Source organism: Actinokineospora sp. NPDC004072, from assembly GCF_053604195.1.
Map to the genome: position 1 here is coordinate 55,793 of NZ_JBSGHB010000012.1, position 214,503 is coordinate 270,295.

General features: G+C 73.0%; 183 protein-coding genes, 5 tRNA genes, 2 pseudogenes and 1 riboswitch (1 of these 191 running past the window's edge). Of the genes and pseudogenes, 105 read left to right on the forward strand and 85 right to left on the reverse strand.

Translation table 11 applies throughout. From position 1 onward, the window contains the following. Positions 1-73, forward strand: the 3' portion of a protein-coding gene (locus ACWEPX_RS19765) for an FAD-dependent monooxygenase (protein ID WP_451898650.1). 992 nt of this gene lie to the left of the window's left edge; 73 of the gene's 1,065 nt are visible here — the last part of the coding sequence; its start codon lies beyond the left edge, outside the window; it ends in the stop codon at positions 71-73. Here the strand turns inward: ACWEPX_RS19765 and ACWEPX_RS19770 are convergent. Genes ACWEPX_RS19770 through ACWEPX_RS19785 form a run of 4 tightly spaced genes read right to left on the reverse strand, consistent with a single transcriptional unit; the run spans position 65 to position 4,227 of the window. Then, entirely contained in the window at positions 65-943 is an 879-nt protein-coding gene (locus tag ACWEPX_RS19770; RefSeq protein ID WP_451898651.1) for a GNAT family N-acetyltransferase, read from the reverse strand. The two genes, ACWEPX_RS19765 and ACWEPX_RS19770, sit on opposite strands and share 9 nt — an antisense overlap. After that, positions 940-3,330, reverse strand: a complete 2,391-nt coding sequence (locus ACWEPX_RS19775) for an ATP-binding protein (RefSeq protein WP_451898652.1) — start codon at positions 3,328-3,330, stop codon at positions 940-942. Before ACWEPX_RS19775 ends, ACWEPX_RS19770 begins: the two co-directional genes overlap by 4 nt. After that, entirely contained in the window at positions 3,330-3,938 is a 609-nt protein-coding gene (locus ACWEPX_RS19780) for a DUF6879 family protein (protein WP_451898653.1), read from the reverse strand. Before ACWEPX_RS19780 ends, ACWEPX_RS19775 begins: the two co-directional genes overlap by 1 nt. Then, a complete protein-coding gene (locus ACWEPX_RS19785) occupies positions 3,931-4,227 on the reverse strand; it encodes a hypothetical protein (protein WP_451898654.1) in 297 nt (98 codons plus the stop codon). The genes ACWEPX_RS19780 and ACWEPX_RS19785 overlap by 8 nt, the downstream gene beginning before the upstream one ends. Before the next feature lie 274 nt (positions 4,228-4,501). On the opposite strand from ACWEPX_RS19785, the gene ACWEPX_RS19790 reads away from it, so the two are divergent. The 6 genes from ACWEPX_RS19790 (at position 4,502) to ACWEPX_RS19815 (ending at position 10,940) form a co-directional block, all read left to right on the forward strand. Further along, positions 4,502-5,191, forward strand: coding sequence for a M50 family metallopeptidase (locus ACWEPX_RS19790; protein ID WP_451898655.1), 690 nt, complete (start codon positions 4,502-4,504; stop codon positions 5,189-5,191). Between the two features lie 13 nt (positions 5,192-5,204). Continuing rightward, the gene (locus ACWEPX_RS19795; RefSeq protein ID WP_451898656.1) at positions 5,205-5,792 is read left to right on the forward strand and encodes a TetR/AcrR family transcriptional regulator; all 588 of its coding nucleotides are present in this window, start codon (positions 5,205-5,207) and stop codon (positions 5,790-5,792) included. Then, on the forward strand, positions 5,780-7,057 hold the full coding sequence (locus tag ACWEPX_RS19800; RefSeq protein WP_451898824.1) for an aldehyde dehydrogenase family protein: 1,278 nt from the start codon (positions 5,780-5,782) through the stop codon (positions 7,055-7,057). Before ACWEPX_RS19795 ends, ACWEPX_RS19800 begins: the two co-directional genes overlap by 13 nt. Positions 7,058-7,187: 130 nt before the next feature. Further along, positions 7,188-8,960 carry an aa3-type cytochrome oxidase subunit I gene (ctaD, locus tag ACWEPX_RS19805; protein ID WP_451898657.1) on the forward strand — a complete coding sequence of 591 codons (1,773 nt, stop codon included), beginning with the start codon at positions 7,188-7,190 and terminating at the stop codon, positions 8,958-8,960. A 55-nt stretch (positions 8,961-9,015) separates the two neighbouring features. Then, the gene (serB, locus tag ACWEPX_RS19810) at positions 9,016-10,233 is read left to right on the forward strand and encodes a phosphoserine phosphatase SerB (RefSeq protein WP_451898658.1); all 1,218 of its coding nucleotides are present in this window, start codon (positions 9,016-9,018) and stop codon (positions 10,231-10,233) included. After that, positions 10,230-10,940, forward strand: a complete 711-nt coding sequence (locus tag ACWEPX_RS19815) for a peptidyl-tRNA hydrolase (protein WP_451898659.1) — start codon at positions 10,230-10,232, stop codon at positions 10,938-10,940. Before serB ends, ACWEPX_RS19815 begins: the two co-directional genes overlap by 4 nt. Positions 10,941-11,176: 236 nt before the next feature. Here ACWEPX_RS19815 and ACWEPX_RS19820 read toward each other — a convergent pair whose 3' ends face one another. From ACWEPX_RS19820 to xrtP, 7 genes are all read right to left on the reverse strand, one after another. Continuing rightward, positions 11,177-12,022 carry a geranyl diphosphate 2-C-methyltransferase gene (locus tag ACWEPX_RS19820; RefSeq protein ID WP_451898660.1) on the reverse strand — a complete coding sequence of 282 codons (846 nt, stop codon included), beginning with the start codon at positions 12,020-12,022 and terminating at the stop codon, positions 11,177-11,179. Next, positions 12,006-13,181, reverse strand: coding sequence for a family 2 encapsulin nanocompartment cargo protein terpene cyclase (locus ACWEPX_RS19825; protein ID WP_451898661.1), 1,176 nt, complete (start codon positions 13,179-13,181; stop codon positions 12,006-12,008). The genes ACWEPX_RS19820 and ACWEPX_RS19825 overlap by 17 nt, the downstream gene beginning before the upstream one ends. 25 nt (positions 13,182-13,206) lie before the next feature. Then, entirely contained in the window at positions 13,207-14,517 is a 1,311-nt protein-coding gene (locus ACWEPX_RS19830) for a family 2B encapsulin nanocompartment shell protein (protein ID WP_451898825.1), read from the reverse strand. A gap of 34 nt (positions 14,518-14,551) precedes the next feature. After that, on the reverse strand, positions 14,552-15,967 hold the full coding sequence (locus ACWEPX_RS19835) for a family 2B encapsulin nanocompartment shell protein (RefSeq protein ID WP_451898662.1): 1,416 nt from the start codon (positions 15,965-15,967) through the stop codon (positions 14,552-14,554). 192 nt (positions 15,968-16,159) lie between these two features. After that, complete coding sequence (locus tag ACWEPX_RS19840) at positions 16,160-18,175, reverse strand: ATP-dependent DNA helicase (protein ID WP_451898663.1); 2,016 nt, start codon at positions 18,173-18,175, stop codon at positions 16,160-16,162. 24 nt (positions 18,176-18,199) lie between these two features. After that, complete coding sequence (locus tag ACWEPX_RS19845; protein WP_451898826.1) at positions 18,200-19,522, reverse strand: glycosyltransferase; 1,323 nt, start codon at positions 19,520-19,522, stop codon at positions 18,200-18,202. A 44-nt stretch (positions 19,523-19,566) separates the two neighbouring features. Beyond that, positions 19,567-20,139, reverse strand: a complete 573-nt coding sequence (gene xrtP, locus ACWEPX_RS19850) for an exosortase P (protein ID WP_451898664.1) — start codon at positions 20,137-20,139, stop codon at positions 19,567-19,569. A gap of 267 nt (positions 20,140-20,406) precedes the next feature. On the opposite strand from xrtP, the gene ACWEPX_RS19855 reads away from it, so the two are divergent. From ACWEPX_RS19855 to wecB, 3 genes are read left to right on the forward strand one after another with little or no spacing between them, the layout of a single operon-like run. Further along, complete coding sequence (locus ACWEPX_RS19855; protein WP_451898665.1) at positions 20,407-21,135, forward strand: choice-of-anchor P family protein; 729 nt, start codon at positions 20,407-20,409, stop codon at positions 21,133-21,135. Continuing rightward, entirely contained in the window at positions 21,135-21,281 is a 147-nt protein-coding gene (locus ACWEPX_RS19860; protein ID WP_451898666.1) for an LPXTG cell wall anchor domain-containing protein, read from the forward strand. Before ACWEPX_RS19855 ends, ACWEPX_RS19860 begins: the two co-directional genes overlap by 1 nt. A 14-nt stretch (positions 21,282-21,295) precedes the next feature. Beyond that, positions 21,296-22,429, forward strand: a complete 1,134-nt coding sequence (gene wecB, locus ACWEPX_RS19865; RefSeq protein ID WP_451898667.1) for a non-hydrolyzing UDP-N-acetylglucosamine 2-epimerase — start codon at positions 21,296-21,298, stop codon at positions 22,427-22,429. 22 nt (positions 22,430-22,451) lie between these two features. On the opposite strand, the gene ACWEPX_RS19870 is transcribed toward wecB, so the two are convergent. Both ACWEPX_RS19870 and ACWEPX_RS19875 read right to left on the reverse strand, forming a co-directional pair. Beyond that, entirely contained in the window at positions 22,452-23,033 is a 582-nt protein-coding gene (locus tag ACWEPX_RS19870; protein WP_451898668.1) for a nicotinamidase, read from the reverse strand. Beyond that, on the reverse strand, positions 23,033-24,322 hold the full coding sequence (locus ACWEPX_RS19875; RefSeq protein WP_451898669.1) for a nicotinate phosphoribosyltransferase: 1,290 nt from the start codon (positions 24,320-24,322) through the stop codon (positions 23,033-23,035). Before ACWEPX_RS19875 ends, ACWEPX_RS19870 begins: the two co-directional genes overlap by 1 nt. A 77-nt stretch (positions 24,323-24,399) precedes the next feature. On the opposite strand from ACWEPX_RS19875, the gene clpS reads away from it, so the two are divergent. The 6 genes from clpS (at position 24,400) to ACWEPX_RS19905 (ending at position 27,998) form a co-directional block, all read left to right on the forward strand. Further along, positions 24,400-24,699, forward strand: coding sequence for an ATP-dependent Clp protease adapter ClpS (gene clpS, locus ACWEPX_RS19880; RefSeq protein WP_451898670.1), 300 nt, complete (start codon positions 24,400-24,402; stop codon positions 24,697-24,699). Further along, on the forward strand, positions 24,696-25,253 hold the full coding sequence (locus ACWEPX_RS19885) for a DUF2017 domain-containing protein (protein ID WP_451898671.1): 558 nt from the start codon (positions 24,696-24,698) through the stop codon (positions 25,251-25,253). The genes clpS and ACWEPX_RS19885 overlap by 4 nt, the downstream gene beginning before the upstream one ends. Beyond that, positions 25,250-26,188, forward strand: coding sequence for a P1 family peptidase (locus tag ACWEPX_RS19890; protein ID WP_451898672.1), 939 nt, complete (start codon positions 25,250-25,252; stop codon positions 26,186-26,188). Before ACWEPX_RS19885 ends, ACWEPX_RS19890 begins: the two co-directional genes overlap by 4 nt. A 45-nt stretch (positions 26,189-26,233) precedes the next feature. Next, entirely contained in the window at positions 26,234-26,698 is a 465-nt protein-coding gene (locus ACWEPX_RS19895; RefSeq protein ID WP_451898673.1) for a Mov34/MPN/PAD-1 family protein, read from the forward strand. 70 nt (positions 26,699-26,768) lie between these two features. Further along, positions 26,769-27,041 (forward strand): MoaD/ThiS family protein, encoded by a 273-nt coding sequence (locus tag ACWEPX_RS19900; RefSeq protein ID WP_189212312.1) that lies wholly within the window; start codon positions 26,769-26,771, stop codon positions 27,039-27,041. A 6-nt stretch (positions 27,042-27,047) separates the two neighbouring features. Continuing rightward, complete coding sequence (locus tag ACWEPX_RS19905; protein ID WP_451898674.1) at positions 27,048-27,998, forward strand: PLP-dependent cysteine synthase family protein; 951 nt, start codon at positions 27,048-27,050, stop codon at positions 27,996-27,998. A 6-nt stretch (positions 27,999-28,004) separates the two neighbouring features. On the opposite strand, the gene ACWEPX_RS19910 is transcribed toward ACWEPX_RS19905, so the two are convergent. After that, complete coding sequence (locus ACWEPX_RS19910) at positions 28,005-30,230, reverse strand: hypothetical protein (RefSeq protein WP_451898675.1); 2,226 nt, start codon at positions 30,228-30,230, stop codon at positions 28,005-28,007. Beyond that, the gene (locus tag ACWEPX_RS19915; RefSeq protein WP_451898676.1) at positions 30,170-33,100 is read right to left on the reverse strand and encodes an NACHT domain-containing protein; all 2,931 of its coding nucleotides are present in this window, start codon (positions 33,098-33,100) and stop codon (positions 30,170-30,172) included. Before ACWEPX_RS19915 ends, ACWEPX_RS19910 begins: the two co-directional genes overlap by 61 nt. A 62-nt stretch (positions 33,101-33,162) precedes the next feature. Here ACWEPX_RS19915 and ACWEPX_RS19920 point away from each other — a divergent pair, with 62 nt between their 5' ends. From ACWEPX_RS19920 to rdgB, 6 genes are read left to right on the forward strand one after another with little or no spacing between them, the layout of a single operon-like run. Beyond that, positions 33,163-33,618 (forward strand): SRPBCC family protein, encoded by a 456-nt coding sequence (locus ACWEPX_RS19920; RefSeq protein ID WP_451898677.1) that lies wholly within the window; start codon positions 33,163-33,165, stop codon positions 33,616-33,618. Positions 33,619-33,661: 43 nt separating this feature from the next. Continuing rightward, the gene (locus ACWEPX_RS19925; RefSeq protein WP_451898678.1) at positions 33,662-34,273 is read left to right on the forward strand and encodes a rhomboid family intramembrane serine protease; all 612 of its coding nucleotides are present in this window, start codon (positions 33,662-33,664) and stop codon (positions 34,271-34,273) included. A gap of 2 nt (positions 34,274-34,275) precedes the next feature. Further along, positions 34,276-35,067 carry a glutamate racemase gene (murI, locus tag ACWEPX_RS19930; protein WP_451898679.1) on the forward strand — a complete coding sequence of 264 codons (792 nt, stop codon included), beginning with the start codon at positions 34,276-34,278 and terminating at the stop codon, positions 35,065-35,067. Positions 35,068-35,114: 47 nt separating this feature from the next. After that, positions 35,115-35,885: an MBL fold metallo-hydrolase gene (locus ACWEPX_RS19935; RefSeq protein WP_451898680.1), complete on the forward strand. Its 771-nt coding sequence runs from the start codon at positions 35,115-35,117 to the stop codon at positions 35,883-35,885. A 29-nt stretch (positions 35,886-35,914) separates the two neighbouring features. Then, positions 35,915-36,673: a ribonuclease PH gene (rph, locus tag ACWEPX_RS19940; protein ID WP_451898681.1), complete on the forward strand. Its 759-nt coding sequence runs from the start codon at positions 35,915-35,917 to the stop codon at positions 36,671-36,673. Then, a complete protein-coding gene (gene rdgB / locus ACWEPX_RS19945; protein WP_451898682.1) occupies positions 36,673-37,269 on the forward strand; it encodes an RdgB/HAM1 family non-canonical purine NTP pyrophosphatase in 597 nt (198 codons plus the stop codon). The genes rph and rdgB overlap by 1 nt, the downstream gene beginning before the upstream one ends. Positions 37,270-37,326: 57 nt before the next feature. Here the strand turns inward: rdgB and ACWEPX_RS19950 are convergent, their stop codons facing one another. From ACWEPX_RS19950 to ACWEPX_RS19965, 4 genes are all read right to left on the reverse strand, one after another. Then, complete coding sequence (locus ACWEPX_RS19950) at positions 37,327-38,157, reverse strand: serine hydrolase (RefSeq protein ID WP_451898683.1); 831 nt, start codon at positions 38,155-38,157, stop codon at positions 37,327-37,329. A 79-nt stretch (positions 38,158-38,236) separates the two neighbouring features. Continuing rightward, entirely contained in the window at positions 38,237-38,704 is a 468-nt protein-coding gene (gene bcp, locus ACWEPX_RS19955; RefSeq protein WP_451898684.1) for a thioredoxin-dependent thiol peroxidase, read from the reverse strand. Positions 38,705-38,724: 20 nt separating this feature from the next. After that, the gene (locus ACWEPX_RS19960) at positions 38,725-39,249 is read right to left on the reverse strand and encodes a hypothetical protein (RefSeq protein ID WP_451898685.1); all 525 of its coding nucleotides are present in this window, start codon (positions 39,247-39,249) and stop codon (positions 38,725-38,727) included. 150 nt (positions 39,250-39,399) lie between these two features. Beyond that, positions 39,400-39,582, reverse strand: a complete 183-nt coding sequence (locus tag ACWEPX_RS19965) for a hypothetical protein (RefSeq protein WP_451898686.1) — start codon at positions 39,580-39,582, stop codon at positions 39,400-39,402. 128 nt (positions 39,583-39,710) lie between these two features. Here ACWEPX_RS19965 and ACWEPX_RS19970 point away from each other — a divergent pair, with 128 nt between their 5' ends. Beyond that, the gene (locus ACWEPX_RS19970; protein ID WP_451898687.1) at positions 39,711-40,787 is read left to right on the forward strand and encodes a serine hydrolase domain-containing protein; all 1,077 of its coding nucleotides are present in this window, start codon (positions 39,711-39,713) and stop codon (positions 40,785-40,787) included. 62 nt (positions 40,788-40,849) lie between these two features. On the opposite strand, the gene ACWEPX_RS19975 is transcribed toward ACWEPX_RS19970, so the two are convergent. Next, positions 40,850-40,926: transfer RNA gene (locus ACWEPX_RS19975), tRNA-Leu, on the reverse strand. Positions 40,927-41,028: 102 nt separating this feature from the next. Here ACWEPX_RS19975 and ACWEPX_RS19980 point away from each other — a divergent pair. Next, positions 41,029-41,250: a DUF3618 domain-containing protein gene (locus ACWEPX_RS19980; protein ID WP_451898688.1), complete on the forward strand. Its 222-nt coding sequence runs from the start codon at positions 41,029-41,031 to the stop codon at positions 41,248-41,250. On the opposite strand, the gene ACWEPX_RS19985 is transcribed toward ACWEPX_RS19980, so the two are convergent. Further along, positions 41,247-42,104 carry a hypothetical protein gene (locus tag ACWEPX_RS19985; RefSeq protein ID WP_451898689.1) on the reverse strand — a complete coding sequence of 286 codons (858 nt, stop codon included), beginning with the start codon at positions 42,102-42,104 and terminating at the stop codon, positions 41,247-41,249. The two genes, ACWEPX_RS19980 and ACWEPX_RS19985, sit on opposite strands and share 4 nt — an antisense overlap. Positions 42,105-42,197: 93 nt before the next feature. Then, positions 42,198-42,824 (reverse strand): TetR/AcrR family transcriptional regulator, encoded by a 627-nt coding sequence (locus tag ACWEPX_RS19990; RefSeq protein WP_451898690.1) that lies wholly within the window; start codon positions 42,822-42,824, stop codon positions 42,198-42,200. Between the two features lie 77 nt (positions 42,825-42,901). On the opposite strand from ACWEPX_RS19990, the gene ACWEPX_RS19995 reads away from it, so the two are divergent. From ACWEPX_RS19995 to ACWEPX_RS20005, 3 genes are all read left to right on the forward strand, one after another. Beyond that, positions 42,902-44,410, forward strand: a complete 1,509-nt coding sequence (locus ACWEPX_RS19995; protein WP_451898691.1) for a flavin-containing monooxygenase — start codon at positions 42,902-42,904, stop codon at positions 44,408-44,410. A gap of 143 nt (positions 44,411-44,553) precedes the next feature. Continuing rightward, positions 44,554-45,432 carry an SDR family NAD(P)-dependent oxidoreductase gene (locus ACWEPX_RS20000; RefSeq protein ID WP_451898692.1) on the forward strand — a complete coding sequence of 293 codons (879 nt, stop codon included), beginning with the start codon at positions 44,554-44,556 and terminating at the stop codon, positions 45,430-45,432. 305 nt (positions 45,433-45,737) lie between these two features. After that, entirely contained in the window at positions 45,738-46,949 is a 1,212-nt protein-coding gene (locus ACWEPX_RS20005; protein ID WP_451898693.1) for a diguanylate cyclase, read from the forward strand. Here ACWEPX_RS20005 and ACWEPX_RS20010 read toward each other — a convergent pair. From ACWEPX_RS20010 to ACWEPX_RS20020, 3 genes are read right to left on the reverse strand one after another with little or no spacing between them, the layout of a single operon-like run. Beyond that, a complete protein-coding gene (locus ACWEPX_RS20010) occupies positions 46,946-47,608 on the reverse strand; it encodes a hypothetical protein (RefSeq protein WP_451898694.1) in 663 nt (220 codons plus the stop codon). The two genes, ACWEPX_RS20005 and ACWEPX_RS20010, sit on opposite strands and share 4 nt — an antisense overlap. Before the next feature lie 31 nt (positions 47,609-47,639). Then, the gene (locus ACWEPX_RS20015) at positions 47,640-48,161 is read right to left on the reverse strand and encodes a YdeI/OmpD-associated family protein (RefSeq protein WP_451898695.1); all 522 of its coding nucleotides are present in this window, start codon (positions 48,159-48,161) and stop codon (positions 47,640-47,642) included. After that, on the reverse strand, positions 48,158-48,550 hold the full coding sequence (locus ACWEPX_RS20020; RefSeq protein ID WP_451898696.1) for a VOC family protein: 393 nt from the start codon (positions 48,548-48,550) through the stop codon (positions 48,158-48,160). The genes ACWEPX_RS20015 and ACWEPX_RS20020 overlap by 4 nt, the downstream gene beginning before the upstream one ends. A gap of 53 nt (positions 48,551-48,603) precedes the next feature. Between ACWEPX_RS20020 and ACWEPX_RS20025 the strand changes: the two genes are divergently transcribed. Next, positions 48,604-49,533: a helix-turn-helix transcriptional regulator gene (locus ACWEPX_RS20025; protein WP_451898697.1), complete on the forward strand. Its 930-nt coding sequence runs from the start codon at positions 48,604-48,606 to the stop codon at positions 49,531-49,533. A gap of 124 nt (positions 49,534-49,657) precedes the next feature. Here ACWEPX_RS20025 and ACWEPX_RS20030 read toward each other — a convergent pair whose 3' ends face one another. Next, positions 49,658-51,100: a S1 family peptidase gene (locus ACWEPX_RS20030; RefSeq protein WP_451898698.1), complete on the reverse strand. Its 1,443-nt coding sequence runs from the start codon at positions 51,098-51,100 to the stop codon at positions 49,658-49,660. 108 nt (positions 51,101-51,208) lie between these two features. Further along, positions 51,209-52,195 carry a LysR substrate-binding domain-containing protein gene (locus ACWEPX_RS20035; RefSeq protein WP_451898699.1) on the reverse strand — a complete coding sequence of 329 codons (987 nt, stop codon included), beginning with the start codon at positions 52,193-52,195 and terminating at the stop codon, positions 51,209-51,211. A 373-nt stretch (positions 52,196-52,568) separates the two neighbouring features. On the opposite strand from ACWEPX_RS20035, the gene ACWEPX_RS20040 reads away from it, so the two are divergent. Further along, positions 52,569-53,036: a helix-turn-helix transcriptional regulator gene (locus ACWEPX_RS20040; protein ID WP_451898700.1), complete on the forward strand. Its 468-nt coding sequence runs from the start codon at positions 52,569-52,571 to the stop codon at positions 53,034-53,036. Here the strand turns inward: ACWEPX_RS20040 and ACWEPX_RS20045 are convergent. Both ACWEPX_RS20045 and ACWEPX_RS20050 read right to left on the reverse strand, forming a co-directional pair. Beyond that, the gene (locus ACWEPX_RS20045) at positions 53,011-53,844 is read right to left on the reverse strand and encodes a class I SAM-dependent methyltransferase (protein ID WP_451898701.1); all 834 of its coding nucleotides are present in this window, start codon (positions 53,842-53,844) and stop codon (positions 53,011-53,013) included. The two genes, ACWEPX_RS20040 and ACWEPX_RS20045, sit on opposite strands and share 26 nt — an antisense overlap. A gap of 21 nt (positions 53,845-53,865) precedes the next feature. Further along, a complete protein-coding gene (locus ACWEPX_RS20050; protein WP_451898702.1) occupies positions 53,866-57,339 on the reverse strand; it encodes a tetratricopeptide repeat protein in 3,474 nt (1,157 codons plus the stop codon). Between the two features lie 241 nt (positions 57,340-57,580). On the opposite strand from ACWEPX_RS20050, the gene ACWEPX_RS20055 reads away from it, so the two are divergent. Further along, positions 57,581-59,725 (forward strand): phospholipase, encoded by a 2,145-nt coding sequence (locus ACWEPX_RS20055; RefSeq protein ID WP_451898703.1) that lies wholly within the window; start codon positions 57,581-57,583, stop codon positions 59,723-59,725. A gap of 39 nt (positions 59,726-59,764) precedes the next feature. Next, on the forward strand, positions 59,765-61,528 hold the full coding sequence (locus ACWEPX_RS20060) for an LCP family protein (protein WP_451898704.1): 1,764 nt from the start codon (positions 59,765-59,767) through the stop codon (positions 61,526-61,528). Between the two features lie 61 nt (positions 61,529-61,589). On the opposite strand, the gene ACWEPX_RS20065 is transcribed toward ACWEPX_RS20060, so the two are convergent. After that, positions 61,590-62,894 (reverse strand): M28 family metallopeptidase, encoded by a 1,305-nt coding sequence (locus tag ACWEPX_RS20065; RefSeq protein ID WP_451898705.1) that lies wholly within the window; start codon positions 62,892-62,894, stop codon positions 61,590-61,592. Positions 62,895-63,016: 122 nt separating this feature from the next. Continuing rightward, positions 63,017-63,667, reverse strand: a complete 651-nt coding sequence (locus ACWEPX_RS20070; RefSeq protein WP_451898706.1) for a DUF998 domain-containing protein — start codon at positions 63,665-63,667, stop codon at positions 63,017-63,019. Positions 63,668-63,807: 140 nt separating this feature from the next. Between ACWEPX_RS20070 and ACWEPX_RS20075 the strand changes: the two genes are divergently transcribed. Continuing rightward, positions 63,808-64,878, forward strand: coding sequence for a winged helix DNA-binding domain-containing protein (locus tag ACWEPX_RS20075; RefSeq protein ID WP_451898707.1), 1,071 nt, complete (start codon positions 63,808-63,810; stop codon positions 64,876-64,878). On the opposite strand, the gene ACWEPX_RS20080 is transcribed toward ACWEPX_RS20075, so the two are convergent. Together ACWEPX_RS20080 and ACWEPX_RS20085 are read right to left on the reverse strand one after the other, a co-directional pair. Beyond that, entirely contained in the window at positions 64,875-65,225 is a 351-nt protein-coding gene (locus ACWEPX_RS20080) for an MmcQ/YjbR family DNA-binding protein (protein WP_451898708.1), read from the reverse strand. The genes ACWEPX_RS20075 and ACWEPX_RS20080 overlap by 4 nt on opposite strands. Before the next feature lie 11 nt (positions 65,226-65,236). Then, the gene (locus ACWEPX_RS20085) at positions 65,237-65,851 is read right to left on the reverse strand and encodes a hypothetical protein (protein ID WP_451898709.1); all 615 of its coding nucleotides are present in this window, start codon (positions 65,849-65,851) and stop codon (positions 65,237-65,239) included. Positions 65,852-66,047: 196 nt separating this feature from the next. On the opposite strand from ACWEPX_RS20085, the gene ACWEPX_RS20090 reads away from it, so the two are divergent. The 19 genes from ACWEPX_RS20090 to ACWEPX_RS20180 all read left to right on the forward strand — a co-directional run bounded on the left by ACWEPX_RS20090 (position 66,048) and on the right by ACWEPX_RS20180 (position 87,062). After that, positions 66,048-67,388 (forward strand): NB-ARC domain-containing protein, encoded by a 1,341-nt coding sequence (locus ACWEPX_RS20090; RefSeq protein WP_451898710.1) that lies wholly within the window; start codon positions 66,048-66,050, stop codon positions 67,386-67,388. A 144-nt stretch (positions 67,389-67,532) separates the two neighbouring features. Further along, positions 67,533-68,621 carry an NAD(P)/FAD-dependent oxidoreductase gene (locus ACWEPX_RS20095; protein ID WP_451898711.1) on the forward strand — a complete coding sequence of 363 codons (1,089 nt, stop codon included), beginning with the start codon at positions 67,533-67,535 and terminating at the stop codon, positions 68,619-68,621. Next, positions 68,618-69,859 (forward strand): ATP-grasp domain-containing protein, encoded by a 1,242-nt coding sequence (locus ACWEPX_RS20100; protein WP_451898712.1) that lies wholly within the window; start codon positions 68,618-68,620, stop codon positions 69,857-69,859. The genes ACWEPX_RS20095 and ACWEPX_RS20100 overlap by 4 nt, the downstream gene beginning before the upstream one ends. Before the next feature lie 22 nt (positions 69,860-69,881). Continuing rightward, positions 69,882-70,691 carry a dimethylargininase gene (gene ddaH / locus ACWEPX_RS20105; protein ID WP_451898713.1) on the forward strand — a complete coding sequence of 270 codons (810 nt, stop codon included), beginning with the start codon at positions 69,882-69,884 and terminating at the stop codon, positions 70,689-70,691. Further along, positions 70,688-72,085 carry a cation:proton antiporter gene (locus tag ACWEPX_RS20110; protein ID WP_451898714.1) on the forward strand — a complete coding sequence of 466 codons (1,398 nt, stop codon included), beginning with the start codon at positions 70,688-70,690 and terminating at the stop codon, positions 72,083-72,085. The genes ddaH and ACWEPX_RS20110 overlap by 4 nt, the downstream gene beginning before the upstream one ends. Then, on the forward strand, positions 72,082-73,089 hold the full coding sequence (locus ACWEPX_RS20115) for a TauD/TfdA family dioxygenase (protein ID WP_451898715.1): 1,008 nt from the start codon (positions 72,082-72,084) through the stop codon (positions 73,087-73,089). Before ACWEPX_RS20110 ends, ACWEPX_RS20115 begins: the two co-directional genes overlap by 4 nt. Continuing rightward, entirely contained in the window at positions 73,070-73,924 is an 855-nt protein-coding gene (locus ACWEPX_RS20120; RefSeq protein ID WP_451898716.1) for an SMP-30/gluconolactonase/LRE family protein, read from the forward strand. Before ACWEPX_RS20115 ends, ACWEPX_RS20120 begins: the two co-directional genes overlap by 20 nt. A gap of 73 nt (positions 73,925-73,997) precedes the next feature. Then, positions 73,998-75,221 (forward strand): ATP-grasp domain-containing protein, encoded by a 1,224-nt coding sequence (locus ACWEPX_RS20125; RefSeq protein ID WP_451898717.1) that lies wholly within the window; start codon positions 73,998-74,000, stop codon positions 75,219-75,221. An 11-nt stretch (positions 75,222-75,232) separates the two neighbouring features. After that, a complete protein-coding gene (locus ACWEPX_RS20130; protein WP_451898718.1) occupies positions 75,233-76,513 on the forward strand; it encodes a SidA/IucD/PvdA family monooxygenase in 1,281 nt (426 codons plus the stop codon). Between the two features lie 16 nt (positions 76,514-76,529). Further along, positions 76,530-76,895: a cupin domain-containing protein gene (locus tag ACWEPX_RS20135; RefSeq protein ID WP_451898719.1), complete on the forward strand. Its 366-nt coding sequence runs from the start codon at positions 76,530-76,532 to the stop codon at positions 76,893-76,895. Then, the gene (locus ACWEPX_RS20140; protein WP_451898720.1) at positions 76,892-78,487 is read left to right on the forward strand and encodes a class I tRNA ligase family protein; all 1,596 of its coding nucleotides are present in this window, start codon (positions 76,892-76,894) and stop codon (positions 78,485-78,487) included. Before ACWEPX_RS20135 ends, ACWEPX_RS20140 begins: the two co-directional genes overlap by 4 nt. Before the next feature lie 3 nt (positions 78,488-78,490). Beyond that, positions 78,491-79,753, forward strand: coding sequence for an MFS transporter (locus ACWEPX_RS20145; RefSeq protein ID WP_451898721.1), 1,263 nt, complete (start codon positions 78,491-78,493; stop codon positions 79,751-79,753). 14 nt (positions 79,754-79,767) lie between these two features. Beyond that, on the forward strand, positions 79,768-81,540 hold the full coding sequence (locus ACWEPX_RS20150) for an ABC transporter substrate-binding protein (protein ID WP_451898722.1): 1,773 nt from the start codon (positions 79,768-79,770) through the stop codon (positions 81,538-81,540). Next, positions 81,537-82,796, forward strand: coding sequence for an ATP-grasp domain-containing protein (locus ACWEPX_RS20155; RefSeq protein WP_451898723.1), 1,260 nt, complete (start codon positions 81,537-81,539; stop codon positions 82,794-82,796). The genes ACWEPX_RS20150 and ACWEPX_RS20155 overlap by 4 nt, the downstream gene beginning before the upstream one ends. A 38-nt stretch (positions 82,797-82,834) precedes the next feature. Beyond that, the gene (locus ACWEPX_RS20160) at positions 82,835-83,299 is read left to right on the forward strand and encodes a cobalamin B12-binding domain-containing protein (protein WP_451898827.1); all 465 of its coding nucleotides are present in this window, start codon (positions 82,835-82,837) and stop codon (positions 83,297-83,299) included. Further along, positions 83,296-84,546, forward strand: coding sequence for a methylaspartate mutase (locus ACWEPX_RS20165; protein ID WP_451898724.1), 1,251 nt, complete (start codon positions 83,296-83,298; stop codon positions 84,544-84,546). Before ACWEPX_RS20160 ends, ACWEPX_RS20165 begins: the two co-directional genes overlap by 4 nt. Next, on the forward strand, positions 84,543-85,535 hold the full coding sequence (locus ACWEPX_RS20170) for an asparagine synthetase A (RefSeq protein ID WP_451898725.1): 993 nt from the start codon (positions 84,543-84,545) through the stop codon (positions 85,533-85,535). Before ACWEPX_RS20165 ends, ACWEPX_RS20170 begins: the two co-directional genes overlap by 4 nt. After that, positions 85,532-86,746, forward strand: coding sequence for a glutamate synthase-related protein (locus ACWEPX_RS20175; RefSeq protein ID WP_451898726.1), 1,215 nt, complete (start codon positions 85,532-85,534; stop codon positions 86,744-86,746). Before ACWEPX_RS20170 ends, ACWEPX_RS20175 begins: the two co-directional genes overlap by 4 nt. Next, positions 86,733-87,062: a hypothetical protein gene (locus ACWEPX_RS20180; protein ID WP_451898727.1), complete on the forward strand. Its 330-nt coding sequence runs from the start codon at positions 86,733-86,735 to the stop codon at positions 87,060-87,062. Before ACWEPX_RS20175 ends, ACWEPX_RS20180 begins: the two co-directional genes overlap by 14 nt. On the opposite strand, the gene ACWEPX_RS20185 is transcribed toward ACWEPX_RS20180, so the two are convergent. From ACWEPX_RS20185 to ACWEPX_RS20195, 3 genes are read right to left on the reverse strand one after another with little or no spacing between them, the layout of a single operon-like run. Further along, a complete protein-coding gene (locus tag ACWEPX_RS20185) occupies positions 87,059-89,473 on the reverse strand; it encodes an ATP-binding protein (protein WP_451898728.1) in 2,415 nt (804 codons plus the stop codon). The two genes, ACWEPX_RS20180 and ACWEPX_RS20185, sit on opposite strands and share 4 nt — an antisense overlap. 16 nt (positions 89,474-89,489) lie before the next feature. Further along, positions 89,490-90,104: a DUF6879 family protein gene (locus ACWEPX_RS20190; protein WP_451898729.1), complete on the reverse strand. Its 615-nt coding sequence runs from the start codon at positions 90,102-90,104 to the stop codon at positions 89,490-89,492. Further along, on the reverse strand, positions 90,097-90,384 hold the full coding sequence (locus ACWEPX_RS20195; RefSeq protein WP_451898730.1) for a hypothetical protein: 288 nt from the start codon (positions 90,382-90,384) through the stop codon (positions 90,097-90,099). Before ACWEPX_RS20195 ends, ACWEPX_RS20190 begins: the two co-directional genes overlap by 8 nt. Before the next feature lie 352 nt (positions 90,385-90,736). On the opposite strand from ACWEPX_RS20195, the gene ACWEPX_RS20200 reads away from it, so the two are divergent. Continuing rightward, a complete protein-coding gene (locus ACWEPX_RS20200) occupies positions 90,737-93,079 on the forward strand; it encodes a family 20 glycosylhydrolase (protein WP_451898731.1) in 2,343 nt (780 codons plus the stop codon). On the opposite strand, the gene ACWEPX_RS20205 is transcribed toward ACWEPX_RS20200, so the two are convergent. The 4 genes from ACWEPX_RS20205 to ACWEPX_RS20220 all read right to left on the reverse strand — a co-directional run bounded on the left by ACWEPX_RS20205 (position 93,069) and on the right by ACWEPX_RS20220 (position 95,969). Next, positions 93,069-94,016, reverse strand: a complete 948-nt coding sequence (locus ACWEPX_RS20205; RefSeq protein WP_451898732.1) for a hypothetical protein — start codon at positions 94,014-94,016, stop codon at positions 93,069-93,071. The genes ACWEPX_RS20200 and ACWEPX_RS20205 overlap by 11 nt on opposite strands. A gap of 6 nt (positions 94,017-94,022) precedes the next feature. Continuing rightward, a complete protein-coding gene (locus ACWEPX_RS20210) occupies positions 94,023-94,949 on the reverse strand; it encodes a hypothetical protein (RefSeq protein ID WP_451898733.1) in 927 nt (308 codons plus the stop codon). 11 nt (positions 94,950-94,960) lie between these two features. Beyond that, positions 94,961-95,827, reverse strand: a complete 867-nt coding sequence (locus ACWEPX_RS20215) for a DUF4429 domain-containing protein (protein WP_451898734.1) — start codon at positions 95,825-95,827, stop codon at positions 94,961-94,963. Positions 95,828-95,893: 66 nt separating this feature from the next. Then, a tRNA-Lys gene (locus ACWEPX_RS20220) sits at positions 95,894-95,969 on the reverse strand. A gap of 250 nt (positions 95,970-96,219) precedes the next feature. Between ACWEPX_RS20220 and ACWEPX_RS20225 the strand changes: the two genes are divergently transcribed. Further along, the gene (locus tag ACWEPX_RS20225; RefSeq protein ID WP_451898735.1) at positions 96,220-97,299 is read left to right on the forward strand and encodes a L,D-transpeptidase; all 1,080 of its coding nucleotides are present in this window, start codon (positions 96,220-96,222) and stop codon (positions 97,297-97,299) included. A 49-nt stretch (positions 97,300-97,348) separates the two neighbouring features. On the opposite strand, the gene ACWEPX_RS20230 is transcribed toward ACWEPX_RS20225, so the two are convergent. The 3 genes from ACWEPX_RS20230 to orn form a co-directional block, all read right to left on the reverse strand. Then, positions 97,349-98,128, reverse strand: a complete 780-nt coding sequence (locus ACWEPX_RS20230; protein WP_451898736.1) for a S1 family peptidase — start codon at positions 98,126-98,128, stop codon at positions 97,349-97,351. A 228-nt stretch (positions 98,129-98,356) separates the two neighbouring features. Further along, positions 98,357-98,432 (reverse strand) — tRNA-His (locus tag ACWEPX_RS20235). A 52-nt stretch (positions 98,433-98,484) separates the two neighbouring features. Next, positions 98,485-99,093: an oligoribonuclease gene (gene orn, locus ACWEPX_RS20240; protein WP_451898737.1), complete on the reverse strand. Its 609-nt coding sequence runs from the start codon at positions 99,091-99,093 to the stop codon at positions 98,485-98,487. 132 nt (positions 99,094-99,225) lie between these two features. Here orn and ACWEPX_RS20245 point away from each other — a divergent pair, with 132 nt between their 5' ends. Continuing rightward, positions 99,226-100,704, forward strand: coding sequence for a glutamate-cysteine ligase family protein (locus ACWEPX_RS20245; protein WP_451898738.1), 1,479 nt, complete (start codon positions 99,226-99,228; stop codon positions 100,702-100,704). Here the strand turns inward: ACWEPX_RS20245 and ACWEPX_RS20250 are convergent. Together ACWEPX_RS20250 and ACWEPX_RS20255 are read right to left on the reverse strand one after the other, a co-directional pair. Beyond that, a complete protein-coding gene (locus tag ACWEPX_RS20250) occupies positions 100,694-102,187 on the reverse strand; it encodes a PH domain-containing protein (RefSeq protein ID WP_451898739.1) in 1,494 nt (497 codons plus the stop codon). The genes ACWEPX_RS20245 and ACWEPX_RS20250 overlap by 11 nt on opposite strands. Continuing rightward, positions 102,184-102,675 (reverse strand): PH domain-containing protein, encoded by a 492-nt coding sequence (locus ACWEPX_RS20255; RefSeq protein WP_451898740.1) that lies wholly within the window; start codon positions 102,673-102,675, stop codon positions 102,184-102,186. The genes ACWEPX_RS20250 and ACWEPX_RS20255 overlap by 4 nt, the downstream gene beginning before the upstream one ends. A gap of 106 nt (positions 102,676-102,781) precedes the next feature. On the opposite strand from ACWEPX_RS20255, the gene ACWEPX_RS20260 reads away from it, so the two are divergent. Beyond that, positions 102,782-106,309 (forward strand): NB-ARC domain-containing protein, encoded by a 3,528-nt coding sequence (locus ACWEPX_RS20260; protein ID WP_451898741.1) that lies wholly within the window; start codon positions 102,782-102,784, stop codon positions 106,307-106,309. Here ACWEPX_RS20260 and ACWEPX_RS20265 read toward each other — a convergent pair. From ACWEPX_RS20265 to ACWEPX_RS20275, 3 genes are all read right to left on the reverse strand, one after another. After that, on the reverse strand, positions 106,266-108,152 hold the full coding sequence (locus ACWEPX_RS20265) for an SDR family oxidoreductase (RefSeq protein ID WP_451898742.1): 1,887 nt from the start codon (positions 108,150-108,152) through the stop codon (positions 106,266-106,268). The genes ACWEPX_RS20260 and ACWEPX_RS20265 overlap by 44 nt on opposite strands. Positions 108,153-108,208: 56 nt before the next feature. Further along, the gene (locus ACWEPX_RS20270) at positions 108,209-108,412 is read right to left on the reverse strand and encodes a hypothetical protein (RefSeq protein WP_189212235.1); all 204 of its coding nucleotides are present in this window, start codon (positions 108,410-108,412) and stop codon (positions 108,209-108,211) included. Between the two features lie 105 nt (positions 108,413-108,517). Beyond that, complete coding sequence (locus tag ACWEPX_RS20275) at positions 108,518-109,768, reverse strand: multidrug effflux MFS transporter (RefSeq protein WP_451898743.1); 1,251 nt, start codon at positions 109,766-109,768, stop codon at positions 108,518-108,520. Between the two features lie 176 nt (positions 109,769-109,944). Between ACWEPX_RS20275 and ACWEPX_RS20280 the strand changes: the two genes are divergently transcribed. The 3 genes from ACWEPX_RS20280 to ACWEPX_RS20290 are packed head-to-tail and all read left to right on the forward strand — an operon-like array spanning position 109,945 to position 114,163. Beyond that, positions 109,945-112,089, forward strand: a complete 2,145-nt coding sequence (locus ACWEPX_RS20280; protein ID WP_451898744.1) for a tetratricopeptide repeat protein — start codon at positions 109,945-109,947, stop codon at positions 112,087-112,089. A 41-nt stretch (positions 112,090-112,130) separates the two neighbouring features. Next, on the forward strand, positions 112,131-113,285 hold the full coding sequence (locus ACWEPX_RS20285; RefSeq protein ID WP_451898745.1) for a lactate 2-monooxygenase: 1,155 nt from the start codon (positions 112,131-112,133) through the stop codon (positions 113,283-113,285). Beyond that, the gene (locus tag ACWEPX_RS20290; protein ID WP_451898746.1) at positions 113,285-114,163 is read left to right on the forward strand and encodes an AraC family ligand binding domain-containing protein; all 879 of its coding nucleotides are present in this window, start codon (positions 113,285-113,287) and stop codon (positions 114,161-114,163) included. Before ACWEPX_RS20285 ends, ACWEPX_RS20290 begins: the two co-directional genes overlap by 1 nt. Here ACWEPX_RS20290 and ACWEPX_RS20295 read toward each other — a convergent pair. Genes ACWEPX_RS20295 through ACWEPX_RS20305 form a run of 3 tightly spaced genes read right to left on the reverse strand, consistent with a single transcriptional unit; the run spans position 114,053 to position 117,277 of the window. Further along, on the reverse strand, positions 114,053-114,919 hold the full coding sequence (locus ACWEPX_RS20295) for an NAD(P)-dependent oxidoreductase (protein WP_451898747.1): 867 nt from the start codon (positions 114,917-114,919) through the stop codon (positions 114,053-114,055). The two genes, ACWEPX_RS20290 and ACWEPX_RS20295, sit on opposite strands and share 111 nt — an antisense overlap. A 48-nt stretch (positions 114,920-114,967) precedes the next feature. Then, positions 114,968-115,630 carry a hypothetical protein gene (locus ACWEPX_RS20300; protein ID WP_451898748.1) on the reverse strand — a complete coding sequence of 221 codons (663 nt, stop codon included), beginning with the start codon at positions 115,628-115,630 and terminating at the stop codon, positions 114,968-114,970. Positions 115,631-115,645: 15 nt separating this feature from the next. Beyond that, positions 115,646-117,277, reverse strand: a complete 1,632-nt coding sequence (locus tag ACWEPX_RS20305) for a bifunctional 3'-5' exonuclease/DNA polymerase (RefSeq protein WP_451898749.1) — start codon at positions 117,275-117,277, stop codon at positions 115,646-115,648. A gap of 224 nt (positions 117,278-117,501) precedes the next feature. On the opposite strand from ACWEPX_RS20305, the gene ACWEPX_RS20310 reads away from it, so the two are divergent. After that, a complete protein-coding gene (locus ACWEPX_RS20310) occupies positions 117,502-119,052 on the forward strand; it encodes an acyl-CoA synthetase (RefSeq protein ID WP_451898828.1) in 1,551 nt (516 codons plus the stop codon). A gap of 209 nt (positions 119,053-119,261) precedes the next feature. On the opposite strand, the gene ACWEPX_RS20315 is transcribed toward ACWEPX_RS20310, so the two are convergent. Continuing rightward, the gene (locus ACWEPX_RS20315) at positions 119,262-119,843 is read right to left on the reverse strand and encodes a TetR/AcrR family transcriptional regulator (protein ID WP_451898750.1); all 582 of its coding nucleotides are present in this window, start codon (positions 119,841-119,843) and stop codon (positions 119,262-119,264) included. A 79-nt stretch (positions 119,844-119,922) separates the two neighbouring features. Here ACWEPX_RS20315 and ACWEPX_RS20320 point away from each other — a divergent pair, with 79 nt between their 5' ends. The 6 genes from ACWEPX_RS20320 (at position 119,923) to ACWEPX_RS20345 (ending at position 125,310) form a co-directional block, all read left to right on the forward strand. Next, on the forward strand, positions 119,923-121,122 hold the full coding sequence (locus tag ACWEPX_RS20320) for an acyl-CoA dehydrogenase family protein (protein ID WP_451898751.1): 1,200 nt from the start codon (positions 119,923-119,925) through the stop codon (positions 121,120-121,122). Continuing rightward, a complete protein-coding gene (locus ACWEPX_RS20325) occupies positions 121,119-121,907 on the forward strand; it encodes an SDR family NAD(P)-dependent oxidoreductase (RefSeq protein WP_451898752.1) in 789 nt (262 codons plus the stop codon). Before ACWEPX_RS20320 ends, ACWEPX_RS20325 begins: the two co-directional genes overlap by 4 nt. Beyond that, positions 121,908-122,657: an SDR family oxidoreductase gene (locus tag ACWEPX_RS20330; protein WP_451898753.1), complete on the forward strand. Its 750-nt coding sequence runs from the start codon at positions 121,908-121,910 to the stop codon at positions 122,655-122,657. Further along, positions 122,654-123,694 carry a phosphotransferase family protein gene (locus ACWEPX_RS20335; protein WP_451898754.1) on the forward strand — a complete coding sequence of 347 codons (1,041 nt, stop codon included), beginning with the start codon at positions 122,654-122,656 and terminating at the stop codon, positions 123,692-123,694. Before ACWEPX_RS20330 ends, ACWEPX_RS20335 begins: the two co-directional genes overlap by 4 nt. Next, positions 123,691-124,326, forward strand: coding sequence for a histidine phosphatase family protein (locus ACWEPX_RS20340; protein ID WP_451898755.1), 636 nt, complete (start codon positions 123,691-123,693; stop codon positions 124,324-124,326). The genes ACWEPX_RS20335 and ACWEPX_RS20340 overlap by 4 nt, the downstream gene beginning before the upstream one ends. Positions 124,327-124,401: 75 nt before the next feature. Next, positions 124,402-125,310: an NADP-dependent oxidoreductase gene (locus ACWEPX_RS20345; protein WP_451898756.1), complete on the forward strand. Its 909-nt coding sequence runs from the start codon at positions 124,402-124,404 to the stop codon at positions 125,308-125,310. Here the strand turns inward: ACWEPX_RS20345 and ACWEPX_RS20350 are convergent, their stop codons facing one another. Continuing rightward, entirely contained in the window at positions 125,311-125,682 is a 372-nt protein-coding gene (locus tag ACWEPX_RS20350) for a hypothetical protein (RefSeq protein WP_451898757.1), read from the reverse strand. 128 nt (positions 125,683-125,810) lie between these two features. On the opposite strand from ACWEPX_RS20350, the gene ACWEPX_RS20355 reads away from it, so the two are divergent. Beyond that, positions 125,811-126,806 carry an SMP-30/gluconolactonase/LRE family protein gene (locus ACWEPX_RS20355; RefSeq protein ID WP_451898758.1) on the forward strand — a complete coding sequence of 332 codons (996 nt, stop codon included), beginning with the start codon at positions 125,811-125,813 and terminating at the stop codon, positions 126,804-126,806. After that, complete coding sequence (locus ACWEPX_RS20360; RefSeq protein ID WP_451898759.1) at positions 126,803-127,264, forward strand: PPOX class F420-dependent oxidoreductase; 462 nt, start codon at positions 126,803-126,805, stop codon at positions 127,262-127,264. Before ACWEPX_RS20355 ends, ACWEPX_RS20360 begins: the two co-directional genes overlap by 4 nt. On the opposite strand, the gene ACWEPX_RS20365 is transcribed toward ACWEPX_RS20360, so the two are convergent. After that, positions 127,194-127,868: a Pr6Pr family membrane protein gene (locus tag ACWEPX_RS20365; RefSeq protein WP_451898760.1), complete on the reverse strand. Its 675-nt coding sequence runs from the start codon at positions 127,866-127,868 to the stop codon at positions 127,194-127,196. The two genes, ACWEPX_RS20360 and ACWEPX_RS20365, sit on opposite strands and share 71 nt — an antisense overlap. Positions 127,869-128,058: 190 nt before the next feature. Here ACWEPX_RS20365 and ACWEPX_RS20370 point away from each other — a divergent pair, with 190 nt between their 5' ends. Together ACWEPX_RS20370 and ACWEPX_RS20375 are read left to right on the forward strand one after the other, a co-directional pair. Further along, positions 128,059-128,421 carry an STAS domain-containing protein gene (locus tag ACWEPX_RS20370; RefSeq protein WP_451898761.1) on the forward strand — a complete coding sequence of 121 codons (363 nt, stop codon included), beginning with the start codon at positions 128,059-128,061 and terminating at the stop codon, positions 128,419-128,421. A 233-nt stretch (positions 128,422-128,654) separates the two neighbouring features. Further along, complete coding sequence (locus tag ACWEPX_RS20375; protein WP_451898762.1) at positions 128,655-129,281, forward strand: hypothetical protein; 627 nt, start codon at positions 128,655-128,657, stop codon at positions 129,279-129,281. A gap of 320 nt (positions 129,282-129,601) precedes the next feature. Here ACWEPX_RS20375 and ACWEPX_RS20380 read toward each other — a convergent pair whose 3' ends face one another. Next, positions 129,602-130,780, reverse strand: a complete 1,179-nt coding sequence (locus ACWEPX_RS20380) for an RNA polymerase sigma factor (RefSeq protein WP_451898763.1) — start codon at positions 130,778-130,780, stop codon at positions 129,602-129,604. A gap of 121 nt (positions 130,781-130,901) precedes the next feature. Beyond that, positions 130,902-131,144, reverse strand: a pseudogene (locus tag ACWEPX_RS20385) (YciI family protein); the annotation flags it as partial. Between the two features lie 226 nt (positions 131,145-131,370). Between ACWEPX_RS20385 and ACWEPX_RS20390 the strand changes: the two are divergent. After that, positions 131,371-132,903, forward strand: coding sequence for an acyl-CoA carboxylase subunit beta (locus ACWEPX_RS20390; protein ID WP_451898829.1), 1,533 nt, complete (start codon positions 131,371-131,373; stop codon positions 132,901-132,903). A gap of 281 nt (positions 132,904-133,184) precedes the next feature. Next, on the forward strand, positions 133,185-134,222 hold the full coding sequence (gene aroF, locus ACWEPX_RS20395) for a 3-deoxy-7-phosphoheptulonate synthase (RefSeq protein ID WP_451898764.1): 1,038 nt from the start codon (positions 133,185-133,187) through the stop codon (positions 134,220-134,222). 226 nt (positions 134,223-134,448) lie between these two features. On the opposite strand, the gene ACWEPX_RS20400 is transcribed toward aroF, so the two are convergent. Then, the gene (locus ACWEPX_RS20400; protein WP_451898765.1) at positions 134,449-134,886 is read right to left on the reverse strand and encodes an SgcJ/EcaC family oxidoreductase; all 438 of its coding nucleotides are present in this window, start codon (positions 134,884-134,886) and stop codon (positions 134,449-134,451) included. A gap of 9 nt (positions 134,887-134,895) precedes the next feature. Further along, entirely contained in the window at positions 134,896-136,074 is a 1,179-nt protein-coding gene (locus ACWEPX_RS20405) for an acyl-CoA dehydrogenase family protein (RefSeq protein WP_451898766.1), read from the reverse strand. A 175-nt stretch (positions 136,075-136,249) separates the two neighbouring features. Between ACWEPX_RS20405 and ACWEPX_RS20410 the strand changes: the two genes are divergently transcribed. The 5 genes from ACWEPX_RS20410 (at position 136,250) to metH (ending at position 148,838) form a co-directional block, all read left to right on the forward strand. Further along, the gene (locus ACWEPX_RS20410; protein ID WP_451898767.1) at positions 136,250-137,710 is read left to right on the forward strand and encodes a multicopper oxidase family protein; all 1,461 of its coding nucleotides are present in this window, start codon (positions 136,250-136,252) and stop codon (positions 137,708-137,710) included. Positions 137,711-137,824: 114 nt separating this feature from the next. Next, the gene (locus ACWEPX_RS20415) at positions 137,825-143,050 is read left to right on the forward strand and encodes a type I polyketide synthase (RefSeq protein ID WP_451898768.1); all 5,226 of its coding nucleotides are present in this window, start codon (positions 137,825-137,827) and stop codon (positions 143,048-143,050) included. Between the two features lie 12 nt (positions 143,051-143,062). Further along, positions 143,063-143,230, forward strand: a complete 168-nt coding sequence (locus tag ACWEPX_RS20420; protein WP_451898769.1) for a hypothetical protein — start codon at positions 143,063-143,065, stop codon at positions 143,228-143,230. 740 nt (positions 143,231-143,970) lie between these two features. Beyond that, positions 143,971-145,110 (forward strand): hypothetical protein, encoded by a 1,140-nt coding sequence (locus ACWEPX_RS20425; protein ID WP_451898770.1) that lies wholly within the window; start codon positions 143,971-143,973, stop codon positions 145,108-145,110. A gap of 38 nt (positions 145,111-145,148) precedes the next feature. Further along, positions 145,149-145,227, forward strand: a riboswitch (S-adenosyl-L-homocysteine riboswitch). 17 nt (positions 145,228-145,244) lie between these two features. Next, a complete protein-coding gene (metH, locus tag ACWEPX_RS20430) occupies positions 145,245-148,838 on the forward strand; it encodes a methionine synthase (protein WP_451898771.1) in 3,594 nt (1,197 codons plus the stop codon). Here the strand turns inward: metH and ACWEPX_RS20435 are convergent. Further along, a complete protein-coding gene (locus ACWEPX_RS20435) occupies positions 148,835-149,554 on the reverse strand; it encodes a helix-turn-helix domain-containing protein (RefSeq protein ID WP_451898772.1) in 720 nt (239 codons plus the stop codon). The genes metH and ACWEPX_RS20435 overlap by 4 nt on opposite strands. A gap of 211 nt (positions 149,555-149,765) precedes the next feature. Here ACWEPX_RS20435 and ACWEPX_RS20440 point away from each other — a divergent pair, with 211 nt between their 5' ends. The 5 genes from ACWEPX_RS20440 to ACWEPX_RS20460 all read left to right on the forward strand — a co-directional run bounded on the left by ACWEPX_RS20440 (position 149,766) and on the right by ACWEPX_RS20460 (position 158,060). Next, positions 149,766-150,431 (forward strand): DUF4097 family beta strand repeat-containing protein, encoded by a 666-nt coding sequence (locus ACWEPX_RS20440; protein ID WP_451898773.1) that lies wholly within the window; start codon positions 149,766-149,768, stop codon positions 150,429-150,431. Between the two features lie 9 nt (positions 150,432-150,440). Then, on the forward strand, positions 150,441-152,699 hold the full coding sequence (locus ACWEPX_RS20445; RefSeq protein WP_451898774.1) for a prolyl oligopeptidase family serine peptidase: 2,259 nt from the start codon (positions 150,441-150,443) through the stop codon (positions 152,697-152,699). 323 nt (positions 152,700-153,022) lie between these two features. Beyond that, a complete protein-coding gene (locus tag ACWEPX_RS20450; protein ID WP_451898775.1) occupies positions 153,023-154,243 on the forward strand; it encodes a DUF6801 domain-containing protein in 1,221 nt (406 codons plus the stop codon). 185 nt (positions 154,244-154,428) lie between these two features. Continuing rightward, positions 154,429-155,601, forward strand: coding sequence for a PucR family transcriptional regulator (locus ACWEPX_RS20455; protein ID WP_451898776.1), 1,173 nt, complete (start codon positions 154,429-154,431; stop codon positions 155,599-155,601). Between the two features lie 149 nt (positions 155,602-155,750). Beyond that, complete coding sequence (locus tag ACWEPX_RS20460; RefSeq protein ID WP_451898777.1) at positions 155,751-158,060, forward strand: ATP-binding protein; 2,310 nt, start codon at positions 155,751-155,753, stop codon at positions 158,058-158,060. Positions 158,061-158,083: 23 nt separating this feature from the next. Here ACWEPX_RS20460 and ACWEPX_RS20465 read toward each other — a convergent pair whose 3' ends face one another. Together ACWEPX_RS20465 and ACWEPX_RS20470 are read right to left on the reverse strand one after the other, a co-directional pair. Continuing rightward, positions 158,084-158,749: a DUF998 domain-containing protein gene (locus ACWEPX_RS20465; RefSeq protein ID WP_451898778.1), complete on the reverse strand. Its 666-nt coding sequence runs from the start codon at positions 158,747-158,749 to the stop codon at positions 158,084-158,086. A gap of 132 nt (positions 158,750-158,881) precedes the next feature. After that, a complete protein-coding gene (locus tag ACWEPX_RS20470; RefSeq protein ID WP_451898779.1) occupies positions 158,882-159,943 on the reverse strand; it encodes a lytic polysaccharide monooxygenase in 1,062 nt (353 codons plus the stop codon). 185 nt (positions 159,944-160,128) lie between these two features. On the opposite strand from ACWEPX_RS20470, the gene ACWEPX_RS20475 reads away from it, so the two are divergent. Continuing rightward, a tRNA-OTHER gene (locus ACWEPX_RS20475) sits at positions 160,129-160,212 on the forward strand. A gap of 1 nt (position 160,213) precedes the next feature. Here the strand turns inward: ACWEPX_RS20475 and ACWEPX_RS20480 are convergent. The 4 genes from ACWEPX_RS20480 to ACWEPX_RS20495 all read right to left on the reverse strand — a co-directional run bounded on the left by ACWEPX_RS20480 (position 160,214) and on the right by ACWEPX_RS20495 (position 164,005). Further along, positions 160,214-161,425 carry an extracellular solute-binding protein gene (locus ACWEPX_RS20480; protein WP_451898780.1) on the reverse strand — a complete coding sequence of 404 codons (1,212 nt, stop codon included), beginning with the start codon at positions 161,423-161,425 and terminating at the stop codon, positions 160,214-160,216. Positions 161,426-161,430: 5 nt separating this feature from the next. Next, positions 161,431-163,359 (reverse strand): substrate-binding domain-containing protein, encoded by a 1,929-nt coding sequence (locus ACWEPX_RS20485; RefSeq protein ID WP_451898781.1) that lies wholly within the window; start codon positions 163,357-163,359, stop codon positions 161,431-161,433. Positions 163,360-163,455: 96 nt separating this feature from the next. After that, the gene (locus tag ACWEPX_RS20490; protein WP_451898782.1) at positions 163,456-163,758 is read right to left on the reverse strand and encodes a hypothetical protein; all 303 of its coding nucleotides are present in this window, start codon (positions 163,756-163,758) and stop codon (positions 163,456-163,458) included. A 97-nt stretch (positions 163,759-163,855) separates the two neighbouring features. Beyond that, positions 163,856-164,005 carry a hypothetical protein gene (locus ACWEPX_RS20495; RefSeq protein WP_451898783.1) on the reverse strand — a complete coding sequence of 50 codons (150 nt, stop codon included), beginning with the start codon at positions 164,003-164,005 and terminating at the stop codon, positions 163,856-163,858. An 87-nt stretch (positions 164,006-164,092) separates the two neighbouring features. Between ACWEPX_RS20495 and ACWEPX_RS20500 the strand changes: the two genes are divergently transcribed. The 3 genes from ACWEPX_RS20500 to ACWEPX_RS20510 all read left to right on the forward strand — a co-directional run bounded on the left by ACWEPX_RS20500 (position 164,093) and on the right by ACWEPX_RS20510 (position 168,851). Then, positions 164,093-165,085, forward strand: coding sequence for a cation diffusion facilitator family transporter (locus ACWEPX_RS20500; RefSeq protein WP_451898784.1), 993 nt, complete (start codon positions 164,093-164,095; stop codon positions 165,083-165,085). 121 nt (positions 165,086-165,206) lie between these two features. Continuing rightward, the gene (locus ACWEPX_RS20505; RefSeq protein WP_451898785.1) at positions 165,207-167,960 is read left to right on the forward strand and encodes a BTAD domain-containing putative transcriptional regulator; all 2,754 of its coding nucleotides are present in this window, start codon (positions 165,207-165,209) and stop codon (positions 167,958-167,960) included. A gap of 9 nt (positions 167,961-167,969) precedes the next feature. Next, the gene (locus tag ACWEPX_RS20510; protein WP_451898786.1) at positions 167,970-168,851 is read left to right on the forward strand and encodes a class I SAM-dependent methyltransferase; all 882 of its coding nucleotides are present in this window, start codon (positions 167,970-167,972) and stop codon (positions 168,849-168,851) included. Here ACWEPX_RS20510 and ACWEPX_RS20515 read toward each other — a convergent pair. After that, a complete protein-coding gene (locus tag ACWEPX_RS20515; protein WP_451898787.1) occupies positions 168,848-169,792 on the reverse strand; it encodes a glycoside hydrolase family 11 protein in 945 nt (314 codons plus the stop codon). The two genes, ACWEPX_RS20510 and ACWEPX_RS20515, sit on opposite strands and share 4 nt — an antisense overlap. A 137-nt stretch (positions 169,793-169,929) precedes the next feature. Here ACWEPX_RS20515 and ACWEPX_RS20520 point away from each other — a divergent pair, with 137 nt between their 5' ends. Continuing rightward, positions 169,930-170,310, forward strand: coding sequence for a YchJ family protein (locus tag ACWEPX_RS20520; RefSeq protein ID WP_451898788.1), 381 nt, complete (start codon positions 169,930-169,932; stop codon positions 170,308-170,310). On the opposite strand, the gene ACWEPX_RS20525 is transcribed toward ACWEPX_RS20520, so the two are convergent. The 6 genes from ACWEPX_RS20525 to ACWEPX_RS20550 all read right to left on the reverse strand — a co-directional run bounded on the left by ACWEPX_RS20525 (position 170,300) and on the right by ACWEPX_RS20550 (position 173,838). Beyond that, positions 170,300-171,385: a macrolide family glycosyltransferase gene (locus tag ACWEPX_RS20525; protein ID WP_451898789.1), complete on the reverse strand. Its 1,086-nt coding sequence runs from the start codon at positions 171,383-171,385 to the stop codon at positions 170,300-170,302. The genes ACWEPX_RS20520 and ACWEPX_RS20525 overlap by 11 nt on opposite strands. Before the next feature lie 539 nt (positions 171,386-171,924). Beyond that, positions 171,925-172,401, reverse strand: a complete 477-nt coding sequence (locus tag ACWEPX_RS20530) for a hypothetical protein (RefSeq protein ID WP_451898790.1) — start codon at positions 172,399-172,401, stop codon at positions 171,925-171,927. A gap of 5 nt (positions 172,402-172,406) precedes the next feature. Further along, positions 172,407-173,036 (reverse strand): hypothetical protein, encoded by a 630-nt coding sequence (locus ACWEPX_RS20535; protein ID WP_451898791.1) that lies wholly within the window; start codon positions 173,034-173,036, stop codon positions 172,407-172,409. A gap of 15 nt (positions 173,037-173,051) precedes the next feature. Next, complete coding sequence (locus ACWEPX_RS20540; RefSeq protein WP_451898792.1) at positions 173,052-173,312, reverse strand: hypothetical protein; 261 nt, start codon at positions 173,310-173,312, stop codon at positions 173,052-173,054. Positions 173,313-173,427: 115 nt separating this feature from the next. Next, positions 173,428-173,697: a hypothetical protein gene (locus tag ACWEPX_RS20545; protein ID WP_451898793.1), complete on the reverse strand. Its 270-nt coding sequence runs from the start codon at positions 173,695-173,697 to the stop codon at positions 173,428-173,430. Between the two features lie 3 nt (positions 173,698-173,700). Next, complete coding sequence (locus ACWEPX_RS20550) at positions 173,701-173,838, reverse strand: hypothetical protein (protein ID WP_451898794.1); 138 nt, start codon at positions 173,836-173,838, stop codon at positions 173,701-173,703. 430 nt (positions 173,839-174,268) lie between these two features. Between ACWEPX_RS20550 and ACWEPX_RS20555 the strand changes: the two genes are divergently transcribed. After that, entirely contained in the window at positions 174,269-175,612 is a 1,344-nt protein-coding gene (locus ACWEPX_RS20555; RefSeq protein ID WP_451898795.1) for a helix-turn-helix domain-containing protein, read from the forward strand. 156 nt (positions 175,613-175,768) lie between these two features. On the opposite strand, the pseudogene ACWEPX_RS20560 reads toward ACWEPX_RS20555, so the two are convergent. Beyond that, a pseudogene (locus tag ACWEPX_RS20560) lies at positions 175,769-176,122 on the reverse strand (helix-turn-helix domain-containing protein); the annotation flags it as partial. A 49-nt stretch (positions 176,123-176,171) separates the two neighbouring features. On the opposite strand from ACWEPX_RS20560, the gene ACWEPX_RS20565 reads away from it, so the two are divergent. Beyond that, positions 176,172-177,311, forward strand: coding sequence for a recombinase family protein (locus ACWEPX_RS20565; RefSeq protein WP_451898796.1), 1,140 nt, complete (start codon positions 176,172-176,174; stop codon positions 177,309-177,311). Positions 177,312-177,677: 366 nt separating this feature from the next. Here ACWEPX_RS20565 and ACWEPX_RS20570 read toward each other — a convergent pair. Further along, a tRNA-Arg gene (locus ACWEPX_RS20570) sits at positions 177,678-177,750 on the reverse strand. A gap of 103 nt (positions 177,751-177,853) precedes the next feature. Beyond that, positions 177,854-178,897 carry a LacI family DNA-binding transcriptional regulator gene (locus ACWEPX_RS20575; protein WP_451898797.1) on the reverse strand — a complete coding sequence of 348 codons (1,044 nt, stop codon included), beginning with the start codon at positions 178,895-178,897 and terminating at the stop codon, positions 177,854-177,856. 65 nt (positions 178,898-178,962) lie between these two features. On the opposite strand from ACWEPX_RS20575, the gene ACWEPX_RS20580 reads away from it, so the two are divergent. From ACWEPX_RS20580 to ACWEPX_RS20615, 8 genes are all read left to right on the forward strand, one after another. Further along, on the forward strand, positions 178,963-180,120 hold the full coding sequence (locus ACWEPX_RS20580; protein ID WP_451898798.1) for an MFS transporter: 1,158 nt from the start codon (positions 178,963-178,965) through the stop codon (positions 180,118-180,120). Between the two features lie 47 nt (positions 180,121-180,167). Continuing rightward, the gene (locus tag ACWEPX_RS20585) at positions 180,168-182,156 is read left to right on the forward strand and encodes a cytochrome c oxidase assembly protein (RefSeq protein ID WP_451898799.1); all 1,989 of its coding nucleotides are present in this window, start codon (positions 180,168-180,170) and stop codon (positions 182,154-182,156) included. A 102-nt stretch (positions 182,157-182,258) separates the two neighbouring features. Continuing rightward, positions 182,259-182,648, forward strand: a complete 390-nt coding sequence (locus ACWEPX_RS20590) for a single-stranded DNA-binding protein (protein WP_451898800.1) — start codon at positions 182,259-182,261, stop codon at positions 182,646-182,648. 105 nt (positions 182,649-182,753) lie between these two features. Then, on the forward strand, positions 182,754-184,430 hold the full coding sequence (gene ettA / locus ACWEPX_RS20595) for an energy-dependent translational throttle protein EttA (RefSeq protein ID WP_451898801.1): 1,677 nt from the start codon (positions 182,754-182,756) through the stop codon (positions 184,428-184,430). A 13-nt stretch (positions 184,431-184,443) separates the two neighbouring features. After that, positions 184,444-189,129: a hypothetical protein gene (locus ACWEPX_RS20600; RefSeq protein ID WP_451898802.1), complete on the forward strand. Its 4,686-nt coding sequence runs from the start codon at positions 184,444-184,446 to the stop codon at positions 189,127-189,129. 156 nt (positions 189,130-189,285) lie between these two features. Continuing rightward, positions 189,286-194,208 (forward strand): NAD-glutamate dehydrogenase, encoded by a 4,923-nt coding sequence (locus ACWEPX_RS20605; protein WP_451898803.1) that lies wholly within the window; start codon positions 189,286-189,288, stop codon positions 194,206-194,208. A gap of 89 nt (positions 194,209-194,297) precedes the next feature. Next, a complete protein-coding gene (locus ACWEPX_RS20610) occupies positions 194,298-194,729 on the forward strand; it encodes an acyl-CoA thioesterase (protein ID WP_451898804.1) in 432 nt (143 codons plus the stop codon). Next, complete coding sequence (locus ACWEPX_RS20615; RefSeq protein WP_451898805.1) at positions 194,722-195,354, forward strand: hypothetical protein; 633 nt, start codon at positions 194,722-194,724, stop codon at positions 195,352-195,354. Before ACWEPX_RS20610 ends, ACWEPX_RS20615 begins: the two co-directional genes overlap by 8 nt. A 726-nt stretch (positions 195,355-196,080) precedes the next feature. Here ACWEPX_RS20615 and ACWEPX_RS20620 read toward each other — a convergent pair. The 4 genes from ACWEPX_RS20620 to ACWEPX_RS20635 form a co-directional block, all read right to left on the reverse strand. Continuing rightward, positions 196,081-197,007, reverse strand: coding sequence for an alpha/beta hydrolase (locus tag ACWEPX_RS20620; RefSeq protein WP_451898806.1), 927 nt, complete (start codon positions 197,005-197,007; stop codon positions 196,081-196,083). Positions 197,008-197,818: 811 nt separating this feature from the next. Then, positions 197,819-199,390, reverse strand: coding sequence for a glycoside hydrolase family 13 protein (locus tag ACWEPX_RS20625; protein WP_451898807.1), 1,572 nt, complete (start codon positions 199,388-199,390; stop codon positions 197,819-197,821). Positions 199,391-199,439: 49 nt separating this feature from the next. Next, complete coding sequence (locus ACWEPX_RS20630; protein WP_451898808.1) at positions 199,440-199,823, reverse strand: globin; 384 nt, start codon at positions 199,821-199,823, stop codon at positions 199,440-199,442. Between the two features lie 21 nt (positions 199,824-199,844). Beyond that, on the reverse strand, positions 199,845-200,819 hold the full coding sequence (locus ACWEPX_RS20635) for a mechanosensitive ion channel family protein (protein ID WP_451898809.1): 975 nt from the start codon (positions 200,817-200,819) through the stop codon (positions 199,845-199,847). Positions 200,820-200,984: 165 nt separating this feature from the next. Between ACWEPX_RS20635 and ACWEPX_RS20640 the strand changes: the two genes are divergently transcribed. After that, positions 200,985-201,620, forward strand: a complete 636-nt coding sequence (locus ACWEPX_RS20640; RefSeq protein ID WP_451898810.1) for an HNH endonuclease — start codon at positions 200,985-200,987, stop codon at positions 201,618-201,620. A gap of 51 nt (positions 201,621-201,671) precedes the next feature. Here ACWEPX_RS20640 and ACWEPX_RS20645 read toward each other — a convergent pair whose 3' ends face one another. Further along, entirely contained in the window at positions 201,672-201,923 is a 252-nt protein-coding gene (locus ACWEPX_RS20645) for a hypothetical protein (RefSeq protein ID WP_451898830.1), read from the reverse strand. 885 nt (positions 201,924-202,808) lie between these two features. On the opposite strand from ACWEPX_RS20645, the gene ctaJ reads away from it, so the two are divergent. Next, positions 202,809-203,057 (forward strand): aa3-type cytochrome oxidase subunit CtaJ, encoded by a 249-nt coding sequence (gene ctaJ, locus ACWEPX_RS20650; RefSeq protein WP_451898811.1) that lies wholly within the window; start codon positions 202,809-202,811, stop codon positions 203,055-203,057. Next, positions 203,044-203,538 carry a DUF5130 family protein gene (locus tag ACWEPX_RS20655; RefSeq protein ID WP_451898812.1) on the forward strand — a complete coding sequence of 165 codons (495 nt, stop codon included), beginning with the start codon at positions 203,044-203,046 and terminating at the stop codon, positions 203,536-203,538. Before ctaJ ends, ACWEPX_RS20655 begins: the two co-directional genes overlap by 14 nt. A 92-nt stretch (positions 203,539-203,630) precedes the next feature. Here ACWEPX_RS20655 and pepN read toward each other — a convergent pair whose 3' ends face one another. After that, entirely contained in the window at positions 203,631-206,195 is a 2,565-nt protein-coding gene (gene pepN / locus ACWEPX_RS20660; RefSeq protein WP_451898813.1) for an aminopeptidase N, read from the reverse strand. Positions 206,196-206,368: 173 nt separating this feature from the next. Between pepN and ACWEPX_RS20665 the strand changes: the two genes are divergently transcribed. After that, complete coding sequence (locus ACWEPX_RS20665; protein ID WP_451898814.1) at positions 206,369-206,974, forward strand: mycothiol-dependent nitroreductase Rv2466c family protein; 606 nt, start codon at positions 206,369-206,371, stop codon at positions 206,972-206,974. A gap of 93 nt (positions 206,975-207,067) precedes the next feature. Further along, positions 207,068-208,489, forward strand: a complete 1,422-nt coding sequence (locus ACWEPX_RS20670) for an aldehyde dehydrogenase family protein (protein ID WP_451898815.1) — start codon at positions 207,068-207,070, stop codon at positions 208,487-208,489. Here the strand turns inward: ACWEPX_RS20670 and ACWEPX_RS20675 are convergent. Together ACWEPX_RS20675 and ACWEPX_RS20680 are read right to left on the reverse strand one after the other, a co-directional pair. Then, a complete protein-coding gene (locus tag ACWEPX_RS20675; RefSeq protein ID WP_451898816.1) occupies positions 208,470-209,156 on the reverse strand; it encodes an MBL fold metallo-hydrolase in 687 nt (228 codons plus the stop codon). The two genes, ACWEPX_RS20670 and ACWEPX_RS20675, sit on opposite strands and share 20 nt — an antisense overlap. Next, the gene (locus ACWEPX_RS20680; protein ID WP_451898817.1) at positions 209,153-209,854 is read right to left on the reverse strand and encodes a 2-phosphosulfolactate phosphatase; all 702 of its coding nucleotides are present in this window, start codon (positions 209,852-209,854) and stop codon (positions 209,153-209,155) included. The genes ACWEPX_RS20675 and ACWEPX_RS20680 overlap by 4 nt, the downstream gene beginning before the upstream one ends. A gap of 64 nt (positions 209,855-209,918) precedes the next feature. On the opposite strand from ACWEPX_RS20680, the gene ACWEPX_RS20685 reads away from it, so the two are divergent. Together ACWEPX_RS20685 and ACWEPX_RS20690 are read left to right on the forward strand one after the other, a co-directional pair. Then, a complete protein-coding gene (locus tag ACWEPX_RS20685; protein WP_451898818.1) occupies positions 209,919-210,386 on the forward strand; it encodes a ribose-5-phosphate isomerase in 468 nt (155 codons plus the stop codon). Between the two features lies 1 nt (position 210,387). Continuing rightward, positions 210,388-211,191 carry an Fpg/Nei family DNA glycosylase gene (locus ACWEPX_RS20690; RefSeq protein ID WP_451898819.1) on the forward strand — a complete coding sequence of 268 codons (804 nt, stop codon included), beginning with the start codon at positions 210,388-210,390 and terminating at the stop codon, positions 211,189-211,191. Here ACWEPX_RS20690 and ACWEPX_RS20695 read toward each other — a convergent pair. Further along, a complete protein-coding gene (locus tag ACWEPX_RS20695) occupies positions 211,188-212,000 on the reverse strand; it encodes a hypothetical protein (RefSeq protein ID WP_451898820.1) in 813 nt (270 codons plus the stop codon). The genes ACWEPX_RS20690 and ACWEPX_RS20695 overlap by 4 nt on opposite strands. A 58-nt stretch (positions 212,001-212,058) precedes the next feature. Next, positions 212,059-213,267: a GNAT family N-acetyltransferase gene (locus ACWEPX_RS20700; RefSeq protein ID WP_451898821.1), complete on the reverse strand. Its 1,209-nt coding sequence runs from the start codon at positions 213,265-213,267 to the stop codon at positions 212,059-212,061. A gap of 503 nt (positions 213,268-213,770) precedes the next feature. Between ACWEPX_RS20700 and ACWEPX_RS20705 the strand changes: the two genes are divergently transcribed. Both ACWEPX_RS20705 and ACWEPX_RS20710 read left to right on the forward strand, forming a co-directional pair. After that, complete coding sequence (locus tag ACWEPX_RS20705; protein WP_451898822.1) at positions 213,771-214,286, forward strand: hypothetical protein; 516 nt, start codon at positions 213,771-213,773, stop codon at positions 214,284-214,286. A gap of 14 nt (positions 214,287-214,300) precedes the next feature. Then, positions 214,301-214,447 (forward strand): PD-(D/E)XK nuclease domain-containing protein, encoded by a 147-nt coding sequence (locus ACWEPX_RS20710; protein ID WP_451898831.1) that lies wholly within the window; start codon positions 214,301-214,303, stop codon positions 214,445-214,447. Positions 214,448-214,503 lie beyond the last annotated feature (56 nt).

A 214,503-nucleotide genomic window follows, 5' to 3' on the forward strand; every position in this document is an offset into this window, starting at 1 on the left:
GCGCGCGACACCGGAGTGGGTGATGCGCAAGCAGTTGCAGAGCATCGCGGGATGGCAGCCGCCGTCACCGTAGGCGCCGCCGCCAAGTGGTGTAGACGGGCCGGTAGCCGAACCTCGCCCACATCGGGGCCGCGATCGGGTTGTGGATGCTGTGGTGCAGCAGGACGGCCTGTGCGCCATGTGCCCGGAGCGCGCCGTGCGCCGCGGCGACGAGGCTGCGACCTGTGGACCGGCGGCGCGCGGGCGCGTCGACGTAGAGCCGGGAGAGGTATCCCGCAGGACCCACCGCCACCTGCCGCTCCACCCAGGCGCCCTGCGGCCGCTGCCCGTGGATGAAGCCGGTGCGATCCGCCGCGACCAGCAGCAGGTCCCGCCCGAGGGCGGCGGCCAGCTCGGCGTGCAGCCGCCCGCGCGGGTTCGGCCGGTGGGGCAGCGCGCCGAGGTCGGTCTCCAGCCGGTGCAACCGCTCGGCGTGGCCGACCAGCCAGGGGAGGTCGGCGGGCTCGGCGCGGCGGATGGTCGCGGGCCGGGCCGCGGGCCCGGGTTCCGGGTCGTCGATGCGGCGCATCGCCAGGGCGGTGATCGGGGCGAAGCCGCGGCGCAGCAGCGGGCCGGGGAGGGCGGTGTCCATGCTCGGCCAGGTGAGGGCCACCGCGCAGTCCCGGCCGTGGTCGGGGTGGGAGCGCAGGTGGGCCAGCGCCTCCTGCAGCAGGGTGTCCACCTCGTCGGCCGGGGCCGGGGCGGACACCAGCAGGTGGATCGTGTGCCTGCACAGAGCACCCCACAGCGCCTCGGGGGAGTCCTGGGGGTAGCGGTGGCTGCGGACCCAGGCCGCCGCGGTCCGGGTGGTGGTCAGCGCGGCTCCGGCGGGCGCGGCGGCGGGGGCGATCGCGGGATCGATGGCCTGCATCCGCCGGTTGTGCGCCCGCACCAGCTCCGTCACCGGCGCAGCCCGGCGATGCGGTCGAGCGCGGCCGCGGACCGCGGGTCGGTGAAGCCGGACAGGATCGCGCCGGCCTCGGCGGCGCGGGCCTCGGCCTCGGCCCGCTCGCCGGTCGCGGCCAGGGCGACTGCGAGGTTGACCAGCGCGCAGGCGGCAGACCACAGGTCGCGCTCGTGGCGGTGGCCCGCGGCCGCGAGGCGGTGGAAGCGCACGGCGTCCTCCGGGCGGTCCAGGTCCTGGTACGCCGCCCCGGCGCCGTCGTGGGCCGCGGCCTCCCGGTTGCGGTCGCCGATCTGCCGCTGCACGACGGCCGAGCGCTGGCAGGACTCCAGGGCCGCCGCGGGCTGGCCGAGCGCGCGCTGCACCCGGGCGAGTTCGAGGAGCCAGAACGCGCCCCAGGCCGGGTGGCCGTCGGCCTCGGCGATGCGCAGGGCCGCGGTGATGGTGGCCAGGGCCGCGTCGACCTCGCCGAGCTCGCGCTGCGCCATCGCCAGGTAGAACAGCGCGTTCCCCTCGTACGCCCGGTCGCCGACCTCCCGGCAGGTGGCCACCGCCGCGGTCAGGTCGGCCCGCGCGCCGTCGAGGTCGACGCGGTCGAAGCGGGTCATGCCCAGGTTGGTCTGCACGAGGGCGGTCCACCTGCGGTCGCCCAGCTCGGCGAAGATGTCGAGCCCGTCGCGGAAGCGGCGCTCGGCCGAGGGGAGCAGGCGCCGCCGCCAGTCGACCAGGCCCAGGGCGTTGACCGCGATCCCCTCGCCGTACCGGTCGCCGGTGCGGCGGCGCAGCCGCAGCGCCGCGGCGTGGTGGAGGGCCGCCTCGTCCAGCCGGTTGGACTGCAGGTGGGCCTTGCCGAGGCTGTCGTGCATCTCGGCCTGGCCGCGCTCGTCGCCCGCGGCGGTGGCCGCGGCCAGACCGATCTCGGCGGTGGCCACCCAGTCCTCGAACGGGTTGCGGCTGACGTAGCGGCTGCGCAGCAGGGCGGGGACGCGCCAGGCGACGTCGTGGTGGCCGGTGGTGGCGGCGGCGCGCACCACCGCGACCAGGTTCGCCGCCTCGTGGTCGAACCACGCCGCCGCGGCGGCCCGGTCCCGGAAGGACTCGACGGGGATGCCCGCGTCCGGCTCGCCGATCGGCGGCCTGCGGTCCAGCGGGGCCAGCAGGGCGACGGCCCGGTCGAGGCTGTGGTGGTAGTAGTCGAACACCCGCACCAGGGCCGCGTCGCGCGCCGCGTCGTCCTCGTGCTGGATGGCCTGCTGGGCGGCGTAGATCCGCAGCAGGTCGTGGAACTGGAAGCGGCCGGGGGCGGGCTGCTCGACGACGTGGGCGCCGACGAGCGCGTCCAGCGTCTGCCGGGCCGCGCCCACCCCGGTCCGCCCGATGGCCGCGGCGGCTGCCACCCCGAACTCCGGACCCGGGTGCAGGCCCAGCAGCCGGAAGAGGCGGGCAGCCGAGTCCGGCAGCGCCCGGTAAGACCAGGCGAAGACCGTGCGCACGGCGTCGGACTCGGCGTCCTGCTCGGCGGTCAGCGCGTCCCACAGCGCCGACTCGTCGCGCAGGTCCGCGATCAGCTCGTCCAGCGGCATCAGCGGCCTGCTCGACGCCCGCTCCGCGGCGATCCGCAGCGCGAGCGGCAGGCGGGCGCACAGCCGCGCCAGCTCGGCCAGCTCGTCGTCGCCGTCGGGCGCGCGGTAGCCCGCGGTGACGGCGCGCAGCAGCTTGACGGCGTCGTGCTCGGAGAAGACGTCGAGCACGAGCCGGTGCGCCCCGTCCCGGGCGACGAGGCCGGAGAAGCGGTGGCGGCTGGTGACGAGCACGAGGCAGTCCCGGTTCCCCGGCAGCAGCGGGCGGACCTGGTTGACCGTCGCCGCGTTGTCCAGCACCAGGAGCACGCGCCGGTCGGCCAGCAGCGAGCGGAACACGGCCGCGCGGTCGTCCACCTCGACCGGGATCGAGGGGCCGGGGACGCCCAGGGCGCGCAGGAAGTGGTCGAGCGCCTGCGCGGCGGTGACCGGGGCGCCGGGGTCGTAGCCGCGCAGGTTCAGGTACAGCTGGCCGTCCGGGAAGCGGTCGCGCACGCCGTGGGCCCAGTGCAGGGCGAGCGAGGTCTTGCCGACCCCGGCGGTGCCGGTGATCAGGTAGATGCCCGTCGTGGTCGACGCCCCCGCCTCCCGGTCGAGCACGGCGTCGAGCACCCGCAGCTCGACCCCGCGGTTGACGAACCCGCCGCCGGTGCCCGGTAGCTGCCGGGGGACCACCCGATCGGGCCCGCGGTCGCCGTGGAAGTGGACGCCGCCGTGGATGCTGCCCGCCTGCACCACCTCGTGGGCGGAGCCGGAGATGTCGGTGGTGTTCTCCCCGCCCGCGGATCTCCCGGCAGGCTCGGCCATCACGCGGTCCCGGGCGCGGCGGCCGCGATCTCGCGCGCGAAGAACCGGCTGATCTCTTCCCCTTTCCCGTACAGCGCCCGGATGAATTCCCGGCACCGGGCGGCCACCGCCGATCCGGTGTGGCGGATTCCGCCCTCCTGCAGACCGGTCTCGTCGTAGAGCAGTTCGTAGACGACGTGGTCGCCGAGGACGATCACTTCCGGCAGGATGCTGTGCCGCTCGTGGTCGGCGACCTCGCGCGCGTCGAGCACCCGGGTGTGGCCGCCGAGTTCGTCGCGCAGCCGCAGCAGGTGCATCTCCCACAGCAGGTAATCCGTCAGCGGGTGCTCGACCACCCGGATGCGCCAGGTCTGGAACCCCTTCGCGGCCATCTTCGCGTAGTGCTCGGCCAACTCCGCCCTGCGCTGCTCCAGCAGCGCGAGCGCGTGGTCCCACCGCCCGTCGGCGAAGGCGCGCCAGCTGGGGTCACCGGGTTCGCGGAAGGTCTGCAACCGCTCCAGCTTCCAGAACCCGGACGCGCCGATCCGCCAGAAGTCGGCCTCGAACCGCGACCAGTACGCCGCGCCGAGCAGGCGCTGGCCGCCTCCCGCCCCCAGCAGCTCACGCATCGGGCAGATCCGCCTTCGCCGCCCTGGCCATCCCGCGGGGGATCACCACGATCCGCTCGTCCGAGGCGACGTTCGCGCCATCGGGTAGGCGGCCTGCGTAGACCTCCGTGAAGTCCCGCCCGATCACGGCGACGTCGCCGTTGTCCAATTCCCAGATGTCGGGGCAGCCGCCTTCGCCGCCGCTGCCGGTCTCCCCGGACTCGCGCCCGCTGCCGGGTGCGGTGGGGGCGATGCCCAATCGCCGGGAGAATTCCGCTTTCGGGTCCGGACGCCAAATCCTGGAAGCCATGCGAAGCTCCTGAATGTAGTGCAGGCAAGAGGGTCAGGTTACCATTTCCGCAGGTCCGGCCAGAAGGTTTGCGGTCGCTCGATGGATTGACGGACAGCAGTGGGAAACCCGCCTAGCTGAGCTTCGGTCACGAAAGTTGCGCTCGTGGTCAACGCGGTGACCCTTTCGGGGGACATCTCGACGTCCATTTGCCAGGTAATCGCGGAGTGGTTTTAGCGGACTCGGGGAAACCCCGGATCGCGGGCAGGCGCCACCCGGCGGGCACAATCGGGGGGTGATCACCGACATCTTCGGGGAGCAGTTCCAGCCGCCTGCTGCGGTGGTGCTGGTGACGGCGGCTGCGGCGCTCCTCGTCGTCCTCTGGGGGACGTTGTGGCGGCCTGCTCGCAATGTCGTCACGATCGTGCATGAGGCTGGGCATGCGGTGGTGGCGTTGTTGGCCGGGAGGCGGTTGTCGGGGATCAGGCTGCACTCCGACACCTCTGGGGTCACCGTCTCGCGGGGGCGGACCGATGGGCCGGGGATGGTGTGCACGGCGCTTGCCGGGTACCTCGCGCCGTCGGTGCTCGGGTTGGTGTTCGCGGGGTTGCTGCTCGCCGAGCGGGTCGGGGTGGTGCTGGTCGTGTGCGCCGTGCTGCTGGTCGGGGTGCTGGTGATGGTCCGCAACCTCTACGGCGTGCTGTCGCTGCTGGTGACCGGGGGCGTCCTGTTCGCCGTGTCCTGGCTGGCCACCGCCGAGGTCAAGGCCGCGTTCGCCTACCTCATCACCTGGTTCCTGCTGCTCGGCGGGGTGCGGCCGGTGGTCGAGCTGCAGCGCAAGCGGCGCCGGGGGCAGGCGCGCGACTCCGACGCCGACCAGCTGCACCGGCTCACCGGCGCGCCCGGGCTGTTCTGGGTCGGGGTCTTCGGCGCGATCAACACCGCGGCGCTGGCCATCGCCGCCGCCTGGCTGCTCCTGCCCTGATTACGCTGCCCGCATGGCACGACTGACCAGGGCGCAGAGCCAGGCGCGCACCCGCGAGCGCCTGATCGCCACCGCCCGGCAGCTGTTCCTCGACGACGGCTACCACGCGACCTCCCTGGAGCGGGTCGCGGACGCCGCCGGGTTCTCCAAGGGCGCGGTCTACTCCAACTTCCGCAACAAGGACGAGCTGTGCCTCGCCGTCCTCGACGACATCCACGCGGGCCACCTGCGCGACATCGCCGCCGCCGTGGCGGGCCGGACCCCCGACGAGGCGATCGCCGCCGTCGCCGCGTGGGCCGAGCGCATGGTCGGCGACCAGGGCTGGACGGTGCTGGAAGTCGAGTTCGCCGTCCACGCCCACCGCGACCCCGCCCTGCGCGCCGAGCTGGCCGCCCGCGACCAGGCGGTGCGGACCGCCATCGAGGCCCTGGCCGGTCGGTGGAGCACCGCCCTGCCCGCGGCCGATCTGGCCACCGCCCTGCTCAGCCTCGGCATCGGGCTGGGCATCCGACGGGTCATCGACCCCACGGTTGACGTCGGTGTCCTCACCGGCACCCTGCGCGCCCTGCTGACCGCCGACCGGGCAGAATCGGGCACCTGACCAGCCCGGCCGAGAGGGACGCCGTGACCGAGATCGCCGAGACCGTCCGCAGCTGCGCGACCAGGGCCAAGGGCGCGGCCCCAGCGCTGGCCGCCGCCACCGACGAGGCGATCGACGCGGCCATCGGCGAGATGGCGGCCCGGCTGTCCTCGGCCCGCGACGCGGTGCTCAAGGCCAACGCCGCCGACGTCGCCGCCGCCGAGCGGTCGGGCATGAGCGGCGGCCTGCTCGACCGCCTGCGCATCACCGAGGAGCGCCTCGACGGCATGGCCGAGCAGCTGCGCCTGCTGGCCGCCGTGCCGCACCCGCCCGCATCGCGCGTGGTCGGCGCGCTCGACGGCGGCTTCGAGCTCATCGAGGTCCGCAAGCCCGTCGGGGTCATCGGCGCGAACTACGAGGCCCGCCCGAACGTCACCGTCGACGTGGCCTCCCAGCTGGTCAAGTCGCGCAACGCGGGCGTGCTGCGCACCGGGTCGGCGGCCCTGGCCAGCGCCCAGGCGCTCATCGAGCGGGTCATCGCCCCCGGCCTGTCCGATGTGGGCATCGATGAGGACGCCATCCAGCTCGTCCCCACCCCCGACCGGGCCGCGGCGGGCGCGCTGGTCGAGCTGCCCGACCTCGTCCCGCTGGTCATCGTGCGCGGCAGCGGGGAGACCACCCGCGAGCTCGACCGCAGGGCGGCCCAGCACGGCGTCCGCACGCTCGCGCACGCCGACGGCGGCGGCGTCCTCTACTACGACGTGCACGCCGACCCGGACTTCGCCGCCGACCTCATCACCCGCAGCCTCGACCGACTCGGCGTCTGCAACCGGCTCAACCTGCTGCTCGTCCACAAGGCCGTCTACGAGACCGCGCTGCCCACCATCCAGTCCGCCCTGGACCGCGCGGGCGTGCGGGCGTCGCTGCCCCCGCACGAGCACCCGATCGGCTACGAGTGGGCGCTCGACGGCGCCCGCGAGGCCACCGTCACCATCGCCCCGGTCGACGATCTGCACCACGCCGTCCGGATCGCCAACGAGGACACCTCGGGCCTGGCGGCGGGCATCGTCACCACCGACGAGGCCGCCGCGGACGCCTTCTTCGCCGGGTACACCGGCACCGGGGTGTTCTGGAACGCCCCGACCCGCCTGCTCGACGGCTTCAAGCTGCTGGGCGTGCCCGAGACCGGCATCAACCTCGACCGCGTGCCCGGTCCGCGCGGCCCCGTCACCTTCACCGACCTGGCCCTGCGCCAGTACGCGGTCCGACCCGCCCGCCAGTTGTGACCTGGGCAACTGCGCGTGAACCCGGCGGAGCCCAGGCGCGCTCGGCGCCGCGCCGAGGGCTACGATCCTCCCGGGTGCTCGTCGGGTACCCGCGAGTAAGTCCCACCACCAGGCAGTGCAGGAGGCAGGAGTGACTGCAGTAGCCCCCAAGCCGATCGCCACGCGGCCTTATCCGGCCGGCGCGAAGGCCAAGGGTTCGTACCTGCTGCGGCTGTTCCGCACGACGGACCACAAGCAGATCGGCATCATGTACCTGGTCACGTCGTTCGCCTTCTTCATGGTGGGCGGCGCGATGGCCATGCTGATCCGCAGCGAGCTGGCCGTGCCGGGGCAGCAGTTCCTGTCCCAGGAGCAGTACAACCAGCTGTTCACCATGCACGGCACGGTGATGCTGCTGCTGTACGCGACCCCGATCCTCTTCGGCTTCGCCAACTTCATCCTGCCGCTGCAGATCGGCTCCCCGGACGTCGCCTTCCCGCGGCTCAACGCCTTCTCCTACTGGCTGTACCTCTTCGGCGGCCTGATCGTGATGGCGGGCTTCCTCACCCCGGGCGGCGCGGCGGACTTCGGCTGGTTCGCCTACACCCCGCTGTCCGACAAGATCCACTCGCCCGGCGTGGGCGCCGACCTGTGGATCACCGGTCTGGTCGTCGGCGGTCTCGGCACCATCCTGGGCGCGGTCAACATGCTGACCACGATCGTCTGCCTGCGCGCCCCCGGCATGACCATGTTCCGGATGCCGATCTTCACCTGGAACATCCTGATCACCAGCATCCTGGTGCTGCTGGCGTTCCCGATCCTGACCGCGGCGCTGCTGGGCCTGCTGGCCGACCGCCAGCTCGGGGCGCACGTGTTCGACCCCGCCAACGGCGGCGTCATCCTCTGGCAGCACCTGTTCTGGTTCTTCGGCCACCCCGAGGTCTACATCGTCGCGCTGCCGTTCTTCGGCATCGTCTCCGAGATCATCCCGGTGTTCAGCCGCAAGCCGCTGTTCGGCTACCGCGGCCTGATCTACGCGACCCTGGGCATCGCGGCCCTGTCGATGACCGTGTGGGCCCACCACATGTACGCCACCGGCGCGGTGCTGCTGCCGTTCTTCGCGTTCATGACGTTCCTCATCGCCGTCCCGACCGGTGTGAAGTTCTTCAACTGGATCGGCACGATGTGGAAGGGGCAGCTCACCTTCGAGACCCCGATGCTGTTCAGCGTCGGCTTCCTGGTGACCTTCCTCTTCGGCGGCCTGACCGGTGTGCTGCTGGCCGCCCCGGCCATCGACTTCCACGTCTCGGACACCTACTTCGTCGTCGCGCACTTCCACTACGTGCTCTACGGCACGATCGTGTTCGCCACCTTCGCGGGCATCTACTTCTGGTTCCCGAAGATCACCGGCCGGTTCCTCGACGAGCCGCTGGGCAAGCTGCACTTCTGGACCACGTTCATCGGCTTCCACGGCACGTTCCTCGTCCAGCACTGGCTGGGCAACGAGGGCTTCCCCCGCCGCTACGCCGACTACCTGCCCACCGACGGGTTCACCACGCTCAACATGATCTCCACGATCGGGGCGTACATCCTGGGCGCGTCGACGCTGCCGTTCATCTGGAACATCTTCAAGAGCTACCGCTACGGCGAGATCACCACCGCCGACGACCCGTGGGGCTACGGCAACTCCCTGGAGTGGGCCACGAGCTCGCCGCCGCCGCGCCACAACTTCACCGAGCTGCCCCGGATCCGCTCCGAGCGTCCGGCGTTCGACCTGCACTACCCGCACATGATCGAACAGACCCACCACGACAAGTACGTGGGCGTCGGCTCGGCGAAGCACCGCCCCGCCCCGTCGGAGATCGTCGCGGAGAAGATGAACCCCGACGAGATCTCCAAGGGCGATCCCACGCTGCCGAACTAAGACACCCCGAGGCCCCGCTCACGCGGGGCCTCGCGGTTGTGAGGGGGTTCTTCTCGTGGCACCAACGCCAGTGCTGGTCACCGTCACCGGCCCCGACAAGCCCGGTGTGTCCTCGGTCCTCTTCGCCGTGCTCACCCGGCACGGGGTGGAGCTCATCGACGTCGAGCAGGTGGTCATCCGCGGCCAGCTCGTGCTGGGCGTGCTGGTGGCCACCGACCGGGACGCCGAGGGCCTGCAGGAGGCCGTCGAGCAGGCGATGGCCTCGGTGGCCATGCGCGTCGACGTCGAGGTCGGCGCCGACCCGGGCTCGCAGGCCCGCATCGGCTCCTCGCACGTCGTCGTCGTGCTGGGCGCGCCGATGACCGCCCGCGCGTTCACCGAGGTGGCCCGCCGCCTGGCCGCCCTGGGCACCAATATCGACTCGATCCGCCGGGTCGCCGACTACCCGGTGACCGGCCTGGAGCTGCGCGTCTCGGTGGACGACGACACCGAGGCCGCCGACGCCGCCCTGCGGTCGGCCCTGGTCGAGGTGGCCACCCGCGTCGGCCTGGACATCTCCGTCGAGCGCGACCTGCTCTCCCGCCGCGCCAAGCGCCTGATCGTCTTCGACGTGGACTCCACCCTCATCCAGGGCGAGGTCATCGAGATGCTCGCGGCCAAGGCGGGCTGCGAGGCCGAGGTCCGCGAGGTCACCGAGGCGGCCATGCGCGGCGAGCTGGACTTCGCCGAGTCCCTGCGCCGCCGGGTGGCGACGCTGGCCGGGCTGCCGGAGTCGGTGCTGGCCGAGGTCGCCGCCGACCTGGAACTGACCCCGGGCGCCCGCACGACGATCCGCACGCTCAAGCGCCTGGGATTCCGCTGCGGCGTGGTCTCCGGCGGCTTCACCACGATCATCGACCACCTGGTGGACGACCTCGGCCTGGACTTCGCCGCGGCGAACGAGTTGGAGGTCGTCGACGGCAAGCTCACCGGCCGCGTGGTCGGCGAGATCGTGGACCGCCCCGGCAAGGCCACCGCCCTGCGCCGCTTCGCCGACCAGTACGGCATCCCGCTGGCCCAGTGCGTGGCCGTCGGCGACGGCGCGAACGACATCGACATGCTCTCCACCGCGGGCCTGGGCGTCGCCTTCAACGCCAAACCCGCGCTGCGCGAGGTGGCCGACACCGCCCTGTCCCACCCCTACCTCGACGCCGTGCTCTTCCTGCTGGGCGTCACCCGCGCCGAGGTGGAGGCCGCCGACCTGGCCGACGGCATCCCGCCATCGCGCCTATGAGCGTCCTGTCGGGCCTGTTCCACCGGCATGGCGAGGAACCGGACGTCGTCCGCGCCATGCCGGTGGTCCTGCGCATCGAACGCGACCTCCCCGGCCGCACCCCGCTGCTGGAAGCCGCCGCAGCCGCCGCCGTGGCCCTCTGCCTCGACCCCCGCGCCCAGGAGGGCGGCGAGTGGCACCCCCAGGTCGCCGCCTGGATCGACGGCCGCATCCGCAAGGTCACCCGCCGCGCCCGCGGCGCCCACTGGGCCGCCGTCCAGGACCTCCCGGGCATCACCGCCACCATCGACGGCGCCGAAGCCCGAGCCCTGCTCCCCTGCCCCATCCCGGACACCCCCAAGCAGGTCGCCAGGCTCCAGATCTCGGGCACCGAACTCCCCGAAGACACCCCACCCCCACCCCGCCCCGACCAACCGGTCCTCTGGATCAACCCCACCGTCACCATGACCGTGGGCAAACTGGCCGCCCAAGTAGGCCACGGCTCCATGCTCCTGGCCGCCTACGCGGAAGCCTCCGGAATAGACCTCTCCACCTGGAACCACCACTGCGCCGTCCGCAAGCCCCCACAACCCCTCTGGGCCGCAAACACCATCACCACGTGGGAATCAGACCGAGCAGTACCCGTACAAGATGCCGGCTACACCGAAGTAGACCCCGGCACCGTCACGGTCATCGCCCAGTGGCCAAAAGACGCCACCACCCCGTAACGCCGGTAGGTATTCGACCGCTCTTCCCCCTGCTCCCTCGTCCTGGCAGCAGTTAGCCCTGGGAGGGCGGTGTCAAGGGCCGGCGCAGCCGGTCGCGCAGCGACGCCGCAGGCGCCCTTGACGCCGCCCTCCCAGGGTTAAACAATCAAGCCAGAGGGAGCAACACCCCGAACCCGATTCTCTTCAATTCCGCCCTATTGGAAACCGGCTCTTCAACCGGCTTCAAACCCCAGCCGTCAGAAGCCGACCTTGTCGGCCGCGATCAGCAGGTAGTGGAAACTACCCTCCCGATAAGCCTGCAAGAACGACTTCTCCACCCCAGTAGCCACCGAAGACCGCTCCCGCAACTCCCAGTACGGGATCGTCTGCGGAGTCAGGTCCACCACGTTGATCGGCACCAGCCCATTGGCCTGCAGCGCCTTGAAGTACTGGCTGCGCGGGTGCACGCTGCACGTGTAGCGCTCGTCGATCTGGCTGACGGCCTTCGACCGCCCCCCGGTCACGTCGTTGTAGCACCCGGTGATGCACACGTACCGCCCGCCGTGCACCAGCAGCCGCGAGAACTCCCGGTACAGGTCGAACAGGTCGACGTACATGGTCGTCTCGTTCGTCCAGATGCCCCGCCGCGAGCCGGTGTCGAAGCCGGTGTCGAGCATGTTCCGGAAGTGGAACCGCACCCGGTCGGCCACGCCCCAGCGGCTCGCCTCGGCGTTGGCGAAGTCGACCTGCTTCTGCGAGATGCTCACCCCGTCGACGGCGCACCCGAACCGCCGGTTCGCCATGAACGAGGTGCCGCCGCGCCCGGAGCCCGCGTCCAGCAGCGCGTCGGTGGGCTGGATCGGTCCGAGGTGGTCCAGCAGCACGTCCGCCTGCGCCGACTCCAGCCGGTGCAGCTCGGCGATGATCGCCTCGTCGGGGCCGTCGAGCACCGCGGGGTCGTAGTCGCCGAGGCCGTAGTGGTGGTGGTAGAGCCCGTCGACCTCGCCGAGCCGCAGGTTGACCGGGTCCTGCTCGTTGTTCCAGTACTCGGCGATGGACTGCTGGTACGCGGTGCGCAGTACGGGGTCAGCGGACATCGTCATCTGGTTTCTCCTCGGATGCGTTGTATCGCGCGGTCGTGCTGTGCCATTCGCGGTTGCCGCCGAGCCAGGCCCAGATGTCGGCGAGGAACCGGCGGAGCTGGGGGGACCCGGTCGCGCTGAGCGCGGCGGCCTCCACGACGAAGGTGTGCATCAGCTCGTTGTGGATCTCGACGGTCCGGTCGAGGGCCTCCTTGGGGGAGCAGCCCTCCTCGGTGCGGATCACCTTCGGCAGGTCGAAGTCGTCGTCGGTCTCCTTCGCGTTGGAGTAGACGTCGTTGAGGACGACGCTGGCGGTGCCCGCGAGCGAGAACACCCGCCGCACGGCCGGGTGGGCGAACTCCGACGCGGTCAGCTCGTAGCCCGCGACCGGGTCGACCAGGGTCATCGGCGGCAGGAAGCTGTTCTGGTGCCGGTGGGTCAGGTACTCCCAGACCGGCGGGATGCGGCCGGAGACCCGCCAGATCGCCTCGTGGTTGTAGGCCATGAACATGATCGACAGCTGGTGCCGCAGCCGCAGCACCTGCGCGGGGGAGGCGTACTCCGAGAGGTGCTCCATCGCCGAGCGGTAGGCGACCGCCACCGGTTCGGCGTCGAGGGCCTTGGTCAGCTCGGGCACGTAGGCCGCGGGCAGGTCCACCGGGTCCATCGCCGCGTGCGTCAGGCCCAGCCGCTCGCCCAGCACGGCCGGGTTGGCGCCCATCGACTCCTCGTCGACGAAGTGGTCGTCGGTGGCCCACTCGGCCAGGACGCACTTGGCCGCGGCCAGCAGCCGGTCGGGGTCGTCGGTGCCCGGGTGGGCCAGCATCATCAGCCGCCCGAAGTCGGCCTTGTGCAGCTTGTCGGCCTGCCCCGGGTAGATGCCGACCTCGGCGGCCCAGTCGATGAGCTGGTCGTTGACCAGCTTGCCCAGCGCGCGGTCGTCGCGGACCGCGCCGGGGCAGAACAGGCCGTGGTCGTCGGTCTCGGCGGGCTCGACCCGGGCCAGGCGGGCCGCCGCGGTGCCCAGGCCGGTCGGCCCGGACAGCAGCGGGTGCGGCTTGTGCGGGATCAGGTCGGCCAGCGCGCCGGGCGCGCCATCCAGGTTGGACAGGATGGCGCGCGCGGCGTCGGCCAGCTCGGACGCGGACGCGGGCGCGAAGACCCGCGACAGTACGGACATGGTTGTCTCCTCCGAGCGGGTCGCTTCAGAGCTGGACGCCGTCGAGCACGCCGAGCGCGTCGGGGACGAGCACGGCCGCCGAGTAGTACGTGGTGACCAGGTAGGACGCGATCGCCTTGTCGCTGATGCCCATGAACCGCACGCTCAGCCCCGGCTGGTGCTCCTCGGGGAGGCCGGTCTGGTGGAGCCCGATCACGCCCTGGTTCTCCTCGCCCGTCCGCATGGCGATGACCGCGCTGGTGCCGCTGGGCCCGATCGGGATCTTGTCGCAGGGCAGCAGCGGCACGCCGCGCCAGGACGCCTGCCGCGTGCCCTCGACGACGACCGCGGGCGGGTGCAGGCCGAGCCTGCTGCACTCCCGCCCGAACGCGGCGATCGTGCGCGGGTGCGCCAGCAGGACCTTGGTCTTGCGCCTGCGGCTCAGCAGCGTGTCCATGTCGTCGGGCGTGGGCGGGCCGGAGCGGGAGCGGATGCGCTGGGTCGGGTCCACGTTGTGCAGCAGCCCGAACTCCCGGTTGTTGATCATCTCGTGCTCCTGCTTCTCGCGCAGGGCCTCGATGGTCAGCCGCAGCTGCTCCTCGGCCTGGTTCATCGGGGAGCTGTACAGGTCGGACACCCGGGTGTGGATGCGCAGCACGGTCTGGGCGACGCTCAGCTCGTACTCGCGGGGGTGCAGCTCGTAGTCGACGTAGGTGCTGGGCAGCACCGGCTCCCCGGTGTGCCCGGAGGCGACCGCGACCTCGGCCTCGCCCTTCTTGTTCACCGCTGGCGGCCGCCGGGACAGGTGCGCCCGCAGCTGCGGGGCGTTGTCCAGGACCTCGGCGAGCGCCGCCCGGGGCAGGCTCAGCGCGATCACGTCGGTGACGGCCTCGACGGTGTAGCGGGGCTCGCCGCCCCGGAACGCCTCCTGCCCGACGCAGCCGCCCTCGCCGAGCACGTCGAGCGCGACGGGGTCGCCGTACTCGCCGCGGCCGACCTTGCTCACCCGGCCGTGCGCCACCACGGTCACCGCGTCGGTGGGCAGCGCGTCGCCCGCGGCGAACTCCCGCTGCTCGAAGCGGTCGGCCAGCGCGGAGAGCACGTCCTCCTCCGCGAAGCCGCTGAGCACTTCGGACAGCTCGGCGGGGATCACCCGGTACAGCGAGCCGATGGCGGTGCACCCGACCAGGCCGTCGCCCGCGAGCGGGACGCGCCTGCGGTTGACCCGGTAGGCCCCGCCCCTGGCCTCCACCCACGGCAGGACCCGCAGCAGCCACCGGTCGGTGATCTCCTGCGACTGCGGCGGCGTCTTGGTGGTGGTGGCCAGGTTGCGGGCGGCCGCGGTGCTGAGGCTCATGCGCCATTCGGCGACGAGCTGGGTGGTCACCGGGTCAGCCCTCCCGGCCGATCTCGACGTTCTCCAGCACGGCGAGCGCGTCGGGGATCAGCACGGCGCAGGAGTAGTAGGCGCTGACCAGGTAGGAGATGATCGCCTTCTCGTTGATCCCCATGAAGCGCACCGACAGGCCGGGCTTGTACTCGTCCGGCAGGCCGGTCTGGTGCAGGCCGATGACGCCCTGGTTCTCCATGCCCGCGCGCAGCAGGATGATCTTGCTGGTCCGGGTCTCGCTGACCGGGATCTTGTTGCAGGGCAGGATCGGCACGCCCCGCCAGGCCGGGATCTTGTGCCCGCTGAAGTCGATCGGGTCGGGGTAGATGCCGCGCTTGTTCCACTCCCGGCCGATGGCGGCGATGGTGCGCGGGTGCGCGAGGAACGCCGTGGGCTCCTTCCACACCACCGACAGCAGCTGGTCGAGGTCGTCCGGGGTCGGCGGGCCGTTGCGGGTGTTCAGGCGGTTGGCGTAGTCGGCGTTGTGCAGCAGGCCGATCTCCGGGTTGTTGATCATCTCGTGCTCTTGCCGCTCGCGCAGCGCCTCGATGGTCAGCCGCAGCTGCTGCTCGACCTGGTCCATCGGCTCGTTGTAGAGGTCGGCGACGCGGGTGTGCACGCGCAGGACCGTCTGGGCGACGCTGAGGGGGTACTCGCGCGGGGAGAGCTCGTAGTCGACGTAGGTGCCCGGCAGCTCGGCCTCGCCCTCGTGCCCGGCCGACATCTCGATCTTCGCTTCGCCGTGCTCGTTGCGGTTGCGCGACATGCGCTCCTGGAACTGGTGCAGCTGCGTCTGCAGCGGCTCCGACTGGCGCAGCACCTCGTCGAAGCCCGCCTGCTGCAGGACGAGCACGACGCAGGAGGTCTCGGCCTTGACCGTGTACTCCCACATGCTCTGCGGGTCGGCCAGCGTCTCGTCGCCGAAGTGGTCGCCGTCGGCGAGCACGCCGAGCTCGGTGGGCTCGCCGTACTGCCCGGTGCCGATCTTCTTCACCCGGCCGTGCACGATGAGGAAGGCGTGGTCGGACGGGTTGCCGAACTCCACGATCACGTCGCCGGGCTGGTACTCGCGCTGCTCGAAGCGCTCGGCGAGCGCGGTCAGGGTGTCGAGGTCGTCCAAGCCGCGCAGCAGCGGCAGCTCGCACAGCTCCGGCGGCACGACCTGGGCCCGGTCGCCGATGTTGGCGAAGGTGACGCGGCCGTCGCCGACGGCGTAGCTCATCCGCCGGTTCACCCGGAAGGTGCCGCCCTTGGCCTCGATCCAGGGCAGCACGCGCAGCAGCCAGCGCGAGGTGATCGCCTGCATCTGCGGCACGGACTTGGTCGTCGTCGCCAGATTTCGGGCCGCAGCCGTGCCCAGGCTGGTGGGAAAAGCGTTCTCCTCGGTCTGGGGCTCGACCGGTTCGGTCACTGTCACTACGCCGCACCGCCAATTCAGGGATTGTTGTCGTCGAATAGGGGACTAAAAGCGGTTGTGATCACCGGGTGACGAAGCTATCAGCGCTGATCACAAGGCGTACAGTCGCTCGAACGTGTGCAGAATTGCACGCCTTCGGCAGACGACGGAACCCGAATGCGGGAGTGATCGTCACTCAGACGATCACCGCGGTCAGTGCTGCGCTGCCAGTCGGGTGAGGGCGCCCCGGACAACCTGAGGATTCGTCGTCGTCCAGAACGGCGGCAGCGAATTGCGCAGGAATCCCCCGTATCGGGCGGTGGCGATGCGCGGGTCCAGCACGGCGATGACGCCCCGGTCGGTGGTCGAGCGCAGCAGCCTGCCCGCGCCCTGGGCCAGCAGCAGCGCGGCGTGGGTGGCGGCCACGGTCAGGAAGCCGTTGCCGCCGTGCGCCTCGACCGCGCGCTGCCGGGCCGAGGCCAGCGGGTCGTCCGGCCGGGGGAACGGGATGCGGTCGATCACCACCAGCGACAGCGACGGCCCGGGCACGTCCACCCCCTGCCACAGCGACAGCGTGCCGAACAGGCTGGTGGCCGGGTCCTCGGCGAATTTCTTGACCAGCAGCGACGTGGAGTCCTCGCCCTGGCAGAGCACATCGGTCGACAGCCGCTCGCGCAGCGCCTGGGTGGCGTGCTTGGCCGCGCGCATCGAGGAGAACAGCCCCAGCGTGCGCCCGCCCGCGGCCTCGACCAGCTCGGCCAGCTCGGCCAGCACGGCGTCGGGCAGCCCGTCGCGCCCCGGCGGCGGCAGGTGCTTGGCCAGGTAGAGGATGCCGCTCTTGGCGTGGTCGAACGGCGAGCCGACGTCCAGGCCGCGCCAGCGGATGTCGCCCTTGTCCCGGGGCGGCTCCTTGGCCGTGGCCGCGCCGTCGGCCTGCTGGCCCTGCCGCTGCTCCGGCGGCAGGCCCCACTGCCTGGCCAGCGCGTCGAAGCTGCCGCCGAGGGTCAGGGTGGCGCTGGTGAGCACGGTCGTGGTCTCGCCGAACAGGCGCTCGCGCAGCAGCCCGGCCACGCTCAGCGGGGCGATGCGCAGGACCGCGGGCCGGTCGTTCTCGCGGCTCACCCACACCACGTCGCGCCGGTCGGCCTCCGGCGGGTCGAACGCCTCCAGCATCCGCTCGGCGGTGTCGTGCGCCTCGTCCAGCACCGACAGCGCGAGCTTGCGGGCCGTGGCCGTCTCCACGTCGTCCTTCTTCTCCGGGCCCATCGCGGTGATGCAGGCGTGCGCGGCGTCGCGGATGACGGTCAGCGTGGTGCGGATCGGGTCGGGCAGGGCGTCCATCCGGGCGGCGGGCACGTCCTCCAGCAGCATGCCCAGGCCCTCACCGGCCTCGGCGAGGCGGTCGGCGAGGCCGTCCTCGACCAGCCGCCCGACCCGGCGGGCGGCGATGCCCACGCTCGCCGCGGACAGCTCGCCGGTGGCCACCGAGGTCACCCGGTCGACCAGCTCGTGCGCCTCGTCGACGATGACGACGTCGTGCTCGGGGAGCACCTGGTAGCCCTGCAGCGCGTCGATGGCCAGCAGGGCGTGGTTGGTGACCACGATGTCGGCCCGGCCCGCCTCCGCCCTGGCGCGCTCGGCGAAGCAGTCGGTGCCGATGGGGCACTTGGCCACGCCCAGGCACTCCCGCGCCGACACCGACACCTGCCGCCAGCCCTGGTCGGACACGCCCGGCACGAGCTCGTCGCGGTCGCCGGTCTCGGTCTCCGACGCCCACTCCCGCAGCCGGGTGACCTCGCGGCCGAGCCGGGAGACCGCGAACGGGTCGAACAGGCCCTGCTCCTGCGGCTCCTCGGGGGCGTCGAGCCGGTGCAGGCACAGGTAGTTGCGCCTGCCCTTGAGGATGGCGAAGGTCGGCGCCCGCCGCAGGTCCTTGGCCAGCGCCTTCGCCACGCGCGGCAGGTCGCGGTCGACGAGTTGGCGCTGCAGCGCGATGGTCGCGGTGGACACCACCACGGTGGTGCCCTTCTCCACGGCGTGCCGGATCGCCGGGACCAGGTAGGCCAGCGACTTGCCGGTGCCGGTCCCGGCCTGCACGGCCACGTGGTCGCCGGTGCGGATGGCCTTGGCCACGGCCTCGGCCATCTCGACCTGGCCGGGCCGCTCCGCGCCGCCCACCGCCCCGACGGCGGTTTCCAGCAGGGCGCGGACGGGCGGCAGGGCGGGCATGGTCGTAGACCGTACCCCGACGGGTCAGCGCTCCAGCGCGACGACCCGGCTCGGCAGCTCGGCGTTGCGCCGGGTCTTCGTCCAGCGGTTGTTCCCCCGCACCAATCGGGAAAATGCGCGCCAGGACGTGATGTAGAAGGTGTAGATGTAAAGCGCGTAGAGGAATCCGTATCCGATCGAACGCACGAGCCCGACGCGCGGTTCGCATTTCTTCCGGTAGATCGGGCCCCAGATCAGGAACGGCAGCAGGCCGAAGGAACCGTAGGTGGCGAACAGCACCCACGCGCCGCCGCTGAACCACTGCCAGACCGCCGCGGGGTCGTCCACGGCGCGGATTCCCAGCAGCAGGAACGGAATCGGGTAGACGAGGGTGCCCAGCAGCTGCATCCACGGCTGGGCGAGGTAGTAGAGCATCTCGGCGGCGCCGAGGGTGGACAGGTGCGGGGAATCCCAGATCCGGCGCACGTACCGACCGCACTGCATCGTGCCCTGGCCCCACCGGGTGCGCTGGGCCAGGAACCGGCGCAGGCTGTAGAGCGCCTCCTGGTCGACGTGGGTGTCGATGGTGAACCCGGTCTTCCAGCCCGCGGTGAGCAGGTGCACGCCGAGCTCGAAGTCCTCCAGCAGCGCGCCGCGCCACGGCCCGGACCGGTCGGCGATCGCGTCGAGCGCCGAGAGGCGGGTGAACTGGCCGTTGCCGCCCATCGAGATGGTGCCGGTCTTGCCGCGGGAGAGCTGGATCGCCGCGATGGCGCTGCGGAACTCCAGGTCCTGCATGCGGACCAGCGCCGCGCCCAGGCGCCGGCGCAGCGGCCCGCCGTCGCGCGGCGGGACGCCCCGGTTGCCCATCCGCACGTCCACCTGCACCGCGCCGATCGCGGGGTCGCCGAAGAGGTGGTCGGCGGCGCACACGTCGAGGCAGTTGGGCGCGGGCCTGCCGTCGGCGTCGACCACGACGACGATGGCGCGGTCGGTGTCGGCGTGCTTGCCCATCCACGCCTTGAGCTCGCGGTAGGCGGCGTTGAGCGCGTGCCCCTTGCCGGTGCGGGCGTCCGGGCGGAACCGGCGGACCAGGTGCAGGTGCCGGTCGCCGCCGCGCTTGGGCCCGCGCAGCGCGGCGACCACCTCGGCGGTGGCGTCGTCGGAGTCGTCGTCGACGACCCACACGTGCGCGTGCGGGAAGGTGCCGCGCAGGTAGCGGATCGTGCCGCCGATGACGGCCTCCTCGTCGCGGCAGGGCACGAAGAAGTGCCACTCCAGCCCGGTGGCGTCGCCCACGGGTCCGCGCTTGTGCCGCAGGTAGGGGACCACGATCAGGCAGACGTAGGTCACGAACGCCACGCTCATCGTCAGCGCGAGGGCCTGGGTGAAGCCCAGCAGGACGGACAGGCTCACGGCGCCGGCTTCCCGGTCGCTGGCTTCCCGGACGCTGGCTTCCCGGTCGCGGGCTTCCTGGTCGCCAGCCACACGAACAGCACCAGCGCCGCCGCGCCGCCGATCACGCTCACCATCGAGCCCAGCAGCGTGTGGCCCCAGTGGTAGCCGCGGTCGGTGCCCAGCCACTCGATCAGGCCGACGAGGGTGAGCACGCGCAGCTGGTTGACCACGACCACCGCGGCGGTGGCGACGAGCAGCGCGGTCAGCACGCGCTTGGTGATGGCGGGCCGCAGCGCGATCATCACCGCGCCGACGACCAGCAGCGGCAGCACCAGGAAGGCCGACGTGCACTCCGGGCTCATCCGCAGGCCGAACGGCGTGTCCGAGCCTAGTCCGAAGTAGACCGTCTGGCGCTCCGCTGCCAAGTGGACGCCGTCGCTGGTGACCACCTTCAGGATTCCGCTTGCCAGCACCATCTCCGCGGTGCGGTAGAGCTTGTTGCCGACGACGAGCGCCACGGCGAGCGCGCCGAGGGCGACGACGACCGGGGTGGTGGGTGCTGGTCTTCGGGGCAGCGCTGTCGCCACGCGATCTCCTGGGGTCGGCCTGGCCGCATGGCCCGGTGGGGGACCGCCCCATCATCGTTCCGGACCGTGCGTCTGCCCATCGCTCGAAGGGGTGATGATTCGCTCGACGGGCGATACCCCGAGTAGATGAACCGGGTGACCAGTGCTGGTGTCCGTTGCGATCTTCACCTCTTCAGGTGGTGGTGCGTGTCGACTGTCGAGTCAGGCTCGTTTAGGCCGGTGTCCCTTCGCGACGTTGATCGTCGCCGGTTCCCGATGGAGGAATGGATGCACAACCGAATGGCGCGCCGGGCGGGCCTGCTCGGCTTGGCCGTCGCCGCCGCGCTCGTCGCCGGGGCCGTCCCCGCGGCGGCGGCCCCCGGCGACGGGTCGGCCTACGCGCTCTCCGCCGAGCTGACCCTCGCGGGCACGGGCGCGGTGCGGGTCGGCCCGATCGCGCCCAGCAGCACCGAAGGCCCCAGACAGGCGTCGGTGGCCACCGCGAACGTCCCCACCGTGCTGACCACCGGCCTGCTGACCAGCGAGTCCGAACTGGACGAGGAAACCGGCGTCGTGCGCTCGCAGGCCGCCACCGCCGATGTCGAGGTCCTGCTGGCCCGGCTCGGCTCGATCGGCCTGGTGCAGGCGGACTGCGAGGCCACGCAGTCCGGTGTGGCAGGCTCGACGACGCTGGCCGACGTGCGCCTGGCCGGGGTCACCGTCGGGGCGAACCCCGCCCCCAACACCAAGGTCGAGGTCGACCTCGGCCTGACCGATCTGATCACGCTCATCTTCAACGAGCAGATCCGCAACGCCGACGGCAGCCTCACGGTCAACGCCGTGCACCTCAAGGCCGACCTGCTGGTCGCCACCGGCGACGTGGTGATCTCCCAGGCCCGCTGCGGCCCGGCGGCCCCGCCGATCCCGCTGGCCTCCGGCATCGGCCTCTGGCTGGGCCTGGGCGTGGTCGGCGCGGCCGTGCCGTTCTGGGTCGCCGCCCTGCGCAGGCGGGCCTGATGTACAAGGCCCCCACCGGTGGCGCGATCGGCGGCGCGGGCCTGGCCGCCACCGGCGCCGATGTCGGCTGGTGGATCGCGCTGGGCCTGGCCCTGCTGGTCGTCGGAATCCTGCTCCTGCACGCCAAGCGGCGCGTGCGCGAATAGAGAGGCGGTTCGCGGTGCACGAGGTGCTGCTGCTCGTCGGAACCCGTCCGGAGGCGGTGAAGGCGGCCCCGGTCGCCCTGGCCATGCCCGGCTCCGGGCTGACCCCGGTCATCGTCCACAGCGGACAGCACGGTCCGGTGGTCGGCCAGGCGCTCGCCCCGTTCGGCCTGCGTCCCGACGAGCAGCTGGCCGTGCGCCGCACCGGCGGGGGGCAGGCGGAGCTGGTCTCCGCCCTGCTGCCCGCGCTGGATGCCGTGCTGGAGCGCAGGAAGCCCGCCGCGGTCGTCGTCCAAGGCGACACGACGACGACCCTGGCGGGCGCCCTGGCGGCGTTCTGGCGCGGTGTGCCGGTCGCGCACCTGGAGGCGGGCCTGCGCACGGGCGACCTGCGCGCGCCCTTCCCCGAGGAGGGCAACCGCCAGATGATCGCCCGCCTGGCCGCCCTGCACCTGGCCCCGACCCCGGACGCCGCCGCCGCGCTGCGCGCCGAATCCGTGCCGGTACCCGACATCGTGGTCACGGGCAACACCGTGGTGGACGCGGTCCGGCTGATCGCGTCCGCCGACCACCCGATCGCCGACCCCGCCTTCGCCGCGCTGGCGCCGGACCTGGCCGCAGGCGCCCGGCTGGTCCTGGTGACCGTCCACCGCCGCGAGTCCTGGGGCGCGCCGCTGCAGGGCATCCTGCTGGCCATCCGCGCCCTGCTGGAACGCCACCCGGACGTGCGCGTGCTGCTGCCCGCCCACCCCAACCCGGCCGTGCGCGCCGAGGTCAGCGCCGCCCTGACGGGCACCCCGCGCGCCGTCGTCACCGACCCGCTGCCCTACCCGGACCTGGTCCAGGCCCTGCGCCGCGCCACCCTGGTCATCACCGACTCCGGCGGCATCCAGGAGGAGGCCCCCACCTTCGGCGTCCCCGTCCTGGTCACCCGCGACACCACCGAACGCCCCGAAGCCCTCCGCGCAGGCTGCGCCCGCCTCGTCGGCACCGACCCGACCCGCATCCTGTCCGCCGCCATCCACACCCTGTCCAGCACCCCGACCCTCCCCCCAGGCAACCCCTTCGGCGACGGCCACGCCGCCGACCGGGTCATCACCGCCCTCCTCCGCCTGGTCGACACCCCGGAGCTGGTGGCGGCGGGCGGCTAGGCGGGCCGTGCCCTGGTAGGGGTCAGCCGACTGGGGCGACCTTGGGGATGCCGACGAGCGTGACGCCTGCGTCGGTCATGCGGTCGAGGGCGGACTCGACCGTGGCCACCGCGACCCCGGCCGTCATCTCCAGCAGGACCCGGGTGGTGAAGCCGGCCTCGGCCGCGTCGATGGCCGTCGCGCGGACGCAGTGGTCGGTGGCGATGCCGACGACGTCCACCCGGCCGACGCCGCGTTCGCGCAGCCAGTCGGCCAGGGGGGTGCCGTCGGCGGTGCCCTCGAAGCCGGAGTAGGCCGCCGCGTAGTCGCCCTTGCGGAAGACCTCGTGGATGCGGGAGGTGTCCAGCTGCGGGTGGAACTCGCTGCCGGGGGTGTCGGCGACGCAGTGGCGGGGCCAGGAGTCGACGTAGTCGGGGGTGTCGCTGAAGTGCGCGCCCGGGTCGATGTGGTAGTCGCGGGTGGCCACCACGAAGTCGTAGTCCGTCTCGGCGATGTAGTCGCTGATGGCGCCCGCGACCTCGGCGCCACCGGCGACGGCCAGGGAGCCGCCCTCGCAGAAGTCGTTCTGCACGTCCACGACGATCAGCGCGGTCTTGTCGGTCATCAGTGCTCTCCGGTCAGGTGGACGGTCGGGATCGCGGGCTCGCCCGCGGACAGCTTCAGGCCCTCCCACGGCAGGCTGACCAGGCCGTCGCGGACCCGCTGCCTGCCATCCTCCAGCGTGGGCAGGTCGGGCGCAGGCTGTCCACCGCGCAATAGGGGGATCTGCGGGTACCGGTCGTGCGGGTCGGCGGGCGGGCGCGGGCCCGAGGCCAGGAACACGACCTCCTCCAGCGCCGTCCCCGTCGCCTTGTGCCGCCGCAGGGCCACCTTGCGCCCGCCCAGCGACTCCTTGGACGAGGAGCGCTTGGCCACCGGCCGCCCGTCGACCTCCACCAGCTTGTAGACCATCCCCGCCGTCGGCGCGCCCGAGCCGGTCACCAGCGACGTGCCGACCCCGTAGGCGTCGACCGGCTCGGCCCGCAGCGCCGCGATGGCGTACTCGTCGAGGTCGCCGGAGACCACGATCCGGGTCTGCGTCGCCCCCATCCGGTCGAGCTGCTCGCGGGCCTGGCGGGCCAGCACGCCCACGTCGCCGGAGTCGATGCGGATGGCGCCCAGCCCGGTCCCGGCCACCTCGATGGCCGTGTCGATCCCGCGGGTGATGTCGTAGGTGTCGACCAGCAGGGTCGTGTCCGTCCCCAGCGCCGCGACCTGGGCGGCGAAGGCGTCGCGCTCGGTGTCGTGCAGCAGGGTGAAGGCGTGGGCGCAGGTCCCCGCCGTGGGGATGCCGTAGGTCCGCCCCGCCTCCAGGTTCGACGTGGTGGCGAACCCGGCCAGGTAGGCCGCCCGCGCGCAGGCCACCGCGGCCTGCTCGTGGGTGCGCCGACCGCCCATCTCGATGATCGGCCGCCCGTTGGCGGCGCTGACCATCCGGGCCGCGGCCGAGACGATCGCGCTGTCGTGGTTCATGATCGACAGCACCACGGTCTCCAGCAGCACCGCGTCGGCGAACGTGCCGGTCAGGGTCATGATCGGCGACCCGGGGAAGTACAGCTCGCCCTCGGGGTAGCCGTCGACGTCCCCGCCGAAGCGGTAGTCGGCCAGCCAGGCCAGCGCCTCGTCGCCGACCACGCCGGTGGCCCGCAGGTGCGCCAGCTCGGCCTCGCCGAAGCGGAAGCCTGCGATGGCCTCGACCACCCGCCCGGTGCCGCCGACGACCCCGTAGCGCCGCCCGTTCGGCAGCCGCCGGGCGAACACCTCGAACACGCAGCTGCGACCCGCCGTCCCGTCGCGCAGGGCCGCGGCCAGCATCGTCAGCTCGTAGTGGTCGGTCAGCAGAGCCGTCGTCATGGGCGAAGCCTACGGGTACGCCATTCGAGGGAAGATCCCTCGGACCCGACCTGAGCGGGCATGCCACCATTAGGGGTATGACCGCGCCCGTCGACATGGAGCAGACGCAGAGCAGCCCCGTCGGTTCCGAGGTGGTGTCCGAGGACAGACCGTGGCAGACGGTCGTCTGGAACGACCCGGTCAACCTCATGTCGTACGTGACCTACGTCTTCCAGAAGCTCTTCGGCTACAGCCGGGACAAGGCCACCAAGATCATGCTCGACGTCCACCACGAGGGCAAGGCCGTGGTGTCGTCGGGGACCAAGGAGAAGGTGGAGGGCGACGTGGCCCGGCTGCACGCCGCCGGGCTCTGGGCGACGATGGAACACGCATCGTGAAGCAGTGGACGCGCAAGGGCAAGCTGGTCGTGGCCACCGTCGACCGGCAGGAGGCCGCCGTGCTGCGCGGGCTGGTGTCGCAGATCGACGACATGCTCAAGGCCCGCCAGGAGGACTCCCCGCAGGACGAGCTGGCCGAGCTGACCGGCATCCGCACCGGCCCCACGACCTCCCCGGACGACCCGATCCTGTCCCGCCTGCTGCCCGACTTCCACCGGCTCGACCCGGACAACCCCACCCGCGAGGACATCGACTCCGCGGCCGCGCTGCGCTCGCTGCACGAGCCCGAGCTGCTCGACCGCAAGATCGGCGTCGCCGCGGTGGTGATGGACACCTGCCCGATGTACGGCGGTGAGGTGCGCCTCGACGACGAGCAGGCCGACGCCTGGCTGGCCGCGCTCAACGACGTGCGCATCGCCCTGGGCACCGCGCTGGAGGTCACCGAGGACACCCCCGACGAGCTGCCCGACGACGACCCCCGCGCCCCCAACATGGCCGTCTACCACTGGCTGACCTGGGTGCAGGAGTCGCTGGTCCAGGCCATCTCGGCGTGATCGCCGGGGTCCGGGTCGGCCACCACCACCGCATCGGCGGCGGCTGGGCCACCGGGACCACGGTCGTGCTGTTCCCGGAGGGGACCGTCGGCGGGGTCGACCAGCGCGGCGGCGCGCCCGGCACCCGGGAGACCGACCTGCTCGCCCCGGAGAACCTGGTCGAGCGGGTGGACGCGGTGTGCCTTTCCGGCGGCAGCGCCTACGGTCTGGCCGCCGCCGACGGCGTGATGCGCTGGCTGGGGGAGCGCGGCCGGGGCTTCCGGGTGGGCGCCCAGCCGCACGAGGTGGTGCCGATCGTGCCCGCCGCGGTGCTGTTCGACCTGCCCAGGTCGGACTGGGGCAACCGCCCGGACGCCGAGTTCGGCTACCTGGCCTGCGCCGCGGCCGCGGCGGGGCCGGTGGAGCAGGGCAGCGTCGGGGCGGGGGCGGGCGCGCGGGTCGGGTCGCTGAAGGGCGGGGTCGACGTCGCGTCGGTGCGGGTGGGGGAGATCACAGTGGCCGCGCTGCTGGCCGTCAACGCCCGCGGTGAGGCCGTCGACCTGCGGACCGGCGCCCTCCACGCGGCCGCGGTCGCCCCGGCGGACTTCCCGCCCGCCCCCGGCCGTCCCGGGGAGCTGGCCGCGCCCGCGCCGTCGGACCTCAACACCGTCATCGGGGTCATCGCCACCGACGCCGCCCTGACCAAGGCGCAGTGCCGCAGGCTGGCCATCTCCGGCCAGGACGGCCTGGCCAGGGCCCTGCGCCCGGCCCACTCCCTGTTCGACGGCGACACCCTCTTCGCCGCCGCCACCGGCGTCCACCCGGTGCCCGACGCGCTGGCCTTCGACGGTCTGTGCGCGGCGGCCGCCGACGCCGTGGCCCGCGCGGTCGGGCACGGCGTCCTGGCCGCGTCCACCGTGGGTGACCTGCGCGCATACCGCGACGTGTGGCCCTGACGTGCCTGCTCCCACGGACTGGGAGCGCCCCATCCGGCCAGTAGGATGGGCGTCGTGCTGCAGATCCGCCGAGACCTAGTGGACGCGATGGTGGCGCACGCCCGCCGCGACCACCCGGACGAGGCGTGCGGCGTGATCGCCGGTCCCGAGGGCTCCGACCGCCCCGAGCGGTTCATCCCGATGCTCAACGCCGCGCGCTCGCCGACGTTCTACGAGTTCGACTCGACCGATCTGCTGCGCCTCTACCGCGACATGGACTCCCGCGGCGAGGTGCCGGTGGTCATCTACCACTCGCACACCGCCACCGAGGCGTACCCGTCGCGCACCGACATCTCCTACGCCTCCGAGCCCGACGCGCACTACGTGCTGGTCTCCACCCGCGACCCGGAGGTCCACGAGCTGCGGTCCTTCCGCATCGTGGACGGTGTCGTCACCGAGGAGCCCGTCGACGTCGTCGAGTCCTACCGCTTCGCCCACACCGGCCCGGACGACGTCCCCGAGCGCGGCTAAGGAATACCCGCCCTTTCCCAGGCGTCTTTCCTCAACGAATCAGCGTTATCCAACCGGAGGTTCCCCCATCATGGCCGTGACCGTCTCGATCCCGACCATCCTGCGCACCCACACCGGCGGCGAGAAGACCGTCTCCGCCGCGGGCGCCACCCTGGCCGAGGTGATCGACAACCTGGAGGCCAACCACGGCGGCCTCAAGGCCCGGCTGGTCAAGGACGGCACCCTGCACCGCTTCGTCAACGTCTACGTCAACGACGAGGACGTGCGCTTCGCGGGCGGGCTGGAGGCCAAGGTGGCCGACGGCGACAACGTGACCATCCTCCCGGCCGTCGCGGGCGGCTGATCCACCGTGGCCAGGTACGACTCACTGCTGCACGCGCTCGGCGACACGCCGCTGGTCGGCCTGCCCCGGCTGGCGCCCGCCGAGGGCGTGCGGCTGTGGGCCAAGCTGGAGGATCGCAACCCGACGGGCTCGGTGAAGGACCGCCCCGCCCTGGCCATGATCGAGGCGGCCGAGCGCGACGGGCGGCTGAGCCCGGGGTGCACGATCCTGGAGCCGACCTCGGGCAACACCGGCATCGCGCTGGCGATGGCCGCCAAGCTCAAGGGCTACGGCCTGGTGTGCGTGATGCCGGAGAACACCTCTGAGGAGCGCAAGCAGCTCTTGCAGGCCTACGGCGCGCGCATCGTCTACTCGCCCGCCGCGGGCGGCTCGAACGAGGCGGTCCGCCGGGCGAAGGCGCTGGCGGCCGAGCACCCGGACTGGGTGATGCTCTACCAGTACGGCAACCCGGACAACGCCCTGGCCCACTACCGCACCACCGGCCCGGAGATCCTGCGCGACCTGCCGACGGTGACCCACTTCGTCGCGGGCCTGGGCACGACGGGCACCCTGGTCGGCGTCGGCCGCTACCTGCGCGAGCACAAGCCGGACGTCCAGGTGATCGCCGCCGAGCCCCGGTACGGCGAGCTGGTCTACGGCCTGCGCAACCTGGACGAGGGCTTCGTCCCCGAGCTGTACGACCCCGACGTGCTGACCGGCCGCTACTCGGTCGGCTCCTACGACGCCCTGCGCCGGACCCGGCAGCTGCTGGAGGTCGAGGGCATCTTCGCGGGCATCTCCACCGGCGCGATCCTGCACGCCGCCCTCGCGGTGGCCGAGAAGGTCGCCGGGACGGGCGAGTCGGCGGACGTGGTCTTCATCGTCGCGGACGCGGGCTGGAAGTACCTGTCGACCGGCGCGTACTCGGGCTCGCTCGACGAGGCCGCCGAACGCCTCGACGGCCACCTCTGGGCCTGACAGCCCTCAGCAGTCCACTTCGGCCAGCAGGGACCGGGCTTCGTCGCGGCACAAGGCGCTCCAGCGGGCCAGGGCCCGGGCTGCCTTGGTGCGGATGTGCTGGGGCGCCGCGGAATCGTGGGCGATCTCGCGGGCGGTGATGGCTGCCTGCTCGCGGTATCCCCGGTGGACGCGGGCCATCTCCGCGGCCGCCCGCAACCGCACGCCGGGTCGCAGGGCACGGTTGCCTGCCAGGTCCGCCAATGCGGCCGCGCCTTCGTACGGCTCGAAGTCGGCGAGGCAGGTGAGGACCTGGACGCCTGCGCCGGTCGGGGGTGCTGGGAGCTTGCGGAGGGCACGCACCAGCTCGCCCCGGAGGTCGGGGCGGTGCCAGGCGAGCGACCGGGCGGCCTGCGCGCGGGTGAGCAGCGGGATGGTGTCGTCGTCCAGCAGGGTCCGCAGGGCGTCGGCCCCCCACTCGCGGCCGCGCTCACCGAGCACCATCAGATCCTTGGCCGCCCGCAGCCGCAGGGCAGGTCGGCTGCCCCCGCGGGCGACCTCCCGCAGCACCCGCGCCGCCGCCCGGCGGTCGGCCACCGCGTACTCGCGCAGCACCTGAGCCGCCCACACCCGGGTCGCTGGGCGCGGGTGGTCCAGCATCCGACGGATCGGATCGATCCCGTCCACCGCGCGGAGGGCGAGCCGGATCTTCATCAGGCGGAGGCCCGAGATGCGCTGATCCGCGCACAGCGCCCGCAGCCCGTCCACGGCCGCCGCGGGGGCTAGCGTGCTGATCTCCACCAGCTGATCGACCGCCGCCGTGCGATCCCGCCAGGCCGCCGCAGCGTCCCCGATCACCCGGTACAGCTCGTCCAGCACCCGCCGTCGGTGGGTCTGGCCCAGGCCCGCCAGGGCAACCCGAGCTTTGCCGGTCGGTTGTGCGTCCGCCAGGAAGCGGGCGACCTCGGTGGCGTGGCGTGGGAACAGCTGGGCGAGCAGGACGGCAGCATCGATCCGCTCACCCGGCAGGTACTCGGCCGCGCCCATCGCCTCACGCAACACCGCCTCAGCCACCCTGGCGAGCCGCTGGCCGTCCCACTCGCTCAGCCCCGCCACGCGCATACTGAGCGGAACACTCGCATCGGCCAACAACTCGCGATGCGCTTCGATCCCCGCAGCGCCAACGAGCACCCGGGTGAGCATTCGCCGCGCCACCGCTGGGAGCCTCGGATCGCCCAGGAGCGCTACCCGCATCCGGTTCAGGTGCGCGGGGTCAACCGCGCGCAGAGCGGACATCCAGCGCAGAATGCGCTCGCGCTCCTCGCTGGTGTTCGTGGGGTCGTCAACGAGGGCGGACAACGGGGAACTGCTGGGCTCGAACCGCCCCAGCCAGTACCCGGCTTCCGCGCGGTCCGCCGCGGGAAGGCTCTCGTCGGCCACCATCGCCCGCAGGCGCACAGTGTCGGCCGCGCCCAACGCCGCGAGTTCGGCGAACACGTCGATTCCCCAGCTCGCGCCGAGGAATTGGTCCTTCGCCTGCTCGACCAGCTCGGCGACGGCCTCGGGCTCCGAGCAGGTGTTCGCCACGATCGCCGCGCACGTTCGCCGGACGTAGTGCGGCACATCGGAATCGCGCATCAGCGAACGGATCTGCCCGATCAGTCCATTATAGACGACACTGCGGGTTTGGTTGACCCACCCATAGACCGCTTCGTGGGCGCCGCGTACCAGTGCCTCGGCCACGCCGCCTGGCGTCGCCTCAGCCAAGAGCAGGCCGGCCTGCAGGTGTTCGGCAGCGGCGAGGGAGTCGTCGTCGAGGACGTCCCGCAACGCGGGGCGCAGGCGGTCGTCTGCAGGATCGAGCTCGGCTACCGCCTTCGCCGCGTAGCAGACGGTCGACGCAGTGGCCCCGGTGGCGACCTCGACCAACAGGTCGGCGATCTCCGCACGGCCTGCTCGGCCCAGGCTGCTCGCCGCGCTGCTGACGAGCGGCAGGTAGGACGCGGGGACGGACCGGCCCAGCAGGAGGTCCCGCAGGCCGTCGACCGCCGCGCGGTGGAAGCGGGGACCGAGGTTCACCAAGCCGCGGAACGCGGAGAACCGCACGCCCCCGGAGCGGTCAGGGTCGCGCAGCACCGTCGCGCACGCCTGGGCCATCGCATCGATGTCATCCCCGTCGGACCGCGAGAACATCAGGTCGTTCCCGTGGACCTCCCAGGCGACCGCTTCGTCCGGCCCCAGCAGGGCGAGCAACGCCGCCTCCGCCTGGTCTCGAACTGCGGTCCCAGCTTGCGCAGCGCACGCCAGGCGACAGCCCGGGCCGCGGGGGGAGCGCTGCTCGTGGCGATGGTCAGCAGAGGGCTGGCCACCTCGGGGTGGAACTCCGGGCCGAGGTCGGCCAAGGTGCTGCCCGCGTTCACGCGCGTCCGCGAGGAGGCGGCCCGATCGCCGAGGATGCCGCGCAGCCGGTCGACGGCCAGCCTCCGGTACCGGTCGCCCATGCCCGCGAGCTGCCCCAGCGCGGAGATGTCGGCGCTGTCCGCGGGCTGGTCCAGCAGCCGGTCGAGGAGCGCTTCGGACTCGGCCCGGTGGTCCGGCCCTAGCTCCGCGACGATGCTGATGACCCAGTACAGGCCAGCGAACTGGTAACCCGCCAGGGGCACGAGCGCCGCCTTGACCAGTTCCAGGGCCTGCTGGGGGAAGCCGAACTCGGCGAGAGACTGGGCGCAGCGGAAGCGATCGATCGGGCGGATGGGGACGTCCGCCGCCATCGCCATGAGGTGGTTGACGGCCGTGCTGCGCGGGCCCGGGCCCAGCTCGGCCAGCGCTTCGACGGCCCGGCACCGGTCCCACATTTCCATCCGCTGGTCCGCAGCCATCTCGGAGAGGATGGCGACGGCTTCGGCGCTGTGCTGCGGGCTCAGCGACGCCAAGCCCTCCGCGGCGGAGCGCATGCCCGGCCGCCACTCCGAGCGATTGTTGAATCTCCACCGGAACACCTCGACCGCTCGGTCGTGGAATTCCGGGCCGATCTCGACTAGTCCGGTGGCTGCCGCGACGCGCCAGTCGTCCGGTAGCCAGGGGTTGTCGATGACGGCTTCGAGGGTGGCGACGGCGTGCTCGCGTCCTCCCAAGCCCGCTAGGACCACCGCTGCCGACCGGCTCGTGTACGCGGTCGCGTCCGGGTCGGCCAGGACGGATCTGAGGCCGCGTTCGGCGGTTTCCTGTTCCGCCCCGCCGCACTCCGACAGCGCCTCCGCGGCCGCCAGCCGGTGGGACACGGCGATCGAGCCGTCCTCGGTCACCTGGCGCAGCACCGCCAGCGCTTCGGCGGTCTCCGGGCCGCGCAGCCGGGTGGCCAATGCCGTGGCTGCTTCGACCCGCGAGTCCCACGGGGCCTCGGTGTCGCGCATCAGGCCCAGCAGCCAGTCGGGTAGGCCGGGGTGGTGGGTCGCCCGGCTGGCCTGGGTCAGGATCTCCCGGCCCTGGGGCTGCGTCGTCATCGCCCAGGCGCGGGCGGTGGCGAGGAAGGCGGTGACCGCCTCCGGGCTCGTGGGGATGTGCCAGGCCAGGAGGCGGGCGGCGAGCAGGTGGTCCTCGGGCAAGCCCTGGTGCAGCCAGTGGATCAGGCGGTCGGCCTCAGTGGTGCGCAGGTGCGCGTAGTGCAGGAGCACGGCGCGCGCGTGGCGGCCGCGCTCCTCGGCGCGGGAGGTGTGCAGGAGGCGGGCGAAGTCGGGGTGGTCGGGGTCGAAGCGGTCGGGCAGCAGGCGGGCCTGGGCGGTGGCGGCCAGGTGCTCGGCGAAGCTGTGGTGCAGGAAGCGCAGGTCGCCCGCGCGGTGGACGAGCGGGCCCGCCGAGGTCAGGTGGTCGGCCAGCTCCTCAGCGGGCAGGTCGGGGGCGTGCTCGCGGACCCACTCCTGCGCGGCGGTCGACAGGGACGTGTCGGCCTCCAGCCGGACGCGGCCGAGGTGCTCCAGCAGCGGGTCGCAGATGCGCTGGAAGCGGGCGGGGCGCGCGTCGCGGGACCGCAGGTGCTTGAGGTACCACTCGTACAGCTCGTACTGGTTGTCCGGCAGCGGGCGGTCGCCGCGCTGCTCGAAGACGATCGCGGCGATGGTGGCCAGCAGCGGCACCCGGACCAGCTCGTCGAGGTGGGCGGCCCGGACCTGGCGCAGGAAGCGGGCGGCGGCGGGCGCCTCGTCGAACCAGTTCGCCGCGAAGCGCCCCAGCGCCTCCTCGTCGAAGGGCTGCAGCTCGTAGCGGGCCGCGCCGATCCGCTGCACGGGGGCCAGCGCCGCGCCCTCGACGGGGCGGGTCGTCAGCAGCAGGCGGTAGGGGGAGCCCGCGCCTGCCCAGCGGGCCAGCACCCGCACCAGGTTCTCCCGCTCCACCGGGTCGGCCACCTCGTCGAGGCCGTCGACCAGCAGCAGCCACCGGCAGCCCGCGACGCGCCCGCCGAGCGCGGCCGCCGTCGGCTGGCAGCCCAGCAGGGCGCCGTACTCGGCCCGCGCGCTCCCGGCGAGGGCGTCGGCGAAGGGCAGGGCGAGCCGGGTCGCCAGCTCGCGGGCGGTCAGCCGCAGCGGCAGGACCGGCTCGGCCAGCGGCTCGTCCCCGCCGGACAGCCAGCGCGCGGCGATGTCGGCGGCCAGGCGCAGCGACAGCGTGGACTTGCCCTGCCCGGGGCCGCCGGTGACCACCAGGTTGTCGTCGGCGTCGAGCGCGGCCCGCAGCGTGCGGGCGGGCGGGCGCACGGCGATGCGGACCACCGGGGTGCGCGGCGGCTCGGTGAGGTGGCCGCGGGCGTCGAGGATGGGCTCGGGGCGGTGCTGCTTGGCGGCCTTCTCCTCCGAGCCGTGCCCGAGGTCTTGGCGGACGTAGACCGCGGCCAGGCTGGGCCGCTTCGCGCCGGGCAGGCGGTAGGGCAGGTCCTCGGCGGCCTGCACCTGCGCGTCGAGCAGCGACCGGACCTCGCTCGGCAGGCCGGTGCCCCAGTCCGCCGGGGGAGCGGGGGCCGCCGCGGGCGCGTAGTGGATGTGGACGTCGCCGTGGAGGTCGCCCACCTGCAGCGCGGGTCCGGTGACCGGGCCGTCGATGCGGTTGGAGACGGTGCGGTCGGATTCCACCTGACTCCCCCGTGGGCGGTCGTCGCGGTGGTTGATCATACGCCGCGGGGTAGGTTGCCCGGGTGATTGAAGTGGTCCGCTCCGCAGAGGTGCCCGCGCCGCCCATGCGCGTCTGGGCCGTCGTCGCCGACGCCCGCCGCGCCCCGGACTGGTTCAGCTTCGCCGACCGGACCGAGGTCCTGTCGGGTTCGGGGAAGGGCGAGCGCCGCCGCCAGCACGGGCGCTGGGGCGGGCAGCGCGCCGAGATCGACCAGGAGGTCGTGGAGTTCGCCCCCGGCGAGCTGATCGCCTGGAAGCACCTCGCCGAGCGGGTCGAGGGCAAGGCCCCGCCCAAATGGGCCGCGTCGGCGGTGTTCCGCATCGAACTGGCCCCCGCCGGCGAGGGCACGCTCGTCACGCTGCGGCTGGTGCAGGAGCCGGTGTCGTTCTGGCACGGGCTGGCGATGCGGTTCGGCACGCGGCCCATCACCACGCGGATGGAGGAGTCGCTGACCCGGCTGGCGGGCGCCGTCGATTGAGCGTCGGCCCCCCTGGGCTGCGCAAACCCGTACCCTCGACGGCGTGACGACCACACCGGCCAAGCCCGACCCCGGCCGCGTCCTGCCCGCGAACCCGCGCCAGGCCGCGGTCGTGGCCGGGGCGCTGACCCTGCTGCTGTACCTGATCGAGCTGGTCGACGTGGCCGTGCCCGCCGACCTCGACACCAACGGCGTGGTCCCGCGGTCGGTGTCCGGGCTCGACGGGATCGTCTGGATGCCGTTCCTGCACGGCGGCTGGGGCCACCTGCTCGGCAACACCCTGCCCTTCGCCGTGCTCTGCTTCCTGGTGATGGCGGGCGGCATCGGGCAGTGGATCGCGGTGACGGCCACCATCTGGGTGGTCAGCGGCGTGGGCGTGTGGCTGACCGCCGCGCCCGGCTCGGTGACCGTCGGGGCGTCCGGGATCATCTTCGGCTGGATGCTGTTCCTGCTGGTCAGGGGCATCTTCACGCGCAGCTTCCGGCAGTTGGCCGTGGCGGTCGCGCTGCTGGCCTACTGGGGCACGATGCTCTTCGGCGTGCTGCCCGGCGACGCGCGCATCTCCTGGCAGGCCCACCTCTTCGGCGCGCTCGGCGGCGTGCTGGCCGCGTGGCTGGTCGCCGTCGCCAACCGGCGGGCGGCCGTACCCTCGTAGCCGTGGATCCCAGTGCGCCGATCGGCGTGTTCGACTCCGGGGTGGGCGGCATGACCGTCGCCCGCGCCATCCTCGACCAGCTCCCGCACGAGCGGCTGCGCTACGTCGGCGACACCGCCAACGGGCCCTACGGTCCGCTGCCGATCGCCCGGGTCCGCGAGCTGGCCCTGGGCATCGCGGACGACCTCGTGGCCAGCGGGGTGAAGATGCTGGTCATCGCCTGCAACACCGCGTCGGCGGCGTGCCTGCGCGACGCGCGGGAGCGCTACGGCATCCCGGTGGTCGAGGTCGTCGTGCCCGCCGTGCGCCGCGCGGTGGCCGCCACCCGCACCGGCCGCATCGGGGTGATCGGCACCGAGGGCACCATCCGCTCGCGCGCCTACGACGACGCCTTCGCCGCCGCGCCCGGGGTGACCCTGACCTCGGCGGCCTGCCCGCGCTTCGTCGACTTCGTCGAGCGCGGGGTGACCTCCGGGCGCCAGGTGCTCGGCCTGGCGCAGAGCTACCTGGAGCCGCTGCAGCAGGCCGAAGTGGACACCGTCGTCCTGGGCTGCACGCACTACCCGCTGCTCAGCGGGCTGATCCAGGTCGTGATGGGGCCGTCGGTGACGCTGGTGTCCAGCGCGGACGAGTGCGCCAAGGACGTCTTCGGCGTGCTGACCGAGGGCGACCTGCTGACCCCGTTCGACGGCGACCCCGAGCACGAGTTCGTGGCCACCGGCCCGGCCGAGCCATTCCACCGCCTGGCCCGCCGATTCCTCGGCCCGGAGCTGGCCAGCTTCGCGGTGGCGTGAGCCGGAGCACACCCGGGCAGGCCGCCCGGGTGTGACACCCTGACCCCGTGCTGCTCACCGTCCTCGGCTGCTCCGGTTCCCTGCCCGGCCCCGACGCCCCCGCGTCCGGCTACCTGGTGGAGGCCGAGGGCTTCCTGCTCGGCATCGAACTCGGCCCCGGCACGCTCGCCGAGCTGCAGTCCCGGCGCGACCCGTTCCAGCTCGACGCGCTGGTGTTCTCCCACCTGCACGCCGACCACTGCTCAGACTTCTCCTCCCTGGCCGTGCTGCGCCGCTACCACCCGGCGCCCAGCCGCGACCCCCGCGAGCACCGGCTCCCGGTGTACGCGCCGGCGACCGCGCCCCAGCGCTTCGCCATGGCCTACGCCACCTCGGCAGAGGAGTTGGCCGACACCGACATGGGCGACGTGTTCGAGTTCCGCGCCCTGCGGCCCGGGAAGGTCGACATCGGCCCGTTCTCCGTCGCCGTGGCCCCGGCGGCCCACCCGTGCGAGGCGTACAGCTTCGCCATCACCCACGACAGGCGGACCCTGGCCTACACCGGCGACACCGGCCCGAACGCGGCGCTGGCGGAGCTGGTGCGGGGCGTCGACGTGCTGCTGAGCGAGGCGTCCTGGACCCACTCCGACGACCGGCCCGCCGACCTGCACCTGTCCGGCAGGCAGGTGGGCGAGCTGGCGACCGAGGCCGCCGCGGCCCGCGTCCTGGTCACCCACATCCCGCCGTGGACCGACGCCGACGCGGTGCTCGCCGAGGTGCGGTCGGCCTACAGCGGACCGGTCGAGCGCGTCGAACAGGGCCTCACCTACGCGATCTGACCCGACCGGCCAGGGCTAGGCTGGCCCGCGTGGCTCGTAGCGATGGCAGGAACGACGACCAGCTCCGCGAGATCCGGCTGACCCGCGGGTACCAGGACTGGCCCGCCGGATCGGTGCTGGTGGAGTTCGGGCGGACCCGGGTGCTCTGCGCCGCCAGCGTCAGCGAGGGGGTGCCGCGCTGGCGCAAGGGGTCCGGGCTGGGCTGGCTGACCGCCGAGTACGCGATGCTGCCCTCGGCCACCAACACCCGCGGCGACCGCGAGTCGGTCAAGGGCCGCATCGGCGGGCGCACGCACGAGATCAGCAGGCTGATCGGCCGCTCGCTGCGCGCGTGCATCGATCTGGCCGCCATCGGCGAGAACACCATCCAGCTCGACTGCGACGTCATCCAGGCCGACGGCGGCACCCGCACGGCGGCGATCACCGGCGCGTACGTGGCGCTGGCCGACGCGGTGACCTGGCTGAGCGCGGCCAACCTCCTCAAGGACCCGCAGCCGCTGAGCTGCTCGGTGGCCGCGGTGAGCGTCGGCGTGGTCGGCGGCCGGGTCCGGCTCGACCTGCCGTACGAGGAGGACGTGCGCGCCGAGGTCGACATGAACGTGGTCGCCACCGACGTCGGGACGCTCATCGAGGTGCAGGGCACCGGCGAGGGCGCGACCTTCGCCCGCTCGACGCTGGACCGGATGCTGGACGTGGCGATGGCAGGCTGCGCGGAGATCACCCGCCTGCAGGCCGAGGCCCTCGCGCTGCCGTACCCGGGCCAGCTCCCGGAACCGAAGGGCAAGTGATGACCCGCGTCCTGCTGGCGTCCCGCAACGCCAAGAAGCTCGCCGAGCTGCGCCGGATCGTCGCCGCGGCGGGTCTGGGCGTGGAGATCCTCGGCCTCGACGACCTCCCCCCGTTCCCCGACGCCCCGGAGACCGGCGCGACCTTCGAGGAGAACGCCCTGGCCAAGGCCCGCGACGCCGTCGCGGCCACGGGTCTGGTCGCGGTCGCCGACGACTCCGGCATCGCCGTCGACGCCCTCAACGGCATGCCCGGCGTGCTCTCCGCCCGCTGGTCCGGCAAGCACGGCGACGACCAGGCCAACCTCGACCTGCTCCTCGCCCAGCTCACCGACGTCCCCGACGACCGCCGCGGCGCGGCCTTCGTCTGCACCGTCGCCCTGGTCACCCCCGGGGGACAGGAGAAGGTGGTCCGCGGCGAATGGCGCGGCACCCTCACCCGAGCCCCCCGCGGCTCCCACGGCTTCGGCTACGACCCGATCTTCGTCCCGGACGGCGAGACCCGGACCTCGGCCGAACTCCTCCCGGAGGAGAAGGACGCCCACTCCCACCGCGGCATCGCCCTCGCCCTCCTGCTTCCCCACCTGCGCGCCCTCTGAGGCTGCGCCTCGGGCGGTCCATTGTGGACGGCGCGGGGTGCTTGCGGGGCTTGGGGATCAGGTCAGGATCGGCGCCAGCACGCGCGCCCCGGCGGTCACCGACGCCGCCGCCGCGCGCAGCGGGATCGGGCGGGGGTGCTCGGTGAGGAGGATGACCACGTAGCGGTCGCGGACCACGCCCGTCGAGTGCACCGAGAGGTCGCGCGGGCTGTCCGACCAGCCCTGCTTGACCGCCCAGCGGCCCGGGATGCCGTCGGGGATGCCGAAGTGCTGGTCGAACCCGTCGGCGGCCACCCGGGGCGCGCTGGCGAGGGCGTCGACGATCAGGGCGCGGTCGGGGAGCGGCAGGGTCAGCACGTGGTCGTAGACCCGGGCGAGGTCGCGGGGTGTCATCAGCACGTCGCCCCAGCGGTTGGGCTGCTCGGGCGGGCGGGTGCCGGTCAGGCCGAGGCGCTGGGCCATCGCCACCACCATCTCGGTGCGGCCCTGCTGCACCCACAGCACGTTGGCGATCTGGTCGTCCGAGCGGCTGAGCATCGTCCGCAGCGCGTCGCGGTCGGGATCGCCGCCGTCCAACGCATACAGCGCCATGAGCAGCTTGGACAGCGACGCCGCGCGGAACGGCCGGTCGGCGTTGGCCGACACCAGTTCTGCGCCGGTCTCGCGGTCCACGACGAGCAGGCCGACCGCGGTGTCCCGTCTGGACACCCCGCGCACCGCCGCGATCACGGAGGTGGCCACATCGGGGTCGGCCGCGGACGCGAGCGCGCGCGGCGACGAGGACGCGGGCGCGGTCACCAGCTCGGCCGGGGCTTGGGGCGCGGCGAGCGGGACGGGCGCGCCGCACGCGGTGAGCAGCAGCAGGGCCAGCGGGGCCAGACGACGCATGCCGTGAACACGGTGCCGTGCCCGGGAAATGTTGCCCGGCTACCCGGGCAACCTTTCCGCGGCCCGCGTCGTACGGCGATCAGACCCCGAGGTCCCGGCGCAGCTTCGCCACGTGCCCGGTGGCCCGCACCCCGTACTGCGCCAGGGCGATCTTCCCCTCCGGGTCGACCACGAACGTCGAGCGGATCACCCCGACCACCGTCTTGCCGTACATCTGCTTCTCGCCGAAGGCGCCCCACTCCTTGAGGACGGTGCGCTCCACGTCGGACAGCATCGGGAAGGTCAGCGACTCCTGCTCGACCCACTTGGCCAGCTTCGCCTGCTTGTCCGGGGAGATGCCCAGCACGGCGTACCCGGCGGCGGCCAGCGCGCCGAGGTTGTCGCGGAAGTCGCACGCCTGCTTGGCGCAGCCCGGGGTGGCCGCGGCGGGGTAGAAGTACACGATCACCGACTGCCCGCGGTAGTCGGACAGCGACACCGGCTTGCCGGCGCTGTCGGGCAGGGTGAAGTCGGGGGCGGGGTCGCCCACGCTCAAGCGCTCAGTCATGGGGCAACGCTATAGCCCGGTCAGGCCTCGCCGTCGAAGACCGTGACCGCGACCGGGGCGGCCGGGTCGGTGCGGGCGACCACGCGCACCGCCGCCTTCTCCCGCGGCACGGCGAAGGCCACCGAGAACCGCATGCTCTGGCCGGGGGCGATCTCCTCGGTGCCCACCAGCCCGCTGTAGCCCTGCGTCGAGTCCACGACCTGCTTGGCCGTCTGGGTGCCGACGTGGGCGGTCAGCGCCAGCAGCGTCGGCCGGTAGGGGGCTGTGCCGTCGTTGCGGACCGTCATCTCGAAGCCGACCGCGCGGGCCGCGGGCGGGGAGGCCGACGAGGTGGGGATGAACGACTTGGGGGTGGAGACCCCGATCGACAGGCCGTCGCCCAGCGCGGTCAGCTCGCCGCCCTGGGCGGTCGCCCCGGGCGGCTCGGCGCGCTCGACCGAGGGCGCGAACCGGTCGGGGGTGGGCGTGCTCGACGCCGCCGCGCCGCACCCGGCGAGCGCGGCCAGGAGGGCGCAGGCGGCCGCGGCGCGCCTGACGGTCTGCACGATCCACACTTCCTCGGTCGAACGGGCGGTTACTCGTCCACGATGTCGGCTTGCGGATCGAGACGCCCATTCCAACTGGGGGTTGAGTCGGACCTGGAGCCAGGCTGTGGCCTGACCGTGACCGGAGCGGCACCAGCGGTGACGAAGGTCTCAGGCGGCCATGGCGAAGAACAGCACGATCACGCCCACGGCGGCTACCCAGAGCGCGATCAGCCAGCCGAAGTCGCGCCACGGGGAGATCGCCTGGTTGTCCTCGCCGGGGACGTAGACCCCGCGCTCCTCGAACTTGTCGACCAGCCGGAGGAGCGCGGACAGCGGCCGGGGCCTGCGCATGGCCCGATGGTCCCACGCGGGTCGTCACCCCCGGGGATGAAGCCCCCATCCGACTGAAGATCGATGCGGGCGGGATCGACCGCGGTGACACTGGCCGCAAGGGGGATCCGACCAACCGAGGTGACGACATGGGGATCAAGAAACTGGTGGCGACCGGCGCGGTGGCGCTGGTGGGGTTGACCACGGGGGTGAGCACGGCCGCTGCCAGCACCGGCAGCGACATCAATCCGGCCGTCGTGCAGGCCGCGCTGGACCGGATGACCAGGGATGGCGTGCAAGGCGTGCAGGTGCGCATCGTCGACGAGGGCGAGACGCTGCTGCTGCGCAGCGGGACGGCCCAGCTCTCCGGCAACCGCCCGGTTCCGCTGGACGGCCGCTTCCGGATCGGCAGCGTGACCAAGACGTTCGTCTCGACGGTGGTGCTCCAACTGGCCGCCGAGGGGTCGGTCGACCTCGACGCGCCGGTGACCCGCTACCTGCCGGGCCTGGTCGACGACCGGATCACGGTCCGGATGGTCCTGCAGCACACCAGCGGCCTGTTCAACTACACCTCCGCGCTGCCGCTGGACAACGAGACCTTCGTGCGCGACCGCTTCAAGCACTACCCGCCGCGGGAGCTGCTGCGGCTGGGCACGTCCCGCCCGCTGGACCTCGAGCCGGGCACGGACTGGGCGTACTCCAACACCAACTACATCGTCGCGGGCCTGCTGATCGAGGAGGTGACCGGCCAGTCGTGGGAGCGCGCGGTCGAACGCCGCATCCTGCGCCCGCTCGGCCTGCGCGACACCCGGACGGGTGGGATCTCCCCGCAGGGCCCGCACGCCCACGGGTACATGACCGCCTTCGGCAGGCCGGTCGACGTCACCGCGATGAACTCCTCCATCGCGTGGGCGGCGGGGGCGATGATCTCCACCACCGCCGACCTCGACCGCTTCCTGTCGGCCCTGCTGGGCGGCGACCTGCTGCCCGCGGAGCAGCTGGCCGAGATGAAGACGACGGTGGAGGGCTACGGCCTGGGCATCGGCGTCACCGAACTGCCGTGCGGAGTCCAGGTCTGGGGCCACGACGGCGCCATCCCCGGCTACGTCACCAGCACGCTGAGCACCCCCGACACCACGACCCGCCTGGAGCTGTCCATCACGATGGCCCCGACCCCCGGCGACGCCGACGGCATCACCGACGCGATCGCCGAGGTGTTCTGCTAAGTCCGGTTGGGGGAGACCGGGTGCCCGCCCGCTCGGCCAGGGCGCCCGGTCTCCCCGGGCTGTGGTGGGGCCGGAGAGACTCGAACTCTCACTGGCACGGACCTAAACCGTGTGCCTCTGCCAATTGGGCTACGGCCCCTGGGTGGTAGCCCGGACAGCCTACTTGCCTGGCCCATGCGGAACACACCGCACCGGTGATCTACCGTGTGTCCATCCGGCGGTATCCGGCGAGGAGGAAATCGTGGCCCGCGATCCCGAGACCATCCAGCGCGAGATCGAGCAGGCCCGCGACGCGCTCGCGGTCACCCTCGACCAGCTGGGCGAGAAGGCCAGCCCGAAGCGCCTGGTGGACAACGCGAAGGCCAGCGCGCGGTCGACCCTCGACGACCCGAAGGTGCGGTACGCGCTCATCGGGGTCGGTGTGGTGGTCGGGCTGCTGGTGGTGCGGTCGCTGTTCCGCTAGGCGTTGGCCGCGGGGGCGGTGCTGGCGGAAGGGGGCGTGCGGAAGTCGACCGTGTGGGGCTCCGGGGCCGGAGTGACCGCCGCGCGGCCGGTGCCGAGCGGGTGACCTGCGGACGGCTGAGCCGTTCCGCTCGCCTGCGTGGCGCCGTTGAGCTGGTCCGGGTCGGCGCTGTTCCGCTGGGCGGAGTTGTTCCGCTGGCTGGTGCTGGTGGGGTGACCCGGGTTGTTCGGCTGGGTGCCGTTGGTGCGGTCGGCGCGATCCTGTTGCGGGGTGCTGGTCGGGTGGTTGGCGCCGTTCTGGCGGATCGTGGGGTTGGGTTGGCTGGCGCCATGTGGGCGAGTGGGGGTGTCCGGCTCGGTCGGGCGGGTGCTGGGGGCCGCGCCGCTCGGCCGGGTGGTGCCGGTCGCGCCGGTGGCGTCGGTCTGCTGGCTGGCGCCGGTCGAGCCGGTGGCGTCGGTCTGCTGGCTGGCGCCGGTCGAGCCGGTGGTGTCAGTCTGCTGGCTGGCCTCGTTCGGGTGGGTGGTGCTGGTCGGGTGGCCAGGGGTGGCTGCCTGGGGGGCCGCGGATGGCGGGGTGGGGATGTCCAGCTCGTCCGTGCGTTGGTCGGTTTCGTCTGGTTTTCCGAGGCGGGCGGACAGGTAGGCGGAGGTGAAGCGGTAGGCGTCGCCGTCGAGGGTGTGGACCACGGTTCGGGTGTCGTCGTGGGGGAGGAGTTCGTCCACCAGCTGGTCGGCGGCGTCGCGGGCGGCGATCAGGCCGGGGGCGGTGGCGGTGCGGGTCTCGCCCGCCGCGGTGACCTCGACCGTCCAGTCGTCGCCGTCGGGGGTGTAGTTGGCCAATATGGGCTCGAACATGGCGCACCTCGCATCTCGCGTCCTTAAGACGCAGCTAACCCAATCGGCTACCCCGCCGCGCGCTGAACGGTGCAACTTTCTCGGCTGCGGGTGTCACCCGCGGGGGTGAGCCCGCTCGACCAAGCCGCGCAAACCGTGCCAAAGGGACGCCATGAGGTACTCGGCGGCCTCGTCGGCGCCGACCTCGTCCTGCGCCACGTACCACAGCGACAGCCGCTCGCACGCCCCCACGACCACCTGCGCCGCCGCCTCCAGCTGCACCTGCGGCGCGTCGGGCAGGAACGAGCGGAACAGCGCCACGTCGATCGCCGCCTGCTCCTGCCGGCCCGCCTCGATCTCCGCGGCGGCCACCGGCCCGGCCGCGGCGGTGTCGCCGCCGAGCATCAGCGACCACGCGCGGCGGTGGGAGTCGGCGAAGGCGAAGAACGCCCGGACCCCGCGGCGCAGCGCCTCCTCCGGGGTGGCCGCGCCGACCACCGCGGCGGTCGTGGCCTGCGCCAGCTCCGCGCGGGCGGCCCGGATGCAGGCCACGAGCAGGCCCTCCTTGGAGCCGAAGTACTCGTAGATCATCGGCTTGGACACCCCGCACCGCTCGGCGATCTCGTCGACCGAGGTGGCCAGGTACCCGCGCTCGCTGAAGATCTCCTCGGCGACCGCCATCATCTGCCGCTCGCGCTCGGCCCTGGGCATGCGCTTGCGGGGGTGGTCGGTGGTGGTCACGAGATTGACTCTACCCGAAGTAACCTACTCCCAGTAAGCTGGACTGCGGGTAACAGTAAGCGAAGGAGGATCGGGGCATGGGCAAGGTCATCCGCACCGGCGCGGTGGTGGTCGGGACCGGGTTCTCCGGCATGGGCATGGCGATCCAGCTGCTGCGCGAGGGCCGCGACGACTTCGTCGTGCTGGAGAAGGCGGGCGACTTCGGCGGCACCTGGCGCGACAACACCTACCCCGGCTGCGCCTGCGACATCCAATCGCACATGTACTCCTTCTCCTTCGAGCAGAAGCCCGACTGGTCGCGCTCCTTCGCGCCCCAGCCGGAGATCTGGGCCTACCTGCGCCAGGTCGCCGACAAGTGGGGCCTGCGCCGCCACACCCGGTTCGGCTGCGAGGTCGAGGGCGCCCGGTGGGACGCCGACGAGGCCCGCTGGCACGTGGCCACCAAGACCGGCGACACCTACATCGCCCAGTACGTCGTCGCAGGCGTCGGCGCGTTGCACATCCCGTCGATCCCGCAGCTGCCCGGCATCGAGGACTTCCAGGGCAAGACCTTCCACTCCGCCGACTGGGACCACGACTACGACCTGACCGGCAAGCGCGTCGCCGTCATCGGCACCGGGGCCAGCGCCATCCAGTTCGTCCCGCAGATCGCCAAGCAGGTCCGGCAGCTGACCCTGTTCCAGCGCACCGCCCCCTGGGTGATGCCCAAGCCCGACCACCCCATGCCCGGGTGGGCGCAGCAGGCGTTCGCCAAGGTCCCCGGCACCCAGCGCGCCTACCGGGCGTTGCTCTACTGGCTCAACGAGGTGCGCGCGGTCGGCTTCAACGGCAACCTCGCCCTGCTCAAGACCGCCTCCAAGCTCGCGGCCTGGAACATCAAGCGCTCGGTGAAGGACCCCGAGCTGGTCCGCAAGCTCACCCCGGACTACGTGCTCGGCTGCAAGCGGGTGCTCATCTCCAACGACTACTACCCGACGTTCAACCGCCCCAACGTCGACCTCGACACCTCCGGGGTGGCGCAGGTGCGGGCGAACAGCGTGGTGACCGGGGACGGCCGCGAGATCGAGGTCGACGCGATCATCTACGGCACCGGCTTCCACGTCACCGACGCCTTCGACTACCTCGACATCACCGGCCGCGACGGCCGCGACCTGGCCAAGACCTGGCGCGAGCAGGGGATCAACACCTACCAGGGCATCACCGTCAACGGCTTCCCGAACCTGTTCTTCCTGCTCGGGCCCAACACCGGCCTCGGCCACAACTCCGTGGTGTTCATGATCGAGTCCCAGATCCGCTACGTCGCCGAGGCCATGCGGCTGGTCGAGCAGCACGGCGGGGACTCCATCGAGGTCCGCCGCGGCGCGCAGGAGCGGTTCAACGCCGAGATCCAGCGCAAGCTCGCCGACGGGGTGTGGACGCAGGGCGGCTGCACCAGCTGGTACCTGGACTCCCAGGGCGTCAACCGGACCATCTGGCCCGGCTTCACCTGGCGCTACTGGCTGCGCACCCGCCGGGTCGACCCGCTGGCCTACGAGGTCGTCGCCCGGCGGCGCGCCCCCGCTGCGGCGGGCAGTTCAGCGCGGTAGTTCGGTCCGGCCGAACGCCCGCGACCGGCTTCAGCGCCCGATCCGCCCGCTCGCCGTCTCATCGGGCCACAGCCCCGCCGCGCACCCGACACTGGCTACCGGCCGGTGAAATTCCGTCGGGGCAGGCCAGTGGGGAGAGAGCTATGGACAGCGCGGTGGACGGCAAGGCGATCGTGGTGACCGGGGCCGGGCGCGGCCTCGGGGCGGCCTTCGCCGAGTACCTGGCCGCATCGGGCGCCGGGGTCGTGGTCAACGACGTCGACGCCGACGCGGTGGCCGAGGTGGCCGAGCGCATCCGGGTCGCGGGCGGCGCGGCGGTGCCGTGCGTGGCCTCGGTCGCCGACCCGGAGGACGCCGAGCGGATCGTCGAGACCGCGGTGCGCTCCTTCGGCGTCGTGCACGGCCTGGTGAACAACGCCGGGCTCAACTACACCGCCAAGCCGTGGGAGGACGACCCGGCGCGGGCGCGGGAGCTGGTCGAGGTCAACGTGCTCGGCGTGATCAACGTGGGGCTGGCCGCGGTCCGGCGGATGCGCGCGGCGGGCGGCGGCGCGATCGTCAACGTCTCCTCCGGGGCGCTGATGGGCCAGCGCGGCCTCGGGGTGTACGCGGCGAGCAAGGGCGCGGTGGCCTCGCTGACCTGGTCCTGGGCGCTGGACCTTGAGGACGACGGCATCCGCGTCAACGCGCTGTGCCCCAAGGCCTACACCCGGATGGTGTGGGAGTCGCCGCGGCGGGCCGAGCTGTCCGGGCCGGGCGAGACGCCCGAGCGGATCGCGCCGCTGGTGCGGTTCCTGCTCTCCGACCGGGCGGCCGGGATCACCGGGCAGGTCGTGCGGTGCACGGGCACGCAGCTGCACCTGGTCGGCCACCCGTACTTCAAGGCGCCGGTGCTCCAGCGCGACGAGTGGGACCTGGCGTCGGTGGAGCGGGCCTTCGCCGAGGTGCTCGGCGGGGCGCTGGAGCCCTACGGCCTGGAGCGCCGCCAGCCGCCGCCGCTGCGCGAATGGGTACCCGCGTGAGTCCGCTCACGTTGCCGTAGGCGATCATGCACGCGAGCATCGTCTGAACGGGCCGTGCCGACGGGGCTACGCTCCGCACGGGGGATGGCGCGCCCGGGCGGCGCGGCCCACCGGTGCGCTCCCGCGTCCTTTCACGCGCCGAAGGAGGTGGGATGGGGTACGGCACGGAGTTGGGCGTCACCAGTCGCGGCTCATCCGGCGCTCCTTCCGCGGCGTCTGGGCGGGGCAGCGGGCCGACCCCGGTCGGGGTCACCAGTCGCGGCTCATCGGGACCACCTCCAGCTCCGAGCGCCACCAAGCCAAGCTTGACGGATCTGCCGAGGTCCGCACGCGGGTACGTGCTCGGTTTCGAGGCGGTCACCGCGGTGACGGCCTGCTGGGCGGTGGCCACCGCGGCTGCGCCCGCCGCGCTGGACTGGTACCGCTTCGGCGTGCTGGTCGCGGCGGGCGCCGCCCACCGCTGGCTGTCCCGGCGGACCGAGGAGACCCGCCGCGACCAGGCGGCCGGTCCGCACATGGACACCAGCGTCGTGTGGATCCTGCCCGGCATGGTCCTGCTGCCCGCGTGGATGGCGGTGACCGCGCTGATCCTGCTGCGCGTGCAGTTGTACCCCGTCGCCCGCAGACCGCTCTACCGGTACACCTTCGGCACCGCGGGCATCCTGCTGGCCGCGCTGGCGTCGATGGCGGTCATCCGGCTCGCGGGGGTGTCGGTGGACGCGGCCTTCGGGGCGCGGGAGGTGGCCGTCCTCGCCTGCGCCGGGATCGCGTACTTCCTGGTCAACGCCTTCGCCATCGCGGGGGCGATCGCGCTGTCGAGCGCGGACGCCACCTGGGAGGCGATCGCCGGGAGCAGGCGCGACAACCTCGGCGGCGCGGTGATGGTGTGCCTGGCGGTCATCGCCGCGCTGGCCACGGCCCACGCCTGGCTGGCGCCGCTGGTCCTGGTGCCCCTGCTGGCCGCGGTCGACTGGGGCGCGCTCCAGATCGAGGCCGCCCGCGGGGACGCGCGCACCGACCACAAGACCCAGCTGCTCAACAGCCGCGGCTGGCACGAGGTGGCCGGGCGCGAGGTGGACCGGGCCCGCAGGCTGTCCGGCCCGGTGGCCGTCGCGGTGCTCGACCTGGACCACTTCAAGCAGGTCAACGACACCTGGGGCCACCCGGCCGGGGACGCGGTGCTGCGCGCGGTCGGCTCGGTGCTGCGCACCTCGACCCGGCACGGCGACGTGGTGGGCCGCTTCGGCGGCGAGGAGTTCGTCCTCCTGCTGCCCGACACCGACGCCGCCGCCGCGGTGGCCGTCGCCGAGCGCGTGCGCCGCGGCATCGCGGACATGCAGGTCGCCGCGGCCGACAAGCGGGGCAGACCGGTGACGATCTGGGGGCGCACGACCTCCATCGGCATCGCGGCGGGCACCGGCCCGACCACCGACCTCGACGCCCTGCTGCGCGCCGCCGACGCGGCGCTGTACGAGGCCAAGCAGCAGGGCCGGGACCGCATCCAGGTCGCGGGCTAGCCCTCGCAGCCGATGCCGTCGTTGTCCTTCCCGTCGAACCTGTGCCGGTCGGGCGGGAGCACGCGGAACTTGCGGTAGGGGATGTCGCCGCAATCGAGGTCGGGGACGCCGAGCGGGATGCAGATGGTCGGGTAGGACGGGTCGCAGCTGGACTTGGTCGTGGTGGTGGTCCGACGGGTCGGCGGGCGGGTGGTCGTGGTGGTGCGGCGGGTGGGCGGCCTGGTCGTCGTGCGGGCCACGGTCGCGGGTGGACGGGTCGTGGTTGTCGTCGTGGTGGTGGTCGTTGTTGTTGTGGTGGGGATGGCCGTGGTGGCGGCGAGCGTGGTGGTGGGTGGCGCGGTGGTGAGTGGCGCGGTGGTGGGCGTTGTGGTCCTAGGGGTGTCGGCGAGCGGGGTGGACGGCGGGGTGGGGGTGAGCGCGGCCCCGATGAGCAGCAGCACCAGCGCGACGCCGGTGACCGTGCCCGCCGACTTGCGGTCGGCCATGAAGGCCCACCGCGCCCGGCCCCGCACGAGCGCCGCGACGCCGAGGGCGAGGGCGGGCAGCGCGAGCATGACGAGGCCCGCGCCGACCCCGCCGCCCGCGAACCCGGCGATGACGACCAGCAGCCAGATGACGGCGACGCCGACGCGCAGCGCGGTGGTGTTCGTGGGGTTCATGCCGGGTGCATCAGGACACCCCGGGCGGGGGTTACCGGCGACTATCCAATCGTGATCTGGGGTGGTTGGCCCTGATGCCCTCCGCGGCCAGCGCGACGGTCTGGGTGATTCGGCGGAGGCGGGTTTCCGGGCGTTTGGCGGTGGCGATCCACTCCAGGATCAGGCGCTTGGAGGACGGGGGGAAGCGGGCGAAGTGGGTGGCGGCGGCCGGGGTGGCGGCCAGCAGCGCGCCCAGGTCGTCAGGGATGTGCTCGCCGACCTCCCACGTGCCGGTCCGCTGGGCGGTGTCGATGAGGGCTTGGCCGTGCGGGGTCATCTGGCCGGTGGCGATCAGGTGGGCGGCGCGGTCGCGGTTGCGCCTGCTCCACCCGCTGCGCGGGTTGCGCGGGGTGAACCGCAGCCGCGAGCCGCGGGCGTTGCTGTCGATCCAGCCGAAGCACAGGGCCTGCTGAACCGCGTCCTCATAGGTCAGCTCGGGGGTGATGTCCACCCAGATCTCGGATTCGGTGCGGCCGTTCGCGTCCAACCAGGACCGCCACTGCGCGGTGTTCACGACGCCAGCACCGCCAGGTAGTGCTGGTTGAACATGACGCCGAGGATGTTGCCGAACGGATCGATGACCGATGCGGTGACGAATCCGGGGCCGTGCTCGGTCGGCGGCAGGTGCTGGGTCGCGCCCAGCGCGAGGAGCCGGTCGAAGGCGGCGTGGACGTCGTCCACCGCCCAGTAGACCATCGCCCCGCCCGCGGGCGGGTTGGCGAAGCGGCGGGAGAGGATGCCCAGCTCGTGCTGGTAGTCGCCGATGCGGAATTCGATGTACGCCGGGGCGCCGTCGATGTCGCGGGAGAAGTACGGCTCGACGCCGAGCACGCCCGCGTACCAGTCGGCGGCGGCGCGCACGTCGTCGGCGAAGTAGTTGACGGTGGTGAGTCCTCGCAGCATGGGACCAGCTTCGCGCCTAAAGTGCTCACCAACTGAGCACTTTGGAGAAACCCGTGCGCGCCGACCGCCTCGTTGCCGCCCTGCTGTTCATGCAAGCCCGCGGCCGGGTCACCGCCGCCGAGCTGGCTGCGGAGCTGGAGGTCTCGGTGGCCACCGCGCGCCGGGACCTGGAGGCGCTGTCGGCCGCGGGCATCCCGGTCTACCCGCAGCCGGGCCGCGGCGGCGGCTGGGCGCTGGTCGGCGGCGCGCGCACCGACCTCACCGGCCTGTCCGCCGCCGAGGCCCAAGCCCTGTTCCTGCTGCTCGGCCCGTCCGCGGTGGGGACGGAGGCGGCCGCGGCCCTGCGCAAGCTGCTGCGCGCCCTGCCCGCGCCCTTCCGCGCCGACGCCGAAGCCGCCGCCAGCGCGACGATGACCGACCCGGCGGGCTGGGGCGAGCGGCCGAAGGACCGCCCGGAGCTGGTCGCGCTGCTCCAGTCGGCGGTGGTCCGGCGGCAGCGGGTCCGGCTGTCCTATGCGAACCGCGCGGGCGCGCGGACGCAGCGGATGGTCGACCCGTGGGGGTTGGTGGACAAGGACGAGGTCTGGTACCTGGTCGCCGGGACCGACGGCGGCAGGCGGACGTTCCGCCTCGACCGCGTGGTCGCCGCGGAGCCGACCGACGAGCCGTTCACCCGCCCCGCCGGCTTCGACCTCGCCCAGGCGTGGGAGGAGGTGGTGGGGGAGGTGGAGCAGCGGCGCTCGCAGACCTGGGCCACCCTCCGCGCCGACCCGCGCCACCACCGGGTCCTGCGCTCCCACTTCGGCCGCCACTGCGAGGTCGAGGGCGACCTGGTGCGCGTGGGGGCGCCGACGGCGCTCGACATCGCCCGGCAGCTCGCGGGCTGGGGATCGATGGTGGAGGTCCTGGAGCCCGCGGCCGTGCAAGCCGAACTCGCCCGGATCGGGCGGGAGCTGGTCGAGCGGTACGGCTCGGCGGGCTGAGGCGGATCTTGCCCGCCGAACGGGTGTTCGATACCGTGCCGGTGGGGGCTTGCCCCCGGTAAGGGAGGTCTGCTCTACGCGCGAGGGCGCCCGCGGGGTTTCGCGGGCGCCCTCGACGTGGGTGCTACGGCCTGCCCGCCATCAGGGTGTAGCCGCCGGAACCGCTGTAGGCGTGGACCAGCCAGCGGTAGTAACCGGCCGTCCCGTTGTACGACACCCGCTCCGAGGCCGCGGGCGTGGTGCCGCTGGCGACCGAGGTCCAGGTCGACCCGTTCCACTTCTGCAGGTACAGGTCGAAGTCGCCGCCGGACGGGCCGGTGAGGCAGCCGACGTGCGCGCCGGAGGCCGTCGCGTAGTAGTAGCTGCCGGAGGGCTGGATCGCCTGGCCGCCGCTGGCCAGCGAACCGGTGTAGCGGGTCTGCGCCCCGGTGCAGTCACCCGGGTTGGGCGGGTTCTCGCCGCCGCCGGAGGTGATCAGGGTGCGGCCGTAGGTCTGCAGGATCTCGTTGACCGGCTGGAAGTAGGTCGTCCCGCCGGTGCGGCAGTTGCCCGAGCCGCCGGAGGTGACGCCCTGGGCCTGGTTGCCCGAGACCGCCGAGCCGCCCGAGTCGCCGGGCTCGGCGCAGACGGTGGTGCGGATCAGGCCCTGCACCGAGCCCTCGGGGTAGTTGACCGTGGCGTTGCGGGCCTGGATGGTGCCGCAGTGCCAGCCGGTGGTGGAGCCGGACCGGCAGATCGACGAGCCGACCGGGGCCTCCTGGGAGCCCGCGACGGCGACGCGGCCGCCGGAGTAGTTGTTGACCGCGCCGATCAGGTTGTTCCCGGCGTTCACCGCGACGTAGGCCATGTCGTTGCCCGGGAAGCTCGACCCGGAGAAGCGGCCGCCGGGCTGGGTGGTGGTGGCCCCGGTGCGCCCGCAGTGGCCTGCGGTGATGAAGCCGCCGTTGACCGAGAAGCCCACGGAGCAGCGGGTGCCGCTGCCGATGTAGTAGGCGTTGCCACCGACGACATCGATCAGCGGGCGGGGCGCCTCGGTGGTGGCGACGACCCGCACCGCGTTGACCGGGACGCCGCTGGCGGCGACGAAGCGGTGGGCGGCGGCGAGGGCGTCGGGCCGGGCGGAGACGACGATCGAGTTGGTGGTGACGTCGACGTGCCAGCCGACGACCGCGGCCGGGCTCGCGGCCCGGTTGGCGTCCAGCCGGGCCTTGAGGCCGTCCAGCGCGGCCTCGGTGCGGGTCACCATCCGGACCTCGGCGCCCGCGGCGCGGGCGGCCTTCGCGGAGGCGGTGTCGGTCGCGCCGACGACGAGGGAGCCGGAGGCGGCGTCGTACCAGCTGCCGCCGAAGCCCTTGCCGAGCCGCTTGCGGATGGCGCGGTCGGCCCGGGAGGCCCGGGCCTCGTCGGCGAGTCGGATGGTCGCGGCGGCGGGGGTGAGGTTGAGGTCCCGCTGCAGGGCCGTGTGCATGGTCTCGATGGGGGCGGCGACGGCGGTGGGCGCGAGCGCCACGACCGCCCCGGCCGCCATGAGGGCAGCGCTCAACAGGGCGTGGACCGTTCTGGCCATGCCGATTCTCCTCTGTACGCAGGGTGAGTCGAACGGATGGCTGCCACCCGGGTCGGCAGTGCGCAGAACGGTAATCGGGACGAAACGGTCAGTGGTAATAGCACTTGGTCATAGTGCTGCGCGGTCGCTCTCCACCCCGAACATCGGGTAGCGCTCCAGGAAGCGCGAGTACCGCGGCCTGCGCGCGATCACGTCCTGGTACGCCGCGCCCGCCAGCTTGACCAGCTGGTCGGCGAAGGAGGCGGTGGCGCTGTCGGGGTGCCAGCCGACCAGGTTGCGCCAGCGCAGGGGATTGCCCGCGATCGGCACGGCGACCACGCCGGGCATCTCCCGGAACATCGGCTGGCACAGCACGACGGCGTCCCCGCTCTCGACCATGTCGATGCAGGTGACCACATCGGTCTCGTACAGGGTGCGCGGGGTGAAGCCCGCGCGGGCGCAGGCCGCGGCGAAGCAGTCGGAGAAGCAGCCGTCGCCGGGGGTGGCCCCCCACTGCTCGCCCGCCAGCGCCGACAGCTCGACCTCGGGCTTGTGCGCCTCCGGGTGGTCGGTGGAGAGCAGGACGAACACCGGGTCGGTGGCCAGGGTCCGCCAGATCAGCCCGGGCTGGGCGGGCGGCGGGGCGTCGCCGCACACCCCGACCAGGGCGTAGTCCACCCGGCCGTCGGCCAGCATGGTCGCCAGCTCCTCCGACGACCACGACACGTGCGTGGTCACCTCCAGGTCGGGGTGCTGGGCGTTGAGCTGGTGCACCAGCCCGCCGAGCACCGGGCCGGTGGCCGAGCCCAGCCGCAGCCGGGCCGGGGTGTCGCCGGGCAGGGCGGCGGTGTTGGCGAAGCGGGCGGCCTCCTCGCGCAGGCCGGACACCGCGGGCAGCAGCAGCTTGGCCCTGGCCAGCACCAGCTCGCCCAGCGGCGTCGGCCGGGCCCCGCGGCGGTCCCGCTCGAACAGCGGGCCGCCGAGCGCGCGCTCGATGCGGTGGAGCTGCGCCGTCAGCGCGGGTTGGGCGAGCCCGAGCGTCGACGCGGCCTTGGTGATGCTGCCCGCCTCGGCCACAGCGCAGATGATTTTGAAGTGGCGCAGCTCCAACTCCATGGTGCAACGCTAAGCCGGTTCTCTCCGCAGGCCAAGCCCCCTCGCCACCCGTGATCAGGTTGAGGCTTCGCCATGCGAACGACTTGTCCTGTGTGAAAATCCGGGTTCCGGTCCAACTCCGCTCACGGGCTGTTCGCTGGTCGAGACACCCCGCTCCCGTGCTTTGTGCCCCGGACCTGCCCGATTCATCCCGACGAGTGGCCGATTGTCGTCGCCCGCTCGTATCACGTCCTGCTCATCCCGCTGGCCGAACCGGTCCCCGGACGGGCCTGGTACCGAACCGGTGATCACCCGTTCGGTGTAATTCTGCCGGGTTCGCGTAATGGCGGCCGGGTTCGGCCCTTTTCGTTCCTGTCCAGCGGAAGGAGCAGACGTGCGCATCGACGCGGCCGCCTACCAGCGCGTCCTGGGTGACGAGCTGCGCAAGGCGCGCAAGCAGCGGGGGTGGACCCGCAAGGACCTGACCGACCGGTTGCAGACCACCATCTCGCTGCAGACGCTGGCGACCTACGAGCTGGGCACCCGGCAGTGCAGCCTGGTCCGGTTCGTGGAGCTGTGCCTGGCCCTGGAGGAGATGCCGCACGTGATGATGTCGCGCGTGCACGACCGCGTCTTCGCGGGCACCTCGATCGGCCGCGTCCGCGTGGACCTGCGCCGGGTCGTCTACGACGCCCGCCCCGAGCTGTCCCCGCTGCGCCGCTGGGCGGCCGGGCGGCTGGCCAGCCACAGCGGCCCGGAGCCGCCGGTGGTGCAGCTCGACATCACCGCGCTGGAGCGGCTGGCCGAGCTGTGCGGGGTGGAGACCGTCGAGCTGATCAGGAAGCTGGCCGACGTGCGGTGATCAGCCAGGCCGCCGAGCCGTAGCAGACGCCGTCGGCGGTCCGGTGCGCCTCGACGTCGGCGCGCAGCGCGGCGAACGCGCCCGCCCGGGCCTCGGCGTCGAGGCCGTCGGCGATGTCGCCGTAGTGCTGGGCGATGAAGTCGTAGGCGTCGTGGCCGAAGTTCATGGTCTCGTGCAGCGGAACCAGGTCCACCTCGGCGAACCCGGCCGCGCCCAGGACGCGGTGGACGCGCTCGGGCTCGCTCAGCGAGAACGGGCCGGGCGCGTCGGCAGGCGGCGTCGGCAGCTCCCGGCCACCGGCCAGCGCGGCGCGGAAGCAGGTCAAGAACTCGTTGCGCGCCAGCGGTTGCCAGGTGATCAGCGCCAGCCTGCCGCCCTCGGTGAGCGCGGCGGCGATGTTGGCGAACGCGGCCACCGGGTCGGCGAAGAACATGGCGCCGTGCCTGCTGATCGCCACGTCGAACCCGCGCGCCGGGAACGGGTAGACCTGGGCGTCGGCCTGCACGAAATCCACCAGCGGCGCGTCCACCCCCGACCCGGCCTCGCGGCGGGCCTGGGCCAGCAGCGGCCCGGACAGGTCGACCCCGAGCGCGCTCGCGCCCCGGCGCGCGGCCTCGCGGGTGGTCCGCCCGCCGCCGCAGCCGATGTCGAGGACGCGGTCCGTCGCGGTGATCGCCGCCGCGGCCATCAGGTGGTCGAGGTAGGGCGCGACGGGCTGCTCGAAGCGGTCGAGGTTCGCCGCCCAGAACGCGCCGCGATCGCCGTCCCAGCTCGCCAGCTGCGCGGTGTTGCCCGGATCGACCTTCATCTTTCGTCCCCCAGCGGATCGTCAGGTGTCCCGGGCGAAGGCCGCGAGCAGGGCGCGCACGTGCTCCTCCTCGGGAACGGACAGCTCGGCGAAGACCGCCAAGGCCGCCCGCCAGTCTTCCACGGCCCCCGGGATGTCCCCCGACACCTGCCGCACCAGGGCGCGCACGTGCCGGGCGCGGCCGCGGGCCAGGCGCTGGCCCGCCCGCTCGGTCACCGCGAGGCTCTGCTCGGCGAAGTCGGCGGCGGTCGTCGCCTCGCCCGCGTCCAGGAAGGCGTGGGCCAGCTCGGTCAGCGCGCGGCCCTCCAGCAGCCGCATGCCGGTGTCGCGCATCAGCGCCAGCGCCGCCATCCCGTGCCGGATCGCCGATTCCAGGTCGCCGGTGCGCCGGGCCAGCGCGCACAGGCCGGTCAGCACCGACGCCTCGCCGTAGCCGAAGCGGATCTCCCTGGCCAGCTCCAGCGCCGCCTGGTAGTGCTCGGCCGCGGCCGACCACTCGCCGGTGCGCTGCTGGACCGAGGCCAGCACGTCCAAAGCGGACACCTCGTGGCGGCGCTCGCCGAGCTGCCTGGCCAGGTCGAGGGCGGCGCGGACCCCGGCGGCGCTCTCGGCGAACTCGCCCGCGTCCAGAGCGGTCTCCGCCAGGCACACCAGCATCGCCACCTCGCCGTGGCGGTAGCCGTAGCGGCGGCACACCGCCAAGGCGCGCTGGTAGCACTCCGCGGCCCGGCGCAGGTCGCCCAACGCCCAGTAGGCCAGCCCCAAGCCCTGCGCCGCGGCGCCCTGGACCTGCCGGTGATCGATGCGCGTGGACAGCTCCAGCGCCTCGGTGTGCCGCTCGATCGCCATCTCCGGCTTGCCCAGCGACAGCGCCACCGCGCCGGTGTAGTGCAGCGCCGCGGCCTCGCCCCGGCGGTTGCCGATGGCGCGGTTGATGACCAGCGCCTCCTCGTAGAACGCCTCGGCCTGCGCGGGCTGGCCCAGCTGGGAGTAGGCCCGGCCGAGGTTGTGCAGCGCGGTTGCCTCGACCACCCGGTTGCCGGTGCCCCGGCTCAGCTCCAGCGCCCAGCGGTGGTGCTCGACGGCGGCGGCGTAGTCCGACAGGTTGCAGTGCACCAGGCCCAGCAGGTCGTGCACCGACGCCTCGGCGTCGACGTCGCCCGCGGCGCGGGCCGCGGTCAGCGCCGCCGTCGCCGCCATCACCGCGTCCGCGCCGCCGCCGCGGTTGACGAAGTAGCCGCGCAGCGCCTCGGCGAAGCGCCAGGCGTGCGCGGGCAGGCCCACCTCCGGCGCGGCGATCGTCGAGGCCACCAGGTTCGCGCGCTCCTCGTCCAGCCAGGCCACCGCGGCCGCCTCCGCGCCCGGCGGGGTCTGCGTCGGGGCCCCGATCTGCCAGAGCACCGCGCTGTGGGTGCGGATCGATTCGATGTAGTGGTCGAACAGCCTGCCGAGGGCGTTGACCCGGTCGGCCGCGGTGTCCTCGTGCTCGGCGCGGTTGCGGGCGTACTCGCGCAGCAGGTCGTGGAAGGCGTAGCGCCCGGGGCCGGACTCGCGGATCAGGTTGCCCTGCACCAGGACCGTCAGCAGCCGGGACGTCGCCGCGGGGGCCAGGCCCGCCAGCGCGGTCGTCGCCGCCAGGTCCACGTCCGCGCCGGGGACCAGGCCCAGCAGCCGGAACAGCCTGCGCGCGGAGGGCACCAGCTTGTCGTAGGACAGGTCGAACGCCGCGCGCACCGCGGCCGACTCGTCGCCGACGACGGCCAGCCCGCTGAGCCTGCCCCGGGCCCGCAGCTCGCGGGTGTGGTCGGCGACGCTGTCCCCGGGCCGCACGGCCAGGTTGGCCCCCGCGATGCGCAGCGCCAGCGGCAGGTGCCCGCAGGTGTCGGCCAGCTCGGCGGCCGCCTGCGCCTCCCGCCGCGCGCGGACCGCGCCCAGCAGCCCGCCGAGCAGGTCCACCGACTCCGCGGGGGCCAGCACGTCCAGCGGGATCGACTGCGCGCCGTCGCGCGCGGTCAGCCCGGTGAGCCGGTCGCGGCTGGTCACCACGACGAAGCAGCCCGCCGCGCCGGGCAGCAGCGGGCGCACCTGCTCGGCCGCGGCGGCGTTGTCCAGCAGGACGAGCACCCGCCTGCCCGCCAGCATCGTCCGGTACAGCCCGATCGCCTCGTCCACGTCGACCGGCACCCGCTCGGGCGGCACGCCCAGCGCGTGCAGGAACCGGACCAGCACCTCGTGGGTCGACGGCGGCCTGCGCGCGGCGTACCCGCGCAGGTCGACGCTGAGCTGCCCGTCCGGGAACCGCTCGCGCACCCGATGGGCCCAGTGCACGGCCAGCGCCGTCTTGCCGACGCCCGCCGCGCCGGAGACCACGGCCACCACCGCGGCGGGCTGGCGGTCCGGGGCGGGCAGCAGCTCGTCGAGCCGGGCCAGCGCCGCCGCCCGGCCGACGAAGCCGGGCGGGTCCGGCGGGAGCTGGGCCGGGGTGCGCTGCGGGGCGGGCTCGGCCTCGGTCGCGCGCAGCACGCCCAGGTGCGCGGCGCGGATCTCCGCGCCCGGCTCGACGCCCAGCTCCTCGCCGAGGCGGGCCCGGATGTCGGTGAACACCTGCAGCGCGGCGGCCTGCTCGCCGGTGCCAGCCAGGGCCAGGATCAGTCGGGCGTGCAGGCCCTCGTGCAGCGGCTCCTCGTGGGCCAGCGGCTGCAGCCGCTCCACGGCCAGCGCGGGCTGGCCCAGGGCCATCGCCAGGTCGGCGTGGGCCAGCGCGGCCTGCCGCCTGCGCGCGGTCAGCGCGACCGCGGTCGGGTGCTCGCGCAGCCTGCTGCCCAGGTCGACGAGCGCGGGGCCGCGCCAGCAGGCGAGCGCGCGGTCGTAGAGGTCCAGCGCGGCGGGCGCGTCGGTGTGCGCGCGGGCCTCGGCGCGGGTCACCAGGTCCTCGAACACCAGCGCGTCGACCTGCTCGACCCGCACGCCCAGCTGGTAGCCGCCGGGCACCGAGGCGATGGTGGTGCGGTTGCGCCTGCTCACCGCGCCCAGCGCCCGCCGCAGCCGGGAGATGTAGGTGTGCACCAGGCCCAGGCAGGTGTCGGGGGGCCGCTCGCCCCACAGCACGTCGATGATCTCCTCGCGGCGCACCGGCTGGTTGGCCCGTACCGCCAGAAGGGCCAGCAGGGTCCGCTGCTTGTGCGCGCCGACCTCGACCGGACGGCCGCCGTGTGCGACGCTGAACGGGCCGAGCACGCCCAGCGCCAGCCGGGCGGGGTGCGGCGGCGCGGCCTCGCCGCCGCGCCGGGTCAGCTCGTCGGGGGCCACCCCGACGGCGGCGGCCAGCTTGCGGACCGAGTCCGGCCGGGGGTGGCCGACGGACCCGCGCTCGATGTAGCGCAGGGCCCGGACGCTGATCCCGGAGCGCTCGGCGAGCTGCTGCTGGGTCAGCCGGGCCCGCAGCCGGTGCGCCCGCAGGGCCTCGCCGAACGACGCGGCGCCCGGCCCTGTCATGGCCCCACCCCACTTCTTGCCGCCCGACCGGAAGGAAGAGTTGCCGGTCACCCCATCCTAGGGCATGTGATTCTGCCATTGCCGCAGGTCGGGAGCGCACCGCTAAACGTGTGCACGGGGTGTAGCCAGTACAGGTCCGCTGCCGGCGCCGCCCCGTAGCCTAGGTGCGCGGGCGGCGTCCTGGGGGTGCGCCGCCCGCGTTCGTCTTCACCGGGCTGGTCGATCCACTAGCCTCGCTGCTGTGGGGGGAGCCACCGTGCAGGCGCGCGCGTCCGGGGGACGCGCGCCGTGGCGGGTGCGCGTCGGCTGGCTGCTGCTGGTCGTGCTGGCCGCGGGCGGCTACGCCGTGGTGGCCTCGCGCGGACCGCGCCCGCCCGAGCAGGTCGCCCCCAACCCGGTCACCGCCGCGCTGGACGCCCTGCTCGACCCGCGCCCGGACACCGACCCCACCCGGCTGCTGCCGCCGGACTTCGCCGCCGTCACCGGGGTCGAGTACGCGCTGCGCCGCGCCCCCGACGGCACCATGCGCGCAGTGAACGTCCACGGCGGCTGCTCAGCCCCCTGGGGCGACACGGCCACCCGGTGGGACTACTCCGTGGGCTGCATGGCCCACGACCTGGGCTACGACCTGCTCCGCTACGCCGACGCCACCGGGCTGCCGGTCGACGGCGGGCGCAGGCGGGCCCTCGACGACCGGCTCTCGGCCGACATGCACGCCCAGTGCGAGATCAACCCGCGCGACTCCGCGGGGCTGTGCCGGATGGTGGCCTCGCTGTTCTCCGCCGGGCTGGTCGTCAACTCCTGGCACCAGAGCTGGGGCCCGCCCGCGGCCGAGCCGGTCGGGGTGTGGGCCGTCGTGCTGGTGATGGTGGTGGTGCTGCTGGCCGCGCGGCTGCCCGCCTTCCGCGGCGGGTCGCGCCCGCTGCCCCGGCCGCCGCCGCGGGCCACCGCCGCCGACCGCGCCGGGTACCTCTCGCTCGTCGGGGTCTTCGCCCTGGGCGCGGTCGTGCTGGCCGAGACCGCGCTGGCCTTCGCCCCGCTCATGGCGGTGCCCGCGGCCGGGCTGTGGCCGCTGACCTGGGCGCTGCAGCTGGTCCCGCTGTTCTTCTTCGCCTGCGGCCACGCCAGCCTGCAAGCCTGGCGGGCGGGCCGCGGCTACGGCGCCTACCTGGCCGACCGGCTCTGCTGGCTGATCCGGCCCGTGCTCGCGCTGGTCACCGCCTGGCTGGCGGTGCCGCTGTCGCTGGAGCTGTTCGCCGCCCCCGCCGAGGTCGCCACCGCCTTCGGCAGGCTCGTGGTGCAGCCGCTGTGGCTGCTCGGGCTGACCCTGCTGGTGGTGGCCGCCGCGCCCCTGCTGGGCCTGCTGCACCGGGTGGCCGGGCTCGGCGCGTCCGGGCTGTGGCTGGCCGTCGTGCTGGCGCTGGAGTGGGCCGGACCCGGGACCGCCTTCGACTACGGCGCGGGCATCGCGCTGGCGCTGCTGTTCGCCCAGCTCGCGCACGACCACGCGGCCGGGTCGCTGCCCACGGTCGGACCGGGGCGCACGGGCCTGGGGCGCCGGGGCCTGGCGGCCGTCGGGCTGGCCGCGGTCGGCGTGCTCGTGCTGGCGACCGCGCTGGGCTGGATCGATCCGCTGCTGATCGCCGAGCCCGCGGGCACCCCCAGCTTCGTGCCCTCGGCCGCCGGGGTGCTGCTGCTGGGCCTCGCCCAGGTCGCGGTCGTCGCGCTGCCCCGCGACCCGCGGCCCGCGCCGGTGCTCGCCACGGCGGTGCGGGTCGTGCGGACCGCGCCGATGACGGTCTACCTGGCGTACCTGTGCGTGGCGCTGCTGGTCGTGGGGCTGGTCAGCGCGGTGGCCGCGCGGCCGGAGTTCCCCGTCGGCTGGCTGGCCCGGCCGACGACCCTGCTGGCCATCGGCCTGGTCGCCGGGCCCGCGCTGGTCGGGTTCCTGCTGTTCGAGTCGCGGGCGGGCGCCGACGTCGGCTTCGCGGGCAGGCTCTCCCGGTGGGACGGGGTCGCGGCGGGGCTCGGGGTTGTCTACGCCGCGCTCGGGGTACTCGGATTCGCCGCGGGGCCGGGGGCCGCGGTGCTGGGCCTGCCGCTGGACCCGATGGCGGGGATCATCCACCTGCTGCTGGGGTGGCACCTGCTGCACGCGGTCCGGGTGGGCGCCAGCGCGCTGCCGGGCCCGTGGCTGCTGGCGGCCCTGGCCTGCGGACCCGCGGTGCTGGCCAAGCCGAGCGTCGCCGGGCTGGTCGTGCACGGGGCGACGGTGGCCCTGGCCTGCGCGGGGGCGCTGGTCTGTGGCGCTCGTCGCAGCGGGCAGGTGGTCGATCCCGAGGAGTCGATCGTGTGCCAGGCTAGCGGGCAACCCGGGCGGGTTTGAGAACGTCTTCTGCGTCAACACAGGTCAGGGAGGGATTGCGTGGAGCACCAGCGGCCGAGGTCTGGCAGTCGCGCGGGCGCGCGCCGCCCGGTCCCGCCGCCCGAGCGCCCCCGCGACCAGGCGCGCCGGGACCTGCCCGAGCGCCGCCGCGGCGACCTCCCGCCGCACCGCGCCGCGGCCGACCCGGCCCACGACCTGCCCAGCCGCCGCCGCGACCCCGCAGGCCGCGACACCCCCGGCCGCGACGCAGGCGACCGCAGGCGCGGCGCGGCCGCCGGGCAGCGGCGCGGCGACCCCGGGTCGGGCGCCCCGCCGCGCAGACCCCGCCTGGCCGACCTGCGCACCGAGCGCCTCGCCCCGCGCCGCCCCGCCCCCCGTCCCGCGCCCGCCCCGGCGCGCAGACCCGGGCTGATCGCGGGCAAGGTCGCCGCGGGCGCGCTCTCGGTCGTGGTGCTGGCCGCGACCGGCTACTACTGGAAGGTCGCGGGGAACTTCTCCGACGGGCTGTCCACCACCGACGTCATCGCGGGCGGCCCCACCGAGCGGCCCGCCGACGGGGCCATCGACATCCTCATGGTCGGCATGGACAGCCGCACCGACGCCCAGGGCAACCCGCTGTCGGAGGAGCAGCTGCGCATGCTCAGCGCGGGGGTGTCCGACGGCGAGCAGAACACCGACACCATCATCATGATCCGCATCCCGAACGACGGGAAGCAGGCGTTCGGGATCTCCATCCCCCGCGACTCCTACGTCGACATCCCCGGCTACGGCATGCACAAGGTGAACTCCGCCTACGCCAGGGCCAAGGTCCAGTCGCGCAAGGACCAGCAGGCCCAGGGGGTCGCCGACGAGCGGGAGCTGGAGCGGGTGGGCAGGCGCGAGGGGGCCAAGAACCTCATCGCCACCGTCGAGCAGCTGACCGGCGCGACGATCGACCACTACGCCGAGGTCAACCTCCTCGGGTTCTACGACATCACCAACGCCGTCGGCGGCATCGAGGTCTGCCTGAAGAACCCGGTGCGCGACCGCTACTCCGGGGCGAACTTCCCGGCGGGGGTGCAGACGCTCAAGGGCGTGCAGGCGCTGGCGTTCGTCCGGCAGCGGCACGGCCTGCCCAACGGCGACATCGACCGCATCGTGCGCCAGCAGACCTTCATGACCGGGATGGCGCGCAAGGTGTTCTCCCAGGACATGATCGTGCCGGGGTCGGAGAAGCTGGCGAAGCTGCAGGAGGCCATCAAGAAGTCGGTGGTGCTGGACGAGGGCTGGAACGTCATCCAGTTCGCCCAGCAGATGGTGGGCTTCACCGGCGGGAACGTGGAGTTCCTGACCATCCCGCACGGCCGCATCGACCTGCCCACCCCCTACGACGGCTCGGCGGTGGAGATCGACCCCGACCAGGTGCGGTCCTTTGTGGACGCCCTGCTGCGCGGCGGCGCGACCGAGGCGTCCGAGGCCGCCAAGCCCAAGCCCACGGTGACGGTCTTCAACGCCACCGAACGCCGCGGCCTGGCCGGTGAGGTGACCGCGAAGCTGGAGTCGGCGGGCTACCCGACCGGCGAGCCGGGCAACTCGGCAGGCCGCCCGACGACCGTCATCCGCCACGCGGGCGGCGACGAGGCGGCCGCGCGCGGGGTGGCGGGCGCGCTGGGCGGGGAGTACCAGGTCGAGGCGGACGCCAACCTGCCGTCCGGGCAGGTGGAGGTCTACCTCGGCGCGGACTACAGCGAGGGCCAGTCGCTGGCCGCCGGTCCGCTGCTGTCGCTCAACGGCGCCCGGCAGGGCCCGCCCTGCGTGAACTGACCCGGGCAGAAAGCAGCGCGGGCCACCCCCCGTCCGGGGTGGCCCGCGCCCCGGGTGCGGATCAGAACTGGAGCGCCCAGCTGTCGATCCGGCCCGTGTCGTTGCGCGCCACGTCGCGGACGCTGAGCTTCCAGGTCCCGTTGGCCACCTCGCTGGAGGCGTCTACGGTGTAGGTCGCGATGACGTTGTCGGCCGCGTCGGAGCTGGAGGAGTTCTTCAGCCGGTACGCCGTGCCGTCCGGGGCGATCAGGTCGATCACCAGGTCACCGCGGTAGGTGTGCAGGATGCTGACCGACACCGACAGGTCGGGCGGGGCGTTGCCGCTGACGCCGCTGACGGTGATCGGGCTCTCGACCGTCGCCAGGTCCGCGATCGCCACGTCCGTGCCGTTCTCGAAGCGCGGGTCGGGGTCGGGGCCGCCGCCGCCCTCGCCCGCCAGCGTCCAGATGGAGTGCGCGAGCGCGTCGGTGTTGCGGTCCAGGGCGGTCGCGTTGACGTTGGTGGTGCGGTCGCACGAGCGGTGGTAGCAGGGGTCGAACGCCTGGCCTGCCGTGCCGCCCCACTTCTGGGCCTGGGCGCTGCTCTTGATGCCCTCGGCCCCGGTGAAGGTGCCGCCGACGGGGATGCCCGCGCGGGCGAAGGCGGCGTGGTCGGAGCGCCCGCCGACGCTGGTCAGCTCGGTCTGCACGCCGATGGAGCTGAAGTACCCCTGGAGCACCTGCTGCAGCTCCAGCGACCCCGCGGGCTGGCCGGAGGCGCTGTAGACGAAGTAGCCGGGGTTCGGCGAGCCGATCATGTCGAAGTTGAGGTAGGCGTCGATCTGCGCCTTCTCCGCCGAGCTGAGGCTGTTGACGTAGTTGGTCGAGCCGACCAGGCCCAGCTCCTCGGCGCCCCACCAGCCGAACCGGATGTGCTTCTGCGGGGCGAGGTCCGCAGCGCCGATGGCCAGCGCGACCTCCAGCAGCCCGGCCGACCCGGTGCCGTTGTCGTTGATGCCGGGGCCCGCGGTCACCGAGTCCAGGTGCGCGCCGGCCATGATGATCGCGTTCGGGTCGCCGCCGGGCCAGTCGGCGATGAGGTTGTAGCCCGTGGTGCCGTTGTAGGTGAACGACTTGACCGATGTCGTCCACCCGGCGGCGTCGAGCTTGCCTTTGACGTAGTTCACCGAGGCCTGGTAGCCGGGTCTGCCGTGCGCCCGGTTGCCGCCGTTGTTGGTGGCGATCGTCTGGAGCTGGTTGAGGTGCGCCTGCACGTTGGCGACCGGGATGTTCGGCGCGGGTTGGACCGCGGTCGCCGCCGGGGTGGCCAGGAGCGCGCCGGTCAGCGCCACCCCGGCCGCGACGGGCAGGAGGGAGAAGCGGGACATGGTTGCTGCCTCCAGCAGGGGTTGGGGACAACCGTGCTGGATGGTCGCGTACCGGCCCGTTCCCTCAATAGGGGTCGAATGTGGGGTGAAATTGCCATATACGCATGAGTGAACGGGCGCCCTCAGGCCGCGACGGCCAGGGCGGGGGCGCGTGCGGGGGCGGGCTGGTGCACCCGGAGCAGTTGGGCGAGGATCGCCAGCTGGAGCAGGAACATCATGCGCTGGAACAGCCCCCGCATCTCCTGCAGCTCGGTGGGGACCAACCCGAAGTGGCTCACCAGGAACACCAGCAGCAGGACCGCGGTCCCGGCCGCGCTGCGCACCAGCCACCGCCGCGCCGAGGAGGGCGCCAGTCGCAGGGCGACCAACAGGGCGGCGATGGGCACGCAGACGAACGCCACCCCCGCGGCGTAGCGGTGGATCTCGGCGGAGGCGGTCAGCGGTCCGCTCTCGTTCGTCGGGAACACCGCGACGAGCAAGCACGACAGCGCCGCGAGGCCAAGCGAGGTGCGCAGCAGCGGGTGGGGGCGCACCACCGAGAGCAACCCGACGGCGGCCATCGCCATCGCCAGCACGCTAGCGCCGAACATCCACCCGTAGCCGTCGACGAAGACCAGCGTCGACAACGTGGAGTCGACCGGATTGATCTGTCCACTCCCGACTACATGCACCCCCACCATGAACACCGCCGACAGCGCCAAGCCGACGAATCCCAGTGCCAGTCCCCGTGTGCGCGCGGTGTCCGCCGCGGCGAGTTCCCCATGAATGCTCACCTGCCCAACGGTGGTCGAATCGGACAGCCGATCACATCCGGAACACTCCCGAGTTCGCCCGGGGGCTGTCCCTACCCCGGCCCTGAGGCCCGCAGGCGTGCCTGCTTCGGATGTCGGTGGGGTGGCGCATACTCCGCGGCATGGATCTCGCTATCGCGCGGTGGCGGCTGCGCAACCAGCACCTCGTCGCACCGCACGCCGCGTCGGCCTGCGCGGTGCTGGAGACGCTGCTGGCCGTGCAGGCGGAGAACCCGAGCCAGTCCGCGTGGGCGGTGGCGGCCAGGACCGCCGCGCCGGACCCGGGTCCGCTGGCCGGGCTGCTGGACTCCGGGGCCGTGCTGCGCACCCACGTCCTGCGGCCCACCTGGCACTACGTCGCCCGCGCCGACATCGACTGGCTGCTGGCGCTGACCGCCCCGCGCGTGCTCAAGTCCGTCGACCTCCAGCTGCGGGAGAGCGCCGGGCTGTCCACCCGGGACGTCGACCGGCTCGGGTCCGCCGTCGTGGACCTGCTCGCCAGCACGCCGAACCGGACCCGGGACGAGATCGCCGCGGCCCTGCGCGAGCACGCCCCGGTCGACGGGCGGGCGGTCATGGCGCTGATGGCGCACCTGGAGCTGCGCCGCCTGGTGATCAGCGGCAGCCCGCGCGACGGCGAGCACACCTACGCGACCTACGCCGACCGCGTCGGCGCGCGGGAGGTCGACCGGGCCGACGCGCTGGCCCGGCTGGCCCTGCGCTACTTCACCGGCCACGGCCCGGCCACGGTGAAGGACCTCGCCTACTGGGCGACGCTGACGCTCACCGACGTGCGCGCCGGGCTCGACGCCGTGCGCGACCAGCTCGACTCCTTCGAGCACGGCGGCCGCACCTACTGGCACGCGCCCGGGGAGCCCCCGGACCGCGCGGGCGAGCCGGGCGCGCACCTGCTCCAGCTCCTCGACGAGACCTACCGCGGCTACCAGGACTCCCGGTGGGTGCTCGACGCCGCCGGGGTCGTGCCGCGGGGGCGGGAGGCGGCCATCGGCATGGCGCTGGTGGACGCGCAGCTCGTCGCCGGGATGAAGCGCACGGTCACCGCGACCCAGGTGGTGTTCGAGCTGACCCCGCACCGCGCGCTGTCCGGGGCGGAGCGGCAGGCGCTGGCCGAGGCGGCCGACCGGTACGGCGCCTTCCTCGACCGCCCCGCGGTCCTCCGCGTCGCGGGCTAGGGCTCGCGGGAGGCCAGGTACTCCGCCCACACCTTCTTCGGCACCGCCATCCGCCACGAGTCGATGACGAGCTCCTCCAGCTCGGCGTGGTCGATGGCGGCCATCCGCACGCGCATCCAGTTGTAGCGCATGTCCGAGGGGATGGGCAGGAAGAACTTCGCCGGCTCGGCCTCGATCAGCGCGGCGCGCTCCTCCTTGGGGTAGCCGAAGCCGAGCACCGTCTCATCCGGCGACAGCGACAGGAACACGATCCGCCCCACCCGGAACTTGACCCGGTCGCGGACCAGCGCCTCGTAGGCGCGGGGGAGGGACAGGGCGATGGCGCGCACGTCGTCGGCGGTGACCACGGGTGCTCCCTTCAGCTCGCGGCCGTGATGGTGACGTAGAGGTATTCGTCCAGCACCTTGGCCAGCGACACGGGCCGGGCCAGCTGGGCGCAGAGCGCGGCCTCGCCCACGGCGGCCTCGGCCAGCACGGCGTTGGCCCACGTGCGGCCCATCCGCTGGTGCGCGGCGAAGGCGTCGCCGTCGCGCGCCCCGTGCAGGCGGGTGGCGATGGCCGCGTCCCACGGCATGATCGTCTTGGGGCGCAGGGCGTACAGCGCCTTCGACGCGGCGGTCGCGCCCAGGCTCCTGCGGGCGGACACCGCGACGGCCGCCAGGTCGGCGTAGGCGCGGCCGAGGTCGTCGATGGCGCCGTCGGGCAGGGCCGACAGCGGTCCGTCGGGCAGCCGCGCGCCCCAGGAGCCCCACCAGGCGGCGAGATCGGCGTCGAAGGGGTCGCCGTCGCCGGGGTAGCGGATGCGGCAGCCCCAGGAGTTGAGGAACCGCAGCAGCAGCGCCCGGTGCTCGGCCGTGGCGAGGTCGAGGGAGGTCCCGGCCAGCCGCAGCCAGGACCGGTCGACGCCGGGGTAGCCGTTGAAGATCGCCGACGTCCGGTGCAGTGCCGGGAGATCGGGTGGACTGGGGAGCACAAGCGAACAGTAGTGGGAGCATTCAGTTACAAGACCGGCCATTGACCGGCACTTTTCTAGTCCGATCGAGTGACAGTGCCTACCGTTCGGACCATTCGCCTTATTGCGTTTGGTCACTTTCGGCGAGCTACCCCGCGTTCCTATGGTGAGCGTGGTCCATGGGGGTTGAGTGCTTTGCCATCAGGGGAGACGTCGCATGGGCAGACCCGAGCGGCCGCTGGACGGCACCAGCGGCCCGATCGTCGCTTTCGCGCAAGACCTGCGCGCACTGCGGAACCAGGCGGGCAATCCGAGCTACCGCGAGCTGGCGCGGACCGCGCTGTTCGCGCCCTCGGTGCTCTCCAGCGCGGCCAGCGGGCACAAGCTGCCCACGCTGGCCGTCACCCTCGCCTTCGTCGCCGCCTGCGGGGGCGACCGCGCCCGCTGGGAGCGGCGCTGGCGGGAGGTCGCCGAGGACGTGGGAGCAGCCGTGGACATCCGCGAGGACGCCGAACCAGCCGGCCCGGCCCGGCCCGCGCAGCTGCCGATGGGGCCTGCGGTGTTCCTCGGCCGCGGCCAAGCGCTGGCCGCCGCGGGCAAGCTGCTCGGCGAGGGCCGCACGCCGCTGGTGGTGACCGGCCCGGTCGGCGTCGGCAAGACCGCCTTCGCGCTGCGTCTGGCCGACGACCTCGCGGCCGCCTTCCCCGACGGCCAGCTCTACGCCGACCTCGGCCAGGACGGCCCGGACGCGCCGGAGGTGATCGTCGGCGACTTCCTGCGCGTGCTCGGCGTCCCCGCGGCCCAGGTGCCCGACGACGCCACCCAGCGGCTGGGCCTGTACCGGTCGCTGCTGGCCCAGCGCAAGCTGTTCGTGCTGCTGGACAACGCCCGCGACGAGCGCCAGGTGCGCCCGCTGCTGGCCCGCTCGGCGCGCAGCCAGGTCGTGGTGACCAGCCGGGCGCGGCTGCTCGGCCTCGACGGCGCCCGCCGGGTCGAGCTGGACGCCTTCGCCCGCGCCGAATCGGTGGCGCTGATCGGCAGGCTCGCCGGGGCCGAGCGCGTGCAGGCCGAGTACGAGGCCACCGAGGCGATCGCCGAGCTGTGCGGCGGCCTGCCGCTGGCGGTCAACATCGCCGGGCGGATGATCGCCGCGCGTCCGGAGTGGTCGATCGCCCACACCGCCGAGCTGCTGGCCGACCACGACCGGCTGATGGACACCCTGGAGGTCGGCGACGTCAGCGTGCGCGACCACCTCGCCTCCGCGCTGCGCCAGCTGTCCCCGGCGGGCAGGCAGGCGCTGTTCCTGGTCGCCCGCGGCGGTGCGGGGTGGACGACCGCGATCGCCTTGGCGGCGGCCATGACCGTGTGCCTGCGCGACGCCGACGACCTGCTGGAGTCCTTGGTCGACGCGGGGCTGCTGACCCGCGGCGGCGTCGCCAGCCGCTACCGGGTGGCCACGCTGGTCGCCGTCTTTGCCGCCGACGCCGAGCGCGACGCGGGCCAGCGCGCGCCGCTGCTGGTGGAGCGGCGCGCCCGCAGGGGTTTCGACTGGCGTTGATTGTTCGCCTGCGCCGGTCCTTCCGGTCAACCCAGCGGGCGGCTTGACTGTCCTCCGGCAGGCGGGGCCACCCCCGCCACCGCGGACAGGGAGGCTGATCATGCTGTGCCGCAACGGTTACGGCGTGCGCCCGGGGGGCGCGCCATGCGGGTGGTGATGGTCGGCGGCGGGGTCATCTCACTGCTGACCGCGATGGACTGCGCAACGGCCGGGCACGACGTCGTCGTGGTCGACCAGGGCGACATCCCGTTCAGCGGGGCCACTTCCTTCGACCGCAACCGCGTCATCCGCGCGCACCACCAGGGCGACCCGCAGGCCTGCGCCGCCGCGCTGCGCGCCCACCACCGGTGGATCGAGCTGGAAACCCGGCTGTCCACCCGCATCTACGAGCGGATCGGCTCGCTCACCGTCGGCGCGGGCGACCCGCTGCCCGGCGCGCGGGTGGTCGGCCCGGCCGAGCTGGCGGGCTACCCGGTCGCCTTCCCGCGTGGCGCGAGCGCGCTGCACGAGTCGCACGCGGGGATCCTGCTCGCCGACCGCGTCCTCGCGGCCTGCGCGGGCTGGCTGCGCTGGCACCCGCGGGCCCGGCTGGTACCGCACCGGCCGGTCGTCGGCGTCGACGCCGACCGCGCCGCGGTGCGCTTCGCCGACGGCGGCGAGCTGGTCGCCGACGCGGTGCTGGTGGCCGTCGGGCCGTGGTCGCGCGACCTGCTCGACCCGGCCCTGGCCGGGGAACTGGTGCTGCACCGGCAGAGCATGATCTATTGCGACGTCCCCGACCCGGGCGCGTGGGCGGGCGTGCCGCCCATCCGCTCGCTCGGGCCGACCGGCGGCGCGTGGCTGGTGCCCCCGGTCGCGGGCGCGCCGCTCAAGCTCAGCGCGGCCAGCGCCTGCCGGGTGGTCGAGGAGGTCGGCGACACCACGACCCCGCCGCACTGGCGCGACCACCTCATCGACGTGTTCGCCGAGCTGGTCCCCGGCCTGCGCCGGGACCAGGTCGTGGACGCGCGCGACTGCCACTACCTGGCCCGCGGGGCCACGATGGGCGCGATGGTCGCCGCCATCGGCGACCGGGTGGTCTCGCACGCGGCCTGCGGCGGCACGTCCTTCAAGTTCGCCCCGCTCATCGCCCGTTCCCTCGCCCAGCGCCTGACCGGAGCCGACCCGGAGCCCACCGGGATCGGCCCGCTGGACGCCGTGGTCCGCCCCGCACTGACCCGAGGTGCCCCATGAAGCTGCTCGCCCTGGAAGCCCGCCAGAACGGCCACTACTACCAGAGCCGCTACCAGCAGATCGCCGACGCCGGAGCGCAGCTCCACGTGCTCAACGGCGTCGGCACCGACGACCTGTGGCCCGCCGAGCGCTACCGCCGCGCGCACAGCACCCACATCGAGGACCTGATCGCCCACGCCAAGGCGTGGCACGCCGAGGAGGACTTCGACGGCGTGCTGACCTTCTCCGAGTCCGGCGTGGTCGCCGCCGCTGCGGTCGCCGCCGCGCTCGGCCTGCCCAGCATCGGCGTCGAGGCCGCGGTGACCAGCCGCAACAAGCTCATCATGCGCCAGGCCCACGAGCGCGGCGGCGCGGCGCACCCGGCCTTCGCCTTCGCCCCCGACCTCGACGCCGCGCTGGCCGCGGCCGAGGAGTTCGGCTACCCGGTCATCCTCAAGCCGACCCTGGGCGCGGCCAGCAACTTCGTCTTCCGCGTCGACGACGCCGACCAGCTGCGCGAGCGCTACGCCCAGGCCAGCGCGGGCATCGATGAGATGTCCTGGTACGCGATGGAGGCGGGCGGGATCGATCTCGGCCCGCACGGGCTGCTGGTCGAGTCGTTCCTCGACGGCCACGAGCACCTGATCGAGGCGCTGGTCTGGGACGGCGAGGTCTACCTGGGCTCCATCGTGGACCGGGTCACCATCGAAGGCGACACCTTCGACGACGACGTGCACCACGCGCCCACCGCGCTCACCCCCGAGCAGGTGGCCGACGTGCACGACCTGGTCGCCGCCGGGGTGCGCGCCCAGGGGTTGGCCAACAGCGCGCTGCACGCGGAGGTGCGCTTCCACCAGGGGCGCCCGCACCTGCTGGAGATCGCGGTGCGCCCCGGCGGCGGCGGGCTGGACCACATGGCCCGCATCTCCGCGGGCTACGACCCGATCCGCGCGGTGATGGACGTCGCCCGCGGCGTGCGGCCGGACGTGCGCCACTACACCCCGACCGACGTGCACACCTTCGCCATGTGCCTGATCTGCGACAGCGGCACGGTCGAGGAGATCGCCGTGCCCGCGGAGGTGTCCGACGCCGACGCGCTGTTCTACCTCAAGATCTCGGCCCGGCCCGGCGACCTGATCCGCAGGCCCCCGCACGGCAACAGCATCCTCGGCGGCATCGGCGCCACCGGGACCTCCCTCGCCGACGCCATGCGCGCCGCCACCGACCTGGCGGGGCGCATCCGAGTCCACCTGTCCTGATCGGACCGAACTGGAGGCAAGCGTGGCCCGAACCGCGACACCCCGGCACTACCTGATGGTCAGACCGACCCACTTCGACGTCGAGTACTCGATCAACCCGTGGATGGACCCGGGCAAGCCGACCTTCGCCCAGCTCGCCATCACCCAGTGGGAGTGGCTGCGCGACCTGTTCGGCGAGCTGGGGCACCGGGTCGAGGTGCTCGACCCGCGGCCGGGCCTGCCGGACATGGTGTTCGCGGCCAACGGCGCGACCGTCATCGACGGGCGCGTGCTGGTCGCCCGGTTCCGGCACACCCAGCGCTCGGCCGAGGCCGGGGCCTACCTGGCGTGGTTCAAGGCGCGCGGGTACGGCAGCGTCCGGCAGGCGCAGTGGGTCAACGAGGGCGAGGGCGACTACCTCGTCGCCGGGCGGCGGCTGCTGGCGGGCACGGGCTTCCGCACCAGCACCCGCGCCCACGCCGAGGCCGCGGACTACTTCGGCCTGCCGGTGGTGGGCCTGACCCTGGTCGACCCGCGGTACTACCACCTCGACACCGCGCTGGCCGTGCTCGACGACGAGACCGTGATGTACCACCCGCCCGCCTTCGCCGAGGAGAGCCGCCGGGCGCTGGAGCGGCTCTACCCCGACGCCATCCTCGCCTCGGCCGACGACGCCGCGGCCTTCGGGCTCAACGCGGTCTCCGACGGCCGCCACGTGGTGCTGCCGCAGGCCGCCACCGGCCTGGTCGCCCAACTGCGCGAGCGCGGCTTCGAGCCGATCCCCGCCGACCTGTCCGAGCTGCTCAAGGCGGGCGGCAGCGTCAAGTGCTGCACCCTGGAACTGCGGGCATGACGGCACGCGCGTCGCTGCCCGGCGCCCACCGGCCCGCCCGGCCGCCGTGGGCCAGGCCCGGCAGGCGGCTCGGCCTGGGGGCCGCGCTGGTGGCCGCGCCCGCCGCGCTGGCCGTGGTCGCGCTCGGCCTCGGCCCGGACGGGCACGGGTCGGTGGCCGCGCCCGCGCCCAGCGCGCTGGACCCCTACCCGCGGCTGCTGCTGGCCCTGCCGGTGATCCTGGCCGCCTGCTTCCTCACCGGCGCGCTGTTCCGGCGGATCGGGCAGCCCGCGGTGATCGGCGAGATCGTCGCCGGGGTGCTGCTGGGCCCGTCGCTGCTCGGCGCGGTGTGGCCCGCCGCGTTCGCCTGGCTGTTCCCGGCGCCGGTGGTCGGCACGATCAACGCCATCGCCCAGCTCGGCCTGGTGTTCTTCATGTTCCTCGTGGGCGCGGAGTTCACCCCGGGGGCGCTGCGCGGGCGCGGCTTCACCGCCACGATGGTGGTGCAGGTCAACCTGGCCGTGCCGATCCTCACCGGCGTCCTGCTCGCCTTCTGGCTCTACCCCGACCACGGCGGCGGCGTGGGCTTCGTCGGCTTCGCCCTGTTCCTCGGGGTGGCGATGAGCGCGACGGCGTTCCCCGTGCTGGCCCGCGTGCTCAGCGAGCGGGGCATCGCCGACAGCCCGCTGGGCGCGCTCGCGCTGGCCTGCGCCGCCGTCGGCGACGTCGTCGTGTGGTGCCTGCTGGCGCTGGTCGTGGCGGTCAGCGGCGGCGGGACGCCCGGCGGGGTGCTCTGGACCGCCGCGCTCACCGCCGCCTTCGCCGCCGCGCTGCTGGCCCTGCGGCCCGCGCTGGCCCGGCTGTTCGCCGCGGTGTCGGAGGCGGCCGTGCTGCCGATCCTGCTGGGCGGGCTGATGCTGTGCGCGCTGGCCACCGACCGCATCGGCGTGCACCCGATCTTCGGCGCGTTCCTGTTCGGCGTGGTCGTGCCGCGCGTGCCCGCCACCGCGCGGGCCGCGGCGAAGATGGAGAGCATCACGGTGACGCTGCTGCTCCCGCTGTTCTTCGTCCACACCGGACTCCAGACGACCTTCGGACTGCTCGGCTCCGCAGCCCTGTGGGGGGTGTGCGCCGCCGTCACCGCGGTGGCCGTGGTGGCCAAGTGGGGCGGCACGACCGCGACCGCCCGGCTGACCGGCCTGGGCTGGCGCGAGTCGCTGTCCCTGGGCGCGCTGATGAACTGCCGCGGCCTGACCGAGCTCGTCGTGCTGACCATCGGGCTGAAGATGGGCGTGATCAGCCCGACCGTCTTCGCCATGCTGGTGATCATGACCCTGGTCTCCACCATCGCCACCGCGCCCGCGCTCACCGCGATCGACCGTTTCCCCGCCAGAATCCGAGGTAGGACCCGATGACCACCACCCTCGCCCCCGCGACCTTCGCCGAGATCACCCTGCCCGACCCCGCCCGCGACGCCATCGGCGCCGAGCTGCTGCCGCTGGCCGACCCGGTGCTCGACATCGACCGCGCGCTGGCCCGCCTGCACGCCGTCTTCGCCCGGCTGCCGCTGGGCGCGCTGCAGGCGGTGCTGGACTTCGGCAGGCACGTCGACACCCCCGGCGTCGCGCTGGTGCGCAACCTGCCGGTCGACCCGGAGCTGCCCGCCACCCCCGTCGACGGCAACCCGAGCCCGGACAAGCGCACCTTCGTCGCCGAGGGCGTGCTGCTGGGCCTGAGCCAGCTCCTCGGCGAGCCGGTCGGCTTCACCACCGAGAAGGCGGGCAGGCTCGTGCACGACGTGGTGCCGGTGCACGCTGGCGCGGTCACCCAGACCAACCAGAGCTCCGGGGTGTTCCTCAACTTCCACAACGACATCGTCCACGACGAGGTGGGCCGCTACGACGTGTCCAACCCGGACTTCCTGGTGCTGCACTGCCTGCGCCAGGACCGGGCCAAGGAGGCGATCACCTACTACGCCGACGCCCGCGACATCGCCCGCGCGCTGGCCCCCGAGGTGCTGGCCACCCTGCGCTCGCCGCTGTTCCGGCTGAACGCCCCCGGCAGCTACATCCGCGAGTTCGCGGGCGGGGCCGAGGTGCTGTCCGACCCGGTGCCGGTGATCTCCGGGCCGGACGCGACGCCGGAGATCGCCGTGTCCGCCAACGGCGTGCGCGGGCTGACCCGGGCCGCCGCGGAGGCGCTGGAGGCGCTGCAGCTGGCCTGCCGCGAGGTCGCCCACCAGGTCGCGCTGGAGCCGGGCACGGCGCTGCTGATCAACAACCGCAAGGGCCTGCACGCGCGCTCGCGGTTCCAGGCCCGCCACGACGGCCAGGACCGCTGGTTGCAGCGCACCTACCTGCGCCGCAGCCTGTGGGCGATCCGCTACCGGGGCGTGCCGGGTGAGCGCCGCGTCCACTGAGTCGACCGGCCGCTACGAGCTGGGCGAGGGCGCCCGCTGGGTGGACGGCGAGCTGCACTGGGTGGACATCCTGACCGGGCGACTGCTGGTGCGCCGGGGCGGGGCGGACGTGGTCCTCGCGGCGCTGGACGTGCCGCTGGGCGCGGTCGCCCCGCTCGGCGGCGGCCGGTGGCTGGCCGCGGCGGGCACCGGGATCGCCGTGCTGGAGCCGGATTCGGGGCTGACCTGGCTGGCCAAGCCCGCCGACACCGGCGTCCGGCAGCGGATGAACGACGCGGCCGTCGACCCCGCGGGCCGCTTCATCGCCGGGAGCATGGCCTACGCCGCCGAGGAGCAACCCGGCGCGGGCAAGCTGCACGCGGTCGATCCCGACGGCACCGTCCGCACGATCGTGGAGGGCCTGGCCATTCCGAACGGGCCGGTGTTCTCCCCGGACGGCACGGTCATGTACCTGGCCGACAGCTCCCGCAACCGCATCGACGCCTACCCCTACGACGCCGCCTCCGGCACCGTCGGCGAGCCCGCGCCGTTCGCCGAGGTCGACGGCCACTGGCCCGACGGCATGGCGGTGGAGGCCGACGGCACGGTCTGGAGCGCGATCTGGGGCGGGGGAGCGGTCCACCGCTACCGCCCTGACGGCACGCTCATCGAGGCGATCCCGGTCCCGGTGACGAGGCCGACGAGCGTCTGCTTCGCGGGCGCCGAACTGTCCACTGTGTACATCACCAGCGCCAGGATGTGGCTGGACCGGCCGGGTCCGGCCGATGGCGCGGTGCTGCGGCTGCCGCGCGCCGCGCGCGGGACGGCGCTGCCCGCCGCCCGGCTCGACCGTTGATTGTTCTGCCCGCGCAGGGCTTCCGGTCAACCGCGGCGGCCGTTGTCATTGGGCGCAACGAGATGGGGAGAAGATGAGCCAACCAGAAGGCACGCAGGACGTCGTCCTGGTGATCGGCTGCGGGATGCGCCCCTACCGGGAGTACCTGCTCGCCTCGGCCGCGGCCCGGCACCCGCTCTGGATGTTCACCGCCGAGGAGCCGACCTGGCAGTCCGACTACCTCGCAGGCGCGACCGTGGTGGACCTGATGGACCGCGACGCGGTCCTGCTGGCCGCCCGCGAGCTGGCCGCCGCCACCCGGGTGCGCGGGGTCCTGTCCTGGGACGAGGCGCTGATCGTCACCACCGCCCACGTCGCCGCCGACCTCGGCCTGCCCGGCGCGGGGACCGGCGCGATCGAGGGCTGCCGGGACAAGTTCCGCAGCCGCGAGGTGCTCACCGCCGCGGGCGTCGACCAGCCGCGGTTCCGGTTCACCAGGACCGCGGCGGAGGCGGTCGCCGCGGCCGAGGCGATCGGCTACCCGGTGGTCGTCAAGCCGCGGGGGCTGGGCGCCAGCATCGGCGTCGTCCTGGCCCACGACGCCGACGCCGTGGCGGCGGCCTTCCACGCCGCCGAGGAGGCCAGCGGCATCGGGGCGCCCGCCTACCGGGGCGGGGCGCTGGTCGAGGAGTACCTGACCGGCCCGGAGATCAGCGTCGACGGCGCGGTCGTCGACGGCGACTACACCCCGCTGTTCGTCGCCCGCAAGACGATCGGCATGCACCCCTACTTCGAGGAGCTGGGGCACGTCGTCAGCGCAGGCGACGAGTTGCTCGACGACCCCGGTCTGCGCGCCACGCTCGCCGCGGCGCACCGGGCGATCGGCTTCGAGCACGGCGTCACCCACACCGAGCTGAAGCTCACCCCGCGCGGGCCGGTCATCGTGGAGATCAACGGCCGCCTCGGCGGCGACCTGATCCCGCTGCTGGCCCGGCACGCCACCGGTGTGGAGCCCGGCGCGGTCGCCGTGGACGTCGCCTTGGGGGCGTCCCCGCAGGCGCCCGCCGGGCGCGAGCCGCGCAGCGTCGGGGTCCGCTTCGCCTACCCGGGCGCCGACTGCGTCGTCGCGCGGGTCGAGGTGCCGCGGGAGCACGTCATCGCCGCCGCCGCGCTGGCCGAGCCCGGCGCCGAGCTGAAGCTGCCGCCCGCGGCCTTCATCTCCCGCCACGCCTACGTCATCTGCGCGGCCGCCGACCCCGACGAGTGCGCGGCACTGCTGGACAAGGCGCTGTCCGAAGTCCACCTGAGCACGGCATGAACGGAGCGAACATGGATGTTGAGCTGCTGGCCGTCGGGGCCGGTCCGTCGAACCTGGCCCTGGCGATCGCGCTGGAGGAGCTGGCCCCCGACATCGCCGGGCAGACCCTCGTCGTCGAGCGCGACGAGGACATCTCGTGGCAGCGCGGCATGCTGCTGCCCGAGGCCCTGTCGCAGGTCTCCTTCCTCAAGGACCTGGTCACCCTGCGCAACCCGCGCAGCAAGTTCTCCTTCCTGAACTACCTGCACGCCACCGGCAGGCTGGACGAGTTCATCAACATGGGCAGCTTCGTGCCCTACCGGCTGGAGCTGTCCGGCTACCTGCGCTGGGTGGCCGAGTCGCTGTCCCTCGTGGACATCCGCACCAAGACCGAGTGCCTGCACGTCACCCCGATCCGGCTGGGCGAGGAGATCACCGGGTGGGCGACCCACCTGGCCGACGGCAGCGTCGTCACCAGCCGCTACCTGGTCGTCGGCGCGGGCCGCGACGCGCGCATCCCCGAGCAGTTCGCCGCGCTCCCGCGCGAGCGGGTCATCCACAGCACCGAGTACCTGACCCGGGTCGCCGGGCTGCGCAAGGACCTGCCCTACCGGGTCGTGGTGGTCGGGGCCGGGCAGAGCGCCGCCGAGCTGTTCTCCGCGGTGCAGAACGACCTGCCGGAGTGCCGCCCGACGATGGTCATGCGCTCCATCGGGCTCAACTGCTACGAGACCAGCAAGTTCAACAACGAGCTGTTCTTCGGCTCGTTCGTCGACACCTTCTACGCCTCCCGCCCGGAGGCGCGCCAGCAGATGCTCGCCGAGATGCGGCACACCAACTACGCGGGCCTGGCCTCCGGGACGATGGAGGCGCTGTACCGGCAGATCTACCTCGACCGGCTCTCCGGCCGCTCCCGGCTGCGGGTCATCCCCATGCACGACATCACCGCCGCCCGCGAGGAGGGCGACGAGGTGGCCATCGAGCTGACCGACTGGCGCACCGGGGCCACGCAGGAGCTGCGGACCGACCTGGTGCTGCTGGGCACCGGGTTCTCCCCGGAGATGCCCAGGATGGTCCGCCACATCGCCGACGCCGCGGGCGTCGCCGACATCCGGGTCACCCGCGACTACCGGCTGGTCCTCGACCGGCCCGGCCCCGCGGCCTGCTACCTGCAGGGCGTCAACGAGGCCACGCACGGCATCGCCGACTCGCTGCTGAGCGTGCTCGCGCCCCGCGCCAACGACATCGTCCAGGACATCCTCACCCACCGCGGCGCCCGCCGCGCCCCGCTCCCGGTCGCGGCCGCGGGCTGATCGAGAAAGGCGAGCCATGGAAATCCGACCCCTGCTGCGCGAGCAGATGAACCGGGAGAACGGCGCGGACGCCCAGCGGCTGGTGCCCTGGCCCGCGCTCAACGCCCCCTTCGAGGGCGCGTGGTGCGTGGTGCAGCCCGGCGACGCGACCGGCATGCACGCCCACCACGAGTACGAGATCTTCATCGCGCTCTCCGGCGAGGCCGAGCTGGACTCCGAGGGCGAGCGCCGCCCGTTCCGCGCGGGCGACATCGTGCACTTCCCGCCGAACACCGCCCACCGCGTGGTCAACGACGGCGCCGAGCCGTTCCAGATGTACTGCGTGTGGTGGGACGCGGAGATGTCCGAGCGCTTCGTCGCCCGCGACGGGGCCGCGTCGTGAGCCGCCCGGTCCTGGTCATCGGCGGCCCGCCGACCACCAACGGCGACATGCACATCGGCCACGTCGCCGGGCCGTACGTCGCCGCCGACGTCTACACCCGCTTCCTGCGGACCAGCGGCCGGGAGGTGCTCTTCGCCTCCGGCGGCGACGACAGCCAGACCTACGTCTACACCACCGCGGCCCGCCAGGGCGTGGAGCCGCAAGCGCTTGCCGACCGGTGCTGGGGGCTCATCAAGGGCACGTGGGACGCCATGGGCATCGACGTCGACGGGTTCGCGCCCACCGACGGCGGCTACCGCCGCAACGTCTACGACTACGTCCAGCGCCTCTACGACCTGGGCAAGTTCCGCCTGCGCACGGTCCGCCTGCCCTACAGCGAGGCCAAGGGCGTGTTCCTGGTGGAGGGCCTGGTCGGCGGGGACTGCCCGACCTGCCTGGCCGACAGCCGCGGCGGCATCTGCGAGGCGTGCGGGCACCCGGTCGACTTCGACGCGCTCATCGACCCGTACTCCATCCTGGACCCGGACGACCCGGTGTCCTACCGGGAGGCCGAGATCCTGGTCTTCCCGCTGGAGGAGTACCGCGAGCGGCTGCTGGCCTACCACGAGGCGCGCGCCGACCGCTGGCGCCCGCGCGCGGTGCAGTTCATCCGCGATCTGCTGTCGCGGCCGCTGCCGGACTTCCCGATCACCTACCCGGTCGCCTGGGGCATGCCCGCCCCCTTCGCCGAGACGCCCGGGCAGACGCTCAACGCCTGGCTCGAAGGCATGCCCGCCTCGATGTACTGCCACTACTTCGCCCGCACCGAGCAGGGCCAGCAGCCCCCGTCGCTGGACCACGTGTGGCGCGCGGAGCAGGACGGCGAGCTGGTGTTCTTCGTCGGCTTCGACAACCTCTACATCTGGGCGGCGGTGCACATCGCCGAGCTGATCGCCCACGAGGGCCGCTACATCCTGCCCGACACCATCCTGTGCAACGAGTTCTACGAGCTGGAGAACGAGAAGTTCTCCACCAGCAAGGGGCACGTGGTGTGGGCGCGCGACCTCGTCGCCGAGGTGCCCCGCGACCTCGTCCGCTTCTACCTCAACCTGACCGCGCCCGAGCACGCCCGCACCAACTTCAGCCGGGCGGCGCTGGACAAGGTCGTCGGCGAGCGCCTGGTCGGGCCGTGGAACGAGCTGGCGACGAACCTGGCCAAGCTCGTGGCCGACGCGGGCGCGGCCGAGCTGGCCGTCTCCGCCGACGCCCCCGCCCGCGCCGCCGCGATCGGCGACCGCTTCCGGCTGTGCTTCGAGCTGAGCAGCTTCGGCCTCAACCGGGCCGCCGACCTCGTCGTCCAGCACGTCGAGCGGCTGCGCGCCCACAGCGCCCGCGCCCTCGACGGCGCGGACATCCCCCTGGGCGACCTGTTCCTGCAACTGCGGGCGCTCGTCGGCGGCTTCGCCCCCATCCTCATCGACCTGGCCGCCCGCACCGGCGCCGCCGGGGGCTTCACCCCCACCCTCGACCCCGCCACCCACGACGTCACCACGACGACGGCCTTCCCCGTCCCCGCCCTGGACACCCGCGTCCAGCCGACCGCCGAGGTCTGATCCATGTCCGCTGACATCGCGCTGCGCGCGTCCAAGCGCGCCGAGCGCCTGCTCGTCCCGGCGGGGTTCATCACCACCGCGGGGAACGCCTTCCAGATCACCGCCGCGGCGATCCTGGTCTTCCGCGCCGAGGAGACCACGCTCTCGGTCGGGTGGCTGTTCATCGCCGTGTCCATCCCGCAGGTCGCGCTCGCCGTGCTCTTCGGCAAGCTCGCCGACCGGCTCGACCGGCGCATCCTGTGCGTCGCCGCCGACCTGGTGGGCGCGGTGACCGCCGTCGCCCTGCCCGCGTGGCTGTGGTTCGGCGGCGCGGCCAACCTGGGCACCTACGCGGCCAACTTCCTGCTCGCCTGCACCGCCGCGCTGTTCATGCCCGCCAGCAACGCGCTGGTCAAGGAGCGCATCCTCACCGAGCGGCTGGGCAAGTACCACGCCCGCTTCGAGATGGCGACCAACACCGGCATGCTGCTCGCCTCGTCGCTGGCGGGCTTCCTGGTCACCTGGTTCGGCGCGACCCCGCTGTTCGTGGTCAACTCGCTGACCTTCATCGCCTCGGCCGCGCTGATCTGGGCCATCGGGGCCAAGCCGCACACCCCCGCCGCGGCCGTGGCCGACGACGCCGACGCGCCCGGCCGCGCGGCCCCGGCCCGCCCGCCGGTGCGCCGCCTGGCGCTGCTGTTCACCACCGGCAACATCAACCTGATGGTCAGCAACACCATCCTCACCACGCTGATCCTCCAGACCTTCCAGCAGGGCGCCTGGATGATCGGCGTCGTCGACGCGCTCGCAGGCGCGGGCTTCATCGTCGGCGCGGCCTGCTACGGCTGGGTCAGCACCCGGATCAAGGGCCTGCGCCTAGCGCTGCTGGGCACCCTCGGCTGCATGGCGATGGTCGCCCTCGAACCGCTGCACCACGTGGTGCTGATGGTGGTCATCCCGTTCGCCGCGTTCTCCTTCGCCCAGGGCCGCATCGCCGCCCGCACGCTGCTGATGCAGTCCAGCCCGGAGGACCGGGTGGGCCGGATCTTCGGCTTCGCCCAGGCGATGGGCCTGGCGATGGGCGTGGCCGCGACGGTCGGGCTGTCCGCGCTGGCCGACGCGACCAGCGTCCCGGTGGCCTTCTGGGGGCTCGCGCTGCTCATCAGCGGCATCGCGGTCAGCACCTACCTCAGCCTGGTCAAGCCGCTGAAGGCGATGGCGGCGCCCGCCCCGGAACCGGAACCGGAGCCGGAAGCCGAGCCGACCCCAGCCCCCGCCCCCGCGTGAGAAAGGGCCCACCCATGGGCGAGACCCCCATCCCCGGCGGCGTGGCCACCTGGGCGTGCCTGCCCGGCTTCCCGCCTGCGGTCATCTTCCCGTTCACCCCGGCCGAGCGCTTCGGCATCCGCAGCCTGTACGAGTTCCAGCTGCTCATGTACCGCCCGCTGTACTGGCTGGGCTGCGACGGCAAGCCCGGCATCGACTGGGACCTCAGCCTCGGCGAGCAGCCGCGCTGGTCGGCCGACGGGCGCACCTGCACCGTCCGCGTCAAGCCGTGGCGCTGGTCCAACGGCGAGACGGTCAACGCCGACAACGTGCTGTTCTGGATGAACATGCTGGTCCGCAAGGGACCGCGGTACGGCGCCTACACCGAGGGCTACTTCCCGGACAACCTGGTCTCCTACGCCAAGGTCGCCGAGGACGAGGTCAGCTTCACCTTCGACCGGGCGTACTCGAAGAACTGGGTGCTGATGAACCAGCTCACCATGATCACCCCGATGCCGAAGGCGTGGGACCGCACCGCCGACGGGCCTGCCGACGCCACCCACGACCCCGACCAGGTCGACGCGGTCTACGACTTCCTGATGGCCGAGAACGGCGACCCGGTCACCGAGGACAACACCCACCGCACCCGCTGGGCAGGCAGCCCGGTGTGGAGCGTGGTCAACGGGCCGTGGCGGCTCAAGGGGTTCACCGCGGACGGCGTGGTCACCTTCGTGCCCAACGAGCGCTACAGCGGCCCGAACCCCGCCCGGCTGGCCGAGTTCCGCCAGATCCAGACCGAGTCCGACGAGCAGCAGTACCAGCTGCTGCGCGAGCACCCCGACCAGGTGCAGGCCGGGTTCCTGCCGCTGAGCTACGGCGTGCAGCCCGGCGACGACCCGACCGTCGGCGGGCCCAACCCGCTGGGCGCGGACTACACCCTGGCCCCGCAGGTGATGTTCAACGTCAACTTCATCGCGCTGAACTTCGCCAACCCCACCGTCAGCGGCCACCTCATCCGCCAGCCCTACATCCGCCAGGCCCTGCAGAGCTGCATGGACCAGGAGTACGGCGCGCGCGAGGTCTACCAGGGCTACGGCTGGGCGCAGAGCGGGCCGATCCCGATGCACCCGCGCACCGACCTGGTCTCGCCCCGGCTGGCCGACGGCCGCGGCGCGTGGCCGTTCGACATCGAGCGGGCGCGGGAGCTGCTGGCCGCCAACGGCTGGGACACCAGCGCCACCCCCGCGGTGTGCGTGCGGCCGGGCACCGGCCCCGGCGAGGCGGGGGAGGGGATCCCGGCGGGGACGAAGCTCAGCTTCTCGCTGCGCTATTGGGAAGGCAGGCCCGCACTGACCAGGGTCATGGAGCAGTTCGAGGCCGACGCGGCGAAGGCGGGCATCGAGCTGCGGCGCTCGGAGGTCGTCGGGTCGGTGCTCGTCGCCGAGGACGGGCCCGGCCAGCACACCGCGGAGAACCCGAAGCTGTGGGAGCTGTCCTGCTGGGGCGGCGGCTGGGTCTACAACTACCCGACCGGGGAGAACCTGTTCCAGAGCAACGCCGCCTGCAACTTCAGCAACTACGCCGACGCCCGCGCCGACGAGCTGATCGCCCGGACGGTCACCAGCGACGACCTCGCGGTGCTGCACGAGTACCAGGAGTACATCAGCGAGCAGGTGCCGGTGGTCTTCACCCCGACCTTCCCGCGGCGGCTGTTCGAGATCGCGGCGAACCTGCGCGGGGTGACCCCGTTCAACCCGTACGGCCTGATCAACCCCGAGAACTGGTACTACGTCGAGGACACGCCATGACGAGACCTGTGCTGCTGGTCGGGTTCGTGGGGGTCGCGCTGACCGCCCTGCTGCCGGTGCTCGGCGCCGACTCGGTGATCTTCGTCGAGGAGCCCGACGTGGTGCGCAAGCGCGGGGTTCGCCCCAAGGCCGCCGAGTCCGAGCTGGTCCGCGAGCTGATCGAGTGGGAGTTCCACCTGCCGGGCAAGGCCGACGAGTTCTACACCGCCCACCGCGACCTCGACCCGGTGGCGATCGTGCCGCTGACCGAGTACGCCACCCCGTTCGCCGCCCGCCTCGCCGAGCGCTACGAGCTGCCCGGCGCGGGCTACGGCGCCGCGCTGATCCTGCGCGACAAGGCCCTGCTGCGGCAGGTCAGCGCGGCGGCGGGCATCGCCAACCCGCAGAGCGCGCCGGTGTCGGGACCGGCGGACGTGGTGGCGTTCATGCGCGGCTGCCCCGGCCCGGTCGTGCTCAAGCCCGCCAACCGGCAGGCGTCGGTGGGCACCCAGGTGCTCGACGACCCGGCGCAGGTGGAGCGGGCGTGGGCGGAGTGCGTGGTGCAGGACGAGGGCGTGTTCGTCCCCGACCGGCCGATGGACCTGCGCATGCTCGTGGAGCGGTTCGTCGCCGGGCACGAGTACAGCGTGGAGATGCTGGTGCGCGACGGGGAGTCGCTGTTCGCCAACGTCACCGGCAAGCAGCTGTTCCCCGGGCCGCGGCCGGTGGAGCTGGTGCACGTGGTCCCGGCCGACATCGGCGCGGAGCTGGCCGCCCGGCTGGCCGCCGAGACCCTGCGCGTGGTCGAGGCGGTCGGCTTCCAGGACGGCATCGTGCACTGCGAGTGGATCGTCGCCGACGGTGTGCCCCACCTGGTGGAGTGCGCGGGGCGGTTCGCGGGCGACGGGATCATCGAGCTGATCCAGCGCGCGTACCCGGTGGAGCTGAACCGCTGCTACTTCGCGGTGATGCGCGGCGAGCCGCTGCCGGAGGTCATGCCCCGCCGCGCGGCGGGCGCGGCCGCGGTGCGCTTCCTGTCGATCGAGCCCGGCGTGGTCGAGGCCGTGCGCGGGGTCGAGGAGGCGGCCTGCGCCGAGGGCGTGTTCGCCTGCGACGTCGACGTGGCCCCCGGCGACACCTTCACCGGCCTGCGCAGCTCGTGGGACCGGGTGGGCGACGTGATGGTCACCGCCCCGACCCCGGCCGAGGCCCTCCGGCGCGCCGAAGCCGCCGTCGCCCTCATCGAGGTCGACGTCCGCACCCTGGCCGCCGTATGAACGAGCCCATCCCCGCCCCGAGCGCAGGTGACCACCACATGGGCGTCCTCGAATCCGACCTGAGGCGCGGCGACGCAGGCGGGCTGACGGCGATCGTCACGAGCCTGTCGTCGGACGCGCACACCTGGAACCTGGTGTACCTGCAGCTGGTGCTGGAGGAGCTGGGGGTGCGGGTGACCAACCTCGGGGCGTGCGTGCCCGACGCGGTGATCGTCGGCGAGTGCGCGCGGCAGCGGCCCGACCTGGTGGTGGTCAGCAGCCTCAACGGCCACGGCTGCCGCGACGGCGTGCGGCTGATCAGGGCGCTGCGGGCGGAGGCCGGGCTGGTGGCCACCCCGGTGGTCATCGGCGGCAAGCTGGACGTCGCCGCGTCGGACAACTCCGGCCGGCTGCTGGCCGCCGGGTTCGACGCGGTGTTCGACGACGCGGCCGGGCTGCTGCCGTTCCGCTCCTTCGTGCGGACCCTCGCCGGGCGCGCGGGCCTGCCGATCGGGACGCGGTGAGCCTGCTCGCGCCGCCGGCGGCGGCGCCGTTCGGCGCGGTCGTGGCCGACCACCAGGCCCGCGGCGAGTTGGTCGTGCAGCCCAGGATGGGCTTCGCCGACCCGGCGCTGATGCGCGCGGGCCTGCTGGCCACCCGCTCGGCGCGGGCGGCCACCACCGGCACGATCACCCTGGACAGCTACACCCGCGTCGGCGACCACGACGCGGTGCGCCAAGCCCTGGCCGCGGGCGCGGACCTCAACGGCTACCCGCTGGTCGACCACGACCGCGACGCCACCGCCGCCATGCTGGCGGGCCTGGGCTTCCCGGTGCAGGTCCGGCACGGCTCCGCCGACCCGCGGCGGATCGTGCTGGCCCTGCTCGACCACGGCCTGCACGCCACCGAGGGCGGCCCGGTGTCGTACTGCCTGCCCTACAGCCGCACGCCGCTGGCGGCCGCCGTCGCCCACTGGCGGCAGGCGTGCGAGCTGCTGGCGACCCACCCCGACGCGCACATGGAGACCTTCGGCGGCTGCATGATGGGCCAGCTGTGCCCGCCGTCGCTGCTGGTCGCGCTGAGCGTGCTGGAGGGGATGTTCTTCTGGGAGCACGGCATCCGCTGCCTGTCCTTCTCCTACGCCCAGCAGACGCACCCGGGCCAGGACGAGGAGGCGCTGGCCGCGCTGCGGGCGCTGATCGCCCGGTACGTGCCGCACGCCCGCGCGCACGTGGTGGTCTACACCTACATGGGCGTCTACCCGCGCACCCCCGGCGGCGCGCTCGGCCTGCTGGCCGAGTCCGCGCGGCTGGCCGTGCGGGCGGGCGCGGGCAGGCTGATCGTCAAGACGACCGCGGAGGCGCACCGGCTGCCGACGGTCGCCGAGAACGTCGCCGCCCTGGAATACGCCGCGGCCGCCGCCCGCGGCGCCCACCGCAGGGCGGCCACCGAGGACACCGGCATCCTCGCCGAGGCGACCGCGCTGGTCGACAACGTCCTGTCCCTCGACGACGACCTGGGCGCCGCCCTGGTCAAGGCGTTCGCCACCGGCCAGCTCGACGTGCCGTTCTGCCTGCACCCGGACAACGCGGGCCGCGCCCGCGGCCACCTCGACGCCGAGGGCAGGCTGGGCTGGCAGCGGGTCGGCGCCATGCCGATCGCGGCGGGCCCGGCAGGCCCGGCCCGGCTCACCGCGGCGGGCCTGCTCGACGCCCTGCGCTTCGTGGAGCGCCGCTTCGACTCGACCTCCCTGGAATGGAGCAGCCCATGACCGACACCCTGACGACGCTGCCGCCCGGCACCCGCGAGCACCTGCTGTCCCCGGTGACCAGGGCCGCGCTGCGCGTGCAGCACGCCATCACCACCGGGGCGCGCGACTACCTGGGCGCGCACGGCTTCCAGGAGCTGACGCCGCCGCTCATCGGCCCGGTCACCGACCCGGGCATCCGCGGCTCCAAGCAGGTCGACGTCGACTACTACGGCCACCGGTACAAGCTGATGACCAGCGTCATCCTCTACAAGCAGGCGTCGCTGCTGGCCTTCGACAAGATCTTCTACGTCGCCCCCAACGTGCGGCTGGAGCCGCTGGAGACCGCCGACACCGGCAGGCACCTGGCCGAGTTCACCCAGATCGACGTCGAGGTCCGCGACGCGCCCCGCGAGCAGGTGCTGGAGCTGCTGCAGGGGCTCGTGCGCCACATCGTCACCCACGTGCTGCGCGAGCGCCGCGCCGAGCTGGACTTCCTCGGCCGCGACCCGGCCGCGTTCGACGCCCTGCTGAGCACCGAGTTCGAGCGGATGACCCACCGCGCCGCCGTGGCGCTGCTGCGCGGCCTGGCGCACGGGCAGAGCAGCGACGCCGAGATCGACTGGGCGGGCGAGAAGCTGATCTCCGAGCAGACCGACCGGCCGTTCTTCATCGTCGACTACCCCAAGGGCTCGCGCGGCTTCACCGACGGGGAGTCCAGCGCGGAGCCGGGCGTGCTGCGCAACTTCGACCTGATCGCGCCCGCGGGGTTCGGCGAGCTGGCCAGCGGCGGCGAGCGCACGCACGAGTACCGCAGGCTGATCGAGCGCATGCGGGAGACGGGGGAGAACCCGGCCAAGTACGCCTGGTACCTCGACCTGGCCCGCGACGGCCTGCCCGCCAGCGCCGGGTTCGGCCTCGGCCTGGAGCGGCTGACCCGCTACCTGTGCGGGCTGGACTTCGTCTGGCAGGCCAACGCCTACCCGAAGCTGCCCGGGATCGCGTCGCCGTGATCCGCGCCGCCGGTTTCCCCGAGGCCGCCGTGCGGGCCCGGGCCCGCGGCGGCCCGGCCGCCGTGTTCCCCGACGCCGAGGGCTACGGCAGCGCCGTCTTCGGCGCGGTGGCCGCCGACGACCTGGACGACATCCGCATCGTGCCGCCGGTCTTCGTGCCGCACCGGCTGGAGAAGATGTACGAGCTGGGCCGCGAGCCGATCTATCGCGATGTCGAGCTGGCCCGGCCGGTGGGCGGGTTCGACTCCCCGGTGCCGGTGTTCGTCTGCGCCTTCGGGTCGACGCAGGTGGGGTCGGGGCTGGGGGTGGCGGTCAGCGAGCAGGCGGGCAGGCTCGGCGTGCCCATGGTCATCGGCGAGAACGTGGTGCCGATGCACGGCTACGGCCGCGTCGACGCGGTGGCGGACGGCTTGCTGGCCCGCATCCGCGCCTACGGCCGGTCGGCGCCCGACGGCCTCGGGGGAGTGGTCGTCCAGCAGAGCACCGAGGACGCCGACGCCGAGGTCTGGAACCTCGTCTACAGCGACCCCGACGCCACCCGCCTGCTGGACAGCGGCAGGTTGGCGTTCGAGCTGAAGGTCGGCCAGGGCGCGAAACCGGGCCTGGGCGGCATGACCGTGCTGACCCCGGCCGCCGCGGCCGCCGTCGCCGACCGCTACGCCGTGGACGACTCGCTCGGCGAGCTGGTGCTGCGCTCCAGCAGCCCGGGCACGTTCACCGAGGAGATCCTGCGCCAGCAGATCCGCCTGATGCGCAACAACTACCCGCGCGCCCGGGTCTGGGTGAAGCTGCACCCCGGCCGCGACATCGCCCGCGCGGTCGCCGTGGCCTGGTCGGCGGGCGCGGACGCGGTGACCGTCGACGGGGCCGAGGGCGGCACCGGCTGGGCGCCGTCGGTGTTCCTCGACCACGTGGGCCTGCCGCTGGCCGAATGCCTGTCGCGCATCGGCAAGCCCGACGGCGACCTGCTGGTGTCCGGCCGGATCTGGGAGGGCGCCCGCGCCCTGAAGTGCCTGGCCCGCGGCGCCACCGCCGTCGGCCTCGGCCGCGCCGCCCTCGTCGCCGCGGCGGAGGACCCGGCCGACGGCCTCGTGCGCCTCGTCGATTGCCTGGCCTTGGAGCTGCGCCTGCTGCTGAGCGCCCTCGGCAAGTACACCCCCGACACCCTCACCCCCGACGACCTCTGGAGCCCCACCGTTGATCAACTATGACGGCCGCCGCTTCCGCAAACCCGACTCCCCCGACGCCCCCATCTCCACCTACCGCCAGCAGGACGACTTGGTCTGGGCCGAATTCGGCGCAGGCGGCCCGATCCGCCGCGGCTCCCTCACCGGCCTCTGCTCCCCCGACGGCGTGGTCTCCTTCGCCTACACGATGGTCCTCACCGACGGCCGCGTCATCTCCGGCCACAGCGTCAACACCCCCGACCACCTCCCCGACGGCCGCATCCGCCTCACCGAATCCTGGGAACGCTACGGCCCCAACGCCGAACGCGGCGAGTCGACGATCGTGGAGGTGCTGGACTAGGCGTCCCCGCCCGCCAGCCGGGCCAGCAGCCGGGAGCGGAGGCGGACCGCCTTCGGGTCCTCGAACCCGGCGAGCAGGCCCGCCGCCTCCCGCCGCAGCGGCCGGGCCGCGGCGGGATCGCCGGACTCCTGCAGCGCGGCGGCGAGGCCGATGAGGGCCGTGGCGGTGTGCCACGAATCGGCGAGGTCGCGGTGGGCGGCCACCGCGACGCGGTGGAACTGGACGGCCTCGTCCGGCCTGCCCAGCGCCAGCAGGGCGTCGCCTGCCCCGGTCAGCGCGATCGCCTCCCGGCTGCGGTCGCCGATGCGCCGGTGGATCGACGCCGAGTGCTGGAACAGCGGCAGCGCCTCGGCCGGATCGCCCTGCGCCACCCGGATCCGCCCGATCTCGGCCAGGCACACCGCCTCGCAGACGACCAGCCCGCCGTCGCGGGCGAGCCGGAGCGCGCCCTCGGCCGCGGCCAGGGCGTCGGCCAGCCTGCCCGCGCCCCGGTAGGCCATCGCGATCGAGCACAGGGCGTTGCTCTCGGCGATCGGGTCGCCGACCTCGCGGCAGGCCGCCAGCGACGCGCCCAGCGTGGTCACGGCGTCGGCGTGCCGCTCCAGGTCGTGCTCGACCATGCCCAGGTTGCTCAGCAGCCACGCCTCGTTGCCGCGGTCGCCCAACTCGCGGAAGGCGGCGAGGGAGTCGGTGAAGCGGGCGTGCGCCTCCGCCAGCCGGTGCCTGCGGTTGGCCAGCAGCCCGAGGTCGTTGGTCGACATGGCCACGCCCAACCGGTCGTCGATGGACTCGCGGACGGCCAGCGCGGCGCGGTGGAACTCCTCGGCCAGGTCGAGCCGCTGCGACTGCAGGTAGGCCATGCCCAGGCTCGCCAGCAGCTGGCCCTCGCCGAAGCGGTCGCCGATCCGCCGGGCGGACTCCAGGCCGATGCGCCCGGTGGTGATCCAGTCCTCGAACGGGTTCTGCAGCGCGTAGACGCTCCACAGCACTGCGGGGAGCTGCCAGGCCAGCCGGTGCAGCCCGGCGTCCGCCGCGGCGCGCGTGGCGGCCACGAAGTTCGCGCGCTCCAGCTCGTACCACCGGAACGCCTCGTCGTAGTCGGTGAACAGCAGCGGGCTGACCTCCGCCGCCGGCGGGTCGATGAGGACGTCGCGGTCCAACGGGCAGAGGACCGCGACCGCCATCCGCGCGGTGCGCACGTACCAGGTGATCACGCGCTCCACCACCGCATGGCGCTCCTCGGCGGTCTCCTGCTGCGCTGCCTGGTTGGCGGCGTAGGCGCGCAGCAGGTCGTGGAACTCGTAGCGGCCGGGGGCGCGATGCTCCAGGACGTGCGCGCCTGCCAGCGTGTCCAGCAGCGACCGGGCCCGGCTGGCGCCGACGCCGGTCAGCGCCGCGGCGGCCGCGCAGCTGAACTCCTGCCCCGGGTGCAGGCTCAGCAGCCGGAACATCCGCGCCGCATCGGCGGGCAGGGCCCGGTAGGACCACGCGAAGACGCTGCGGACCGCGTCGGACTCGTCGTCGTCCTCGGCGGTGAGCGCCCCCCACAGCGCCGACTCGTCGCGCAGGTCGGCGATGAGCTCGTGCAGCAGCATCATCGGCCTGCTCGACGCCCGCTCCGCCGCGATGCGCAGGGCCAGCGGCAGCCGCGCGCACAGCCTGGCCAGCTCGACCAGCTCATCCGGGTCGTCGTGCGCGCGGTAGCCCGCGGTGACCGTGCGCAGCAGGTGCACCGCCTCGGGCTCCGACAGCGTGCCCAGGGTCAGCCGGTGGGCGTTGTCCCTGGCGACGAGACCGGACAGCCGGTTGCGGCTGGTCACCAGGACCAGGCAGTCGGCGCTACCGGGCAGCAGCGGCCGGACCTGGCCGACGCTGGCGGCGTTGTCCAGCACGATCAGCACCTTCCGGTCGGCGAGCAGCGAGCGGTACAGGGCCGCCTTGTCCTCCACCTCCGCAGCCAGGGCCTCCGGCGGCGCGCCGAGGGCCCGCAGGAAGCGGTCGAGCGCCTGACCGGGGCTGACCTGCGGCCCCGGGTCGTAGCCGCGCAGGTTCACGTACAGGTGGCCGTCGGGGAAGCGGTGCCGGGCGCGGTGGGCCCAGTGCAGCGCCAGCGAGGTCTTCCCGACCCCGGCGGTGCCGGTGATGATGTAGAGCCCGACGACCGAGGGCTCGGCGCGGTCGCCGACCGCCGCGTCCAGCCTGCCCAGCTCCTCGGCACGGTTCACGAACCGGCCGATGTCCCCGGGGAGCTGCCGGGGCAGCGGCCCGTCCTGGCTCGCCTGCCCGCCGTGGAAGTGCACGCCGCCGTGGAGCGCGCCCGCCTGGACGACGCCGGACGATGAGCCGGATATCTGCGTCCGGTTGCTCTGTCCGGCGTCGTCTTCGCGCTCGGGCGGTTCGCGGTCAGGCATTTGCCCTGGCTTTCCGCTATTTCCTGACCGTCGGCGGCGGCAGCGGGGCGACCTCTCGCCGGTAGAAGCTTTCGAGGTCTTCGCCGATTGCGTAGAGGCGGGCGATGAACCGCTGGCAGCGGCGCACGACGGCCGGGTCGGTGATGCGGATGCCGCCGTCCTGGCGGCCGTCGTCGTCGTAGACCAGCTCGTACATGACGTCGGCGCCCAGGGTGATCAGCTCCGGCAGGCGGCCGTGCCGCTCGAACTCCTCGACCTGCTCGGCGCGGACCACCCGCATGCGCTCGCCCGACTGGGCGCGGATGCGCAGCGGCCGGAAGGCCCACTGCAGGTACGGGGTGATGGGCGTCTCGACGACCTTGATCCACCAGGAGCGGATGCCGCGCTCGGCGTCGGTGCGGTACTCCTGCTCCAGCTCCGGGCGCAGCTGCTCGGCCAGGCGCAGCGCCTCGTCCCAGTCGCCGCGGGCGAAGGCCCGCCAACTGGGCATGGTGACGTCCTGGAACTCCTGGCGCCGCTCCAGCTTCCAGAACCCCGGATCGCCGTGCGCCCAGTAGTCCGCGTCCACGCGGGCCAGGTAGTCGTGGTGGTGCAGCCGCTCGCCCGCGGTGCCGCGCAGCAGCTCATGCATCGGGGATGTCCGGCTTCGCCGCGATCACCATCGCCCCCGGGAGCACGACCAGGCGCTCGTCGTCGCCGACGCTGACGTCGGCGGGCAGCCGGGTCCGGTACACCTCCGTCAGGTCGCGGCCGATGACCGCCACGTCGCCGTTGGACAGCTGCCAGATGTCCGGGCACCCCTGCTTCGACGAGGTGCTGGCGGCATCCCCGTCGCCCCCGCTGCCCGGCGCTTTCGGGGATAACCCGAGCCGTTTGGAGAACTCCGCCGCCGGATTCGCTTGCCATGCCATTCCCGCGCCCCCTTCGTGCCACCGGAAGTGATCAATGCTAACAGAATTGCTGTTGTGCGAGAACGCCCGATTGTGTATTCGGATCACCCGGATGAGTTGTAAACGCAGACCAATGGTCGCGCAATTCCTGGCGGATTGTGGCGCATTTTCAGGCTCCGGGAACGCCCCGGGGACGGCGCTGCTGACAAACTTTCACGTCACGTCGCACGGGGTTCCCATATCTCGCCCGTCGAGTGGAATCCGGTGGCGGGCAGGGCGATCCGGGCTGCGAATTACTGCATTCGCATGATCGAAGTTGAGCGAAAGGTCGGCTAATCTCGCATTACCCTGCAATTCGGGCGAGGGAGCCCCCATGCGACGCAGTTATGGTCTAGTCCAATCTAGCAGTCACCGCAAGCTCGTGGCGATCGCCGCGATGTTCGCCCTGCTGATCGGCGTCATCCCGGCGGCAGCGGCGGCGCCGCGACCCGGGGCGACCTCGGCGACGGCCGGGTTGGTGCCGCTTCCCGTGGTGGTCGAAGAGGACACCCGGGCGCGGCCGTTCGTCCTGCAGCCGAATGTCGCGGTGATCGCGGCGGGTGCGGCTGCGGCGGTCGGGGAGCAGTTGGCCGAGCAGCTCCGGGACGCGACCGGGTTCCGGGTGCCGGTGCGCAGCCACGGGAGCGGGATCCGGATCACCGTCGACCCCAAGGCGCGCTACACCGTGGACGGGGCCGCGCCCACCGCGGAGTCCTATGTCCTCGACGTCGACCACCGGGGTGTGGCCATCACCGCCCGCACCGCCCACGGGGCGTTCAACGGCGTGCAGACGTTCCGGCAGCTGCTGCCCGTGTGGGCCGACTCGCCGACCCCGGTCGCCGCGGAGTGGAAGGTGCGGGCGATCCACGTCGAGGACGCGCCGCGGTTCAGCTACCGGGGCATCATGCTCGACGTCGCGCGGTCGTTCCAGGACGTGGATGAGGTCAAGCGGCACATCGACGTGCTCGCCGGGCTCAAGATGAGCGTGCTGCACCTGCACCTGGCCGACGACCAGGGGTGGCGCATCGAGATCACCAACGACGGCAAGGCGGCCGACGACCCCATCGACTACACCGCGCTGACCCGGGTCTCCGGGGCCACCGCGATGGACGAGCGCGGGCACCGGCAGGAGCTCGGCCGGACCGGGTACTACACGCAGGCCCAGTACCGCGACATCGTGGAGTACGCGCGCCAGCGGTACGTCACCGTCGTGCCCGAGGTCGACGTCCCCGGCCACACCAACGCCGTCCTGCACGCGATCCCGCAGCTCAACACCGACCGCTCGCTGCCCGCCCGCGACCCGCGCACCGGCGTCGTCCCGTGGAACGGCACCACCGCGGTCGGGTACTCCGCGCTCGACGAGCGCCACGAGCTGACCTACAAGTTCGTCGAGCACGTCTTCGGCCAGCTCGCCGAGCTGACCGGCGGGCCCTACGTCCACATCGGCGGCGACGAGTCGCACGCGATGGGGCACGCGCGGTACGTCGACTTCGTGACCCAGGCGGTGCCCAGGGTCAAGGCGGCGACCGGGGTCGGGACGATGGGCTGGAGCGAGTACGCCGAGGCCGGGCTGGCCCAGGGGCCCGGCTACTGGGAAGGCTCGGTCGTGCAGTACTGGATCGGCTCCGGGGACTGGGTGCGCGACTTCGTGGCCAAGGGCGGCAAGGCCGTGGTGTCCAAGGCCGACGGCGCCTACCTCGACCAGAAGTACGCCCCCACCACCCCGATCGGGCTGAGCTGGGCCTGCCGCGTCGACTGCGACTTCCCCAAGTACTACGCCTGGGACCCGACGACGACGGTCACCGGCGGCATCCCCGAGGCGGGCGTGCTGGGCGTGGAAGGTCCACTGTGGTCGGAGACGATCCGCGGCGGCGACCAGGCCCAGTACCTCGCCCTCCCGCGCGCCGCGGCGGTGCTGGAGACCGGGTGGACGCCTGCCGCGCGCAAGGACATCACCGGTTTCACCGCCCGGCTCGCCCAGCTCGGCGCGCGGTTCACCGTCGCGGGCCGCAACTTCTACGAGAGCCCGGCCGCGGCGTGGGCGGCGTCCATCGCGGGCACCGACGCCACCGCCCGCCGCGGCGTCCCCGCCCGCATCGGCCTCGGCCTGGTCGCCGCGCCCGGCACCAAGACCGACGGCCGGGCCATCACCCCGGACACCACCGACGCCGACGGCGACCCGGCCTCCGCCAGCGCGCTGACCGCCCCGCTCACCGCAACGGCGACCTGCGCGGGCGTGGTCCTGCCGGTGACCTTCACCCAGGCCCAGCCGCGCGACGCGCTCAACGCCGCGGGCCTCTACACCGCGGGGATCGAGGCGGGCTTCACCCGCGACACCCGGTGCGTGCTCACCCCGTCGGCCGGCGCGCCGATCGCGGTGGACGTCGACGTCGACCGGCCCCGCGACGAGCGGTCCAGCCCGGCGGCGGCGCCCGGCCTGACCATCGGCGGCACCGCCCGCGCGGGCACCTGGGTGCCGCTGGGCCTGGCCGGGTTCGCGCCGGGCTACGTGGAGATCCGCATCGACGGCGCCCCGGCCTACACCGTCAGGGCGGGCGCCGACGGCCGGTTCCAGCGCCACGGGCTCATCCCCGCGGCGACCGCGACCGGCACGCGCACGATCACCGCCGTGCAGGGCGACCGGACGGCGAGCGCGACCGTGGAGATCACGGGTTAGAGAACCACCGGCGGTCCGCGGGCGCATCGCGCGTGCGCCTGCGGACCGCCCGGTCGTACGCCTTCGCCCCGCCCACGAACGCCCACGCCCAGCCCGATGGCCTGCCCGCCACCGCGGCCAGGTGCGGCTCGGCCAGGCTGTACTGGTACATCCTGGTGAACGCCGCGGCGAAGAGGTTGTGCGCCTCCACCGCGCGCGGGTGCGGCCGGGCCGCCGCGAGGTAGCGCTGGGACAGGGCGGCGATTTCATCCCGGACCGCGGCCCCGAAGTAGTCCCACATCGCCCTGCGGTCGGCCCCGCGGCCCGAGGCCCGGAACGCCGCGGCCAGCCCGGCGTGCACCCGGAAGTGGGCCAGCACCACCAGCGCCACCCGCGGGTCGCCGGACCCGGCCGAGCGCGCCACCGAGCGCGCGAACTCCAGTGCGTCGGCGGGGTCGAGGATCTCCACCCGCGCGCGGTGGGCGGAGAACAGCGTCGGGCCGCGCTTGACCACCCGCGCCCACGCCTTGTCGCACTCGGCGCGGTTGGTCGCCGAGGTGACCGTCTGGAGCAGGTCGTGCGGGACCGGGTCGGCGTCGAGGAGCTCGGCGGCCTGGTTGAGCGGGCCCAGCGCGCGGCGCAGGTAGGCGTGCGCCATCCGGGCGGCGTTGGGGTCGGTGGCGCCGTCGGCGATCACCTGGGCCTCGCTGATCGACACCGCGCCCGCGAGCAGGGACAGCTCCGGGTCCACGTCGTCCATCGCCATGCCCAGCACCTGGCTGCCCGACCCGACGAGCCTGCTCGCCAGCACCTCGACCCGCAGCGAGCGGACCTCGGGCTGGGCGCGTGCCTCGGCCAGCACGGTGCGGGCCGCCCCGAGGCGGTGCTCCTCCAGTTCGGCGATGGCCGCGTCCAGCGCGGTGTCGTGCCAGGCGTGGTCCCAAGCTCGGTCGTCCATCGGTCCTCACAGGTACTTCGCCGCAGCGCGCCGGTAGGCGGCCTCGCCGCCGACGAAGGCCCACGCGGCGTCGCTGAGGTGGTCGTTCATCGCCCGCAGGTGCGGCGCGGCGTGCGCGGCGTCGTCGAGCGCGGTGAAGATCGCCGCGAAGGCGTTGTGCGCCCAGCTGGTCTGCGGCAGCGACAGCGGGGTGGCGAGCAGCTTCGCCGACGCGGCCACGAGTTCCCCGCGCGCGGGACGGGCGTGCCGGGCCACCGGGACGCGCCGGTGCGCGGCCGCCTCGAACCACGCCTCGGCGACCACGGCGTTGACCGGGTGCCCGTCCGGGGCCGCGGTCGCGCTGCTGCGGGCGAAGTCGAGCATGCGCCGCTCGTCCCCGCCCCACTTCGGCGCCAGCGACTGCACCCGCCGCCGCACGGCCACGGTCATCGTCGGGCAGCGGCGCGCGATCTCCTTCCACAGCGCGTCCTGCTCGCCGCGGTCGAAGCCCAGGCCGCGCGCCACCGGGTCCAGCTCGCTCCACGGCACCGGGTCGGCGGGCAGCAGCTCGGCCGCGCCGCGCAGCGGGGCCACCGCCTGCGCGAGGTGGTTGTGGAACACCTTGAACCGCGCCGCCCCCACCGTCTCGGCCCGCCCCGCGCCGCGGATGGCCCACGCCTCCCGCACGAACACCGCGCCGCTGAGCAGCAGCAGATCAGGATCACCCGATCCGGCGATGGTGGCGATCTCCTCGCCGAACCCGATCAGCGCCTCGGCCAGCTCGCCGACCCGGAACACCCGGATCTCCGGCTGGTCGCGGCACTCGCCCAGCACGGTCCGCGCGGCGCCCAGCTTGCCCTCCTCGGCCTCGGCCAACGCGGCGTCGAGAATCGGATCCCGCCAGCTTCGTCCTCTGGTGACCGTGCGGGCCGGACTCCGGCGCAACCACCCCATGCCCGGGCACGCTACCCGCCCTGTGGTGGTGGCCACTCCCCGGCCGACAGGCGCTGCAGCACCGCCCGCTTGGCCGCGGTGAACTCCTCCTCGGTGAGCACGCCGCCCGCGCGCAGGTCGCCGAGCTCGCGCAGCCTGCGCATGAGCACGTCCACATCGGGCGGCTCCGGCGCGGCCGCCGCGCGCGGCTTGGGGATGCGGGCCACGACGGCGGCGGCCACCAGGGCGGTCAGCGCCTCGTTCTCGGTGCCCCAGCTCAGCCGCACGGCGTTGAGGTCGCCCGTCGGCGCGACGTTGGGGCTGGCGTCGCGCACGATGAACCGCAGCACGCCGTCGGTGAGGCCGCTGGAGGGCCGCCACACCACCGAGGTGATCCTCTCGATCGGCAGCTCCTGGGCGCCCGCCCGGCGCTTGGCCTCCGGCGCCTGCCAGCTCCACTCCAGCAGCACGCGCGTGCCGTCGAAGGACACCACCGCCTCCGACACCGTCGCGCTGACCGGCACCGCGGGCCCGGGCAGCAGGAACCGGTCCACCGGCCCGTCGCCGTCGGGCCGCGGGGTGAACCGGAACGCCTCGACGAGGTAGTCGGCGTCGACGACGTGGGCGGGCTCGACCGCCAGCCGGTAGGGGTCGGCGTTCTCCGGCAGGTGGTTGCCGACCGCCTGGGCCAGCGGGTCCGCGCCGTCGCGCAGCCGCGCCCGCAGCACCCCGCCCTTCTTCGCGGGCTGGTAGCTGATCGCCGCGATCGCCGCCACCGGCACCACCAGCTCGCCGACGGCCTTCCTGAGCTTGTGCACCTTGCGCTCGGCCCCGGGCGTGATCCGCAACACCGAGCCGTCGAACCCCCAGGTCCCCTCGGCCGTGGTCACCTCAGCCATGCGGGCGACCCTACCAAGATCGGAAAACGCACTAGGCCCAGGTCGTTGCCGACCTGGGCCTAGTGGTGGTGCGCCGCCAGGGACTCGAACCCCGAACCCGCTGGTTAAGAGCCAGCTGCTCTGCCAGTTGAGCTAGCGGCGCTCGTTGCTGACGGGGGAAAAGCTAGCACAGCCCCCGCCCGGTCCCGAAATCGGGGGGTCGACGGCAGGCAACCGGGCATCCCGTTCAGGCGTCACCCGATCGTGGGGCACACTGGGTTCCTACAGGTCAGCGTGAGGAAAGTGGGGGACGGATGCGGGGACGGGTAGGCGTGCTCGTCGCGGTTCTGGTCGGCCTGTCCGGGTGCACGGCGGCGCCCGAGCAAGCGGCGCCCGCGGGGGATGCTGGGGTTGTGACAACCACCACGACCACACCCCCCGAGCCGCTGCGGCTGCAGCTCAGCCCGACCGACAAGGCCACCGGGATCGAGCCGGGGCAGCCGGTGACGGCGCAGGTCACCGGGGGTGTGCTCAGCGAGGTCGTGCTCAAGAACGACGCCGGGAAGGCGGTCGAGGGCGCGCTGTCGCAGGACGGTCGCACGTGGACGTACGCGGGCGGGCTCGGGTTCGGCAAGACCTACACCGTGACCGCCACCGGCAAGGACGCCGAGGGCAAGCCGACGACCGCGAGTGCGACCTTCACCACGGCCAAGCCCGCGCGCAAGACCGCGCTGTCGATGAACCCGCTCGACGGGCAGACCGTCGGCGTCGGGCAGCCGTTCTCCTTCTACTTCAGCACCGACATCGCGGACAAGGCGGCGGCCGAGAAGGCCATCAAGATCACCACCCAGCCCGCGGCCGAGGGCGCCTTCTACTGGTACGACGACCGCACGGTGCACTGGCGGCCCAAGGAGTACTGGAAGCCGGGCACCAAGGTCACCGTCGACGCCCGCATCTACGGCAAGCACTTCGGCAACGGCACCTACGGCAGCGAGGACCGCAAGGCCGCGGTCACCATCGGCGACGCCGTGGTGATGAAGGCCGACGGCAAGACCCACCAGATGACGGTGACGATCAACGGCAAGGTGGCCAGGACCATGCCCATCTCGATGGGCAAGCCCGGCCACGAGACCCCGGTCGGCACGTACGTGGTCATGAGCGAGCACCGCAACTACACAATGGACTCCTCCACCTACGGCGTGCCGGTCTCGGCGGCCGAGGGGTACCGCACCACAGTCGAGGTGGCCACCCGGATGTCCAACAGCGGGATCTTCTACCACTCCGCACCCTGGTCGGTCGGCGACCAGGGCAGGCGCAACGTCAGCCACGGCTGCATCAACGTCTCCACCGAGAACGCGCGCTGGCTCCAGCAGATCTCGCAGAAGGGCGACGTCATCACCGTGGTCAACTCCGGTGGGCCGAAGCTGCAGCACTGGGACGGCCTCGGCGTGTGGCAGGTGCCGTGGGAGACCTGGCGCAAGGGCGGCCGCTGACGTGGACGGGCCCCCGGCGGGACTGCCGGGGGCCCGTTTCGCTACCGGCCTAGGACAGGGCGCCGGTGTACTGCTGGATCCAGCTGCGCAGGGCCGAGACGTCGGTGTAGATCGACGGGGCCACCGCGCACTGCGAGCCGCCGCCGGAGCGGCTGGTCGCCCCGATCAGCTCCCACTGGCCGCCGACGGACTTGATCTGCGGGCCGCCGGAGTCGCCGTAGCAGGCGCCCGCGTTGTTGCCGGGGTTGTCGGTGCAGATCTCGACCGAGCCGGAGATGCCCGAGCACTCGTAGTCGTTGACGATCGAGGTGTCGAGCTCCTGCAGGGTCACGGGCGCGCCGCAGGCCCCGCGGACCGGGCAGGTCTGGCCCCACCCGATGATCCGGGTGGCGGTGCCGACCGGGCCCGAGGTCGTGGAGATGCGCACCGGCGTCTGGGTGACGCTGGTGCTCAGCTGCACGAGCGCGATGTCGTACGGCCCGCGGTAGGACGGGTGGATGATGATGCGGGAGGCCCGCGCCAGCGTCCCGCCGCTGGTGCGGTTGGTGGTGCCGATCCGAGCCTGGGTGCTGCTCGGCGAGCGGCCCTGCACGCAGTGCGCGGCCGTCACCACCCAGTTGGCCTTGATGAGCGAACCACCGCAGAAGTGCCCGCCGGAGGTCGACTGCAGCGACACCATGAAGCTGTAGGTCTGGGTCGCGTTGCGCCCACCGACGATCATCGTGCCCATCTCGGTGTCGCCGGACGGCGGCGCGGCAGCGGCCGCGTTCGGCGCCACGACGGCGGCCGCGGCGGCGATGACGCCCACCAGCAGGGTGCGAACCTTCATATCCGGGTCTCTCCTTCCGCCACCGGGCCCTCGACCGGCGGCGTGGAGTCACGCTAGGAGAGCCGGATCACACCCGGCACCCGCCAACCGGTGGGGCTCGTTGCCAGTAAGGGATTCACCGGAGATGGGAACGCCGCACCGCAGCAGGTCAGCCCCCGCGGGGCGGTCGGATGATCGGGAAGATTCCCAGACAAGCGCCGAGGCCGGTCCGCGGGGGACCGGCCTCGATGGGGTGAGTGACGGGACTTGAACCCGCGACATCCTGGACCACAACCAGGTGCTCTACCAGCTGAGCTACACCCACCATGCGCACGGGCGCGCCGTGCGGGGCAATCGTAGCGCGCCCGGGGAAGGGGTCACGCCTGGGGGTTGACCAGCAGGCCCTCGGCCACCGCCTTGGCCTCGTCGGTGGTGGGGCCGGGCTGGGCGACGAAGACGGTGCCGCGGTAGTAGCGCAGCTCGCGGATGGACTCCTGGATGTCGGCCAGCGCGCGGTGGGCCAGGCCCTTGTCCGGCTGGGCGTAGTACACCCGGGGGTACCAGCGGCGGGCCAGCTCCTTGATCGACGACACGTCCACCATGCGGTAGTGCAGGTGGGCGTCCAGCGACGGCATGTCCCGGCTGATGAAGCCGCGGTCGGTGGCGATGGAGTTGCCGCACAGCGGGGCGGAGCGGACCTCGGGGACGTGCTGGCGGACGTAGTCCAGCACGGCGCGCTCGGCGTCGGCGAGGGTGAGGGTGGAGGCGCGGACCTCGTCGGTGAGCCCGGAGCGGGCGTGCATGTCGGCGACGACCTCGGGCATGCCCGCGAGCACCTCGTCGGAGGCGTGGATGACCAGGTCGACACCGTCGCCGAGGACGTTGAGCTCGGAGTCGGTGACCAGGGCGGCGATCTCGATCAGGGCGTCGCGGCCGAGGTCGAGGCCGGTCATCTCGCAGTCGATCCATACCAAGCGGTCCGTCACCCGACGTAGCTTAGCCGCACCGGTTGGCAGCGTTCTCAGCCCGCGGGCCGCCCGCGCGCACGCCGCGGATGCGCAGGGGCACGGCCGGTAGCCGCTGTGGCGGAACCACCCCGGATGGATCACCCTTGCGGCATGGGCAAGGACGTCGAGCACACCGAGTTCACCCGGGCCGACCGGCAGCGGTTCCGGCAGAAGGTCCGCCAGTGCCTGGACGTGTTCGCGCGCATGCTGGCCGAGTCCCGGTTCGAGGCGGACCGGCCGATGGCGGGCATGGAGGTCGAGCTGAACCTCGTCGACCCGCAGGGGCAGCCGTCGCTGCGCAACGCCGAGGTGCTCGACGCGATCGCCGACCCGGCGTTCGTGCCCGAGCTGGGCCAGTTCAACATCGAGATCAACGTGCCGCCGCAGCGGCTGGACCCCAGCGGGCTGACCCGGTTCGAGGCGAAGGTGCGCGACGACCTCAACGCCGCCGAGACCAGGGCCGCGCGGATCGGGTCGCACATCGCGATGGTCGGCATCCTGCCGACCCTGCGGCGCGAGCACACCTCCCTCGACGCGCTCTCGGAGAACCCGCGCTACCGGATGCTCGACCAGCAGGTCTTCGCCGCGCGCGGGGAGGACCTGCACATCGCCATCACCGGGGCCGAACGGCTGGCCATCCAGGCCGAGTCGATCGGGCCGGAGGCGGCGTGCACCAGCGTGCAGTTCCACCTGCAGGTCACCCCGGACGACTTCGCCCGGTTCTGGAACGCCAGCCAGGTCATCGCCGGGCCGCAGGTCGGGCTGGGGGCCAACGCGCCGTACCTGTTCGGCAAGCAGCTGTGGGCCGAGACCAGGATCGCGCTGTTCGAGCAGGCCACCGACACCCGCCCGGACGAGCTGAAGGCCCAGGGCGTGCGGCCGCGGGTGTGGTTCGGCGACCGCTGGATCACCTCGATCTTCGACCTGTTCGAGGAGAACGTGCAGTACTTCTCCGCGCTGCTGCCGATGTGCTCCGACGAGGACCCCACCGAGGTGCTCGACCGCGGCGACGTGCCCCAGCTGGAGGAGCTGCGCCTGCACAACGGCACCGTCTACCGCTGGAACCGGCCGATCTACGACGTGGTGCGCGGGCGGCCGCACGTGCGGGTGGAGAACCGCGTGCTGCCCGCCGGGCCGTCGGTGGTCGACGTGATGGCCAACGGCGCGTTCTACTTCGGGCTGGTGCGGGCGCTGGCCGACCAGGACCGTCCGGTGTGGTCGCAGATGAGCTTCTCCGCCGCCGAGGACAACTTCCACGCCGCGGCCCGCAACGGCATCGACGCCCGGGTGTACTGGCCGGGCGTGGGGGAGGTGCCGCTGACCGAGCTGGTGCTGCGCAGGCTGCTGCCGCTGGCCCACGAGGGCCTGGCCGCGTGGGGCGTGGCGGCCGAGGACCGCGACCGGCTGCTCGGGGTCGTCGAGCAGCGCTGCCTGACCGGCCGCAACGGCGCCACCTGGCAGGTCGCCACGGTGCGGGCGCTGGAGGAGTCGACGTCGATGGACCGCGGCGAGGCCCTCGCCGAGATGACGCGCCGGTACCTGGAGCTGATGCACGCCAACCGGCCCGTGCACGAGTGGCCTATGCCCTGACCAGGAACGGGGTCAGCAGGTCGGGGACGGCGGCGTCGGCGAGCCGGACGCCCTCGGCGGCGTCGACGTCGATGACCGCGTAGTGGCCCTGCCCCGCCGCCGTGATCGCGGTGAGGGTCATCAGCCGGACGCGGCGCTGGAACAGCGACTGGTCGATGCGCCAGCCGATGATGCCGGTGCGCTGCAGGGCGACCGTGCGGCGGTTGAGCGACCCGGAGCGGGTCACCAGGTAGCGCGCGATGAGGGCGTGGCCGAGGTTGCGGTACCGGTCGAGTCCGATGAGGACGGACACCGGGACCAGCGCGGCCGCCCCGATCCACAGCGGCGGCCAGTCCGCGGCGGCGGTGAGCGCGACCAGGGCCGCGGTGAGCGCGACCGGGAGGGCCGCCGCGCGGACCAGCCGCCGGGTGCGGGCGGCGGGCGGGTGGCCGGTCAGCGGGCTGCCCGTCGGGTCGTCGCCCAGGACCGCGGCGGCGACCCGGGCCGCCTCCGCGCGCGGGGCGGGCGGGACCAGCAGGCTGCTGGTGGCCTGGCGCACGCCCAGCCCGGTCGTCACCGCGTTGAGCCGGGCGCCGCCTGCCGCGCGCAGCAGCAGGGGCTCGTTCAGCGCGACACCGCGCAGCCGCTGCTCCTCGATGGACACCGAGCGGGTGGTGAGCAGGCCCCGGTGGACGCGGACGGTGGCGTCGGCGTGCCGGGTGAGCCGGAAGCCGTGGTTCTGCAGCAGGTAGGTGAGCAGCGAGGCCAGGGTGGACAGCACGACGACGACCCCGGCCGCCACCAGCACGACCAGCGACGGGGGCTGCGCGCCGAGCCAGCCGAACAGGCCGCGGATGACGTCGACCTCGGAGAAGCGCAGGTTCAGCTCGCCCGCGAGGTTCAGCCCGAAGCCGACCGCGAGCGCGATGCCGAGCAGCCCGGACAGCGAGAGCGGCGCGTAGCGGTACCAGCGCTTGTCGAGCCGGGCGATCTCGGTGGCCTCGGCCGCGGCGGGCGCGGCGGCGGTGGCAGGCCGGTGCAGGAAGACCTGGCGCAGGCGCTCGGCCTCGCCGGTGGTCACGGCGTCGAGCACGACCCCCTCGCCCGCCTGCCGCTCCTGCTGGCCGGTGCCGACCCGCACGGCGGAGAGCCCGAACAGCCGGTGCCCGAGCTTGGCGGTCAGGTCGACGGTGCGGATGCGGTCGCGGGGGATGGCCCTGCGCTGCCGGAACACCACGCCGGTGTGCAGCTCGACCTGGCTGCCGGTGATCCGGTACTTGGTGGTCAGCCAGGCGAAGAGGCCGTAGAGGATGATCAGCGCGACGGTGCCGACCCCGGCGACGACCCGCCAGGTGTCGACGTTGCCGATGAAGACCAGGGCGAAGAGCAGCGGGAGCAGCCCGATCAGCTCGTTGAGCGGCTTGACCACGATCATCCGCGGGTCGAGCCTGCCCCACTCCGGGGCGGGCTCGGCGATCGGCGGCGCGGCGGGCAGGGCGCTCACGTCGCGTCCCCCGGCACCACCTCGGTCGTGGTGGCCAGCTCGTCGACGATGCGGGCGGCCAGGCCCTCGTCCAGCCCCTCGATCTTGAGCGGCCCGGCGGCCGACGCCGTGGTGATGGTCACCGTCGCGAGCTTGAGGAGCTGCTGCAGCGGCCCGCGCCCGGTGTCGACGGTCTGGATGCGCGAGATGGGCGCCAACCGCCACTCCTGGTTGATCCACCCGCTGCGGGTGAACACCGCGTGCGCGGTCGTCTCCCAGCGGTGCACCCGATAGCGCCAGGACGGCATCACCGCGGTGTGCACCACCGCGACGACCGCCAGCCCGGCCAGCGCGTAGCCCACCCAGTCGAGCCCGCCGAGCAGGTACCAGACCCCGAGGCCGCCGAGCACCACCGCCCAGCCGATCGCGGCGTGCAGCGTCCAGAGCGCCACCGCCCGCTTGCTGACCAGGTTCGCCGGGGCGCGCAACCGCCACACACCGTCATCCACCCCTCCAGTCTGCCCCGCGCGCCGGGGGCGGCCGTCAACCTGGGGGTGGACGCCGCGGGGCGGCAGTACGCTGCCCGCAACCGATGATCACCCGGGAGTGCGTCCCATGCCTGCACGAGGGCAAGCCGTCCCCGCCGCGGCGGCCACCGCGGTGAGCGTGCTCGTCGCGGTCCTGGTGAACCTGCTCACCTCGGGGTGGAGCTGGCTGATCTTCCTGGCCCTGGCCGCCCTCTCCCTGCTCTGGGCAGGCCTGGAGGTGTGGCGCAGCGCGCCCGGCGGCGGGCGGCGCGCGCGGCCTGCCCCGCCGGTCGCCGCCGACGGGCTGGTGGCGCGGCCGGAGCTGGCGGGGGCGGTGGTCCGCGCGCTGCTGGCGGGCGGTCGGCGCAGGGTCGGCATCACCACGGCCCTCGCGGGGGCGGGCGGGTTCGGCAAGACCACGCTCGCGGCGCAGGTGTGCGACCTGCCGGAGATCAAGGCGGCGTTCCCGTCGATCTACTGGGTCACCGTGGGCCAGGAGGTGCGCGGCGCCGCCCTGGCCGACACGGTCAACGACGTCATCGAGCGGGTGGCGCGGCGGCGGTCCGGGCTCACCAGCCCCGAGCAGGCCGGGCTCCAGCTCGGCGAGCTGCTGGCCGAGCAGGGCCGGGCCCTGCTGGTCGTCGACGACGTGTGGACCGCAGAGCAGCTGCGCCCGTTCCTCAACGCGGCCCGGGGCTGCTCGCTGCTGGTCACGACCCGGATCCCCGACCTGCTCCCGGAGCCGACCCAGGCCGTCCGGGTCGACCAGATGAACACCGGGCAGGCGACCGAGCTGCTCAGCAGCGGCCTCGCCGAGCTCCCGGCGCAGCTGGGGGAGCGGCTGCTGGAGGTCACCGGCCGGTGGCCGCTGACCCTGCGGCTGGCCAACGCCTCGCTGCGGCGCACCGCCCGCGACGGCGGCGACGTCGGCGAGGCCGCCGAGCGCCTGCTGCGCCGACTCGGCGAGCTGGGGCCTGCGGCGCTGGACGTGGCCGACGCCGCGGGTCGCGACCGGACCGTCGCCGCGACGCTGGAGTCCTCGCTGGGCGTGCTCGGGTCCGCCCGCGACCGCGCGCTCGAACTGGCGATCTTCCCCGAGGACACCGGGATCCCGCTGGAGCTGGTCGCCCACCTCTGGCGCGGCACGGCCGGGCTGTCCGCGGCAGGCAGCGAGGGGCTGTGCCGCGAGCTGGTCGAGCTGTCGCTGGTGACGGCGGAGGGCGACCGGCTGCGGCTGCACGACGTCATCCGCACCTACCTGCGCCACGAGTGCGGCGCGGACCGGCTCGCGCGGCTGCACGGGAGCCTGCTGGCCGAGGTGGTCGCAACCCTGCCCGACCCGGGCAGCGGCCCGGTGCCCTGGTGGTCGCTGCCGCCGTCGTCGTCGGACTACCTGTGGCGCTCGCTGGCCTACCACCTCGACGGCGCGGGCCGCGCCGCGGAGCTGGCGGAGCTGGCCACCGCGCCGCCGTGGGTCATCGGCAAGCTGCGCCGGTTCGGCCCGGTCGCCGTGGCCGAGGACCTGGCCTTCGTGGCCACCCCGGCGGCCCGGGAGCTCAGCCGCTTCCTCGACCAGCTCGGCCACCTGCTGGTCCCCGGCGACCCCGACCACGCCGTGGTCAACGCCCTCGCCCAGCGGCTGCCGCCCTCCCCGGCGCTCGACGACCTCCGCAGCGCCGCCCTCGCCGCCGTCGCGGGCGTCCCGCGCCTGGTCCCCCGGCACGCCCTGCCCGACCTGCCGGACCCGGCGCTGAACCGGGTCCTGGTCGGCCACGAGCGCAAGATCAACGGCTGCGCGTTCGGCCCGGACGGGGCCTGGCTGGCCTCGACCTCGGCCGACGGCGTGCGGGTCTGGCAGCCGGAGACCGGCCAGTTGCTGCGCATCCTGGAGGGTAGCCAGCGCTCGGTCCTCGCCGAGGGCTTCGCGCTGTCGCCGGACGGCCGCCTGCTCGCCTGCGCGGGCCCGGCGCACGCGATCAACGTGTGGGACACGCGCACCTGGCGGCTCGAGCACGTGCTGACCGGCCACCGGTCGCACCTGAACTGCTGCTGCTTCTCCGCCGACGGCGCGCAGCTGATCAGCGCGGACTTGTCCACCCAGGTCCGGGTGTGGGACGTGCGCACCGGCGCGCCGGTCCGCTCGGCCAAGTCCCCGGTCGTCCTGACCGCTCTCGTGGGCCTGCCGGGCGGGCGGGTGCTGGCGCTCGGCGGAGGCATGTGGCTGTGGGACCCGAGCGCCGCGGGCCCGTTCACCAAGGTCCCGCGGCCCAGTGAGTTCACGGCCGGTTCGGCGGTGGTGAGCCCGGATGGCCGGTGGGCCGCCGTCGTGGGTTCGGCCGGTCTGGCCGTCCTGGACCTCGACGCGATCAGCAGGCCCATGCGCCTGCTGCTCCACCACGGCGACCTCACGGCCGCCGCGTTCAGCGCGGACGGCCGCACGCTCGCCGTCGGGGGCGGGAACGGGGTGATCACGGTGTGGGACACCGACTCCTGGGAGCAGGCGGGGCGCATCGCCGCCCACGGCTCGGAGGTCGTCCACCTCGCCTTCGCCCCGGGCGGCGCCGTGCTCGCCTCGGCGGGCGACCGCACGGTCCGGCTGTGGGCCCCGGGTCGCGCCCGCACCGCCGCCCCGGACGCCGGGACCGCCGAGGACAGCGGCGAGTGCGCGGCTGCGCCGGACGGGAGCTGGCTGGCCGTCACCCGAGACGACGTCGTGGCGATCCACGACACCGACTCCGGCGAGGTGGTCGACCGGATCCGCACCACCGGGCTCATCAACCGGCTCGTCTCCGTGGGCAACGACATGCTGTTGGTGGAGACCTTCCGCGGGCACTTGGTCCACCACGCCCGCAACTGGAAGGTCGCCCGGTTGCTGCTGCACCCGGGGAACCGGATGCGGGTGCGCACGGTGACCGGCGGTGGCTTGGTGTGCGGCGTCGACGCCGACGACTGGGTCGTCGTGTGGGACACCGGCAGTTGGGCGCCGCCGACGTTCCTGGAGGTGGCCGAGTCCGGCCTGCGCGCCCATCCCGTGTGGACGCCCAGGCCCCAGCCGTGGTCCGCGCGCCTGCGCGGCAGCGCGCACCGCGAGCGGCGGCTCGCGTCGCGGTCGATCCCCTCGTGCGCCATAGCGCCGGACGGCGGGTGGCTGGCGGTGGGGCGGGGGAAGGCGGTCCACGTGGTCGCCCCGGGGAGCTGGGCGCCGATCGCCCGGCTCCAGCTCGACCACGAGGTCGTCGACGTGCGCGCCTCCGCCGACGGGTCCCGCCTCGTCGTGGCCGGACAGGACGGGAGGCGCTGGTGGGACACCAGCACGTGGACCGAGGGCGACCCGGCCGCGCTCCCGCCGCCGGGCCTGGTCGAGGGCGGGGCGTGGGCGCCTGGCGGAGGGCTCGTCGCCACCGTGTCCGACGGTCAGGTGGTCCGGGTCCACGACGCCGCGGACTTCTCCCCGCTGACCGAGATCCGCCTCGACGGGGAGGTGCGCTCCTGCGCCTGGCTGGCCGACGACCGGCTGGTCGTCGTCGGCGGGCGCGGGATCTTCTGGTTCACCTACGCGCCCGCGGGTGACCTCAGCGCGACGCCGGTCGCAGGCGTCGCCAGAGCGGGCGGATGAGCGCGCCCGCCAGGACGGCGGCCGGGTGCTCGGCGGGGACCCGGGCCTCCGGGGCCGACTCCGGGGTCAGCCGGTGGGCCAGGTTCATGGCCTGCCGGTGCGCCGAGGGGGCCAGCACGCGCAGGAGCTCCAGGGCCAGGCCCTCCGGGCGCTGGACCACCTCGCCGCCGCCCTCCAGCGCCGAGACGACCATGCGCGCCGCGGTCTGCGGGGAGAAGGCGGGCACGCCGCGGTAGGCGTCGGTCGCGGTGATCATCGGCGTGCGGACCAGCGGCATGCGCACCGAGCAGAAGGTCACCCCGTCGGCCAGCAGCTCCCGGCCCGCGGCCCGCGCGAAGTGCTCCAGCGCGCCCTTCGACGCCAGGTACGCGGCGAAGCGCGGGGTGTCCGACTGCAGGCCCATCGTCGTCACGTTGACCACCCGGCCGAAGCCCGCCGCGCGCATGCCCGGCAGCAGGCCCAGGGTCAGCCGCAGCGGGGCGAAGTAGTTCAGCGCCATCGTGCGCTCGTAGTCGTGCAGGCGGTCCACCGACAGGAGCACCGACCGCCGGATCGAGCGGCCCGCGTTGTTGACCAGCATGTCGACGTGGCCGAGGTCCTTGACCAGCGCGTCCACCGCGTCGCCGTCGGTCAGGTCGCAGGGGTGGGCGGTGGCCGCGCCGCCCGCGCGGGTGATCGCCGCGGCCACGGCGGCCAGCTCGTCGGCGCGGCGGGCGACCAGCAGCACGTGCGCCCCGCGCTCCCCGAGCGCCTGCGCCGTCGCCTTGCCGATCCCCGAGGACGCCCCGGTCACCACGATCCGCCTGCCGCGCAGCCCCCGCGGCCGCGCGGGGTCGAGGTGCTCGGCCCAGTGCCGGACCAGCCGGGCTGCGTACGACGCCAGCGGCGGCAGGGTCACCGCGCCCGCCAGCGCGGCCTCCGTGCGGGTGGAGTCGAACACCGCCGGCATGTCCAGGTGCGCGAGCACCTCGGCCGGGATGCCCGCCTCGGCCAGCGCCGCCCGCAGCGCCGGGCCCGGCCGCAGGCGGGGCAGCGGCACCGGCAGGGTCGCGGCGATCCGCGGCGCGCCGAGGGCGTCGGCGAAGGCGTTGTAGACCTCGGCGACGGGCTGGCGGCCGTTGTGCGTCAGGTGGTAGGTGCTGCCCGGCGGCGCGTCGAGGTGCATCAGGTGGGCCATCGCGGCGACGACGTAGTCCACCGGGACGACGTTGGTGGCGCCCAGGTCGGGCAGGACCAGCGGCAGCGCCCTGGGCAGCCGGGCCAGGCGGGCGATGGTCGGCAGGAAGTGGTACGGCCCGTCCGCCTTGTCCATCTCGCCGGTGGTCGAGTCGCCGACGACCGCGCCGGGGCGGTAGACGCGGTAGGGCACGCGGTCCTGCTCGCGGACGAGCTTCTCCGCGGCGAACTTCGTCGCGTGGTAGGGCGAGTGGTGGCGCTGGCCGAGGTCGAAGTCGGCCTCGGTGAACCGGCCGCGGTGGTCGCCCGCCACGGCCACCGAGGAGACGTGGTGGAACAGCCGCGCGCCCGCCGCGGCAGCGAAGTCGAGTGCGTGCGCGGTGCCCGCAACGTTGACGGCCGTGTTGTCCGCCTCCGGGGCGGTCAGGTCGTAGACGGCGCCCAGGTGCACCACGTGGTCGACCTGCGGGGGAGGGGTGGCGCCGAGACCCGGCTCGCGCAGGTCGCCGACGACGGGCACGACCCGCGCGTCCCACGCGGGCAGCTTCGGCAGGGAGCGCGCCCGCACCAGGACGTGGACCGCGGCGCAGTCGGGCCGGGCGAGCAGCCGGTCCACCAGCCTGCGCCCGAGGAACCCGGTCGCGCCGGTGACGAAGTAGGTAGCCATCCCGTGCCTCCTCGGCCGGGATTCTGCCATTATCTACTGCTGAGTAGGAAGCGGTGTCAGCGGTCGGCCTCGACCGAGGCGTCGACGACGGCGTCGCGCAGGGCGGCCCGCAGCCTGCCGACGTCGAGCGGGGAGAAGACGGCGGTCTCCCCCGGCGGGGCCACGAGCACCACCCGGCCCTGTCGGACGAAGATCGTCACGTCCCGTCGCCTGCCCGCGATGTCGCGGCAGCTCACGGTCCACTCCCGGTGGCTGCTCACCGTCTCCCACCCTCTCCACGAAGCCCAGTGCTACCGCTAGTGCGACGCGGACGGTAACGAGCCGTGACGTGGGCGGGTGACGCCTTTCAATGATTTTCTCTATAACTACCCGCGCGGGGGCTGGACCGGCTGGAACCGGATGGTCTCCGCGTCAAGCGCGCCGGCGCGGCGGCGGCGCGGGCGCAGCAGCGCGTAGGCCAGCAGCCCGGCCGCGGACATGCCCGCGATGACCAGCGCCATCGGCTCGGCCGAGCGCGCCGCGCCCAGCCCGACCAGCGGCGCGGCCAACCCGCCGATGAGGAACTGCACCATGCCCAGCAGCGCCGACGCGGTGCCCGCCCGCTCCCCGTGGTCGGCCAGCGCCAGCGCGGTCGCGTTCGGGCTGACCACCCCCAGGCTCGCCACCACCAGGAACAGCGACGGCAGCAGGTAGGGCAGGCCCAGCTCCAGCGCCACCGCGGCGTACACCCCGGCCCCGGCCAGCGCCGCGAGCACCAGCCCCCCCGCCAGCAGCGCCGACGGCCGCAGCCAGCGCAGCAGCAGCCCGTTGACCTGCGTGAACAGCATCAGGCCCAGGGCGTTCGCGCCGAAGGCGATGCTGTAGGCCAGCGGGGTGAGCCCGTGCAGCTCCTGCAGGACGAACGGCGACCCGGCGATGTAGGCGAACATCGCGGCGGTGACGAAGCCGATCGCGGTGGCGTGGGCGACGAACCTGCGGTCGGTGGCCACGCGCAGGTAGGTGCGCAGGATCCGGCGGGGGTCGGCCGGGCGGCGCCGCTCCGGCGGCAGCGTCTCCCGCAGGCAGATCACCGCGGCGATGAGCAGCAGGACGCCGAAGTAGGCCAGCACGACGAACACGCCCTGCCAGTCCGTCCAGCGCAGCACCTGCGCGCCGATCAGCGGCGCGAGGATCGGGGCCAGGCCGGACACCAGCATCAGCATGGAGAAGAACCGGGCCATCGCCGCGCCCGCAAAGATGTCGCGCACCGCGGCCCGCGCGATCACGACTCCGGCAGCAGCGCTCACACCCTGCGCGAACCGCAACCCCACCAGGGTGTAGACCGATGGGGCGATGGCGCAGGCCAGCGACGCCATCGTGTAGGCGGTCAGGCCGGCCAGCAGCGGCCGCCGCCTGCCGTAGGCGTCCGAAAGCGGACCGACGACCGCCTGCCCGACCGCCATCCCCACCATGAACGCCGTGAGGGTGAGCTGGACCTGGGCTTGGCCGGTGCCGAGGCCGTCGGCGATCTCCGGGAACGCGGGGAGGTACATGTCGATGGACAGGGGGCCGAAGGCGGAGATCCCGCCGAGGAGTAGCGCGAGCCGCGCTCTCGCCCACGGCGATGGTCTGCTCACCCGATCAGTCTATGACCTAGGCCGATTGCGGCTTACCGGCCGTCGGCTGTCTGGTCCACACTGTTCTCGTCCGTCCGTCCGTCATCCCTGATCAACCGGCTTATCCCCGGGCGGGTCGGCTGGGCACCGGATCGGTCCCTTGACAGACTGTGCGTCCACAGCGCGGGAGGGGAGCCATGGCCCAGCCGATCGACGCGGTCCTCGCCGACGCAGCGCGCCTCACCGCGGCGGGCAGACCGCGCGCCGCCATCGAGGCCCTGCGGCCCGTCCTGGCCGAGCACCCCGACCACGCGGGCGCGTGGTGCGGCCTCGCCGCGGCGTTCCTCGACGTCGGCGAGCCCCAGCGGTGCCTGGACGCGGCCAAGCGCGCGATCACCCTCGGCGAGCCCGCGTGGGCGCACCGGCTGGCCAGCCTGGCGCTCACCGAGCTGGGCAGGCACGAGGAGGCGGCCATCTCCGCCCGCGAGTCCGCCCGCCGCGACCCCGACGACTGGCGCGGCCAGGTCGCGCTGGCCGAGGCGCTGGCCCCCACCGCCCCCGCCGACGCCCTCGCCGCCGCCCACCGGGCCGTGGCGATCGCGCCGGAGGAGCCGCGCACGCACGAGGTCCTGGGCAACACCGCCGAGCGCGCGGGGGACATCGACGGCGCGAAGGCGGCCTACCAGGAGTCGTTACGGCTGGACCCCACCAACCCCGACGCCCAGGCCGCGCTGACCCGCCTCAGCCGCAGCGCGGGCCGCTTCGGCGACGTCCCCTGGGAACGCTCCACCGCCTGGCACGAGACCGACCCCGCAGACCCCGACTGGACCCTCGTCGCCGCCGACCCGGCCCGCACCACGGCCACCCACCGCCCCACCCCCACCCGCACCGTCCGCTTCGCCCACCGCTCCACCCCGCCTGCCGACGAGCCCCGCCGAACCCGCCCCCTCCCCACCTTCCCCACCGACGACGAACCCGACCCATTCCCCGAAGACCAACCCTGGGAAGCGGCGTCGGCGGACCAACCCGACCCCGAGCCTTTCCCAGAGGACCCGACACCCGAGCCGCCGCGGCGCACGACCGCAGCTCACCAACCCGGCCTGTCCCCGGACGATCGAACCGACGCCGCCGACCGCAAGCCGGACCTGTTCCCCGAGGAGCAGGCCGCCACCCGAACCGGCACCACGTCTCGCAAGCCCGACCTGTTTCCGGAGGAGCCGGGTAGCGGCTGGACGTGGCGGAAGGTGTTCGGCAAGGCCGACGATCCCGTGGGTGCCGCTGGCCGGAAGGCCGGCCTGTTCCCCGAGGACTCGGCTGGCGGGCGTGCGGCCGCGACCGGCCGCAAGCCCGATCTGTTCCCGGGTCGAGGCAAGGGGTTCGGCAAGGCTGGTCGGACCCCAGGTGCTGCCGACCGCGAGCCCGACCTGTTCCCGGAGTCGGCCGGTGGGCGCGGCAAAGGGTTCGGCAAGGCTGGTGGGGCTGCGGGTGCTGCCAGCGGCAAGCCGGATCTGTTCCCGGAGTCGGCCGGTGGGCGCGGCAAGGGATTCGGCAAGGCTGGTGGGGCTGCGGGTGCTGCCAGCGGCAAGCCGGATCTGTTCCCGGAGTCGGCCGGTGGAGGCGCCAAGGCATTCGGCAAGGCTGGTGGGGCTGCGGGTGCTGCTGGCCGCAAGCCGGATCTGTTCCCGGAGTCGGCCGGTGGGCGCGGCAAGGGATTCAGCAAGGCTGGTGGGGCTGCGGGTGCTGCCGACCGCAAGCCGGACCTGTTCCCGGAGTCGGGCCGCGCCAAGGCCGGGAAGTCGGCGGGCACCGCTGGGCGCAAGCCCCATCTCTTCCCCGACGACCCCAGCGGGGGGCGGACGTGGCGGAAGGTGGATGGGGTTGTTGCCGGGGATGGCGGTCCCAGGGCTGAGGCGGGTGCGCGGCGGGATCGGCGGTTTGGGCGGGCGCAGCGGATCGGGTTGTGGTTGGCGTTGCGGCGGGCTTCGGGGTGGTTGGCGGTCGGGGGGTTCGTGCTGATGGTGGCGGGGATGCCGTCGCCGAGTCGGTTGCTGGTGTGGTTCGGGGTGGGGTTGGTCGTGCTCGTCGCGGGGGTGGGTGGGGTTGCGGTGTTCCGGCTGCCCGCCGACCTGCGGTTGACGCCGCGCTACCTCTGGGCGCACGACCGGTTGATGAGCGTCGGCGCGGCGGTGCTGCTGCTCGGGCTCGGGGTGCTGGTGATCTGGACGGCCGGGCTCGCGCTCGGCGGGAGCGGGATGGCGCTGCTGACGCCGGTCGTCCTGCTCGGCCTGCTCGCCTTCGGCGTCGGGACGCTCGGGTTGTGGCGGATGCGCGTGCGCCGGTGACAGACTCTCGCCGACCCGATCCCCGACGGTGAGGACGCGCGATGGGCCTGCACGCTGGCTACCAGAACGAGATCTACCTGCAGGGCCTCGCCGGGACGACCCCGCCGTTCACCACCGACCCCACCCGCCTGGAGGCCGTCGCCGCCCAAGCCCTCGACCCCGGCCCGTTCGGCTACGTCGCAGGCGGTGCCGGCTCGGGGGCGACCATGCGGGCCAACCGGGCCGCCTTCGACCGGTGGCGGCTGGTCCCGCGCATGCTGGCCGACGCCACCGAGCGCACCACGGACACCACCGTCCTGGGCACCGCGATGCCCGCTCCCGTCCTGCTCGCCCCCATCGGCGTGCAGTCGATCGTGCACCCCGACGGCGAGCTCGCCACCGCCCGCGCCGCCAAGGCGCTCGGCGTGCCGATCGTGCTCTCCACCGCGTCCTCCTACCCGCTGGAGGAGGTCGCCGAGGCCGCTGGGCCGCGCTGGTTCCAGCTGTACTGGCCCAACGACCCCGAGGTCTGCGTGAGCCTGCTGCGCCGCGCGAAGGCCGCGGGCTACGAGGTCCTGGTCGTCACCCTCGACACCTGGACCCTCGCCTGGCGCCCGCAGGACCTCGACCAGGCGTACCTGCCGTTCCTGCGCGCCACCGGCGTCGCCAACGCCTTCACCGACCCGGCCTTCCTGGCCGGGCTGGAGAAGCCGCCCGCCGAGGACCAGCCGATGGCGGTGCTGCGCTGGGTGTCGCTGTTCACCGGCCAGGACAAGAGCTGGGACCGGCTGCCGTTCCTGCGCGAGCACTGGGACGGCCCGATCGTCCTCAAGGGCGTCCAGCACCCCGACGACGCCCGCCGCGCCGCGGATGCGGGCATGGACGGGGTCGTGGTGTCCAACCACGGCGGCAGGCAGGTCGACGGCGCGGTCGGCGCGTTGGAGATGCTGCCGGAGATCGCCGCCGCCGTCGGCTCCCGCATCGCGGTGCTGTTCGACTCCGGCATCCGCACCGCGTCGGACGTGCTCAAGGCGGTCGCGCTCGGGGCCGACGCGGTGCTGCTCGGCCGCCCGTACGTCTACGGCCTCGGCCTCGGCGGCGAGGACGGCGTGCGGCACGTGCTGCGCGGCCTGCTCGCCGAGCTGGACCTGACGCTGGGGCTGTGCGGCAAGCGCAGCCTGTCCGAAGTGGACTCCTCGCTGCTGCGGACCGGCTGATGGGCTTCGACCTGCGCTTCGGCGGCGGGGCCGAGGGCATCGAGCGCTTCGAGGCCTCCCTGGTCGGCACCGCGTTCTCCACCCACCGCCACGACACCTACGCCATCGGCATGACCCTGGCGGGCGTGCAGACCTTCCGCTTCCGCGGCGAGCAGCGGCACTGCCTGCCCGGCGAGTGGCACATCCTGCACCCCGACGAGCCGCACGACGGCGCGGCGGGCACCGCGGCGGGCTTCCGCTACCGGATCTTCTACCTCGACCCCGCCCTGGTGCAGCGCGCCCTGGGCGGGGCGGCCCTGCCCTTCGTCGCCGACCCGGTGGTCAGCCGCGCCGACCCGGTGCTCACCGGCTACCTGGCCGACCTCGACGCCCCGCTGGACGACCTGGCCGCCGCCGAGCTGACCACCGCCGTCGCCGACCTCCTGCGCGCCCACGCCAGCCCCCGCCGCGGGCGCACCGCCATCGACCTTGGGGCGGTGGCGCGCGTGCGGGCGCTGCTGGCCGAGGACCCGACCGTCCCGCACACCGCGGCCGAGCTGGAGCGGGTCGCCGGGTGCGACCGGTGGAGCATGGCCCGCCAGTTCCGCGCGGCCTACGGCACCAGCCCCACCCGCTTCCGCACCCTGCGCAGGCTCGACCTGGCCCGCAGGCTGATCCGGGCGGGCGACCCGCTCGGCGAGGTCGCCGCGGCCGCCGGGTTCGCCGACCAGGCCCACCTGACCCGGATGTTCAAGGGGGCCTTCGGCATCACGCCCGCGGCGTGGCGGTCATCCGGTGCGCTCGCGCAGGGCGTGGATCACCGCGGCCATGTCGGACTGGCCGTGGCCGAGCGCAACGGTCTCGGCGAACAGCGCGTGGCAGACGTCCAGCAGCGGTGATGCCATCCCGTTCGCGCGGGCGGCCCCGGCGATGAGCTGGTTGTTCTTGAGCACGTCGGCGCAGGCGGCCTGCACGGCGTAGTCCCCGGCGACCAGCTTGGCCGCCTTGGCCCGCGACACCGCCGACGCCATCGGCCCGGCGTCGAGGATCTCGGCCATCAACACGGTGTCCAGGCCGTGCTCCTCGGCGAAGTGGAACGCCTCGGCCAGCCCGGTCGCCAGCGTGATCAGGTGGATGTTGACGGCGAACTTCATCAGCAGCGCCCCCGGCACCGGCCCGCAGCCGACCACCCGCGAGCACATCGGGGCCAGCAGCGGCGCGACCCGCCCGGCCGCGCGGCCGGACACCATCCCCACCAGCGTCCCGCTCTCGGCGGGCCCCTTCGACCCGGACACCGGGGCCTCGACGTACTCCCCGCCCGCGGCCGCGATGTCGGCCTCCAGCGCGTGCGAGTAGGTCGCGGCCATCGTCCCCATCTGCACGACCACGCGCCCCCGCACGCGCCGCTCGAACCGCGGGCCGCCGCGGTCGAGCACGGCGTCGACGGCGGCCTCGTCGGCCAGCATGAGGAAGACGACCTCGGCGCGGTCGAACACCTCGTCCACCCCGCCCGCCTGCTCCGCCCCGGCCGCCACCGCGGGCGCGCACCGCTCGGCGGTGCGGTTCCACACGATGACCGGCGTGCCCGCCCGCGCGAGGTTGACCGCCATGGGCGAGCCCATGACGCCCAGCCCGATGAATCCCACTTTCTCCACACCGGCGTTGTACCGGGGCGAGCGGGGACCGTCTTGAAGGTTTGTGCGCTAGGGGCTGGTGCTGTCCCAGACGGTGATCAGCGCGGTGTAGGCGTCAGGGGTGCGTTGCAGATCGCTGATCAGGACCACGCGACCGGATCGGCTCTGCAGGCAGTAGACGCCCGCGTCGCGCAGGGGAACCGTCAGGGTCCCGGACGCGGCGAGCTGGTCGGCGCACTCCTCGGGACCTGGTTCGGCTGATGAGGTGGTCCACTCGGCGACCATGCCCCCGTTCACGATCAAGCTGGCGCCGTTGAACCCGGCTGGGACGCGGGGCAAGTAGTCGACCCAATAGGTGCCCACCCTCGCCCTGCGGGGAGGGTCGGAGTCCACGTCAGTGCTGGCCAGCTCCATCCGGTCCTGGAAGACCAGCGCGAAGCCGCCCGCTGCCTGGGTCGGGGGTGGGTCGGTTGCCCGCGTTGTCGCGGTGGTCGGCTCATCGGTGGTGGTTGCCGGGGTCGTGGTCGTCAGCGTGGGGGATTCGGCGGCGGTGACCGGGGTGCCGGGCTCGTCGTCGTTCATGGCGACGACGGCCACGATGCCCAGGACCACCAGCGCGACGACCACCAGCAGGTCCGGCCACCGCTTGCCGAAGCTGATGCGCACGTTCCGGCCCGCCTGGACGAAGACGCCCGATGCGTTGCCGCCGACGTTGGTCGAGTTCCGGGCCATCCGGTGATCGTGCCATCACTTGGCGTCGGCGTAGCAGTCCACGATGGTTGCCTCCAACGGGAAGCGGACAGGGGTCGGGCCGAAGACGAGAGCCGTGGCCTCCGCGGCCGCGGCGTCGAACTCGGCGGCCACGGCGGGGGCGTCCGGGGTCGGGCAGTGCACGATCACCTCGTCGTGCTGGAAGAAGACGATCGCCGCGTCGCTGCCCGCCAGGCGGCGGCGCAGGGCGGCGAGCATGGTCAGCGCCCAGTCCGCCGCGCTGGCCTGCACGACGAAGTTGCGGGTGAACCGGCCCCAGTCGCGAGCGGCCCTGCGTCCGGCGGTCTCGTCGGTGGAGGTCAGCTCGCGCCACGCGGCGCTCGGCGGCGGGCTGGTGCGGCCCAGCCGGGAGCGCACGACCCGGCCCTGCTCGCCCGCGCGGGCGGCCTGCTCCACGTACTCCACCGCCTGCGGGAAGCGCTTGCGCAGCACGGCGAGCAGCGGACCGGCCTCGCCGCTGGTGCCGCCGTACATCGCCGAGAGCATGGCGATCTTCGCCCGCCCGCGGTCGCCGCCGAAGGCGTCGGCGGCCAGGCTGGTGTAGAGGTCCACCGACGCCGACACCTCGGCGAAGCGCCGGTCCTGCGACAGCGCCCCCAGCACCCGCGGCTCCAGCTGCGCGGCGTCGGCGACCACCAGCGACCAGCCCGGGTCGGCGCGCACGGCGGTGCGCAGCAGCTTCGGCAGCTGCAGCGCCGCCCCGCCGCGCGTCGCCCACCGCCCGGAGACCACGCCGCCGACGACGTACTCCGGCCGGAACCGCCCGCCGTCGACCCAGCTCTCCAGCCACGACCAGCCGTGCGCGACGTGGAGCCGGGCCAGCTCCTTGTACTCCAGCAGCGGCTCGACGGCCGGGTGGTCGACCTCGCGCAGCACCCACGCCCGCGCCGACGGGATCTCGATGCCCTCCCTGGCGAAGGCCGCCACGATGCTGGCGGGCGCGTCCGGGTTGACCGACCGGCCGCCGAAGGCCGCGGTGATCCGCTCGGCCAGCTCCGCCAGCCGCGCGGGCCGCGCGCCGGGCGCAGGCCGCGGCCCCAGGGCGTCGACCAGCAGCTCGGCGTGGACGTCGGCCCGCCACGGGAGCCCGTGGTGGCCCATCTCCACCGCGGCCAGCGCCCCGGCCGACTCCGCGGCCGCCAGCAGCCGCAGCCGCTCCGGGTGCGCCGTCGCGGCGATGCGCTGCTCCTGGTCGGCGTGGACGGCCGCGATGGCGTCCAGCGGGTCGATCCCGGCGGGCATCGTGCCCCGGTCCGGCTCGAACAGCGCGGGCTGCTCGCCCCTGGCCACCGGCCGCGGGTCGGCGGGCTCAGGGCCCCCGTGCATCCGCGCCCACGCCGCGGCCAGGTTCCGCGGCCGCCGGGGCGTCTCCGCGAACGCCAGCAGCAGCGCCTCCACCAGCCCCAGGTCGTGGCAGCGGCCCAGCCGCACCCCCCGCGCCAGCACCCCCGGGTACAGCTCGTTGGCCCCCACCACGATCCACCGCGGCCCCGCCGCCTCCTGCCCGGCCATCCACCCCGCGAGGTCGTCGGTCACCACCGTCTCCGCCGACCCCAGGACCCGGGCCCGGCCGCCGCCGTCCCCCGTCCCCACCACCGCCACCAGCACACGGCCGATTCTGCTGCCCGCGACCGACATTCCGCACCCGCCGACCACGGCGAACGTTGTCAGCGCCGCCCCCGCCGATTGCGCTCCCGCGATGAGTTCGCCCCGCCCCGTTGACGCCGCAGCCACCCCTGAGGCACGGTGTTACCCACTAGTAACAGCCAGGGGAGGCGTGGTTGTCCGAGATCCTCACCAAGGCCAAGGTGGCCGTGCGCAGCGTCGACGTCATGCGCAGGGCCGGATTGGTGCCCCTCTCCCGTCCCGATCACGTCCTCAGGTCCGCCCTGGCCGTGCGCAGGCTCGGCCCGATCGCCGGTGCGGCGCAGGTCGCCGCCACCCGGGACCGGACCGCCGTCGGGCTGGTCGACGAGCTCGGCCCGCTGACCTTCCACCAGCTCGACACCCGCTCCAACGCCCTGGCCCGCGCCCTCCAGCAGCGCGGCGTGACCGCGAAGTCGGTCGTGGCCCTGCTGGCGCGCGACCACCGCGGCGCGGTGGAGACCATGCTGGCCGCGAGCAAGATCGGCGCGCGGCTGCTGCTGATGAACACCGGCTTCGCCCGCCCGCAGCTGGTCGACGTCGCCGTCCGCGAGGGGGTGACCGTCTTCGTCCACGACGAGGAGTTCGCCGACCTCGCCGCCGCCCTGCCCGCCGACCTGCCGCGCTTCCTGTCCTGGGGCGCGGGCGACGACACCCTGGAGCAGCTGATCGCAGGCGCCGACGACCGGCCGGTCCCCGCACCCGCCGAGCCCGGCGGCATGGTGCTGCTGACCAGCGGGACCACCGGCACCCCCAAGGGCGCGCCGCGCCAGGTGCGCTCCCCGCTCGCCGCCGCCCAGTTCCTCGACCGCGTGCCGCTGCGGGCGGGGGAGTGCACGGTGCTGGGCGCGCCCCTGTTCCACGCGACCGGGCTGTCGCAGTTCATCCTGTCGTTCGCGCTCGGCTCGGCCGTCGTGCTGCGCCGCCGGTTCGACCCCGAGACCACGCTGGCCGACATCGCCGCCAACAAGGCCACCGCGGTGGTGCTGGTCCCCACGATGCTCCAGCGGATCCTCGACCTCGGCCCGGAGACCCTCGCCAAGTACGACACCTCGTCGCTGCGGATCGTGTTCACCTCCGGCTCGGCGCTCTCCCCCGAGCTGGGCAGCCGGGCGACCAAGGCGTTCGGCGACGTCATCCACAACCTGTACGGGTCGACCGAGGTCGCGGTGGCCACCGTGGCCACGCCCGAGGACTGGAAGGCCGCGCCGGGCACGGTCGGCAAGCCCCCGGTCGGCTGCCGCGTCGTGCTCTACGACGAGCACGACCGGCCGATCACCGAGCCGAACGTGACCGGCCGGGTCTTCGTCGGCAGCGGCCTGAGCTTCGCCGGGTACACCGACGGCCGGACCAAGGACATGATCGACGGCCTGCTGGCCAGCGGCGACATCGGCCACTTCGACGCCGGGGGCAGGCTGTTCATCGACGGCCGCGACGACGACATGATCGTCTCCGGCGGGGAGAACGTCTTCCCGGCCGAGATCGAGAACCTGCTGGTCGAGCACCCCGGCGTGGTCGAGGCGGCCGTCGTCGGCGTGCCCGACGAGCGCTTCGGCCAGCGCCTGCGCGCCTACGTCGTCGTCGATGACCGGGCCGCCGTCACCGCCGACGACCTGCGCGAGCACGTCAAGGCCAACCTCGCCCGCTTCAAGGTCCCCCGCGACGTGGTCTTCCTCGACGAGCTCCCCCGCAACGCCACCGGCAAGCTGCTGCGCGCCCGCCTCGCCGAACTGGGCTGAACCGCACGTCCACCGTCGCCGTGCCCGCGCAGGCAGGGGCCTCCTCGGCGGTCCCGTGGTCGCACTGGCCGAGCGGATCGCCGCCGTGCGCGGCCACCCGTTCGGGGTGAACCCGGGTCCGCAGGCCCGGGCGCCTGCGGCTACGCCGCGGCCGCTGAGCGTCGCGCCCATCGTTGCCCCGTGCTGCACCACCGCGGGGTCACCGGCGCCTAGCGGCGGACGAGGCCCTCCAGTGTGGACAGCAGCAGGTCGGCCAGGGTGTCGCGGTCGGTGCGGCCGCGGCCGGTCCACTCGATGGTCAGCTCCTCGGCGAAGGCCCACCACGCCCGCACGGCCAGTTCGGTCACCTCGTCCGGGTCGGCCAGGCCCAAGGCATCCAGCGTTCGGGCCGTCAGCGCCGTCTGGGTCTCGTCGTGCACCGCGCGGACCCAGTCGCCCTGGCCGCCTGCGCGGAACAGGCCGACGTACTGGGTGCGGCGGCGGTTGAGGAAGGCGATGTAGCCGTCCACGATCGCGCGCAGCCGGACCGGGCCGGGGGCGTCGGGGTCGACCCGGGTCGCGCGGAGCAGCCGCCTGCCCGCGGCGCGCACGACCTCGACGTAGTAGTCCTGCTTGGTCGGGAAGTAGTGGAACAGCAGGCTGCGGGCGATCCCGGCCTCGGCGGCCACGTCGTCGACGGTGATGTCGTGGAGGGGCCGGGTGGTCAGCATGCGCAGGCCGATGCCGATGAGCTGGCGGCGGCGGTCCTCGGCGGTGCGCCGGGTCCGGGTGGGCCGGGTCACCTGGGTCATGGTCCTCCTGCTGTTGAGCACTGCTCGACAGGAAGGGTAGCTTGTCGAGCAGTGCTCAACAGCCTCGGGAGGCGCCAGCATGGATTTCGCCCACTCCGCCAAGGCCGCCGACTACCTGGCCCGGGTCACCGCGTTCATCGCCGAGGAGATCGAGCCGGTCGAGCCGGGCTACCACCGCGAGCTGGCGGCCCTCGACAACCCGTGGACGGTCCTGCCGGTCATCACCGAGCTGAAGGCCAAGGCGCGCGAGCGCGGCCTGTGGAACCTGTTCCTGCCGTCGGTGTCCGGGCTCTCCACCGTCGAGTACGCCCCGCTGGCCGAGGCGATGGGCCGCTCGGCCATCGCCCCGGAGATCTTCAACTGCAACGCCCCCGACACCGGCAACATGGAGGTCCTGCACCTCTACGGCTCCCCCGAGCAGCAGGCCCGCTGGCTGACCCCGCTGCTCGACGGCGAGATCCGCTCGGCGTTCTGCATGACCGAGCCCGACGTCGCCTCCTCCGACGCCACCAACATGGCCGCCACCGCGGTGGTCGAGGGCGACGAGGTCGTCCTCAACGGCCGCAAGTGGTTCTCCACCGGCATCGGCCACCCCAACTGCGAGGTGCTCATCTTCATGGGCCTGACCGACCCGGGCGCGCACAAGTACCTGCGCCACTCGATGGTCCTGGTCCCGCTGGACACCCCGGGCGTGGCCGTGGAGCGGATGCTGCCGGTCTTCGGCCGCCACGACGAGCCCTCCGGCCACGGCGAGGTCAGCTTCACCGACGTCCGCCTGCCGGTGGACGCGATCATCGCCGGGCCCGGCCGCGGCTTCGAGATCGCCCAGGGCAGGCTCGGGCCCGGGCGCATCCACCACTGCATGCGGCTCATCGGCCTGGCCGAGAAAGCGCTGGAGCTGGCCTGCCAGCGGGCGACCGCGCGCACCGCGTTCGGCAAGCCGCTGGCCAACCTCGGCGGCAACCGCGAGCGCATCGCGCAGGCCCGCATCGCCATCGACCAGGCCCGCCTGCTGGTCCTGCACGCCGCCTGGAAGATCGACACCGTGGGCGCGGCCGCGGCCCGCTCGGAGATCTCCCAGATCAAGGTGGCGGTGCCGAACATGGCCCTCGGCGTGATCGACATGGCCATCCAGCTGCACGGCGGCGCGGGCATGACCGACGACTTCCCGCTGGCCGCCGCCTACGCGGGCGCCCGCTCGCTGCGCCTGGCCGACGGCCCGGACGAGGTGCACCTCGGCGTGGTCGCCCGCATCGAGCTGAAGAAGCACCTGCCGTGAGCCGGGTTCTGATCACCGGCGCTGGCTCCGGCCTCGGCGCGGCCCTGGCCCGCGCGTTCGCCGCCCGCGGCGACCAGGTGCTGGTGACCGATGTGGACGAAGACGCCGCGCGGGCGGTGGCGGCGGGCATCGGCGCGCAGCACCTCGCCCTCGACGTGACCACCGACGACTGGGCCGCGGCCCGGCAGTGGTGCGCCGAGCGCTGGGGCGGGCTCGACCTGCTGGTCAACAACGCGGGCGTGCCCTCAGGCGGGCGCATGGAGCGCATCCCGCTGGCCGACTGGGACTGGATCTGGGAGATCAACCTGCGCGGCGTCGTGCGCGGCTGCGCGGAGTTCATCCCGGTCTTCAAGCAGGCGGGCTCCGGGCACCTGGTCAACATCGCCTCGCTCGCGGCGATCATGAACCTGCCCGGGATGGCCGCCTACAACGTCACCAAGGCGGGCGTGCTCGCGCTGTCGGAGACCCTGCGCCACGAGCTGCGCCCCTACGGGATCACGACCACCGTCGTGTGCCCGGGCTTCTTCCAGACCAACCTCACCGACCGGCTCCGCACCCCGGACCCGGCCGCGCTCAAGCTCAGCCGCAAGCTGATGGCCTCGGCGACGGTCACCGCCGACGACGTGGCCGCCTCCGTGCTGGCGGGGGTGGCCGCCCGCCGGTTCCTGGTGCACACCCACCGCGACGGCGTCCGCTCCCACCGGCTCAAGCGGCTGCTGCCCGGCCTCGTGGACCGCCAAGTCGCCAAGTACTGGGCCCGCATCCGGCCCGCGATGGAGAAGTAGATGACCCGCACGAACATCCTCATCACCGGGGCCAGCTCCGGCCTCGGCGCGGAGATGGCCCGCCAGTTCGCCGCCCGGGGCGCCAACCTGGCCCTGGCCGCCCGCCGGGTGGAGAACCTCGACGGGCTCAAGGCCGAGATCACCGCGGCCCACCCGGGCGTCGAGGTCGTCGTCCGCGCGCTGGACGTCACCCACCACGACGCCGTGTTCGCGGTCTTCGGCGAGTTCCGCGCCGCGCTGGGCTCGCTCGACCGGGTGATCGTCAACGCCGGGCTGGGCAAGGGCCAGCCGATCGGCACCGGGGGCTTCGCGGCCAACAAGCAGACCGCCGAGACCAACTTCGTCGCCGCCCTGGCCCAGTGCGAGGCCGCGATGGGGATCCTGCGCGAGCAGAACGCGGGCCACCTGGTGGTGATCTCGTCGATGAGCGCCATGCGGGGCATGCCGCGCACCATGACCACCTACGCCGCGACCAAGGCGGGCGTCTCGGCGCTGGCCGAGGGCATCCGGGCGGACGTGGCCCGCACGCCCATCAAGGTCACGACCATCCACCCCGGCTACATCCGCTCGGAGATGAACGCGCGCGTGGCCAAGACGCCGCTGATGGTCGACACGAAGACCGGGGTCGCCGCGATGGTCAAGGCGATCGAGTCCGAGCGGCCCAGCGCGTGCGTGCCGCGGTGGCCGTGGTCGGTGCTGGGCTTCGCCATGCGGCACCTGCCGCTGGGCGTCGTGGCGAGGCTGTCATGAGGGACGAACCGGCCGCGGTGCGCGGCGAGGACGGCTTCGACGTCGCCGCGGTCGACCGCTGGGTCAAGTCCATCGTGGACGTCGACGGCCTGCCGGAGGTCCGCCAGTTCCCCGGCGGCGCGTCGAACCTGACCTACCTGCTGGCCTACCCCGGCCGGGAGCTGATCCTGCGCCGCCCGCCAGCCGGGCGCAAGGCGGCCTCGGCGCACGACATGCGCCGGGAGTACCGGGTTCAGCGCGGCCTCAAGCCGGTCTACCCGTACGTGCCGACGGTGGTCGGGTTCTGCGACGACCCCGCCGTGCTCGGCTCGGACTTCTACGTCATGGAGCGCATCCCCGGCACGATCCTGCGCAAGGAGCTGCCCGACGGGATGGACCTGGACCCGGTGGGCGCGCGGGCGCTGTCCACCGCGCTGGTCGACCGCCTGGTGGACCTGCACCGCGTGGACCCGGCCGCCGCGGGCCTGGCCGACCTGGGCAAGGGCGCGGGCTACGTCGGCCGCCAGGTCGGCGGCTGGTCGGCGCGCTACCGGGCCGCCCGCACCGACAACGTCCCCGACTTCGAGTCGGTGATGGCCTGGCTGGCCGAGCACCAGCCCGACGACGTCGCCACGGTCGTCATCCACAACGACTGGCGCTTCGACAACGTGGTGCTCTCCGACGCCCTGGACATCATCGGCGTGCTGGACTGGGAGATGGCCACCCTCGGCGACCCGCTGATGGACCTCGGCGGCGCGGTCGCCTACTGGGTCGAGCCCGGCGACGACGCCGTCTTCCAGCAGGCCCGCCGCCAGCCCACGCACGTGCCCGGCATGCTGACCCGCGCCGAGCTGGTCGACCACTACTGCGCCGCGTCCGGCCTGCGCCCGGCGAACTGGGCGTTCTACGAGGTCTTCGGCCTCTTCCGGCTCGCGGTGATCCTCCAGCAGATCTACTACCGCTACCACCACGGGCAGACGCGCAACGAGCGGTTCAAGGACTTCTGGATGTTCGTCGGCTACCTGGAATGGCGCTGTCGGGAGGTGGCGGGCCGGTGAGCGCGGTCTACCTCGTCCGCCACGGCCAGGCGTCCTTCGGGCAGGCGGACTACGACGTGCTGTCCCCGGTCGGGGAGCGGCAGGCCAAGGTCGTGGGCGGGGAGCTGGCCGCGCGCGGCGTGCGGCCTGCGGCGGTGCTGTCGGGGACGCTGCTGCGGCAGCGGGCCACGGCCGAGATCGCGCTGGCCGCGGCGGGCATCCCGACCCCGTGCGCCGCCGACGCCCGGTGGAACGAGTACGACCACCTCGGCCTGGTGTCGGCGCTGGTCGACCCGCTGCCGACCGATCCCCGCGACTTCCAGGGCGCACTCGACCGGGCGCTGCACCGGTGGGCGTCGGGCGAACCCGCGGCCGTCGGCTCCTACGCCGACTTCGCCGCCGCGGGATCGGCCGCGCTGGCCGAGGTCTCGCGGGCGGGCACGGCGCTGGTCTTCACCTCCGGCGGGGTGATCGCGGCGCTGTGCGCGGGGCTGCTGGGGCTGGGGGCCGACGGCCTGGTCGCGCTGAACCGGGTCGTGGTCAACGCGGCGATCACCAAGGTCGTCGTCGGGCGCTCGGGGTCGTCGCTGGTCTCGTTCAACGAGCACGGCCACTTCGAGGGGCCCAACCGGGACCTGCTGACATACCGGTAGGTCGGCGCTTGACCTCGCGCATGGTCGAGGTTGCACGATCGGGACCATGCAGAACACCACGAACGGCGGACCGCGGTGAAGGCGGTCGTGTGCGTCGCGGCAGGCGGCCCCGAGGTGCTGGAGCTGGTCGACCTCCCCGACCCGGAGCCCGGCCCCGGGCAGGTCCGGGTGCGGGTGCGGGCGGCCGGGGTGCAGCCGGTCGACATCGCCGTGCGGCAGGGCTTCGTGCCCCGCGGCGTCGAGGTCCGCCACCCGCAGGTCCTGGGCAACGAGTTCGCGGGCGAGGTCGACCGGCTCGGCCCGGGCGCCACCGGCTTCGCCCCGGGCGACGCGGTGGTCGGCTTCGCCGTGCTGGCCTGCTACGCCGAGCACGTCGTGGTCGGCGTCGACCAGATCGTCGCCAAGCCGCCGACCATGACCTTCGAGCAGGCGGGCGGGCTCTCCGGGGGCGGGCAGACGGCCCACACCGCACTGGAGGAGTTGCGGGTGTCCGCGGGCGAGACGCTGCTCGTGCACGCCGCCGCGGGCGGTGTCGGGACCGTGGCCGTGCAGCTGGCCAAGGACCTGGGGGCGACGGTGGTCGGGACGGCGAGCCCGGCCAACCACGACTACCTGCGCGCGCTGGGCGCGATCCCGGTCGCCTACGGGGACGGGCTGGTCGAGCGGGTGCGGGCGGCCGCACCGGGCGGGGTGCACGCCGCGCTCGACGCCGCGGGCGCCGACGCGCTGCGGGCCTCGGTCGAGCTGGTGGCCGACCGGGACCGGATCGGCACGCTGGTGGCCTTCGACCTGGTCGCCGAGCTGGGGGTGCGGGCGGTGTTCAGCAGGCGGTCGGCGGCCCGGCTCGCCGCGCTGGCCGACCTGCACGCGCGCGGCGGGCTCGACCTCCACGTCCGCGCCGCGTACCCGCTGGCCGCGGCCGCCGACGCGCACGCCGACGTCGAGCGCGGGCACGGCCGGGGCAAGGTCGTCATCGTGCCCTGATCACCGGCGCCCGGTGCGCGCCGCCCACAGCTGGCACGTCTGGATCTGGTGCAGCCAGAACGTGGTGGCGTCGCGCTTGTCGGCGATCGGCGTGGCCGGGTCCACCGGGTCGGGCTGGCCGTTGAGCCGGAAGTAGGCCGCGTCGGGGAAGTCGCGGCGCGGCCCCGCCGCGTGCACGACCAGCGCGTCGAGCGGGGGTAGGCCGCGTTGGGCGCAGCGTTGGTGGAACCGCGTCAGGAACTCGGCGATCGCCTCGGATCCGGCGGCGGGCAGCCCCGCGGCGCTGACGAGCTGGGGGTAGTTGGTGAGCGCGCCCCGGGTGCTGACGACGTGATCGATGGCCAGGTCCACGTGGTCGAGGTCGAAGTGCATGGCGTTCTCCCGATGCCGTCAGGGGTGGACTCAACTGCATCGTTGCGAGCGGGCCGGGTGCTACCCGGGTGGTAAGTGCCGGTGCCGCTCGTATGGTTGGGGGAGCCGTCGAGTCCGAAGGAGCCGCTATGCGCAGGCCCGCGATCGAGCCCGTCGTCTGGAAGGCGCCCCGAGCAGGCGGCAAGCCCCGCCCCGCCCTGCCGCAGCTGACCGTCTGGCACGTCAACGGCAGCGGCGCCGAGGACGTCCTGGTCGACGACAAGGGCAACGTCTACACCGGCGTCGACGACGGGCGCGTGCTGCGGCTGACCTCCGACGGGCGGCGGCTGGACACCATCGCCGACACCGGCGGCAGGCCGCTGGGGCTGGAGCACCTGCCCGACGGCAGGCTCCTGGTGTGCGACGCCAAGCGCGGCCTGCTGGCCGTCGACCGGGTCACCGGCGCGATCGAGGTGCTGGTCGAGCGCGGTCCGGGCCTGCACGTCTGCAACAACGCCGCGGTCACCGCCGACGGCACGATCTACTTCACCGACTCCACCCAGCGCTTCGAGCTGGACCACTGGAAGGCCGACCTGCTGGAGCACACCGGCACCGGCCGCTTCCTGCGCCGCACCCCGGACGGCACCGTCGACGTCCTGCGCAGCGGCCTGCAGTTCCCCAACGGCGTCGCGCTCGCCCCCGACGAGTCCTCCGTGGTGTTCGCCGAGATGTGGGAGTACCGCCTCGTCCGCCTCTGGCTCTCCGGGCCGCGGGCGGGGGAGTTCGACGTGCTCGCCGACAACCTGCCCGGCTTCCCCGACAACCTCTCCACCGGCAGCGACGGCAACGTCTGGATCGCCTTCGCCAACCCCCGCGACCCGCGCCTCGACCTGCTCCTGCGTACCCCGCCGGTGCTGCGCAAGGCGCTGTGGCGGCTGCCCGAGCGGTTGCAGCCCGCCGAGAAGAAGGCCGTGTGGGTCCGCGCCATCGACGGGGGCACCGGCAGGCTCGTCCACGACTTCTACGGCACCTACGTCGGCTACCACATGGTGACCGGGGTGCGCGAGCACGGCGGGCGGGTGTACCTGGGCAGCCTGGAGGAACGGGCGGTGGCCTTCTTCGACCTGCCCGGGGAGCCGGGATGAGGATCGCCAGCGCGCGGCGGCCAGACCGCGACGAGCTGATCGCCTTCCTGCGCGGGCGCACGCGGTGCCTGCTGGTGACCACCCGCGTCGACGGGTCGCCGCAGCTCTCGCCGGTGACGGCCGGGGTCGACGCGGCCGGGCGGCTGGTCGTGTCGACCTACCCGGAGCGGGCCAAGGCGCGCAACGCCCGGCGGCGGCCCGAGGTCTCGGCGTGCGTGCTCTCCGACGAGTGGAACGGGCCGTACGTGCAGGTCGACGGGCGCGCCGAGGTGCTGGACCTGCCCGCGGCGCTGGAGCCGCTGGTCGACTACTACCGCTCGGTCTCCGGCGAGCACCCGGACTGGGACGACTACCGGGCCGCGATGGTGCGGCAGGGGAAGTGCCTGATCAGGGTCGAGATCGACCGGTGGGGGCCGATCGCGTCCGGGGGCTTCCCGCCGCGGCTGTCCGCCGGGTGAGCAGCCGGTCCACGCCGAGCGCGCCGAGGGCCAGCGCCAGGAACAGCGCCGCCACGACCAGGCTGTTCAGCAGCACGGTGCCGTAGCCGAGCTCGGTGACGTCGATGAACGGGTACGGGTAGAACTCCGCGATCGGCCCGCGGACCAGCGTGAGGACCAGGTACAGCGCGGGGAACAGCAGCGCTGCGGCGGCGGTGGTCGCGCTGATGCGCCCGCGCGGGCCGAACAGCAGCCAGCCCGCGACGGTCAGCAGCGGGGTCGCGGTGTGCAGCAGCAGGTCGGCGAAGTGCGCCAGGCCGCTCAGGTCGTACAGCCCGCGCAGCACCGCGTGGTAGACGAGGCCGGTCACGATGATGCCGATCAGCCCGGCCACCCGGAACACCGCGAACACCCACCCGCCGCGGTCGGGGTCGCGCGCCAGCATCGCGTGGGTGGCGCAGACGATGATGTTGGACTGGATCGTGAAGTAGCAGAGCATCGTGAAGACCCGCCCCGCCACGGTCTCGGACGGGCCGGTAGTCGCCGCGACCCAGGTCTGCGCGCCCAGCCCGACCAGCGCGACCAGGGCGGTCAGGCCGAACCAGGACCGGGATGCGCGGTGCATGCGGGTGAACATATCCCGGGAGCGTTACCGAACGCGCGCGGCGGGCGCGCAATTCGGCGAAAGGGGTGTGATTTGAGTGGCATTCGGGTTGGCGAACGGGTGGTCGCCGCCCCGGCGGTGATCTCTCCGTTATAGTCGGCAGACCCCGGTTGAGCGCCCGGGCAATCCCCTTGTGCGGCAGGAGGAGTTCGTGACGCCCTTGGTCGTGACCACCCGGCGGACCCGTTCCGCCGTTGTGGTGGTGGCCCGGGGGCGCATCGATCTGGCGGGCGAGCGGCCCTGGCGCGAGCAGGTCGAGGAGGCGTGCGGGGAGAACTCGACCAAGACGCTCGTCGTGGTCGACCTGACCGACGTCGGCTACCTCAGCGTCGGCACCGCCCCGCTGCTGATCCGCGCGCACTACCACTGCCTGCACCGCGGGCGCAGGCTCCGCGTCGCCGTGCGGCCGGGGCCGGTGCTGCGGACGCTGCACCTGACGGGCGTCCCCGAGATCGTCTCGATCTGCCCGGACCTGGACACCGCGCTGCGCCCGCTGGTCGCCTCGCGCTGGTAACGGCCGCGTTATTGGCCCGTCCGCGCCCGATCACCCCGGATCGGGTTATCGCCGTCCGCGCAATTCTGGCGGCAAGTGACGGATTGTCCCCTTTTCGCCCCTGATCGCGCGACCTCTGAACCGGGACGGCGCTCGGCGCAGCGATGAACCGAGTCCGCTCACTGCCGGTGATCATATGGTGGACTTCGATTGCGCCTGGTAGCGGTGAAAGGGGCAACCGGAGAGGAACACCGATGAATCGACACCTCGCGCTGATCGCGACGGCCGCCGCGGCGGCGGTCGCGCTGTCCACATCGGCGACCGCGACGACCCCGGTGGTCGCCGAGACCACCGCCACCCTGGCGACGCTGCACGACCGCATCGGCTCCGCCACCGCCGCAGGCGACGGCGCAGCCCTGAGCAGCGCGCTCGCCGACCTCGACCCCGCGCTCACCGACGCCCGCGCGGTCGCCCGCTCCGACCGCGCCCACGACCTCGCGGCCGAGGCCGACGCCCTGGCCACGCAGCTCAGGGCCGCCGACCCGGTGATCCCGTACCGCCCGTCCCCGGGCATGGCGATCGTGGTCAACTCGCTGCTCACGATCATGGAGGCATTCCTGGCGGAGATGGGCGCCCCGCAACCGGCCACCGCATGGCAGCCGGTACCAGTGGTCACCGTCCCAGGCGAGGAGCCCACCGCCACCGACCCGACCCTGGTCGACCCCGCGGTCGACCCCGCGGTCGATCCTGCTGTGGCCGATCCTGCTGCCGTCGAGCCCGCCGCCGTTGAGCCTGCTGCGGTCGATCCCGCCGCAGGCGAGCCTGCTCCCGTCGAGCCCGCCGTCGAGCAGGCTGCCGAAGCACCCGTCGCTGCGCCCTAACCGCAGCCGAGCCCGCTGCGGTTGAGCCTATTTCCGTCGAGCCCGCGGTGGAGCAGGCTGCCGAAGCGCCGGTCGCTGCGCCCTGATCGCGGTCGTGCCCGCTGCGGTTGGGCCCGCGGTCGAGCAGGCCGCTGAAGCACCCGTCGCTGCGCCCTGATCGCGGTCGTGCCCGCTGCGGTTGAGGCCGCTCCCGTCGAGCCCGTGGTCGAGCAGGCTGCCGAAGCGCCGGTGGCCGCGCCCTGATCGCGGTCGTGCCCGCTGGGGTTGGGCCCGCGGTCGAGCAGGCCGCTGAAGCACCCGTCGCCGCGCCCTGATCGCGGTCACGGGCGCAGTTGGTCGGCCCGGGAGGTCAGGTAGCGCTGCTCGGGCACGCTGGCCGTGGCCCGGGCGGCGGCGAGGTAAGCCGCCCGCGCCGCGGTCAGGTCGCCCGCCATCTCCAGGAGGTGGGCGCGCACGGCCTGCAGGCGGTGGTGGTGGGCCATGCGCGGGTCGGCGTCCAGCGTGTCCAGCAGGGCCAGGCCCGCGGCCGGGCCGTCGGTCATGGCGACGGCCACCGCGCGGTTGAGCGTGACCACCGGGTTGGGGGCCAGGCGGGACAGGATCTGGTACAGCACGGCGATCTGGCGCCAATCGGTGTCCGCGGCCGACGGCGCCTCCGCGTGCACGGCCGCGATCGCCGCCTGGAGCTGGTACGGCCCCACCGGGCCGACCGCCAGCGCCTCCGACACCAGGCGCACCCCCTCCGCGATCTGCTCGCGGTTCCACAGCGCGCGGTCCTGGTCCGCCAGCGGCACCAGCGCGCCGTCGGCCGCGGTGCGCGCCGCGCGGCGGGCGTCGGTCAGCAGCATCAGCGCCAGCAGCCCGGTGACCTCCGGCTCGTCCGCGGCCGCCCGGGCCATCCGGGTCAGGCGGATGGCCTCGGAGGTCAGGTCGGTGTTGAGCAGGTCGGCGCCCGCGCCCGCGGTGTAGCCCTCGTTGAAGATCAGGTACAGCACCTGGAGCACCGCGGGCAGCGCGCGGCCGTCCACCGAGAACCCGCCGCGGACCTTCGCCTTCGCGCGGCTGATCCGCTGGGCCATCGTCGCCTCCGGCACCAGGAACGCCCGGGCGATCTGGGCGGTGGTCAGCCCGCCCACCGCGCGCAGCGTCAGCGCCACCTGCGACGGCGGCGACAGGTCCGGGTGGCAGCACAGGAAGAGCAGCTGCAGCGTGTCGTCCACCGGCGACGGTTCGGCCACGACGGTCCGCAGCGCGTCGGCCTCCTCGCGCCTGCGGCGGGCCGACTCGCTGCGCCACATGTCCGTCAGCCGCCGCGTCGCCACGGTGAGCAACCACGCGCGCGGGTCGTCGGGCACGCCGGAGCCCGGCCACTGGGCCACCGCGGCCAGCAGGGCCTCCTGCACGGCGTCCTCGCAGGCGTCGAACTGGCCGTGCCTGCGCACCAGGGCCGCGAGGACCTGCGGGGCCAGCGCCCGCAGGTCCTCCGCGAACCCGGTCACATCTCCATTCCGGCGTCGAACATGATCTGCCGGACCTCCACGCCCAGGCCGGGCACGGCGGCGTCGGGATCATCGCGGCCAGCTCCTCGGCGCGCGCCCGGCTCTCGCAGTCGACCAGGTAGTACCCGGCCAGGAACTCCTTGGCCTCGATGTAGGGCCCGTCGCTGACCACCGGCGCCCCGTCGCGCACGCGGACCACAGTGGCCGTCGACGGGTCCGCCAGCGCCTGGGTGTTGATGAACTCCCCGGACTCGCGGATCGCGGTGATGAACCCGTCGTGGCCGTTCATGATGGCCTGGCGCTCGTCCTCGGCCAGCGAGTCCCACACGGACGGGTTCATGTGGAGCATGAGCAGGAACTTCATGGTGTCTCCCTATCAGGTCGGTCACCCAGCGGTCGGAGCCGCCGCGCGCGTTTCGACATCCGTGCGCGAATCGGGTGCACGGCAATCCGAAGGATGAGCGGCACAGCACGCTGTGTGAGGGTTGACCGGGACGTTGGGGAGGTAGCACATGACGGCCGCCGAGTCGGAGTACCCGCGGGCGCGGGCGCGCACCGCCAAGGAGCGCAAGGCCGCCCGGCCGCGGCCGATGTGGCTGCTGCGCTCCCAGCTCGCCGAGCTGCGCGAGCAGGTCGAGGCGGGCGACCCGAGCCGTCAGCACGCACTCGGCAAGCGCACCGCCCGCGAGCGCATCGACCTGCTGCTGGACGAGGACTCCTTCGTCGAGCTGGAGATGTACCGCACGCACCAGGCGCGCGGGTTCGGCATCGAGGACAACCGCCCGCACACCGACGGCGTGGTCGCGGGCTCCGGCACGGTCGACGGCCGCCGCGTGTTCGTCTACGCCCAGGACTTCACCCGCTTCGGCGGCTCGCTCGGCGCCGCGCACGCCGCCAAGATCCACAAGGTGATGGACCTGGCGCTGGCCGCGGGCGCGCCGCTGATCGGGCTCAACGACAGCGGCGGGGCGCGCATCCAGGAGGGCGCGCTCTCCCTCGACGGCTACGGCGGCATCTTCCGCCGCCACGTCGAGGCGTCCGGGGTGATCCCGCAGATCAGCGTGATCCTCGGCCCGTGCGCGGGCGGCGCGGCCTACTCGCCCGCCCTGGCCGACTTCACCTTCATGGTCCGCGACACCGCGCAGATGTACCTGACCGGGCCGGACGTGGTGCAGACCGTCACCGGCGAGGAGGTCAGCCACGACGAGCTCGGCGGCGCCGACGTGCACGGCTCCCGCTCCGGGGTGGCCGCCTTCGTCCACGACGACGAGGAGAGCTGCCTGCACGACGTGCGGTACCTGATCTCGCTGCTGCCGTCGAACAACCTCGAACCCGCCCCGGCGCTGCCCGCCCGCGGCGCCACCACCGACGAGCGGCCCCGGCTGGCCGAGATCGTCCCCACCGAGCCCAACCAGCCCTACGACATGCGCGAGGTGCTGGCCGAGCTGGTCGACGACGGCGAGTACATCGAGGTCCACGAGAACTGGGCCGCCAACGTCGTCTGCGCGCTGGGCCGCATCGACGGCGAGGTCGTCGGCGTGGTCGGCAACCAGCCGATGGTGTTCGCGGGCGTGCTGGACAGCCCGGGCGCCCAGAAGGCCGCCCGGTTCGTCCGCTTCTGCGACGCCTTCAACATCCCCCTGGTGACGCTGGTCGACGTGCCCGGCTTCCTGCCCGGCACCGAGCAGGAGCACGGCGGGATCATCCGCCACGGCGCGAAGCTGCTCTACGCCTACTGCGAGGCGTCGGTCCCGCGGGTGCAGGTGATCGTGCGCAAGGCGTACGGCGGCGCCTACATCGTGATGGACTCCCGCAGCGTCGGCACCGACCTGTCGCTGGCCTGGCCCACCAACGAGATCGCCGTGATGGGCGCCGAGGGCGCGGTCAACGTCCTGCACCGCAAGCGGCTCGCCGCCGCGGCCGACCCAGACGACCTGCGCGCCGAGCTGATCCAGGAGTACCGGGACACGCTGATGTACCCGCTTTACGCCGCCGAGCGCGGCCTGGTCGACGACGTCATCGACCCGGTGCGGACCCGGGCCGCCGTGGCCCGCGGGCTGGCGATGCTGCGCCACAAGCGCAGGCAGGCCCCCCGGCGCAAGCACGGGAACATCCCGCTGTAGCGCGCCCCCGACCGCCCCGGCCGCGCCCCCGGCGCGGCCGGGCGACCCCCGACGTCCGCGCCCCGCCGCGGCCCCGCTGTCGAGGAGGCGATGACCGCAGGCCACCCCCACCGCCGCCCTACCCAGCAAGCCCCCGGCCAGGGACCGCCCCGCGGTCCGCTGCGCCCACCGTGCCTGCCCACCCGGGGCCGGGCACCCGCACCAGCGGGGCGCCGCCGCGCTCCGCCCCGATCGCGCGGCCTGCCTGGCCAGGACCGCGGACGAGGAAAGGAAACGCGCTCATGGTCATCGTGATGTCGCCGGATGCGACGCAGGCCCAAGTCGCCGAGGTCGTGGCCCGGGTGGAGGCCGAGGGCGGACAGGCGTTCGTCAGCCGCGGCGTCGCCCGGGTCATCATCGGCCTGGTCGGCGAGGTCGACCGGTTCGCCTCGCTCGGCCTGGCCGCGCTGCCCGGGGTCGCCAAGGTGAAGCGGATCACCTCCGGGTACAAGCTGGTCAGCCGCGAGCACCACACCGCGCGGTCGGTGGTCGAGGTCGGCGGGGTCCCCATCGGGCCCGACAGCCTCACCCTCATCGCCGGGCCGTGCGCGGTGGAGACCCCGGAGCAGACGCTCGCCGCCGCGCGGATGGCCCGGGTCGCGGGCGCCACGCTGCTGCGCGGCGGGGCCTACAAGCCCCGCACGTCCCCCTACGCCTTCCAGGGCCTGGGCGTGGAGGGGCTGCGCATCCTGGCCGACGTGCGCGCCGAGACCGGCCTGCCGGTGGTGACCGAGGTCGTCGCGGCCAGCGATGTCGACGTGGTCGCCGAGCACGCCGACATGCTGCAGGTGGGCACCCGGAACATGCAGAACTTCCCGCTGCTGCAGGCCGTCGGCGCGGCGGGCAAGCCGGTGATGCTCAAGCGCGGCATGACCGCGACGATCGAGGAGTGGCTGCTCGCCGCCGAGTACATCGCCCAGCGCGGCAACCTCGACATCGTGCTGTGCGAGCGCGGGATCCGCACCTACGAGACCGCGACGCGCAACACCCTCGACGTCGCCGCCGTGCCGGTCGTGCAGCACCTGTCGCACCTCCCGGTGATCGTCGATCCGTCGCACTCCGGCGGCCGCCGCGACCTCGTGCTCCCGCTCAGCCGGGCCGGGCTGGCCGCGGGGGCCGACGGGCTGATCGTCGACGTCCACCCGCACCCGGAGACGGCGCTGTGCGACGGCCCGCAGGCCCTCGTCGGCGCCGACCTCGTCGAGCTCTCCCGCACGATCGCCACGTTCTCGTCGGTGATGGGCCGGGAGCCGTCGCGGTACGGGCGGTTGGCGGGGTAGGCCGCATGCCCGCCTCCTGGTGAACACCGCCCGCCGCGACGACGTCCGCGGCGGGCGGTGTTTGCCGGGGGGCGAACATCTACCCCAAGGATAGGAGTCGGGCCGGTCACGGGTAAGTGAACCGGGAAGCGGTCCATAGTGAATTCGTCATCGGAGCAAACGCTTGCCGCGCAACGGGAAACGCCGGAGCACCCAACGGTGCTCCGGCGTTCGCCAGCGCCTGCGGTCAGGCGGCCCAGGGCTCGGTCTTGGCGATGAAGCCCTCGGCGTGCAGCGGGGTGTTCATGTACGCCGCCACCTTCCACTGGCCGTTCTCGCGGGCGACGATCCACGCGGCGCGGACCTCCGAGTGCGGGGCGACCTCGGACTCGCCCTTCTCCAGGATGCCGCCCAGGGAGATCAGCACGGCCGCGTCCGGGCCCAGCGGGCGCAGGTCGATCGGCTTGCCCGCCACCTGGGTGCCCTTGTAGACGCCCTTGAACGCGGCCACGAGGTAGTCGCGCACCTGCTCCTTGCCCTTGAGGTGCACGCCGGGCAGCGTCATGGTGCCTTCCTCGGTGAACACGCTCGCGAAGGTCTCCGCGTCGTGGTAGGCCCAGGAGGCGAGGACCTTCTGGGTCAGCGAGGCGATGGCGACCTTGTCGCCGTCGGAGAGCGTGGTCATGGTTCTCCCTCAGATGTAGAGCGTGTTGGGTTCGAGGCCGCAGAGGACCCGGCCGTACAGCTCGGCGTTGGTGTTGGGGTGCATCAGCGCGTGCAGGTTGACCGCGGCGACGTCCCTGGCGAAGCGCTGGATCGGGATGTCGGTGTAGATCGACGACCCGCCGCTGGCGGTGGCGAAGATGTCCACCGCCTCCTTCGACAGCCGGACCACGGCGCCGAGGTCGGCGCGGGCGCGGGCGCGCTCCTCCAGCTTCCACTCGGTGCCGTCGACGCACTTGCCGTCGACGAGGTCGGTGAGCCGGTGGGCGTGGAACTCGGCCTGGTCCAGCTTCATGGTCGCCTCGGCCACCTGCAGGTGGGTCAGCGGCGCCTCGCGCTGGCTCTCGTAGGCGGTGTAGGTGATCTTGCGGTTGGGCAGCCTGCGCAGGAAGGCGTCCCGCGCTCCGCGGCCCATGCCCAGCACGGTGCCCACCGACGACGCGGCGGCCACCGGCAGCAGCGGCGCGTTGTAGATCACCGAGTCGGCGTTGCCCTGCGAGGCCGACTGGCCCTGCAGCACCGCGGGCAGCGGCACCACGCGCTGCTGCGGGATGAACAGGTCCTTGGCCACGGTGCTCACGCTGCCGGTGCCCTTGAGCCCGGAGGTGTACCAGTCGTCGACGACCAGCAGGTCCGACATCGGCACCAGCGCCATGACCGGGTAGGGCTCGCCCTCCGGCGGCATGAAGATCGCGATGATCTCCTGCCAGTGCGCGTGGTGCGCGCCGCTGATGAACTGCCACTTGCCGGTGACCACGATGCCGCCGTCGGCGGGCGCGGCCATCGCCGACGGGCTCAGCGTGCCGCAGATGCGGGTGTCGGGGGTGGAGAACACCTCGTCCTGGACCTCGTCGGGGAACAGGCAGGCCATCCAGCCCGGGATGGTGTAGACCGACGACACCCACGACGCCGACCCGTCGCCGCGGCCCAGTTCGGCGGCCACGTCGACCAGGGTGCGGGTGTCGGCCTCGAACCCGCCGTAGCGCTTCGGCCTGCGCAGCTTGAACAGCTCGGCGTCGGCCAGCGCCTCGACCACCTCGTCGTGCAGGCGCCGGTTCTCCTCCGCCCACCCCGCGTGCTTCTGCAGCAACGGCGCCAGCTTGGCAGCGCGTTGGACAAGTTCCTCTCGCGTCGGAACCTCGGTCGTCATTCGCCTTTCCTCCTACGCGCACTAGGGAATCCCTGTCGTACGGTCGCACCGCGGGATCGCGCCGGGCACCTTCGGCTGTGCGGGGTTGCGCCGGGGACGGCATCGCAGAAGACGCGCGATCCCCGCGGCGGGCGGACGATGTGCGGTGGTGAGGAATCCGATGTGGGGGTAGTCGATGCTGAACCGCCGCAAGCTGCTGGCCGTCGGCGGGGGAGCGGGCGCGGCCCTGCTCCTGTCCTACGGCTGGCGCGCATCCCTCCTGGCCGCCGCGCCCGGCTCGGACCTGCACGACCACAGCGAGTCCGCGGCAGGGGTGCTGGCCTCGCCGCCGTTCCCGCTCTTCGCCGCCCGGATGCCGGTGGTCCCCGACCTCGCGCCGGTGGCCAGGAGCGCGGCCGCCGACCTGTACCACCTCCCGGTGGTCCCCCGGACCGTGGAGATCCTCCCCGGCCTGCCGACCCCGGTGCTCACCTTCGGCGGCGCCTTCCCCGGCCCCACGATCCGGGCGAAGGCGGGCAGGCGCACCATCGTCACCGTCGCCAACCAGGCGGCCTCCCCGGCCAACGTCCACCTGCACGGCGGCCACGTCGCCCCCGAGCACGACGGCCACCCGATGGACGTCATCCTCCCGGAGCAGACCCGCGCCTACCTTTACCCGAACACGCAGCAGGGCGCGACCCTGTGGTACCACGACCACAGCCACCACACCGAGGCCGAGAACGTCTACAGAGGACTGCACGGCGCGTACATCATCGAGGACCCGGCCGAGCGATCCCTCAACCTGCCGTCCGGTCCGCACGACGTCCCCATCACCCTGCGCGACGCGCTGTTCGACCCGAGCGGGAACCTCGTCTTCGGCGGCAACCCCCGCGACCGCGATGTCATCCTGGCCAACGGCGTCCCGGTTCCGCACTTCCCGGTCGCCGCCCGCAAGTACCGCCTCCGGCTGATCAACGCCGCCACCGAGCGCTCGTTCAAGCTCAGCCTCGGCGAGGGCGACGAGCTGCTGCAGATCGCCTCCGACGGCGGCCTGCTGCCCGCCCCGGTCGCCCGCACCGAGGTGTCCATCAGCTCCGGCGAGCGGGTGGAGGTCGTGGTCGACTTCGCCCGCTACGCCGTCGGCGCCCAGGTGGTCCTGCACCACGAGGGCGGCCCGGTCCTGCGCTTCGACGTCACCCACCCGGCGGCCGACCGCAGCCGCGTCCCGGGCACCCTGCGCGAGCTGCCCGCCCTGCCCGCCGCGACGGTGCACCGCGACGTCGTCCTGGCCTTCGACCGCAGCAGCGGCGCGGCGGTCGGCGTGGTCAACGGCAAGCCCTTCGACCCGGTCCGCGTCGACTTCCAGGTCAAGCGCGGCAGCACCGAGGTGTGGACCGTCCACAACGCCGACATCGAGCCTGCGATCGCGCACAACTTCCACATGCACCTCGTGCAGTTCACCGTGCTGTCCCGCAACGGCGGCGCGCCAGGTCCTGACGACTTCGGGCGCAAGGACACCGTCGCCCTCGCCCCCGGCGAGACGGTGCAGGTGCAAGCCCACTTCGCCACCGAGCACCTGGGCAAGTACATGTTCCACTGCCACTTCCTGAAGCACTCGTCCCTGGGCATGATGGCCACGATGGAGATCGTCGCCTGACCCCGCGGCCGCCCGCCGGGGAGCGGGCGGCCCCTGGCCGCGTGCCCGCGGTGTCAGAGCTCTGTCAGATCCGGCTGCTTGGGTGGCATTCGAGCGAGCCGGGAGGACAAGATCATGGCGGCAGCGCACGAGCCCGTGGCCATCGTGGGGATCGGTCTGCGGACCCCCGGCGGCAGCCGGACGCCGGAGGAGTTCGCCGAGTTCCTGCGCGGCGGCGGCAGCGGCATCACCACCAGGGACGGCCAGGCGGGCGGCTACCTCGACCGCATCGACGAGTTCGACGCGGCGTTCTTCGGCCTGACCCCGGTCGAGGCCCAGTACACCGACCCCACCCACCGGCTGCTGCTGGAGACGGTGTGGGAGGCGCTGGAGAACGCCGCCATCGACCCCACCGGCACCCGCGGCGGCAACGGCGGGGTCTACGTCGGCTCGGGCACCTCCGACTACGCCCTGGAGATCGACCGCCTGCGCGAGGAGGACCTCGACGGCGCGCTCGCCGCGGGGATCACCCCGTTCGCGCTGTCGGGCAGGCTGTCGTACTTCCTGGACTGGCGCGGCCCCAGCATGACCGTCGACGCCGCGGGCGCGTCCTCGCTCACCGCCCTGCACCAGGCGATCGTCGGCCTGCGCAGGCGCGAGTGCGACATCGCCCTGTGCGCGGCGGCCAACACCCTGCACAGCCCCCGACCCAGCGCCATCCTCAAGGCCGCCAACGTGCTCTCCGCCGACGGCCGGGTCAAGGCGTTCGACGACGCCGCCGACGGCTACGTCCGGGCCGAGGGCGCGGCCGCCATCGTCCTCAAGCGGCTGGTCGACGCCCAGCGCGACGGCGACCGCGTCCTGGCGGTCGTGCGCGGCACCGCCGTCGGGCAGGACGGCGACGGCCCCGGCATCTCGGTGCCCAACGGCGCGGCCCAGGAGCGGGTCATCCGCGCCGCCCTCGCCGACGCCCGGCTCGACCCCGCCGACGTCTCCTACGTCGAGGCGCACGGCCTGGGCACCCCGCTGGGCGACCCGATCGAGCTGGGCGCCATCGCCGACGTGTTCACCAGCGCGGTCGCCGTGGGCTCGGTGAAGACCAACGTCGGCCACCTCGAACCGGCCGCCGGGCTGGTCGGCCTGGTCAAGGCGGTGCTCCAGATCCGCGCCGGGCAGATCTTCGCCCACCTGAACTTCGAGACGCCCTCGGCGCGCATCCCCTGGGACCGCTACCCGATCACCGTGCCCACCGCCGCCCAGGACTGGCAGGCCGAGCAGCGCCGCGCCCTGGTCAACAGCTTCGGCTTCGGCGGGGCCATCGCCACCGCCGTGGTGGAGCAGGCGCCCGCCCGCCCCGAGCACGCCGCGGACGACGGCGCGCACGTGTTCACCCTGTCGGCGAAGAACCGGCGGGCCCTGCGCGCCCAGGTCGAGCGCCACCGCGACCTCGACGGCGACCTCGCCGACCTGTGCTACACCGCCGCCGTCGGCCGCGCCCACTTCAAGCTGCGCGTCGCAGGCGTCGTCCGCACCCACGACGACCTGCGCGCCCTGCTCGCCCAGGAGCCCGACGACGGCCCGGACGAGACCCCCAAGGTCGCCTTCCTGTTCGACGACGCCGTCCCCGCCGATGATGACGACGCGGTGCTGCGCGCCTTCCCCGTCTACCGCGCCGCCGCCGAGGAGTGCGAGCGCGCGGGCCACGGCAGGCTGTTCACCACCCAGTACGCCCTCGCCCAGCTCTGGCTGTCCTGGGGCGTCAAACCCGGGATCATGGTCGGCCGGGGGACCGGCGAGATCGTCGCCGCCACCGTCTCGGGCCTGTTCACCGTGGCCGACGCCGCCAAGGTCGTCGCGGGCGACGTCGACGGGGTCCGCTTCGGCGAGACCACGCTGGCGTTCGTCGCCGCCCTCTCGGGCAAGGTCGCCCGCCGCGGCGAGATCACCAAGCCGGACTACTGGCGCAGGCAGGCCGTCGAGACCCCGGACTTCGCCGCCGCGCTGACCGCGGTGGAGCGCCGCGGCGCCCACGTCCTGCTGGAGCTGGGGCCGCCCACCGGCGACCCCGGCCGCCTGCCCTGCCGCGGCGGCGACGACGCGCACCTGCACGCCCTGGCCGAGCTGTACCGCCAGGGGGCCGCCGTCCGCTGGGCGGGCTTCTACCGGGGCCGGGAACGGGCCAAGACCGCGCTGCCGACCTACGCCTTCGACCGCAAGCGCTTCTGGCTGCCCGCCCCCGCCCCCCGCCTCGACGCCCAGCACCACCCCCTGCTGGGCGTCGAGGCGGACTGGCCGCAGGGCCGGGAGTTCCGCGCCGTCATCAGCCCCGACCACCCCGCCTACCTGGCCGACCACGTGGTCGGCGGGCAGATCGTGTTCCCGGGGGCCGGTTACGTGGAGATCCTGCTGGCGCTGCAGGACGCGGTGTTCGGCGACGCGGGCCGCACGCTCACCGAGGTCCGCATCCGCGAACCGCTGTTCGTCGCCGAGCAGACCGAGATCCGCACCCGGCTCTGCCACGCGGGCGCGGTCGAGATCGTCAGCGTGCTCGACGGCGGGGTGGAGCGCGTGCACGCCACCGCCATGCTCGGCGGTCCGCGCCACCACGCCGACCCCGGCCCGCCCGGCCGCGACCTGCGGGCCCGCGCCGCGGCCTGCGGGCAGGCCGACGACGTGCGCGAGACCGAGGAGCTGTACCCGGACTTCGCCGCGGTCGGCATGGGCTACGGCCCGGCCTTCCAGCGCATCCGGGCGGCCTTCCAGTTCGGCGCCGACTTCGCCGTCGGCGACCTGCGCGGCGAGCGGACCACCGGGATGGAGTTCCTGCCGCCCCCGGTGCTCGACGGCGCCCTGCACACCATCGCCCCGCTGATCGACGACGGCCACAACTACCTGCCGGTGCGCTTCGGCGAGCTGCGGCTGTTCAAGAAGCCGAAGTCCGAGGACCTGCGGGTGCTGCTGCGCCTGACCGACGGCGAGGACGACCGCACGGCCGACCTGCTGGTGCTGGAGGACGACGAGCCCGTAGTCGAGCTGCGCGGCTTGGGCTTCAAGCGGCTGGCGGCCGGGCCCGGTTTCCTGCACCGCCGGGTCTGGGTGAAGCGCTCGCAGCTCCCGCCCGCCACCGACGAGCCCCGCCACGTGCAGTTCATCGGCGGCGACGCCGCGGTGTACGCCGAGCGGGCCAAGGAGCTGGGCGTCCAGCTCTCCACCGGGGACGAGCTGGCCGACGGCGTCACCGACGTCTGCTGGTTCCACCGCCCCGGCCCGCCGCCCGCCGTCGACGGCAAGCGGCTGTGGATCATCACCGAGCGCGCCCAGTGGCTGCCGGGCGACACCCTGTCCGCCCCCGCGGGCATCTGGGGCGAGGACGCCCCGGGCATCCTGGTCGACCTGCCCCCGGGCGGCGACCCGGCGTTCGCCCAGGAATGGGTCCGCGACACCGGCGAGACCCGCATCGCCTACCGCGACGGCCACCGCTACGTGCGCAGGCTCCTGCCCGCGCCGCAGCCGACCGACGCCAACCTGGCGCTGACCATCACCGAGCACGGCCGCTTCGCCGACATCAAGCCGCTGCCGGTGCCCGACGAGCTGCCCTCGGGCTCGGACATCCAGGTCCAGGTGCAGGCCGCCGGGCTGAACTTCAAGGACGTCCTCAACGCCCTGGGCATGCTCAAGCAGCACGCCGAGAGCACGGGCGCGGAGTACACCGCGCAGCCGTTGGGCTTCGAGTGCGCAGGCACCGTGCTCGCCGCCGGCCCCACGGCCACCTTCGAGCCGGGCGACGAGGTGATCGTCAACTACTCCGGGCTGATGGCCAGGCGGGTGACCGTCCCCTCGGCCACGGCGGTGCCCAAGCCCGCCCGGCTGAGCTGGACCGAGGCCGCGGGCCAGGCGTCGGCCTACGTGACCGCCCACTACGCCCTGCACCACCTGGCGAGGATGAAGGCGGGCGACCGCGTGCTCATCCACGCCGCCGCCGGTGGCGTCGGCCAGGCCGCGGTGCAGCTGGCCAAGGCTGCAGGCGCGCAGGTCTACGCCACGGCGAGCCCGCACAAGTGGCCCGTCCTGGCCGCCCAGGGCGTGGAGCACCTGATGAACTCGCGCACCCTGGACTTCGCCGACCAGATCCCCGGCGGCGTCGACATCGTGCTCAACAGCCTGAACAAGGAGTTCATCCCGGCCGGGCTGCGGACGCTGGCCCCCGGTGGCCGGTTCATCGAGCTGGGCAAGGTCGGGGTGTGGTCGACCGCGCAGGTGGCGGCCGAGTTCCCGCACGTGGAGTACCACAACTTCGACTTCAGCGAGCTGCCTGCCGACGAGGTCGTGCGGATCAACAAGGAGATCATGACCGACGTGGCCACCCGGCTGGCCGACGGCGGCCTCGACCCGGTCACCACGACGGCCTACAGCCTCGACGAGGTGGAGGAGGCGTTCGGCGTCCTCAGCCGCGGCGCCAACGTCGGCAAGCTGGTCCTGGTGTTCGACCAGCGGCCCACCCGCCCCGTCGCCGTCCGGCCGGACCGCACCTACGTGATCACCGGCGCGGACACCGAGCTGGGCGCCCGCACGGCTGAGAAGCTGGTCGCCCTCGGCGCGCGCCACCTCGCCCTGGTCGGCCCCGGTCCCGTCGCCGAGTTGGACGCCGAGGTCAGCACGCACGGACCGGACTTGGCCGGGCTGGCCGAGCGGCCCCCGGTGGCGGGCGTCGTCCACGCCGCCACCGACCCCGACCTGGCCTGGACGCTGCACGAGGCGTTCCCGCAGGTGGACTTCTTCGTCACCTACTCGCGCCTGGCGGCGCTGGCGGGCATCGAGCCCAACGCCGCCGACGAGGCCCTCGACCACCTGGCCCACCGCCGGGCCACGGCCGGGCTGCCCGCGCTGAACATCGCGTGGGGCCCGATCGGCGCGGCCCAGGACGGGCTGCACGCCGTCGCGCCCGCCAAGGCCATGCGCACCTTCGCCGCCCTGCTCGGCTCGCCAGCGGTCTCGGTGACCGCGGGCGCGGCCGACTGGGGCTCCGACCCGATGTTCGAGTCGCTGGCCAAGGCCGACGGCGGCGCGACCGGCGCGCAGGTGGACCTGCCCGCGCTGCTCGCCCTGCCTGCCGAGCAGCGCAGGGCGGCCCTGGAGGACTTCATCCGGGTCAAGGTCGCCGAGGTGCTGCGCTTCCCCGACGCCGACGAGGTGGGCCCCCGGACGAAGTTCGCCCGGCTCGGCTTGGACTCGCTGGTCGCGGTGGAGCTGAAGAACGCGCTGGAGGCCGCCTTCGCCATCCCGCTGCCCGCGGCGGTCGCCTTCGACCACCCCACGGCAGCCCAGCTCGCCGAGTTCGTGGACGGCCTGCTGACCACCTGAGAGGGAAGCCCGATGCCCGAGGTCCTCCTCCTCTGCGTCCACTTCGACGACGCGCCGGACACCACCCCGACCTCGCGCGCGGTGACCCTCCACCACCCCTCCGGCCGCCGCTTCGTCGTCACCGAGCTCGCCGACACCCCACCGCCGCCCGAGGACGAGGGGGCAGAGTCGATCTGGTGACCCGGCCACGGCGAGCGCCGCAAGCGCCGCCACCAGGCACCCCGCCACCGGCGAGTACACCCACGCATGCACCACGAACAACGCCGCCAAGCACCCACTGGGCGTCCCCGCCCACCGGGGCACGGCGAACCACGCCGCTGGACACGCGAACGGCCGTCCGAGTCCCACGGGCGGCCCGAGCGAGGCGGGCAGTCCTGCCGGACACCCAGCCACCACCCGAACCGGTGACCGGTTACGCCAGACCCCCGCCACTCGGCGAACCAGGCGGGCGAGGGCGCCCGACCGGTCGGCCTGCGCCGACCGGCTGTGCTGCGCCCAGCAGGCGGGCCGCATCGAGCGGATGTGCTGTGTCGACCGGGTGTGCGTCGACCGGGTGGGCTGTGTCCGGCGGGTGGGCTGTGTCGGGCCGGTGGGCTGTGTCGAGTGGGTGGGCTGCGTTGAGTGGGTGGGCTGTGTCGACCGGGTGAGTTCTGTCGGGCGGGTGGGCTGTGTCGAGTGGGTGGGGTGTGTGGAGCGGGCGGGCATGGGCTGGCGTGCGCTCGGCCGGAACAGGCGGGGCGGCTTCGGGGGGACGGGCAGGGGGAGGAAGCGGGCTGGGCAGGTGGGGCGGAGCTGGTTGGTGGTCATGAATCCAGCATCGGGAGCGGTGTTGGTGGCTGGCCACCTCGATTCCGAGCCTGTGGACAACTCCGGTTCGCGGGCTCTCGCCCGGGTGGCGGGGGCCGAGTACGGTGCGGGGCGTGGCACAGCCTCCGCGTGATCCGTACCAGCAGCGTTCCGGTTCCCAGCCTGCTCAGCCGGGTGGTCACCAGCAGCGACCGGACCCGTACCAGGGGCAGGCGTGGGGTGGGCGCCCGGCGGAGGGTGAGGGGCAACCGCACGGGGCGCCGCAGCAGGCCTGGCAGCCGCACCACGACGCCCAGTGGCCGCACCAGGACCTCCAGCGGCCACAGCAGGAGGCCCAGTGGGCCCGCCAGGACGCTCGGCAGCCGCAGGAGGCGTGGCAGCCGCAGGACGTCCCGCAGGCCCAGCACGGGGCCTGGCAGCCCCAGGAGGAGGCTCGGCGAGCACACCAGGAGTTCCGGCAGCCGCAGGGCGCGCGCTCGGCGCAGCAGGAGTTCCGGCAGTCGCAGGATGCCTGGCAGCCGCAGGACGTCCGGCAGCCACAGGATGTCCGGCAGTCGGCGGGTGTCTGGCAGCCGCAGGGAGGGCGGCAGCTGCAGCGGGAGGGGGCTCCGCGGCGGGAGGGCGGGCCGCGGCGGTTGCGGGGGCGGCGGGTGTTGGGGGCTGGGCTGGTGCTGGCCATCCTCGGCGCGCTGGTTCTGCTGGTCAGCGTGACGTTGCTGCCGTGGGTGGATGGGGAGCTCTCGCTGGCCGGGGTGTGGGATCGGGTGACCGGGCTGCCGGAGATGGGGTTCGGGGACTGGTACGTGCTCGTCGCCGGTTATCCGCTGGTCGCGCTGGGCATCCTGCTGTCATTCGCCGCCGTGCTGGAATCGGTGGCGATGAAGGTGATCTGGGTGGCGCTCACCGTGCTCGGCCTCGGCTACGTCGGGTTCCGGTACGGCGTCGGGCCCCTTACCGGAATGTTCGGCGAGGGGAGCGGGTTCTCACTTGGTGAGATCGGCGTCGCCGCGGGGGCGCTCGCGGGCATCGTCGTGGTGCTGTTCGTGCTCAAGTCGGCGGTCGGGATGTTCCGCAGGATCGCCGGTCTGGTCCTGTTGGGACTGTCCGCTGTGCACATCAGCGCCGTAGTCGATCTGGTGGACGCCAACGGGTTCGGCGATCTCAGCGCTGGCGCGTACGGTCCGGCGCTGGGTTACCTGCTGGCCGGGGCGGCCGCGTTCGTCGGGCCGGGGAGCCTGGTCCCGGGGCGCTGACCGATGGCATCATTTTCCGCGGTGAGGTAATTTCGTCCGTGGCCGAGAGGCGCTGCAACGGACTACGGTCCGCCACGCTCGGCCGGGTCCACCGCGAAACAAGGGCGCCTCCCACGACTAACGGGAGGTGACGGGTGCGCACGACGCTGACGGAGCTGCTGGACCAGCGGATCGCGGTCCTCGACGGAGCGTGGGGCACCATGCTCCAGGGCGCCAAGCTCACACCGCAGGACTACCGCGGCGATCTCATCGGCGACCACCCCTGCGACGTCACCGGCGACCCGGACCTGCTGAACCTGACCCGCCCGGACGTCATCCTCGACATCCACCGCCAGTACCTGCGCGCGGGCGCGGACATCACCACCACCAACACCTTCACCGCCACCAGCATCGGCCAGGCGGACTACCAGCTGCAGCCGCTGGTCCGGGAGATGAACCTGCGCGGCGCCCAGCTGGCCCGCCAGGCCGCCGACGAGTTCGGCGGGCGGTTCGTCGCCGGGTCCATCGGCCCGCTCAACGTGACCCTGTCGCTGTCGCCGAAGGTCGACGACCCGGCCTACCGCGCGGTCGGGTTCGACGAGGTGGCCCAGGCCTACGCCGAGCAGATCGCCGCGCTGGCCGAGGGCGGGGTCGACCTGCTGCTGGTCGAGACCGTCTTCGACACGCTCAACGCCAAGGCCGCCGTGGCCGCGGCGCGCGAGGTCGCCCCGCACCTGCCGCTGTGGATCTCGGTGACCATCGTCGACCTGTCCGGCCGCACCCTGTCCGGGCAGACCGTCGAGGCGTTCTGGAGCTCCATCGAGCACGCGAACCCGCTGGTCGTGGGCCTGAACTGCGCGCTGGGCGCGGAGGAGATGCGCCCGCACGCCGCGGAGATGGCCCGGCTGGCGGGCACCTACACCGCCTGCCACCCCAACGCGGGCCTGCCCAACGCCTTCGGCGGCTACGACCAGACCGCCGAGGAGACCGCGCGGCTGCTCGGCGGGTTCGCCGCCGACGGCATGGTCAACATCGTCGGCGGCTGCTGCGGCACCACGCCCGACCACATCGCCAAGATCGCCGCCGCGGTCGAGGGCGTCGCGCCCCGGCACGTGCCCGCGCCGCCCGCGGCCACCCGGTTCAGCGGGCTGGAGCCCTTCGCCATCGGCGCCGACACCGGCTTCGTGATGATCGGCGAGCGCACCAACGTCACCGGCTCGGCGAAGTTCCGCAGGCTCATCGAGGCCAAGGACTACCAGGCCGCGGTCGACGTCGCGCTGGACCAGGTGCGCGGCGGGGCGAACATGCTCGACGTCAACATGGACGCCGACCTGCTCGACAGCGAGCAGGCGATGACCACCTTCCTCAACCTCATCGCCACCGAGCCCGAGGTGGCGCGCATCCCGATCGTCGTCGACAGCTCGCGGTGGAGCGTGCTGGAGGCCGGGCTCAAGTGCGTGCAGGGCAAGGGCGTGGTCAACTCGATCAGCCTCAAGGAGGGCGAGGCCCAGTTCCTCGAGCAGGCCAAGCGCATCCGCGACTTCGGCGCGGGCGTGGTCGTCATGGCCTTCGACGAGCAGGGCCAGGCCGACACCGCCGACCGCAAGGTCGAGATCTGCGGCCGCGCCTACGACCTGCTGATCCGCAAGGCGGGCTTCCCGCCGGAGGACATCATCTTCGACCCGAACGTGCTGGCCGTGGCCACCGGCATCAGCGAGCACGACAACTACGCCAAGGAGTTCCTCGACGCGCTGCCGCGGATCAAGGAGCGCTGTCCGGGCGCGCGCACCAGCGGCGGCATCTCCAACCTGTCGTTCTCCTTCCGCGGCAACGACGTCGTGCGCGAGGCCATGCACTCGGCGTTCCTGTTCCACGCGGTCAAGCGCGGGCTGGACATGGGCATCGTCAACGCCGGTCAGCTCGCGGTCTACGAGGACATCCCGGCCGACCTGCTGGAGCTGGTCGAGGACGTGCTCTTCGCCCGCCGCCCGGACGCCACCGACCGGCTGGTGGCCTTCGCCGAGACGGTCAACGGCAAGAGCAAGAAGCGCACCGTCGACCTGTCCTGGCGCGAGGCCCCGGTCGCCGAGCGGCTGGCGCACGCGCTGGTGCACGGCATCGTGGACTTCATCGAGGAGGACACCGAGGAGGCCCGCGCCGCCGCAGCGCGGCCGCTGGACGTCATCGAGGGTCCGCTGATGGACGGCATGAAGATCGTCGGCGACCTGTTCGGCTCGGGCAAGATGTTCCTGCCGCAGGTGGTCAAGAGCGCGCGGGTGATGAAGCGCTCGGTGGCGTACCTGGAGCCGTTCATGGAGGCGGAGAAGGCCAAGCTGGCCGCGGGCGGGGAGCAGAGCCGCGGCAACGGCAAGGTCGTGCTCGCCACGGTCAAGGGCGACGTGCACGACATCGGCAAGAACATCGTCGGCGTCGTGCTGGGCTGCAACAACTACGAGGTCATCGACCTGGGCGTGATGGTGCCCGCGGCGAAGATCCTCGACACCGCCGTCGCCGAGGGCGCCGACGCGGTCGGCCTGTCCGGGCTGATCACCCCGTCGCTGGACGAGATGGTCGCCGTGGCCACCGAGATGCAGCGCCGCGGGCTCAAGCTGCCGCTGCTCATCGGCGGCGCGACGACCTCGCGCCAGCACACCGCGGTGCGCATCGCCCCCGCCTACGACTCGGCCACCGTGCACGTGCTCGACGCCTCCCGCGTCGTCGGCGTGGTCTCCGACCTGCTCGACCCCGACCGCGCGGCGGCGCTGGCCGAGGCCAACCGGGTCGAGCAGGCCCGGCTGCGCGAGCAGCACGAGGCCCGCGAGCGCAGCCCGATGCTGAGCCTGGAGAAGGCGCGGGCCAACCCCGAGCGGGTCGACTTCACCGACCTGCCGGTGCCCGCCTTCACCGGCGTGCGCCAGGTCGCGCCGTCGATCGCCGAGCTGCGGGAGATGATCGACTGGCAGTTCCTGTTCCTGGCCTGGGAGCTGCGCGGCAAGTACCCGGCGATCCTGGAGCAGCCCGTGGCCCGCGAGCTGTTCGACGACGCCAACGCCCTGCTGGACCAGATCATCGCCGACGGCTCGTTCACCGCCCGCGGCGCCTACGGTTTCTGGCCCGCGCGCTCGGTCGGCGACGACATCATCCTGGAGGGCGCCCCCGCGTTCCCGATGCTGCGCCAGCAGACGCAGAAGCCGGAGGGCCGCCCGAACCGCTGCCTGGCCGACTACGTGGCCCCCGAGGGCGACCACCTGGGCGGGTTCGCCGTGGCCATCCACGGCGCCGAGGAGCTGGCCGCGCACTACGAGGCCCAGCACGACGACTACCGCGCCATCATGGTCAAGGCGCTGGCCGACCGCCTCGCCGAGGCGTTCGCCGAGCACCTGCACCTGCAGGCCCGGCGGGAGTGGTTCGAGCCCGACGCCGACCCGGCGATCGAGGACCTGCACGCCGAGCGCTTCCGCGGCATCCGCCCGGCGCTGGGCTACCCGGCCTCGCCGGACCACAGCCTCAAGCGCGACCTGTTCACCCTGCTCGACGCCGAGGCCATCGGCATGGGCTTGACCGACTCGTTCGCGATGACCCCGGCGGCCAGCGTCAGCGGCCTGATCTTCGCCCACCCGGCCTCGCGCTACTTCACCGTGGGCAGGCTGGGCCGCGACCAGGTCGCCGACTACGCCCAGCGGCGCGGGCTGCCGCTGGCCGAGGTGGAGCGCTGGCTGCGCCCCAACCTCGCCTACGACCCGGACTAGTCCGCGGTGCTGGTGGTGGAGAGGATCTCCCGCGCCTGCTCGGCGGCGCGGGCGATGCTCTCCCCGACGAAGTCCATGAACCGGGCGATGTTCTCCAGCCGGACGGCGGCCGGGGTGCCGGGGCCGAGCACGTCGACCCCGCGCCGCGCGGTCTCGGCGAGCTGCAGGTTGGTCTGCACGGTGGCGAGCATCGACTGGTACCAGACGTCGTTGTCGGCGAGGTAGCGCTCGCGGCGGCGGTCGTCGCGCTCGCGGCGGACGAGGCCCTGGCCCTCCAGGAACGCGATGGCCTTGGAGATCGACGCCGGGCTGACCTGCAGGCGCTGGACCAGCTCGGCTGCGGTGAGGCTGCCTGCGTCGGTGGTGAACAGGCTGGTCAGCACGCGCGCCATCGTCTTGGGCAGCCCCTGCTGCATGAACAGCGCCGCGAACGCCTCCTCGTACTCGCGCACCGCGTCGGGGTCGCGGCCGTCGGCCTGCCGGGGCGGCTGCTGCCCGCGGGGCCGGGCCTGCCTGCGGCGGTGGGCGCGGCGCTCGGTGGCCAGGTGGGCCAGGTCGGCGCGGTAGGCGGTGGGGCCGCCGTTGCGCATGACCTCCCGGGTGATGGTCGAGGTCGGGCGGCCGAGCCGCCGGGCGATCTCGGCGTAGGCCAGGCCGTCGGCCAGGCCCAGCGCGATCTGCTGGCGTTCCTGCTGGTCGAGCCTGCCTCCCGGCACCGCGCCCTCCTCGATCGGGTCCGGCGGCCAGCATAGCGTTCACCGCGCATCATTGCAACGCAGGAGTTGCGTTAGATTCAGAATCGTTGCAACGAAATCATGGCTGTGACCTGCAAATCTTCTAGCTCAGTGCAACAAGCTTGTTGCTCGATCTGCGAACGCAACGTAGCGTTTCGCATGTCGGAAACAACGAGCACAGGAGCTGAGCACGATGCGCAAGTTCGACACCCCCGCCCCCATCGCCACCGTCGTCGACGTCCCCGTCGGCCGGGTCCACCTCATCGCCGCCGACCGGGCCGACACCGCGGTCGAGGTGCTGCCCACCGACCCCGGCAAGGGCCGCGACGTGCAGCTGGCCGAGCAGACCCGGGTCGAGTTCGCCGACGGCGTCCTGCGGATCCACGCCCCGGTCCGCAAGTCGGCCCTCGGCAGCCCCGGCTCCCTCGACGTGACGGTCCAGCTCCCGTCCGGGTCGCGGGTCGAGGCGAAGACGGCCAGCGCGGACCTCCGCGGGGTCGGCCGCTTCGGCGAGTTCGCCTACGAGGGCGCGCAGGGCGCGGTCAAGGTCGACGAGGCCGCGAGCCTCCGCGTGACCACCCACGCAGGCGACATCGCCGTCGGCCGCCTCACCGGGCCTGCGGAGATCAGCACCAGCAAGGGCGACATCGAGGTCGCCGAGGCCACGCGCGGCACGGTCGTGCTGCGCACCCGGGCGGGCAACGTGTCCGTCGGCGCCGCCGCGGGCGTCACCGCGTCGCTGGACGCGGGCACGGGCCACGGCCGGGTCAGCAACTCCCTGAAGAACTCCGGTGGCCCGGTCGACCTGGCCATCCACGCCACCACCGCCTACGGCGACATCGCCGCCCACAGCCGCTGAGGACCGGACATGAGCACCGAACAGGCATACCGCGCCGCCGAGCGCCTCCTGCGCCGCCCCGCCCGACCCGGCGAGCTGGTCGTCGGCGACAAGATCCGCCCGACCTGGCTCGGCGACCGGTTCTGGTACCCGGTGGCCACCGGGGCGGGCAGGCGGTTCGTGCTGGTCGACCCCGCGGCAGGCACCCGCGAACCCGCCTTCGACCACGCCCGCCTGGCTGCCGCCCTGACCGCGGCGGCCGGGCAGCCGGTCGACCCGGACGCGCTGCCCTTCCCGGCCATCGACCTGACGGCGGACGCGGTGGAGTTCGCCGCGTTCGGCGAGTTCTGGCGCTGCGGGCTGGCCGACTACACCTGCGAGCGGGCCGAGTTCACCCCGCCAGGCAACCCGCTGGAGGTGATCTCCCCGGACGGCAAGGTGGCGGTGTCGCGCCGGGGTCACGACCTCTGGGCGCGCTCCGACGGCCGCGAGTGGCCGCTGACCACCGACGGCGCGCCCGACCACGGGTACGGCTACGGCCCTGCCTCCGCTGGCAATCCGACGCTGCTGCGCAAGCTCGGCCTGCCGCACCTGCCGCCTGCGATCGCGTGGTCGCCGGACTCGACCAAGGTGCTGGCGCACCGGACCGACGAGCGCCGCGTCCGGCTGACCCACCTGGTGGAGTCCCGGCCCGCCGACGGCGGCCCACCGGTGACCCACGCCCAGCGCTACGCCTACGCGGGGGACGAGCACCTGCCGCTGGCGGAGCTGGTCGTGCTGGATGTCGCCGCAGGCACGGTGGTCCGCGCGCAGCACGAGCCGCTGCTCATGGCGCAGCTGTCGCCGATCGCCCTGCAGTGGGCGTGGTGGTCGCCGGACGGCTCGGCGGTGTACTTCCTCGACCGGCCGCGGGACATGCGCACGCTCGCGCTCAAGCGGCTGGACCCGCTCACCGGCGAGGTCACCACGGTGCTCAGCGAGTCCGGGCCCACCCGCGTGGAACCCAACCAGTGGTGCTTCGAGCCGCCCATCGTGCGGGTGATCGGCGACGAGGTGCTGTGGTACTCCCAGCGCGACGGCTGGGGCCACCTGTACCGGTACGACCTGCGCAGCGGCGCGCTGCTGGGGCAGGTCACGTCGGGGGAGTGGGCCGTCCGCCAGATCCTCCATGCGAACGGGACCGAGGTGTTCTTCACCGCCGCCGGTCTGGTCGAGGGCGACCCCTACCGCCGCACGGTGTGCCGGATCGCCTTGGACGGCACCGGTTTCACCAGGATCACCCCCGACGAGCTGGACCACGTCGTCACCCTGCCGGAGAGCAAGGCGTTCTTCATCGACTCGGCTTCCACTGTGGACACCGCGCCGGTGTCGACCGTCCGCGACTGGTCCGGCCGGGTGCTCGTCGAGCTGGAGCGCGCCGACATCACCGCGCTGGCAGGCACCGGCTGGACGCCGCCGGAGCGCTTCTGCGTCAAGGCGGCCGACGGGGTGACCGACATCTACGGCGTGCTCTACCGGCCGCACGGGTTCGACCCGTCCCTGCGCTACCCGGTGGTGGACACCCTCTACCCCGGTCCGCAGGTCAACCGGGTCGCCCCGGGCTTCGACCCGGGCGGGATGGGCCTGGACGCCGAACCGCTGGCCGCGCTGGGCTTCGTGGTGGTCGCGGTGGACGGGCGCGGCACCCCGGGGCGGGACAAGGCCTTCCACGACGCCTCCTACGGCCGCTTGGCCGACGCGGGCGCGCTGGTCGACCACGTGGCCGCGCTGCGGCAGCTCGCCGAGACCCGGCCGTGGATGGACCTGGACCGGGTCGGCGCTTTCGGCCACTCCGGGGGCGGGTTCGCCGCGGTGCGGGCGATGCTGGACCACCCCGACGTCTACCGGGTCGGGGTCGCCCTCTCCGGCTCGCACGACGCGCGCTGCTTCAACCCCGGCTTCGTGGAGGCCTACGACGGGGCCGACAACCCCGAGGCGTGGGCCCGCTCGGCCAACGTCGACCGGGCGGGGGAGCTGGCGGGCAGGCTGCTGCTCGTCCACGGCGAACTCGACGACCAGGTCCACCCGGACCAGACGCTGCGCCTGGCCGACCGGCTCATCGCCGCCGACAAGGACTTCGAGCTGCTGGTCGTGCCCGGCGCCGAGCATGCGTTCCTCGACTGCCTCGCCTATGTCCGCAAGCGCTGCTGGGATTTCCTGGTGCGCGAGCTGATGGGGCGCACCCCGCCCGCATATCGGCCCGCCCCGATCGTCGTCGGGCCGGAGTTGCTCGCCGAGATGTTCGCCTGAAATTTGGAATCGGCGGGACAACGGTCGCGCCGGGAATTGGGTGTGTGCTACAACTGGGGTTGTCGGTCGATGCACCGCCGGTGGCCTGCGAGTTTTCGTTTCTCGGCGACATTCTTGTCAGGGATCGACAAGTCTTCGCCGGTCCGCGGGACGGGGCCTGGGGGAATCCTTGCCCCGTCCCAGCGGCGTTGGTTAGCGTTCAGTCCGGACAGCATCCGATGCGGCGGGTGAAATCCCCGCCGCAATTCGATTCGGCCCTTCGGGGGACGGGCTCGTCGATTGTTCGCGCACGTATCATCGCTGATACCTGAGGACTGATCACCGTGACTTCACGCATTGTGTCCAGGAGGCTGCTGGCAGGCGGCGCGGCGGCGGCCGCCGCTGGCCTCGTCGCCGCAGGCATCGCGCTCGGCTCCGGCACGAGCGCGGCGGACCCCGTCTCGCTGACGCTGAACTACAACTGCCCCTTCCCGCTGATCGGCGTGCAGCCGATCAAGGTCGTCATCAACACCGACATCCCCAAGACGACCAAGGTCGGGCAGCAGAACCCGGCCTTCGACATCGAGGCCATCACCACCGTGCCGGAGACGGCCACCCAGGGCCTGACCCTGGTCGGCGCCAAGACCATCGAGGGCAGCGCGGTCTCCTCGGCCCAGGTCGCCGCGCCGGAGGCCACCCTGCCGGTGAACGTGCCGATCACCGTGGAGAAGACCCCGGTGCCCGCCGCCGGGGCCTTCGACGTGCGGGCCACCGGCAAGACCCCGCCGCTGACCTTCAGCAAGCCCGGCCCCGCCAAGATCACCGTCGGCGGCCTGAAGCTGACCCTGACCCCGCGCACCGCCGACGGGTCGGAGACCGGCCTGGGCACCTTCGACTCCGTCTGCGAGCAGGTCCCCGGCCAGAACACCGAGCTGGCCACCATCGAGATCCTGCCCGGCGACGGCGGCACGACCTCGCCGACGACCACCACCACCACCACCACGACCACGACCACCCCGCCCACGACCACCACGACCACTCCGCCCCCAGGCAACGGGGTGAAGGTGTCCTACGACCTCAAGGGCGTGTCGAACCTCAAGGGCATGCTCACCGGCCCGGTCCCGCTGTCCGGCGGCTTCGACGCCAACGCCGACCTGGCCAAGGGCACCTACACCGGCGACCTGAAGCTGAACAAGACCTCGGGCACCTTCAAGATCTTCGGGTTCCTGGAGTCCAAGGCCGACATCGAGTTCGTGCCGGTCGGCCAGGCCAGCGGCACCGTCGCCACCGGCGCGATCACCTTCACCGGCAAGCTGACGGTGAAGCTGCCCAAGATCTCGCTCTTCGGCATCCCGATCAGCCAGGAGCCGACCTGCCAGACCGTCACCCCCTCCGACATCAGCCTGAAGTCCGTCGGCAACTTCGACGTCCTGAAGGGCGGCAAGATCGCGGGCACCTACGCCCTGTCGGCGGTGCAGGGCTGCGGTGGGCTGAACGACTTCATCAGCCCCTTCGTCCAGGGCAACGGCCACACCATCGACATGGACCTGACCATCAAGCAGTGACCCGTTGACCCGCAGGCCCCCACCGGCGTCCGGTGGGGGCCTGTTCCTGTGACGCCGGGACTCGGCCATGCGTCGCAATCTCGGTAGGGCGTACGTACAAGTACGGATGTGCTCAGCGTGACCGGTGCGGCACGGTTGCCCGCATGGCGGTGAGTCGAGCCGCCCGCACCGACCGGAGGCAGAGGATGACCGCGTCCCCCGTCCTTGAGCACCGCGCACCGGAGCAGACCTTCGCCGAACGGCTGCGCCGCGAGGTGGTCGGCGAACTCGCCCAGGCGATGCCCGAGGAGTCCGGCGACCTGGCCACCGTCGTCGACCCGCTGGTCGAGACCATCCGCACCACGATCCTGTGCTGCCTGGACACCATGACCGACCCGCGCGGGCCCGCGGGCGAGGACTGGTCGGCGGTGTTCCGGGCCCGCCGCCGCGAGCTGGTCGAGCGCTGCCGCCCGGACCTGCTGGCCTGGGCCTACCACATCGGCGGGCAGGTGGCCTGGCGGCACGCCGCGCACTTCGCGCGCACCCGGCGGATCCCCGCGGCGGCCGTGGCCCGCGGCGCCGAGGTCATCTTCGCCTACCTCGGCGAGCTGTCCGGGCTGACCGGCGCGCAGGCCCGCCCGGTCTCGCCCGCGGCGGCGCGGCGCAAGCTCCTGCGGCTGGTCCTGGCCGAGCAGGCGCCCGCGGCCGGGCAGCTCGCCGAGGTGGTCGAGGCGGCGGGCTGGCCGCTGCCCGCCGCCCTGCGCGTGGTGGCCCTGCGCCGCCCGACGGCCGCCGACCAGGCCGTCGCCACGGATTTGCTGCGCGACCACCTGGTCGACCTCGACGGCGAGCAGCCCTGCCTGCTGGTCGCCGACCCCGCGGACGTCCCCGGGCTCGCCGCCACCCTGCGCGCGGCGCTGCCCGGCTGGACCGCCGCGATCGGCCCGGCTGCCGGACCCGCGGAGGCCCGCTCGTCGCTGCGGGTCGCCGCCCGCGCGCTGGACCTGGCCGGGCGCGGGCTGCTGCCCGCGGGCGTGCTCGACTGCGCCGAGCACCGGCTCACCCTGGCCCTGTTCGCCGACGAGTTCCTCATCGCCGAGCTCGCCGAGCGCAGGCTGGCCCCGCTGCGCGCGCTGACCCCGCGCAGGCGCGAGCGGATGCTGCGCACCCTGCACGAGTGGCTGGCCAGCCAGGGCCGGGTGGCCGAGATGGCCGCCAGCATGGGCGTGCACCCCCAGACCGTCCGCTACCGCATCCACCGCCTCGAAGAGCTCTTCGGCGACCAGCTCGCCGACCCGCGCGGGCGCTTCGAGCTGGAGCTGGCGGTGCGCGCGGCGGTCCTCAACCACCAGCCCGGGACCGCGGAGGGCCCGTCCTGATCACCTGAATCGGCACAGCCGCCGCCCCGAGCTGTCGGCTTCCGCGCAGATCCCTCCCCCTGGGAGCGGTATTGCGCAACCCCGCCGCCCATCCGCCACAATGCTTGTCCGACGGACGGGCGGGTGGTGCGCGAGTGTCAGGTGCTGGGGTGCGGCGGTCCGGTCCCGGGTCGCTGCCCGCCGAGCCGACGACCTACGTCGGCAGGCGGCAGGAGATCGCCGAGGTGCGGCGCCTGCTCGGCGGCGGCCCGCTGGTCACCCTGACCGGGCCCGGCGGCGTCGGCAAGACCCGGCTCGCCCTGCGCGTCGCGGACGCGGCGCGGGCGTCCTTCGGCGACCGGGTCGTCTTCGTCGGCCTGGCCGACCTGCGCGAGGAGCGGCTGCTGGCCAGCACCGTCGCCGAGCGCATGGGCATGGGCGACCGCTCGACCAAGGCCCCGCTGGAGCGCATCGTCGACCAGTTCCGCGAGCAGCGGCTGCTGCTGGTGCTGGACAACTGCGAGCACATCGTCGAGGCGTGCGCGGCCTTCGTGGCCGCGCTGCTGGCCGAGTGCCCGCACCTGGTCGTGCTGGCCACCAGCCGCCAGTCCCTCGGCGTGGCCGCCGAGCGGGTCGTGCCGGTGACCCCGCTGGCCGTGCCCGAGCCCGACGAGAACGCCGCCGCCCTGGCCGCCTACGACGCGGTGCAGCTGTTCACCGAGCGCGCCACCGCCGTGGTGCCGTCCTTCGAGATCGATGAGGACAACGCGCGCGACGTGATCCGGCTGTGCACCGCGCTCGACGGGCTCCCGCTGGCCATCGAGCTGGCCGCGGTCCGGCTGCGCTCGCTGTCGGTGCGCCAGCTCGCCGACCGCCTCGACAAGCGCTTCACCCTGCTCACCCGCGGCAGCCGGGGCGCGCCGAGCAGGCACGAGACCCTGCGCGCGCTCATCGACTGGAGCTACGAGCTCTGCGACGAGCAGGAGCGGCTGCTCTGGGCCCGGGCGGCGGTGTTCGCCGGGTCGTTCGACCTCGACGCCGCCGAGCACGTCTGCTCCGGGGCGGGCATCGACCGCGGCGCCGTCCTCGACCTGCTCGACGCGCTGCTGGACAAGTCGATCCTGCTGCGCGAGGAGCACGACGGCGTGGCCAGGTACCGGATGCTGGAGACCGTGCGCCAGTACGGCGAGGACCGGCTGCGCGCCAGCGGCCACCTGGCCGACCAGCGCCTGCGCCACCTCGACTGGTACCGCAGGCTCACCGCGCGCTTCGCCGAGGGCAGCTTCGGCCCGGACCAGACCGCCTGGCTGGGCCTGTTCGCCGCCGAGCACGCCAACCTCCGCGCCGCGCTGGACTGCTGCGCCAGCGATCCCGAGCTGGCCGCCACCGGCCTGCGGATCTTCGTGGACCTGCGGGAGTACTGGTTGCTCAGCGGGCACAACACCGAGGCGCGGCTGTGGGCGAGCGCGCTGCTGGGCAGCGCGGGCGAGCAGGCCCCCGACCGCGCCGCCGCGCTGGTGTTCTACGGCTTCCTCGCCCTGATCCAGGGCGACGGCCCGGCCTACGAGTCCGCGCTGGCCGACGCGGCGGCGCTCGCCGAGGCCCGCGGCGACGAGAGCGCGCAGACCTACGCGCTGCACATCCGCGGCTATGCCTCGCTGATGGGCGATGAGAGCGAGCTGGCCGCCGAGCGGTTCGCCGCGGCCGCCGAGCGCTTCGGCGACCTCGGCGACGAGGCGGGCGAGCTGTGGGCGCGGTTCAACTACGGCCTGGCCATCGGCCGCATCGGCGACCTGGCCCGCGGCCGGGCGGTGCTGGACGAGGCCATCGACCGCTACACCGAGCGCGGCGAGGTCTTCTGGCGCTCGTGGGCGCTGTGGTCGCGCAGCGCGGCGGAGTACCTGCACGGCGACATGGAGGTCGCGCGCCGGGCCGGGCTGGAGGTGCTGCGCCTGCAGAGGTCCGTCGACGACCGGGTGGTCATGGCGTTCACCTTCACCGTGCTGGCCGGGTGCGCCACCCACCAGCGCGAGCCCGCCCGCGCGGCCCGGCTGCTCGGCGCGGCGAGCACGCTCTGGCAGGCGCTGGGCGCATCGCCTGCCAACTACGTCGCCTTCGTCGAGCCGATGCAGCGCGACATCGGGATCGTCACCGGCGAGATCGGCTCGCAGGCCGCGGCCGAGGAGTTCATCGCGGGCGCGGCCCTGTCCGTGGACGAGGCCGTGGCCTACGCGCTGGGCGAGGCGGGCGCCGAGGAGCCCGAGCCGGAGCAGGCGCCCAACCCGCTGACCGCGCGCGAGATGCAGATCGCCGAGCTGGTCGCGCAGGGCCTGACCAACCGGGAGATCGCCACCCAGCTGGTGATCGCCCCGCGCACCGCGGACACGCACGTGGAGCACATCCGGGCGAAGCTGGGCTTCAGCAACCGCACCCAGATCGCCGCCTGGGTCGCCGAGACCCGGCGGGCCAAGGCGGGGTAGCCCCGACCCACCGGGCGGCGGTGTCAGACGGCGGGTTCGACCGCGGCCTCGCGCTGGCCGGTGTCGGGCAGGATCAGCTCACCCTTGGTCAGCCACGCGACGCCGAAGGCGAAGGTGGCGGCGAACTCCAGCCACAGCGTCGGGCGCAGCGCCGCGGTCTGCTCCTCCAGGAACACCCCGATGCCGACCATCAGCACCAGCGACACCAGGATCACCACGCCGGAGGCGATGTAGACCCCGTTGCGCTTGATCTTGCGCTCGGTCGTCGGGTCCTCGCCGGTGGACCGGCGGAACAGCACCAGGCAGAAGTACGCCAGCGACAGGAAGAACACGCCCGCGAAGGCCAGGTGCAGCACGGCGAACACCTCGTCGGGCCCGGTCGCGCCGGACGGCGGGGTGGTCGGGAACAGCGCGACCCCGATCGCGGCGACGGCGGCGATGTTGCTCACGAAGTCGTCCACCGGGCCGTAACCGCGGTAGGACAAAAGGAACACGCCGATCGCGCACATGCTGCCGACGTACACGTCGCGCAGGTCGCTGTAGTAGTAGCCGCTGATGGAGTGCAGCAGCCTGCCGTCGATGAGGAACTGCCCGACGAGCAGCACCACCGGGAGCGCCATGCCGATGAGGCCGATGGCGCGGCGCAGGTACAGGTAGGAGTGGACGAGGGTGTCGTGAATGGGGCTCATGGCCGCCTCCGTGACGAAGCCGATACGGGTATATCGGCACGTACCGGCCGGCTTGTGACCCCTCTCGCCCGAACGGACCAGAGCCCGCCCCGCGGGCCGCGTCGCCCGCGGGGCAGGTCCGGTCAGCCCTGATCAGGGGCTGGTACAGGTGAGCGCGGGCGCGCTCCCGCTGGTGCCGTTGGCGGTGAAGCCGAAGGTCGTCGACCCGCCCGCGCCGACGGTGCCGTTGTGGCCCGCGTTGCGCACGCGCACGGTCGATCCGCTGGTGGTCAGCGACCCGTTCCACACCTGGCTGATCGACTGGCCGCTGCCGAGCGTCCAGCCCACCGTCCAGCCGTTCACTGTGGACGTTCCGGCGCGCACGGTGACCTCGCCCTGGTAGCCGCCGCCCCAGGAGTTGACGACCCGGTACTCCGCGGTGCACGAGCCGGGCGGCGGGGGAGTGGTCGTGGTGGTGACGGGCGGGGTGGTCGGCGGGGTCGTGGTGCCGCCGTCGCGGCCGACGCCGGTCACCTCGCCGCTGCCGCCGTCGAAGACGACGTCGGAGCAGTTGTAGAAGGTCTCGGTGCTGTCCGAGCGCGACCAGACCGAGTAGATGATGTGGCGGCCGGACTTGCCCGACGGCAGGTTCCCGCTCCAGTAGTAGTGCCCGTCGTTGGTGCCCACCGACCCGCGCTGCGGCGGGTTGGTCACCTGCAGGAACGGCTGCTCCTCGACGTCGGCCCAGGAGAGCGGGCGGGTGGGGCTCCAGCTGTCCTTGGTGACGTACATGGAGAACGTGCCGGGGTGGTGGGCCCAGTTGCTGTAGCGCCAGCTGAAGCCCGCGCCCGCGGTCAGGTGGGTCACCGGGTAGTCGGCGCGGGCGATGTCGAACCCGGCGAAGGTCGGGTTGCCGCCGCTGCACAGCTTGCCGTCGGGGATGAACCCGCGGGTGCGGCCCGCCCCGTCCGAGCGCAGCGACCCGAACCAGTTGTAGAACGCGTTGGTGCCGCCCGCGTCGACCGCGGCCTTGCAGGCGGGGTTGATCGGCACGATGTTGCCCTGCGGGCTGAGCCCGTCCTGCCAGCACAGGTAGGACCGGGCGCCGGGCGCCATCATCGCGCCGTGCGCCGATGCCGGGCTGACCGCCACGACCAGCCCGACCGCGGTGGCCACCGCCGCGGCCGCGCTGAAGAGCGCAAGCTTCCGTCGCATCCTCACCGTTGTCCCTTTCGCGTACCTCGTTGTGTCGGTGCGGGAGGGTTGGGAGCGCTCCCAGAAGCAGGTTCAGCGTAACCCGGGCAGCCCGAAATGTGAATACCCGATGACGGGCGTGCGACGTCAGCGCCAGGTCAGCCGGTGATCAGCGGGCCGCGCGAAACTGGTTCCAGCAAGGACGAGGAGAGGTGCCCGGAGCGGCTTATCGGGTTCCTGCTCGCAGGAAGGGCCACTGGCCCGCGCAGGTTCGAATCCTGCCCTCTCCGCCTAGCGGCCCTCCAGGCAGCGGTCGAGCCGCTCGACGTACCCCGCGGGCAGCGACCCGCTGACCAGCAGCTCGCGCACGACGTCCTGCAGGCATTCGCTGAACGCCGGGTAGTGCGGGGTCACCGGCCGCAGCCGCGCGCCCTGGATCGCCGCCTCCAGCGTCCGCGCGTACGGGTACCGCCGGATCACCGCCGAGTCCAGGTAGATCAGGTCCCTGGTCGCGGCCAGCCCGCCGCGCTCGAAGAGGATCTGCTGGCTGCGCGGGCTGGTCAGGAACTCGATCAGCTCCTGGGCGGCGCGCGGCCGCTCCGAGCGGGCCGCCACCGCGAGGTTCTGCCCGCCCAGCACGCTGCCCCCGGGCAGCGGCACCACGCTGAAGGGCACCGACTTGCCCAGCGCCCGGTAGGCGACCGGCCAGTTGCGCATGAACAGCGCCTGCCCTGCGCCGAAGGCGTGCGTGCTGGCCAGCTCGTCGGACTCCAGCGACGCCCGCAGGTTGATGTCGGCGTCGGCGACCTCGTCGGCCAGCCTGCGCAGCGCGGCCTGGGCCTCGTCGGAACCCAGCGCGATGCGGCCGTCGGCGACGACCTCGCCGCCCTCGGCCCACACGGCCTCGTGCACGGCGACGGTCAGCCCCTCGTACTCGGCCAGCTGGGTGGCCAGCCCGGCGCGCATGCCCGCGGGCTTGTGCTCCTTGATCGCGTCGCGCACCTCCGACGCGGTCTCCGGCGGCACCTCCACGAAGTCCTCGCGGTAGTACAGCAGCCCGGCGTCGGTGTTGAACGGCAGCCCCCAGAGCTTGCCCTCGTACCAGTTGGTGCGCAGCGGCTTGTCCATGAACCCGGTCGTGTCCACGTCCTCCAGCGGCCGGATGAAGCCCGCCTCGGCGAACTCCGCCATCCACGTGACGTCGAGGTTGTAGATGTCGACCTGCTTGCTGCCCGACTGCGCCTGCGCCACCATCTCGCTGTGCGCCTGGTCGGCGTTGGCGGGCAGCTCCTCGATGACGGCCGGGTTGGCCGGGCGGATGCGGTTCCACTGGTCGATGAGCGCCTGCCGCTGCCCGCCCTCGCTCTGGTCGAGGCCGCTGAGGATGACCAGCTCGCCCTCCTCCGCCGCGTCGTCGCCCGCCAGCGCAGGCACGATGTACTGGGTGGCCGCCAGCGTGACCAGAACGCCTAGGACGAAACCGATCACCAGCCTGATGCGCACCGGACTTACCCCCACAGTTGTTGGAACAGGTCGGTGAGCGCCCGCTCGACCGACCCCGGTCCCGCGTGCAGGCACGCGCCGTCGGTGGTCGCGGTGAGCGCGGCGAAGGTCGAGGTGCACGTCGCGTCGCCCATGGCGATGACGAAGACCCGCACACCCCGGCCGCGCACGGCGTCGAGGAGCTGGGCGGTGGTCATGCCGCCCGCGGTGTCCGGCCCGCCCGCGAGCACCACGACGGCGCTGGCCTGCCGCGGCCCGCTCGGCCCCACGGCGGCCACCCCGTCGGCCACGGCCCGGTGCAGCGGAGCCGGGCCTGCCGCGGTCACCCCGGGCAGCCGGTCGCGCACCGCGGGGGCCACCTGGTCGCGCTGTCCGAAGGGGACGATCGGCCGGGCGCCGTCGCCCGCATACGCCCACACGCCCACCACGTCCTCCGGCCCGAGCAGGGCGAGCGCGCGGTCGACGCCGCCCGCCGCGGAGGTCAGCCTGGTGCGCCCGCCAGCCTCCAGCACGCCCATGCCCGCGGAGGCGTCGACGGCGAGCAGGATGCGCCCGTGCCGCTGCGCCGCCGCCAGCAGCGCCTCGACCGCGGCCTGCCGGGCCGGGTCCGGCTCGCCGCGCACCGGGCCCGCCTGCGGACCGGTCAGCGCGCCGTAGTGCCTGCTGAGCAGCTCACCCGCGTCGGCCCCGGTGGTGCGCAGGCCGGTGTCGCCCAGCGCCGCCTGGCCCGCGGGCGTGGCCAGCCACGCGCCGAAGTCGCGCGCGGCCAGCGCGGCGGGGGTGTCGGCGGCCCACTCCACCGGGACGAAGGTGTGCCGCAGCCGGAAGGTGTCGGCGGGGTAGTGGGCGATCAGGCAGCTCGGCGGGGCGTCGGCCGCGGCGCAGTTGGGCAGGGTCACCTGCGCGTCGGCCCTGGCCCGGGCGTTGGCCTGCACGAGCGCCTGCTCGGGCACGATCAGCGCGGTGCCCTGCCGCTCGCGGGCGCGGTGGGCCTGCAGCAGCGCCGGGACCGGGCCCAGCGGGAACCCGCCCGCGTCGGCCGACCGCGCGGCCCAGCGCTCGCGGTCGCGGGCGCGCGCCACCGGGAGCAGGCCGCCGTCCGGGGCGCTGAACAGCGCGTCGGTGGCCAGCAGCCCGACGCCGCTGGTCACCGGGTAGGGCCGCACGACGCCCACCCCGGCGCGCTGGGCGGCCTGCAGCAGGTCGTGCCAGGTGGTGGCGTTGCGGTCGGTGCCCAGCGCGCCCGACACGCCGATCGGCACCCCGAGCACCAGCGGCGTCCAGGCGATCTCGCGGGCGTCGCCGATGCGGGGGCGGGTGGTCCCGGTGCCCGCCAGGCGCGCGCGCACGTCGGCGGCGTCGCGCGGCGACGAGGTGATCAGCACGTCCGGGTGCGGGCCGTAGTCGCGCACGTAGTCGGCCGACCAGCCCGTCCCGAGCCCGGTCACCGCCCGCTCCGGCGACACCCCGAACACCGCGACGTGGGTGGTCCGGCAGCCGAGCGCCGCCTCGGCGGTGTGCCGCTCGTAGGCGTCGGCCACGTCCTCGTACAGCTGCACGTCGTCGGTCGAGGTGGCCACCCGCAGCTCGACCGGGTGCGCGCAGCCGTAGAGCAGGAACCGTCCATATGCGACAGCGGGCGGCGCGCCGATCCAGACCGCCGCGGCCGCCGCGGTGACGCCCGCGGTCCAGGCCACCAGCCGCGTCCACAGCCTGCGGGAGCGGCTGCGCACCCACCGGCGCAGCCTCGACAGCACCGGCGCCCGCAGCTGCAAGCCGCCCGCGGCCACCATGACCGCCCCGCCGACGAACTGCGCCCAGGCGCGCACCGAGGTCAGGGAGTTGGCGGAGAGGGCCATCAGGACCTCGCCGAGCATCATCAGCGCGACCCAGCCCAGCTGGGACCGCTCCGGTTTGTGCTCGTCGGTGCTCAACGTCGAGGACACCCTCCCCACGGGGACCGTTCCCGAAGACCTACCACACCCCGCAGCGCCGGTGGTCGGCTTCACCCGCCTTCACCCGATCAGGGGCTAGCCGCGGAAGTGCGCCAGCGCCTCGGCATCGGTGGCCGGATGGCGCAGCACGGCATCCACCCATCCGGTGATCCCCGGGAACTCGCACACCCGGATGATGACGTCGCAGGCCGCTACGATGTCGAACCCCGTGCAGCGCAGATCGACGCCGGGGCCCAACAGCGCCCAATGCGCGCCCGACCGCCCGTACGGCATGCCGACGCTACCCGGGTTCACCACCATCCTGCCGTGCGCGATGCGGGCGAAGGGCATGGCCGTGTTGCCGCAGACGCCCGCGTGGGCGACGTCCTGTTCTGCCATGGCACCCCGCGCGCCGATGATGAGATCGTGGTGGTCGATTCGCCGCTGGAGCGCTGGGCAGAGGTGTTCGACGGGCTCGACCCGGGCGTGCGGACGGTCAGGCAACGCCGACCGGGAGATGGTCGAGCTGCGGCGCGGTCTGCGCCCGGGCATCCCGGACCCGATCGCGGAGTGGGCCGCCGGGCAGCTCGCCGATGAGCACGTCGATTTCCTGGCCGACCTGCCGGACACCGAGCCGGTTGGTCAAGTCCCCGATCGCGTGACAGGGCAGTTCCCCAGGGCCACAAGATCGCCGAGTCCGGTTGTGTCCACTGTGGGCGACTACCATCGGGGCATGGCGCAGAGCGAGAGCACGCTGACGGTGGTGCTGGCGGGTTCGATGAACCTGGCGATCGCCGTGATGAAGCTGGTCGCGGGCCTGATCACCGGGTCGGCGGCCATGCTGGCCGAGGCGGGCCACTCGGTGGCCGACACGTTCACCGAGCTGCTGCTGCTGACCGCGCTGCGGGTCTCCGGCAAGCCCGCCGACCGCCGTCACCCGTTCGGGTACGGCAAGGCGCGCTACTTCTGGTCCCTGCTGGCCGCGGTTTCGATCTTCGTCTCGGGCGCGGTGTTCGCCTTCTACGAGGGCTTCCGGACGATCTTCGGCGAGGCCGAGGAGCAGACCTCCCCGCTGGTGGCCTACATCGTGCTGGCCATCGCCTTCGCGCTGGAGTCGGTGTCGTGGGCGCAGGCCCAGCGCCAGGTCCGGCGGGAGGCCAAGGCCGCGGGCCGCTCCCTGTTCGTCCACTTGCGACAAAGCGAGGACCCCACCTCCATCACCGTGCTCTACGAGGACAGCGCCGCCCTGGTCGGCCTGCTGCTGGCCTTCGGCGGCGTCGGCATGCACCAGCTGACCGGCTCGTCGGTGTGGGACGGCGTCGCGTCGGTGGCCATCGGCGTGCTGCTGGCGTTCGTGGCCTACCTGCTCGGCCGGGCCAACGCGGGCCTGCTCATCGGCAGGCAGGCCGCCCCCGGCCTCGTGCACGCCCTGCGCGACGAGCTGGAGGCCGCGCCCGAGGTCGAGGCGGTGGTCGACCTGCAGACCATGCTCATCGGCACCGACCGCGTGCTGGCCTGCGCCCGCGTCGACTTCGTCGACGACCTCACTTCGGCAGCCCTGGAACGGGTCTGCGTCCGGCTGGCCGAGGAGCTGCAGGCCGAGCACCCGGCGGTCACCGAGGTGTTCATCGAGCCGGTGCCCCGCACCGACCCCGCCCTGCGGGCCGCCGTGCTGGCCAGGTACGGCGGCGCCGCGGAGGGCCGCCCGGCCAGCGAGACCCCCTAAGCCCGCTGGACGGGCGCGCGCCGAGCGTGGCAGGGCCCGTCCTCGAAATGTCCCTGCCCGGTCCCCGACCTGGCGGTACCCTGATCGTTCCCACGGCCGTCGAGCGCGGGGGAGGTGGCGGGTGCGGGTGCGGGTGCTCGGTCCGCTGCAGGTGCGGATCGGCGAGCGCGAGGCGCCGGTCAGCGCCGCGCGCTCGCGCAAGGTGCTGGCCGCGCTCGCCCTGGCGGCCGGGCAGCCGGTCGCCCTGGAGCGGCTCATCGATTCCGTCTGGCCCGCCGACCCGCCTGCCACAGCGGCGAAGCAGATCCGCAACACCGTCTCCGACCTGCGCCGACTCCTGGCCGCGGCCGACGCGGTCCGGCCGACGCCGACGGGCTACCGGCTGGTCGCCGACACCGATGTCGGCGCCTTCGCCGAGCACCTGGCCCGCGCCCGCGCCGCCGAGGCCCCCGTCGACGCCGTGCGGGAGTACCGGGCCGCGCTGGCGCTGTGGCGCGGGCCCGCGCTGGCCGACGTCTCGGCCCCCGCCCTGGCCGCCCAGGTCGCCGCGCTATCCGAGCAGCGCTTGGTGGCCCTGGAGGAGTGCATCGAGCTGGAACTGGAGCTGGGCGGGCCGGGCCTGGTCCGGGAGCTGACCGACCTGGTGGCCGAGCACCCGCTGCGGGAGCGCCTCGCCGCCCAGCTCATGCGGGCCCACCTGCGCGACGGCGCGCACGCCCAAGCGCTGACCGTTTATGAGGACGTCCGCAGAGCGCTGGCCGACGAGCTGGGCATCGACCCCGGCCCGCGGCTGCGCGCCCTGCACGCCCAGATCCTCGCCGAGGACCGGGGCGCGCCCCGGCCCACCCGCTGCGACCTGCCCGCCGACGCCACCCACTTCACCGGCCGCGAGCTGGAGATCCACCGGCTGATCGAGGCCGCAGGCCAGGGCGGGGCCGTGGCCATCTCGGCCATCGACGGCATGGCCGGGGTCGGCAAGACCGCGCTCGCCGTGCACACCGCCTACCGGCTCGCCGAGCGCTACCCCGACGCCCAGCTCTTCATCGACCTGCACGCCCACACCCCCGGCCGCGACCCGCTGCCGCCCGCGATCGCCCTCGACAAGCTGCTGCGGGCGATCGGCGTGCCCGGCGAGCGGGTGCCCGAGGACGTCGAGGACCGGGCCGCGCTCTGGCGCGCCGAGCTGGCCCGGCTGCGGGCGGTCATCGTGCTGGACAACGCCGCCGACGCCGACCAGATCCGCTCGCTGCTGCCCGGCCGCTCGGCCAGCCTGGCCCTGGTCACCAGCAGGCAGCGGCTCACCAGCCTGGACAACGTCTGCCTGGTCTCCCTCGACGTGCTGCCCCTGGACGACGCCCGCGCGCTGTTCGCGGGCATCGTGGGCGCGGAGCGGGCCCGCGCCGAGCCCGCCGCCGTGGACGAGGTCCTGCGCCGGTGCGGGCGGCTGCCGCTGGCCATCCGCATCGCCGCCTCCCGGCTGCGGCACCGGCCCGCGTGGAGCGTGGCGCACCTGGCCGCGCGGCTCGGCGAGTTACCGACCGGCGTCGCCGCCGCGTTCGCGCTGTCCTACCAGCACTTGAGCCCGCGCGCGCAGCGGCTGTTCCGGCTGCTCGGCCTCATCCCGGGGCCCGACGTCGACGGCCACGCCGCGGCCGCGCTGGCCGGGCACCCGCCCGAGGAGATCACCGCGGTGCTGGACGAATTGGTCGACGCCAACCTCCTGCAGGAGCCGCTGGCGGGCCGCTTCCGCTTCCACGACCTGCTGCGCGCCTACGCCGCCGACGCCGCGGCGGCCGACGACCGCAGGGCCGCGCTGACCAGGCTGTTCGACTTCTACCTGCACACCGCTTCCGCCGCGATGGACATCCTCGCGCCCACCGAGAAGCCGCACCGCCCGCGCCTGCCGCCGAGCGGGATCCCGCGGCCTGCGCTCCCCGACTACACCGCCGCCTTGGGCTGGCTGCGCGCGGAGAACGCCAACCTGGTGGCCGTGGCGGACGCGGCGGCGGGCGACGGCTGGCACCGGCACGCCTGCCAGCTCTCCTCCACCCTGTGGCGCTACTTCCACGTCTCCGGCAAGCAGGACGACGCCTTGGCGCTGCACGCCCGCGCCCTCGCGGGCGCCCGCGCCGCCGGTGACCGGCTGCTGGAGGCCGAGACGCTGGCCAGCCTCGGCTACGTCGGATGGTGGATGGGCCGCTACCGGGAGGCGATCGGGCACTGCCGGGGCGCGGTCGCCGTCGCCAGGGAGACCGGCACCCTCGCCTTAGAGGGACGCGCGCTGCACGCCCTCGGCCTGGTGCACTGCAGGTTGGAGCAGTGCGACGAGGCGCACGCGGTGTTCACCCGCATGATGGCCGTCGCCGTGGAAAGCGGCGACCGCATCCTGGAGGCGTACGCGCTGCGCGGCCTCGGCGATGTCCACAACAGACTCGGCGAGCACGCGGCCGCGCTGTCGTGGCTGGCCAAGGCGCTGCACCTGGCCGAGGAGACGGGCAACCGCAGCGTCGAGGGCTTCGCGCTCAACGGCCTCGGCGAGGTCTACCGCCGCATGGGCGAGCACGACGAGGCCGCCGCGCACCAGCGGCGGGCGCTGGCCACCGCGCAGCAGACCGGCAACCGCAACGTCGAGATCCGCGCCCTCAACGGCCTCGGCGAACTCGCGGGCGACGAGGAGGCCATCGGCTACCACCGCAGCGCCCTGGCCTTGGCCGAGACCGTCGGCGACCGCTACGAGCAGGCCCGCGCCCACCTGGGGCTGGCGCGCGGGTACCGGGCGCAGCGCCGCGCGGGCGCCGAGCGCCACCACGCCGACGCCGCCCGCGATCTCTACACTGATCTCGGCATCCGCGCGCCGGGTGAAGTGCCTGCCTGAGGGGGACCAGTGCCCGACCGAGTGGCCGATTCCACCGCCGAAGCCGCGACCCTGCTGCGCGCCGCGGGCGCGCTGCTCCCCGACAAGGGCCTGCGCGGGCCGGACTTCATGGCGGCCCGGTTCATCCCGTGGTCGCCGCGCGCGGTCGCGCTGGTGAAGGTGCCCGGTGTCCGCGGCCTGCTGGTCCGCGCGCTGCTGCGGGCCTGGCCGGGCGCGGTGTGGTACGAGGTCGTGCGGACCCGGCACATGGACCAGGTGCTGCGCGACGAGGTCGCCGACGGCGCGAGCCAGGTCGTCATCTTGGGCGCGGGCTTCGACTCCCGCGCCTACCGGCTGGCGCGCGACCTGGCGGGGACGACGGTCTACGAGGTCGACCACCCCGACACCTCGGCCCGCAAGCGGGAGCGCCTGCGGGCCGTGGTGAAGCGGATCCCGGGGAACGTGCGGTACGTGACGGTCGACCTGAACCACCAGGACCTCGCCGAAGCCCTGGCGGGCAAGGGTTTCGACCCGGCTGTGCGGACCATCGTCATCTGGTCGGGCGTCGCGCCCTACCTGACGCCCGATGGCGTGGAACGCACCTTGCGCTGGATGGCCACGCAGCACCCGGACAGCGGTTTGGTGTTCGACTACTGCTGGCAGGAGGTGCTCGACGGCACCTCGGACAACGAGAACGCGATCACCGTGGCCCGCTGGGTGGCGGGCCGGGGCGAGCCGTGGCGCTCGGGCATCCCCGAGGGCCGCACCGCCGACTACCTCGCCGGTCTCGGCCTGCGCGCGGCCGAGGACCTGACCATCCCGCAGACGCGGGACCGGTACCTGGGCGAGCGGCCGGAGCCCATCTGGGACTTCGGCGGGTTCGTCCTGGCCCGGCCCCGCGCCCGGGGCTAGCCGGTGCTGCAGGAGACCGACGGCCAGGTCCAGTTGCCGTTGTGCTGGATCGTCAGGCCCCAGTTGTTGCCGTTGCCGTTGGGCCGGGCGACCAGCTGCTGCGATGACGGGTAGGACGCGGTGACGTTCCACGTCGCCAGGACCGTGGCGGGGGAGGGCACGTTCATCGTCACCGTCCAGTTGCTCCCGCCGTTGACCGCGACGTTGAGGTTGTAGCGGTCGCTCCACTGCTGGCCGGCGGACAGGGTCGCGGTGCAGCCGCCACCGCCGCCCCCGTCCCCGCCGCCGGAGGCGCCCACGGTGATGTTGGAGCTGCCGCTGCTCTGGTAGCCCTCGGTCGCCATGATCATGTAGTCGTGGCTGCCCAGGTTCATCCCGTGCCTGGCCCAGGCGTCGAAGTGGTTGCCCGAGGTGATGGTCCCCCCGGTCCGCTTCGACTGCCGGACGCTCCAGTACTGGTTGAACGTCCTGGTGCCCTCGATGGAGGGCGCGTTGTAGCGGGTGGTCTGGTAGATGTCGTACGTGCCGCCGTCGGTGGTGACGGTGCCCTTGTAGGTCCCCGTCGGGCGGTAGGTGCCCCAGTTGTCGACGATGTAGTACTCGACGAGCGGGTTCCGGGTCCACCCGTAGAGGGTCAGATAGGCGTTGCCGGAGGGGTTGAAGCTGCCCGAGTAGCTGACGCTGCGCCGGCCGCCGGTGCTCCAGCCCTTGCCCGCGACGAAGTTGCCGGTGTTGCGCCAGGAGGTGCTGTAATTCCCGCCCGCGCCCAGCTCCATCGAGACCGTGCCCTGGGCGTCGGTCCAGAATGAATAGAAGTAGCCGCCGTGGTTGCCCGTCTGGTTCGTGGTGATGGCATTGGCCGTGCCCGGCAGCAATACCGCGGTCGCGGCCAGCGCCAACGCGCAGGCGCGGCCGACCAGCCGCCTCATGGTGGATTTCATGTGCTGGCTCCCCTTGTCCAGGAGTGGCAATGACCGGCGCCGGCGATGGCGTCAGTATCGGCTGGCGGCGAAGGGGTGGTCAACAATTTTCGGGGATGTTTCGATTTATCGAGAATCCTTGGGGGATAATGGCGGCCATGCCCGCCAAGTGCCCCTGCGGCCGCCCCGTGCCGCTCGCCCGGTGCTGCGGCCGCGTCCACGCCGGCCTGCGCGCCCCGACCGCCGAAGCCCTCATGCGCTCGCGCTACACCGCCTTCGCCGTCGGCGACCGCGACCACCTCCTGCGGACCTGGCACCCGAGCACCCGGCCCGCCGAGCTGACCCTCGACCCCCGCCAGCGCTGGGAGCGCCTGGAGATCCTGTCCACGACCGACGGCGGGCTGCTGCACCACGAGGGCACCGTCGAGTTCCGCGCGCACTACCGGCTGCCCGGCGGCGTGCGCGACTCCCTCCACGAGACCAGCCGGTTCGTCCGCGATAACGGCCAGTGGCTCTACGTCGACGGCCTCATCCGGTGATGACGTCCGCCCCGCGCCCGGCGCCCCCGGCCGCCGCGATGGCCGCCCGCATGCGCTCCACGTTCCGCCGCACCGCGCCGCTGCCCGCGACCCGCTCGACCACCGCTCGCAGGTCGTCGAGGTCCGACAGGCGCTCGCCCACCCCCAACTCCTGGATGCGGTCCGCGTTCGCCTCCTGCTCGGGCGTCTGCGGCACCGCGATGAGCGGGACACCGCGCTGCAGGGCCTCCATCGTGGAGTTCATCCCCGCATGCGTGACGAACGCCGTGGCGTGCCGCAGCGCCCCGAGCTGGGGGAACCAGTCCTGCACCACCACCGTCGGCGGCACCTCCCCGACGCCCTGCGCCGTCATGGCCACCTCCCAGGTCCCGTCCCCGAACGCCGCCACGCACGCCCGGTAGACCTCCGGATCGCTCATCACCGACCCGAGCGAGACGTAGAGCAACGGCAACTCGGGAAACCGCGGCTCCCATTCCTGTTCGGCCCGCCGCCCGAGCAACGGCCCGATGAAGTGGAACCTCCCGTCGAAGCTCTCCCCGGCGGGCTGGAACTCCCGGGGCACGAACACCAGATTCGTCGCCTCAGCTCTATCCAGCGTCCCCACCACATCAAGCTCAACCCCGAACTCCGCCCCGAACCGCCCGCACTCCTCCGCCACCACGTGAGCGGCCTCAGGCACGCCCAACCGGAACACCTCATTCGACGCCAGATGGGGAACGCACCGCACCGCCCGAACCCCCAACACCTCCGCCACGATCCGCCCGGGCCAGTTGGTGGCGTCGTAGCAAATCACCTCAGGCCGCCTACCGCGGCAATGCTCCAACAAGACGGGATAGACCGCCCGCATCGCCGCGAAATAGTGCCGAAACCACCCGGCCAACACCTCCCCATCGGCCCGAAACGGCGCCAGCGCAGGCACCTCCACCCACTCCGCCCCCGCAGCGATCACCGCCCGCGCGTTCTCCACCCCAGTCGCAAACCGCACCCGATGCCCGCGCCCCACCAACTCCTCAACCAACCCCAACGCCGGCGTCACATGCCCATACCCAGCCAAGACGACGAACAGGATCTCCACAACCCACCTCCCGCCATCCCGATGATGGCAGCACCCCACCCGCACAGCACCCGAATTCCAGCCACCGCGAAGCGCCTCGCCTATCCCGTAGACCGGAACATTCCGCCATGTGCACGGGCAAGCAGAAGGAGATCAGCAGACGAAACGGCTGGCGCCCGCGCCGAGAAGGCGCACCGAGCACCAGCCGCTCGCGCAGTGCGGTGCCCCTGGTGGTGGCTTACTCGAACCGGCCTGACCTGCTAGAACGTTTGCAGAAGGCTGTGGATGTGGCGGCGGGGGGCGGATCGGTTCGCGGCAGGCGGTGCAGGCTGGCCCGGTGCGGGTGCGTCCTAGTTCGCGGGCGCTTGCTTCTCGGTTCACCACCGGTGAGCTTGCCGCGATGGTGGACGCGGTGCATTCGGGAGTGTCACCGACAGCGGTCGCTGCCCGGTATGGGGTGAGCAGGGCGAGTGTGTATCGGCTTGTTCAAAAGCTTGGATAGGCAAGTGGCGGATGCTGTCCTCTCCTCTGGAGAGACCAGTATCCGTGAACCCTCGCTTCTAGATGCGCTTGGACTGCTTGGGTAGGTGTTGGGTAGCGAGAAACTCGGTGATGTCAGCTAGCGGGAACTCCCACTCTGCTAGCTGTAGGCCGTCCTCATCGGTTGAGCTATAGGGGTCCATTGCAATTTCCGGGCAAGCAAGGTCGATTTCGCCTTGCACATCTTCGGCCAGGATGGGCCAGTCTTGCATCCGCACCATATCGCCGAAACGATACAAAGGGAAGCCGCCGATAGATTCTCGATCAGAAGGGACTGGGACGTGATTGATCAAATAGGCGCGTTCTGCTCCATTATTTAGGCGAACTAGCTGATCGAGCCAGCTTTCCCAATAGTCGGCTTCATTCCAGAAGACAAGAAGAACGCTAAAGACTTCGTCAAACGGCCCGGCAATCAGCCGGCCAGCTTTCAGCGGTCGTGGATCATCATCTTCGGCCACCGGCCAAGGGATATAGTCCAGCATCTCAATCTTGAACATGATTCCTACTCTTTAATGGGGTTAAGGTCCGGGTCGCAGGTGGCAATGCGCCGTTTCTTCCTGTTAAAGAGTTTCCACCCATTCAACAGGTTGTGGCCAGTAGCATCAGGGGAGATATACATCCTAGTCTTAGGGTTCTCAAATACAGGCTGACCGTGGGTGTCTCGTCCGAACCCGACCGGTGAGATGCGTCGCGTGAACCCAAGTTGTGAGGCGCGTTCGTGAAGCCACTTGTTCTTCTTCTCCCCCGGCGGGATCTCCAGTCCGGCACCTTGGTTACCTTTGGGGCGATTACGTTCGTTCTTAGGTGCCGGGTCTTTCTTTTGCTGCTTGCCTGCTTGCTTTTTGTGGCTGGTTTTACCGGTGCCAGCTTGGCCGATACTGCCGGTGTAGCCGGTGAGGGTGTGTTTGCCGTGGCTTAGAGTGGTGTGGCTTTCGGTGGCTGCTTCGAGCGCGGCTTGGAAGGCTTGCAGGGCGGCAGGAGGGTAGGGGTTTGTGCTACCGCGGGTGGTGTCGCCGAAAAGGTTGCGGGCTTGTTCGAGCAGGTTGATTGCGTTCGCTATCCAGGTGTGGGCGTGGTCAATGGTGCCGGCGATGGTGTGCAGTCGCGCCAGAATGTCCTCGAACAGACTCACCGACGACGAGGCCTCCTAGATGGTTGCTGAGTAGGTGGTGGCGTTGTGTGTTGCTGCTAGTGCCGCCTGTTTTGCTTGCTTGAGTAGCTCGATGGTTTGTTGGATCGCTGCTACAGCGCTTTCCCCGTCAGATCGGGCAGAGGCGCGGACCGTCGCGGATAGCTCTCCTGCGGCTTGTTCTAGGTCGGCGATAGCCGAGTCAAACGCTGTGACTGCTTCACCAGTGAGCGAGCAAGCCTCATTGATGGCCGCTCGTACCCCGTCGATCCCCACCATGCGCACCTCGTTCCTGATCGCACGATCCAAGACCAGGGGCCACCCTAGCGTGACTGATCCACTACGCAAACAACCTAGCTTCGCCCAGGCAACGCTGCCCTTTCGCCGACGTCTTCTACCGCTCCTCCGTGTCCGGGTCTCGGGTGGGCCAGTGCGGGCGCTGATGCGTCAGCAGGTCGGGGTCATGGCTGTAGAGCACCTGATAGGTGTAGTCCCGTGACCGCCTCGTGCGGTGGTAGCGGCGGGCGGCGGCGACCGCTGTGCGGGTACGGCGGCGTTCTCGCCGGGCGTCGGCGATCAGCCACCAGACCAGCGCCACCAGCGCCGCAAGCAGGATGGGGGCCGTGATGAGCGCAACCAGGACGAGATCCACCACCAGCAGCACCGCTTAGCCGCTGCTGGTGGTGCGTTGCTCGATCACGAGCGGGAGCTGGTGGCTGTCTGGGTGGGTGCGCTGGTAGGCGCGTTGCTCGATCCGCCGCGCCAAGCGCGCCAGGGCCAGGGCCAGCTCGTGCTCAGCCTCCACGGTGGGTGGGGGTTTGCGCCCGGCGTCCGCATCGAGGCAGTGGAGATCATGTCGGTGATGTGGCGGTTCGCGGCCGAGAGTTCGGTGGTTAACCCCAGGTCAAAGACCCACGACTCGCCCTCGCCGCTGGAGGTTGCGCCGCTGGCGGTGTGGGTGGGTTGGTGGTTGGTCACTGCGACCAGCCCCGAAGGCGAAGGCGGAGGGCTAGGCGGGTGGTGGCGATTGCCCCAGCAGTAGCGGTGAGTAGCACAACAGCCACGGGTGAACCCCTCTCGTGTTTGGCCTGAGGGGGTTCACCGTGCGCGGGTGTGGTGGGTGTGGGCACGGGGGTGGCTGTGGTTGTCACACACGACGCCACAGCCGGTGCCCGCCAGCGCGTTACGCTGGTGGGCGCGAGCCCGTGAGCTACTGCGGAGGGGCTGAGGCCCAGATGGTGAGAGAACCGGACGCGCTAACTGGTCAGCGCCGCGAGCTAGGCGCGCGCATGGCGACGGTGCGGCGGGCTGCTGGGCTCACACAAGCGGAGTTGGCGGGGTTGGTGTTTGTCGATCGCTCCACCATCGCCCACGCGGAGCGCGGGCGCGCCCCTAGTAGCCCGGAGTGGTGGGCAGCCATCGATACGGCCGTGGGCGCTGGTGGGGCGCTCATCTCTGCTTTTGGGGAGCTGCGGGCGGCGATCGCTGCGCACCAGGCCGACGCCCATGCGGGCGAGCTGGCGCGGGCACGCGCCCAGGCCGATGCGTGGCGCTCTCCCACCAGCGGTGGGGCTGGTGGTGGTGTGCCGGTGGTGGGGGTGGAACACGATGCTGATTTGATGCTGGCGTGGGAGCTAGCCCGCCGGGTCGCCGCAACTGATGTGACGGCGGCCGTGTTGGATCGGCTGGAATCCGCGTTCGATGAGCTAGCGATGGCCTACCCCGTCACGCCCCCGGCAGAGTTGTTGGTCAGGGTGCGTCAGTACGTGGGATACACCATGTCGCTGATGGACGGACGCGCCACCCTCGGGCAGCGGCGCCGGTTGATCACGGTTGCCGGGTGGTTGTCGTTGTTGGCGGCGACGGTCCATATTGATCTGACCCACCCGCGGGCCGCGGGTGCGCACCTGGCCACAGCGGCTAGCCTTGCCGGGCATGTGGGCAATCGGGAGATCCGGGCTTGGGCGCTGGAAACCGAAGCCTGGCGCGTGCTCACTGAGGGCGATCATCCTAGGGCGTTGGAACTTTCACGGGCAGCGCAGTATCACGCCCCGCGCGGGAGTTCGGTGGCGATTCAGGCCACTGCCCAGCAAGGCCGGGCGGCTGCCAGGCTCGGGGACCGGGCAGGGGCCATCGAAGCCATCGGGCGTGTGCACAAACTCATCGCCCCCCTAACACAGGTGGACGGTCCCGAGCACCACTACCGCTATGACCCGACTAAAGCGGTGGCGTATACGGCCACGACGCTGGCCTGGGCCGGTGACCCAGCAGCAGAAGACCACGCCCGCGACACCCTGGCACGGCTTGACCCTGACCCAGATGTATCAAGGTGGCCGCGCCGGGTCGCGTCCGCCTATCTCGATCTCGCGCTCGCCTTGACCGCGAGCGGAAGGCTCGATGAAGCCTGTACCCACGCTACGCGCGCCATAGAGTCCGGGCGCGTGGTGCCCTCCAACCACTGGAGGGCACAAGAGGTGGTGCGCGCCGTCTCCGGCCGCGACGTCCCCGAAGCGGTGGACCTTGTGGAGGCATACCGCGAACTCACCGCGGACACACGGGCGAACCCAGAAACCCAGTAACAGCAACAAAACCAACCGCCCCAAGTCCCCCTTGGACGGCAACCACTCCACGGGCAAACACGCCTGGGGCGGTGGGCTAGCCCTCATCGCCGAGGTCGGCCTGAGGTGCCCGCAAGCCCTCCACCAACACCGCCGGATCAAGGCGCAGAGCTCGGCAATGCGCAGGATGCTGTGCAAGGTCACGTTGCGGGTCCCGCGCTCAACTTGGCCCAAAAAGGACCAGTGCAACCCAGAGCGGTCGGCGAGCTTTTCTTGGCTCTCGCCCAACTCCTGGCGGCGGGCACGCACCCGAAAGCCCCGCCCCGCAGCCCCTCGCGCCCGCGCGCTAGCCGCGCGGGGGATCGGGAGATTGTTGTTGTCGGGCAGCAGCGGCCGAGTGTGGATGTTTCCAGGGTCGCGCGTTTGCTGATCACGATCAGCCGGCACGCTAGCAAGAAAACCCCTCCCCGCACCCACAGAAAGAAGAAAAGCGCGCCATGAACATAAAGAACACCACACCGAAGCAGACACAGCCGCGCCCGCGTGGGGTAGCGCTATTGCGGGTCTCTAGCGTTAACAAGTGCGACGCGAGTTTGACCCCGAGGGCATCTCCATCCCTGCCCAACGGCGCGCCACCCAAGCCAAAGCCCACGAGATGGGCGTGGAGTTGGTCGCGGAGTTTAAAAACGCCGGGATATCCGGGCGCAGCGTAGACAAACGCCCGGAGTTCCAGCGCATGCTTGCCTTCATTCGCGAGCGCGGCGATGGCGAGTATGTGATCGTGGACTCGCTCTCTAGGGCGAACCGCAATCGGTTTGATGACGCCATGATGATGATGCAACTGCGCGGCGCGGGCGTGCGGGTGGTGTCAGCGACCGAAAGCATTGACGACACCCCCGCAGGGCAGTTGTTGCACGGTATCCTTGCCGCGGTCAACGAGTTCCGCTCCGCTGCCGATGGGCGAGAAACCTCCCGCAAACTCGTCGCCAAGGCCACCATCGGTGGCACACCAGGACGGGCGAAAATCGGCTACCTCAACGTCCACGAAAACCACGACGGCCACCACGTCGCCACGGTGGCTATCGACCCTGACCGCGCACCCCTGGTGCGCCTAGGATTTGAATTGATGGCTAGTGGGGAGCACACCCTCGAAACTGTTCACCAGATGCTGGTGGATGCTGGATTGATGGCGCTACCGCACGGGAAGCGGCCAGTGCGCCCCATCGCCCGCAGCAAAGTCGCCACCATGCTACGCGACCGCTACTACCTCGGCTATGTCACCTTCAAAGGTGTGGAGTACCAAGGCCGCCATGAGCCTTTGATCACCCCGGAGCTGTTCCACCGGGTCCAGAAAGTCCTGGACTCCCACTCCGGGGCAGGCACCCGCAACCGCCGACACCACCACTACCTCAAAGGCTCCCTGTACTGTGCCCGCTGCGGAAACCGCCTCATCATCAGCATCGCCAAAGGTATCTACGAATACTGGCTCTGCCGCGGGCGTCAACCACGCATCTGCGACCTACCGTACCTCGCGGTAGGGCACGTGGAGAAAGCCGTCACCGCCCACTGGGCCACGCTCGTGTTCCCCCAAGACTTTCGCACCAGGGTCGAAGAAATCCTCGACCGCGAACTCGCCGACTCTACTCACACCCTCGAAAGCCACCGCACCGCCCTGGAACAACGCCTCGAGAACTCTCCACCCAGGAAGATCACTACCTAGATCTAGTCGGTGATCCCGCGTGGCCTACCGACAAACTCCGCGAGCGCATCATCACCAACCGCACCCACCAAGACAGGATCAAAGGTGAGCTAGCCAACCTCGCCACCAGCACCGACACCGGCCGCGCCATCCTCGCCACAGCCCGAGGGCTCCTAGAGCGCCCCCACGCCCTCTACAAGGCCGCCAACCCCACCCAACGGCAAGCCCTCAATCACACCCTCTACACCAAGATCATGATCAACGCCCGCGACAGCGACCCGGACACCTCCCAAGTCGCCAACACCGAGCACGCCGAACCCTTCCACCACCTCATCCCCCAAGCCCGCGCCACCAGCGCAGCCTCAAGTTCGAGTAAGACCTCTTGGGTGCCCCCGGCAGGACTCGAACCTGCGGCCAAGAGCTTAGAAGGCTCCTGCTCTATCCGCTGAGCTACAGGGGCGTGGGACGACAGCCCCGTAGCCCGAGGGTAGCCGTCTCGAAGGGTGTGATCGCCGCAGGCGGTCCGTCTGTTTCTCCGTCGAGCCGGTTGGGTGATGAATCCGTCATCTGGGGGCGGTCGAGGCGCGTTCCACCAGGGTGGTGGGGAGGGTCCGCTGGGGGCCCGGTCTTGCGCCGTCGAGGAGGGATATCGCCAGGTCAGCGGCCATGCGGCCCTTTGCGACGAGATCTTGGCGGACCGTCGTCAGCGGGGGGTCGGCCCACTGGGCGGCCGGGGTGTCGTCGAATCCGACGATCGTCAGGTCGGCGGGGACGCGCAGTCCCAGGTCGTGCGCGGCGCGTAGTGCGCCCATCGCCAGTTCGTCCGACATGCACAGCAGGGCGGTGGGTCGCGGTGTCCGCTGCAACAGCCAGTGAGCGCCCGTGCGGCCGTGGTCGCGCTGGCAGCCGGGGGCCTCCCACACCGGCGGCGCGTCCAGCACCGACAGGTAGCCCGCCATCCGCTCCCGCGTCACCCGGTACCGCGAGGTCGCCACCCGCTCGGCCGACGGCGGCCCGATGAGCCCGTCCGGGTGCAGGGCGAACGCCAGGACGCCCACGTCCCGGTGCCCCAGCCGCACCACGTGCTCGGCGGCCAGCGCCGCCCCGTCCCGGTCGGCCACGTCGACCAGCGCGGTCCCGGGCAGCACCGGCTGGTCGATCACCACCAGCGGCAGCCCACGGCGGTTCACCTCGGCCAGCGCCGGGGAGTCGTCCGGCAGGGAGTACGCCACCGCCACGTCCGCATGCGCCCGCGCAACGCTCTCCCGGCGCGGCCCGCCCGCGATGCCGGGCATCAGCAGCAGGGAGCGCTCGACGTCGAGGGTGTCCGACAGGCTGTCCAGCACGATCGACAGCGCGGGGTCGGAGAACGCCGAGGACAGCCGGGAGCCGAGCATCACGGCGACGGCGCCGCCGCGGCGGGTCGCCAGGCTGCGGGCCACCGGGTCCGGACCGGCGTAGCCCAGGGCCGCCGCCGTGGTGATGATCCGCTCGCGCAGGGAGGCCGAGAGCTGGTCGGGGCGGTTGTAGGCGTTCGACACCGTGGCCCTGGACACCCCCACCTCGCGGGCCACCGTGTCCAGGGTCGGCCGCCGTTCCCGTCCCACCCGGCCACCTTAACCGCCGCAGAAATCACCCCGCGGCTCTGAAGCGCTTCAGTTACCATGGCCGGGTGGTCGCTGTCCTCATCTTCTTCGCCCTGAACGGCACGGTGTTCGGCTCGTGGGCCTCCCGCGTGCCCGCGCTGGCCGCGCAGATCGGCGCCGCGGAGGGCTCGCTCGGCCTGGCGCTGCTCGGCGGCAGCGTCGGCATGATCGCGGCGGCGACGGTGACCGGGCGGCTGGCCGCGGCCTTCGGCGCCCGCCGCGTGCTCGGCGCGTCGACGCTGGCCAGCGCCGCCGCCCTGCCGCTGCTGGGCCTGGCCCCGTCGCCGCTGGCCCTGGGCCTGGCGCTGGTCCTGCTCGGCGCCTGCGTCGGGGCGTTCGACGTGGCGATGAACGTGGCCGCGGTGACCGTCATCCGGGCCACCGGGCGGCCGATGATGCCGATCTTCCACTCCTGTTTCAGCTTCGGCGGCCTGCTCGGCGCCAGCGGCGCGGCGCTGGCCGCGCACCTGGGCGTCGCGCCGTTCGAGCACCTGCTGGTCGTCAGCGCCGTCGTCGTGCTGGCGCTGGCCGTGTTCGCCCGCCAGGTCCCCAACGAGGCTCGCACCGAGCAGGCCGCGGCGGTCACCCCGGGGCCCGCGCCCTTCCGCAGGCCGATGCTGTGGCTGCTCGCGGGCGTCGCCCTGTTCTCCGCGGTCGCCGAGGGGGCCAGCGCCGACTGGTCGGCCCTCTTCGCCGCCGAGTACCGGGGGATGAGCGAGGCCACCGCCGCGATCGTCTACGGCGGGTTCTCCGTCGCCATGGCCGTCACCCGGCTGTTCGGGGAGGTCGCGCAGCGCCGCTTCGGCCCGGAGCGCCTGCTCGTCGTCGGTGCGCTCGTCGCGGGCGGCGGGCTGGTCCTGACCGCGACCACGCCGTCGGCCGCGCTGACCTTCGTGGGCTTCGCCCTCGCGGGCGCGGGCCTGGCCTACATGTTCCCCGTCGCCCTCGACCTGGCCGCGGCGTCGGGCCGCCGCGCCGACGGCACCGGCGGCGAGCGCGAGATCGGCTTCGTCTCGGCCATCGCCTACAGCGGCTTCCTCGCAGGCCCGCCGCTGATCGGGGGGATCGCGCACCTGTCTGACCTGGCCGTCGCCCTCGGCGTCGCGGGCATGATCGCCTGCGCCATCGCCCCCACGGCGCTGGCCGCCCGGGCCGCGGCCAAGCGGGAAACCGCGACGGTGTGAAACACGTGCTCTCGGCCGGCGATCATTCGCGGACTACGCTCGAAGGTGTGGACAAGCCCCAGCGCGCAGGCGGTGTCGTAGGTCTCATCGCGGTCGGGATCGGGCTCGCGGCCATCCTGGCGGCGTCCCTGGTCTCGCTCTCCGGCGACGGCCTCTACGACCTGCTCGGCCTGCCCACCCCGGACGCCTTCACCCGGCACGGCCTGACCGTCGTGCGGGTGGTCGCCGAGGTCGGCAGCGTGGTCACCATCGGCTCGCTGCTCTTCGCCGCGTTCCTGGTGCCCCCGCAGAAGTCCGGCGTGCTCGACGTCGGCGGCTACGCCGCGCTGCGCTGGGCGGGCGGCGGAGCCGGGCTGTGGTTCCTCGGCGCGCTGCTGTCCGGGCCGTTCCTGGCCGCCGACGCCGTGGGCCGCTCGGTGTTCGACATCCTCCCGGCCGACACCCTGTTCTCCCTGATCGGAGCGCTGTCGCAGGCGCAGGCGTGGCTGCTGACCGCGGTCGTCGCGCTCGCGGTGTTCGTCGGCACGCGGTTCGTGCTGACCTGGGGCTGGACGGTCGTGCTGCTGGCCGTCGCCCTGCTCGGGATGACGCCGGTCGCGGTGACCGGGCACTCCTCCAGCGGCGGCTCGCACGACATGGCCACCAACAGCCTGCTGCTGCACCTGGTCGCCGCCGCGCTGTGGGTCGGCGGGCTGATCGCGCTGCTGGCCCACGGCAGGCGCGCGGGGGCCAACCTGCCGCTGGCGGCCACCCGGTTCTCCAAGATCGCGCTGGTCTGCTGGATCGCGATGGCCGCGTCCGGGATCATCAACGCGCTGGTCCGGCTGCCCCTGGCCGACCTGTTCACCAGCACCTACGGCCTGCTCGTGGTGGCCAAGGGCGTGGCGCTGGTGGTGCTGGGCGTGTTCGGCTACTTCCAGCGCGAGCGCGGCGTCAAGGCCGTGGTCGAGAAGGGCGCTGGCGGCCCGCTGATGCGGCTGGCCGCGGGCGAGGTCCTGCTGATGCTGGTCACCTTCGGCCTGGCGGCGGGCCTGGCGCGCACGCCGCCACCGGAGTCGGCCCTGAACGTGCCCGGGTCCGTCGAGCTGGCCCTGGGCTTCCCGCTCACCGAGCCGCCCACGCTGGCGAACCTGCTGTTCGACTGGCGGTTCGACCTGATCTTCGGCACGCTCGCGCTGGCGATGGCCGGGCTCTACCTGCTCGGCCTGCGCAAGCTGCGGGCGCGGGGCATCTCCTGGCCGCTCGGGCGGACGATCGCCTGGCTGGTGGGCTGCTTCATCATCCTGTTCGCCACCTCGTCGGGGATCGGCAAGTACGCGCCCGCGATGTTCAGCATCCACATGCAGTCGCACATGATGCTGTCGATGCTGGCCCCGATCCTGCTGGTGCTGGGCGCGCCGATGACGCTGGCGCTGCGCGCCCTCCCGGCCGCGGGCGCCGACGCCCCGCCCGGGCCGCGCGAGTGGCTGCTCGCGCTGGTCCACTCGCCGATCTCCCGGGTGCTGACCAACCCGGTGGTGGCGCTGGCGCTGTTCATCGGCTCGTTCTACGGGCTGTACCTGTCGGGGCTGTTCGACTCGGCGCTGCCGCAGCACTGGGCGCACCTGGCGATGAACGCCCACTTCCTGATCGTGGGCTACATCTTCTACTGGCCGGTGATCGGCGTCGACCCGGCGCCGCGGCGCCTGCCGCACCTGGGCAGGCTCGGGCTGGTGTTCGCCTCGATGCCGTTCCACGCCTTCTTCGGCGTGGTGCTGATGGGCATGCAGACGGTGATCGGCGAGGCGTTCTACCGCGGGCTCGCGCTGCCGTGGAACACCGACCTGCTGGCCGACCAGCGCCTCGGCGGCGGCATCGCGTGGGCGTCGGGGGAGATCCCGCTGCTGGTGGTGCTGATCGCGCTGCTGGTGCAGTGGGCCAGGGCCGACGACCGCGAGGCCCGCCGGTCCGACCGCCGGATGGATTCGGGCGATTCGGACGACCTGGAGGCGTACAACGCCATGCTGAAGAAGCTGGCCGACCGGCAGCAGCAGTAGTTGTCCACAGGCGGGAAATCGAGGTGGCCGCGCCACCACCGGCCCCGCCAACCTGGTCGTATCGGGCCCGCAGGAGGCCCGCGGGACGACTGGGAGCAGCACATGTACGAGACCTTGGTGACCATGGCGGGCTGGGTCGTGGACCACCCCGTCCAGCGCCGCACCGGCGACAGCGCGTCGTGGGTCCGGTTCCGGCTCAAGACGGTCGAGCGCCGCTACGACCCGGACAAGGACGACTGGGTCAACGGGAACGTCATGTTCATTTCCGTGCACTGCTGGCGCAGTCTGGCCGACAACGCGCTCTCCGCGCTCAAACGCGGCGATCCGGTCATCGTGCACGGGCGGATGCGCATCTACGGGCAGAGCGGCGAACTCGCCGACAAGCGCGATGTCCAGATCGACGCCTACCACCTGGGGCTGGACCTGAGCAGGGCCAACGACCGGCTGCGAGCGACCGCGGACGAGCCTGCCGCGCTCGCCGCGGTCGCCTGAACGGGTGATGGCCGTGGTCGAGCAGCCGACAGCGGCGGCGGTTTCCCGGGTCAAAGCACCCTGCCGCGGTCAAGCCGTCCGCCCCGCCGCTCTACGATCGCGGGCATGGCCGAGTTCATCTACACCATGCGGAAGGTGCGCAAGGCGCACGGGGACAAGGTCATCCTCGATGACGTCAGCCTGTCCTTCCTGCCCGGCGCGAAGATCGGGGTCGTCGGTCCCAACGGCGCGGGCAAGTCCAGCGTGCTCAAGATCATGGCGGGGCTCGACCAACCGGGCAACGGCGATGCGTTCCTCTCGCCCGGGTACACCGTCGGCATCCTGCAGCAGGAGCCGCCCCTGAACGAGGAGAAGACCGTCCTCGGCAACGTCGAGGAGGCGGTTGGGGACACCAAGCGCAAGCTCGACCGGTTCAACCAGATCGCCGAGCAGATGGCGACCGACTACTCCGACGAGCTGATGGAGGAGATGGGCAAGCTCCAGGAGGAGCTCGACCACGCCGATGCGTGGGACCTCGACTCCCAGCTGGAGCAGGCGATGGACGCCCTGCGGTGCCCGCCGCCGGACGCCGAGGTCAGCAAGCTGTCCGGGGGCGAGCGCCGCCGGGTGGCGCTGTGCAAGCTCCTGCTGTCCAAGCCCGACCTGCTCCTGCTCGACGAGCCCACCAACCACCTGGACGCCGAGAGCGTGCTGTGGCTGGAGCAGCACCTCGCCCAGTACGCGGGCGCGGTGCTGGCGGTCACCCACGACCGGTACTTCCTGGACAACCTGGCCGAGTGGATCCTGGAGATCGACCGCGGCAGGCTCTACCCGTACGAGGGCAACTACTCCACGTACCTGGAGAAGAAGCGCGAGCGGCTGGACGTCCAGGGCAAGAAGGACGCCAAGCTGGCCAAGCGGCTGCGCGACGAGCTGGAGTGGGTGCGGTCCAACGCCAAGGCCCGCCAGACCAAGTCCCGGGCCCGCCTGGACCGCTACGAGGAGATGGCCGCCGAGGCCGAGCGCACCCGCAAGCTCGACTTCGAGGAGATCCAGATCCCGCCGGGGCCGCGCCTGGGCAACGTGGTGGTCGAGGTCGAGCACCTGCGCAAGGGCTTCGGCGACCGGGTGCTGATCGACGACCTGTCGTTCAGCCTGCCGCGCAACGGCATCATCGGCGTGATCGGCCCGAACGGCGTCGGCAAGACGACGCTGTTCAAGACCATCGTGGGGCTGGAGAAGCCCGACGCTGGCCAGGTCAAGATTGGCGACACGGTCAAGCTGAGCTACGTCGACCAGAACCGCGCGGGCATCGACCCGAAGAAGACCGTCTTCGAGGTCGTCTCCGGCGGGCTGGACTACATCGAGGTGGGCCAGGTCGAGATGCCCTCGCGCGCCTACGTCAGCGCGTTCGGGTTCAAGGGACCGGACCAGCAGAAGCCCGCGGGCGTGCTGTCCGGCGGCGAGCGCAACCGGCTCAACCTGGCGCTCACCCTCAAGCAGGGCGGCAACCTGATCCTGCTGGACGAGCCCACCAACGACCTGGACGTGGAGACCCTCGGCTCGCTGGAGAACGCGCTGGAGCAGTTCCCCGGCTGCGCCGTGGTCATCTCCCACGACCGCTGGTTCCTCGACCGCGTGGCCACCCACATCCTGGCGTGGGAGGGCACCGACGAGAACCCGGCGAAGTGGTTCTGGTTCGAGGGCAACTTCGAGGGCTACGAGAAGAACAAGATCGACCGGATGGGTGCGGAGGCGGCCCGCCCGCACCGGGTGACCTACCGCAAGCTCACCCGAGACTGACGGTCGGCGACACGTGGCGGCCTGGACCGACGACCCCGCGGCGGACGGCGCGGCCCTCGTGGCCGCGGCCGCCCGGCTGCGGTGGAGCGCCCCGGAACTGGCCGTCCAGTTCGCCGCCTGCGCGATTGATCACGGTGTCGGCCCCGAGGAGCGACTGACCTGCCAGTCGCTCCTCGCGGCGGGCCTCACCGCCCTCGGCCGCCCAGCCGAAGCGGTCGAACCAGCCGTGGCCGCCCTCCGCTTCGCCACCGCCACCGGCCGGGCCGAGGAGGTCACCGCCCTCCGCACCACCCTCGCCACCTGCGCCCGAACCCTCGGCGACCCCCTGACCGGCTCCGAAATCCTCCGCCCCGCCCTCACCGACCCACCCTCGGCGACCACGTCGCAGGAAGCCACCCTCAGGCCGCACCCGGCTGACCGCGCCCCATCGTCGGGCTGGCCCCCCACTGGCACCCCGCAGGCAGGCTCGCCGGGATCGACCCCGACCGGCCAGGGCCCGTCCTCGGGCTGGTCCCCGTCGGGCACGTCACAGGGGTTCGCGTTGGGGTCGTACCCAGCGGATGCGGGTGGTGCGCCGCAGCCGGGCCACTCCCAGGTCGGGCACCCCCTGCCCGACCTGTTGGTGCCCGTGGCGGCCGGGAACCCGGCTGGTCCGGAGGCCGCGGTGTCGCCGACCACGACCGCCCGGGCGATGGTCGAGCTCGCCTCCTGCCTGTCGCACGTGGCGGGGCGCGATGACGTCGAGGATGCGTTCACCGAGGCCGACCGCCTGATCTCCGCCGATGAGGCGCTGTCCCCGGCGCGGCGGCGGGTCGAGCGGGCGATGGTCTGCGCCCACACCGCCGCCTACCACCGCCGCTACGGCGACACCGAGGCCGCCGCCGACTCCGCCAACGAGGGCCTGGCGATCCTGCGCCACCCGGACGGCGCCGACCCCGACCCGTCGGGCGTGCGGGCGGCGCTGGTCCACGAGCTGACCCTCGCCCTCCTCGACGAGGGCGCCCTCGACGAGGCGATCGCCGCCAGCGCCCCCCTGCTCGCCGAACCGGTCCGCGCGACGACCGCCCCGGCGGTGTCCAGGCTGCGCCTGGCCGTGGCGACCCGCGTCCACTTACCGGCAGGCCGCACCGACCTCGGCCGCACCCTCCTGCTGGACACCATCGACACCGCCACCCGCCACACCCTCGAATCCACCCTCGCCGATGCGTGGACCTTCCTGGCACACATCGAGGAATCCGCCGCCCACCCGGTAGCCGCCCTCCACGCCCTCCGCTCCGCCCGCGCAGCAGAACACCGCCACCACCGCACCACCACCCGAGCCCGCCGCCTGCTCACCACCGAATTCACCCCCACCACAAACCCCACCCAAGGCGCGGCCCTCCTCAACACAGTCGTCCAACCCCACGCCCCCACAATCCCCCTCACCACCCACTCCCGCCGCCCCTCCCCACCCCAGGGCACTGTGTCCTCTAGTGGAGACACCCCCACCTCTCCCCAAGGCGCCCTCCCCTCTCCCCAGGACACTCCCTCTTCTCCCCACGGCGCCTTCGCCTCTCCCCAGGAAGCCCCCTCCTCTCCTCGAGAGGCCCCTGCCTCTCCCGAAGGCACTCTCTTCTCTTCCCAAGGCACCTATGCCTCTCCTGGAGGCGCTCTCTCTTCACCCGAGGGCACTCCTTTCTCCCCCCAAGGCGCCCCTGCCTCTCCCGAAGGCACCCTCGCCTCACCCCAAGACACCCCCGCCCCGCTCCACCCCCCGCCGCCCTCTCCCCACGCCTCCCACCCGACAACCGCAGACCCGTCCCCTTTCACGCCCTCCCCACCCACGACTCCCCGCGCCAAATCCCCAAACCCGCTAGACCCGCCGGACCCCGAACCCCTAAACCCATCGGTATCACCGCACCCCGAATCCCCATCATTTGCGTCGCCGCATCGGGAATCGTCGGATTCGGTCGGGGTTGCCGGATCGCTGGGTCGGCTCGGGTTCGAGCCTGGCATCTCGGGGGAGGCTGGGGACTTGTCCGCTGAACCCCCGGTCGCCGATGCTGGTGAGTCGGCGGGGGAGGTTCCTCGGGGGCGGTCCATTCCCTTCGGGTCGAGTGCGGGGAGGTTCTTCGGGGGAGCGGGTGGGGAGGCTGCGGCGTCCGGGGGTGGCGTGGGGGTGCCTGGGTGGGGCGGGGTTGAGCACCGCCATGATCCAGTCGAGCGCGTCCCGTCGGGCCCCGAGGGGCCGGGAGCGGAGAAGGAGATGTCATCCGTGGGTCGGCATGAGGCACCGGATGGGCCGTCGGAGGCGCGGGAGGACGGGGGGTTCACCCTGATCCTCGTGCGGGTGGAGCCGATCGGCCATCCCGAGGCGGTTGACCCGGAGGAGCCCGCGCTCCCGGTCGGCGACGACGCCATGATCAACGCACTGGCGTCCCGGGTGCGCGATCTGGCGCCCACGGGCACCGACCTGGTCCGCTGCGACCGCGGTGAGTTCGCCGTGCTGCTGCCGCGCACACCGACGGTCATCGCCGAGCAGTTCGCGTCGATCATCCGCAAACAGGCGGGTCGCGGGCCGTGGCTGGCCGATGTGGTCGGCAGGCCGGTCACCGTCCGCACCGCAGTCGCCAACCACGTCGCCGTCGGCGTGACCCGCGGTCTGGACACCCTCCTGCAGGTAGCCCGCGCCGTCCTCCGCGGCGAGCCGGTGAACCCACTTGCCGAACGCAGCCAGCCCGCCGCCCCGCTTGCCAAGCGCAGCCAACCGGTCGACTCCTTTGCCGAGCGGAGCCTGGACCCGCTTGCCGAGCGGAGCCTGCCGGTCGACTCGTTTGCCGAGCGGAGCCTGGACCCACTTGCCGGGCGCAGCCAGCCGGTCGACTCGCTTGTCGAGCGCCTGCCGGTCGACCCGGCTGCCGGGCGCAACCTGCCGGTCGAGCAGCCGCAGCCCCGCGACCAGGAGCAGCGCCCCTCCCGCCGCGACCGCCGCGCCGCAGCCCCCTCCGACGCCCACGAGGTCCTCAGCCGCTTCGGCATCACCGCCGCAGGCGGCGGCCGCCGCCGAGCCCCCGACGACGACCTCAACCCCTACCTCACCATCGGCCCAGCCCACTCCCGGTCCACCCAGCCGGACAACCGGACCTCAGACCGCCTCCCCCCAACCCAGACGAACCACCCCACCACCCCCGACCCAGCCGACATCCCACCAGCCCAGGGAACCCACTCCGCCCTCCCCGCAGGGGCCGACGCGCCACCGGTCTGGGGAAGCCACTCCGCCACCTCCGGATCGGGCGATGTTCCGTCGGCCCGCACGGGCCACTCCGCCGTGCCCGCACCGGCCGATGTCCCGCCAGTCGGGACAGACCATTCCCCGACCCCTGAGCTGGCCGACATTCCGCAGGCCCGGGGAAGCCGCTCCGCCGTCCCCGAGTCGGGCGACATTCCGCAGGCCCGGGGGAGCCGCTCCGCCGCCCCCGAGTCGGGCGACATCCCGCAGGCCTGGGGAAGGCGCTCCGCCGCCCCCGAGTCGGGCGATGGCTCGTCGGGTCGGGCGGGCCATTCTGCTGATTCTGGACCGGGTGATGTCCCGCCGGTCGGGACAGGTGATTCCGCGGCGTCTGAGCCGGCGGGCGCTCCGCTGGTCTGGGGAAGCCACACCGCCGCCTCCGAGTCGGCCGAGACTCCGCCAGCTCGGGGACGTCGCTCCGCCGACACGTCGCCAGCCCGGGCGAGTCATCCCGCCGTCCCGGAGCCGGGGGAGATTCCGCCGGTTGAGCCTGCCCCCGACGAGATCCCCCCGATCGAGCCCGGCCCCGACCAGGTGCCCACCCGCGAGCCCGGGGCCATCCCGGTGCCGCCCAAGCCCGCCGAGATCCCGCCGATGCGGCCCGAGCCCGCTGAGATCCCGCCCGCGCAGCCGGACTCCGACGACGCCCCCAGCGCCGCGAGCCTGCTCGACCGGCTCAGCAAGCTCGTCTCCGGGGAGCCGGAGCCCTCTACAGTGGACAAACCGGTCAAGCGCCGGGATTCCGCCGTCATCCCCCGCCCGACCCCCGCGATGGCCGAGTGGCTGCGCCGCGCAGGCCGCCCCCTCCCCGAAGACGACCTGCTCGAACCCGTCGAGGACACCCCCCAGCCGCCCGCCGCCGAACCAGAGCAAGCCGAACCAGAGCAAGCCGACAAGACCGACCGCCCCCGTCGCCGGGAGCGGTCCTCCAGCGATCTAGCCAACCTCCTCGCCGAGGCGCTGGCCGCCTTCCAGGCCACCCAGGCCGACGACCCCGAGCGCCCGTCCCTGCCCGCGGCCAGGCACCCCGAGCCCGACCCGGGCGGCCCCGCGCGCCTCCCGACCCGGCCCGACGACGCCCGTCCGGCCTTCCCCGCCGCCCGGTCCGGTGACGAGGCCGCGGACCAGCACCGCGCCGTCCCCACCAGCCGCAGCGAGGGGGAGCGGCCGAGTCCGCTGGATGCGGCGCTCGCCGCGCGCAGGCCGATCCCCGACACCGGCGGACGCCGCCGCGCCCCCGAGGACCCGCCCGGCACCGGGCGGCGGGCGGCGCGGCGGGCCCGGGAGGAGGCGGGGCCGAGCTGGGCCGCCGACGCGCGGGCCGCGGACCCCGACTCGCCGCCGCCGAGCCGCGGGCTGGCGTGGCGGCCGGAGGAGGGCGGGCGGCACCGCTCGTCCGGCTGGGCCCCGGCCGACATCGACGGCGGATGACCGTTGTGCCTGGCAGGGGCCGATTTCCGGCGGCGGGTTAAGAGGTCGTCACCGTCTGGTGAACTGTCCAGGGGCGGCATGCCGCGCCCGGGCCCGGCACTACCCTGAGGGTGTGACACACCGACGTGGCACATCGACTGTGGAGCCGACCTGAAGATGACCTCGACTGGTACCCCGTCCCGCACCGAGAGAGCCGCCAGCGTCGACGGCTCGCCCGCGCGCAGCCCGGAGCAGACCCGGGACGACCTGATCGCGCGGGCCGCGGAGCTGGACCCCGACATAGCCGACCTCATCCGGCTGTACTACCGGTACATCCCCCCTGAAGAAGTCCTCGACGACGATCCGCGCGACCTGGTGGGCGCCGTGCGCTCGCACGCCCAGCTCGCCGAGCGCCGGGTGCGGGGCCGCCCCGCCGTGCGGATGCTCAACCCCGAGAGCAGGACCGACGAGTGGTCCTCCCCGTGCTCGGTCATCCAGCTGGTCACCGACGACATGCCCTACCTCGTCGAGTCGGTCACCGCGGCCCTGGCCCGCACGGGCGCGCACGTCCAGCGCGTGATCCACCCGATCGTGGTCGTCCGACGGGATGTCGCTGGCAACCTGCAGGAGCTCCTGCCGAAGGCCGACGCCGAGGCCCCGCCGGGCGAGGCGTTCCCGGAGAGCTGGATGTCCATCGAGGTCGACCGGGTCACCGACGGCGAGCGGGCCCGCGAGATCGAGACCGTGCTGCACTCGGTGCTGACCGACGTGCGCGAGGTCGTCGAGGACACCGACCGGATGATCGCCACGGCGATGAGCCTGGCCGACCAGCTGGAGCAGAACCCGCCGCCGCTGGACGACGAGCACCTCGCCGACGGCGCGGAGCTGCTGCGCTGGCTGGCCGACGGCCACTTCACCTTCCTGGGGTACCGCAACTACGAGCTGGTCGACGGCGACGGCGAGCCCGCCCTGCGCGCCATCCTGGCCAGCGGCCTCGGCGTGCTGCGCCAGGACAGCCTGGCCGCGCGCAGCCTGACCGCGGGCCCGGACGCCGTCCGCCACGCGCTGGCCCCCGAGCTGCTGGTGCTCACCGAGGCGAGCGCGCCGTCCACCGTGGCCCGCGCCGCCTACCCGTACTACGTGGGCGTGAAGACCTTCGACAGCGAGGGCCGGGCCACCGGCGAGCACCGCTTCCTGGGCATCTTCACCACCTCCGCGCTGCACGAGGACGTGCTCGACATCCCCGTGGTGCGCCGCCGGGTCCGCGACGTGATCCACCGCGCGGGCTTCCCGATGGAGTCCTACTCCGGGCAGCGCATGCTGGAGGTCATCCAGAACTGGCCGCGCGCCGAGCTGTTCTCCGCGACCGCGGAATCCCTCTACACCACCGCGACCGGCGTGATCGCCCTGGCCGACCGGCGCAGGCTGCGGCTGTTCCTGCGCAAGGACCCCTACGGCCGGTTCTTCACCTGCCTGGTCTTCCTCCCGCGCGACCGCTACACCACGACCTCCCGCATCGCGATGCAGGAGGTGCTGCTGGAGGAGCTGGGCGGCACGAACCTGGAGTTCAGCACCCGCCTGGGCGAGTCGCCGCTGGCGCAGGTGTACTTCATCGTCCGCACCGACCCGGCCACCATCACCGAGCCGGACGTGCTGCGCGTGCAGGAGCGGCTGACCCAGGCCGTGCGGACCTGGGACGACCGCATGGTCGAGGCCCTGCTGACCGAGCGGGCCAACGGCGCCAACAGCGAGTCGGCGACCGAGCTGGGCCAGCGCTACGCCAACGCCTTCCCCGAGGCGTACAAAGAGGACTTCGACGCCCCCGCGGGCCTCGCCGACCTGCGCCGCATCATGGCGCTGGGCGAGGACGACATGGCGGTGCAGTTCTACGTGCCCGACGGCGCGGAGGCGGGGGAGCGGCGGCTCAAGCTGTTCCTCAAGGGCGGCAAGGTCACCCTCTCCCAGGTCCTGCCGGTGCTGCAGGCGATGGGCGTCGAGGTGATCGACGAGCGCCCCTACGAGCTGGACCGCGACGACAGCGAGCCGTGGTGGGTCTACGACTTCGGCCTGCGCATCGACCCGACCGTGCTCGACGCGCGGGCCGACCTCGACCGGCTGCCGCGGGAGTTCGAGGAGGCGTTCAGCGCGTCCTGGCGCGGTGACGCCGAGGTCGACCGGTTCAACGCGCTGGTGCTGCGCGGCGGGGTCACCTGGCGGCAGGCCACCATCCTGCGCGCGTACTCGCGCTACCTGCGCCAGGCGGGCACGCCCTACAGCCAGGAGTACATCGAGGACGCGGTGCTCGCCCACACGCACGTGGCGACGGCGCTGATCGAGCTGTTCGAGACCTGCTTCGACCCCTCGCTGTCGCCCGAGACCCGCACCGCGCACGCCAAGGCGCAGGTCGACGAGATCGCCGGGATGATCGACGGGGTCACCAGCCTCGACGAGGACCGCATCCTGCGCAGCCTGCTCACCGTCATCCGGGCCACCCTGCGTACGAACTACTACGTGCGCGACGCCGACGGCAACCCGCGCCCGTACCTGGCGATCAAGCTGGAGCCGGGGGCGATCCCGGAGCTGCCCGAGCCGCGGCCGCGGTTCGAGATCTTCGTGTACTCCCCGCGCGTGGAGGGCGTGCACCTGCGGTTCGGGTCGGTGGCCCGCGGCGGGCTGCGCTGGTCCGACCGCAGGGAGGACTTCCGCACCGAGATCCTGGGCCTGGTCAAGGCGCAGGCGGTGAAGAACGCGGTGATCGTGCCGGTGGGCGCCAAGGGCGGCTTCGTCGTCAAGCGCCCGCCCGCCCCGGTGGGCGACGCCGCGCTGGACCGCGAGGCGTTCATGGCCGAGGGCGTGGCGTGCTACCGCATGTTCATCTCCGGCCTGCTCGACCTGACCGACAACCTGGACGGCACGACCGTGGTGCCCGCGCGCGACGTCGTGCGCTACGACGAGGACGACACCTACCTCGTCGTCGCCGCCGACAAGGGCACCGCGTCGTTCTCCGACATCGCCAACGCGGTGGCCCGCGAGTACGGCTTCTGGCTCGGCGACGCCTTCGCCTCCGGCGGCTCGGTCGGCTACGACCACAAGGCCATGGGCATCACCGCCCGCGGCGCGTGGGAGAGCGTCAAGCGGCACTTCCGCGAGCTGGGGGTGGACACCCAGACCGAGCCGTTCACCGTCGTCGGCATCGGCGACATGTCCGGCGACGTCTTCGGCAACGGCATGCTGCTGTCCGACCAGATCCGGCTGGTGGCCGCCTTCGACCACCGGCACATCTTCATCGACCCCGACCCGGACCCGGCGGTCTCCTTCGCCGAGCGCAAGCGGCTGTTCGCCCTGCCGCGCTCGTCCTGGGACGACTACGACCGCGCGAAGATCAGCGCGGGCGGCGGGGTCTGGCCGCGCACGCTCAAGTCGATCCCGCTGAGCCCGCAGGCGGTGGCCGCGCTCGGCCTGCCCGAGGGCACGCAGAAGCTGTCGCCGCCGGAGCTGATGAAGGCGATCCTGCAGGCCGAGGTCGACCTGCTGTGGAACGGCGGCATCGGCACCTACGTCAAGGCCAGCACCGAGACCCACGCCGACGTGGGCGACAAGGCCAACGACGCGGTCCGGGTCGACGGCGCCGACCTGCGGGTCAAGGTCGTCGGCGAGGGCGGCAACCTGGGCCTGACCCAGCGCGGCCGCATCGAGTTCGCGCGCGGCGGCGGCAAGGTCAACACCGACGCGCTGGACAACTCCGCGGGCGTGGACTGCTCCGACCACGAGGTCAACATCAAGATCCTGCTCGACCACGTGGTCCGCTCCGGCGAGCTGGACCCGGCCCAGCGCGACGACCTGCTGGCCGAGATGACCGACGAGGTCGCCGAGCTGGTGCTGGCCGACAACTACCGGCAGAACGCGGTCATGGGCGTCAGCCGCGCCCACGCCGCGCCGATGCTGTCGGTGCACCAGCGGCTGGTGGACAGCCTGGAGAGCCGGGGCCTGGACCGCCAGCTGGAGGCGCTGCCCAGCCGGGCGCAGTTCAAGGCGATGGACAAGGCGGGCGAGCCGCTCACCTCGCCGGAGCTGTGCGTGCTGCTGGCGCACGTGAAGCTGGCGCTCAAGGACGACGTGCTGGCCGCGGACCTGCCGGACCTGGACGTCTTCGCCCGCAGGCTGCCGGAGTACTTCCCGACCCAGCTGCGCGAGCGCTTCGCCAAGGCGATCTCGGCGCACCCGCTGCGCCGCCAGATCACCACGACGCTGCTGGTCAACGAGGTCGTCGACGGCGCGGGGATCTCCTTCGCCTTCCGGCTGGCCGAGGAGACCAGCGCCTCGGCGACCGACGCCGTGCGCGCCTTCGCCGTGGTGACCAGGGTCTACGACCTGCCCGCGATCTGGCGGGAGATCGACGCCCTGGACAACGTGGTGCCCACCGCGGTCGCCGACGGGATGGTGCTGGAGACCCGGCGGCTGCTCGACCGGGCCTGCCGCTGGCTGCTCGCCAACCGCCCGCAGCCGCTGGCGGTCGGGGCGGAGATCTCCCGCTTCCACGAGGTCGCCGCCCAGCTCGCGCCCGCCGTCGGGGACTTCCTCGCCGGGCAGGCGCGGCGGCGGGCCGAGGCGGAGGCCGAGCGGCTGGTCGCGGCAGGCGTGCCGACCGAGCTGGCCAAGCGGGTCGCCGCGCTGATCGACTCCTACGGGCTGCTCGACATCACCGAGGTCGCCGAGCTGGCCGAGCGCGACGCCGGGCTGGACACCGAGCGCTCGCCGTGGGAGACCGCCGAGCTGTACTACGCCCTGGCCGACCACCTGGGCTTCGACCACATGCTCGACGCGGTCGGCGCGCTGGAGCGCGGCAACCGCTGGCACGCCCTGGCCCGCCTGGCCCTCCGCGACGACCTGTACGGCTCGCTGCGCGCCATCACCCTCGACGTGATGCGCCAGAGCGAGCCGAACACCCCCGCCGCGGAGAAGATCGCCGCCTGGGAGCACGCCAACAGCTCCCGGCTGGCCCGCGCCCGCGCGGCGCTGGCCGACATCCAGGAATCGGGCAGGCTCGACCTGGCGACGCTGTCGGTCGCGGCCCGCCAGATGCGCAGCATGGTCCGCTGATCCCATCGGTGGCCGCCCGCTCCCGGGCGGGCGGCCACCGGCGGATAAGGTTCCCCCGGGGCCGATTTTCAGCGGAAGGAACTGGTGCGTTGGGCGTATTCGTCACCCAGGTGCGGCCGCGCTGGTCGGACATGGACTCCTACGGCCACGTCAACCACGCGAGCACCGTGACGCTCCTCGAGGAGGCCCGCGTCGACCTGCTCTTCCACGAGGCCGCCCTGCGCGGCGCCGAGGACCTGGCGCGCGGGGTGGTGGTGGCCAACCTGACGGTGGACTACCTCGCCCCGCTGTACGCGACGGGCCGCGGGGTGCGGGTGGCGGTGTCGGTGCGCGAGATCCGGGCGGCGTACTTCGTGCTGGATTACGTGGTCCACAATGGACCGCTGGAGACCGACCAGGTGGCCGTCACCGCCCGCACGACCCTGGCCCCGTTCGACCTGGCCGCAGGCAAACCCCGCCGGGTCACCGACGCCGAACGCGACTTCCTCGCCGCGTGGCACAACGGAGGCGGCCGTGGCTGAGCTGCACTTCCCCGACCCCGCCGAACGCGCCAACCTCGGCGCCTTCGTAGCCCGCGCGGTCCGCCTCGACCAGCAGGCCGTGGTCCGCCTCCGCGGCCGCGACGGCGACCTGGTCGACGCCTGGGTCGCCACCCCGTTCGACGTCCTGGCCACCCGCACGGCCCGCGGATCCCTGACCCCCGGGGACGTGACGGTCTCCGGCAACGAACTGCTCGCAGGCCTCGCCGTGGTCCGCGACGACCGCATCGACCCCGGCCACCCGCGAGACATGCAGTGGCGCTCGCCGCTGCCTCCGGCCAAGCACTGGAAGGTCGTCGACCGGATTCCGGCCCGGGAGGTGGCGGAGCTGGCGGATCGGGGCTTGGCGGTGGCCCGCGAGAACGTCGGCCCGCAGGGCACGCCGCCTGCGTCCTTGCTCGACCAGACGGTGCTGACGGTCGAGGGGGAGGGCTTGGCCGTCAAGGTCCCCTTGCGCTGCCTGTTCGCCCTCTCCGGCATGGGCTTCCTCGCCGACGACGATGACGCCCACATCCGCGTCACCGCCACCGACTCCTGGCTCCGCCTCGACGCCATGTACGGCGCCGTCGTCCGCCGCAGGCACGCCCTCCTCCCCCTCCTGGTCTGACCCCCGCCGCCACCCACATGCCGTCACCATCTGGTCCCACCCAGATGATCTGACCATCTGACCGCCCCACCCAGATGACCCCATCATCTGAACGACAACTCAGATGCCCAGATCATCCGGCCACCCCACTCAGATGCCCACACCATCTGCCCCGGCAACGCAGATGACGTGCCCATCCAGCACACCTCCACTCGGATGGCGGCGTACTGGACCAGGCGGCTCAGATGACGAGCCCATCCAGCCACCCCGTTCAGATGGCGGCATCATCGGACCCGGCAGCTCAGGTGACGAAACCATCCAGCCACCTCGCTCAGATGGCGGCATCATCGGACCATCCAGCCACCTCGCTTGGATGGCGGCGTGATGGACCAGGCAGCTCAGATGCCCAGATCATTCGAGCGGCCCGCCCCGATGACCTCGTCATCTGAATGACAACTCAGATGCTCAGATCATCTGGCCGCACGGCTCGGATGCGCACATCATCTGGCCATGCCCCTCAGATGGGGGGAACATCTGGCTGGTGCGCCGCCATCGTCACCGTTGTCGTTGCGATCCCACCGTCCCGCCTTGGGATGCACCGCCGCCGCGCTCGTCCTCTCGTGCCGGGGGGGGGGGGAGGGCTTCGAAGGTAGCGGTGCTGGAGGGGCAGGTGGCGGGTGGTTCAGATGGTCTGATCATCTGGATGGTCTGATCATCTGGGGGGTGGATGGGTGGGCGACGGCTGGGTTAGTGCAGGTGGCGGGTGAAGAAGGCGGCTACTGGGTTGTGGATGGCGGGGCGGGAGTCGGTGGGGGTGATGGGGCCGATGAGTTGGGCTCGTTCGGAGGGGGTCATGAGGCCTGCGGCTTGGAGTTGGGGGGCTTGGGTGGCGAAGTCGGTGAAGACCCAGTGGGTTGCGTTGGTCAGTTGGCGGTGGGTGGTGCGGGGGCCGGTGGCGAGCATCGCGGACCAGGAGTGGGCGTAGCGGTCGTTCCAGTAGCCGTCGGTGCTGAACAGCAGCAGGGGCTTGGGGGTGCCCTTGGCGGCCACCGGCAGGAGGTCGCCGTACTGAGATGGGGGCTCGGGGACGTAGTCGAGGTAGCCCTCCAGGTTCACCGCCGCATCAATCCCCGGGTCCTCGTAGAGGGCCTGGGCGGCGACCGTTCCGCCGATCGAGTGCCCGTACACCCCCACCCGCCGCAGGTCGAGGCTCCGGGCGAGGTGCCGGGGGAGGGGCTTCCCATCGACGTCCGGATTGCCGCCGCGAGCCAGCACCCGCAGGCTGTCCAGCACGAACCCGAGATCGGCCAACCGCGACTCCACCGTCGTGCGGAAACCCGCGGGCGTCCCCGGATGCGCCGCCAGCTCGATCGGCCGGACCTCCCCGTCCGGGAACTCCACGGCGATCGCGCCGCCCGGGTGGTCGACCGCCACCACAACGAAGCCGCGGCTGGCCAGGTCCTCGGCCAACCCCGTCCCCAGCCCCCGCGGGTCGCCACCGCCCGGGCTGTAGAGCAGGACCGGCCGCCGACCCGGCAGGGCGGGCGCGCCCACGTGCGAGTGCGTCCGGGTCGCCGCCCAGTCGACGCCGGTGTCGGGTAGCTCCGGGTGGACGTAAGTGACGTACCAGGCGTTGAAAACCTCCACCACGCCCGGCGTCATCTGCCGCCCCACGGGATATCCGCGCGTATCCGCCGCAGGGTAGTAAACCGACACCATCAATTCCCGAGTAGGCCGGTTGGCGTCCCAAGGGTCAGGCCGGGAAACGTCCTCCAAGTGCATCTCCACCACCCCGACTCGGTATTTCCCGGACGGCGCCGGCAATCGCAGGGCGATATCCGCCCGCGCCACGCCTGCCGTCCCCACCACCAGGGCAGCCGCCAGCGCCAGGGATGTGCCTCTCACGGCATTCCTCCTCAGTGCGAACAAGCCTTGCTGATGTATTCCCATAACCGGTTCCCCAGCTCCGAACCCGGGACCACGGCGTCGCCGTACTGGCGGAAGAACCGCGCCACCGACCGCCCAGTTCCGCGTCGCCGCCGGTGAAACTTCCGCCCAGGCGCGCGACGGTGCCGCGCACGCGGGGGTCCTCAGGTCGGTCACTGCGGCAATGGTCCACCAGTTCGCGCAAGACCACCGGCCATTCGATATCTCTCTACCCGCGGTCCGCGTCGTCCAGGGCCGCGGCGCACTCCTCCAGCACCGTGCGCCCAGGCCGTCGTTGAACATCGCGTCAGCCAGCCCAGCCGGTCCAGCACGTCGCCCGAGTGGGGGTCGACCTAGGCGAGCAGGCCGAGCTGCCGCAGCAGGATCTGGTGCAGCCTGCGCAGGTCGGCCTCGGTGTAGCGGCGGTCCGCTCGCCGGGGCGCAGCAGGCCGAGGTCGTCGTAGTGGTGCAGCCTCCGCCCGGTCAGCCCGTGGCCAGCGCCCCCACCGTCCATCGCCGGGTCATGCGCCCAACGCTAGGACCTCCCGCTGCGTGAGGTTCACGCCAGCCAGACCGCCGCGTCCGGTGGCAGCAGCCCGCCCTCCAGCGGCGCGCTCGACAGCAGGACCTCGCCCGGGGGCAGCGGCACCGGCGCGGCCGAGGTGTTCAGCGCGCAGATCAGCCCGCCGCCCTTGCGCCGGAACGCGAAGCAGCCCGGGGGAGCGCCGTACCACTCCAGCTCGGTGCCGCTGAACGACGCATGCGTCTTGCGGATCTCCACCGCCTGCCGGTACAGCGACAGCATCGACGCCGGGTCCTCCAGCTGCGCCTCCACCGTCAGCGGGCCCCAGCCCGCGGGGATCGGCAGCCAGGTCGACGGCCCGTCGGTGAAGCCGAACGGCGGCTCGACGCCCTCCCACGGCATCGGCACCCGGCACCCGTCGCGGCCCTTCTCCGCGCCACCGGAGCGGTGGTACATCGGGTCCTGGCGGGCCCAGTCGGGCACGTCGACGTTGGGCAGGCCCAGCTCCTCGCCGTTGTAGAGGTAGGCGACGCCGGGCAGCGCCAGCTCGACCAGCGCCATCGCCCTGGCCCTGCGGGTGCCCGCGGCCCCGCCGCCGTAGCGCGTCACGTGCCGGTCGACGTCGTGGTTGGACAGCGTCCACGTCGGCGGGACCGACCCGGCCGCCACCATCGAGCGCTCGATGGCCCGGCGCACGGCGTCGGCGTCGAAGTCGGCCTGGGCCAGCTTGAAGTTGAAGCCCAGGTGCAGCTCGTCGGGGCGGACGTAGCGGGCGAAGCGCTCGTCGCTGTCCACCCAGATCTCGCCGACGGCCATCGTGCCGGGGTGCTCGTCCAGCACCCGCCGGATGAGCCGGTGCACGTCGTGCACGGCCTCGTTGTCGAAGCGCGGGTCGGTGACGTGCGGGGTCTGCGCGCCCGCCATGACCGCCACCACGGCCGGGTCCATGTCCGGCAGGCCCTCGGGTTTGGCCATGCCGTGGGCGACGTCGACGCGGAAGCCGTCGACCCCGCGCTCCAGCCAGAACCGCAGCGTCTCCACCAGGTCGACCCGCACGTCGGAGGAGTCCCAGTTCAGGTCCGGCTGCTGCGGGGCGAACAGGTGCAGGTACCACTGCCCGTCGGCCACCTGCGTCCACGCCGGACCGCCGAAGATGCTGGTCCAGTTGTTCGGCGGGCCGTCGCCGCGGCCGTCGCGGAAGAAGTACCGGTTGCGCTCGGGGCTGCCCGGGCCGGCCGCCAGCGCCGCCTGGAACCAGGGGTGCTGGTCGCTGGTGTGGTTGGGCACCAGGTCGACGGTGATCTTGATCCCGTGCTTGTGGGCGTCCTCGACCAGCCGGTCGAAGGCGTCCAGGTCGCCGAAGAGCGGGTCAACGTCGCGCGGGTCGGCGACGTCGTAGCCGTGGTCGGCCATGGGGGAGCGGAAGAACGGCGTCAACCACAGGGCGTCGACGCCGAGCAGCTCAAGGTAGCCCAGGCGGGACCGGATGCCCTCCAGGTCGCCGACACCGTCGCCGTCGGAATCGGCGAAGGACCGCACGTACACCTGGTAGAACACCGCGTCCTGCCACCATGCGGTGGCGCCGTCGGGCCGCGCGCTTCGTCGCACGTTCTCCTCGCTCGCGAGATCGGACTCCCCGAAGTCCTCGGTGGGGGTTTCAGACCCAGCTGTTCATGAGGCTCTGGGCGGCCGTCTCCAGGTACTGCCACAGCTGCGCCCGGTGCCGCTCGTCGAGGCCTGCCTCGTCGACGGCCACGCGCATGCAGCGCAGCCAGGCGTCGCGCTCGATCGGGCCGATGCTGAACGGGTGGTGGCGCATCCGCAGGCGGGGGTGCCCGCGCTGGTCGGAGTACGTGTGCGGGCCGCCCCAGTACTGCATCAGGAACAGCCGCAGCCGGTCCTCGGCCGGGCCGAGGTCGGCCTCGGGGTACATCGGTCGCAGCACCTCGTCCTGCGCCACTTCGACGTAGAACCGGTGCACGATCCGGCGGAACGTCTCCTCGCCGCCGACCGCGTCGTAGAAGTTCTCGGTGGTACCCACCGCTCCATCCTCCCCCACCGGCTACGGCTGCTGGGCCGGGGGGAACAGCCTGCCCAGCGGCGGCTGGATGTCGGCCTCCTCCAGCGCGACCATCGCGCGGGCCCGCAGCGCCCGCTGCACCGCCCACTGCCTGCCCGGACGCACCTTCACGGTGACCCGGAAGGTCATCCCCTCGGGTGTGACCTTCTCCACACCGAGGACCTCCGGCGGCTCGATCACATCGCTGGCGTGGTCGGCGTCCTCGGTCAGCTCGCCGCTGACCCGGCGCAGGATGTCGTTGACCTGCTCGGCGTCGGCGCTGTAGCCCACGGGCAGGTCGACCACGGCCACGGCGAAGCCCTGGCTGAAGTTGCCGACGCGCAGGATCTCGCCGTTGCGCACGTACCAGACGGTCCCGTTGAGGTCGCGCAGCGTGGTGACGCGCAGGCCGACGGCCTCGATGGTGCCGGTGGCCTCGCCGAGGTCGACGATGTCGCCGACGCCGTACTGGTCCTCCAGCAGCATGAAGATCCCGGACAGGAAGTCGCGCACCAGGTTCTGCGCGCCGAAGCCCAGCGCGACGCCGACGATGCCCGCCGAGGCGATGATCGGCGCGAGGTTGACCCCCAGCTCGCCCAGGATGAGCATGAACGCCAGGCCGAACACCACCGCGGTGGTGATCGACTTGAGCACCGAGCCGATGGTCTTGGCCCGCTGCGCCCGCCGCTCGCTCAGGATGCCGCCCAGCGCCTGCGGGGCCCGTTCCTTCAGCGGCCGCAGCAGCTTGGGCGTCTTGCCCTCGCCGGTGGTGAGCCGGTCGATCATCTTGCGCAGCAGCCAGCGCACGACGATGGCGACGACCAGGATGAGCAGGATCGCCAGCGGTTTGGCGATCAGCCAGTCGGCGGACGCGGCGAGCCAGGCGTTGTTGGTCAACTCGAAGACCTGGGTGCACCAGGAGTCGGGCTCGCCGACGCACTTGGGCGGTTCCAGGGAGTCGATGAGGTCGGGAATCATCGGGCCAGACGATAGCCGGCCCGCGCACCGGCGTCTAAGACGCTGCTCCGGGCGGGCGGAATTCACCTGGATTTCCCGGGGCGATGCGGGACACGTCACACAACGGGCGTGCGTTCGGGGTCCGATTTGTGGTCGACTTAGGCACGCACCGGTGGAGGTGGTCGAGTGCCAGACCGACAACCGACTCCCATCGGCGCTGCCCACGGGCAGGCGCCGATGGCCGTCTTGTGCCCAGAGCCGCCGCAGACGCCCGACCCCGGCGGCGGTCCCCCGGCACGGACGCCCTGGAGCCGGCGGCGGGTGCTCCTCCTCAACGCCACCTACGAGCCGCTGACGGCCCTGCCGATGCGCCGCGCGGTCGTCCTGCTGGTCTGCGGCAAGGCCGAGGTCGTGCACGGCGACCCGACGGGCATGGTCGTGCACTCGGCCACGTCCAGCGTCGAGGTGCCGTCGGTGATCCGGCTGGCCACCTACGTCCGCGTCCCCTACCGCGGGCGGGTGCCGCTGACCAGGGCGGGGCTGATGCTCCGCGACCGCTACCGCTGCGCGTACTGCGGGGGTCGGGCGGAGACGATAGACCATGTGGTGCCGCGCAGCCGCGGGGGCCAGCACACGTGGCAGAACTGCGTCGCCTGCTGCGCGAAGTGCAACCACCGCAAGGCCGACAAGCTGCTGTCGGAGCTGGGCTGGCGGTTGCGGGTGGTGCCGTCGGCGCCGCGCGGCCCGCACTGGCGGCTGCTGGCCGGGGTGGTCGACGCCGATCCGCTGTGGCTGCCCTACCTCGGCGAGCCCGCGGCTTGATCGACTCCACGACAACTGTCGGGGACGATCGCTAAACTGGCAGTTATGAGATCAGGCCGCGGTGACTCGGGTGCCACCGGTGACGCGCGTGCCGCGGGTCACCCTGGTGCCGCGGGTGACGCGGGTCCCGAACTGGCCGGTCACGCGGGTGCCGCGAGTGACGCGGGTGCCGAACTCGCTGGTCACGCGGGTGACGCGGGTGCCGAACTGACCGGTGACGCGGGTGCCTCGGGTAACGCGGGTGCCGAACTCACTGGTGACACGGGTGCCGCGGGTGACCCGGGTACCGAACTCGCTGGTCACGCGGGTGCCGCGGGTAACGCGAGTGCCGAATTGGCTGGTGACGCGGGTGCCGCGAGTGACGCGGGTGCCGAACTCGCTGGTCACGCGGGTGCCTCGGGTTACCCGGGTGCCGAACTCGGCGGTGACCCTGGTCCCGCGGGTGACCCGGGTGCCGAAGTCGACCGCGGTCACGCGGGTGCCGAACTCGCCGGTGACCCGGGTGCCCCGGGTGACGCGGGTGCCGAAGTCGACCGGGACCACGTTCGTCACGCGGGTGCCGCGGGTGACCCTGGTGCCGCGCGTCACGCGGGTCCCCCTGGTGACCCGGGTGCCCATCCAGGCCGCCTCCGCCGTGACGCGGGTGCCCCTGGTGACCCGCGTACCGCGGGTGACGCGCGTGCCCATGACGATATTTCCCTCCGTGTTCGCCGAAACCCTGGTGCGGTCGGTGGGCGGGGTGCCAGGATGCACGGCAGCGACCCTCGTGCCCCGCGTGACGCGGGTACCCCGGGTGACGCGAGTCCCGCCGATCAGCTCGTCCGCGTACTCGCCCGTCTGGGTGAAGAGCCTGGCCTCGTCGAGGGAAGCGATGATGTACATGGCGTGTCCTCCCGGGAGCGGTCACACATCGATCAAGGGGAGAGCTGGTTCGCAAGGGCCGTATAGGTGAAAGCTATGACCCTGGTGGGTAACCGACAAGACGTCAACCCACCACAAGGTCCTTCGCCTGCCCACTTAGGGCCGTTCGCCCCTTGCCGGTACGCCCTTTGAGCTACCCGCCGCGACGTCGGTCGGCGCAACGGCCTTACCAGGAGAGCACCAACCGGTTACTGGCGGTGACTCCGGCTTGACTATGACCAGGGCCGGGGCAGGATGGCCGCCCCGTTGTGGGCTACCGTAGCGCCCGTGACGATCGTCGAGACCTTTCTCGTGTTCGCCGTCATCCCGCTGGCGATCTACGGCGTGGTCGCGCTGGTGACCTTGCGCGACCGGTTCGCGAAGAACCCGCGCTACCGGCCGGGCCAGGACTGGGACCACCCCCCGGTCTGGTGGACGGCCAACCCGGCGGGCCTGCACGCCGACCACGCCGCCGTCGCCGCCACCGAGAACGCGCCCGTGCGCACGGCCAAGGGAGGTGCCCGTGGCAGCTGGTGAGCTCGTCCGCCACGAGGACCAGGTAGTCGAAGACCCCGAGCACGGCTACGGCGTCGCCGTCACCGCCAGCGGCCGCCTGTCGGTCGCCAAGGCCAAGACCGCGCCCGAACCCGGCCTCCCGTTCACCACGGTCCAGCTGACCCGCCTCGACGAGGCCCTCACGCTGTCCTCCCGGGCGACGGGCCTGCTGTTCAGCATCTACCTCGGCGACCTCGGCCCGGACACCCGCGACCGCGCGGAGGAGCTGCACGCAGGCATCGGTCCGGCCTCGGCCGAGTCGGTGCTGATCGCGGTGTCCCCCGGCCAGCGGAAGGTTGAGGTCGTCACCGGATTCGAGGCGGCTCGGCGGTTGCCGGACCGCGGGTGCAATCTGGCCGTCATGGCGATGGTCGCGTCGTTCAAGGAGGGCGACCTGACCGGCGGTTTGGTCAGCGCTCTCCGAATGCTGGCTGACCAGGCGGGGAACGCACCGCGGAAGTAGTTGGGCGGTCCGCGAATGCGGGTTCACCCATAAAGCAATTCGCGCACAGACGAGTGTGGCCCGGACCATCGGTCCGGGCCACACTCGCATTTTCAGGAACCGTCGAACTCGCGCGCCGCGAGAGCGCGCAGAATCCCCGCGCGCCCCTCCGACACCAATCGCCGGAGCGCAGGCGGGTGGTCGGCCGCCAGCCACTCGTCCGACGCCTCCACGGTCGCGTGGGTGACCGCCCAGGCCGGGTAGAGGCCCAGCACCATCGACTGCGCCCGCTCGCTGGAGCGCCGCTGCCACACGCCCGCGACGTCCTCGAAGTACTTCGCCGCGTACGGCGCGAGGAGTTCGCGCTGGGCCGGGTGGGAGAAGCCGTTGATGATGGCCTCGTTGACCGCGTTCGGGAGCTCGTCGTCGTGCACCGCGCGGCGCCAGGCCTCGGACTTCGCGGCGATGGTGGGGAGCAGGGCGCGGGCGCGTTCGGCGTGGCGGTTGCCCGCGGCGGTGGAGTCGGCGCGCAGCTCGGCGTCGATCTCGGACTCGTCCGCGGCCCCGTGGGCGACCAGGGCGTGGAGGAGGCGCCAGCGCAGGTCGGTGTCGACGGACAGGCCGGGCAGCGGGGTGGAGCCGTCGAGCCAGCCGCGCAGGACGGCCAGCTTGGGCTCGTCCAGCACCGAGGTGGTCAGCGAGTTCACGTACGCCAGCTGGTGGTCCGAGCCCGGCTCGGCGGCGCGGGCCAGCTCCAGCACGCGGTCGGTGAACAGGCTCCAGCCCTTGGGGGAGTAGGCGGGGTCCGCGTAGGACGCCAGGGCCGTCTGGGCCTGCAGGAGCAGGCGCTGGACCACGCCGACCTCGCTCTCGGCGTCGAGGCCGTGGCAGACCAGGGACACGAAGTCGCGGGCCTTCAGCTCGGCCTCGCGGGTCATCTCCCAGGCCGCCGACCAGCACAGGGTGCGGGGCAGCGGCTCGGTGATGTCGCCGATGCGGTCCACCAGCGTGGTCAGCGAGCCCGGGTCCAGGCGCATGGTGCAGTAGGTCAGGTCGTCGTCGTTGACCAGGACCAGCTTGCCGCGCGGCACGCCGACCAGCTCCGGCACGGTCGTCACGTCGCCGTCGACGTCGACCTCCACCCGGTGCGTGCGCACCAGCTTGCCGTCCACGTCGTCGTAGACGCCGATGGCGACCCGGTGGGTGCGCAGCTCCCCCGCGCCCGGCTTCGCGCCGCCCTGCAGCACGGCGAACGAGGTGAACTTGCCGCCCTCGACCTCGAAGCGCGGCCGCAGCGAGTTCAGGCCGGTGGTCTCCAGCCACTGCGCCGACCACCACGACAGGTCGCGGCCGGACGCCTCCTCCAGCGCGGCCAGCAGGTCGGCGAGGGTGGCGTTGCCCCAGGCGTGCTTGGCGAAGTACACCCGCAGGCCGGAGAGGAAGTTCTCCAGGCCCACGTAGGCCACCAGCTGCTTGAGGACGCTGGCGCCCTTGGCGTAGGTGATGCCGTCGAAGTTGACCTCGACCGCCTCGACGTCGGGGATGTCGGCGGCGACCGGGTGGGTGGAGGGGAGCTGGTCCTGCCGGTAGGCCCAGGACTTCTCGATGTTGGCGAAGCTGGTCCAGGCGTGCTCGTACTCCGTCGCCTCGGCCTGCGCCAGCACCGACGCCCAGGTGGCGAACGACTCGTTCAGCCACAGGTCGTCCCACCAGCGCATGGTGACCAGGTCGCCGAACCACATGTGCGCCATCTCGTGCAGCACGGTCTCGCAGCGGCGCTCGTAGGCGTAGCGGGTGACCCGGCTGCGGAAGACGTAGTCCTCCAGGAAGGTGACGCAGCCCGCGTTCTCCATCGCGCCCGCGTTGAACTCCGGGACGAAGCACTGGTCGTACTTGCCGAACGGGTACGGCACGCCGAAGTTGCGGTGGAAGAAGCCGAAGCCCTGCTTGGTCTCGGTGAACAGCCGCTCGGCGTCCATGTGCTCGGCCAGCGACGCGCGGCAGTAGATGCCCAGCGGGATGGTGCCGTGCTCGTCGGTGTACTCGTCGCGCCACTCCGCGTACGGGCCTGCGACCAGCGCGACGAGGTAGGTCGACATCCGCTCGGTGGTGCTGAACTCGTGCCGCACCACCTGGTTGTCGCCCGCGCTCTCCGGGGTCTGCACGGGCGCGGCGGCGTTGGAGATGACCTTCCAGTCCGCGGGCGCGAGCACCGAGAGGGTGTAGGTGGCCTTGAGGTCGGGCTGGTCGAAGCAGGCGAACATCCGCTTGGCGTCGGCGGTCTCGAACTGCGAGTACAGGTACACGCCCTTGTCCACCGGGTCGACGAAGCGGTGCAGGCCCTCGCCGGTGTTCATGTACTCGCAGGTGGCCGTGATCGTCAGCTCGTTGGTGGCGGCCAGGCCGGGCAGCTCGACGCCGGTCTCGGGGGTGTAGCCGGAGACGTCGAGCTCGACGCCGTTGAGCACGGCCGACTCCACCGAGCGGCCCACGATGTCGATGAACGTGGTGGCGCCGGGCTCGCGGGCGGCGAAGCGCACGGTGGTGCGCGAGCCGAAGGTCGCCTCGCCCGGCTGGCCGAGGCCGTCGGTGAGATCCAGCTCGACGGTGTAGGACTCCACCTCCAGCAGGGCGGCCCGCTCGCGGGCTTGGTCACGGGTCAGGTTGGGCGCGGCCACGGGACACCTCGGGGAACGGCGAGGCGGGATTCCTCGCGGGGACTGGTACTGGCAATCGCATCCAATCACGTCGGAGGTGGGGCCGGACGGGAAGGTTTCCGCGCGGGTGGGATGTTGCACAGGTCGGGCGGCCAGACGCCGCCGAACGGACCCAGAGCCCTGGAGAACAGCGCATGAGCAAGCCCCGCGTGGACTTCTACTTCGACCCCGTCTGCCCGTTCGCCTGGATCACCTCGCGCTGGATCATCGAGGTCGAGAAGCAGCGCGACATCGATCTGCGGTTCCGGGTGATGAGCCTCTCGGTGCTCAACGAGGGCCGGGACCTGCCGCAGGACTACCGCGACCTGCTGGACCGGGCGTGGGGTCCGGTGCGCGTGGCGATCGCGGCGGCCCAGGAGCGCGGCGAGGAGGTGCTGCGCGACCTCTACACGGCGATGGGAACGCGCATCCACAACGGCGGGAACAAGGACTACCCGGCCGTGGTCAAGGAGGCGCTGGCCGAGGTCGGCCTGCCCGAGTCGCTGGCGGCGGCCGCGGACTCCACCGACTACGACGACGCCCTGCGCAAGTCCCACCACGAAGGCATGGACCCGGTGGGCATGGATGTGGGCACGCCCACCATCCACATCGACGGCGTGGCGTTCTTCGGCCCGGTGCTGAACTCGATCCCGCGCGGCGAGGACGCGGTCAAGATCTTCGACGGCGCCCGGGCGCTGGCCGCCTACCCGGACTTCTTCGAGCTGAAGCGGACCCGCACGGGCGAGCTGAAGTTCGACTGATGATGTGACGCGGCGCGCATGCGCGCCCCCCGCCGGATGTGACACGCTGACCGGCGTACCCGCCCGCAGGTGTCACATCCGGTTGGAGGACCCATGACCGCGCCCGCCACCACCCGCACCGGCCACGTCATCGGCGGCGAGCTGATCGACGCGGGCGGCGACCGGATCGAGGTGGTGAACCCGGCCACCGAGCAGGTCATCGCGGCCGTCCCCGCGGGCACGGCGGCCGACGTCGACGCCGCCGTGGCCGCTGCGACGGCGGCCTTCGGCGCCTGGTCGGCGCGGTCGCCGCAGGAGCGCGCCGAGGCCGTGCGCCGGGTGTCGGAGGGGATCGCGGCCCGCCGCGACGAGCTGGCCGCGACGATCACCGCCGAGATGGGCTCGCCGATCACGTTCTCCACCAAGGTGCAGGCCGCGCTGCCCGCGGCGACCTCGGCGGGCGTGGCCGGGCTGGTGGCCGACGGCTACTCCTTCACCGAGGAGATCGGCAACTCGCTGGTCGTGCGCGAGCCGGTCGGCGTGGTCGGGGCCATCACCCCGTGGAACTACCCGCTGCACCAGATCGCGGCGAAGGTCGCCCCGGCGCTGGTCGCGGGCAACACCGTGGTGCTCAAGCCCAGCGAGGTCGCGCCGCTCAACGCCAACATCTTCCTGGAGATCCTGGCCGCGGCGGGCATCCCGGACGGCGTGGTCAACCTGGTGCACGGCACCGGCCCGGTCGTCGGCGAGGCGATCGCCGCGCACCCGGGCGTGGACATGGTGTCCTTCACCGGTTCCACCGCGGCGGGCCGCCGGGTGTCCGCGGTCGCCGCGGCGACGGTCAAGCGGGTGGCCCTGGAGCTGGGCGGCAAGTCCGCCAACATCATCCTCGACGACGCCGACCTCGGGCTCGCGGTGAAGATCGGGCTGGCCAACACGTTCATCAACGGCGGGCAGACCTGCACGGCGTGGACCAGGATGCTGGTCCCGGCGTCGCGCCACGACGAGGCCGTCGAGCTGGCCAAGGCCGCGGCGGCGAAGTACACCGTCGGCGACCCGACGGACGCGGCCACCCGCATCGGCCCCATGTCCTCCGCGGCGCAGCGCGACCGCGTGCTGGAGTACATCCGCGTCGGCCAGGACGAAGGCGCCCAGCTCGTCTACAGCGGCCCGGAGGTGCCCGCGACGGGCGCGTACGTGGCGCCGACGATCTTCGCCGGGGTGCGCCCGGAGATGCGGATCGCCCAGGAGGAGATCTTCGGCCCGGTGCTGTCGATCCTGCCCTACGCCGACGACGACGAGGCCGTGGCGATCGCCAACGACTCCCAGTACGGCCTGGCGGGCGCGGTGTTCTCCGCGGACGACGACCGCGCGCTGGCCGTCGCCCGGCGGATGCGCACCGGGCAGGTCGACATCAACGGCGGGGCGTTCAACCCGCTGGCCCCCTTCGGCGGCTACAAGCAGTCCGGCAACGGCCGCGAGCTGGGCCGCTTCGGCCTGGAGGAGTTCACCGAGGTCAAGTCGATCCAGCGCTGATCTGGTCGCGCTGGGCGGCGACGAACGCCGGGTCGACCGGCTCGCCGTGGCCGGGGACGACGGTGGTCGGGCGCAGCGCCAGCAGCACGTCGAGCGCGCCCGGCCAGCGCGCCGGGTGCGCGTCGTCGCCGATCGACGGCGGCGCGCCCTGCTCGACCAGATCCCCCGCGAAGACCACGTGGACGTCCGGGACGTGCACGGCGATGTCGTGGTCGGTGTGGGCGGGGCCGGGGTGCAGCAGGGTGACGCGACGGCCGCCGAGGTCGAGGTCCACCCGGTCGTCGACCTCGTGCGTGGGCAGCACGATCCGGGCGCGCCCCACCCGCTCGGCCAGCTCCGGTTTGCCCATCTCCCGGTAGCGCTGGGCCCACTCGCCGCGGTGGTCGACGGCGGTCATCGCCGGGCCGCAGCGCGGGTGGGCGTGCACTTCGGCGCCTGCGAACGCGGCGGTGCCGAGGAAGTGGTCGAAGTGGGCGTGGGTGATGACCACCGCCAGCGGCAGGTCGGTCAGCTCGCGGATGGCCGCGGCCCACTCCGCGCCGTGCACCTCGTCGCGGCCGGTGTCGACCACCAGCGCGCGGCGCTGGCCCACGACCAGCCCGAGGGTCTGGTCCAGCTCGCCGTACCGGCGGGCGTGCACGCCGTCGGCCACCTCGACCCACCTCACTCGAACACCCCCTCGACCAGCCGCGGCGCGGTCGTGCTCACCCCGTAGGCGGCGGCGATGGCGACGTCGGCGGCGTGCCCCCAGCCGGCCAGCTCCCGCCCCGACGACGACGCGGCGAGCATGGCGGGCAGGTCGTCGCTGTAGGCCAGGAACGCCGCCTCCGCGGCCCGCGCCTCGGGGGACAGCGCTCCGCCGATGTGGTGGGCGATCGCGCCCGCGCCGAGCAGGTCCTCCACCGCGGGCCGCAGCGCGTCGTCGTGCGGCCAGCGCTCCCCGCCCGCGACGACGCCGATCGGCCCGCCCGCGGCCTTGGCCGCCTTGGCGACCGCGGGCGCGTTGCGCAGGCAGCCCGCGAACACCGCGCCCGACGCGAGCGTGCTCAGCGTCGCGCCGTTGGGGGAGGGCAGCGCGAGGAAGGTCCCCGCGGGGATGTCGGTGAGCGACGCCGGGCGCAGCGTCCAGCGGTCCTCGCCCGCCAGCACCGCGCCCGCCTCCCGCGCGGCGGCGGCGGCGCGCTCGTCGCGCCACGGCAGCGGCAGGACGCGCGCGCCGTTGCCCACCGCGACATCCACCGATGTGGTGAACGACAGCACGTCCACGATGACGATGACCGGGCAGCCCGCCAGCGCGGCCACCCCGTCCGGGCCCCACTCCAGCCGGACGTCGAAGCCGGACTGGTCGAATGGGTCGTTGGTCACGTCCCCAGTGTTCCCCCTCGGGCTGGTAGGGCGACCCAGGGGTGCGGATGGCACACTGCGCGGCGTGCGTGTCTATCTGGGTTCCGACCACGCGGGGTACGAGCTGAAGGCCCACCTCGCCAAGCACCTCGCCGCTGCGGGGCACGACGTCACCGACGTCGGCCCGGCCGAGTACGACGCGCAGGACGACTACCCGCCGTTCTGCATCGAGACCGCCCGCCGGGTCGTCGCCGACGAGGGCAGCCTGGGCGTGGTGATCGGCGGCTCCGGCAACGGCGAGCAGATCGCGGCCAACAAGGTGCCCGGCTGCCGCGCCGCGCTGGCCTGGAGCACCCAGACCGCCACCCTGGCCCGCGAGCACAACAACGCCCAGGTCATCGGCATCGGCGCGCGGATGCACACCGCCGAGGAGGCGACCGCGATCGTCGAGGCGTTCCTGGCGACCCCGTTCTCCGCCGACCCCCGCCACGCCCGCCGCATCGGCATCATCAGCGACTACGAGCGCACCGGCGAGCCCCCCGCGCTGCCCTGACATGCCCGAAGGCCACACGCTGCACCGGCTCGCCCGCGACCACACCAAGCGCTTCGCAGGCGGGCCGGTCGCCGTGTCCAGCCCGCAGGGCCGGTTCTCGGCGTCCCTTGTGGACGGCCGGGTGCTGCGCCGGGCCGAGGCCCACGGCAAGCACCTGTTCCACGTCTACGGCCCGGACGCCGTCGTCCACGTCCACTTGGGACTCTACGGGACCTTCACCGAGTCCGAGCTGCCCGCGCCAGCCCCGGTCGGGCAGGTGCGGATGCGCCTGGTCGGGCCGTCGCACTACACCGACCTGCGCGGCCCGAACGCCTGCGAGATCATCACCGCCGCCGAGGCCAGGGCCCTGCGCGCCCGCCTCGGCCCGGACCCGCTGCGCCGCGACGCCGACCCGGAGCGGGCGTGGGCGCGCATCAGCCGCTCGCGCACCGCGATCGGCGCGCTGCTGATGGACCAGTCGGTGATCGCGGGCGTCGGCAACGTCTACCGCGCCGAGGTCCTCTTCCGCCACGGCGTCCACCCGCTGCTGCCCGGCCGCGCCCTGGACCGCGCGGTGTGGGAGGCGATGTGGGCAGACCTGGTGGCGCTCATGCGCATCGGCGTGCGGCGCGGGCGCATCGACACCGTGCGCGACGAGCACCTGCCCAAGGCGATGGGCCGCGCGCCCCGCGTCGACCGGCACGGCGGCGAGGTCTACGTCTACCGCCGCACCGGCCAGCCGTGCCTGGTCTGCTCCACGCCGGTGGCGCAGGCGGAGCTGGTCGGGCGCAACCTCTTCTGGTGCCCGGCCTGCCAGCCGGGCTAGAAGAAGTCCATCCCGCCGCCGAAGTCCCCACCGAAGTCGCCGCCGAAATCCCCGCCCAGGTCGCCGCCGAAGTCGGCCCCGGGGTCGCCGCCCATGTCCGCGCCCGGGTCGCCGCCCGGATCGCCCATGTCGCCGCCCGCGTCCCCCGTGTCGCCACCGGCGTCGGCCATGCCCGCGTCGTAGCCGGAGGCCCAGGCGTCCGCCGACGCGATGCCCGCCATGCCCGCGAACATCGTGCTGAACAGCAGCATCGAACCCACGCCCCACGCGCCCGCGACCAGCGCCGGGCGCCACCACGGCTCGCTGTACCAGCCGCGCGGGACCGAGCGGCCCGCCACCCGGCCGCCCGGGTAGTAGTACGGGGTGCCCTGCGACGCCTCGGGGGAGGCCGCGTAGTGGTGGCCCTCGACGGCCACCCTGCGGTTCTCGGTGACCGCGCCCGCCCGCGCCGCCTCCGGGTCGACCGGCAGCTCGGGGCCCGGGTCCATGTCCATGGCGACCCGCGCGGCGCGCACGTAGTACAGGCCCTCCAGGGCGGTCTTGGTCACCAGGCGGCACTGCTCGACGGTGGTCGCCTGGTCCATTTGCGACCCCGCCGCGGTGTAGCGCTCGGCGGCGTCGGCCAGCGCCTGCTGGGCCGCCTTGGTGGTGCCGGTCAGGTTCATCACCTGCCCGCCCAGGCGCTCGACCCAGCGGCGGGCCTCGGCCTTGGCGTCCGCCAGCTGGTTCCGCCGGTTGCCCGCGCCGCTGCGCGCGGCGATCAGGCCGACCACGACCAGCGCGACGACCAGGACCAGCAGGATCTCCATGGGGGCCTCCTCCACCGGGGGTTACCCGGTCAACGACGGAGGCCGCCCCGATGGTTCCCTAGAAGACCTCCAGGCAGCGCGGCTCACGCTCGGCGGACAGGGCCACCGACAGCGCCGCCGCCGCGCCCGGGGTGCGCTCCACGACCCGCCCGGCGTCGACGAGCCGGGTCAGCCGGGTGCCGCCGAGGTAGACCGCGCCCAGCTCGGTGCTGGTGGCCACCAGGTCGGCCGGGTCGTCCGTGCGGGTGACCGTCGGCACCCCCGCGGAGTCGACCGCGAGCCGCACCCGTCCCGCGTTCCACGGGCACAGGTCGTCGGCGACCTCGATCACGACGTCCACGGCGGCGCTGTAGCGGCGCTGCGCCAGCGCGCGGTCGGCGTCGACCAGCCGGATGTAGAGGGCGTCCTGCACCTTCCCCACCGCGGTGCGGGAGTCGGCCAGCATCATCGGCAGCGGGTCGTCCATCGAGCCGGTGTAGGTGACCTCGGTCACCAGGTCCATGTCGATCGCGTACCGCAGCAGCGCCGCGTTCGCCTGCGGGGTGAGCGCGACCAGCTCCTCCACCATGAGCGTGCTCGACGGGACGTTGTCGGCGTAGGCGGGCTTGACGCGGTAGATGAGGTAGCCGCGCGGGTGCACCGCCCACCGCCGCGCCGACCAGCCGCGCCGCTGGTCCACCGGGTCGTGCAGCCAGTCCTGCCACACCCAGTCGGCCCGGCTCAGCGACCCCGCCCGCTGCGGGGCGTACTCGTCGTAGAGCGCGCGGATGGCGGGCAGCGCGTCCGCGGCGCCCAGCTCGCGCACCCGGTCGCCGCCGAGGTCGATGTCCTTGCGGAAGGGCGCTTTGCCGCGGATGGCGTAGAGCACCTGCTCGCTCGCCTGCCCGAACCCGAACCGCTGGTAGATCCCCGCCTCCGACGCCCACAGCGCCGCGATCGCGGGCCCGCCCGCGTCGTGGATCTGCTGCAGCTGGCTGCGGATCAGCGTGGTCAGCACGCCCCGCCGCCGCTGATCGGCGGCCACCGCGACGAACGTGACCGCCTCGAACGGCACCATTACCGCCCCCGGCAGCGTGATCTCCCGCGGCCCCACCGCCGCGGCCCCGACCAACCGGTCCCCGTCGAACACCCCCACCCGCCGCGAGTCCCCCAGGATGACCCGCATCCGGACCTCGGCGTCCGCAGCGCTATCCGCGGACAAGAACGCCGAGATGACGAGATCGGCATAGTCGGCGAAGTCCTGCTCGGCCAGCTCGCGCATCTGCATGCCAGCGTGTCTACGCGGGCCCGGACCACCCGCGCCACCGAATTTGCGACCCCCGGGACGAGAACGGGCGGCGCGCTCGCACGAGCACGCCGCCCGGTCGACCTCCTGCGCCGGTACTTGAACAAGTCTGAGTTGCTGGTTGACCCGCAAGAAGCAGCCCGTCAGCTTGCCCTAGCACTAGAAGCGGATGACCCAGATGTGAGCGTGAGGCTCCCGCTCGTCTACACGTCGGCCGGTACGCAACCGGCTCTCGGCTGAGCAGGTCGCTGAACTGGTGGCAGCGTTCGAGGCAGGCGAAAGCGGCCGGATGGAGCTGGCAGCTCGGTACAGGATCGGACGGAGCAGTGTGGCGAAGTTGTTGCGAGAGCACCGGGACAGGCAGAAGCCGCTTTAGTGGTAACCGCGTCTGGCGCGGTTCCGTCTCGGGACGCGCCAGACTTGTGTTCGGAGGTGCGAGTCGGTCAGGCGGGTTGACTGTCGGCTCCACCTCGTACCCTTCTCTCATGGCAACGCGCAGTACAGCAGGCAAGCTGCAAGCACTCATCGAGGCAGTGCCGCAGCTTGAAGAGCTGGCCGGACGTGTTCAGATAGAAGACGAAACAGCAGGCCATCAGGCGGCTGAGCAACTTTCCGATCTCTATCGACGCTGGTACAGCGCGTGTCTCGAAGCCCTACCTGAAGACCTACGCGACCGCTTCCGCAGCGAGTACGAAGGCGGAATGCTGACCTATCGAGTGAAGCACTTCTTGCAAGACCCCCTTATGAAGAGCCCGATCTATCGCGAAGACATGGACGAAGTGAGCAAGAAGATGTTTAGTCCATGGCAGCATCCCGCGAAAGACAGATTCGTCAACCCTGTCAGACAGCAACTTCAATATCTTGAACAGGCTCTGGCTCGCCTTGGCGCAAGTTCGGTTACCGTAGAGGCGCTGGAACTATTGGAGAGGATCGGCCGCAATCTCCCTACCTCGTTTTCATCCTTGAGGCAGGGCATCGTGGTCGCGCAGGGATACCCGTGAACGACGAATACGACATGCAGCATATCCTGCATTCCATTGCCGTCCTTTATTTCGAGGAAGTCGAGCCAGAAGAGCCGACACCAAAGATGGCTGGCGGGTCGTCTCGACTCGACTTCCTGCTTAGAGGGTGTCTCACGTGGGGAGTTTCTTGTAGCAGGTGAGGGCGGCTGCGAGGGTGAGGAGGCCGCAGTAGTTGTTGGGGTGGCGTTCGTGGCGG

Excerpts from the sequence above, each read along its gene's own strand:
- ACWEPX_RS20150 (WP_451898722.1), top strand. The coding sequence starts at position 79,768 with ATGGGCGAGACCCCCATCCCCGGCGGCGTGGCCACCTGGGCGTGCCTG.
- ACWEPX_RS20695 (WP_451898820.1), bottom strand. The coding sequence starts at position 212,000 with ATGGAGATCCTGCTGGTCCTGGTCGTCGCGCTGGTCGTGGTCGGCCTG.
- ACWEPX_RS20185 (WP_451898728.1), bottom strand. The coding sequence starts at position 89,473 with ATGCCTGACCGCGAACCGCCCGAGCGCGAAGACGACGCCGGACAGAGC.
- ACWEPX_RS19855 (WP_451898665.1), top strand. The coding sequence starts at position 20,407 with ATGCACAACCGAATGGCGCGCCGGGCGGGCCTGCTCGGCTTGGCCGTC.
- ACWEPX_RS20125 (WP_451898717.1), top strand. The coding sequence starts at position 73,998 with ATGAGCCAACCAGAAGGCACGCAGGACGTCGTCCTGGTGATCGGCTGC.
- ACWEPX_RS20440 (WP_451898773.1), top strand. The coding sequence starts at position 149,766 with ATGCGCAAGTTCGACACCCCCGCCCCCATCGCCACCGTCGTCGACGTC.
- ACWEPX_RS19815 (WP_451898659.1), top strand. The coding sequence starts at position 10,230 with ATGAGCGTCCTGTCGGGCCTGTTCCACCGGCATGGCGAGGAACCGGAC.
- ACWEPX_RS19870 (WP_451898668.1), bottom strand. The coding sequence starts at position 23,033 with ATGACCGACAAGACCGCGCTGATCGTCGTGGACGTGCAGAACGACTTC.
- ACWEPX_RS20540 (WP_451898792.1), bottom strand. The coding sequence starts at position 173,312 with ATGGTGGGGATCGACGGGGTACGAGCGGCCATCAATGAGGCTTGCTCG.
- ACWEPX_RS19840 (WP_451898663.1), bottom strand. The coding sequence starts at position 18,175 with ATGCCCGCCCTGCCGCCCGTCCGCGCCCTGCTGGAAACCGCCGTCGGG.
- ACWEPX_RS20115 (WP_451898715.1), top strand. The coding sequence starts at position 72,082 with ATGACCACCACCCTCGCCCCCGCGACCTTCGCCGAGATCACCCTGCCC.
- ACWEPX_RS20445 (WP_451898774.1), top strand. The coding sequence starts at position 150,441 with ATGAGCACCGAACAGGCATACCGCGCCGCCGAGCGCCTCCTGCGCCGC.
- ACWEPX_RS20200 (WP_451898731.1), top strand. The coding sequence starts at position 90,737 with ATGCGACGCAGTTATGGTCTAGTCCAATCTAGCAGTCACCGCAAGCTC.
- ACWEPX_RS20100 (WP_451898712.1), top strand. The coding sequence starts at position 68,618 with ATGAAGCTGCTCGCCCTGGAAGCCCGCCAGAACGGCCACTACTACCAG.
- ACWEPX_RS20130 (WP_451898718.1), top strand. The coding sequence starts at position 75,233 with ATGGATGTTGAGCTGCTGGCCGTCGGGGCCGGTCCGTCGAACCTGGCC.
- ACWEPX_RS20285 (WP_451898745.1), top strand. The coding sequence starts at position 112,131 with ATGGGCCTGCACGCTGGCTACCAGAACGAGATCTACCTGCAGGGCCTC.
- ACWEPX_RS19995 (WP_451898691.1), top strand. The coding sequence starts at position 42,902 with ATGGGCAAGGTCATCCGCACCGGCGCGGTGGTGGTCGGGACCGGGTTC.
- ACWEPX_RS20355 (WP_451898758.1), top strand. The coding sequence starts at position 125,811 with ATGCGCAGGCCCGCGATCGAGCCCGTCGTCTGGAAGGCGCCCCGAGCA.
- ACWEPX_RS20155 (WP_451898723.1), top strand. The coding sequence starts at position 81,537 with ATGACGAGACCTGTGCTGCTGGTCGGGTTCGTGGGGGTCGCGCTGACC.
- ACWEPX_RS20145 (WP_451898721.1), top strand. The coding sequence starts at position 78,491 with ATGTCCGCTGACATCGCGCTGCGCGCGTCCAAGCGCGCCGAGCGCCTG.
- ACWEPX_RS19895 (WP_451898673.1), top strand. The coding sequence starts at position 26,234 with ATGGGCGTCGTGCTGCAGATCCGCCGAGACCTAGTGGACGCGATGGTG.
- ACWEPX_RS20050 (WP_451898702.1), bottom strand. The coding sequence starts at position 57,339 with ATGACAGGGCCGGGCGCCGCGTCGTTCGGCGAGGCCCTGCGGGCGCAC.
- ACWEPX_RS19900 (WP_189212312.1), top strand. The coding sequence starts at position 26,769 with ATGGCCGTGACCGTCTCGATCCCGACCATCCTGCGCACCCACACCGGC.
- ACWEPX_RS20490 (WP_451898782.1), bottom strand. The coding sequence starts at position 163,758 with ATGGCAGAACAGGACGTCGCCCACGCGGGCGTCTGCGGCAACACGGCC.
- ACWEPX_RS20330 (WP_451898753.1), top strand. The coding sequence starts at position 121,908 with ATGACCCGCACGAACATCCTCATCACCGGGGCCAGCTCCGGCCTCGGC.
- ACWEPX_RS20320 (WP_451898751.1), top strand. The coding sequence starts at position 119,923 with ATGGATTTCGCCCACTCCGCCAAGGCCGCCGACTACCTGGCCCGGGTC.
- ACWEPX_RS20090 (WP_451898710.1), top strand. The coding sequence starts at position 66,048 with ATGGGCAGACCCGAGCGGCCGCTGGACGGCACCAGCGGCCCGATCGTC.
- ACWEPX_RS20205 (WP_451898732.1), bottom strand. The coding sequence starts at position 94,016 with ATGGACGACCGAGCTTGGGACCACGCCTGGCACGACACCGCGCTGGAC.
- clpS (WP_451898670.1), top strand. The coding sequence starts at position 24,400 with ATGACCGCGCCCGTCGACATGGAGCAGACGCAGAGCAGCCCCGTCGGT.
- ACWEPX_RS20500 (WP_451898784.1), top strand. The coding sequence starts at position 164,093 with ATGGCGCAGAGCGAGAGCACGCTGACGGTGGTGCTGGCGGGTTCGATG.
- ACWEPX_RS20215 (WP_451898734.1), bottom strand. The coding sequence starts at position 95,827 with ATGGCTGAGGTGACCACGGCCGAGGGGACCTGGGGGTTCGACGGCTCG.
- ACWEPX_RS19965 (WP_451898686.1), bottom strand. The coding sequence starts at position 39,582 with ATGCGCAGGCCCCGGCCGCTGTCCGCGCTCCTCCGGCTGGTCGACAAG.
- ACWEPX_RS20350 (WP_451898757.1), bottom strand. The coding sequence starts at position 125,682 with ATGCACTTCGACCTCGACCACGTGGACCTGGCCATCGATCACGTCGTC.
- ACWEPX_RS20530 (WP_451898790.1), bottom strand. The coding sequence starts at position 172,401 with ATGTTCAAGATTGAGATGCTGGACTATATCCCTTGGCCGGTGGCCGAA.
- ACWEPX_RS20670 (WP_451898815.1), top strand. The coding sequence starts at position 207,068 with ATGACCGCGCCCGCCACCACCCGCACCGGCCACGTCATCGGCGGCGAG.
- ACWEPX_RS20290 (WP_451898746.1), top strand. The coding sequence starts at position 113,285 with ATGGGCTTCGACCTGCGCTTCGGCGGCGGGGCCGAGGGCATCGAGCGC.
- ACWEPX_RS20245 (WP_451898738.1), top strand. The coding sequence starts at position 99,226 with ATGGGCAAGGACGTCGAGCACACCGAGTTCACCCGGGCCGACCGGCAG.
- ACWEPX_RS20700 (WP_451898821.1), bottom strand. The coding sequence starts at position 213,267 with ATGCAGATGCGCGAGCTGGCCGAGCAGGACTTCGCCGACTATGCCGAT.
- ACWEPX_RS20000 (WP_451898692.1), top strand. The coding sequence starts at position 44,554 with ATGGACAGCGCGGTGGACGGCAAGGCGATCGTGGTGACCGGGGCCGGG.
- ACWEPX_RS20035 (WP_451898699.1), bottom strand. The coding sequence starts at position 52,195 with ATGGAGTTGGAGCTGCGCCACTTCAAAATCATCTGCGCTGTGGCCGAG.
- ACWEPX_RS20280 (WP_451898744.1), top strand. The coding sequence starts at position 109,945 with ATGGCCCAGCCGATCGACGCGGTCCTCGCCGACGCAGCGCGCCTCACC.
- ACWEPX_RS20170 (WP_451898725.1), top strand. The coding sequence starts at position 84,543 with ATGACCGACACCCTGACGACGCTGCCGCCCGGCACCCGCGAGCACCTG.
- ACWEPX_RS20300 (WP_451898748.1), bottom strand. The coding sequence starts at position 115,630 with ATGGCCCGGAACTCGACCAACGTCGGCGGCAACGCATCGGGCGTCTTC.
- ACWEPX_RS20605 (WP_451898803.1), top strand. The coding sequence starts at position 189,286 with ATGACCTCGACTGGTACCCCGTCCCGCACCGAGAGAGCCGCCAGCGTC.
- ACWEPX_RS20020 (WP_451898696.1), bottom strand. The coding sequence starts at position 48,550 with ATGCTGCGAGGACTCACCACCGTCAACTACTTCGCCGACGACGTGCGC.
- ACWEPX_RS20065 (WP_451898705.1), bottom strand. The coding sequence starts at position 62,894 with ATGTCCCGCTTCTCCCTCCTGCCCGTCGCGGCCGGGGTGGCGCTGACC.
- ettA (WP_451898801.1), top strand. The coding sequence starts at position 182,754 with ATGGCCGAGTTCATCTACACCATGCGGAAGGTGCGCAAGGCGCACGGG.
- ACWEPX_RS20260 (WP_451898741.1), top strand. The coding sequence starts at position 102,782 with ATGCCTGCACGAGGGCAAGCCGTCCCCGCCGCGGCGGCCACCGCGGTG.
- ACWEPX_RS20045 (WP_451898701.1), bottom strand. The coding sequence starts at position 53,844 with ATGAAGGTCGATCCGGGCAACACCGCGCAGCTGGCGAGCTGGGACGGC.
- ACWEPX_RS19830 (WP_451898825.1), bottom strand. The coding sequence starts at position 14,517 with ATGAGCCTCAGCACCGCGGCCGCCCGCAACCTGGCCACCACCACCAAG.
- ACWEPX_RS20390 (WP_451898829.1), top strand. The coding sequence starts at position 131,371 with ATGTGGCTGCTGCGCTCCCAGCTCGCCGAGCTGCGCGAGCAGGTCGAG.
- ACWEPX_RS20635 (WP_451898809.1), bottom strand. The coding sequence starts at position 200,819 with ATGATTCCCGACCTCATCGACTCCCTGGAACCGCCCAAGTGCGTCGGC.
- ACWEPX_RS20520 (WP_451898788.1), top strand. The coding sequence starts at position 169,930 with ATGCCCGCCAAGTGCCCCTGCGGCCGCCCCGTGCCGCTCGCCCGGTGC.
- ACWEPX_RS20420 (WP_451898769.1), top strand. The coding sequence starts at position 143,063 with ATGCCCGAGGTCCTCCTCCTCTGCGTCCACTTCGACGACGCGCCGGAC.
- ACWEPX_RS20400 (WP_451898765.1), bottom strand. The coding sequence starts at position 134,886 with ATGACCACGCTCTCCGACGGCGACAAGGTCGCCATCGCCTCGCTGACC.
- ACWEPX_RS20315 (WP_451898750.1), bottom strand. The coding sequence starts at position 119,843 with ATGACCCAGGTGACCCGGCCCACCCGGACCCGGCGCACCGCCGAGGAC.
- ACWEPX_RS19775 (WP_451898652.1), bottom strand. The coding sequence starts at position 3,330 with ATGGCCGAGCCTGCCGGGAGATCCGCGGGCGGGGAGAACACCACCGAC.
- ACWEPX_RS20665 (WP_451898814.1), top strand. The coding sequence starts at position 206,369 with ATGAGCAAGCCCCGCGTGGACTTCTACTTCGACCCCGTCTGCCCGTTC.
- ACWEPX_RS19845 (WP_451898826.1), bottom strand. The coding sequence starts at position 19,522 with ATGAGCGTGGCGTTCGTGACCTACGTCTGCCTGATCGTGGTCCCCTAC.
- ACWEPX_RS20160 (WP_451898827.1), top strand. The coding sequence starts at position 82,835 with ATGGGCGTCCTCGAATCCGACCTGAGGCGCGGCGACGCAGGCGGGCTG.
- ACWEPX_RS20465 (WP_451898778.1), bottom strand. The coding sequence starts at position 158,749 with ATGAGCCCCATTCACGACACCCTCGTCCACTCCTACCTGTACCTGCGC.
- ACWEPX_RS20135 (WP_451898719.1), top strand. The coding sequence starts at position 76,530 with ATGGAAATCCGACCCCTGCTGCGCGAGCAGATGAACCGGGAGAACGGC.
- ACWEPX_RS20265 (WP_451898742.1), bottom strand. The coding sequence starts at position 108,152 with ATGGCTACCTACTTCGTCACCGGCGCGACCGGGTTCCTCGGGCGCAGG.
- rdgB (WP_451898682.1), top strand. The coding sequence starts at position 36,673 with ATGACCCGCGTCCTGCTGGCGTCCCGCAACGCCAAGAAGCTCGCCGAG.
- ACWEPX_RS20230 (WP_451898736.1), bottom strand. The coding sequence starts at position 98,128 with ATGAAGGTTCGCACCCTGCTGGTGGGCGTCATCGCCGCCGCGGCCGCC.
- ACWEPX_RS20335 (WP_451898754.1), top strand. The coding sequence starts at position 122,654 with ATGAGGGACGAACCGGCCGCGGTGCGCGGCGAGGACGGCTTCGACGTC.
- ACWEPX_RS19950 (WP_451898683.1), bottom strand. The coding sequence starts at position 38,157 with ATGCGTCGTCTGGCCCCGCTGGCCCTGCTGCTGCTCACCGCGTGCGGC.
- ACWEPX_RS20095 (WP_451898711.1), top strand. The coding sequence starts at position 67,533 with ATGCGGGTGGTGATGGTCGGCGGCGGGGTCATCTCACTGCTGACCGCG.
- ACWEPX_RS20405 (WP_451898766.1), bottom strand. The coding sequence starts at position 136,074 with ATGACGACCGAGGTTCCGACGCGAGAGGAACTTGTCCAACGCGCTGCC.
- ACWEPX_RS19860 (WP_451898666.1), top strand. The coding sequence starts at position 21,135 with ATGTACAAGGCCCCCACCGGTGGCGCGATCGGCGGCGCGGGCCTGGCC.
- ACWEPX_RS20110 (WP_451898714.1), top strand. The coding sequence starts at position 70,688 with ATGACGGCACGCGCGTCGCTGCCCGGCGCCCACCGGCCCGCCCGGCCG.
- ACWEPX_RS20705 (WP_451898822.1), top strand. The coding sequence starts at position 213,771 with ATGGCAACGCGCAGTACAGCAGGCAAGCTGCAAGCACTCATCGAGGCA.
- ACWEPX_RS19785 (WP_451898654.1), bottom strand. The coding sequence starts at position 4,227 with ATGGCTTCCAGGATTTGGCGTCCGGACCCGAAAGCGGAATTCTCCCGG.
- ACWEPX_RS20515 (WP_451898787.1), bottom strand. The coding sequence starts at position 169,792 with ATGAAATCCACCATGAGGCGGCTGGTCGGCCGCGCCTGCGCGTTGGCG.
- ACWEPX_RS19875 (WP_451898669.1), bottom strand. The coding sequence starts at position 24,322 with ATGACGACGGCTCTGCTGACCGACCACTACGAGCTGACGATGCTGGCC.
- ACWEPX_RS19795 (WP_451898656.1), top strand. The coding sequence starts at position 5,205 with ATGGCACGACTGACCAGGGCGCAGAGCCAGGCGCGCACCCGCGAGCGC.
- ACWEPX_RS19780 (WP_451898653.1), bottom strand. The coding sequence starts at position 3,938 with ATGCGTGAGCTGCTGGGGGCGGGAGGCGGCCAGCGCCTGCTCGGCGCG.
- ACWEPX_RS19970 (WP_451898687.1), top strand. The coding sequence starts at position 39,711 with ATGGGGATCAAGAAACTGGTGGCGACCGGCGCGGTGGCGCTGGTGGGG.
- ACWEPX_RS20710 (WP_451898831.1), top strand. The coding sequence starts at position 214,301 with ATGCAGCATATCCTGCATTCCATTGCCGTCCTTTATTTCGAGGAAGTC.
- ACWEPX_RS20555 (WP_451898795.1), top strand. The coding sequence starts at position 174,269 with ATGGTGAGAGAACCGGACGCGCTAACTGGTCAGCGCCGCGAGCTAGGC.
- ACWEPX_RS20375 (WP_451898762.1), top strand. The coding sequence starts at position 128,655 with ATGAATCGACACCTCGCGCTGATCGCGACGGCCGCCGCGGCGGCGGTC.
- ACWEPX_RS20075 (WP_451898707.1), top strand. The coding sequence starts at position 63,808 with ATGGATCTCGCTATCGCGCGGTGGCGGCTGCGCAACCAGCACCTCGTC.
- ACWEPX_RS20310 (WP_451898828.1), top strand. The coding sequence starts at position 117,502 with ATGCGCAGGGCCGGATTGGTGCCCCTCTCCCGTCCCGATCACGTCCTC.
- ACWEPX_RS20455 (WP_451898776.1), top strand. The coding sequence starts at position 154,429 with ATGACCGCGTCCCCCGTCCTTGAGCACCGCGCACCGGAGCAGACCTTC.
- ACWEPX_RS20360 (WP_451898759.1), top strand. The coding sequence starts at position 126,803 with ATGAGGATCGCCAGCGCGCGGCGGCCAGACCGCGACGAGCTGATCGCC.
- ACWEPX_RS19825 (WP_451898661.1), bottom strand. The coding sequence starts at position 13,181 with ATGTCCGTACTGTCGCGGGTCTTCGCGCCCGCGTCCGCGTCCGAGCTG.
- ACWEPX_RS20415 (WP_451898768.1), top strand. The coding sequence starts at position 137,825 with ATGGCGGCAGCGCACGAGCCCGTGGCCATCGTGGGGATCGGTCTGCGG.
- ACWEPX_RS20410 (WP_451898767.1), top strand. The coding sequence starts at position 136,250 with ATGCTGAACCGCCGCAAGCTGCTGGCCGTCGGCGGGGGAGCGGGCGCG.
- ACWEPX_RS20470 (WP_451898779.1), bottom strand. The coding sequence starts at position 159,943 with ATGCGACGGAAGCTTGCGCTCTTCAGCGCGGCCGCGGCGGTGGCCACC.
- ACWEPX_RS20365 (WP_451898760.1), bottom strand. The coding sequence starts at position 127,868 with ATGCACCGCGCATCCCGGTCCTGGTTCGGCCTGACCGCCCTGGTCGCG.
- ACWEPX_RS19985 (WP_451898689.1), bottom strand. The coding sequence starts at position 42,104 with ATGTTCGAGCCCATATTGGCCAACTACACCCCCGACGGCGACGACTGG.
- ACWEPX_RS20690 (WP_451898819.1), top strand. The coding sequence starts at position 210,388 with ATGCCCGAAGGCCACACGCTGCACCGGCTCGCCCGCGACCACACCAAG.
- ACWEPX_RS20010 (WP_451898694.1), bottom strand. The coding sequence starts at position 47,608 with ATGAACCCCACGAACACCACCGCGCTGCGCGTCGGCGTCGCCGTCATC.
- ACWEPX_RS20590 (WP_451898800.1), top strand. The coding sequence starts at position 182,259 with ATGTACGAGACCTTGGTGACCATGGCGGGCTGGGTCGTGGACCACCCC.
- ACWEPX_RS20195 (WP_451898730.1), bottom strand. The coding sequence starts at position 90,384 with ATGGCATGGCAAGCGAATCCGGCGGCGGAGTTCTCCAAACGGCTCGGG.
- bcp (WP_451898684.1), bottom strand. The coding sequence starts at position 38,704 with ATGACTGAGCGCTTGAGCGTGGGCGACCCCGCCCCCGACTTCACCCTG.
- ACWEPX_RS20210 (WP_451898733.1), bottom strand. The coding sequence starts at position 94,949 with ATGGGGTGGTTGCGCCGGAGTCCGGCCCGCACGGTCACCAGAGGACGA.
- aroF (WP_451898764.1), top strand. The coding sequence starts at position 133,185 with ATGGTCATCGTGATGTCGCCGGATGCGACGCAGGCCCAAGTCGCCGAG.
- ACWEPX_RS20190 (WP_451898729.1), bottom strand. The coding sequence starts at position 90,104 with ATGCATGAGCTGCTGCGCGGCACCGCGGGCGAGCGGCTGCACCACCAC.
- ACWEPX_RS19820 (WP_451898660.1), bottom strand. The coding sequence starts at position 12,022 with ATGACGATGTCCGCTGACCCCGTACTGCGCACCGCGTACCAGCAGTCC.
- ACWEPX_RS20030 (WP_451898698.1), bottom strand. The coding sequence starts at position 51,100 with ATGGCCAGAACGGTCCACGCCCTGTTGAGCGCTGCCCTCATGGCGGCC.